Origin of the sequence: Roseburia yibonii (genome assembly GCF_014297335.1) — a bacterium.
GTDB lineage: Bacteria > Bacillota > Clostridia > Lachnospirales > Lachnospiraceae > Roseburia_D > Roseburia_D yibonii.
In genome coordinates this window covers 1-230,686 of the sequence record NZ_JACOQH010000004.1, presented here as the reverse complement: position 1 = coordinate 230,686, position 230,686 = coordinate 1, and the positions used below count along the sequence as shown (strand labels likewise).

Annotated in this window: 225 protein-coding genes, 4 pseudogenes and 1 other annotated feature (1 of these 230 cut by a window edge); of the genes and pseudogenes, 211 read left to right on the top strand and 18 right to left on the bottom strand. The window is 46.1% G+C overall.

All coding sequences use genetic code 11. The annotated features are described in order from the left end of the window. The 16 genes from H8Z76_RS07765 to H8Z76_RS07690 form a co-directional block, all read left to right on the top strand. Window positions 1-126, top strand: the 3' portion of a protein-coding gene (locus tag H8Z76_RS07765) for a transketolase family protein (protein ID WP_186982147.1). The gene continues 816 nt to the left of window position 1, outside the view; 126 of the gene's 942 nt are visible here — the last part of the coding sequence; the start codon falls outside the window, past its left edge; its stop codon occupies window positions 124-126. A gap of 18 nt (window positions 127-144) precedes the next feature. After that, window positions 145-1,737, top strand: coding sequence for a xylulokinase (locus H8Z76_RS07760; RefSeq protein WP_330595019.1), 1,593 nt, complete (start codon window positions 145-147; stop codon window positions 1,735-1,737). Window positions 1,738-1,759: 22 nt separating this feature from the next. Beyond that, entirely contained in the window at window positions 1,760-2,455 is a 696-nt protein-coding gene (locus H8Z76_RS07755; protein ID WP_186982146.1) for an L-ribulose-5-phosphate 4-epimerase, read from the top strand. Further along, window positions 2,433-2,855, top strand: a complete 423-nt coding sequence (locus tag H8Z76_RS07750; protein WP_186982145.1) for an aldose epimerase family protein — start codon at window positions 2,433-2,435, stop codon at window positions 2,853-2,855. Before H8Z76_RS07755 ends, H8Z76_RS07750 begins: the two co-directional genes overlap by 23 nt. A gap of 117 nt (window positions 2,856-2,972) precedes the next feature. Next, window positions 2,973-3,524: a DUF3877 family protein gene (locus H8Z76_RS07745; protein WP_022515901.1), complete on the top strand. Its 552-nt coding sequence runs from the start codon at window positions 2,973-2,975 to the stop codon at window positions 3,522-3,524. Between the two features lie 29 nt (window positions 3,525-3,553). Further along, entirely contained in the window at window positions 3,554-4,018 is a 465-nt protein-coding gene (locus H8Z76_RS07740; protein WP_022515902.1) for an NUDIX hydrolase, read from the top strand. A 42-nt stretch (window positions 4,019-4,060) separates the two neighbouring features. Then, the gene (locus tag H8Z76_RS07735; RefSeq protein WP_186982144.1) at window positions 4,061-5,089 is read left to right on the top strand and encodes an aldo/keto reductase; all 1,029 of its coding nucleotides are present in this window, start codon (window positions 4,061-4,063) and stop codon (window positions 5,087-5,089) included. Between the two features lie 312 nt (window positions 5,090-5,401). Continuing rightward, window positions 5,402-5,866 (top strand): acyl-CoA thioesterase, encoded by a 465-nt coding sequence (locus tag H8Z76_RS07730; RefSeq protein ID WP_186982143.1) that lies wholly within the window; start codon window positions 5,402-5,404, stop codon window positions 5,864-5,866. 1 nt (window position 5,867) lies between these two features. Beyond that, a complete protein-coding gene (gene polA / locus H8Z76_RS07725; RefSeq protein WP_186982142.1) occupies window positions 5,868-8,525 on the top strand; it encodes a DNA polymerase I in 2,658 nt (885 codons plus the stop codon). Further along, window positions 8,526-9,134: a dephospho-CoA kinase gene (coaE, locus tag H8Z76_RS07720; RefSeq protein WP_022515907.1), complete on the top strand. Its 609-nt coding sequence runs from the start codon at window positions 8,526-8,528 to the stop codon at window positions 9,132-9,134. Continuing rightward, window positions 9,131-11,326: a pilus assembly protein PilM gene (gene pilM, locus H8Z76_RS07715; protein ID WP_022515908.1), complete on the top strand. Its 2,196-nt coding sequence runs from the start codon at window positions 9,131-9,133 to the stop codon at window positions 11,324-11,326. Before coaE ends, pilM begins: the two co-directional genes overlap by 4 nt. 1 nt (window position 11,327) lies before the next feature. Beyond that, window positions 11,328-12,125 carry an MBL fold metallo-hydrolase gene (locus tag H8Z76_RS07710; protein WP_022515909.1) on the top strand — a complete coding sequence of 266 codons (798 nt, stop codon included), beginning with the start codon at window positions 11,328-11,330 and terminating at the stop codon, window positions 12,123-12,125. 47 nt (window positions 12,126-12,172) lie between these two features. Continuing rightward, window positions 12,173-12,457 (top strand): ACT domain-containing protein, encoded by a 285-nt coding sequence (locus H8Z76_RS07705; RefSeq protein ID WP_022515910.1) that lies wholly within the window; start codon window positions 12,173-12,175, stop codon window positions 12,455-12,457. Window positions 12,458-12,475: 18 nt separating this feature from the next. After that, window positions 12,476-13,840, top strand: coding sequence for a PFL family protein (locus H8Z76_RS07700; RefSeq protein WP_147619432.1), 1,365 nt, complete (start codon window positions 12,476-12,478; stop codon window positions 13,838-13,840). Window positions 13,841-13,926: 86 nt separating this feature from the next. Then, window positions 13,927-15,129: a glycosyltransferase family protein gene (locus H8Z76_RS13875; RefSeq protein ID WP_186982141.1), complete on the top strand. Its 1,203-nt coding sequence runs from the start codon at window positions 13,927-13,929 to the stop codon at window positions 15,127-15,129. A gap of 63 nt (window positions 15,130-15,192) precedes the next feature. Continuing rightward, a complete protein-coding gene (locus tag H8Z76_RS07690; protein WP_186982139.1) occupies window positions 15,193-15,972 on the top strand; it encodes a YdcF family protein in 780 nt (259 codons plus the stop codon). 95 nt (window positions 15,973-16,067) lie between these two features. Here H8Z76_RS07690 and pckA read toward each other — a convergent pair whose 3' ends face one another. Next, a complete protein-coding gene (gene pckA / locus H8Z76_RS07685; protein WP_022515916.1) occupies window positions 16,068-17,672 on the bottom strand; it encodes a phosphoenolpyruvate carboxykinase (ATP) in 1,605 nt (534 codons plus the stop codon). A 279-nt stretch (window positions 17,673-17,951) separates the two neighbouring features. On the opposite strand from pckA, the gene H8Z76_RS07680 reads away from it, so the two are divergent. The 9 genes from H8Z76_RS07680 to H8Z76_RS07640 are packed head-to-tail and all read left to right on the top strand — an operon-like array spanning window position 17,952 to window position 26,784. Beyond that, complete coding sequence (locus tag H8Z76_RS07680; protein WP_147619437.1) at window positions 17,952-18,716, top strand: nucleotide-binding protein; 765 nt, start codon at window positions 17,952-17,954, stop codon at window positions 18,714-18,716. Beyond that, entirely contained in the window at window positions 18,713-19,975 is a 1,263-nt protein-coding gene (locus tag H8Z76_RS07675) for a nitrogenase component 1 (RefSeq protein ID WP_186982137.1), read from the top strand. The genes H8Z76_RS07680 and H8Z76_RS07675 overlap by 4 nt, the downstream gene beginning before the upstream one ends. Further along, a complete protein-coding gene (locus tag H8Z76_RS07670; RefSeq protein WP_186982135.1) occupies window positions 19,972-21,123 on the top strand; it encodes a nitrogenase component 1 in 1,152 nt (383 codons plus the stop codon). Before H8Z76_RS07675 ends, H8Z76_RS07670 begins: the two co-directional genes overlap by 4 nt. Before the next feature lie 48 nt (window positions 21,124-21,171). Further along, window positions 21,172-22,350, top strand: a complete 1,179-nt coding sequence (locus H8Z76_RS07665) for an ABC transporter substrate-binding protein (RefSeq protein WP_243240475.1) — start codon at window positions 21,172-21,174, stop codon at window positions 22,348-22,350. Window positions 22,351-22,362: 12 nt separating this feature from the next. Beyond that, window positions 22,363-23,385 (top strand): FecCD family ABC transporter permease, encoded by a 1,023-nt coding sequence (locus tag H8Z76_RS07660; protein ID WP_186982133.1) that lies wholly within the window; start codon window positions 22,363-22,365, stop codon window positions 23,383-23,385. Beyond that, complete coding sequence (locus H8Z76_RS07655; protein ID WP_186982131.1) at window positions 23,382-24,167, top strand: ABC transporter ATP-binding protein; 786 nt, start codon at window positions 23,382-23,384, stop codon at window positions 24,165-24,167. Before H8Z76_RS07660 ends, H8Z76_RS07655 begins: the two co-directional genes overlap by 4 nt. 32 nt (window positions 24,168-24,199) lie before the next feature. Next, the gene (locus tag H8Z76_RS07650) at window positions 24,200-24,889 is read left to right on the top strand and encodes a GTP-binding protein (RefSeq protein WP_186982130.1); all 690 of its coding nucleotides are present in this window, start codon (window positions 24,200-24,202) and stop codon (window positions 24,887-24,889) included. Beyond that, window positions 24,849-25,904 (top strand): ATP-binding cassette domain-containing protein, encoded by a 1,056-nt coding sequence (locus tag H8Z76_RS07645; RefSeq protein WP_186982127.1) that lies wholly within the window; start codon window positions 24,849-24,851, stop codon window positions 25,902-25,904. The genes H8Z76_RS07650 and H8Z76_RS07645 overlap by 41 nt, the downstream gene beginning before the upstream one ends. Beyond that, window positions 25,864-26,784: an ABC transporter substrate-binding protein gene (locus H8Z76_RS07640; RefSeq protein ID WP_186982125.1), complete on the top strand. Its 921-nt coding sequence runs from the start codon at window positions 25,864-25,866 to the stop codon at window positions 26,782-26,784. The genes H8Z76_RS07645 and H8Z76_RS07640 overlap by 41 nt, the downstream gene beginning before the upstream one ends. On the opposite strand, the gene H8Z76_RS07635 is transcribed toward H8Z76_RS07640, so the two are convergent. Then, a complete protein-coding gene (locus tag H8Z76_RS07635) occupies window positions 26,759-27,034 on the bottom strand; it encodes a membrane protein (protein ID WP_022515927.1) in 276 nt (91 codons plus the stop codon). The genes H8Z76_RS07640 and H8Z76_RS07635 overlap by 26 nt on opposite strands. Continuing rightward, complete coding sequence (locus H8Z76_RS07630; RefSeq protein ID WP_186982123.1) at window positions 27,031-27,462, bottom strand: MarR family winged helix-turn-helix transcriptional regulator; 432 nt, start codon at window positions 27,460-27,462, stop codon at window positions 27,031-27,033. Before H8Z76_RS07630 ends, H8Z76_RS07635 begins: the two co-directional genes overlap by 4 nt. Window positions 27,463-27,682: 220 nt before the next feature. Between H8Z76_RS07630 and H8Z76_RS07625 the strand changes: the two genes are divergently transcribed. From H8Z76_RS07625 to H8Z76_RS07545, 18 genes are all read left to right on the top strand, one after another. Then, entirely contained in the window at window positions 27,683-28,321 is a 639-nt protein-coding gene (locus tag H8Z76_RS07625; protein ID WP_186982121.1) for a TetR/AcrR family transcriptional regulator, read from the top strand. Window positions 28,322-28,413: 92 nt separating this feature from the next. Next, window positions 28,414-29,652 carry an MFS transporter gene (locus H8Z76_RS07620; RefSeq protein WP_186982119.1) on the top strand — a complete coding sequence of 413 codons (1,239 nt, stop codon included), beginning with the start codon at window positions 28,414-28,416 and terminating at the stop codon, window positions 29,650-29,652. Then, window positions 29,649-31,892, top strand: coding sequence for an FtsX-like permease family protein (locus H8Z76_RS07615; RefSeq protein ID WP_186982117.1), 2,244 nt, complete (start codon window positions 29,649-29,651; stop codon window positions 31,890-31,892). The genes H8Z76_RS07620 and H8Z76_RS07615 overlap by 4 nt, the downstream gene beginning before the upstream one ends. Window positions 31,893-31,895: 3 nt before the next feature. Beyond that, window positions 31,896-32,648 (top strand): ABC transporter ATP-binding protein, encoded by a 753-nt coding sequence (locus tag H8Z76_RS07610; protein ID WP_186982115.1) that lies wholly within the window; start codon window positions 31,896-31,898, stop codon window positions 32,646-32,648. Window positions 32,649-32,729: 81 nt separating this feature from the next. Continuing rightward, window positions 32,730-33,323 carry a TetR/AcrR family transcriptional regulator gene (locus H8Z76_RS07605; RefSeq protein ID WP_186982113.1) on the top strand — a complete coding sequence of 198 codons (594 nt, stop codon included), beginning with the start codon at window positions 32,730-32,732 and terminating at the stop codon, window positions 33,321-33,323. Window positions 33,324-33,412: 89 nt separating this feature from the next. Further along, window positions 33,413-34,261 carry an ABC transporter ATP-binding protein gene (locus H8Z76_RS07600; protein WP_186982111.1) on the top strand — a complete coding sequence of 283 codons (849 nt, stop codon included), beginning with the start codon at window positions 33,413-33,415 and terminating at the stop codon, window positions 34,259-34,261. Window positions 34,262-34,274: 13 nt separating this feature from the next. Continuing rightward, entirely contained in the window at window positions 34,275-34,967 is a 693-nt protein-coding gene (locus H8Z76_RS07595) for a fluoroquinolone export ABC transporter permease subunit (protein WP_186982109.1), read from the top strand. A gap of 1 nt (window position 34,968) precedes the next feature. After that, complete coding sequence (locus tag H8Z76_RS07590; protein ID WP_186982107.1) at window positions 34,969-35,733, top strand: ABC transporter permease; 765 nt, start codon at window positions 34,969-34,971, stop codon at window positions 35,731-35,733. Between the two features lies 1 nt (window position 35,734). Further along, window positions 35,735-36,820, top strand: coding sequence for an acyltransferase family protein (locus H8Z76_RS07585; RefSeq protein WP_186982105.1), 1,086 nt, complete (start codon window positions 35,735-35,737; stop codon window positions 36,818-36,820). A gap of 651 nt (window positions 36,821-37,471) precedes the next feature. Next, window positions 37,472-39,229: a DUF2075 domain-containing protein gene (locus H8Z76_RS07580; protein WP_186982104.1), complete on the top strand. Its 1,758-nt coding sequence runs from the start codon at window positions 37,472-37,474 to the stop codon at window positions 39,227-39,229. A gap of 5 nt (window positions 39,230-39,234) precedes the next feature. After that, complete coding sequence (locus tag H8Z76_RS07575; RefSeq protein WP_186982103.1) at window positions 39,235-39,567, top strand: nucleotide pyrophosphohydrolase; 333 nt, start codon at window positions 39,235-39,237, stop codon at window positions 39,565-39,567. A 24-nt stretch (window positions 39,568-39,591) separates the two neighbouring features. Next, window positions 39,592-40,707: an HNH endonuclease domain-containing protein gene (locus H8Z76_RS07570; RefSeq protein WP_186982102.1), complete on the top strand. Its 1,116-nt coding sequence runs from the start codon at window positions 39,592-39,594 to the stop codon at window positions 40,705-40,707. Then, window positions 40,704-41,021 (top strand): nucleoside triphosphate pyrophosphohydrolase, encoded by a 318-nt coding sequence (locus H8Z76_RS07565; protein ID WP_186982100.1) that lies wholly within the window; start codon window positions 40,704-40,706, stop codon window positions 41,019-41,021. Before H8Z76_RS07570 ends, H8Z76_RS07565 begins: the two co-directional genes overlap by 4 nt. A gap of 99 nt (window positions 41,022-41,120) precedes the next feature. Further along, window positions 41,121-41,345, top strand: coding sequence for a hypothetical protein (locus H8Z76_RS07560; protein WP_186982099.1), 225 nt, complete (start codon window positions 41,121-41,123; stop codon window positions 41,343-41,345). A gap of 8 nt (window positions 41,346-41,353) precedes the next feature. Continuing rightward, the gene (locus H8Z76_RS07555) at window positions 41,354-41,548 is read left to right on the top strand and encodes a hypothetical protein (protein ID WP_186982097.1); all 195 of its coding nucleotides are present in this window, start codon (window positions 41,354-41,356) and stop codon (window positions 41,546-41,548) included. Between the two features lie 28 nt (window positions 41,549-41,576). Beyond that, window positions 41,577-41,879: a pyridoxamine 5'-phosphate oxidase family protein gene (locus tag H8Z76_RS13615; protein WP_243240474.1), complete on the top strand. Its 303-nt coding sequence runs from the start codon at window positions 41,577-41,579 to the stop codon at window positions 41,877-41,879. A gap of 3 nt (window positions 41,880-41,882) precedes the next feature. Next, window positions 41,883-42,080 carry a hypothetical protein gene (locus H8Z76_RS13610; protein ID WP_243240471.1) on the top strand — a complete coding sequence of 66 codons (198 nt, stop codon included), beginning with the start codon at window positions 41,883-41,885 and terminating at the stop codon, window positions 42,078-42,080. A gap of 685 nt (window positions 42,081-42,765) precedes the next feature. Continuing rightward, window positions 42,766-45,525 carry a TrlF family AAA-like ATPase gene (locus tag H8Z76_RS07545; protein ID WP_186982095.1) on the top strand — a complete coding sequence of 920 codons (2,760 nt, stop codon included), beginning with the start codon at window positions 42,766-42,768 and terminating at the stop codon, window positions 45,523-45,525. Window positions 45,526-45,724: 199 nt separating this feature from the next. Here H8Z76_RS07545 and H8Z76_RS13965 read toward each other — a convergent pair. Continuing rightward, a pseudogene (locus H8Z76_RS13965) lies at window positions 45,725-46,157 on the bottom strand (transposase); the annotation flags it as partial. A gap of 214 nt (window positions 46,158-46,371) precedes the next feature. Between H8Z76_RS13965 and H8Z76_RS07540 the strand changes: the two are divergent. From H8Z76_RS07540 to H8Z76_RS07530, 3 genes and pseudogenes are all read left to right on the top strand, one after another. After that, window positions 46,372-47,358 carry a hypothetical protein gene (locus H8Z76_RS07540; protein ID WP_186982093.1) on the top strand — a complete coding sequence of 329 codons (987 nt, stop codon included), beginning with the start codon at window positions 46,372-46,374 and terminating at the stop codon, window positions 47,356-47,358. A gap of 178 nt (window positions 47,359-47,536) precedes the next feature. Further along, window positions 47,537-48,181: pseudogene (locus H8Z76_RS07535) on the top strand (transposase); the annotation flags it as partial. Window positions 48,182-48,244: 63 nt separating this feature from the next. Then, window positions 48,245-48,589: a hypothetical protein gene (locus tag H8Z76_RS07530; protein WP_243240470.1), complete on the top strand. Its 345-nt coding sequence runs from the start codon at window positions 48,245-48,247 to the stop codon at window positions 48,587-48,589. Window positions 48,590-48,679: 90 nt separating this feature from the next. Here the strand turns inward: H8Z76_RS07530 and H8Z76_RS07525 are convergent, their stop codons facing one another. Beyond that, window positions 48,680-49,543, bottom strand: a complete 864-nt coding sequence (locus tag H8Z76_RS07525; protein ID WP_186982091.1) for an AraC family transcriptional regulator — start codon at window positions 49,541-49,543, stop codon at window positions 48,680-48,682. 199 nt (window positions 49,544-49,742) lie between these two features. Between H8Z76_RS07525 and H8Z76_RS07520 the strand changes: the two genes are divergently transcribed. The 15 genes from H8Z76_RS07520 (at window position 49,743) to H8Z76_RS07450 (ending at window position 64,582) form a co-directional block, all read left to right on the top strand. Next, complete coding sequence (locus H8Z76_RS07520; RefSeq protein ID WP_186982089.1) at window positions 49,743-52,781, top strand: glycoside hydrolase family 2 TIM barrel-domain containing protein; 3,039 nt, start codon at window positions 49,743-49,745, stop codon at window positions 52,779-52,781. A gap of 167 nt (window positions 52,782-52,948) precedes the next feature. Then, window positions 52,949-54,346, top strand: coding sequence for an MFS transporter (locus H8Z76_RS07515; protein WP_186982088.1), 1,398 nt, complete (start codon window positions 52,949-52,951; stop codon window positions 54,344-54,346). 351 nt (window positions 54,347-54,697) lie between these two features. After that, window positions 54,698-55,498 (top strand): helix-turn-helix transcriptional regulator, encoded by an 801-nt coding sequence (locus H8Z76_RS07510; RefSeq protein ID WP_186982087.1) that lies wholly within the window; start codon window positions 54,698-54,700, stop codon window positions 55,496-55,498. A gap of 161 nt (window positions 55,499-55,659) precedes the next feature. After that, window positions 55,660-56,481: an HAD-IIA family hydrolase gene (locus tag H8Z76_RS07505; RefSeq protein WP_186982085.1), complete on the top strand. Its 822-nt coding sequence runs from the start codon at window positions 55,660-55,662 to the stop codon at window positions 56,479-56,481. Window positions 56,482-56,535: 54 nt separating this feature from the next. Continuing rightward, window positions 56,536-56,823, top strand: a complete 288-nt coding sequence (locus tag H8Z76_RS07500) for a type II toxin-antitoxin system RelB/DinJ family antitoxin (protein WP_330595012.1) — start codon at window positions 56,536-56,538, stop codon at window positions 56,821-56,823. Window positions 56,824-57,101: 278 nt separating this feature from the next. Then, on the top strand, window positions 57,102-57,293 hold the full coding sequence (locus tag H8Z76_RS07495; RefSeq protein ID WP_015520126.1) for a hypothetical protein: 192 nt from the start codon (window positions 57,102-57,104) through the stop codon (window positions 57,291-57,293). 186 nt (window positions 57,294-57,479) lie between these two features. Then, window positions 57,480-57,629, top strand: a complete 150-nt coding sequence (locus H8Z76_RS14000) for a hypothetical protein (protein ID WP_408639489.1) — start codon at window positions 57,480-57,482, stop codon at window positions 57,627-57,629. A 117-nt stretch (window positions 57,630-57,746) separates the two neighbouring features. Beyond that, on the top strand, window positions 57,747-58,775 hold the full coding sequence (locus H8Z76_RS07485) for a glycoside hydrolase family 172 protein (protein ID WP_226947204.1): 1,029 nt from the start codon (window positions 57,747-57,749) through the stop codon (window positions 58,773-58,775). Window positions 58,776-58,881: 106 nt separating this feature from the next. Then, complete coding sequence (locus tag H8Z76_RS07480; protein WP_186982083.1) at window positions 58,882-59,799, top strand: serine hydrolase domain-containing protein; 918 nt, start codon at window positions 58,882-58,884, stop codon at window positions 59,797-59,799. A 408-nt stretch (window positions 59,800-60,207) separates the two neighbouring features. After that, window positions 60,208-61,158, top strand: a complete 951-nt coding sequence (locus H8Z76_RS07475) for a winged helix DNA-binding protein (RefSeq protein WP_186982082.1) — start codon at window positions 60,208-60,210, stop codon at window positions 61,156-61,158. After that, window positions 61,155-61,820 carry a metallophosphoesterase gene (locus H8Z76_RS07470; protein WP_186982081.1) on the top strand — a complete coding sequence of 222 codons (666 nt, stop codon included), beginning with the start codon at window positions 61,155-61,157 and terminating at the stop codon, window positions 61,818-61,820. Before H8Z76_RS07475 ends, H8Z76_RS07470 begins: the two co-directional genes overlap by 4 nt. Window positions 61,821-61,890: 70 nt before the next feature. Beyond that, window positions 61,891-62,772 carry a TOTE conflict system archaeo-eukaryotic primase domain-containing protein gene (locus tag H8Z76_RS07465; protein WP_186982080.1) on the top strand — a complete coding sequence of 294 codons (882 nt, stop codon included), beginning with the start codon at window positions 61,891-61,893 and terminating at the stop codon, window positions 62,770-62,772. 10 nt (window positions 62,773-62,782) lie between these two features. Beyond that, window positions 62,783-63,163, top strand: coding sequence for a tyrosine-type recombinase/integrase (locus H8Z76_RS07460; RefSeq protein WP_330595010.1), 381 nt, complete (start codon window positions 62,783-62,785; stop codon window positions 63,161-63,163). Between the two features lie 412 nt (window positions 63,164-63,575). Beyond that, on the top strand, window positions 63,576-63,953 hold the full coding sequence (locus H8Z76_RS07455) for a TnpV protein (protein ID WP_186982079.1): 378 nt from the start codon (window positions 63,576-63,578) through the stop codon (window positions 63,951-63,953). Between the two features lie 47 nt (window positions 63,954-64,000). Beyond that, entirely contained in the window at window positions 64,001-64,582 is a 582-nt protein-coding gene (locus tag H8Z76_RS07450; RefSeq protein ID WP_186982078.1) for a CPBP family intramembrane glutamic endopeptidase, read from the top strand. Here the strand turns inward: H8Z76_RS07450 and H8Z76_RS07445 are convergent, their stop codons facing one another. Next, window positions 64,583-65,521 carry a helix-turn-helix domain-containing protein gene (locus tag H8Z76_RS07445; protein ID WP_186982077.1) on the bottom strand — a complete coding sequence of 313 codons (939 nt, stop codon included), beginning with the start codon at window positions 65,519-65,521 and terminating at the stop codon, window positions 64,583-64,585. 209 nt (window positions 65,522-65,730) lie between these two features. Here H8Z76_RS07445 and H8Z76_RS07440 point away from each other — a divergent pair, with 209 nt between their 5' ends. The 6 genes and pseudogenes from H8Z76_RS07440 to H8Z76_RS07420 all read left to right on the top strand — a co-directional run bounded on the left by H8Z76_RS07440 (window position 65,731) and on the right by H8Z76_RS07420 (window position 69,686). After that, complete coding sequence (locus H8Z76_RS07440) at window positions 65,731-66,471, top strand: TraX family protein (protein WP_186982076.1); 741 nt, start codon at window positions 65,731-65,733, stop codon at window positions 66,469-66,471. 58 nt (window positions 66,472-66,529) lie between these two features. Next, complete coding sequence (locus tag H8Z76_RS07435; protein ID WP_186982075.1) at window positions 66,530-67,564, top strand: alcohol dehydrogenase; 1,035 nt, start codon at window positions 66,530-66,532, stop codon at window positions 67,562-67,564. Beyond that, a pseudogene (locus H8Z76_RS13960) lies at window positions 67,558-67,706 on the top strand (TrmH family RNA methyltransferase); the annotation flags it as partial. The gene H8Z76_RS07435 and the pseudogene H8Z76_RS13960, both read left to right, overlap by 7 nt. A gap of 5 nt (window positions 67,707-67,711) precedes the next feature. Continuing rightward, on the top strand, window positions 67,712-67,957 hold the full coding sequence (locus tag H8Z76_RS07430) for a hypothetical protein (RefSeq protein WP_186982074.1): 246 nt from the start codon (window positions 67,712-67,714) through the stop codon (window positions 67,955-67,957). A gap of 359 nt (window positions 67,958-68,316) precedes the next feature. Continuing rightward, on the top strand, window positions 68,317-68,694 hold the full coding sequence (locus tag H8Z76_RS07425; RefSeq protein WP_005927690.1) for a TnpV protein: 378 nt from the start codon (window positions 68,317-68,319) through the stop codon (window positions 68,692-68,694). A 29-nt stretch (window positions 68,695-68,723) separates the two neighbouring features. After that, window positions 68,724-69,686, top strand: coding sequence for a DUF3658 domain-containing protein (locus H8Z76_RS07420; RefSeq protein WP_005927687.1), 963 nt, complete (start codon window positions 68,724-68,726; stop codon window positions 69,684-69,686). 61 nt (window positions 69,687-69,747) lie between these two features. Here H8Z76_RS07420 and H8Z76_RS07415 read toward each other — a convergent pair whose 3' ends face one another. Further along, on the bottom strand, window positions 69,748-70,554 hold the full coding sequence (locus tag H8Z76_RS07415; protein ID WP_005924756.1) for a helix-turn-helix domain-containing protein: 807 nt from the start codon (window positions 70,552-70,554) through the stop codon (window positions 69,748-69,750). A gap of 483 nt (window positions 70,555-71,037) precedes the next feature. Here H8Z76_RS07415 and H8Z76_RS07410 point away from each other — a divergent pair, with 483 nt between their 5' ends. The 12 genes from H8Z76_RS07410 to H8Z76_RS07355 all read left to right on the top strand — a co-directional run bounded on the left by H8Z76_RS07410 (window position 71,038) and on the right by H8Z76_RS07355 (window position 81,462). Continuing rightward, window positions 71,038-71,226, top strand: a complete 189-nt coding sequence (locus H8Z76_RS07410) for a hypothetical protein (protein ID WP_005927683.1) — start codon at window positions 71,038-71,040, stop codon at window positions 71,224-71,226. After that, on the top strand, window positions 71,223-71,564 hold the full coding sequence (locus H8Z76_RS07405) for a DeoR family transcriptional regulator (RefSeq protein ID WP_005927681.1): 342 nt from the start codon (window positions 71,223-71,225) through the stop codon (window positions 71,562-71,564). Before H8Z76_RS07410 ends, H8Z76_RS07405 begins: the two co-directional genes overlap by 4 nt. Further along, on the top strand, window positions 71,557-71,853 hold the full coding sequence (locus tag H8Z76_RS07400; protein ID WP_186982073.1) for a DUF3847 domain-containing protein: 297 nt from the start codon (window positions 71,557-71,559) through the stop codon (window positions 71,851-71,853). The genes H8Z76_RS07405 and H8Z76_RS07400 overlap by 8 nt, the downstream gene beginning before the upstream one ends. Before the next feature lie 306 nt (window positions 71,854-72,159). Beyond that, window positions 72,160-73,170, top strand: a complete 1,011-nt coding sequence (locus tag H8Z76_RS07395) for a C45 family autoproteolytic acyltransferase/hydolase (RefSeq protein WP_186982072.1) — start codon at window positions 72,160-72,162, stop codon at window positions 73,168-73,170. 157 nt (window positions 73,171-73,327) lie between these two features. Then, window positions 73,328-74,908: a MobQ family relaxase gene (mobQ, locus tag H8Z76_RS07390; protein WP_186982071.1), complete on the top strand. Its 1,581-nt coding sequence runs from the start codon at window positions 73,328-73,330 to the stop codon at window positions 74,906-74,908. Between the two features lie 63 nt (window positions 74,909-74,971). Next, window positions 74,972-75,616 (top strand): CHC2 zinc finger domain-containing protein, encoded by a 645-nt coding sequence (locus tag H8Z76_RS07385; RefSeq protein WP_098924862.1) that lies wholly within the window; start codon window positions 74,972-74,974, stop codon window positions 75,614-75,616. Beyond that, complete coding sequence (locus H8Z76_RS07380; protein WP_186982181.1) at window positions 75,585-76,922, top strand: virulence-associated E family protein; 1,338 nt, start codon at window positions 75,585-75,587, stop codon at window positions 76,920-76,922. The genes H8Z76_RS07385 and H8Z76_RS07380 overlap by 32 nt, the downstream gene beginning before the upstream one ends. A gap of 241 nt (window positions 76,923-77,163) precedes the next feature. Next, window positions 77,164-77,397 carry an excisionase gene (locus H8Z76_RS07375; protein ID WP_016218019.1) on the top strand — a complete coding sequence of 78 codons (234 nt, stop codon included), beginning with the start codon at window positions 77,164-77,166 and terminating at the stop codon, window positions 77,395-77,397. 110 nt (window positions 77,398-77,507) lie between these two features. After that, complete coding sequence (locus H8Z76_RS07370) at window positions 77,508-78,707, top strand: site-specific integrase (RefSeq protein ID WP_186982070.1); 1,200 nt, start codon at window positions 77,508-77,510, stop codon at window positions 78,705-78,707. 185 nt (window positions 78,708-78,892) lie between these two features. Continuing rightward, the gene (locus tag H8Z76_RS07365) at window positions 78,893-79,408 is read left to right on the top strand and encodes a low molecular weight protein-tyrosine-phosphatase (RefSeq protein ID WP_186982069.1); all 516 of its coding nucleotides are present in this window, start codon (window positions 78,893-78,895) and stop codon (window positions 79,406-79,408) included. Window positions 79,409-79,539: 131 nt separating this feature from the next. Continuing rightward, entirely contained in the window at window positions 79,540-80,253 is a 714-nt protein-coding gene (locus tag H8Z76_RS07360; protein WP_186982068.1) for an IMP cyclohydrolase, read from the top strand. 30 nt (window positions 80,254-80,283) lie between these two features. Then, window positions 80,284-81,462, top strand: a complete 1,179-nt coding sequence (locus H8Z76_RS07355; RefSeq protein ID WP_186982067.1) for a phosphoribosylaminoimidazolecarboxamide formyltransferase — start codon at window positions 80,284-80,286, stop codon at window positions 81,460-81,462. 138 nt (window positions 81,463-81,600) lie between these two features. On the opposite strand, the gene H8Z76_RS07350 is transcribed toward H8Z76_RS07355, so the two are convergent. After that, the gene (locus tag H8Z76_RS07350; RefSeq protein WP_186982066.1) at window positions 81,601-82,395 is read right to left on the bottom strand and encodes a histidinol-phosphatase; all 795 of its coding nucleotides are present in this window, start codon (window positions 82,393-82,395) and stop codon (window positions 81,601-81,603) included. A gap of 82 nt (window positions 82,396-82,477) precedes the next feature. Next, window positions 82,478-83,719, bottom strand: a complete 1,242-nt coding sequence (locus H8Z76_RS07345) for a nucleotidyltransferase (protein WP_186982065.1) — start codon at window positions 83,717-83,719, stop codon at window positions 82,478-82,480. 199 nt (window positions 83,720-83,918) lie between these two features. Here H8Z76_RS07345 and H8Z76_RS07340 point away from each other — a divergent pair, with 199 nt between their 5' ends. From H8Z76_RS07340 to H8Z76_RS07095, 50 genes are all read left to right on the top strand, one after another. Beyond that, entirely contained in the window at window positions 83,919-85,112 is a 1,194-nt protein-coding gene (locus H8Z76_RS07340; RefSeq protein WP_147618536.1) for an acetate/propionate family kinase, read from the top strand. A gap of 63 nt (window positions 85,113-85,175) precedes the next feature. Then, window positions 85,176-85,700, top strand: a complete 525-nt coding sequence (locus tag H8Z76_RS07335) for a YceD family protein (RefSeq protein WP_022515000.1) — start codon at window positions 85,176-85,178, stop codon at window positions 85,698-85,700. 4 nt (window positions 85,701-85,704) lie between these two features. After that, a complete protein-coding gene (gene rpmF / locus H8Z76_RS07330) occupies window positions 85,705-85,884 on the top strand; it encodes a 50S ribosomal protein L32 (protein WP_147618537.1) in 180 nt (59 codons plus the stop codon). A gap of 76 nt (window positions 85,885-85,960) precedes the next feature. Beyond that, a complete protein-coding gene (locus tag H8Z76_RS07325) occupies window positions 85,961-86,608 on the top strand; it encodes a YesL family protein (RefSeq protein WP_022515001.1) in 648 nt (215 codons plus the stop codon). Window positions 86,609-86,690: 82 nt separating this feature from the next. Beyond that, window positions 86,691-87,716 (top strand): phosphate acyltransferase PlsX, encoded by a 1,026-nt coding sequence (gene plsX / locus H8Z76_RS07320; RefSeq protein WP_147618539.1) that lies wholly within the window; start codon window positions 86,691-86,693, stop codon window positions 87,714-87,716. 14 nt (window positions 87,717-87,730) lie between these two features. After that, window positions 87,731-87,964 (top strand): acyl carrier protein, encoded by a 234-nt coding sequence (gene acpP / locus H8Z76_RS07315; protein ID WP_022515003.1) that lies wholly within the window; start codon window positions 87,731-87,733, stop codon window positions 87,962-87,964. Between the two features lie 111 nt (window positions 87,965-88,075). Further along, window positions 88,076-88,756 carry a ribonuclease III gene (rnc, locus tag H8Z76_RS07310; RefSeq protein WP_022515004.1) on the top strand — a complete coding sequence of 227 codons (681 nt, stop codon included), beginning with the start codon at window positions 88,076-88,078 and terminating at the stop codon, window positions 88,754-88,756. A gap of 22 nt (window positions 88,757-88,778) precedes the next feature. Next, on the top strand, window positions 88,779-92,339 hold the full coding sequence (smc, locus tag H8Z76_RS07305) for a chromosome segregation protein SMC (RefSeq protein ID WP_186982064.1): 3,561 nt from the start codon (window positions 88,779-88,781) through the stop codon (window positions 92,337-92,339). Window positions 92,340-92,362: 23 nt separating this feature from the next. Next, window positions 92,363-93,325 (top strand): signal recognition particle-docking protein FtsY, encoded by a 963-nt coding sequence (ftsY, locus tag H8Z76_RS07300; protein ID WP_147618541.1) that lies wholly within the window; start codon window positions 92,363-92,365, stop codon window positions 93,323-93,325. A gap of 1 nt (window position 93,326) precedes the next feature. Then, a complete protein-coding gene (gene ilvA / locus H8Z76_RS07295; protein ID WP_147618636.1) occupies window positions 93,327-94,538 on the top strand; it encodes a threonine ammonia-lyase in 1,212 nt (403 codons plus the stop codon). A gap of 33 nt (window positions 94,539-94,571) precedes the next feature. Then, window positions 94,572-95,120: a hypothetical protein gene (locus H8Z76_RS07290; protein WP_186982063.1), complete on the top strand. Its 549-nt coding sequence runs from the start codon at window positions 94,572-94,574 to the stop codon at window positions 95,118-95,120. A 102-nt stretch (window positions 95,121-95,222) separates the two neighbouring features. After that, on the top strand, window positions 95,223-95,567 hold the full coding sequence (gene ylxM, locus H8Z76_RS07285) for a YlxM family DNA-binding protein (protein ID WP_022514302.1): 345 nt from the start codon (window positions 95,223-95,225) through the stop codon (window positions 95,565-95,567). A 1-nt stretch (window position 95,568) separates the two neighbouring features. Beyond that, complete coding sequence (ffh, locus tag H8Z76_RS07280) at window positions 95,569-96,933, top strand: signal recognition particle protein (RefSeq protein ID WP_022514303.1); 1,365 nt, start codon at window positions 95,569-95,571, stop codon at window positions 96,931-96,933. Window positions 96,934-96,999: 66 nt separating this feature from the next. Then, window positions 97,000-97,242, top strand: a complete 243-nt coding sequence (gene rpsP, locus H8Z76_RS07275) for a 30S ribosomal protein S16 (protein WP_022514304.1) — start codon at window positions 97,000-97,002, stop codon at window positions 97,240-97,242. A gap of 27 nt (window positions 97,243-97,269) precedes the next feature. Beyond that, complete coding sequence (locus H8Z76_RS07270) at window positions 97,270-97,500, top strand: KH domain-containing protein (protein ID WP_022514305.1); 231 nt, start codon at window positions 97,270-97,272, stop codon at window positions 97,498-97,500. An 89-nt stretch (window positions 97,501-97,589) separates the two neighbouring features. Beyond that, the gene (gene rimM, locus H8Z76_RS07265) at window positions 97,590-98,111 is read left to right on the top strand and encodes a ribosome maturation factor RimM (RefSeq protein ID WP_186982062.1); all 522 of its coding nucleotides are present in this window, start codon (window positions 97,590-97,592) and stop codon (window positions 98,109-98,111) included. A gap of 11 nt (window positions 98,112-98,122) precedes the next feature. After that, window positions 98,123-98,836 carry a tRNA (guanosine(37)-N1)-methyltransferase TrmD gene (gene trmD, locus H8Z76_RS07260; RefSeq protein ID WP_186982061.1) on the top strand — a complete coding sequence of 238 codons (714 nt, stop codon included), beginning with the start codon at window positions 98,123-98,125 and terminating at the stop codon, window positions 98,834-98,836. Further along, on the top strand, window positions 98,833-99,528 hold the full coding sequence (locus tag H8Z76_RS07255) for a 4'-phosphopantetheinyl transferase family protein (protein WP_186982060.1): 696 nt from the start codon (window positions 98,833-98,835) through the stop codon (window positions 99,526-99,528). The genes trmD and H8Z76_RS07255 overlap by 4 nt, the downstream gene beginning before the upstream one ends. Before the next feature lie 94 nt (window positions 99,529-99,622). Then, window positions 99,623-99,976 (top strand): 50S ribosomal protein L19, encoded by a 354-nt coding sequence (gene rplS / locus H8Z76_RS07250; RefSeq protein ID WP_022514309.1) that lies wholly within the window; start codon window positions 99,623-99,625, stop codon window positions 99,974-99,976. 67 nt (window positions 99,977-100,043) lie between these two features. After that, complete coding sequence (gene lepB, locus H8Z76_RS07245; protein WP_022514310.1) at window positions 100,044-100,631, top strand: signal peptidase I; 588 nt, start codon at window positions 100,044-100,046, stop codon at window positions 100,629-100,631. A gap of 16 nt (window positions 100,632-100,647) precedes the next feature. After that, complete coding sequence (ylqF, locus tag H8Z76_RS07240) at window positions 100,648-101,514, top strand: ribosome biogenesis GTPase YlqF (protein ID WP_186982059.1); 867 nt, start codon at window positions 100,648-100,650, stop codon at window positions 101,512-101,514. A gap of 18 nt (window positions 101,515-101,532) precedes the next feature. Continuing rightward, window positions 101,533-102,291 carry a ribonuclease HII gene (locus H8Z76_RS07235; protein ID WP_022514312.1) on the top strand — a complete coding sequence of 253 codons (759 nt, stop codon included), beginning with the start codon at window positions 101,533-101,535 and terminating at the stop codon, window positions 102,289-102,291. A gap of 12 nt (window positions 102,292-102,303) precedes the next feature. Beyond that, complete coding sequence (fliK, locus tag H8Z76_RS07230) at window positions 102,304-104,097, top strand: flagellar hook-length control protein FliK (protein WP_186982058.1); 1,794 nt, start codon at window positions 102,304-102,306, stop codon at window positions 104,095-104,097. 3 nt (window positions 104,098-104,100) lie between these two features. Beyond that, window positions 104,101-104,394, top strand: coding sequence for an EscU/YscU/HrcU family type III secretion system export apparatus switch protein (locus H8Z76_RS07225; protein WP_022514586.1), 294 nt, complete (start codon window positions 104,101-104,103; stop codon window positions 104,392-104,394). A 1-nt stretch (window position 104,395) separates the two neighbouring features. Continuing rightward, window positions 104,396-104,752 (top strand): YraN family protein, encoded by a 357-nt coding sequence (locus H8Z76_RS07220; protein WP_186982057.1) that lies wholly within the window; start codon window positions 104,396-104,398, stop codon window positions 104,750-104,752. Between the two features lie 19 nt (window positions 104,753-104,771). Further along, complete coding sequence (gene pgeF / locus H8Z76_RS07215; RefSeq protein WP_186982056.1) at window positions 104,772-105,632, top strand: peptidoglycan editing factor PgeF; 861 nt, start codon at window positions 104,772-104,774, stop codon at window positions 105,630-105,632. 153 nt (window positions 105,633-105,785) lie between these two features. Further along, complete coding sequence (locus tag H8Z76_RS07210) at window positions 105,786-106,160, top strand: GntR family transcriptional regulator (protein ID WP_022514583.1); 375 nt, start codon at window positions 105,786-105,788, stop codon at window positions 106,158-106,160. Beyond that, window positions 106,157-107,056, top strand: a complete 900-nt coding sequence (locus tag H8Z76_RS07205; protein ID WP_147618551.1) for an ABC transporter ATP-binding protein — start codon at window positions 106,157-106,159, stop codon at window positions 107,054-107,056. The genes H8Z76_RS07210 and H8Z76_RS07205 overlap by 4 nt, the downstream gene beginning before the upstream one ends. After that, a complete protein-coding gene (locus H8Z76_RS07200) occupies window positions 107,031-108,974 on the top strand; it encodes an ABC transporter permease (RefSeq protein WP_147618552.1) in 1,944 nt (647 codons plus the stop codon). The genes H8Z76_RS07205 and H8Z76_RS07200 overlap by 26 nt, the downstream gene beginning before the upstream one ends. Window positions 108,975-109,177: 203 nt before the next feature. Next, window positions 109,178-110,503, top strand: a complete 1,326-nt coding sequence (gene der / locus H8Z76_RS07195; RefSeq protein ID WP_147618553.1) for a ribosome biogenesis GTPase Der — start codon at window positions 109,178-109,180, stop codon at window positions 110,501-110,503. Window position 110,504: 1 nt separating this feature from the next. Then, window positions 110,505-111,155, top strand: coding sequence for a glycerol-3-phosphate 1-O-acyltransferase PlsY (gene plsY / locus H8Z76_RS07190; RefSeq protein ID WP_186982054.1), 651 nt, complete (start codon window positions 110,505-110,507; stop codon window positions 111,153-111,155). 10 nt (window positions 111,156-111,165) lie between these two features. Further along, complete coding sequence (locus tag H8Z76_RS07185) at window positions 111,166-112,176, top strand: NAD(P)H-dependent glycerol-3-phosphate dehydrogenase (protein ID WP_022514578.1); 1,011 nt, start codon at window positions 111,166-111,168, stop codon at window positions 112,174-112,176. Window positions 112,177-112,184: 8 nt separating this feature from the next. Then, window positions 112,185-112,628, top strand: coding sequence for a dUTP diphosphatase (locus H8Z76_RS07180; RefSeq protein ID WP_022514577.1), 444 nt, complete (start codon window positions 112,185-112,187; stop codon window positions 112,626-112,628). Window positions 112,629-112,847: 219 nt separating this feature from the next. Continuing rightward, window positions 112,848-113,960 (top strand): ABC transporter ATP-binding protein, encoded by a 1,113-nt coding sequence (locus H8Z76_RS07175; protein WP_147618554.1) that lies wholly within the window; start codon window positions 112,848-112,850, stop codon window positions 113,958-113,960. A gap of 99 nt (window positions 113,961-114,059) precedes the next feature. Beyond that, entirely contained in the window at window positions 114,060-115,145 is a 1,086-nt protein-coding gene (locus H8Z76_RS07170; protein ID WP_186982053.1) for a PucR family transcriptional regulator, read from the top strand. 38 nt (window positions 115,146-115,183) lie between these two features. Then, a complete protein-coding gene (locus H8Z76_RS07165; protein WP_022516256.1) occupies window positions 115,184-117,106 on the top strand; it encodes a DNA gyrase/topoisomerase IV subunit B in 1,923 nt (640 codons plus the stop codon). A gap of 27 nt (window positions 117,107-117,133) precedes the next feature. Beyond that, window positions 117,134-119,374 carry a DNA gyrase/topoisomerase IV subunit A gene (locus H8Z76_RS07160; RefSeq protein WP_186982052.1) on the top strand — a complete coding sequence of 747 codons (2,241 nt, stop codon included), beginning with the start codon at window positions 117,134-117,136 and terminating at the stop codon, window positions 119,372-119,374. Further along, a complete protein-coding gene (locus H8Z76_RS07155) occupies window positions 119,371-120,024 on the top strand; it encodes an HAD hydrolase-like protein (protein ID WP_147618556.1) in 654 nt (217 codons plus the stop codon). The genes H8Z76_RS07160 and H8Z76_RS07155 overlap by 4 nt, the downstream gene beginning before the upstream one ends. Beyond that, window positions 120,005-120,784 carry a CPBP family intramembrane glutamic endopeptidase gene (locus H8Z76_RS07150; RefSeq protein ID WP_186982051.1) on the top strand — a complete coding sequence of 260 codons (780 nt, stop codon included), beginning with the start codon at window positions 120,005-120,007 and terminating at the stop codon, window positions 120,782-120,784. The genes H8Z76_RS07155 and H8Z76_RS07150 overlap by 20 nt, the downstream gene beginning before the upstream one ends. A gap of 260 nt (window positions 120,785-121,044) precedes the next feature. Then, entirely contained in the window at window positions 121,045-125,598 is a 4,554-nt protein-coding gene (gene gltB, locus H8Z76_RS07145) for a glutamate synthase large subunit (protein WP_147618558.1), read from the top strand. A 15-nt stretch (window positions 125,599-125,613) separates the two neighbouring features. Beyond that, a complete protein-coding gene (locus H8Z76_RS07140; RefSeq protein WP_147618559.1) occupies window positions 125,614-127,107 on the top strand; it encodes a glutamate synthase subunit beta in 1,494 nt (497 codons plus the stop codon). Between the two features lie 132 nt (window positions 127,108-127,239). Continuing rightward, entirely contained in the window at window positions 127,240-128,028 is a 789-nt protein-coding gene (locus H8Z76_RS07135; RefSeq protein ID WP_186982050.1) for a Cof-type HAD-IIB family hydrolase, read from the top strand. Window positions 128,029-128,243: 215 nt separating this feature from the next. After that, entirely contained in the window at window positions 128,244-128,528 is a 285-nt protein-coding gene (gene groES, locus H8Z76_RS07130) for a co-chaperone GroES (RefSeq protein WP_022514551.1), read from the top strand. 47 nt (window positions 128,529-128,575) lie between these two features. Then, entirely contained in the window at window positions 128,576-130,201 is a 1,626-nt protein-coding gene (groL, locus tag H8Z76_RS07125) for a chaperonin GroEL (RefSeq protein ID WP_186982049.1), read from the top strand. Between the two features lie 123 nt (window positions 130,202-130,324). After that, window positions 130,325-131,257 (top strand): alcohol dehydrogenase catalytic domain-containing protein, encoded by a 933-nt coding sequence (locus H8Z76_RS07120; protein ID WP_186982048.1) that lies wholly within the window; start codon window positions 130,325-130,327, stop codon window positions 131,255-131,257. A gap of 82 nt (window positions 131,258-131,339) precedes the next feature. Then, window positions 131,340-132,548, top strand: a complete 1,209-nt coding sequence (locus H8Z76_RS07115) for a BMP family lipoprotein (protein ID WP_022514554.1) — start codon at window positions 131,340-131,342, stop codon at window positions 132,546-132,548. Between the two features lie 57 nt (window positions 132,549-132,605). After that, window positions 132,606-134,141: an ABC transporter ATP-binding protein gene (locus H8Z76_RS07110; RefSeq protein WP_022514555.1), complete on the top strand. Its 1,536-nt coding sequence runs from the start codon at window positions 132,606-132,608 to the stop codon at window positions 134,139-134,141. Beyond that, entirely contained in the window at window positions 134,134-135,276 is a 1,143-nt protein-coding gene (locus tag H8Z76_RS07105) for an ABC transporter permease (RefSeq protein ID WP_147618565.1), read from the top strand. Before H8Z76_RS07110 ends, H8Z76_RS07105 begins: the two co-directional genes overlap by 8 nt. Next, on the top strand, window positions 135,277-136,236 hold the full coding sequence (locus H8Z76_RS07100; protein WP_186982047.1) for an ABC transporter permease: 960 nt from the start codon (window positions 135,277-135,279) through the stop codon (window positions 136,234-136,236). A 90-nt stretch (window positions 136,237-136,326) separates the two neighbouring features. Beyond that, complete coding sequence (locus H8Z76_RS07095; protein WP_022514558.1) at window positions 136,327-137,193, top strand: DegV family protein; 867 nt, start codon at window positions 136,327-136,329, stop codon at window positions 137,191-137,193. A gap of 77 nt (window positions 137,194-137,270) precedes the next feature. Here the strand turns inward: H8Z76_RS07095 and H8Z76_RS07090 are convergent, their stop codons facing one another. Further along, entirely contained in the window at window positions 137,271-137,921 is a 651-nt protein-coding gene (locus H8Z76_RS07090; protein ID WP_147618566.1) for a trimeric intracellular cation channel family protein, read from the bottom strand. Between the two features lie 131 nt (window positions 137,922-138,052). Between H8Z76_RS07090 and H8Z76_RS07085 the strand changes: the two genes are divergently transcribed. From H8Z76_RS07085 to H8Z76_RS07065, 5 genes are all read left to right on the top strand, one after another. After that, entirely contained in the window at window positions 138,053-138,973 is a 921-nt protein-coding gene (locus H8Z76_RS07085) for a LysR family transcriptional regulator (protein ID WP_147618567.1), read from the top strand. Window positions 138,974-139,099: 126 nt separating this feature from the next. Beyond that, on the top strand, window positions 139,100-140,374 hold the full coding sequence (locus H8Z76_RS07080; protein ID WP_186982046.1) for an adenylosuccinate synthase: 1,275 nt from the start codon (window positions 139,100-139,102) through the stop codon (window positions 140,372-140,374). A 217-nt stretch (window positions 140,375-140,591) separates the two neighbouring features. After that, window positions 140,592-141,566, top strand: a complete 975-nt coding sequence (locus H8Z76_RS07075; protein WP_186982045.1) for an ABC transporter ATP-binding protein — start codon at window positions 140,592-140,594, stop codon at window positions 141,564-141,566. Further along, window positions 141,566-143,695 (top strand): Gldg family protein, encoded by a 2,130-nt coding sequence (locus H8Z76_RS07070; RefSeq protein WP_186982044.1) that lies wholly within the window; start codon window positions 141,566-141,568, stop codon window positions 143,693-143,695. Before H8Z76_RS07075 ends, H8Z76_RS07070 begins: the two co-directional genes overlap by 1 nt. Next, complete coding sequence (locus H8Z76_RS07065) at window positions 143,696-144,286, top strand: DUF4340 domain-containing protein (RefSeq protein ID WP_022514564.1); 591 nt, start codon at window positions 143,696-143,698, stop codon at window positions 144,284-144,286. It abuts the gene before it with no gap. A gap of 57 nt (window positions 144,287-144,343) precedes the next feature. Here H8Z76_RS07065 and H8Z76_RS07060 read toward each other — a convergent pair whose 3' ends face one another. Next, window positions 144,344-144,589, bottom strand: a complete 246-nt coding sequence (locus H8Z76_RS07060) for a hypothetical protein (RefSeq protein WP_022514565.1) — start codon at window positions 144,587-144,589, stop codon at window positions 144,344-144,346. Window positions 144,590-144,772: 183 nt separating this feature from the next. Between H8Z76_RS07060 and H8Z76_RS07055 the strand changes: the two genes are divergently transcribed. From H8Z76_RS07055 to thrS, 4 genes are all read left to right on the top strand, one after another. Then, on the top strand, window positions 144,773-145,030 hold the full coding sequence (locus H8Z76_RS07055) for an HPr family phosphocarrier protein (protein ID WP_147618570.1): 258 nt from the start codon (window positions 144,773-144,775) through the stop codon (window positions 145,028-145,030). A gap of 238 nt (window positions 145,031-145,268) precedes the next feature. Then, on the top strand, window positions 145,269-145,775 hold the full coding sequence (locus H8Z76_RS07050) for an SEC-C metal-binding domain-containing protein (protein ID WP_022514567.1): 507 nt from the start codon (window positions 145,269-145,271) through the stop codon (window positions 145,773-145,775). A 439-nt stretch (window positions 145,776-146,214) separates the two neighbouring features. Beyond that, a complete protein-coding gene (locus H8Z76_RS07045) occupies window positions 146,215-146,472 on the top strand; it encodes a hypothetical protein (protein WP_022514568.1) in 258 nt (85 codons plus the stop codon). A 50-nt stretch (window positions 146,473-146,522) separates the two neighbouring features. Then, window positions 146,523-148,484, top strand: a complete 1,962-nt coding sequence (gene thrS / locus H8Z76_RS07040; RefSeq protein ID WP_022514569.1) for a threonine--tRNA ligase — start codon at window positions 146,523-146,525, stop codon at window positions 148,482-148,484. 108 nt (window positions 148,485-148,592) lie between these two features. Here thrS and H8Z76_RS07035 read toward each other — a convergent pair whose 3' ends face one another. Beyond that, window positions 148,593-151,073, bottom strand: coding sequence for a methyl-accepting chemotaxis protein (locus H8Z76_RS07035; protein WP_022514570.1), 2,481 nt, complete (start codon window positions 151,071-151,073; stop codon window positions 148,593-148,595). 338 nt (window positions 151,074-151,411) lie between these two features. On the opposite strand from H8Z76_RS07035, the gene H8Z76_RS07030 reads away from it, so the two are divergent. From H8Z76_RS07030 to H8Z76_RS06955, 16 genes are all read left to right on the top strand, one after another. Continuing rightward, on the top strand, window positions 151,412-151,732 hold the full coding sequence (locus H8Z76_RS07030; RefSeq protein ID WP_147618573.1) for a DUF1540 domain-containing protein: 321 nt from the start codon (window positions 151,412-151,414) through the stop codon (window positions 151,730-151,732). 146 nt (window positions 151,733-151,878) lie between these two features. After that, window positions 151,879-152,469: a zinc dependent phospholipase C family protein gene (locus H8Z76_RS07025; RefSeq protein ID WP_022514572.1), complete on the top strand. Its 591-nt coding sequence runs from the start codon at window positions 151,879-151,881 to the stop codon at window positions 152,467-152,469. Window positions 152,470-152,494: 25 nt separating this feature from the next. Continuing rightward, window positions 152,495-152,665 (top strand): Spo0E family sporulation regulatory protein-aspartic acid phosphatase, encoded by a 171-nt coding sequence (locus H8Z76_RS07020; protein WP_147618574.1) that lies wholly within the window; start codon window positions 152,495-152,497, stop codon window positions 152,663-152,665. A gap of 210 nt (window positions 152,666-152,875) precedes the next feature. Then, the gene (gene mraZ, locus H8Z76_RS07015) at window positions 152,876-153,307 is read left to right on the top strand and encodes a division/cell wall cluster transcriptional repressor MraZ (protein ID WP_022514574.1); all 432 of its coding nucleotides are present in this window, start codon (window positions 152,876-152,878) and stop codon (window positions 153,305-153,307) included. Between the two features lie 19 nt (window positions 153,308-153,326). After that, on the top strand, window positions 153,327-154,277 hold the full coding sequence (gene rsmH / locus H8Z76_RS07010) for a 16S rRNA (cytosine(1402)-N(4))-methyltransferase RsmH (RefSeq protein ID WP_186982043.1): 951 nt from the start codon (window positions 153,327-153,329) through the stop codon (window positions 154,275-154,277). A gap of 24 nt (window positions 154,278-154,301) precedes the next feature. Beyond that, on the top strand, window positions 154,302-154,817 hold the full coding sequence (locus H8Z76_RS07005) for a hypothetical protein (protein ID WP_243240468.1): 516 nt from the start codon (window positions 154,302-154,304) through the stop codon (window positions 154,815-154,817). 73 nt (window positions 154,818-154,890) lie between these two features. Next, on the top strand, window positions 154,891-156,909 hold the full coding sequence (locus H8Z76_RS07000; RefSeq protein WP_147618637.1) for a peptidoglycan D,D-transpeptidase FtsI family protein: 2,019 nt from the start codon (window positions 154,891-154,893) through the stop codon (window positions 156,907-156,909). Between the two features lie 106 nt (window positions 156,910-157,015). Further along, window positions 157,016-158,719 carry a peptidoglycan D,D-transpeptidase FtsI family protein gene (locus H8Z76_RS06995; protein ID WP_186982042.1) on the top strand — a complete coding sequence of 568 codons (1,704 nt, stop codon included), beginning with the start codon at window positions 157,016-157,018 and terminating at the stop codon, window positions 158,717-158,719. Between the two features lie 70 nt (window positions 158,720-158,789). Then, window positions 158,790-159,743 (top strand): phospho-N-acetylmuramoyl-pentapeptide-transferase, encoded by a 954-nt coding sequence (gene mraY, locus H8Z76_RS06990; protein WP_147618577.1) that lies wholly within the window; start codon window positions 158,790-158,792, stop codon window positions 159,741-159,743. Between the two features lie 25 nt (window positions 159,744-159,768). Beyond that, complete coding sequence (gene murD, locus H8Z76_RS06985) at window positions 159,769-161,130, top strand: UDP-N-acetylmuramoyl-L-alanine--D-glutamate ligase (protein ID WP_186982041.1); 1,362 nt, start codon at window positions 159,769-159,771, stop codon at window positions 161,128-161,130. A 4-nt stretch (window positions 161,131-161,134) separates the two neighbouring features. Beyond that, window positions 161,135-162,247, top strand: coding sequence for an FtsW/RodA/SpoVE family cell cycle protein (locus tag H8Z76_RS06980; protein WP_022515683.1), 1,113 nt, complete (start codon window positions 161,135-161,137; stop codon window positions 162,245-162,247). Between the two features lie 4 nt (window positions 162,248-162,251). Next, window positions 162,252-163,001 carry a cell division protein FtsQ/DivIB gene (locus H8Z76_RS06975; protein ID WP_147618579.1) on the top strand — a complete coding sequence of 250 codons (750 nt, stop codon included), beginning with the start codon at window positions 162,252-162,254 and terminating at the stop codon, window positions 162,999-163,001. Window positions 163,002-163,124: 123 nt separating this feature from the next. Further along, window positions 163,125-164,327: a cell division protein FtsZ gene (ftsZ, locus tag H8Z76_RS06970; protein WP_022515681.1), complete on the top strand. Its 1,203-nt coding sequence runs from the start codon at window positions 163,125-163,127 to the stop codon at window positions 164,325-164,327. Between the two features lie 189 nt (window positions 164,328-164,516). Further along, window positions 164,517-165,302: a sigma-E processing peptidase SpoIIGA gene (locus H8Z76_RS06965; protein ID WP_022515680.1), complete on the top strand. Its 786-nt coding sequence runs from the start codon at window positions 164,517-164,519 to the stop codon at window positions 165,300-165,302. 12 nt (window positions 165,303-165,314) lie between these two features. Further along, window positions 165,315-166,052, top strand: coding sequence for an RNA polymerase sporulation sigma factor SigE (gene sigE, locus H8Z76_RS06960; RefSeq protein WP_022515679.1), 738 nt, complete (start codon window positions 165,315-165,317; stop codon window positions 166,050-166,052). A 78-nt stretch (window positions 166,053-166,130) separates the two neighbouring features. Then, a complete protein-coding gene (locus H8Z76_RS06955; RefSeq protein ID WP_022515678.1) occupies window positions 166,131-167,738 on the top strand; it encodes an MBL fold metallo-hydrolase RNA specificity domain-containing protein in 1,608 nt (535 codons plus the stop codon). On the opposite strand, the gene sigG is transcribed toward H8Z76_RS06955, so the two are convergent. Further along, the gene (gene sigG, locus H8Z76_RS06950; RefSeq protein WP_022515677.1) at window positions 167,707-168,510 is read right to left on the bottom strand and encodes an RNA polymerase sporulation sigma factor SigG; all 804 of its coding nucleotides are present in this window, start codon (window positions 168,508-168,510) and stop codon (window positions 167,707-167,709) included. The genes H8Z76_RS06955 and sigG overlap by 32 nt on opposite strands. Window positions 168,511-168,677: 167 nt before the next feature. Between sigG and H8Z76_RS06945 the strand changes: the two genes are divergently transcribed. From H8Z76_RS06945 to trpD, 23 genes are all read left to right on the top strand, one after another. Further along, window positions 168,678-169,073, top strand: coding sequence for a hypothetical protein (locus tag H8Z76_RS06945; protein ID WP_022515676.1), 396 nt, complete (start codon window positions 168,678-168,680; stop codon window positions 169,071-169,073). Between the two features lie 94 nt (window positions 169,074-169,167). Further along, window positions 169,168-170,001, top strand: coding sequence for a diaminopimelate epimerase (gene dapF / locus H8Z76_RS06940; protein WP_147618583.1), 834 nt, complete (start codon window positions 169,168-169,170; stop codon window positions 169,999-170,001). Window positions 170,002-170,080: 79 nt separating this feature from the next. Continuing rightward, a complete protein-coding gene (argS, locus tag H8Z76_RS06935; protein ID WP_022515675.1) occupies window positions 170,081-171,847 on the top strand; it encodes an arginine--tRNA ligase in 1,767 nt (588 codons plus the stop codon). Window positions 171,848-171,963: 116 nt separating this feature from the next. Beyond that, window positions 171,964-173,169 (top strand): [FeFe] hydrogenase H-cluster maturation GTPase HydF, encoded by a 1,206-nt coding sequence (hydF, locus tag H8Z76_RS06930; protein ID WP_147618585.1) that lies wholly within the window; start codon window positions 171,964-171,966, stop codon window positions 173,167-173,169. A 3-nt stretch (window positions 173,170-173,172) separates the two neighbouring features. After that, window positions 173,173-173,424 (top strand): TM1266 family iron-only hydrogenase system putative regulator, encoded by a 252-nt coding sequence (locus H8Z76_RS06925; protein ID WP_022514854.1) that lies wholly within the window; start codon window positions 173,173-173,175, stop codon window positions 173,422-173,424. Window positions 173,425-173,438: 14 nt separating this feature from the next. Beyond that, the gene (gene hydE, locus H8Z76_RS06920; RefSeq protein WP_186982040.1) at window positions 173,439-174,497 is read left to right on the top strand and encodes a [FeFe] hydrogenase H-cluster radical SAM maturase HydE; all 1,059 of its coding nucleotides are present in this window, start codon (window positions 173,439-173,441) and stop codon (window positions 174,495-174,497) included. 162 nt (window positions 174,498-174,659) lie between these two features. Beyond that, entirely contained in the window at window positions 174,660-175,841 is a 1,182-nt protein-coding gene (locus tag H8Z76_RS06915; protein WP_186982039.1) for a CobW family GTP-binding protein, read from the top strand. A 4-nt stretch (window positions 175,842-175,845) separates the two neighbouring features. Next, on the top strand, window positions 175,846-176,817 hold the full coding sequence (locus H8Z76_RS06910) for a TIGR03943 family putative permease subunit (RefSeq protein WP_147618588.1): 972 nt from the start codon (window positions 175,846-175,848) through the stop codon (window positions 176,815-176,817). Between the two features lie 74 nt (window positions 176,818-176,891). Further along, window positions 176,892-177,132 (top strand) — a binding site (T-box leader). Between the two features lie 100 nt (window positions 177,133-177,232). Further along, window positions 177,233-178,333 (top strand): ABC transporter substrate-binding protein, encoded by a 1,101-nt coding sequence (locus tag H8Z76_RS06905; RefSeq protein WP_186982038.1) that lies wholly within the window; start codon window positions 177,233-177,235, stop codon window positions 178,331-178,333. A 34-nt stretch (window positions 178,334-178,367) separates the two neighbouring features. Continuing rightward, the gene (locus H8Z76_RS06900) at window positions 178,368-179,324 is read left to right on the top strand and encodes an ABC transporter permease (RefSeq protein WP_186982037.1); all 957 of its coding nucleotides are present in this window, start codon (window positions 178,368-178,370) and stop codon (window positions 179,322-179,324) included. After that, window positions 179,290-180,093 carry an ABC transporter ATP-binding protein gene (locus H8Z76_RS06895; protein WP_186982036.1) on the top strand — a complete coding sequence of 268 codons (804 nt, stop codon included), beginning with the start codon at window positions 179,290-179,292 and terminating at the stop codon, window positions 180,091-180,093. The genes H8Z76_RS06900 and H8Z76_RS06895 overlap by 35 nt, the downstream gene beginning before the upstream one ends. A gap of 269 nt (window positions 180,094-180,362) precedes the next feature. Further along, entirely contained in the window at window positions 180,363-180,935 is a 573-nt protein-coding gene (locus H8Z76_RS06890) for a TetR/AcrR family transcriptional regulator (RefSeq protein ID WP_022514860.1), read from the top strand. A gap of 37 nt (window positions 180,936-180,972) precedes the next feature. Next, window positions 180,973-182,439, top strand: coding sequence for a DUF6937 domain-containing protein (locus tag H8Z76_RS06885; RefSeq protein WP_186982035.1), 1,467 nt, complete (start codon window positions 180,973-180,975; stop codon window positions 182,437-182,439). 19 nt (window positions 182,440-182,458) lie between these two features. Continuing rightward, window positions 182,459-183,865 (top strand): glycoside-pentoside-hexuronide (GPH):cation symporter, encoded by a 1,407-nt coding sequence (locus tag H8Z76_RS06880; RefSeq protein WP_022516566.1) that lies wholly within the window; start codon window positions 182,459-182,461, stop codon window positions 183,863-183,865. A gap of 1 nt (window position 183,866) precedes the next feature. Then, window positions 183,867-186,221 carry an alpha-galactosidase gene (locus H8Z76_RS06875; RefSeq protein WP_186982034.1) on the top strand — a complete coding sequence of 785 codons (2,355 nt, stop codon included), beginning with the start codon at window positions 183,867-183,869 and terminating at the stop codon, window positions 186,219-186,221. Then, on the top strand, window positions 186,202-187,137 hold the full coding sequence (locus H8Z76_RS06870; RefSeq protein WP_022516564.1) for a hypothetical protein: 936 nt from the start codon (window positions 186,202-186,204) through the stop codon (window positions 187,135-187,137). Before H8Z76_RS06875 ends, H8Z76_RS06870 begins: the two co-directional genes overlap by 20 nt. Before the next feature lie 439 nt (window positions 187,138-187,576). Then, the gene (trpE, locus tag H8Z76_RS06865) at window positions 187,577-188,986 is read left to right on the top strand and encodes an anthranilate synthase component I (protein ID WP_022516563.1); all 1,410 of its coding nucleotides are present in this window, start codon (window positions 187,577-187,579) and stop codon (window positions 188,984-188,986) included. After that, entirely contained in the window at window positions 188,983-189,552 is a 570-nt protein-coding gene (locus H8Z76_RS06860; RefSeq protein ID WP_022516562.1) for an anthranilate synthase component II, read from the top strand. Before trpE ends, H8Z76_RS06860 begins: the two co-directional genes overlap by 4 nt. A 17-nt stretch (window positions 189,553-189,569) precedes the next feature. Further along, window positions 189,570-190,343 (top strand): indole-3-glycerol phosphate synthase TrpC, encoded by a 774-nt coding sequence (gene trpC, locus H8Z76_RS06855; RefSeq protein ID WP_186982033.1) that lies wholly within the window; start codon window positions 189,570-189,572, stop codon window positions 190,341-190,343. Between the two features lie 2 nt (window positions 190,344-190,345). Continuing rightward, entirely contained in the window at window positions 190,346-191,002 is a 657-nt protein-coding gene (locus tag H8Z76_RS06850) for a phosphoribosylanthranilate isomerase (protein ID WP_186982032.1), read from the top strand. Beyond that, the gene (trpB, locus tag H8Z76_RS06845) at window positions 190,995-192,182 is read left to right on the top strand and encodes a tryptophan synthase subunit beta (protein ID WP_186982031.1); all 1,188 of its coding nucleotides are present in this window, start codon (window positions 190,995-190,997) and stop codon (window positions 192,180-192,182) included. Before H8Z76_RS06850 ends, trpB begins: the two co-directional genes overlap by 8 nt. A 9-nt stretch (window positions 192,183-192,191) precedes the next feature. Continuing rightward, window positions 192,192-192,986: a tryptophan synthase subunit alpha gene (trpA, locus tag H8Z76_RS06840; protein ID WP_022516558.1), complete on the top strand. Its 795-nt coding sequence runs from the start codon at window positions 192,192-192,194 to the stop codon at window positions 192,984-192,986. 58 nt (window positions 192,987-193,044) lie between these two features. After that, window positions 193,045-194,058: an anthranilate phosphoribosyltransferase gene (gene trpD / locus H8Z76_RS06835; RefSeq protein ID WP_022516557.1), complete on the top strand. Its 1,014-nt coding sequence runs from the start codon at window positions 193,045-193,047 to the stop codon at window positions 194,056-194,058. Between the two features lie 8 nt (window positions 194,059-194,066). Here trpD and H8Z76_RS06830 read toward each other — a convergent pair whose 3' ends face one another. Beyond that, complete coding sequence (locus tag H8Z76_RS06830; RefSeq protein ID WP_186982030.1) at window positions 194,067-195,353, bottom strand: chloride channel protein; 1,287 nt, start codon at window positions 195,351-195,353, stop codon at window positions 194,067-194,069. A gap of 169 nt (window positions 195,354-195,522) precedes the next feature. Here H8Z76_RS06830 and H8Z76_RS06825 point away from each other — a divergent pair, with 169 nt between their 5' ends. The 34 genes from H8Z76_RS06825 to xerD all read left to right on the top strand — a co-directional run bounded on the left by H8Z76_RS06825 (window position 195,523) and on the right by xerD (window position 228,491). Next, window positions 195,523-196,773 carry a class II aldolase/adducin family protein gene (locus H8Z76_RS06825; RefSeq protein WP_186982029.1) on the top strand — a complete coding sequence of 417 codons (1,251 nt, stop codon included), beginning with the start codon at window positions 195,523-195,525 and terminating at the stop codon, window positions 196,771-196,773. A gap of 239 nt (window positions 196,774-197,012) precedes the next feature. Continuing rightward, window positions 197,013-198,458: an ABC transporter substrate-binding protein gene (locus tag H8Z76_RS06820; protein ID WP_022516554.1), complete on the top strand. Its 1,446-nt coding sequence runs from the start codon at window positions 197,013-197,015 to the stop codon at window positions 198,456-198,458. A gap of 77 nt (window positions 198,459-198,535) precedes the next feature. Then, entirely contained in the window at window positions 198,536-199,378 is an 843-nt protein-coding gene (locus tag H8Z76_RS06815) for a carbohydrate ABC transporter permease (RefSeq protein ID WP_186982028.1), read from the top strand. Further along, on the top strand, window positions 199,378-200,217 hold the full coding sequence (locus H8Z76_RS06810; protein WP_022516552.1) for a carbohydrate ABC transporter permease: 840 nt from the start codon (window positions 199,378-199,380) through the stop codon (window positions 200,215-200,217). The genes H8Z76_RS06815 and H8Z76_RS06810 overlap by 1 nt, the downstream gene beginning before the upstream one ends. 34 nt (window positions 200,218-200,251) lie before the next feature. Beyond that, the gene (locus H8Z76_RS06805; RefSeq protein ID WP_022516551.1) at window positions 200,252-201,256 is read left to right on the top strand and encodes a LacI family DNA-binding transcriptional regulator; all 1,005 of its coding nucleotides are present in this window, start codon (window positions 200,252-200,254) and stop codon (window positions 201,254-201,256) included. 44 nt (window positions 201,257-201,300) lie between these two features. Next, window positions 201,301-202,782, top strand: a complete 1,482-nt coding sequence (gene malQ, locus H8Z76_RS06800) for a 4-alpha-glucanotransferase (protein WP_147618603.1) — start codon at window positions 201,301-201,303, stop codon at window positions 202,780-202,782. A gap of 59 nt (window positions 202,783-202,841) precedes the next feature. Continuing rightward, window positions 202,842-204,329 carry a stage IV sporulation protein A gene (spoIVA, locus tag H8Z76_RS06795; protein ID WP_022516549.1) on the top strand — a complete coding sequence of 496 codons (1,488 nt, stop codon included), beginning with the start codon at window positions 202,842-202,844 and terminating at the stop codon, window positions 204,327-204,329. A 67-nt stretch (window positions 204,330-204,396) separates the two neighbouring features. After that, a complete protein-coding gene (locus H8Z76_RS06790; RefSeq protein ID WP_186982027.1) occupies window positions 204,397-205,797 on the top strand; it encodes a GDSL-type esterase/lipase family protein in 1,401 nt (466 codons plus the stop codon). Between the two features lie 123 nt (window positions 205,798-205,920). Continuing rightward, on the top strand, window positions 205,921-206,172 hold the full coding sequence (locus H8Z76_RS06785; protein ID WP_186982026.1) for a hypothetical protein: 252 nt from the start codon (window positions 205,921-205,923) through the stop codon (window positions 206,170-206,172). Between the two features lie 275 nt (window positions 206,173-206,447). Then, window positions 206,448-207,077, top strand: a complete 630-nt coding sequence (locus H8Z76_RS06780) for a hypothetical protein (RefSeq protein WP_186982025.1) — start codon at window positions 206,448-206,450, stop codon at window positions 207,075-207,077. A gap of 68 nt (window positions 207,078-207,145) precedes the next feature. Further along, window positions 207,146-207,988, top strand: a complete 843-nt coding sequence (locus H8Z76_RS06775) for a purine-nucleoside phosphorylase (RefSeq protein ID WP_022516111.1) — start codon at window positions 207,146-207,148, stop codon at window positions 207,986-207,988. Window positions 207,989-208,048: 60 nt separating this feature from the next. Further along, window positions 208,049-209,347: an amidohydrolase gene (locus H8Z76_RS06770; RefSeq protein ID WP_186982024.1), complete on the top strand. Its 1,299-nt coding sequence runs from the start codon at window positions 208,049-208,051 to the stop codon at window positions 209,345-209,347. A 7-nt stretch (window positions 209,348-209,354) separates the two neighbouring features. After that, window positions 209,355-210,107 carry an MBL fold metallo-hydrolase gene (locus H8Z76_RS06765; RefSeq protein WP_022516110.1) on the top strand — a complete coding sequence of 251 codons (753 nt, stop codon included), beginning with the start codon at window positions 209,355-209,357 and terminating at the stop codon, window positions 210,105-210,107. Between the two features lie 88 nt (window positions 210,108-210,195). Then, window positions 210,196-210,339, top strand: a complete 144-nt coding sequence (locus tag H8Z76_RS06760; protein ID WP_147618608.1) for a vanadium nitrogenase — start codon at window positions 210,196-210,198, stop codon at window positions 210,337-210,339. A 57-nt stretch (window positions 210,340-210,396) separates the two neighbouring features. Continuing rightward, complete coding sequence (gene alaS, locus H8Z76_RS06755; RefSeq protein WP_207723112.1) at window positions 210,397-213,021, top strand: alanine--tRNA ligase; 2,625 nt, start codon at window positions 210,397-210,399, stop codon at window positions 213,019-213,021. Window positions 213,022-213,163: 142 nt separating this feature from the next. Continuing rightward, the gene (gene rpsU, locus H8Z76_RS06750) at window positions 213,164-213,340 is read left to right on the top strand and encodes a 30S ribosomal protein S21 (protein WP_004054229.1); all 177 of its coding nucleotides are present in this window, start codon (window positions 213,164-213,166) and stop codon (window positions 213,338-213,340) included. A 77-nt stretch (window positions 213,341-213,417) separates the two neighbouring features. Continuing rightward, entirely contained in the window at window positions 213,418-214,116 is a 699-nt protein-coding gene (locus H8Z76_RS06745) for a 5'-methylthioadenosine/adenosylhomocysteine nucleosidase (protein WP_022516107.1), read from the top strand. Window positions 214,117-214,226: 110 nt separating this feature from the next. Then, the gene (spoIIIAA, locus tag H8Z76_RS06740; RefSeq protein ID WP_186982022.1) at window positions 214,227-215,165 is read left to right on the top strand and encodes a stage III sporulation protein AA; all 939 of its coding nucleotides are present in this window, start codon (window positions 214,227-214,229) and stop codon (window positions 215,163-215,165) included. Beyond that, window positions 215,159-215,677: a stage III sporulation protein AB gene (locus H8Z76_RS06735; protein ID WP_186982021.1), complete on the top strand. Its 519-nt coding sequence runs from the start codon at window positions 215,159-215,161 to the stop codon at window positions 215,675-215,677. Before spoIIIAA ends, H8Z76_RS06735 begins: the two co-directional genes overlap by 7 nt. Before the next feature lie 38 nt (window positions 215,678-215,715). Continuing rightward, the gene (spoIIIAC, locus tag H8Z76_RS06730) at window positions 215,716-215,910 is read left to right on the top strand and encodes a stage III sporulation protein AC (RefSeq protein ID WP_022516104.1); all 195 of its coding nucleotides are present in this window, start codon (window positions 215,716-215,718) and stop codon (window positions 215,908-215,910) included. 8 nt (window positions 215,911-215,918) lie between these two features. Further along, window positions 215,919-216,302: a SpoIIIAC/SpoIIIAD family protein gene (locus H8Z76_RS06725; protein WP_022516103.1), complete on the top strand. Its 384-nt coding sequence runs from the start codon at window positions 215,919-215,921 to the stop codon at window positions 216,300-216,302. Then, the gene (locus H8Z76_RS06720) at window positions 216,299-217,477 is read left to right on the top strand and encodes a stage III sporulation protein AE (protein WP_186982020.1); all 1,179 of its coding nucleotides are present in this window, start codon (window positions 216,299-216,301) and stop codon (window positions 217,475-217,477) included. The genes H8Z76_RS06725 and H8Z76_RS06720 overlap by 4 nt, the downstream gene beginning before the upstream one ends. Before the next feature lie 9 nt (window positions 217,478-217,486). Beyond that, window positions 217,487-217,987: a stage III sporulation protein AF gene (locus H8Z76_RS06715; protein ID WP_186982019.1), complete on the top strand. Its 501-nt coding sequence runs from the start codon at window positions 217,487-217,489 to the stop codon at window positions 217,985-217,987. Window positions 217,988-217,998: 11 nt separating this feature from the next. Then, window positions 217,999-218,595, top strand: coding sequence for a stage III sporulation protein AG (locus tag H8Z76_RS06710; protein WP_022515028.1), 597 nt, complete (start codon window positions 217,999-218,001; stop codon window positions 218,593-218,595). Beyond that, on the top strand, window positions 218,592-219,401 hold the full coding sequence (locus tag H8Z76_RS06705; RefSeq protein WP_022515029.1) for a SpoIIIAH-like family protein: 810 nt from the start codon (window positions 218,592-218,594) through the stop codon (window positions 219,399-219,401). Before H8Z76_RS06710 ends, H8Z76_RS06705 begins: the two co-directional genes overlap by 4 nt. A gap of 67 nt (window positions 219,402-219,468) precedes the next feature. Beyond that, a complete protein-coding gene (locus tag H8Z76_RS06700; protein WP_022515030.1) occupies window positions 219,469-220,641 on the top strand; it encodes a phosphopentomutase in 1,173 nt (390 codons plus the stop codon). Window positions 220,642-220,679: 38 nt separating this feature from the next. Continuing rightward, window positions 220,680-222,272, top strand: a complete 1,593-nt coding sequence (locus H8Z76_RS06695; protein ID WP_147618615.1) for a peptide chain release factor 3 — start codon at window positions 220,680-220,682, stop codon at window positions 222,270-222,272. A gap of 21 nt (window positions 222,273-222,293) precedes the next feature. After that, complete coding sequence (gene trxA, locus H8Z76_RS06690; RefSeq protein WP_022515032.1) at window positions 222,294-222,605, top strand: thioredoxin; 312 nt, start codon at window positions 222,294-222,296, stop codon at window positions 222,603-222,605. A 198-nt stretch (window positions 222,606-222,803) separates the two neighbouring features. After that, window positions 222,804-223,889, top strand: a complete 1,086-nt coding sequence (gene recA / locus H8Z76_RS06685; protein ID WP_147618616.1) for a recombinase RecA — start codon at window positions 222,804-222,806, stop codon at window positions 223,887-223,889. Between the two features lie 3 nt (window positions 223,890-223,892). Continuing rightward, window positions 223,893-224,504: a regulatory protein RecX gene (locus tag H8Z76_RS06680; protein ID WP_186982018.1), complete on the top strand. Its 612-nt coding sequence runs from the start codon at window positions 223,893-223,895 to the stop codon at window positions 224,502-224,504. Between the two features lie 98 nt (window positions 224,505-224,602). After that, a complete protein-coding gene (gene rny / locus H8Z76_RS06675) occupies window positions 224,603-226,150 on the top strand; it encodes a ribonuclease Y (protein WP_022515034.1) in 1,548 nt (515 codons plus the stop codon). A gap of 77 nt (window positions 226,151-226,227) precedes the next feature. Further along, the gene (locus tag H8Z76_RS06670; protein ID WP_022515035.1) at window positions 226,228-226,785 is read left to right on the top strand and encodes an NUDIX domain-containing protein; all 558 of its coding nucleotides are present in this window, start codon (window positions 226,228-226,230) and stop codon (window positions 226,783-226,785) included. A 58-nt stretch (window positions 226,786-226,843) separates the two neighbouring features. Further along, window positions 226,844-227,416 carry a stage II sporulation protein M gene (locus H8Z76_RS06665; protein ID WP_022515036.1) on the top strand — a complete coding sequence of 191 codons (573 nt, stop codon included), beginning with the start codon at window positions 226,844-226,846 and terminating at the stop codon, window positions 227,414-227,416. Window positions 227,417-227,606: 190 nt separating this feature from the next. Further along, complete coding sequence (xerD, locus tag H8Z76_RS06660; RefSeq protein WP_186982017.1) at window positions 227,607-228,491, top strand: site-specific tyrosine recombinase XerD; 885 nt, start codon at window positions 227,607-227,609, stop codon at window positions 228,489-228,491. Between the two features lie 238 nt (window positions 228,492-228,729). Here xerD and H8Z76_RS06655 read toward each other — a convergent pair whose 3' ends face one another. The 4 genes and pseudogenes from H8Z76_RS06655 to H8Z76_RS13480 form a co-directional block, all read right to left on the bottom strand. Then, on the bottom strand, window positions 228,730-229,644 hold the full coding sequence (locus H8Z76_RS06655; protein ID WP_186982016.1) for an IS3 family transposase: 915 nt from the start codon (window positions 229,642-229,644) through the stop codon (window positions 228,730-228,732). After that, window positions 229,641-229,925, bottom strand: coding sequence for a transposase (locus tag H8Z76_RS06650; protein WP_004842221.1), 285 nt, complete (start codon window positions 229,923-229,925; stop codon window positions 229,641-229,643). Before H8Z76_RS06650 ends, H8Z76_RS06655 begins: the two co-directional genes overlap by 4 nt. 161 nt (window positions 229,926-230,086) lie before the next feature. Next, window positions 230,087-230,515: pseudogene (locus H8Z76_RS13955) on the bottom strand (transposase); the annotation flags it as partial. Next, window positions 230,440-230,686 (bottom strand): hypothetical protein (locus H8Z76_RS13480; protein WP_207723110.1); only part of this gene is annotated, 247 nt, incomplete at its 5' end. The pseudogene H8Z76_RS13955 and the gene H8Z76_RS13480, both read right to left, overlap by 76 nt.

The window sequence follows — 230,686 nt, the reverse complement described above, 5'->3', positions numbered from 1 at the left end:
ACGAAGCTTTTACGCATCGGTGTAGAGGACGTGTTCGGAGAATCCGGACCGGCAAAAGAACTGGTTGCGAAATACGGACTGGACGGAAACGGAGTTTATGAGAAGGTAAAAAAATTCGTAAAATAAATGCGGAGGGAAATGACTATGGGAGCAAAAGAAGATATTTTAGCGGGAAAGACTGCGCTTGGTATCGAGTTTGGTTCAACCAGGATCAAGGCGATCCTGATCGGAAAAGACAATACGCCGATCGCGTCCGGAAGCCATGAATGGGAGAACCAGCTGGTCGATCACATCTGGACCTACAGTTTGGATGCGATCTGGGAAGGACTGAGAGACTGCTATCAGAAAATGGCGGCGGACGTGAAAGAAAAATACGGCGTGGTATTAAAAAGCGTCGGCGCGATCGGGTTCAGCGCGATGATGCATGGCTATATGGCATTTGACGCGGCGGGAGAGCTGCTCGTGCCATTCCGCACCTGGCGGAACACGATCACGGAGGAAGCGGCAGAAAAGCTGACAGAGGCATTTTCCTATAACATACCGCAGCGCTGGAGCATTGCGCACCTGTATCAGGCGATCTTAAACAAAGAAGAGCATGTAAAAGATGTGGCATTTTTTACCACGCTTGCAGGCTACATCCACTGGAAACTTACCGGGCGAAAAGTTTTGGGAGTCGGCGAGGCATCCGGTATGTTCCCGATCGATATCCATACCAGAAAGTTTGATGCCGGCATGATCGAAAAATTCGACGAGATGACGGCGCCGTATGGTTATTCCTGGAAGCTTGAGGAAATACTGCCGGAGGTGCTTGTGGCAGGAGAAGAAGCCGGAACCCTTACAGATGAGGGCGCAAAGCTTTTGGATGTGAGCGGAAACCTGGAAGCCGGGATCCCGGTCTGCCCGCCGGAGGGAGATGCCGGAACGGGAATGGTCGCGACAAACAGCATAGCGAAGCGCACCGGAAATGTATCCGCGGGTACTTCGGTGTTCGCGATGATCGTACTGGAAGAAGAATTAAAGAACGTGCATCCGGAGATCGACCTTGTGACAACACCGACCGGAAATCTGGTCGCGATGGTTCACTGCAACAACTGTACGTCCGATCTGAATGCCTGGGTAAACCTGTTCCGGGAATTCGCGGAGAGCTTCGGCATGGAAGTGGATATGACAAAGTTATTCTATGTGCTTTACAATAAGGCACTTGAGGGAGACGCGGACTGCGGCGGACTCATGGCATACAATTATTTTTCCGGAGAGCCGGTGACCGGCTTCGAGGAAGGAAGACCACTTTTCGCGCGCACGCCGGACGCAAAGTTCAATCTGGCAAACTTCATGCGTGTCCATCTGTTTACGTCTCTTGGCGTGTTAAAGACAGGACTTGACATTCTTTTAAAAGAAGAAAATGTGAAGGTGGATAAGATCCTGGGGCACGGCGGACTCTTTAAAACAAAAGGCGTCGGACAGAGCATCCTTGCGGCTGCCATGGATACGCCGGTCACAGTGATGGAGACTGCGGGAGAGGGCGGTGCCTGGGGAATTGCGGTGCTCGCTTCCTATATGAAAAACAAGGCAGAGGGCGAGACACTGGACGCATACCTCGACAACAGGGTATTTGCCGGACAGCAGGGTGAGACACTTGCCCCGAAAGCGGACGACGTAGCAGGATTTGACGCGTTTATGGAGCGTTACGGCAAAGGACTTGCCATGGAGCGCGCAGCAGTGGATTCCATGCGGTAGGCAAAAAGAGAGGTAGATCATTATGTTAGAACAGTTAAAAAAAGAAGTATACGAAGCAAATATGGAACTGCCGAGACGCGGACTTATCACCTATACCTGGGGGAATGTCAGCGGGATCGACAGAGAGAGCGGATATTTTGTCATAAAGCCGAGCGGCGTGGACTATGATAAGCTCACACCGGAGGATATGGTCGTCATGGATCTGGACGGAAACAAAATCGAGGGGAACTACAGACCATCCTCCGATACACCGACACATCTCGAACTGTACAAAAAATATCCGGAGATCGGCGGTGTAGTCCATACACATTCTCCGGAAGCCACTGCGTGGGCGCAGGCGGGGCGGAGCATCCCGCTCTACGGCACCACACACGCGGATTATTTCTTTGGCGAGATTCCGTGTGCCAGAAGCCTGACGCCGGAGGAGATTGAGGAGGCCTATGAGAAAAACACCGGTCTTGTGATCATTGAGACTTTTGAGGAGCGCAAAGCAAACCCGACGTATACACCGGGTGTTCTCTGCAAAAACCATGGCCCGTTCACCTGGGGAAAAGATGCGGCGGAAGCGGTGCATAATGCGGTGGTCTTAGAGGAAGTGGCAAAGATGGCGACCCGTACGGAACTGATAAACCCGAAGGTACAGCCGGCACCGGACTGCATCCGTGACAAGCATTTCTACCGGAAGCACGGCGCGAATGCGTATTACGGACAGAATTGACGGAGAGGATGGCGCGTTCCGGGATGTGATCTTAGGCTATGACGATCCAGCAGAATATGAGCGGCAGACCTGTTATTTCGGGGCGGTGATCGGACGCGATATCAGAGCGGATTTTATCCAGTTAGCCTATGTGGGCGGTTATGACCACAACTATGTGCTGGATACCAGACACGGCGTGATGGATTTTTCTACGGACTGCATGGGCATGCAGTTTTACTCCGGCAATTTTGTGGAGCGGCACGCGGGAAAAGAAGGCGTGTTTTATGATTTCCGGCATGGCTTCTGCCTGGAACCACAGTATTATCCGAATGCAGTCAACGAGGAACGGTTTGCCTCCCCGCTCCTGCATCCGGGAGAGACTTATCAGGCGCATATAAAAATAAAATTTTATCAGAAATAGAGAAATTCCCGGCAGTCATTTACAGGATGGCGTGCCGGGAAATTTTTTTGCTTGACAGGAGCGGAAGAATAGTCTACTTATTATAATAATGAAACAAAACGATGAGGAGTAGAATTTATGGTAACATTTGACAGACTGCAACAAAATATCATGGATGTGATCGCGGAAGAGCAGATCAAACTGGGCTACCGGAGCGAGGTCATTCATTTATATTATCCGCTCAAATCCTTAAACCGCCTGCTTGCCGTGGACTGCGGGATCGCGGCGATGCACCAGGTGCTGGATAACTTAAAAAAAGCGGTGCGGGACAAATGGGGCGAACTGGAAGTTTCCAATGAGGGAGAGCGTTTCTGTCTTACATTTGCGCCGCAGTGCGCGGAATATGTGCATGCGCATATGGCTGAAAATGAATTTCTGACCCGGTTTATCGCCGCAATCTCAAGACATGACTGCGCAATCGAGGATATCAGGAACGTCTTTTTGGATTTTTCCGAAGAGGTTACCTTGGAAAAGATCAAGGGGCAGGACTTTGATTATCTGATCTATTTTACGGACGGAAAACCGAATGACTACCGGTACTGCATTACATTTGAAGGCTGTCATGTGATCTATCACAGATTCACCAGAGAAGATTTTGGTGATCTTTATCTTGAATTTGCTGCAAAATAGACAGACTGGATCGACGAGGGGGAACGGCTATGAAGCTTACAACACTTTGCTACATTGAAAAAGACGACAAATACCTGATGTTACATCGGGTAAAAAAGGAAAATGATTTGAACCATGACAAATGGGTGGGAGTAGGAGGCAAATTTGAGCCGGACGAGACGCCGGAGGAATGTATGCTGCGCGAGGTGCGGGAGGAGACCGGACTTACGCTGACGAAGTATCAGTTCCGGGCGATCCTTACCTTTCTCTCGGATGAGTGGGAGACCGAGTATATCCATCTGTATACGGCAAGTGAATTTACCGGAACACTTTTAGAATGTGATGAGGGAAATCTCGAATGGATCCCAAAGAGCGAGATCGATAAGCTGAAACTCTGGGAGGGGGACAAGATCTTTTTTAAGCTGCTGCGCGAGACAGAGGATTTCTTTTCCCTGAAACTGCGCTATGAGGGAGAAAAGCTGGTGGAGACAAAGCTGACACAGTATCCGGAGTAAAATGATACAATCACAATATAATATGGAAAGGAACGAAAGAATATGGAACAGGTAACACTTGGAAGTACCGGGATCACGGTAAACAAGAACGGATTCGGCGCACTGCCGATCCAGCGTATCACGGATGAGGATGCCGTACATCTTGTGCGGAAAGCGTATGACGCAGGGATCACTTTTTTCGATACGGCACGCTTTTACACGGACAGCGAGGAGAAACTCGGCATCGCGTTAGAGGGTATCCGGGATAAGGTCTTTGTGGCGACCAAGACCGCCGCATCCAATGCAAAGGAATTTTTTGAACAGTTGGAGACTTCCCTGCACAATCTGCGGACAGATTATGTGGACATTTATCAGTTCCACAATCCGGCAGTCTGTCCGAAGCCTGGGGATGGAAGCGGGCTTTACGAGGCAATGCTTGAAGCGAAAGAAAAAGGAATGATCCGCCATATCGGGATCACGAATCACAGACTTGCGGTGGCGGATGAGGCGATCGAATCCGGTCTTTATGAGACTTTGCAGTTCCCGTTCTGCTATCTCGCGAGCGATCAGGATATTGCGCTGGTGGAAAAATGTAAAGAAAAAAATATGGGATTCATTGCCATGAAAGCGCTTTCCGGCGGTCTTATCACAAATTCGAGGGCAGCCTACGCGTTTGAGGCACAGTACGACAACGTGCTTCCGATCTGGGGTGTACAGCGCGAAAAAGAGCTGGATGAGTTTATTTCCTACATTGAGCATCCGCCGGTTATGACCGATGAGATAAAGGCGCTGATCGAAGCGGACCGGAGGGAACTGAGCGGAGAATTCTGCCGTGGCTGCGGATACTGTATGCCGTGTCCGGCAGGGATCGAGATCAATAACTGCGCGCGCATGTCACTGCTTTTGCGCCGCTCTCCGTCAGAACTACAGCTCACAAAAGAAGTGCAGGAGAAGATGAAAAAGATCGAGAACTGCCTGCACTGCGGACACTGCAAGAGCAAATGCCCTTACGGTCTGGACACGCCTGCACTGCTCGAGAAAAATTACGAGGATTATAAGCGGGTGCTTGCCGGAGAAGTGAGTGTGAAATAGGTTTACATAACACCAGTACCACATATAGGACACGTTCTTTTTTATACTTAGGTTATCAAAGAAAGCAAAACGGATAACAAAGAGGTAAAAAGGAGCGTGTTTTTTATGAAAGGATATTTTACAGCAGAAGGTTACATGGGACTGGTTGAGGACAGATACATCCTGTTCGCGGATGAAGCGGATTATCTGGATTACTGTGGGGAATGCTAAGAAAACATTGAATTTCCGTCCAATCTGTGACATAATGTCTATATTGGGTATTTTATATGCCCATGCAGAAAAATCAGAAAATACAAATGGAAGGTGAGACAGTTGAAAGATACAAGAGTAGAAGTATACACAACACCGGCCAATTTAAAAATTAAGCCGTATGAACATCATGTCAAATATTATGAGACAGACCAGATGGGGATCGTACATCATTCCAATTACATCCGCTGGATGGAAGAGGCCAGGATGGATCTGATGGAGCAGATGGGATACAGCTATAAAACTATGGAGGATGCCGAGATCATAAGCCCGGTCATCTCAGTTGCCTGCGAATATAAGAGCATGGTGCATTTCAGTGATACCGTCCGGATCGAGACCAAGATATCCTATTATAATGGGATCAAGCTGGCATTCACATACCGTATGACAGATAAAGAGACAGGAGAGCTTCGTTCGCTCGCAAAGAGTGAGCACTGCTTTTTAAATAACAGTGGGAAACCGATTTCCTTAAAACGTGCGTATCCGGAGATTGATACGAAATTTTTCCAGCTGGTAGACGAGGAGTAACATGAGCAAAAAATTAGTATTGATCGACGGACACAGTATTTTGAACCGGGCATTTTACGGGATACCGGATCTTACCAATGCGGAGGGACTGCACACGAATGCAGTCTATGGATTTTTAAATATTTTATTTAAGATCTTAGACGAGGAAAAGCCGGATTATCTGACGGTGGCATTTGATGTGCATGCTCCGACGTTCCGCCACAAAATGTATGACGCCTATAAGGGAACCAGAAAGCCGATGGCTGAGGAACTCCGCCAGCAGGTTCCGCTCATGAAGGAAATGTTACAGGCAATGGGCGTGCGGATCATCGAAAAAGAAGGCTATGAGGCGGATGATATCATCGGAACGATCGCGAAACGGAGCGAAAAGGAAGGACTTGTGGTTTCCGTGGTTTCCGGGGACCGCGATCTTTTGCAGCTTGCGACAGATCACATCAAGATCCGTATCCCAAAGACGAAACGCACCGGAACCGAGATCGAGGACTACAATGCGGCGGATGTCAAGGAGCGTTACCAGGTCACACCGGTTCAGTTCATCGATGTCAAGGCACTGATGGGGGATACGGCGGACAATATTCCGGGTGTCCCGGGCATTGGAGAGAAGACGGCGACCAATCTGATCGTAGCTTATGGAAGCATCGAGGAAGCCTACGCGCATGTGGATGAGATAAAACCAAACCGCGCGAAGGAAAATTTAAAAGAACATTACGATATGGCGCAGATGAGCAAAACGCTTGCGACGATCGAGATCAACGCGGATATCGATTACGATCTGAAAGAGGCGGAGCTTGGAGATCTGTTTACCGAGGAGGCATATCTGCTCTGCAAGCGTCTGGAATTTAAGAATCTGCTCGCGAAGTTTGATGTGTCGGCACTGCAGAATGAGACCGAACAATATTTCCGAAAGATCACAGAACTTTCCGATGCCGAGACGTTTTTTTCGGAAGCGACAAAAGAAAAGGAGCTTGGCTTTTTCCTGGTGGAGGAGAAGGACAGGCTGCTTGGCGTATCTGTTTCTTTTGGAGAGAAAAATACCGTATTTCTGACGGCAGAGGGCTTCCTGACAGAGGACTATCTGCTTTCCAAATTAAAAGGACTGCTGGATGCCGGTGCATGCGGGATCACATTTTCCTTAAAGCCGCAGTTGCACATGCTGCCGGTCAGAGAAGAAAAAACGAGTGAGGAACGCGCAAAAGCGTTTTTTGATACCGAGATCGCGGCGTATCTCCTAAATCCGTTAAAGAATAAATATTCTTATGAGGATCTTGCCAAAGATTATCTCGGAATGATGATCCCGTCGCGCACAGACCTTCTTGGAAAGCTTTCTCTTTCGGATGCGGCGGAGACACAGCCGGAGGCGTTTTTAAAATATGTCTGCTTTGTAAGCTATGTGGCATATGCGGCAAAAGCAGTCTTAGAGCGTGAACTTGCGGAAACAGGGATGAAGGATCTGTTTACCGGAATCGAGATGCCGTTATTATTTACTCTTTTGGATATGGAAAAAGAAGGCATCCGCGCGGACAAGGCTGCATTACAGGAATACGGAGAAAAGCTTTCCGTGCGTATCGCGGAGCTGGAAAAGAGCATCTATGCGGGAGCGGGTGAGGAGTTTAACATCAACTCGCCGAAACAGCTTGGCGTCATCTTGTTTGAAAAGCTGCAGATGCCTTACGCGAAAAAAACAAAGACCGGATATTCCACGGCGGCGGATGTGCTTGACAAGCTTGCGCCGGAGTATCCGTTGGTTGCGGATATTTTAGAGTACCGGCAGCTTGCAAAATTAAAATCCACTTATGCGGACGGGCTTGCCGATTACATTACAGAGGATGGCAGGATCCATTCAACGTTCAACCAGACTGTGACGGCTACCGGAAGGATCAGCAGCACAGAACCGAATCTGCAGAATATTCCGATCCGTATGGAACTCGGACGTCTGATCCGGAAGGTATTTCTGCCGAAGGACGGATATGTGTTTGTGGATGCGGATTATTCCCAGATCGAACTGCGCGTGCTGGCGCATATGTCCGGGGATGAAATGCTGATCGAGGCATACCGGGAAGCGCAGGATATCCACCGGATGACGGCATCGCAGGTATTTCATGTGCCGTTTGACGAGGTGACGGATCTGCAGCGCCGGAACGCGAAAGCGGTCAATTTCGGGATTGTGTACGGGATCAGTTCGTTTGGCTTAAGCCAGGATCTCAGCATCACAAGAAAAGAAGCGGCAGCGTATATTGAGCGGTACTTTGAGACTTATCCGGGGATCAAGACGTTTCTGGACGGTCTGGTCGCGGGAGCGAAAAAGGACGGCTATGTGAGCTCCATGTTTGGAAGAAGACGTCCGGTGCCGGAGCTTGCTTCCAGCAATTTCATGCAACGCTCCTTCGGGGAACGTGTCGCGATGAATGCGCCGATCCAGGGAACTGCGGCGGATATCATAAAGATTGCGATGAACCGGGTGCATGACAGATTGTTAAAGGAGGGCTTAAAGTCCAGACTTCTGCTTCAGGTACACGATGAACTTCTGGTGGAGACCGCGCAGGCAGAAGAGGAAGCAGTCAAAAAGATCCTGGAAGAGGAAATGCATCAGGCGGCGCAGCTGAAAGTGGCGCTGGAGATCGACATGCATACAGGAAGAAACTGGTACGAGGCGAAATAGATGAGATTTGTTGGAATTACCGGAGGCGTTGGAGCCGGAAAAACAGAGATTTTAAATTTTCTTGCAAAGCAGGATGGGATAGAGGTCATGCTTGCGGATGAGATCGCGCATGAGCTGATGGAACCGGATGGAGCATGTTATGAGAAGCTGACAGAGCTTTTTGCCGGGGATGGCGTATTTGCGGACGATGGAAGTATAAAAAGAGACCGCATGGCGGAAGTGATCTTTTCGGATGCCGCAAAGCGGGAAGCGTTAAACGCGATCGTACATCCGGCGGTTAAGGAGTATGTGACAGAGCGTGCCAAAAAAGAGAGGGAGCGCGGAGTGCTTCGGATACTGGTACTTGAGGCGGCGCTTCTGATCGAGGAAGGGTATGACTGCATCTGTGATGAACTGTGGTATATTTATACGACCGAAGAAAACAGAAGAAAGCGGCTCATGGAGAGCAGGGGATATTCGAAAGAAAAAGTAGCGCAGATCTTTCAGAGTCAGTTAAGTGAGGAGACATACCGGAAATACTGCGCGACAGTAATAGATAATAACGGAGCAAAAGAGGATGCCATAAGGCAGGTTGCCGGATTGCTGAAAAGAAAGGAGTATCAGATATGATAACGCCGGACGAACTGGTATTTGGCCTGGATATCGGAACACGAAATGTCGTTGGTTCCGTAGGATATAAAGAGGATAAAGTATTTCATGTGATCGCACACAGCGTCAAGATGCATGAGACGCGTGCCATGCTTGACGGACAGATCCATGACATCGGACGTGTGGGAAATACGATACGTTTCATAAAAGAAGATCTGGAGTCACAGCTGGGACAGCAGCTTTCCGATGTCTGCATCGCGGCTGCGGGACGTGTGTTAAAAACCGTGACGACCACGGTAGAGCACAAGTTCGCGGAGGAGACGATCGTCACCGGAGAGGACATTCATACCCTGGATCTGCTCGGAATCGAGCAGGCACAGCAGGTGCTCGCAGAGGAGAATGATACGAAGTACAAATTTTACTGTGTCGGCTACTCGGTTGTGCATTATTACCTGAATGATGAGATGTTTACGAATCTTGAGGGACATAAGGCGGATACGATCGCGGAAGATATCATTGTGACCTTCCTCCCGGAGGATGTCGTGGACGGTCTTTATTCCGCAGTGAATCTCGCGGGACTTGAAGTAGTCAATCTGACACTCGAGCCGATCGCGGCGATCAATGTCGCGATCCCGGAAAACTTTCGAATGTTGAATATCGCACTTGTGGACGTCGGAGCCGGAACATCGGATATTTCGATCACAAAGGACGGAAGCATCATCGCATACGGCATGATCCCGCATGCGGGGGATGAACTGACGGAGCTGATCGTGCAGCAGTATCTGGTAGATTTTAACACTGCCGAGGAGATGAAGCTTGCGTCAACGTTTGATGAGACGGTGGAATTTAAAGATATCATGGGGATTTCCCATATCATTCCGTCAGAAGAGATCTGGGAGCTGACTGCGCCGACGGTGGAAAAGATCACATCCGAGGTGGCGGAGAAGATCCGGGAACTGAACGGAAATAAATCCGTGAGCGCCGCGTTTGTTGTCGGCGGTGGCGGAAAGATCCACGGATTTACCGAGAGCCTGGCGGAGTATCTGGAGCTTCCGAAGGAGCGTGTGGCACTGCGTGGCGAGGAAGTCTTACAGGCGGTAAAATTTGAGCAGGAAAGCGTAAAGAAAGATCCGCTTCTGGTAACTCCGATCGGAATCTGCTTAAATTATTACGACCAGAAAAATAATTTCATTATGGTGCATTTTAACGGCGACCGGATGAAATTATACGATAACGGGCATCTGACGCTGGTGGATGCGGCGTTAAACGCGGGATTCCCGAATGAGGATCTGTTTCCGAAACGCGGGAAGGAAATCAATTTTACCTTGAACGGAAAGCCGAGACTGATCCGCGGCGAGGCGGGGGAATCGGCGGTCATCCGTTTTAACGGAAAGATCGTGAGCATCAACACACCGTTAGAGCCGAACAGTTACATATCGATCACGCCTTCCACAGCAGGAGAAGACGCGACCTGCACGATCGAGATGCTGGAAGAGTATAATAAGGATACGATCGCTTTTTATGTGAATAAAAAGCTGGTAAGCTGTCCGCGTCTGGTGGAGGTAAACGGCGAGATCCAGCTTCCGTCCTACCAGATCCAGGACGGGGATGTGATCGAGACCAGAAATTATTATACCGTAGGGCAGCTCGCGGAGTTCATGGATTTGATATTGAATAAGAATTATGATATCCTTGTGAATAACCGTGTGACGGACGAAGATGAACCAGTTTATGAGAATTTTGAGGTCGAATGGATGGTAGACGAACATCCGGTGTTTGATACGGCAGCAGAAGCATCAAAGGAAACCGGCGCGGATGCGGCGAAGACAGAAGCGGGCGTAAGTGCAGACATGGAAGCGGCAGAGCCTGGAAAAACGGTCGGCACAGATGCAGAAAAACAGGATGTACCGGAAACGGATGCGGTATCCAAAACGGATCAGGAGAAAGCGGATACTGCGGAGGCAGAAGAAGACGGTGCAGAACCGGCGGCACCTCTGTTCCCGACGGATCTTTCCGTGATCGTAAACGGAAGACCGGTGCTGCTCCAGGGAAAACCGGTGTATGTGTTTGTGGATGTGTTTGAGCACATCAAATTTGACTTAAACGCAGGCAACGGAAGACCGATCGTAACCAAGATAAATGGTGTGGACGCGCGCTTTACACAGCAGCTCCACAGCGGAGATAGAATAGAGATTTACTGGAAAGAGAATTAAAATGGATTTATGCAGTATAGCAAGCGGCAGCAGTGGAAACTGTATCTATGCGGGGACAGATGACTGTCATCTGCTCGTGGATGCCGGGATCAGCGGAAAGCGGATCGAAAACGGATTAAACAGCATCGGACTAAAGACTGCGGAAATGGACGGGATACTGATCACACATGAGCATTCCGACCACATTGCGGGGCTCGGTGTTGTCGCAAGAAAATATGGGATCCCGATGTACGGGACGAAAGAGACGATCGATGCGATCTTACATACTTCCTCCGTGGGAAAGGTGGATGAGAGTCTGTTCCATCCGATCCTGCCGGATGAGGCGTTTACGATCGGTGATATTACGGTAAAGCCGTTTTCCATTTCGCATGACGCGGCAAATCCGGTCGCCTATGTGATGGAGCATGACACAAAGAAAGTGGCGGTTGCCACGGATCTTGGAAAATATGATGATTATATTATAGACAAGTTACAGGGATTAGATGTATTATTGTTAGAAGCGAACCATGACATCCGTATGCTTCAGGCGGGAAGCTATCCCTATCCGTTAAAACGCAGGATCTTAGGAGAGCGGGGACATCTGTCCAATGAGGCGTCCGGTCAGCTCCTTGGAAAAGTACTGCATGATAAGATAAAAAAGATCATTTTGGGACACCTGAGCAAGGAAAATAACTATGCAAAGCTTGCCTATGAAACGGTGCGCCTCGAAGTGACCATGGGAGATAACCCTTACGACGGATCGGATTTTTCGATCTCTGTCGCGAAGCGGGATGAGGTTTCAGAGTTTGTAAGTGTGTAACAGCGAATCAGGCTGAGCAATAAATGGGAAAAAGAAAGGATAAAAAAATGGAAAACACAGTTGACAAGACAATTATTACCGTAGTCGGAAAGGATACCGTAGGTATCATCGCAAAGGTCTGCACCTATCTTGCGGACGCGCATATCAATGTACTTGATATTTCACAGACGATCGTGCAGGGATTTTTCAACATGATGATGATCGTTGATATGGGCGGAGCAGACAAGGCATTCGGAGAATGTGCGACAGATCTGGAAAAATTAGGCGAGCAGATCGGCGTCAGCATTAAATGTCAGAAAGAAGAAATTTTTGAGCAGATGCACAGAATCTAACAGGAACGAGGAGAGAGCATGATAAACATTTGGGAAGTCAAAGAAACAAACAACATGGTGGAACAGGAGAATCTCGATGTCCGCACCATTACGATCGGAATCAGCCTGTTAGACTGTATTGATTCTGATTTACAGAAGTTAAATGATAATATCTACAACAAGATCACGACAGTGGCGAAGGATCTTGCGGCTGTGGGAGAAAAGATCGAGCGGGAATTCGGAATTCCGATCGTAAACAAACGTATCTCGGTTACTCCGATCGCACTGGTCGGCGGCGCGGCATGTAAAAAGCCGGAGGATTTCGCAACGATCGCGGATACGATGGATCGCGCGGCAAAGGCAGTCGGTGTCAATCTGATCGGCGGCTATTCCGCACTGGTGTCCAAGGGAATGACAAAGGCAGATGAAATGCTGATCCGTTCCATTCCGATGGCACTCTGCCGCACCGAGCGCGTGTGCAGTTCGGTAAACCTTGCGTCTACCAAGACCGGTATCAACATGGATGCGGTAAAACTGATGGGAGAGATCTTACTCGAAGTTGCGGAACAGTCCAAAGACCGTGATTCCGTAGACTGCATGAAACTCGTGGTATTCTGTAACGCCCCGGACGATAATCCGTTCATGGCGGGAGCGTTCCACGGTGTGACCGAGGCAGATGCGATCATCAATGTCGGTGTCAGTGGACCGGGTGTTGTAAAGACTGCGCTTGAAAAAGTACGTGGCGAGAACTTCGAGGTACTTTGTGAGACGATCAAAAAGACCGCGTTCAAGGTTACCCGTGTTGGCCAGGCGGTAGCGCAGGAAGCTTCCAAACTTTTAAATATTCCATTTGGTATCGTAGACCTTTCTCTTGCACCGACTCCGGCAGTGGGAGACAGTGTGGCGGATATTTTATGTGAGATCGGACTTGAATATGCGGGTGCGCCGGGAACTACGGCGGCACTGGCGCTCTTAAACGACCAGGTGAAAAAGGGCGGTGTTATGGCATCTTCCTATGTCGGCGGCTTGAGCGGCGCGTTCATTCCGGTCAGCGAGGATCAGGGAATGATCGATGCGGTACAGGCAAATGCCATCACGCTGGAAAAATTAGAGGCAATGACCTGCGTATGCTCCGTTGGACTGGATATGATCGCGATCCCGGGCAATACCAAGGCAACCACGATCTCTGGTATCATTGCGGATGAGATGGCGCTTGGTATGGTAAACCAGAAGACCACAGCGGCACGTCTGATCCCGGTTATCGGAAAAGATGTTGGAGATACGGTAGAATTTGGCGGACTGTTCGGATATGCGCCGATCATGCCGGTCAACAAATATTCCTGTGATGCGTTTATCAACCGTGGCGGAAGAATCCCGGCACCGATTCACAGCTTTAAGAACTAGAAAAAAATGCAGGATACCTTTTCCGCAGGCAGGAACGCGGGAGAGGTATCTTTTTTATACCGATTTATGAGGAAGGGAACGAAAAAGTGGCAGAGATTCATAAGATCATTCTTTTTCGCGGGGCGATCGAAACTTTGAGTTATTTTTCCAGACAGCTTGAAGTACATTTTAAAGAAAAGGGCTGTGCGGTGTTCTGGGTGGACATGTCGAACGCGAAGGAGAGCGCAAAAAAACTGGCAAAGTTCTGCAAGCCGAAAGGAACCGCAATGATCACGTTTAATTTTATCGGTCTTGGTGGCGAGGAAGCGTTTGTGTGGGAAAAAGGGGAGACGATCTGGGAAGCAATGCAGGTAAAGTGCTTAAATCTTCTGGTCGATCACCCGCTTTACTATCACAAATATCTGGAAAAAAAACATCCGGGCATGACCGTATTCTGTCTGGATCGCCAGCATGTGGCGTTTATAAGGGAGTTTTATCCGTGGAATGAGGTGCATTTTCTGCCAACGGCGGGAAATCTGCTACTCCGGGATCCGGGGGAAGCTGCTTCTAAGGAAAGCCTGATCCCATACCTGGAACGGAAGTATGATGTCATATTTATCGGGAATTATGCGCCGCTTCCGGATCTTGCAAAGCATTTTCCGATGCAGTCGAAAGAGTATATCGATTACTATTACCGGATCATTGACGATATGATCGCGCACACGGATCTGTCACTGCACGAGGCACTGATCAAAAATCTGCGCGAGGAGATCGGGGAGCTTTCCACGGAGGACTTAAAGACCGGAATGGTATCCATGGTATTTCTGGATCTCTATGTGCGGACCTATTTCCGGGCAAAAGCGGTCTGTGCGCTGGCAGAAGCCGGGATCAATGTGCATCTGTTTGGCAAGGACTGGGATAAACTGATCTGCGCGAAGCGGGAAAACCTGATCTGGTGCGGCGGACAGGTGGATTCTGCGGAGTGTGTGCGCGCGGTGCAAAACGGCAGGATCTGCTTAAATGTCATGCCGTGGTTTAAGGACGGGGTGCATGACCGCATCTTTACCGCCATGTTGAATGGCAGTGTGGCGCTTACGGATGACAGCATCTATCTGCGTGAACTGTTTTCGGATGGAAAAGAGCTGCGCTTCTTTGCGTTAAAGCAGATCGAACGTCTGCCGGAGATTGTAAAGGAACTGCTGGATGATCCGGAAACGGCAGAGCGTATCGCGGCAGAGGGCTATGAGGCGGCATGGAAGGCACATACCTGGGAGAAGCGGGCAGAAGTGCTGGACGCGTATCTGAGGTAAAAAACAGCGGTCTCAGGCCGCGGGAACTGTTACAGGAAAAGAGATCGGAAGCGGAGGAGAGAAATGCGACGGACGGTTTTTATGTGTATCGAACTTATATTTTTTTGTTGGTTCTTTTTGCCGCTTTTGCTGAAAGGAATCTTAAATGTCGGAAATTTCGCGGGGATGTGCCTGTCGGCACTGGCGTTTTTTTATACCGGCAAGCAGAAGTATGTGTCAGGCCTGTTATCCATGCTTCGGGAAAACAGGGGATTTTGCATTGCCGAGTGGGTGGTGCGGATCGCTGCTGTGGCAGTATGTCTGCTTCTTGCCGTTTCCGCAGTGCGCATTGCGGCGGCAGGATACAAAAAAGCGCCGGATCCGGCGACACCGGTCATCGTGCTTGGATGTAAAGTGAAGGGGACACGTCCGAGCAGGATCTTACAGGAGCGGCTGGATGCGGCAGATGCCTATCTTTCCACACACCCGGAAGCGTCCTGCGTGCTTTCCGGCGGACAGGGAGCGGACGAGGAGATCTCTGAGGCTTCCTGCATGTACGCGTATCTAAGAGAGAAAGGGATCGAAGAGAACCGTCTGATCCTGGAGGACCGGTCAGTCTCGACGGCGGAAAATATGGCGTTTTCCAGACAGATTTTTGAAGCGCGCGGGATGGGAGAGAAAGCGGTCATTATCACCAGCGAATTTCACGAGTACCGCGCGCGGATGCTGGCAGAAGCGTGTGGATTTACGACTTACGCCTATGGTGCATCCACAGATCTTTTGTATTTCCCAACGTATTTTTTGCGGGAAGTGCTCGGGGTGTCCTATTATACGGTGCAGGATGTCGTGACATCGGGAAAGTAACAGCGGGAAACTGGCAGGAAGAAAAGGGCAGAAAGAAAAAAACGGATGTGAAAAATTTCACATCCGTTTTTTGATGATCGTTTATCCGAACAGATTTATTTCTGAGGACCAGCTGCAACAAGAGCTTTTCCTGCGTCATTTCCTTCGTATTTTGCAAAGTTCTTGATGAATCTGTCTGCAAGATCAAGTGCTTTCTTCTCCCACTCGGAAGCATCAGCATAAGTATCACGCGGGTCAAGAATACCAGCGTCTACACCAGGAAGTTCTGTCGGAACTTCGAAGTTGAAGTATGGGATGGTCTTGGTCGGAGCATTTAAGATCGCACCGCTTAAGATCGCATCGATGATACCACGGGTATCTTTGATGGAGATACGTTTTCCGGTTCCGTTCCATCCGGTGTTTACAAGGTAAGCCTTAGCGCCGCTCTTTTCCATCTTCTTAACAAGCTCTTCTGCGTATTTGGTCGGATGCAGTTCCAGGAATGCCTGGCCGAAGCAAGCAGAGAAAGTAGGAGTCGGCTCTGTGATTCCACGCTCGGTACCTGCAAGTTTTGCGGTGAAACCGGACAGGAAGTAGTACTGTGTCTGTTCCGGAGTTAAGATAGATACCGGAGGAAGTACGCCGAATGCATCTGCGGATAAGAAGATTACGTTCTTAGCTGCCGGTGCGGAAGAGATCGGGCGAACAATCTTTTCGATATGGTTGATCGGATAAGATACACGGGTGTTTTCGGTTACGCTCTTATCTGCGAAATCGATCTTTCCGTCTGCGTCGAGTGTTACGTTCTCAAGAAGAGCGTTACGTTTGATCGCATTGTAGATATCCGGTTCAGAATCCTTGTCCAGGTTGATAACCTTTGCGTAGCATCCACCTTCGAAGTTGAATACACCGTTGTCATCCCAGCCGTGCTCGTCATCACCGATCAGAAGACGCTTCGGGTCTGTGGAAAGAGTAGTCTTACCGGTACCGGAAAGACCAAAGAAGATAGCGGTATTTTCACCGTTCATATCAGTGTTTGCGGAGCAGTGCATGGAAGCGATGCCCTTAAGCGGCAGATAGTAGTTCATCATGGAGAACATACCTTTTTTCATTTCTCCGCCGTACCATGTATTGATGATAACCTGTTCACGGCTTGTGATGTTGAATACAACAGCGGTTTCAGAATTTAAGCCTAATTCTTTGTAGTTTTCAACTTTTGCCTTGGAAGCGTTGTAAACAACGAAATCCGGCTCGAAGTTCTCAAGTTCTTCTGCAGTCGGTTTGATGAACATGTTGGTAACAAAGTGTGCCTGCCATGCAACTTCAACGATAAAACGGATAGCCATGCGGGTATCTTTGTTTGCGCCGCAGAATGCGTCTACAACGAAAAGTCTCTTATTAGAAAGCTCTTTTAAAGCGATGTCCTTTACTGCTTTCCATGCTTCCGGAGTAGCTTTATGGTTATCATTCTTATATTCATCAGAAGTCCACCATACGGTATCTCTGGAATTGTCATCTTCTACGATGAATTTGTCTTTCGGGGAACGACCGGTGTAGATACCTGTCATAACGTTGACAGCACCAAGTTCGCTGACCTGTCCTTTTTCAAAACCTTCCAGATCCGCTTTGGTCTCTTCTTCAAATAACATTTCGTAAGAAGGGTTGTACACAATTTCGGTGGTTCCGGAAATGCCATACTTGCTTAAATCAATTTTTGCCATCTTAATTTAACCTCTTTTCTTAAAAATTAGTAAATAAGTAATACCTTAAACTGCCCTTATCATAATTATTATACATTATTGGGTTATAAAATCAACAAAAAATCGAGGGCATTTTTTCATTTATCTGAAATCAGATATTTTCCCGGAAGTAAATGAGATTTTTTATCGCGGAAACAGATTGACAGAGAGTGTCTTTATCACTAGAATATGCAAAGTAAGGCTAAACTAACCAAAAATAATACAAACTAACCAGAAGCAACAAAAAAGAGGAAGAGAAGCATGAGAAAAATTGCAATTTACGGAAAGGGCGGAATCGGAAAGTCGACAACGACCTCCAATGTGGCGGCGGCGTTTTCGGATCTGGGATACCGGGTATTACAGATCGGCTGCGACCCAAAGGCGGATTCCACCAAAAACCTGACAGCAGGAAAACGGATCACATCGGTTTTGGATGCGATCAAGGAAAAAGGCGATGACCTTGCAGTGGATGATGTGCTTTACCGCGGCTATGGAAATGTATGGTGCGTGGAAGCGGGAGGCCCGACACCGGGAATCGGATGTGCGGGAAGAGGGATCATCACGGCATTTGAAAAATTAGAGGAGCTTGAGGCTTATGATGTCTGTAAGCCGGACATCATTTTATATGATGTGCTTGGTGACGTGGTTTGTGGCGGTTTCGCCATGCCGATCCGCGGCGGTTACGCGAAGGATGTCGTCATCGTGACATCGGGAGAAATGATGTCCTTATATGCGGCTTCCAACATTGCGAGCGCAGTAAAGAACTTCGGAAAAAGAGGTTATGCGCATTATGCGGGAGTGATCTTAAATTCCAGAAATGTTCCGGATGAGGAAAATACGGTAAGAAAAGCGTTAAAAGAGATCGGCGGAGACATTATCTACACGCTGCCGAGGGACAGTGCGGTCCAGGAAGCGGAAAACCAGGGAAAAACAGTGGTGGAAGCGCTGCCGGAATCACACATGGCGGAGTGCTACCGGAATCTGGCAAAACAGATCTTAGAAGTGACGACGGAGGACGAGGAATGATGAATGGCTGCGACTGTTACGGAGAAAAAACACTTCATTATGTATCTGCCGCGCACGGCGGATGGGGGATCGTGCGGATCGCCGCACAGGTTCCGGAGAGCCATCAGTTATTTGTATGCCCGTTTGCCTGCGGGCGCCATGGAGCGCTCGGCGGTGAGATGAACGGGATCAAAGACCGGATCTCCTATCTCTTTATCACGGAAGCGGATATTGTTTCCGGTGAATTTGAAGAGCTGATCGTAGATGGAGTAAACGAGCTGTTTGAGGCGCTGGAAAAGCAGCCGAAAGTGCTGTTTGTTTTTACGGCGTGTCTGGATGACCTGCTTGGAACAGATCATGAACCGATCTTAAAGCGGCTTGGGGAACTCTATCCGGATACCCATTTCAGACATTGTACGATGAATCCGATTTCGCTGGATACGACGCTGCCGCCGGGAATCACGGTGCAGATCAATATGTACAGTCTCTTGGAGCTGGCGCCGGAGCGAAAAAAGCAGGTAAATCTGCTCGGATGCAATGTCCCGCAGAAAGAGACGGATGATATCCGCACGGTACTGCAGCAGGCGGGCTATGAACTTGGCGTTCTTTCCGCGTGCCGGGACTATGCGGAATTTGAAGAAATGGCAAAGGCGGAGTTGAACCTTGTGATCTCGCCGGTCGTACTTGCGGCGGCAAAGAAAATGGAAAAGAAGTTAGGAATTCCATGGCTGAGACATCTGAGAAGCTATCGGCTGGACGAGATCGATGAGATGTATGCCGAACTTTCGAAACAGCTGAATACCGATCTTACGGAAGCGGCGGCAGAGTTTCGCAAAAAAGCAGAGGAAAAGATAACAGAAACGCTTGCTGTGATCGGCGATTATCCGGTTGCCGTGGATTATCAGGCGGTATTAAGACCTTTTAATCTGGCGCTCGCCCTGACGGAATACGGATTTAAAGTCGGTCTGGTCGCAAGCAATGGGATCCCGGCTTTTGAAAAGGAAAGTGCAAAAAAACTAAAAGAGATGGTGCCGGATGTTGTGTTTACAGATCCGATGCATCCGCAGTCGGTGCAGTATCCGCATGAAGGCGAAGAATATCTTTGCATCGGTTTTGACTGCGGATATATCACAAAATCCAAAAAACTGGTCGAACTGGTTGAGGATGAGGGACTGTTTGGTTATTCCGGTGTCATGGAACTGATGAACCGGATGCAGGATGCGTTCCTGACCAAAGCGGATGTAAATAAAATGATCGAGGGGGCGGGACTGATAATATGAGCAGACTATGTATTGATTTACCACCTTTTGCACCGGACTATTCCGGCGCCGCATCTGCATTTTTTGATCTGGGCGGCATTATCGTGATGCATGACGCGTCCGGCTGTACCGGAAATTATACCGGTTATGACGAGCCGAGATGGATCGGTTCCAAGTCGGCGGTGTTCTGTTCCGGACTGCGCAGGATCGATGCGGTTATGGGAAATGACGAGGCGTACATCAAAAGAACGGTGGATGCCGCAAATATCTTAAATCCGAAGGTGATCGCCTATCTGGGAAGCCCGGTGCCGATGGTGATCGGTATCGACCTGGAGGGGATGGCGTATGAGACGGAGAATATGACAGGGGTTCCGAGCTTCGGGATCAGCACCACCGGAGAAAAATATTATGACAAAGGCGCGTCCGATGTTTTTGTAAAGCTGATCAAACGGTTTGCAAAAAAGCCGGTGAAAAAAGAGGACGGCGCGAAAAAAAGCGTGAACCTGCTTGGCATGATCCCGTTGGATGTCGGAAATACAGGAAACTGTAACCGCATCCTTACATTTGTAAGGGAAAACGGTTTTGAGATCACGGCAGACTTTGCAATGGGACTGTCGGTGGAACAGATTGAGAAATGCCCGTTGGCAGATCTTAATATTGTGGTATCGCGCTGCGGGCTTGAGGCTGCCAGATATCTGAAACGCAAGTATCAGATTCCTTATATCTGCGGGGTTCCGCTCGGAGATGGCGAAAATCTCTTAAAGAAGATAAGAGGAGAGCAGGAGGAAAAAGAACAGAAAAACTCCTGTTCGCGCAGGATACTGATCATCCATGAACAGATCATGGCAAATTCTCTCAGGGAAAAATTAGAAGAGAACGGATGCACCAATGTGACAGTCGCGTCTTTCTTCGGACTGGAAAAAGAACTGCAAAGAGCCGGGGATCTGCACTTAAAAGATGAAGCGATGACAAGAAAGATATTAAATAAGGAAGATTATGATGTCATTGTGGCGGATCCGGAGGTTAAAAAGCTGTTTCGGGAGAGACATCCTGTGTTTTTTGCATTGCCGCATGCGGCGGTGTCAAGCAAAGTCCACTGGAATGCATACCGGGAATATCTGGGAGATGACATGGAAGATTTTATAAAAGAGATAGCTTCTGTCTCATAATGAGGCAGTGCAAATAAAAAAGAGAGGAAGAAAAAAATGAGGAAAAGAATGAAAAAGTTAATCGCGATGCTCAGCGCGTCTGCAATGCTCGTCGCAAGTTTTGCGGGCTGCGGACAGACAGCAGCGGAGAGTGACACAAAGGAAGCATCTACACAGGCGGAGATCCAGACAGAGGAAGCGTCTACCATGCAGACAGCAGCCAATGACACGGATGGGGACACCAGAGTGATCGTGGATGATACCGGAGCAGAGGTAACACTGCCAAAGGAGATCCACCGGGTCGTTATTTCATCCATCCTGCCACTGCCATCTGTTTACTGCCTGTTTAAAGGATCCGCAGATGACGTGATCGGAATCCATCCGAGCTCCATGGCAGCAGCGGAAAACTCTTATCTGATCAACGTTTTCCCGGAACTTGAAAATGCGGATACCAGCTTCGTAGAAAACGGAGAAGTAAATATCGAGCGTCTGCTTGAGATGAAGCCGGATGTTGTATTCTATGCGGCAGCAAATACCGAAGAGCGTGAAATGTATGACAACGCCGGAATCCCGGCAGTTGGATTTTCTACCAGCAACGCAGGATATGACTGCGTGGAGACCTATGCGGACTGGATCGCCCTGCTCGGCCAGATCTACGGGGAAGAAGAAAAATCCAATGAGATCATCGAGTACGGCAGACAGGTAGCATCCGAAATCTCAGCAGTGACAACGGAGATTCCGGATGAGGACAAGCCGAAGGTGTTAGTTTTATTTAACTACAGTGATGGTGTGATCAAGACATCCGGCTCCGGATTCTTCGGACAGTACTGGATCGAAACAGCCGGCGGTATCAACGTGGCACAGGATCTGCAGGGAACACCGGAGATCAACATGGAACAGATTTATGAGTGGGATCCGGATATCATCCTGCTTACCAACTTTACTCCATATCAGCCGGATGACCTTTACAACAACACGATCGCACAGGATGACTGGAGCAATGTAACTGCAGTAAAGAACAAACAGGTATACAAATTCCCGCTTGGAATGTACCGCTGGTTCCCGCCTGCATCTGACACTCCGCTGGTATTAAAATGGCTGGCAAAGACCATTCAGCCGGAAGCATTTGCAGACATTGACATGGATCAGGAGATCAAAGATTACTATCAGAAATATTACAATGTAGAACTGACCGATGAAGATGTAGATACGATCTATCATCCGGCAAGCGCAGCAGCCGGACAGTAAGGAAGTTTATTTATGCAAAAAAAAGGAAAAAAGACAGCAGAAAACACAATTTTTTATATCATCCTTGGAATTTTGCCGTTTCTTGCGGCGCTGATCTGTCTGGGCATCGGCAGATATTCGATGTCGGTGTCAGAGACAGTGACAACGCTGTTTTCCAGATTTACAAATGCAAAAGTGGATAATACGGCATATACGGTCATCTTTAACGTCAGACTGCCGAGAATTATCCTTGCTGCAGTAGTTGGCGCAGGACTTTCCTGCGCCGGTGCAGCATTTCAGGGACTTTTTTCAAACCCGCTTGCAACGCCGGATACACTTGGAGTAGCGAGTGGAGCATCCTTTGGAGCGGTACTTGCCATGCTGATCGGCGGAAATATGATCGGCATACAGGGAATGGCACTGATCTTCGGTCTGATCTCCTGCCTGATCACATTTCTGATCGGGCGCAGCAGCAGACGTGGCAGCATTGTCATGATCGTGCTTGCCGGTCTTGTGGTGTCCTCGGTGTTTGAAGCACTGGTATCACTGATGAAATATGTGGCAGATCCGCAGGATGAACTGCCGGTCATCACTTACTGGCTGATGGGAAGCATGTCGAGGGCAAACTACAAAAATCTGGTGATGGGTATTCCGTTTATCGTGATCGGGATCATCATCATCTTTGCGCTGCGCTGGAGACTTAATATCTTATCGTTCAATGAAGATGAGGCGAGATCTCTTGGCGTGAATGTAAAGATCCTGCGGGTCGCATTTATCCTCGCGTCATCCATGATCACCGCGTCCTGTGTGTCCATGTGTGGACAGGTAGGCTGGGTAGGACTTTTAGTGCCGCATATTTCAAGAATGATGCGCGGAAACAATAACTGCAAGGTGATCCCGGTCAGCATCAGCCTGGGCGCATTCTTTATGATTGTCATGGATACCTTTGCAAGGAGCGCAACCGCATCGGAGATCCCGATCTCTATTTTAACGGCGATCATCGGAGCACCGGTGTTTATCGTTCTGCTGAAAAAGACAGGAGGATCCTGGGCATGAGATTTGAAGTGAGAAATGGCAGTTTTGGCTATAAGAACAGAAAGATATTAAACGATATCAGTTTTTCCATTGAGGACGGTGAGATCCTTTCCGTACTTGGCTCTAACGGTGTGGGAAAGACAACGCTTTTAAAGTGCATGATGGGGCTGCTCCACTGGGAAAAGGGCGGCACCTATATCGATGATGTGGAACTTTCACAGATCAAACAGAAAGAAGTATGGCAGAAGATCGCCTATGTGCCGCAGGCAAAAGGCTCCACCTTCGGATTTTCGGTACTGGACATGGTCATGTTTGGAAGAAGCGCGCATCTTGGCACTTTTTCACAGCCGACCAAAGAGGACCGTGAGATCGCGGAGCAGGCTCTGGAGGATCTTGGAATCACTTATTTAAAAGATAAGATCTGTTCCGAAATGAGTGGTGGAGAACTGCAGATGGTTCTGATCGCGCGGGCGCTGACGATCCATCCGAATATGTTGGTTTTGGATGAGCCGGAATCCAACCTGGATTTTAAGAATCAGCTCATTATCTTGGAGACCATTGAAAAACTGGCGAGGGAAAAGAATATCTCGGCGATCGTAAACACACATTATCCGGATCATGCGTTAAAGATCTCAAACAAGGCGCTGATCCTAAACCGCGATGGCACGAATTTTTATGGAAATGCGGCAGAGGTCATTAACGAGCCGAACATGGAAAAATCGTTTTCCGTGCGTGTCCATATTGATAATTTTACGCTGGATGAACGTGAATACAACTGTGTGGTTCCGTTGAATCTGCTTTAAATTAGAAAAAGGAAAAGAAGAAAGGGAAGACCATGAGGGTAGTAACGTTTGCAGGCGCACATGCATGCGGAAAGACAGCCGTGATCATGAAGGCAGTGCAGAATCTAAAAGAGCAGGGCATCCATGCTGCGGTCATGAAGTTGGACTGTATTTCAAGTGAAGATGATAAGATCTATGAAAGGGCAGGCATTCCGACGGTTAAATATTTGTCCGGGAATACCTGCCCGGATCATTTTTTTGTGCAGTCCATCGAACAGGCCTATGCGTGGGCCAGAGAGCGCGGTGCGGATATGTTAGTTACGGAGAGCGCAGGGCTCTGTGGCAGATGCTCGCCGCATATCCGGGATATTCCGGCGGTCTGCGTGATCGACTGTCTGTCCGGAATCTCCGCACCGTTTAAGATCGGGCCGATGCTCTGGTACGCGGATTATGTCGTGATCACAAAGGGAGATCTGGTTTCCCCGACAGAGCGGGAGATCTTTCTTTACAATGTCAAAAAGGCAAACCGGAAAGCGCGTGTCTTTTTTGTAAATGGCTTAAACGGACAGGGAATTTATAAACTCGATCAGATTTTGCAGACAACCGGAGAAATACAGGCAATCACCGACAAGTATTTAAGATTTACCATGCCGGCTGCCGTCTGCACATACTGTGCGGGTCAGACAAAAGTAGGAGGAAATGATGCAGTCACCAGAATCAAAGCAGGAATGCTGGAAGAATGAGCTTGAAAATCTTCCGGCAGAACAGATCTGTACCAGATATACCGAAGTTTTGGAATTATTCAAACAGTTTGAAATTCCGGTCATTTATCCGGATGTGACGGTGAAAGAACTGATTGCGGCATTTCCGAATCATGTGTTCCGGGATCGCGGCACGACAAGGCAGGAACTCTATGAAAAAGTAAAAACCTGTATGGCAGACACCGGAGATACAAAGGACGAGACACCGGAAAAAATCGAGACGATCACCATTGTCGGCGGTCATGACAAAAACGGACAGGCGGAACAAAAAGAGGTCTGTCTTCACCGGGGTGAGGTCGTCTGTGTGGTCGGAAAGACCGGATCCGGAAAAACCCGATTTCTGGAGGATATTGAATATATTGCCGATGGGGATACCGTCACAGGGCGCAGGATCTGGATGAATGGCAGACCGGTCGGAGAAAAGCAGCGCGAGGCCTGGGAAAATCATTTCTGCGCGTATCTCTCCCAGACGATGAATTATGTGATGGAGCTGACCTGCGCGGAATTTCTGCAGATCCATATTTCCTGCCATACGCCGGAAAAAGAGAAAGAACGCGTGGAAGCACAGATCGACCGGATCCTCGCATGCGCGAATTCCATTGCGGGGGAACCGTTTACCAGAGAATCCTATATCACGCAGTTGAGCGGTGGACAGTCGAGAGCGCTGATGATCGCGGACATAGCCTATATATCCGACGCGCCGGTCGTTCTGATCGATGAACCGGAGAATGCCGGGATCGACTGCGAGGAAGTGATCCGTCTTCTGGCGGGAAAGGAAAAGATCGTGCTTATTTCCACACACGATCCGCTGATCGCGCTTTCCTGTGAAAAGAGGATCGTGATCCGCAACGGTGGGATCGCAAAGCTGCAGCAGCGCAGCGCGTGCGAGAAAGAATGGAAAGTGTATCTGGAAGAAGTAAACCAGAAAATGAAGATGATTCGGGGGAAAATACGGAATGGGGAAAATATTATGGAACAGCCACAGGGCATCCTATGATCTGTGGGCGGATCTGCCCAGTCCGATCAAGACGACATTTCGCAACAGCTGTTACGAACAGATCAAAAAACTGTATCAGCAGACTGGCTATAAATATCAGGCGTATATCCCGGCGGAACCGGCGGGCGGAGCAGACGCGGAGGATATGATCATGAACATGCCGCTGCAAAAGATCCCGGGCGCATATCTTGCGATGGGATTTGGAGAGTGCGCGCACCGGAAATTCAAAGACCGCCTGCTGGTGCCGGAGGCATACTGCCACAGGGAGAATTACGCGTATTTTCCAGAAGTGATGGTCATAGATAAAAAGCGGCTTGGAAAACGAAAGCTGCCGGAGACCTACGAGGCGCTCACCGATGTTTCTTATCGTGGGGAGATCTGCCTGATCGGACAGATGGATGATATGGATCCGCTGATCCCGGTATATCTGTACCGGAAATTTGGGGAGAAAGCCGTGCGGGCATTTGTAGAAAATATAAATTGCTGTGCTGCGCCGATCGAGACGATCCGGCATATCGGAAAAGCGGGAAATACCTATGGCTCTGTTTTTGTGATGCCGTATTTGTTTGCGCAGATCTGTCTGGAAAATCCATACGCCAGGGTACAGATCCCCGCAGATGGCGCAGCGGCGGAAAACTTTATTTTGTTTTGTACAAAAGAAGCTTACCGGCAGGGCTGCACCAAAAACATATTAAACCAGGCACCCGTGCGCAGAGTTTTTGAAGAAAAGTATTTTCCGCTCTGTGATTCCCCGATGTTAAAGATCGATGCGGCGTGCAAAGACCGGGTGATTTGTGAGGAACTCGCAAGGGTTCGCACTATCATAAGGGATACCAGAAAACGGCAGGAACGTTTTAGCAAAGACGCAGCAGACTCTTGATCTGGAACGCACCGCGCAGGATCACAAACTGGAGCGCTACGAGCACGATGTGGAACAGGATCGTCGCTTTTCCCATTTCAAGTCCGGTGATACAGGTGATCGTGTAGGGGATCGAGCTGACCGGTGATACACCGAGGTTTGATTTTACCGACATGGATATGCCGAGTGTCATGATGAACAGGCCGATCAGATAGACGACCAGCCGGATCTTTATATTGTCATTTTTTTCTGTAACTTCTGTGTGGTTCAAAATAAATCTTCCTTTTTTAAATTACGGTATACAAGATCCAACATATGAAAAAAAGCTTCGCGGTCTTTGTCAGAAAAGCCGGAGAGAGCCATTTTATCGATCTTTTGGAACGTCTGTTCCACATGTAAAAGACGGGATCTGCCAAGTGGTGTCATGGAGACATAAAGAGAGCGGCGGTTGCCGTCTTTCATTTCGCGGTGGATCAGACCGCGGTCTTCCATGCGCCGTAAGATTCCGGTCACGGAGGCGGAATCCAGATCACATCCGTGCGCGATCGCCTTTTGTTCGCATGGCTCATGTTCCGCAAGAAATTCCAGGATTTTCGGTTCCCCGGGTTTCAGATCGGTTTCGTTTTTTAAATCCTGTACGATCATTTTCTGACAGCTCAAATGGCAGGCGCGCAGCCTGTAATGTAAAGAATCTTTCATAAAAGTACCGTTTGTGCCCTTTCTTTTAATTGCTTGCCTGCAAACAATTAGTATACAAACTATTTGCGGACAAATGATAATATGGCAGAAAACAGAAAAATGTCAAGAATAAAAGAAAAAATCAGTTTGACTTTTATCCGGGAACATGTTATATTACTTACCGACAAGCTGTCGGTTACAAAATCCGGTTTTGAACCGGGATAAAAGAAATGGTGAAAACATGCGGGTAGTAAAGGAAGCAGAAGAAAGAAAAAACGAGATCTTAGACGTGGCAGAGCGCCTTTTTGGAGAAAAAGGATTTGACAATACCAGTACGAACGATATCTTAGAAGAGATTGGGATCGCGCGCGGGACGCTGTATTATCATTTTAAGTCCAAAGAGGACATTTTGGATGCAATGATCGAACGGATGACCGAGCAGCTGCTTGCAAAGGCAACGGCGATCGCGGCAAAAAGCGAGATACCGATCTTACAGCGGATCACGCTTACGATCCTGGCGCTTAATGTGAACAACGAGGCGGGCCGGGAAGTCATGAAGCAGGTACATCGTCCGCAGAATGCCCTGATGCATCAGAAGCTGCAGGAAAAACTGCTAAGCGGGGTAAATCCCATAATGACCGGGCTTTTACTGGAAGGAATCGAGCAGGGGCTCTGTCATACGGATCATCCGGCGGAGGCAATCGAGATGGTCATGCTGTATTCCAACACCGCATTTGATGACCTCATGGAATACAGTGAGGCGGAAAGAGCAGAAAAGATCGATGCATTTATTTACAATACGGAGCGGCTGTTCGGTATGGAATGCGGCAGTATGCGGGATGTGATCCTGCCGGTCTTTGAAAAGAACGGATCATTATAATTTATGTAAGAGACAGGAACAGACATGGTTCCTTTCTTTTTTAAAACATTACCGACAGACTGACGGTCGAGAAAACAAGGAGGAGATGTAGAATGCAACATCAGAATAGTAATTTTAAAAAATTTTTGCTGCTGTGGTCGGGAGAGCTGGTCTCCGCAGTCGGCGGCGGGCTTACGAGCTTTGGACTGGGAGTCTATGTGTTCACACAGACAAACAGTGCCGCGAGCACAGCGCTTGTCACACTGTTAGCATTTCTGCCGACGTTATTGCTGAGCGTTCTGGCGGGCGTGCTTGCGGACCGGTATGACAGAAGAGTGCTTATGATGATCGGGGATGGCTGCTCGGCGATCGGCGTCCTTTACATACTGATTTGTATGCTGCGGGGAGGAGCGGCGCTCTATCAGATCTGTATCGGTGTGGTGATAAGTTCAGTCTTTTCCTCCTTGCTTGAGCCGTCCTACCGCGCAACCGTGACGGATCTTCTGACAAAGGAAGAATATTCCAGGGCAAGCGGGGTGATCAGCATCACGGGAAGCGCCAGATATCTGATCTCGCCGGTTCTTGCGGGGGCACTGCTCGCAGTCAGTGACATCAAGCTCCTGTTGGTGATCGACATCAGTACGTTCTTCCTCACAGTGACTTCAACGGCGGTCGTAAAAAGGGCGATCCATGAGTCGAAAAAAGAGAGCAGAGAATCGTTTGGGGAGAGTTTAAAAATCGGATTTCGCGCGATCACAGACAGAAAAGGCGTATTGATGCTGATTTTAGTATCCTCGGTGATCACCTGCTTTATGGGAGCTTTGCAGATCCTTGCGGAGCCGATGATCCTTGATTTTGCGGGAAGTGCCACGCTCGGAGCGGCAGAGACGCTCTGTGCCTCGGGAATGCTGGTATCCGGTGTGTTTCTCGGCGCGTGCGGGATCCGGAAAAATTATGTGAAGGTGCTTGTGACTGCCCTTATATTTGCAGGAATTGGCATGATCGGTTTTGGATTAAAGGAAAATGTGATCGTCATCTGCGTGTTCGGATTCCTCTTCTTTGCGGCGCTGCCGTTCGCAAACAACTGTCTGGATTATCTGGTTCGCACCAATATCCCGGATGAATTGCAGGGACGTGCCTGGGGCGTGATCGGATTTTTGTCGCAGATCGGTTATGTCGTGGCATATGGGATTTCCGGGATCGCTGCGGACGGGATCGCAAAGAAGATGGCGGTCGGCGTGGGAAGAGGCGCGGCAGTCGTGGTGATGGCGGCGGGGGTACTTCTTGTCGTGACGGCAGGATGCCTGTATCCGATCAGGAGTATCCGTGACCTGGAAAGGAGGAGCGCATGAGAAAAAGACTGATCTTAAACGATATCAGAAAAAACAGACTGTTTACCGCAGCAACGGTGGCATTTATGACGGTCTCCGCCATGCTGTTTGCTCTGACGGTGCTTTTATCCGTCTCCCTGCTGTCCTCGATCCAGACGCTGATGGAGCAGGCAGAGACACCGGATTTTTTACAGATGCATGCGGGAACTGTAAAGGAAGAAGAAATAAGTGCGTTCGCAGAGGCACACCCGGAGGTGGAAGACTGGCAGGTCATGCCTTTTTTAAATCTGGAAAACAGTAAGATCAGTCTGGGAGAGCATTCGCTGGCGGACAGTACACAGGATAATGGACTGTCCGTGCAGGGGCAGAGCTTTGACTATCTGGTCGATCTTACCAATGAACTTCCCAAAGTTTGGCCGGGTGAGGTCTTTGTCCCGATCTGTTACCGGGCACAGTATGAACTTGCGCCGGGCGATGTCATGCAGATCGGAAACCGGAAATTTACGATCGCCGGGTTTATCCGCGATTCCCAGATGAATTCCATGATGGCATCTTCCAAGCGCTTCCTGGTAAATGAAGCAGATTATGAAAGTATGCAAAAAGAGGGAACGGAGGAATATCTGATCGAATTCAGGCTGCATGAGGGAACGGATACCGGGGTGTTTGAAAATGCCTATAAGGAGGCAGGGCTTCCGGATAACGGACCCGCAGTCACAAAGCCGTTGATCCGCATGATGAACGCGTTGTCCGACGGGATGATGATCTTTGTCATTTTGTTGGTCAGTGTGGTGGCAGTCATTATATCCGTGATCTGCATCCGTTTTCTGCTGCTGACCCGAATGGAAAAGGAACGAAAGGAAATGGGAATGCTCCGGGCGATCGGCATGGCAAAGGGTCAGATCCGTGGACTCTGGTTTGCAAAGTATGTGGCGTTTTCCGTGGCGGGAGCATTGATTGGTCTTCTTCTGACCGGTCTGGCACAAAAGCCGCTGACCGCGCAGATGCAGGAATTGTATGGCGGCGTGGCGATCGGTGGTTGGACCATATTCGGAGCGGTACTCGCGGTGCTGCTGGCAGAGGGGATCCTGCTTCTTGCGGTACGGCGTATTTTAAAAAGAAAGGAACAACTGCCGGTGCTTTCCTGTCTGTATGATGTGCTGGAGCAAAAAAAGGGCAGGGAATACCGAAGTTATTTTCTGATCGCTGCGGTGGCGGCGGCATGCGCGTTTTTGATGCTGGTGCCGGCAAATCTGCATCACACGTTGGATTCGCCAGAGTTTGTGACTTATATGGGGATCGGAGATGCCGGACTCCGTATGGATATCCGGCAGACGGACGATATCGCGGGAGTGACAGCGCGGACGGCAGAGCAGCTTGCGGGAGATGCGGATGTAGAAAAGTATGTGGTGTTAAAAACGAGGTCGTATTCCATGGGTCTGCCGGATGGCAGTACGTCAGCACTTACGGTGGAAGAGGGCAATCACAATATATTTCCGGTCCGTAATGAAAAAGGAGAGGCACCGAAAGGAAAGGGACAGATCGCATTGTCTGCGCTGAATGCAAAAGAAACCGGTCTTACAGTCGGAGATTCTTTATTGCTCAATACGGAAAAAGGGGCAGAGAGATACACGGTGTGCGGGATCTATTCGGATATCACGAACGGAGGAAAAACAGCGAAGGCCTGCCGGATCGCGGATGAGAAAGCACCGGTTATGTGGAGCGTTTTTTATGTTTCCTTAAAGGATCATGTCTCAGAAAAAACATGGATAAACAAATATCAGCAGCCGGAGATCAAGGTAACAGACATTGCGGATTATGTGAAAGGAACATACGGGCAGACGCTAAAGGAGATCCGGCTGGCAGCGGTTGTGGCGACCGGCATATCGGCGGGGATCCTGTTTGTGGTGACAGCCCTGTTTCTGCGGCTGACCATAGAAAAGAACCGTTATGCCATTTCCTTAAAAAAAGCCATTGGATTTTGCAGCAGGGATATAAAAAGAAGTTACCGGATCCGTGGATTTCTGCCTGCATTCTTCGGGATCGTGACGGGGATCCTTTTCGGAAACACCTGCGGGGAAAAGCTGTGCGGAAGCATTTTAACTTCGTTTGGTGCAGAAGGATTTTCCTTTGTCACGGACTGGCGGATGGTGTGCTTTTTAATCCCTGTGACATTGTCGTTTGCGGCAGTGGCAGCAGTGGAAGCGGGAATATGGGAAATAAAGAATATCAGAGCATTTGAGTGCTGTATCGGAAAGGAGTAAGACATGAAAAAACTGCTTGAAGTAAAGAATTTATGCAAAGATGGGATCTTACACCGGGTTTCCTTTGCCGTGGAAGCCGGGGAGATGGTGGCGGTCATGGGGCCGTCCGGCTCCGGAAAGTCCACACTTTTATACAATATCGCGGGACTCGATCAGCCGACGGCGGGAGAGGTATGGCTGGACGGAACAGAGATCGCGGGTCTCCCAGAGGATGAAAAGGCGGCACTTCGGCTGCACCGGATGGGATTTGTGTTCCAGCAGATGAACATGCTTTCCAATCTGAACCTGATCGATAACATTTTACTGCCGGCGGTGCAGGCACAAAAAGGGAAAAGAAACAAAACCAGATCAAAGGATACGCTCATCCGGGACGTAAAAAACTGGATGAAAAAACTTTCCATCGAAGAACTGGCAGAGCGGGACATCGCGCAGGTGTCCGGCGGACAGCTGCAGCGCGCATGTATTTGCCGTAGTATGATAAACGCGCCAAAGATCCTGTTTGCGGATGAGCCGACCGGGGCACTTAACATGAGCGCGGCGGGAGAAGTCATGGATGAATTTGAGAGATTAAACAGTGCCGGGACAACGATCCTTATGGTGACACATGACAGCAGAGTGGCGGCAAGATGCGGGAGGATCCTGTATCTTTTAGATGGAAAGATCCGCGGGGAGTTAGAGCTTTCGGATCAAAAAAAGCAGACTGACATGGAACGGATGAAATGCGTCGAAGCATGGCTTGGGAAGATGGGCTGGTGAGAAGAAAAGGATTGACAGAGTGGATGTCCTGATTTATAATGACTAAAAATAATGGATTAGTCAAAAAAAGGAACAAATGGTATGCCAAAGTGTTATACAAACCAGGAAAAAGATGAGATTAAAAGACGGCTGATGGAAGAAGCCGGATATTGTATGGCGCAGTATGGGATCAAAAAAACGACCGTGGATGAGCTGGTAAAGCGGGTTGGGATTCCCAAAGGGACGTTTTATCTTTTTTATGAATCCAAGGAGCGCCTGCTGTGGGAAGTGATCCTTGTGGCGCATGAACAGATGGAGCGGGAAATGGCAGAGAAGGTGGCAGCGGTCGATCTCACAGGGGATACGCTCGATGCGCTCACAGATCTTTTCCTTGGATTTTATCAGATGGCGGAAGAGATGCCCGTCTTACAGATCTTAAATTCAGAGGAAATGAATCTTCTGACGAAAAAGATTCCGGCGGAGGAGATCGCGGCGCACCAAAAGGAAGATACCGTGGAAATAAGCCGGCTGTTTGCGCAGATCCCATTGTGTGAGGGTGTGGATATCGGCGCGGTAACGGCGGCATTTCATGCAATATATTTCGCAACGCTGGAGCGGGATAAAATAGCCCCGGAGGATTATGAGAAAGGGCTGCGCCTGCTGATTGGCGGCGTACTGATGCAGATATTAGCGTAAGAAACATAATTACAGTCAGATCTGGCTGTAATTATATTTTACCATTATTTTGACTAAAACACTAAAAACAGTCAGAAAGGAAGAGGATGATGATTCAGGTAGAACATTTGACCGTGGGATATGAGAGAGGAAAAAACATCATTACCGATATGAGTTTTTCTGTGAAAAAGGGTGAGATATTCGGTTTTCTCGGGTCGTCGGGAGCGGGGAAGAGTACATTGCAGAAAGTGCTGACCGGAATGCTGACCGGTTATGAGGGGAGCGCATCTGTTGCGGGTGTGGAGTGCCGGTGTTTTGACCGGGACTTTTATGAAAAGATCGGGGTTGATTTTGAATATTCAACGATGTACGAAAAACTGACGGCACGGGAAAATTTAAAGTTCTTTGGTTCTCTGTATAAAAACGGAACACGCGACATTGAAAAACTGCTTGACGCGGTAGGGCTGCTTGCGGACGCAGATAAACGTCTGGAGTCTTACTCAAAGGGCATGCGGTCAAGAGTGAATTTCATAAAGGCGATCCTGCATGACCCGGAAATCCTGTATCTGGATGAACCGACCAGCGGGCTGGATCCGGCAAACAGCAAAAAAATGAAAGAGCTGATCAAAGGGGAACAGAAACGTGGAAAAACGATCCTTTTAACCACACACAATATGCAGGATGCGACAGAGCTTTGTGACCGCGTCGCGTTTATTGTGAATGGAAAAATATGTGCGCTCGACAGTCCGCATCATCTGATCATGGAAAAAGGGGCGAAGAAGGTGACCTATACCTGGGAAGAACATGGGGAACAGACGGCGGAATGCAGGCTGGAAGAGATCGGAAACGAGCAAAAGCTGCTGGAACTGATCCGGGCAGGCAGACTGCGTTCCATCCACAGCAGTGAACCTACATTAAATGATATATTTGTAGAACTTACCGGAGAAAGTCTGGGATAAAGGAGAAAAGAGGATGAGCAGAGTTTTGGGAATTATAAAAAATGATATGTATTTTCAGAGAAGGACGGGAATCTATCTGCTGTATCTGATGCTTACGATCCTGTATCTGGCAGTTTTGCATGCGGTCCCGGCGGACTTAAAAAAAGTAGTGGCAGAACTTTTGATCTTTACCGATCCGGCGGCAATGGGACTGTATTTTATGGGGGCGATCCTTTTGCTGGAGAGAAGTCAGCATCTGGAGCGCGCAATTTTTGTTTCTCCGGTCAGAATCCGGGAATATGTGGCGGGAAAGGCAGTTTCCCTTGGCGTCATTGCAACAGTGGCAGCCCTGATCCTGCAGCTTTCGGTGGATCGAAGCGGGCTGACGGTCGGGTATTTTTGCGGAGTTGTTTTTTCGGAAATGATCTTCTCATTTTTCGGGCTGATTGTCGCGACAAAGATCCGGGATCTGAATCAGTTTGTGCTTGCCACAGTCCCGATAGAACTGGCAGGTTTTGTGCCGGTGATCTTTTCCATCTCAGGGATTAGACAAAGCGTATTGGCTTATTATCCTACGGTGATCTGTTTTCATCTGATCGGTGGAGAAAAAATAAACGGAGTCCAGTGGCTGGAAGTGGCCGCACTCACATTGTTACTTGCGGTGGCAGCGGAAAACAGTGTCAGAAAACTGTGGTATGGATGCAGCGGGAAAAAGGGAGAAAGATAAGATGGAAATTTACTGGAAAAGTTTTAAACAGATGTTTGATGTCTTAAAAAAAGATAAGATGCTGCTTGCGGCTTGCATTGCACCGGTTCTTGCGGGAGTTTTGTTCCGTTTTGGCGTGCCGCGCCTGGAGCAGGCGTTGTGTGCAGGGCTTCATCGGAGCGTGTGTATTTCCCCATATTATGCGCTCATTGATATTGCTTATGTTATGATCGCACCGATCCTGCTGTGTTTTTCTGCCGTCATGCTTCTCTTGGATGAACGGGATGAAAAGATCGTGAATGCCTTTTTGGTAACGCCTTTGATGAAAAGGGGCTATCTGATCTCAAGAATGGGATTCCCGGCGGCTGCGGCGTTTGTGTGTACGCTTGTGTTGCTTCCGCTGTTTCGCCTGACTTCCATTTCACTGCAAATGACAGGAGTGCTCGCATTTGCGGGAACCCTGCAGGGCATATGGATCGCGGCTCTGATCTTAAAATTTTCAAAAAACCGCCTGGAAGGGATGGCAGTCTGTAAAATAGCGACACTGACCATTTTGGGGGCGGCGATCCCGTTCGTGATCCGGGGCAGAGAAAAATACTTTTTTGCCTGGCTGCCGTCATTCTGGATGGGAAATGGAATGCTGTCTGGCAGTGAAAAAGAGGTGGTCGTTTCGATCAATGTTTTCCTTGTGTGGATTTTTGTGGTATCCTATACAAAGGATGTGGACGGAATCTCTTTGTTTGGAGATAGCTTACCTATAGGAAAAAGAAGGGGAGAAGAAAGATAAGATGCGACAAAGAAGGCATGACATTGACAATTTAAGGACGTTTTGCATTTTGCTTCTGGTTCCTTATCATGCGGCAATGGCATTTAACTGCTGGGGAGAGGCAAATTATGTATGGTTTGGCGAGAGCAGGACCTTGAGTGCTTTCGTCACCTTTGTTTCACCCTGGTATATGGCGGCATTGTTTCTGGCGGCAGGTTTAAGCGCACGGTTTTCCCTGCAAAAACGTGGAATGACGGGCTATGTGAAAGAGCGGATAAAAAAGCTTTTGATCCCGTTGGCAGCAGGATTATTTACCGTTGTCGCGGCACTTACCTATTATGCGGACCGCTGGCATAACGGATACGCCGGAAATTTCTTCTCCCACTACCGGATCTTTGTTACGAAGATCACGGATCTGACCGGATATGACGGAGGATTTACACCGGGGCATCTGTGGTTTTTACTGTATCTGTTCCTCATCAGCATGCTGGCGCTTGGGATATCAAAATTGCAGGAAAAGTTTTTAAAACAGGTACATTGGAATACGCCGTCCGTGTGGAAAGTCTGGCTGCTCGGTCTGCTCCCGGTCAATGGAAAGCCGGTGCTTGATATAGGCGGAAAGAGTATCGGTGCGTATCTGGCGTTTTTTCTTATCGGGTACTATGTATTTTACCGGGAAGATGTCACAGCAGTTTTGCAAAAATATTTCCCGCTTCATTTGGTGATCTTTCTGATCGCAGATCTTTTCAATGTCTATCTGTTCTGTTATTGCAAAGATCTGCATGCGGCCATGAATACGGTGTGCATGTTTGTGGCGCAGTGGTTTGGAATTCTTACTGCGGTTGGATTCTTTTCAAAATTTTTGGATTTTTCAAATGAACGGACAGCATTTCTTTGCAAAAATTCGTTCGCTTTTTATATCTTGCATTTTGTATTTCTTGTGGCGGCACAGTTTTGTTTCAGCAGATATACGAGCAGTACGGTACTTCTTTTTCTGGTGCCATGTGTGGTGGCGTATCTGATTACGTTTTTGTGCTGCGTGCTGTTTTCACGGATGAAAAAGTGGGTGTCCGGCGGAGCAGGTAAAAGAGATGGCGTGAAAAAGTGAAAATAGAAGATGGTGGGAATGTGCCTGAAAACAGGATGTATGAGGAAATAAGGATCAGATGTGGAAACGTCTGGTTCTTATTTTTTTGGAAAATATGAGGCGGGAGTGGGACTTCTCTGGGGTAAAAAATAGAGTGGGTGGTTGTCGAAAATTGACGGAAAGATGGCGTTGTGGGGGAAAGAAGGGGGGATTATAATTAGATTAGGAACTTAAAATGGAAGTAGCATTGCTGATACTTTGTATCTTGGAATAGCGTAAAAATGCTGCAAGATACCGTGAAATAGATCAATTGATTTCAATAAAGTAATTGAGAATTATGCATCGTAAAAGTGTGATTAATTGAGAAAACAGCTATGAAACTGTATGAGAAGTCTATCAATTTTTGTCAGAAAAATTGTAGTAAAAATATTGTCTAGATGAAGATGAAATCAACTGTCCATTGACGAGTTGTTCTATTTTGCATATACTAAATTTAGCAGAACCCAACACGCCTCTCAACGATGCAGATTATGTTGGGCTTTTTGCTATGAGGAAAAAAGTGTATATGAGGACATAAGAGATATATGGGGTCTATATGAAAACGGATTGCTGTATGTTCGACAGAAAATCATTATATTATATTTTGTGGAATGAACCAAGAAAGGCAAAAACATGAAGAAAAATGTTGCAAAGCCAATAGTCAGAAAAATTAAAGATAACGAGATAGCATTGGAGCAGTTTGAACAATCGTTGTGGATAGAATCTGAGAAGACAAAGGATATCATTATGAATTTTCCAACGGTTTATATTCATAATTGGCCTGAAACAGATAAATATGAGGTATATGTGGGCGAGTCAAATAATATTTTTAATCGAACCAGAGAGCATTATCATAATCGCATAAAAGATGAAAAATGGCAACATAAGTTGATTGGAAAAGATGCAACTCTGTATATTATTGGGCATGAGCATTTTAATAAATCATTAACTTTGGATATTGAAAATAGATTAATGCATTATCTGATGAGTGTAGATAAAGTTAAACAGGTACATAATGCCAGAGAAAATCCGCAGAATCATTATTATCCATCGGATGAGTTTGAGCTTATATTCAGAAGGATCTGGCGGGAACTTCATAATTCAAATGAAGAACTATTTCCGAATGAAAGTGTGATCAAAGATTCCGCTATTTATAAGGCATCTCCGTTACATAAATTAACAGATGGTCAAAAATATGTAAAGGAGAAGATATTAGAACGAATTGACATTGCCTTGCAACAGGATGAAAAACAAATAATTTTTATAGATGGGGAAGCTGGAACAGGGAAAACGGTTTTGAACAGCAGTATATTTTATGAACTCTATTGTAAGGAAGAGAAGCGGGGAAATTCTGATTTTAGGTGTAGCATGGTCGTTAATCACAATGAGCAGATAAAGGTATATTCAGATATAGCCAAGAAACTTGGCATTACGGAAAAATATGGAGAAGTTATAAGTAAAGCGTCTCACTTTTTAAATAGACATCCAGAAGACGATTCCGTAGATGTTGTATTTATTGATGAAGCACATCTTCTATTTACACAAGGAAACCAAGGGTATCAAGGGGAGAATCAGTTGGATGATATTGTTAAGAAGGCAAAAGTAGTGGTAATTGTATTTGACGAAAATCAAGTGTTGAGAATGGATCAATATTGGGAAAGTCAGATGATCGATAAATATCGTAATAAGGCGATTGAACAGGAAAATCATTTTACATTAACTGAACAGTTGCGTATGAAAGCCGATAAGGACACTTTGGATTGGATTGATTCATTTACTAAGAGCCAAATTATTAATAAAATTCCACATAATAGTTATGAAATAAAAATATTTGATTCGCCAGTTTCTTTGGAAATGGAAATACGGAAAAAAGCTAGTAAAGAGGAAACCAGATTGTCACGGCTGATTGCAAATTATGATTGGGATTATAAAGAAAACAGTAGACCTCAAAATAGATTGCAAAAGTATTGGGAAGTATTAGTGAAAAGAGATAACTGGCATAAGCCGTGGAATTATGAATTAAAAAAGGAATTAGATACAAAGCAAAAAAGAAAAATGAAAGAACAATCTTGGGCGGAGCAGGAACATACAATTGGAGAAGTTGGATCGACTTTTACGATTCAGGGTTTTGATTTGAATTATGCGGGAGTAATATTGGGGGAATCGGTTAAATATCGTAATGGAAAAATAATTTATGATCCAAATGAGACCAGTAATTCAAAGGTGACAATGAGAAAAACATTAAGTGATGGATCAAAGAAAAACTTTGCAGAAGAATTATTGAAGCATGAAGTACGTGTGCTGATGACTCGCGGAGTCAATGGTTTGTACATATATGCATGCGATGATCAATTAAGAGAAGCATTGAAGAAAGCAGAATTACAAGGGTGATTAAAATGACAGAAGAAACGATCAGGCAGATATTAAAATTCAGAGATGACAGGGACTGGAAACAGTTTCATAATCCAAAGGATCTGGCAATATCCATTTCTCTTGAGGCGGCTGAACTTCTTGAAGTGTTTCAGTGGAGTGGGATAGATGTTTCCGATGAAGGAAAAAAGGATAAGATTAAAGAAGAACTTGCGGATGTTGTGAATTATTGCGTGCTTATGGCAGATGCCTGCGGATTGGATCTGGATGAAATCGTTCGAGAGAAAATCAAAGTGAACAACGAGAAGTATCCGGTAGAAAAAGCAAAAGGGAAAAGTGATAAATACGATAAGCTGTAAAATATTTTGAAAGGTGGCAGTGATATGCAGTTACCATATTCCGAGGAACTGAATATTGAATATCTGGGACGGCTATTTGACAATACCAGCGAGTGCTATAAGTTTTTCTGGTTTAAGGCGATCGTTGCAAAAGTGACAGAAGGAAAACGGGAATTAACTTACGAAGAACTTGTGGACGAAATGATTGCCGATGCATGGTATATGGTAACTGAATATCATCTGAATCTGGGACCGAAAGATACATTGGAATGCCTGGTGGATTTGATTAAAAAGAAGAATGCAGGGCTAAAATCATGTGAGAAAAAATCTGTAATTATTGATTTCCTTCGGACAACAGATGATAAAGAAATTTTGAGTAAAAAGCGAACGTTAACCTACAATGTGCCGTATCGTCTACAAGCTCCATTCATGTCCAAGCTTAAGGGAAAAGCGTGGAATGTTGGGGAAAATGAGCTGATAGCAAAAATCAATCGGGAGAATCGTCTGATATATTATTTTACTGCTTTGAATGGATTGTCTACTAAGATTATTGTTCAGGAAGATTGGGCGAGATACATTATAAAAAATCAGGAAATTATTCGGGGATGGTTGGAATACAATATGATTTTATATATTCAAAAACGTAATCCAAGTGTTCCGGGAATAGCAGACAAGCTGCGTCCGCCACAGGAGCGTAAGCTGGAAAAGGTAAAGAGGTATTGGAAACTTATTTTGCCTTTAGAACCAGTGCGTGAAATATATGGAGATCAGATATTGACGGACACAGATATTTCTATAGATCATTTTGTACCATGGTCGTATGTGGCACATGACGAAATGTGGAATCTGAATCCTACGACAAAGAGCATAAACAGTTCTAAAAGTAATAATTTGCCGGATTGGGATACATATTTTGAAAAACTTGTGCGGCAGGAATTTCAATCTTATCAGTTGATTTGGAAATATGATATAGTTCATAAAGAATTTGAAAAATGCGCAAAAGAACATATCAACAATGAAGATATTCGCTATCGCATTTATAGAAGAGGGCTTGTATTTCCGGAATTTTCAGGAGAATTGAAGTCAATTATTTTGCCAATATATCAATCTGCCAAGAATTGTGGATTTGGCAGCTGGCAGTATCAGAGGGGAGAGTTATGAAAATATATAATAAATTGGTTAGAGACAAGATCCCAGAAATAATCGAAATGGATGGGAAAAAATGTGTCACACATATCCTTACGAATGAAGAATACATAGCAGCACTTGAGATGAAGCTGAATGAAGAAGTGGCAGAGTATCAGGAAGATAAAAATCTGGAAGAAATGGCGGACGTCCTTGAAGTGCTTCAGGCAATTTGTGTGGCAAGGGGATATTCACTTGAGGAACTAGAAAGGCTGAGAGCAAAGAAAGCTGATGAGCGCGGAAAATTTGCAGACAGGATTTTTTTGGAATATGTGGAAGATGGAAAATAGAGTAAGAGAAGGTGTTTGTATTCTGAAAAAACAGGCTGATATGAAGCAATTCAAGATTATGTATAAATCTTATGAGAAGTCACAAAGGAGAATGAAACGATGGAAATTAAAAGCATATTGATAAAAGATACAACAAAAGAGGAAAGAATCCGCATTGTACAGGAAGGACTGAGCCAGTGCGGAGGGGTATGTGATTTTTGTAATGGCTGTGATAATCTGGGCGGTGGTTCGGTAGATGCAATTTATGAGCCATATATTAATGGTGAAAAGGAACTGCGGGAAATCAATGAAGCGTACAGAAGTAACTCCGGTCTGGTAAAGTAGGTGAAGATATGAGACCGCCAGAGATAGACGCTTCTACAGAAGCGGAAAGAAGACAGTATATAAAGGATACGTTTCCGTGTATTGCTGACTGTGATATGTGTGGTCTTTGCACTGTTTTTAAGGGCAAAGATCCGGAACTCGCATATGCAGATTATATCAGTGGAAAACGAAGTTATTTGGATGTGTCCGGAGATTACAGATAAAGAAGATAGAGTTGGGAGATGGATTAACATGACGCATGAACAATTTAAAGAAGCGGCGGATTATTGGAATAAAAAGGAACGGACAGAAATGCCGCAAGAAGCGTTAAAGCAGGCGGTTGAAGCCTATGTGAGTGCCAATAATACCTGCGCACTTGCAACAGGAACCGGTGATTATGTTCGTTGTACGCCAATCGAATACAGTTTTCATGATGAAAAATTCTGGATGTTTTCAGAGGGCGGAGAAAAATTTATTGGTTTGGAGAAGAATGCGAATGTATGTCTTGCAGTATATGACAAGTACGATGGCTTTGGAAATCTAAAGAGCGTTTAGGTCATGGGAAAAGCCGAAATGATTGAGCCGTTTTCTGATACTTATAATGCTCATGCATCCTATAAAAAGATTCCATTGACCGTGCTGCAAAAACTGGATACGCCTATGAATCTTATCTGTGTGACGCCAATCAAGATCGAGGCATTGTTTTCGAATTTCAAAAAAGATGGGTATAGCAGTAGACAGACGTTGATTTGTTAAAAATATGATTTTGGTAATAGAAAATGAGATAAGGTAATGTGGAAAATTTATATTTCTTATTGGTGAGTAGGCAGCTTATGATAGCTGTCTATTTTAATTGTAATTCGGCAATAGAGTATATTTGATGTCAGTAATAAGTCCTTATAGTGCATGAACAAATCACGGACTAGGTCGGGGGATTGAGAAAATATAGGTAGGAGGCGGAGAATCAAATGAAGCGTGGATTGTATAGAAGAGAGTGGAAAACCGTCGAAAATTGTCGGAAAGATGGTGTTGTGGGGGAAGAGATTGGGATTTATAATTAGTTTAGATGAGGTGTTAAGTCAATAGATGTAGAAAAGATAATGATTGTATCGAATTCAAATTAGTAATATCACAGATGAAGTAGTACAGAAATGTATAAAAGAATCAAGAAAAGAAGATTCGAGGAATACCGCTTTATGGTGGATTAGTAAAAGGGCTTGTGATATCGTTCTTGAAATGTAGCAGTGACATATGTTCTTGGGCGAACTAAAATTAAACTACCACCTGAAATGGTGATTGCTAGCTTAAGTGAATCAGCTATATAATGACGGGTTTATGGGATCAGAAAATATAAATTTTCTAACTTGATTTGTTGAGAGGCTAGAATGAGTACCATAATAAAAAAATATATTTTGTATTAATTTACTAAGGAGGGAAAGTAATGTTTGAAAAGGGTTCAGAGTGGCGTAGATGGGATTTACACGTTCATACGCCAAATACCAAAAAGAACGATAACTACAAAGGGGATACGGTAGAGGAAAAGTGGAAAAATTTTTATTCTGCAATAGAAACATACATTAATTCCACAGATGAGAGAAAAAAAGTTTCTGCTATTGGAATTACGGACTATTTGGCAATTGATAATTATAACAAAGTTGTTTCAGACGGAATTTTAGTAAAGGATGAATTGGCAATTTTCCCCAATGTTGAAATGCGAATAACTCCTATGGGGAAAAAATCGCCTGTAAATATTCATTTTATTTTTAATCCAGATTTCGTAGACAAATTAGAGAATAGATTTTTTGGGCGATTAGAATTTGAATATGGACGAAAATATCATGCGACTAAGTCTGATTTGATTGAATTGGGAAAAAGTATGGGAATAGAGGATAATGAAGAAGCATATAAAAAAGGTATTGAACAGTTTGTTCCTTCTTATACAGCAATTAGTAATTTGTTTAAAGATGATGTTGAATTAAGAGAAAATACATTAATAGGAGTTGCAAATGGTTCCAGTGATGGTGCTTCTGGAATTAATAAAGGTGAGGGGGGAGATCAGCTGAGTCTAACACGTTTTGCGGTTTATAAAATGTGTGATTTCATTTTTTCTTCTTCTGATAATGATATTAATTATTTTCTTGGCAAAGGAGTTGATAGCGAAGAGGAAGTTAAGGCTAAGTGTGGTTCATTAAAACCTTGTTTTCATGGTTCCGATGCGCATTGCATTGAAAGACTTTTTGAACCTGATAATAGCAGATATTGTTGGATAAAATCAGACACTACATTTAATGGATTAAAGCAAGTAATATATGAACCTGAGGCTAGAGTTCGAATTGGAGAACTAAAACCAGAGGAAAAGGCAGATTATTATGTTATTGACAAGGTGGTAATTAATGAAGATGGTTTTTCGGATGAGCCAATAGAATTTAACGATAAATTGACTTGTATCATAGGGGGAAAATCTACTGGAAAATCATTATTATTACAGAATATTGCACGTGCAATCGATAATCGGCAAGTTGAGGAGAAGATAAATATTTCAAGGGTACCGTCTCGTGAATTAAATAATGTTTCTGTGTTTTGGAAAGATGGAGATATAAATAATAATGGGAATTTTGATGAAACGCATAAGATAGTATATATTCCACAAACATATTTAAATAGGCTTACTGACGAAGGAGAAAAAACTTCTGAAATAGATAGAATTATTCAAGATATTGTATTGTTAGATCCTAGAGCGAAAAATGCCTTTGAAAAAATGGAGAATGACGTAAAGATGTATAAACCATCTTTGGATAAGAAAATATATGACATGCTTCAGGCATATTCAGAGATGACTTCCATAATTCAGGAAAGAAATGAAATTGGAACAGAGTCTGGTATAAGAAAAGAGATTGAAAAGTTAAAAATGCAAAAGGAAATAATATCAAAGGAAACCTCAATATCAGAAGAGGAACTTAAAAAGTTTGATGAAGCTATTAAGAAAATTTCAGTTCTAGAATCTGTGATAAGGAATGCAATAGAAGAAATTGGATTAGTAAAGGATATGTCTTTACCCGTTGAAAAAACAAATATCCTAGGAAAATTTTCAGAGGATACATTTAAGATAATATTAGATTTTCAGGAAGAAATATTGGAGCAGGCTGGGAATAAATGGAATGTAAAGAAAGATGAAATTGTTTCTAAATTGCTTTTTACAAAAGTAGATGCAGAAGGTAAAAGGGAAGAGGCTTTAAAAGTAAAGAGTGAGCTAGAACAGAAAGTGATTGAGAATGAGGCGTTAACAAAATTATCAGAACAAATCAAAAATGAGGAATCAAAATTAGAGGTTGTGTTAAATGCAACTCAAAAATGCAATGCAAAGAAGAAAGAATATGAAGAAAAGCTGGATGAGGTTTCAAATGCAATAAATGCCTACAAAGAAATACATAACAATTATGCTAACGTAGTAAATGAAAATGCAGAAACTAATTCTGACGGATTAGATTTTTCTGTTGGAATCCAATTTAAAAATGATGCATTTTGTTCTTTTATTAAGGAGAGCATTAACAATAATTCTTTAAAGAGAATTGGAATTGCATTCGACGATAAATTTAGAGGAGAAATTTTCACAAAAGAATTGTTGAGAGACATTATTGACAAGTTGGTAAAAGAAGAGCTAAAGCTTTTAAAAAATAAAACCATAGAAAGTGTATTGCGTGATATACTAAGTGATTGGTATTTGGTTTCATATAATGTAAAGCTTGAAAATGATAGTATAAATCAGATGTCTCCAGGTAAAAAAGCGCTTGTCCTTTTAAAATTATTAATTAGCATGGCAGATAGCAAATGTCCAATATTGATTGATCAACCGGAAGATGATTTGGATAATAGATCCATTTTCGATGAATTGATACCTTTTATACGTAAGAAAAAGGTTGAACGTCAAATAATTGTTGTTACTCATAATGCAAATGTGGTTTTAGGTGGAGATGCAGAAGAAATTATTGTCGCAAATCAGGATGGAAATAATTCGCCTAATTATAAGTTTAAATTTGAATATAGATCTGGTTCAATAGAGAATTCAACTATTGTTTATGAAAACGATGGAACAATTCGAAAAGGCGTTTTGAATGAAAAAGGCATTCAGCAACATATATGTGATATTCTAGAAGGCGGAGAGCGAGCATTTGATTTGCGTAAACATAAATACAGCATATAAGTAGGTAGATATGTATGAAAGAAGTTCGGGAGGTACAGGTTGAAAACTGAAAAGGCTAACTATTAAAAGTCAAGTCTGAAACTGAAATATTTTGAATGAATTGCAGAAATGCATTTCAGATATATTTGAACCTTGAAAATTGCATGACAAATAGAGTGTCATTAGAGGCACTCTATTAGGAGATGTTGATAAAAAAGGATTAAGCAGCCTTGTTGTATGTCAGTCCCGATTTTTCCATCGCATAAATGGTTCTTACAAGTTTCTTTGTGGCATGAGATTAAGTAACATTATAATGCTTACTTTCAGATCGCTTCTTGGCAAGATATGCTCCAAAGGATTTATCCCAAATACAGGCATATTTAGTCGTATTGTAAAGGGCGTATCGAAGATAGCGAGAACCACGTTTTCCCATATGGGAATAACAGTTATCTAATTGCCCTGATTAGTAAGTAGATGGAGACATTCCAGCGTTGTCGGTTGAGTCGAAACGGATTGAAGTCACCGATTTCAGCAATAATCATGGCACCCATGTTGTAACTGATTCCTGAAATCGTTAGAATCGGAGAATTGATCTCATCTATAATGGATTTGATTTCGGCTTCAATTTCGTCAATCTCAGAAGTTGGTTCCTGAAATTTATCAAAGCGATAACGAGTTAATGACTTTAGCGCCTCATTTTGATAGGATGTGTTTGAGTAGGACTTTATAGAGTAGTATCAGTAATGGCAGAGGACGTAAGTTCAACGCCTTAATATTTCAACAAAAATGAATAACAAACTATCTGCAAAAGCCATTTTGGAATAAATATTATACAGTGCATTCTTGATACGAGGAGAGGAATATATAATGAAAAAGGTACAAGATAAAGGAAAAATAGTGAAAACTAATACAGGGAAGTCAATAGATATTTTGAAAAATACATTAGGTTATAACGAAATCCGAACTTATTTTATATCTTTTTATTCGAAAAAAAATAAGAAAAGAAAACCGAGTAATGTTAGTGAAAAATTGGCAATAGTTATTTCAACACTGACAATTTTATATTGGGGGCTTAAAACGGTATATTTTTCATATTTAGCGGGTGGCGCATGTTATTATAATGTCAGTTGGAATGATATTTATGTTAATCAAAATTTTACCTGCCAATTCGTTCTATATTTGACGAGTATTTTAATAATAGGATTTTTTACTATATTATTTATGAATATATGGGTTTCAGATTCATTTATATTTTTGAAAGTTATCAAAAGTGTTTTTTTATGGCTAATCGAAGGTGGAGTGATTTTGTTGATAGCTATTGTTAAGGTATATGCTTTTGATGTTAATAAAATAATAAATGAAATGTGTGAATATAAAAAAATAGAATGGATTAATATAGTTATTGTGCTGTTTTTTACGGTAGTTGGATTGAATTATTTTGGAATAGTAGCGTTGGGCGCAAACAAGAGAGAGGAAAGAAAAAATAGAAAAAATATTAAGAAGAAAAGTTGTTGTAAAAATAAGGGGAAAAGCAAAGACAAACTATGGTTAGTGGTTATTATATATGTTATTTTCATTGGAATAGTATGGTTCTATGGGTGGGTAAAAGAAGTTACACAAACGAATTATAAAATTATAAAATATGGTATTTCTCAAAACGGATATACAAATGATAAGTACGTTATTGAGACCGATGAAGAATATCCAGAATATGTCGTAATCATGGAAAATCAAGACTATTATATATGTGAGAGAGTAAAAAAGGATTTAGTGATTGATACGAGTTCACAGATTTTGATAGAAAAAAATAATGTTGAAGTAAAGAAAGTCACAAAGCATTATAATAAACAGTAAGGAAGAGAAAATGATTAATTAGCAACATGCGGGTATTCTTTGTGCATGGCGAAATGATAATGTACTTTTTATATTAGAAATGTAAATCTGCAAATTTTGTGGATTGACACTTGAGTATCTCATGGGGCATTCAGATATAAGCATTATAATGAACGTGTACACATATAGCAGATGTTTAATACAATTTAATTATGAACAGCAACAGTATATGTATGATAACAGAGTTCATTCTGTGGAGCACCGCATTGTAAGTATTTCACAGCCATGGCTCCGGCCGATCGTCAGAGGCAAGGTCAAAGCACCGGTTGAATTTGGTGCAAAATTTGATCTCAGTCTTGACAGCGAAGGTTATGGGCGTATCGAAAAAATATCTTTCGAGGCATACAACGAGAGCACCTGCCTGATTGAAGCAATAGAACGATTCAGAGAGCGTACCGGTTATTATCCGGAACGAGTTCTGGCAGATCAGATATACCGGACCAGGGAAAACAGGAGCTATTGCAAGGAACATGGAATCCGGTTATCAGGTCCAAAGCTTGGCAGACCAAGCGCTACAGCAAAAGTTGATAAAAAACAGGAGTATCAGGATAATACCGATAGAATCGAAGTGGAGCGCACCTTCAGCCTGAGCAAACGCTGTTATGGTATGAGCTGCATTACCACAAAACTGGAAGGAACGCAGTTGACTTCTATCGCATTATCTGTATTCGTGACGAATCTGTTCAGGATTCAGAGGCGAATACTTTACGCTCTTTTGCGTCTGTTCCGCTTCTGGCATGACTGGAACAGATGTAAGAGCTGGAAGTTGCAGATATCTGCTTAATCAGCAGACACTATTTATTTGTCAGAATATCAGCTTAGACAATGAGTTTCACATAAAAAAGTTTTGGAACTTTCCTATGAAGATGTGAAATCTTCCACAAACGGATTGATTGTCATTACACCGGATTTTGATAATTTTACTGCAAAGCTCATCGCAGCAGATAAATATTCAAAATATATGACAGAAATACCAATTTTGGAGGGAGTTACAAACAGGGAATATTATGGAAGATCAGCAACGTCTATTGAAAACAAATGCAAGATAGAGTATGGAACAGAGCAAGGATTAGCGGCACTGATTTATGGAGAAAAGGGGTTAAGTTCGTTGCCAATACAGGATATTACAGGGGAGTATATAGATACCGATAATGAGTACATGTATTACTATTCGGTTGAATTCATAAAATAGCACTAATAAAAAGAAGAGGATGTCACGTAATCTGCTTTGATTCGGTGGCATCCTTTTTTGGCATTTGGTTTTTTACGGGCATTATAGATTTCATAACTTATTTCTTATTTTTCTGTATTCTCTTGGCGAATATCCTTTCAGCTTGTGAAAAAGCCGGCTGAAATAAAGCTGGTTATCATATCCGACAATCTTAGAAATCTCATTGATGGAATAAATTGTTGTTTCAAGTAACATCTGAGCATTGTTGATACGGATTCCCACAATGAATTGCATTGGTGTAGAACCGGTATATTTTTTGAAATTTCGGATAAACCAGCTGACACTCATGCCTCGTGAGGCAGCATAATCATCAATATTGATATTTTGATTGTAGTTTTCACTGAAAAAGGTAACAGCATTATCCATCTCATGATCAAGATATTCATTTTTTAATATGTGCTCTCTTGTCAGTTCCCGGTGGAAACTGATCAGAAGATGACGTAGCAAAAGGACAAGCATTTCCTCATAATTGTCTTGACAGCGTTGGAGCTCGATAATGATACGTTTGAAAATTTGTTCATATTCATTAGATGTACCCACTTGAAAGACACGTTCTTTATCCGGAAACCCATATTGACGTAAGATATTTTTTACATTGCTTCCTGTGAAGTGAATCCAGTATACTTCTGTCTTATCTTCTCCGTAATATTCATATTTTTGGAGTTCTTTCGGTCTGTACAGTACAATGTTGCCGGCTGGAACAATCGTTTCATTATTTACATTATCAAAATGAAAATGCCCACAACCAGCAGTGATATATATAATCTGATAATCCAGACGACCCCTTGGACGGTAGGTCGGAAGTTTGGGATGTCTGGAAAGACGGTAAGTACCACAGCTACCGACAATCAGCGGACGACTTTTGTCTTTGAAATCCATATGTGAGTGGTTCAAATAACCGGTGTTCAAATACATAGGACAGCACCTCTTTTCGTACTTTTTATCATTGTATCATTTAGTGCATATTTTGTCTAATCCAATTCATAGACATATTTTGCGAATTAGGATAAGCTATATATAGCATAACTAAGGAACGTAAACAAAAAGTAAAGTATAAGGTTTGCTTTAGGAAAACAAAGAACAAAAAAGTATATGTATTGGAGGAGAGCTATTTATGATCGTACCACGTTATTATGAAAATCTAAGCGTACTGCACGAAAACACAATGCCAGCCAGAGCCTATTATATTCCGGCATCCAGAAGAATGGATAACTTGGTGGAACACAGAGAAGAGTCAGATCGTATGCAGTTATTGAATGGAACTTGGAAATTCCAGTATTTTAACAGCATCTATGACATTATGGATTCTTTCTTTGAGAAGAATTATGATACAGAAAATTTTGATGAGATTCAGGTTCCAAGTGTATGGCAGATGGCTGGATATGATACACACCAGTATACAAACATCCGGTATCCATTTCCGTTTGATCCACCATATGTGCCACAGGACATTCCGTGTGGAGCCTATGTACATACTTTTGAGTACAGTAGAGATGAGAAAGCGCCAAAATCTTTTTTGAACTTTGAAGGAGTAGACAGTTGCTTTTACGTATGGATCAATGGCTCTTACATAGGATACAGCCAGGTTTCGCATATGACCAGTGAGTTTGATGTTACCGATGTACTTCAGGATGGAACGAATACGGTGGCAGTGTTGGTAATGAAGTGGTGTGATGGTTCCTATTTGGAAGATCAGGACAAATTCCGTATGAGTGGTATTTTCCGGGATGTGTACATTTTGAAACGCCCAAAACAGGCAATCAGTGATTATCATATTAAAACAAGAATTGAGGATATGCTTGCGAAAGTAGAAATTGAAATGAAATTCTACTCTCCGTTAAATGTAAAAATTTCGATTGAAGATAGAAACGGAGCAGTTGTAGCACTAGGAAGTATTGCTGAAGAAGGAACAGCTGTATTAGAAATCGCAAGTCCGGAACTCTGGAATACAGAAAATCCATATCTATATAAACTGATTCTTGAAACAGAGAATGAAGTAATTGTAGATCACATTGCATTAAGAAAGATAGAGATTAAAGACCAGGTTATTTATTTAAATGGACAGAAGATTAAATTCCGTGGTGTCAATCGACATGATTCTGATCCGGTTACTGGATTTACAATCAATCCGGAACAGATTACAACCGATCTTACGTTAATGAAGCAGCATAATTTTAATGCGATCCGTTCCAGCCACTATCCGAACGCACCATTTTTCTATGAAATGTGTGACAAGTATGGATTCATGGTAATAGATGAAGCAGATATTGAAGCGCATGGTCCATTTATGATCTACAGAAAAGAAGACACTGATTACAATCGGTTCAAACGATGGAATGAGAAGATTGCAGATGATCCGGTATGGGAAGAGGCAATCGTTGATCGCGTAAAACTCATGGTGGAACGTGACAAAAACCGTTTCTGTATTGTTATGTGGTCAATGGGAAATGAGAGTGCTTATGGCTGCAACTTTGAAAAAGCACTGGAATGGACAAAGAATTTTGATCCAGACCGTATCACACAATATGAGAGTGCAAGATACCGTAATTATGATGAAACATATGATTACAGCAATCTGGATGTGTACAGCCGGATGTACCCAGCGCTTTCCGAAATTCAGGAATATCTGGATAAAGATGGAAGCAAACCCTTCCTTTTGGTAGAGTACTGTCACAGCATGGGAAACGGACCTGGAGATTTTGAAGATTACTTCCAGATGATTCAGGATAATGATAAAATGTGCGGCGGCTTTGTCTGGGAATGGTGTGACCATGCGATTGCTCATGGAACTGCTGAGAATGGAAAGACTATATATGCTTATGGGGGCGACCATGGCGAAGAAATTCATGATGGCAACTTCTGTATGGATGGATTAGTATATCCGGACAGAACGGTACATACAGGACTTTTGGAATACAAGAATGTTTATCGCCCGGCAAGAGTTATTTCCTATAACAAAGAAAGCGGAGAACTGGTGCTTCATAACTACATGGATTTTGATGACTTGAAAGATTATGTGAAGATTAGTTATGAACTGACACAGGATGGTCTTGTGATCAGCAAAGGCATACTTCCGGAGCTTTCTGTGGCACCACACGGGGAAGGAAAAACAAACCTGAAGATCAATGTTCCAGAGAATGGGAAATGTTATTTAAAACTTATTTACCATCTGAAAAAAGAATTGCCACTGTTGGATGAAGACCATATTCTTGGATTTGATGAAATTGAGGTAAGTAAAGAGGATACAAAATGTAAACTTGCAGAGAAATGGATACCAGAAACAGTAGTGGACTCTGAATTACAGGTAAATGAAAATGATACACAGATTCATATCAAGGGGCGTGAATTTGCTTATACCATAGACAAACGTACTGCACTCTTTACAGAGATGAAATTCGCAGGGCGGGAATACTTGAACCATCCGATGGAATTAAATATTTGGAGAGCTCCAACAGATAACGATATGTACATCAAGTCTGAATGGAAGAAAGCCCACTATGATAAGGCTTACACAAGAGCCTATACGACAGAGGCTGTGCAGGGAAAACATGGTGTGAAGATTACAAGCCATGCTTCCGTTGTGGCAGAGACAGTACAGAAGATTCTTGATGTGACGATTACATGGAAAATAGAAGCTGCTGGAAAGATTGATGCAGATATTGCAGTAACAAAAGACGATGAATTCCCGGATCTTCCGAGATTTGGTGTGAGGATGTTCCTGGATAAAAAACTTTCAGCTGTAAGATACTTTGGAATGGGACCACAGGAAAGTTATTGTGATAAACATCAGGCTGCGAGCCACGGTTTGTACCGGGCAGATGTAGGGGATTTACATGAGGACTATATCCGTCCACAGGAAAATGGAAGCCATTATGATTGTGAATATGTAGAGCTTAACAACAGTCGATATGGAATTGTGGCATCCGCAGAAAAGGCATTTTCATTCAATGCTTCTTATTATACACAGGAAGAACTTGAGAAGAAAACGCATAATTATGAATTAATAGAATCAGATAGTGTAGTATTCTGTGTTGACTACGCATTAAATGGCATTGGTTCTAATAGTTGTGGTCCGGTTGTATTGGAGCAGTACCGATTTGATGATGTATTATTCCGGTTTCAGTTTACACTGATACCGTATGTAAAGGGATAATAAAGTTTCATGTGACCCGTAAACAAGGAAAGAGAGTCTGATTGTAATGTAAAGCCCGGATATACAGAGCAATCAGACAAAATCAGAGAAAAAAACAGAATTAGATATCATACGGTTAGCCATATTGAGATTCTAAGTGCGATGAAGATGAGGAGCAAAGAAATTCGATGGAAGAAAAAAAGTATTTGAAATGGTATAACAAAATTGGATACGGATCAGGTGATATTGCAGGTAATGTAGTCTATGCGTTCCTGACATCTTTTATGATGGTCTATCTGACGGACTCGGTAGGACTTGCTGCAGGTGTCGTGGGTACCCTGATTGCCGTATCAAAACTATTTGATGGTTTTACGGATATATTTTTTGGATCAATGATTGACAAAACACACAGTAAAATGGGAAAAGCGAAACCCTGGATGCTATACGGATATATTGGTTGTGCCATTACGCTGGTCGGCTGCTTTGCAGTACCGGTGAGTTTGGGAACAACGGCTAAATATGCATGGTTCTTTATTTCTTATACACTGTTAAATGGTGTGTTTTATACAGCAAACAATATTGCTTATTCAGCACTTACGTCACTGATTACAAAGAACAGCAAAGAGCGTGTACAGATGGGATCTTACCGTTTTATTTTTGCATTTTCAACAAGTCTTCTGATTCAGGCGATTACAGTTGGATTTGTAGATAAATGTGGTGGAGATGCTGCGGCATGGAGAACGGTTGCTATTATCTATGCAATCATTGGTCTGGTCGTAAATACGATTTCAGCACTTTCTGTTAAGGAACTTCCGGAGGAAGAACTTAATGAAGGAGAAGTAAAGAATGATAATGAAAAGTATGGAATGGTACAGGCATTCAAGCTTCTTGTCAAAAACAAATATTACATGATGATTTGTGGAACATATATTTTACAGCAGTTATATGGTGCCATGATTGGAGCTGGCATTTATTACATGACATGGGTACTGAAAAATAAGAATTTGTTTGGACAATTTGCATGGGCAGTAAATATTCCACTGATCATTGCCCTGATTTTTACACCGACATTAGTTGGTAAGTGGAAAGGCATGTATAAACTGAACTTAAGAGGTTATGTCTTAGCAGTCATCGGTAGAGCACTTGTTGTTGTTGCCGGATATATGGGTAGTGTTCCGCTGATGATGGCGTTTACAGCTCTTGCAGCCTTAGGTCAGGGACCATGGCAGGGAGATATGAATGCTGTTATTGCATCCTGCTCTGAATACACTTATCTTACACAGGGAAAGAGAATTGATGGAACGATGTACTCTTGTACTTCTCTTGGTGTAAAAATCGGTGGAGGTATTGGAACCGCTGTTGTTGGATGGATGCTTGAGCTCAGTGGATATGTCGGAACAAATGCAACTCAGCCACAGTCTGCACTTGATATGATGCAGTTCATGTATCTTTGGCTTCCGTTAATCTTTGATGTATTGATTATGTTTGCACTTTCAAGAATGAATGTTGAAGATGCAAATAAAAAACTGAAAGCAGAAAAAGGAATTGCTGCAGATGAAGTAACAGATGCATCAGACATAAATTAGAATTGACAAGAGAAAGCGTTGTCTGATCGTTGTTCGATGAGACAGTGCTTTTTTCTATAATATAAAGTGATAGAACTGTATTTTGAAAATAAAAAGGACCACTTCATTTTTGTGAAATGGCCTTAAGAAAATGTTCAGTTTTCACAAAATAGTCCTTTTAGTATTTATACATGGTAAGGATGCTCAAAATATTCAGTGTAGAATACTAAAAGGTCATTCAGATATTTTTTTAGGTTGCTCATTTGCAATTCCTCCTTTCCTTATTTACAAGTTGATTATAAGATAGGTGTAAAAGGATTGCTTGCCAAATCGAAAGAAGATATAGACAAATGTTGCAAAGAGGAGTATTTCATGCAGTTAAAATATGTTGACACAAAAGAGGAGATCATAGCAATAAATAGGAAGTCAAAACATATTGAACCACATCTTCATAATGCATTGGAGATTGTTTGTGTAACAAGTGGAGCATTAGAACTTGGTGTCGGACAGGAACTATATCATATGGATAAAGGAGATATAGGCTTTGTATTTCCAGATGTTATTCATCACTATCAGGTACTGACACCCGGTGTAAATAAAGCGACTTATCTGATTGCATCGCCATTTACGATTGCCAAATTTGCAGATATCATGCAATCCAGGGCTCCTGAATACCCGATCATCAAAGCGGAAAAGGTTGAACTGGAGGTATATAGGGTTATAAATGCGATTTTAGAGACAGAACAGTCGGATATTATTGTTGCACAGGCATATCTTCAAATTGTGTTGGCACGCTGCATAGGAAAATTAAATTTGGTAGAAAAGAGTAATGTGGGGAGCAACGATCTTATTTACCAGACAGTTTCCTATATATCAGCAAATTTTAAGAAGAAATTTTCGCTGGAAGAGATGGCAAAAGATCTGGGGGTGAGCAAATATGTTTTATCTAGACTCTTTTCCAAAACATTCCATAGAAACTTTAATCAATATCTTAACGATGCAAGGCTGAACTATGCATGCCAGCGTTTGGAAAATACGAGTGATTCTATTACAAGCATTTGTCTGGATAGTGGATTTGAAAGTCAGAGAACATTTAACCGAGTATTTAAAGAAAGATATAAAATATCACCGAGTGATTATCGGAGTACTTGTGTGAAAGAGATGTTGTCATAAAAGGTTCTGTTGATAGAAATATTTACTTCGATTTCACAGTACTATGTATTTGATTTTATGTGTGGATGATATAATATGAAAATATTTGTAGAAAATAGCGCTTTATTTTATTATGAAAAGAGCAAGGTGTATTCTAAAGAAACAAGAAAGGCAGGGCGCATATGAACATGAGAAAATCCATAATCGATTTTAATGAAAAAAAAGGATTCATCTGTGATATGGATGGTGTGATTTATCATGGCAATCAGATATTGCCAGGTGTTCCAGAATTCATCCAGTGGTTGCATGATGAAAAGAAAGAATATTTATTTTTGACAAATAATAGTGGATATACACCACGGGAATTAAATCAGAAACTGGCAAGGATGGGACTTGATGTGCCAGAAGAACATTTTTATACCAGCGCATTGGCAACAGCCGCTTTTTTAAAGGAACAGGCGGCAGGCTGTTCAGCATTTGTGATAGGAGAAGCCGGTCTCTTAAATGCACTTTATGACGTTGGCATTACAATGAATGATGTAAATCCGGATTATGTTGTTGTGGGAGAGGGACGTTCCTATTCATTGGATACTTTAACGAAAGCAACGAATTTAGTTCTGAAGGGAGCTAAGCTGATTGGAGCAAACTCGGATGTTTCCGGACCGATCGAGAACGGAATCGCTCCTGCCTGTCGTGCATTGATTGCACCCATTGAAATGGCAACAGGTACACAGGCATATTTCTGTGGGAAACCGAATCCACTGATGATGAGAACAGGATTGAATATGCTTGGATGTCATTCAGCAGAAGCTGTAATGGTTGGGGATCGTATGGATACAGATGTGATTTCAGGAATGGAAAGTGGTATGTCTACTGTATTGGTTCTCTCTGGATGTTCAACGAAGGATACACTCAAAACTTATGCTTATCTTCCGACAATGGTATTGAATGGAGTGGGAGATATCGCCAGTATGGCAAAAGCAAAAGAGGAATACTATATGTGATGATTATCTCATGAATTGTATCTAAAAGGCACTGTTTTATTAAGCGCTTACAATGTGTTTACTCGAGTTGAGCCTGAACTTAAAGAACAGGCTGAAAGTGTATTAGATCAGTTAGGAATTCCAATGTCAAATGCAGTAGGAATGTTTCTACGGCAGATTGTTTTGCAAAAGGGAATTCCATTTGAAACGAAATTACCAAGAACGGCACCGTTGACCTATGGTTCTCTTACGAAAGAACAATTTGATAAAGAAATTGAAAAAGGTATGTCTGATGTAAAAGCTGGCAGAGTTTACTCAGCAGATGCCATTGAAGCTGAAATGAAAAGAGATTTTGGCATATGATTTTTTATGTGGCATATTCCGCTGAAGCAAGACAGGATTTGAGGGACATTTATGAATATATTGCGTATGAATTGTTGGTACCTGAAACAGCTGCCGGACAATGGTTGCATTGTTCGGAACGATAGGAAATAGCAATACAAGTTGTAGGCAGGTGGCTACCCAGGAGCAGATGGACCGATTTTGAAAAACTCTGTATCAATTTTCTTTACAGATAAACTTTGTTCATAGATTTATGGTATAATCAGTTTAAGCGCTTGAATAAAGGAGATGGTTATACCATGAATCTGTTTTGCGAAGAGGTCCATAAACTGGAGGCGGAATTTAAACAATGCCGGAAGCTGCTGAACGCTATCGGGGATGAGAACCGCCAGCACCTTATATGCGTCATGATGAATATGCCGATTGATGGCGGCCTTGTATTGGAGATTGTCGAGCAGACGCATCATCCGGGCTGCCATTCCTTGATATGAAAAAGATTACAAGGGAGTCACTTAAGAAAGCCGAAAAACCTTCAATACGGTGACAGAACACAAAACCACGGGCAATACAAAAACCCATATACAAAGATTTGAACTAATCAGGCCAGGACAGTTTTATTTTGATGCCTGCTACAACCCGTCCAAGACCGCATTCCTGAAAAATGCTGAGAAGAAGGGCTGCAAAATCCTGAATGGTCTTGGTATGTCCAGCTCCAGAGGACTGCTCAGATCGAATTATGGACCGGACAGAAGGCTCCACTGGATGTGATGCGAAAAGAATTAAAGGAGATTATCCGGGAAGAAAATGAGAAGGCGCAGACGGAATGATCCTGTAATTCCGTCACTTCATGGGAGATAAATGTTATAGTGAATTTATAGTGAATAGAGAAACCGTAGTAAACAATAATTTCAGATGATCCAGGTTTGATCAGAGAGGAGAAGAATATGAACAACTATTGTATGATCCAGAACTCCAAAACGTTTGCATTTTCCGCAGAGAATCCAACCGGTGTACGCGCAGGTGGTTCCCAGGGCGGTGACTGCACCAAGCTTCGTCCGACCGTGACGATTCCTGCAGGGGAAACTGTAACTCTGGTAGATGCTGCAGGACCGGGTGTGATCCAGCATATGTGGTTTACCGGATATGTCGGGCACCATTTTATCATCCGTATGTATTGGGATGATCAGGAATATCCGTCTGTGGAAGCTCCGCTCTCTGCATTCTTCGGATGTGCCTATGATGAAAATTTCGTGGACCGGGATGGCAAATATCCGGTGTTGAATTCTGCCATGATGCTGGTAGCTCCTGGTCGCGGCTATAACAGCTATTTTGAGATGCCGTTCCATAAGAGAGCTCGGATCACGATGGAAAACCGTGGTGACAAGGATGAAAATCTCTATTATATTATCACCGGAGCTTATCAGGAGATTCCGGCGGAGGCTGGTTATTTCCATGCCACCTATCGCCAAGAGCACCCGGTTCAGAAGGGTCGTACCTACACAATCGTTGACGGAATCGAAGGCAGGGGACAATTTGTTGGTGTGACTCTGGCAACTGGTATGAATGGCAACAATACCTGTTGGGTAGAAGGCGAAGCCCGCATGTATCTGGACGATGATCCGTATCCGTCTATCCACTATACCGGAACTGAAGACTACTTCGGCGGTTCCTATGGATTTGGAAATGACATCATCATCAAGAGCTATCAGACCTTCAGCGGTTTATATACCGGCATGTATGCAATCTATGGAGACAACCGGGAATTCTATAACGGACAGCAGAGATTCCTGCTGTATCATTTCCATATTGCAGACCCGATCCGTTTTGAGAATAAGTTTCGTATGACACTCGACAACATGGGCTGGACCGGACCGCGTTACGATGATTACACAAGTGTTGCTTATTGGTATCAGACCCTGCCGTCCGCACCGCTGATGCCACTGCCGACAGATGCAGAGATGTGTATGAGATAATAGAACCAGATTGGAGATGTCAGATAGATTGGTTTTAACCTTGCGACACGTCGCATCGGTTATATCGGACTGACATCAGAGATTTGCCGGAAAGGATAGAGGTATTATGTTACTGGAAGAGAAGTTTTTGGAATTTCATCGTTATGCCAGCAGCCACAATCTGCCGCTGGAAGCTATCAGTGTCGGAGATGAGAACAAGGTACTCTGTGAGATGCACTACGCAGCAAATGCACCGAGAAATATTTATTCACATACCAAGAGTTTTACGGTAACAGCAGTTGGACTCGCAATGGAAGAGGGAAAGCTAAGCCTGGAAGATCATGTGGCGGAAGTGTTTAAAGATAAACTTCCTTCAAATCCGGATCCAAATCTGGAGAAGATTCAGTTGAAACATCTGCTCTGCATGTCCAGTGGCTTTGGTAAGGCACTTCTGATGAATGCGGACAGACGTCCGGGCGTCGGCGCACCGGATTATGAGAAATATATGATGGCACAGCCGGTTCCTGTGGAGCCAGGCAGTGCATTCTGCTATTCCTCTGCCGACAGTATTCTGGCTGCTCATATGGTAGAACGGGCCGTTGGCAAGCGGATGGGAGAGTATCTGTATGAGAAGGTATTCCAGCCCCTTGATATGGGATGGCCGCTCTGGGAGCATGATCCACAGGGACATCCGAATGGCGGCGGAGGTATGTATCTGACTTGTACCGAGATGATGAAACTGGGACAGCTCTATCTGGCTGAGGGTAACTGGAAGGGCGAGCAGATTGTCAGCAGGGACTGGGTGCAGGAGGTGTCCACCCCGAAATTTACCTTCGAGCCATCTGCAGATTTCTGGCATGTAGGATATGGCTATCAGTTCTGGATCAGTCCATATCCAGGATCCTATCGTGCTGATGGCGCATTCGGACAGATTACAACGATTCTCCCAGAGAAGGGATTGGTTGTTTCCATCCAATGTCCGGAGCGAGGTAATTTCGATCAGGTGAAACGTGCGCTGCATGAACATTTTCTGATGGAATTGTAAGAATAGACTTGCAACAATATGCTATAATTTGCCCAGAAACCGTACTTTTGGCTGAAAAGGCTTAAAATCAAGGCTTTTAGGGAATGTAGATGGGATTTATACCCCCATTGTACTCCTATTTTGTAAAACAGTAGGATCATCAACCGGACTTCCCTCGATAAAAAGAATATAATTTGTGGCGAAAGAAGTTCCTTCGGGGACTTCTTTTCACTTACATAAAAATGTCGGTTTGAATGTCGGTTAAGTGTCGGTTTGTTTATGATATTTGACTGCAATACATATTATGTGGTTGTACTTTTAATAATAATCGTATACCTTACCTAAATATGTATAGAAACCAGGTCGATTATAAAGAAATAACATAAAATATGTTATTATGAATGAAATTATGTTACAAGGAGATGTCATATGCAAAAGCAATTAGAGCAGTATTTCGGCTGCAAAATAAAAATAGCAGAATATAAGAATAAATTACAATTGCCGATTTTTATGACTATGCGTGACATTATGATGGTTGAAATATATGGTGTTAACTTTGCAATAATTGATGTAGTGAAGGAAATGGAACTAAGTGTTGCTGCAATGAAAAAGCAGAAAGCAAAGTATGAGGAAGCATTGCAGTGTCCTGCAGCATATGAAGTAGCGTTAAACAGCGTTTCCATGAGAAATGCGCTGGTGAAAAGCGGAGTTCCGTTTGTGGATTTGCCGGGAAATGTATTTTTGCCATTTATGGGAATTGTATTGCAGGATGTGTATCTCAAGCAGCTTGTCAAGGCAGATAAGATGATGCCTGCAACACGGATGGTGTTCCTTGAATTGTTATATATGGAAGACGAGGAATCTGTGCTAAAAAGTGAGGTTGCGAACAAGCTGAATCTTACCAAAACGTCCATTACAAGAGCAACAGCCCAATTAGAGGGAATGGGACTTATCCGCCAGATGAAATCCGGAACAGAGATTGCTATTAAGAGAAATTACACACGCAAAGAGTATTATGAAAATGCAAAAGCATATTTGATTAATCCGGTCCAGAAAGAGATTACAATTATGCGATGTGAAGCAACCTTTGAATCATTTAGCGCAGGAGAAACCGCTCTTAGTCAGGAGCCAGAATTGAATCCGCCTAGAATTGAGGAACGGGCAATCTACAAGGGCGAGGAAGTTGTTGACCAGTTGGAAATTGTGGATGCCAGATCTGAAGACTCGGACGACTGCTTGAAGGTACAATTATGGAAATACAATCCTTCTTATTTTGCAAGAGAAGGATGTGTTGATCCTGTTTCGCTTGCATGTACATTCAAAGGTAACGAAGACGAAAGAATAGAAATGAGTGTTGAGAAACTGCTGGAGGAATTATGAAAGTACTTGTAATACCGGATATTCATCTAAAACCGTGGATATTTGACAGGGCAGAGAAAATCATAAAAGACGGTAAGGCGGATCGGGCTGTATGCCTTATGGATATTCCGGATGACTGGAATATGGAGTTTCAGATAGAACGAAATAAAGAAACATTTGACTGGGCAATCGCATATGCCATGGACTATCCGGATACTCTCTGGTGCTATGGCAATCATGATGTCAGCTACCCGTGGGGAAGGCTTGAGACCGGATATTCTCCTTATGCCGAGAGGACGGTCATATCAAAGCTCGAAGAACTTGAGAATAGCCTTAAGAGTCCGGCACAGATCAACATAATCCATCGGATTGACAATGTGCTTTTCTCACATGGAGGGCTTACAGCTGATTTCCTGAAATGGCTAAACGCGGATCTGTTGTTTGCTGATATAGATGATGTTATTGCAGCGGTGAACGATGCTTCCAATGATTATCTCTGGAATGATAAATCACCGTTATGGCTCAGACCACAGTATGAGACCAGAGAGATATTCAGAGCAGATACCTACAAACAGGTGGTAGGCATACTCCGGTGGAGAAGATATTTGAAAAAGACGGCATCATATCCGCAGATGTGTTCTCTACCTATAGAGACGGAAGACAGATTGGAGAGTCGGCGATGATTGTTATTGATTCGGAAACCGGGAAATATGAGAAGACAGAGGTTATGGGGAAACAGGGAGTGTGATGAGGATGAAGGAACCTACACAGCAATATTCAGATTTAATTAATTCATTACAATCCAGGATACAGGCATTGGAGGATGAAAACCGACTTTTGAAAGAGCGTTTGAATGAAGCCGGTGTTTCGTATGCGGATATTGTGTCTGGCGACGCTGAAGGAGTTGTGGAATTGTATGACCTGGATCAGGGTGCTCGTATAAAGAAATTTGATGTTACGGATAAGATTGCAAGTGATTTCTTTATGATGTTCTGCCGCGGAAGGAAGGATTTGTATGATCTTCGCTATACGAATCTAAAAACGGGGAAGAACGGGTATTATACGCAGTGCTTTAACCGCTGGGATCGTGTCTGCCATATACAGAAAAAGGATGGAGTTCGTTGTAAGGATTGCGAATTAAGGGCGTATAAGCCGGTCACCTTGCCTTTGATAAAGGCGCATATGAATGGGGCAGATCCAAATGGCAATGATGTCGTGGCGATATATCCGATGCTTGAAAACAATCTTTGCCAGCTGCTTGTATTTGACTTTGATAATCATGCAAAGGGTGCAGAACAGGAAGATTATGCGAATATTGATGATAGGTGGAAAGAAGAAATAAATGCTTTGCGGCGCATTTGTAAGAATCTGGATGTGGACGCTGTGGTGGAACGATCAAGGTCGGGACGCGGTGCGCATCTTTGGATATTCTTCAAGGAAATGATTCCTGCCAGATTGGCGAGAAAATTTGGTTTTGCGTTGCTAGAGAAAGGAGCTGAATCCGTCAATCTTAAGTCCTTCAAATACTATGATCGCATGATACCGACGCAGGATGCGCTTCCTGAGGGCGGACTTGGAAATGTCATTGCACTTCCTTTACAAGGAATGGCTCTGAAGTCCGGAAAGTGGAACTAGAATCATTCCTATGACTGAGGAAGTGTATGAATGTTTTAAGCGTATTGTTGAAAATCGTAAAAAGCCCAAGAAAGAACCTGTGATTGATGAATATAAGGGATTTTTGTTCTTGGATAAGAAAGATATGCCGGAAGTTGCCTTACATTGGGAAAAACATTTTGAGTGGGCATTGGCAAAACATAATCGAATCTATAAGGAACAATTACCAAAGATCACACCTCATGTTTGCAGACATACCTATTGCAGCAACATGGCAAAAAGCGGAATGAATCCCAAGACACTTCAATATTTAATGGGGTATTCTGATATAGGAGTTACATTGAATACATATACGCATCTGGGAGCAGAGGATGCCAAGGAAGAACTTGGCAAATATGCTAAAATGGCTTAAAATTTTAAAATAATGATACAACTAAAAGAAAACCTAAGTGGAAAAAGTCTTTAGTAAAATGAGAAAATCGAGCTGTTTTACTAAGATTTTTACTAAATTTGGATGACAAAATATACGAATTTATGCCACGATATGCGACGAAAACAAAGAAAATACTCTATCACAGAAAATCGTATAAAGTGGCGTGAAATCAAGGAAAATCAGCATTTCCAAGGAGTTTTTAAGGCATGATTAAAATATTATTCATCTGCCACGGCAGGATTTACCGGGCATGATGAAAAGTCTCAAATCGTCTCATAAGTCCCGTTTTTAAGCGTTTTTTGTGCTTCAATCTCAAATTTACCAAAGATTTACCAATATTTCTGGAGAGCCAGACTTGCAAAAAAATGAGCCAGAATGAGGAGATTAAAACATGAGCGAATTGAAACCAAGAATAACGGAAAACGGAATTGATTATATCCTTGTTGGAGATTACTACATCCCAGACCTGAAACTGCCGGAAGAACATCGCCCCATTGGAAAGTATGGACGGCTACACCGGGAATATTTAAGGGAAATCCATCCAGCCCGATTGAACACATTGACCTTGACTGGGGAGTTATGGACATATCTTTCTGACCTGAACGAACAGGCACAGGAACGGTTAGACACCATCATGGAGCAGATGAAAATTGCCGAGGGCGTAACCGAGGAATTAAAGTGTACCCGTCAAATGGAATGGGTGCGGCGGTGCAATAATATCCACAATCGGGCAGAAGAAATTGTTTTGCAAGAGATAATTTATTCATAATAGTATGGTGTCAGGATTATGACAAATCAGAGGTTAAAAGGTGCATTATGTTAAAAAGCATAGGGTTATATTTTAGAAAAATAGATTTTCTGAATTTTGCAGTTGGAGCTATAATGCCAATCATTGTATTGTTTATAGTTTATTCATCAGTCAAATCAAATATAATTCTTCAAGACACTGATTTTTTATCACTGTTGATGAATCATAAAGGGAAATTCATATTTTACTTTTTCGTGTCCTTTATTGAAGAAGTTATTTTTAGAGGAATTATTTTTGGGCTGTTGCTGCAAAAATGTAAAAATAAGTATTTGAGTTGCGTAATAGCTGCACTTATTTTTACACTACCACATATTTTTAATACCGATAATATTTCTGTTCTGGTAATGTTTATTTTTCCTTTTCTATATGGAATATTTGCCAATGAAATGTTTTACACTACAAAGAGTATTTGGATGCCTACAGGATTTCATTGGTTATGGAATTATACAATAACAAGTTTGTTTCTTGTTACAGGAACACAAAGTTTCATATATGTACATATCATAGCAGCAATGATTATAATGATACCGTTGTTTTACATTGTTATTGGGAAAACACGCCTCAAAAAGACATCCCCTCAAAAACTTTGATTACCCCCCAAATTGGAAGGAAAGATAATATACATAATCATTTTCCACACCAACGATTCCTTTTTCCATTTCCGTGATAGGAATCCCTGACAGCCCGTCTTTTCCATAGATTAGAGCCATTAATCCCTGTTCAGAGTCTGAAAGGATAGCAGTCTTGCCTTCTATTGTCGAAGCTGAATGAATCTGAATCGGAATCTCCCCTTTTATCTGGCTTGCACTTCTGACATAATATTCTCTGTTTTCTATATTTTCTAAAATAGGAAAATCCGTAGAATATTTTGCATAATCATCTGCTACAATTAATTTTACCTTAAAAGATTCAAAATCCGGCACAACAGCAATGACACCTCTGGAAGGGGAATCGATTCCGTCATAGTCCAAATCAGCCACTTTACTTTTACTGATCAGTGTCCCAGACTGATATTCAGATACATAAATGGTGAGTGTTTTAAATTCATCTTTTGTAAAATAATGAAAAAGATATGCGCCGTCTGTTCCGGATAATAATTCTGCTGTTTTCATCTCAGTACTTGTCTGATCAACTGCGGTAATATAATTTTTTGGATGTATCAGTTTGTGAAAGAATAAAGTGCCAAGGATCGCAGAGACAATTACTGCAAAAACAGTTACTACAGCAAGAATTGTTTTTAAATTTTTTTGTTTCTTTTTACTCTCTTTTGTAATCTGAATAAGATTGCTGTCTGATTTTTCAATTACATTTTCAGTACCGATATCTTCACCTGCAAGAAATTCATTAATGCTGATTCTAAGTATGCTGCACAATTCCATATAAATTGACACGTCCGGCAGGCATATGCCTCGTTCCCATTTAGAAACCGATTTGTCACTCATATTCAGTTTTTCTGCCAATTGCTTCTGCGTCAGTCCAAGAGCTTTTCTTTTTTCTGCAATATATTTTCCGATTTTGATTAAATCCATATAATTCACTTCCTTCTGTTTAATCTAAGCATAATATAAATTATAAGAAATGAACACCCCTTATGAGTAGAATGCGTTGAGTATTTGAGTTCTGGCTGAATTAGTGATAGATTAGGACGCAAGAGTTGATTGACGTTGGATAATGCTCCATAATATAATGAAAAGAATAAAAGGCAGATATCTATGCCTGGATAGATGGAGAAAAACCTATGGAGAAAAAAAGAGGAATTGATTCGTTTACACTACATATTCTGGCAATGCTGTTTATGTTATGTGATCATTTGTGGGCGACACTATTTCCAGCACAGGAATGGATGACATGCGTAGGAAGACTTGCTTTTCCGATTTTCGCATTTATGATCGCAGAAGGATGCTATTATACTTCGAATGTGAAAAAATACATGCTGCGTCTTTTTCTATTTGCCATAATTTCAGAAATACCATTTAACCTGATTATGGGAAGTTCTGTATTTTACCCGTTTCATCAAAATGTACTATGGACCTTTTTATTAGGGGTGTTATCGATACAGATCATTGAAAAGGCAAAGAAGAAACAAAAGAAATGGATATCGTTTTTTGTGGTTTGCCTCGTGCTTTTGATGGATTTTCTGCTTGGAACCATAACCATGGTAGATTACAATGCTGCAGGAATACTGACGGTATTACTTTTTTATTTTTTTCGCAAGAAAACCTGGATTTCTTTTGCGGCACAGCTTGTCGGACTGTATTATTTGAATGTAGTTATGCTGGGGAATCTGTATTATCCGGTAACGATTCTGGGACATCATTTTGAGATTGCACAGCAGAGCTTTGCACTGTTGGCACTGATTCCAATCTGGTTATATCATGGAGAGCAGGGGTACCATAACAAGTGGTTCAAGTATTTCTGTTATGCGTTTTATCCGGTGCACCTTCTTATCTTGTTTGTTATTTGGCAATGGCGTATTTGATAATAGATCAGCAGCGGAAATTCTGGATAAATTATTATAGAAAGTGATGGGGGAAAGAATGCAGACTTATACTTATGTTTCAAAAGGAAAATTTGAATTAATGGAAAAGCCAAAGCCTGTGCTGATGCATGAAAGAGATGCCATTGTAAAGGTGACACTTGCCAGCATTTGTTCCAGTGACCTGCACATTAAGCATGGAAGCGTTCCACGGGCAGTGACGGGGATTACAGTCGGTCATGAGATGGTTGGAATTGTGGAAGAAGTCGGAACTGCTGTGAAGAATGTGAAACCAGGAGATCGGGTGACGGTAAATGTAGAAACTTTTTGTGGAGAATGTTTTTTCTGCAAGAAAGGTTATGTGAATAACTGTACCGATGAAAATGGCGGCTGGGCTCTTGGATGCCGTATCGATGGCGGTCAGGCAGAATATGTCCGTGTACCATTTGCAGATCAGGGGCTGAATAAGATTCCGGATAAAGTTACGGACAGACAGGCGTTATTTGTAGGAGATGTACTTGCCACCGGTTACTGGGCAGCACGTATTTCCGAGATCACTGAGGATGACACGGTGCTGATCATTGGAGCCGGTCCTACAGGTATCTGTACCTTACTGTCTGTTATGCTGAAAAATCCGAAGCGAATCATCATGTGTGAAAAAGACGAAAAGCGTATGCACTTTATCAGGGAACATTATCCGGAAGTTCTTACAGTTTCGCCGGAAGAATGTTTTGATTTTGTTCAGGCAAACACTGAGCATGGTGGAGCGGATGTTGTTCTTGAAGTTGCAGGAGCAGAATCTACTTTCCGTCTTGCATGGGAATGCGCAAGGCCAAATGCAATCGTGACGGTGGTGGCACTTTACGATAAAGCCCAGACGTTACCTCTGCCGGATATGTATGGAAAGAATCTGACTTTTAAAACAGGAGGAGTAGACGGTTGTGATTGTGAAGAAACGCTGAGACTGATCGCGGAAGGTAAGATCAACACGGAACCACTGATCACACACACCTACCCACTTAGCAGAATCGAAGAAGCCTATGAACTTTTTGAAAATAAGAGGAACGGCGTGATCAAGGTAGCGGTAGAATGTTAAATATAATAGAAATAAAAGATTTCCAGGCATCGGAGTTAGAGGTTTTCGCAAGGCTCACAGAAGACAGCTTTTGAATAAAAATCACCCGGAGAAAGGAATTTTTATAGCGGAAAGTCCCAAGGTGATCGGGAGGGCGTTAGATAAATCATGAAAATAGCGCAGCAACTATCTGGGTGCGGTAGAATAGTGTTCGAAAATGGGTTAGTAGAAAAACTTTTAGAAGAAAATTTCATTAAAAGATGTGCTGATACTTTTGCGGATGAACGAGGTCTTGTAATTCCGTTGGAAGATAGTGATTTAATAAAGGCATTAGAGGATTATCCTAATATGGGAGTTGATGCAATAGAAAATATTCTTGCAAGCAAATATGAACAAATTGTTTTTGAAAAATAATCCTTAGTAGTAAGAATTTACCTGTTACTACTAATTTTACTACTAACAGGTAGTAACAACATGCCTAATTCTGCTCTGGTTTGCCACAATCTGTAATTTCAGAGCATATCACAATAATCCCGGAAACCCTTGCAAAACAGGGCATTCCGGGGCAAAACAAGGAGAAATAAAATAATGATAAAAATACTATTCATCTGCCACGGCAGGATTTCCCGGGCATGATGAAAAGTCTCATATCGTCTCATAAGTCCCGTTTTTAAGCGTTTTTTGTGCTTCAATCTCAAATTTACCAAAGATTTACCAATATTTCTGGAGAGCCAGACTTGCAAAAAAATGAGCCAGAATGAGGAGATTAAAACATGAGCGAATTGAAACCAAGAATAACGGAAAACGGAATTGATTATATCCTTGTTGGAGATTATTACATCCCGGACTTGAAACTGCCGGAGGAACACCGCCCTATCGGAAAGTACGGACGGATGCACCGGGAATATTTAAGGGAAGTCCACCCAGCCAGATTGAATACATTGATACTGACCGGGGAATTGTGGACATATCTTGCAGACCTGAACGAACAGGCACAGGAACGGTTAGACACCATCATGGAGCAGATGAAAACTGCCGAGGGCGTAACCGAGGAATTGAAGCGTACCCACCAAATGGAATGGGTGCAGCGTTGCAATAACATTCATAACCGGGCAGAAGAAATTGTTTTGCATGAGATGATTTATTCATAACGGGAGCAATTAAATCGGAGGTATATAAGATGATTGAAATTGTATTTGGTGAAAGTGCCTGTGGAAGTTTGAAAATTGCCCAAACTTACGGCAAGGGAAAGTATAGAGGAAGTGCTGTTTCAATATTTATGAGGCATGAAGACGGGAGTGTTCCATCTTCAGATGAAATGAAAAAAGCACAGCTTCAAGCACAGGAACAAGAACGCATTGCTTGGGAGAATGCTATTCCATTGGGAGGCAAGAGCTGTGATGTTTATTGTTTTGATATGGCTCTTAGTGTGGGAGATATTTCTGATAATGGAATTGGCGAACAGCGGAAAAATGTTTTCAAGAAAATGCTGTCTGTCTGCTTTGTAGAGGATTTAGATTATCAGGTTGAAGAAAAAATACAGAAAATTAAAACTACATTGACCTCAGTGATTGAACGATATGTAGCTGGGGAAGAAATTCGCATTTGGTATAGCTATAATCCAGATGAGCTTTGTGGTATGTATTGGCTTATGAAACAACTTCAACCCTTAAACTGCCAGACAACAATTTATTTGGTTAAGTTACCTACATGGGAATATGGAAAAGAAAATACTATGACATCCAAAATAGCATGGGGCGAGGTCTCTCCTGGCGAATGGGGAAACTATATAACTCTACAAGAGAAAGCTAATCCTGTATTTCTTTCAGCTTGTGCTATGAAATGGAATCAACTTCAAAATGAAAATGCACCTTTGCGTGCAATGTTAAATGGTAAATTGCAAAGCGTTTCAGAAGATATATATGATAGTTTCATTCTTCGTGAAATTGCGGAACAGCCAGAGCAATTCAAAATGGCTATTGTCATAGGTAATGTTTTAGGAAAATATCAACTTGGAATTAGTGATGTATGGATTTCCAATCGCATTGATAAAATGCTTGAAGATGGTGTGTTGGAAATTATACAGGACGCACCAAAGGGAGAAACAAATTATCGCCGAATATTAAGAAAACGAATGAAGTAATAACCACAGCACAAACCGCTGCTACATGGAATCCAACAAACCATGCAACAGCGGTTTTCCTTTACCGTTTTTTCCTCTGGTTGATAGGCGTTCCCGTTTTCTTTGATTTTTGGAGAATCCGAATAAGCCAGCGAAATTCTTCATCTGACAGATTTTTATAGTTGATACCGAGCTGCTTGCAGTAAAGCACTGCCAGTTTTTCCAAACGGCTGCCCTTGAAATTTTCGACCGCTTCCAGATTTTCTTTCAGTTCATTGGCAACAGTGGTCTGGGGCGCACTCTCACTATCCTTTTTATGGGTTTCCCGAATATCCCGGATAATCAGGTTTAGGTCATCCAGAACCATGTGGCTGAAATATTCATCATCACTGATATGGGCGGCTTGCAGCACTTTCAAATGTGGGTCATCTTCGCCAGGGCGATACCGTTCTATGATTTCATGTCGGACAGTATCGACAAGGGTGTTGAGGTTTTGAATCTGCATGGTGGCAATCCCATCCACATAAATCTCAATGTCCGCAAGAAACTTGATAAAGTCCTTATGGGTGGCAAGTTCGCAGAGCAGACGGTTGTTGATCCGACCGCTTTTCAGAAGTGCAACCATTTCATCGTTCAAATGCAGCTCCGTCAGTGGCGTGTTGATCTGCTCCCTGTTCTCTGTCCGGCACAGCAGATAATCGACGGAAACCCCATAGAAGTCTGCCAGCGTGATAAGGTTGCCATGATTGATTTCCTTAAAATCTTCTTTTTCATAACTGCCAAGGGCTGATTTAGAAATACCCGTTAGTTTTGATAGTTCTTCCAGATTTAAGCCTTTGTCCTTGCGGAGTTCCCAAAGGCGTTCCTGTATGCTTGTTGCTCCTTTCATGGGCACACGCTCCTTTCCAACGGTTTCATTGCTGCCGCTTATCTGGATTATATCACACTTTCCGTAATCGTGGAAATTTCTGATTTTTACCCTTAATTCCTACTTTGTGGACATACGGCACAGGGCACAAAAATGTTCTATGATACAGGTAGTTCATCGATGGATTATTCCAATCGAATGACCAGCCTGTGTGGGATATGCTTCCCCGGCGATGTAGCGCCATGAATTTTGGCAGGGATATGGAGGAACCCTGACCAAAACGAGCGTACCAAAGGGAGCGATACGCCGCTGTGAGATTCAGGGGAGGAACGACACCGGGGAGAACTGGCGGACTGACACCGAAATGATACCGAAACACAACAATCTGATAGGGGGACAGTCTACCCTATCGCTGATACTTCGGGAGATTTTAAGCGGCTCTATGGCTGTAATTTTACCGAAAATCGCCCCGAAACCATACACTAAAACGGGAGGAAGCGCAATATGCCGAGAATGAGCAAAAAGAGGAAGTATGAGCTTTCCTTTTACCTCAATGACCGGGGGCGTGTCACTTACAACGAATTATGCCGGAAATGCCAGCATGGGTGCAAGCAGAGCTTCCGGGCGGTTGTGATTGACTGCCCCTGTTATTTATCCAAACGAGCAAAGAAAAAGGAGGAACACACAGAATGAATTTTGAATTTATGACGATAGACACACCATTGCCGCCCTGTATGCCTTTTCCCAGAGCGTTGACAGGATTTCCAGTCAGCAGCACCGCAAAGGTCATGTACTGCCGGATGCTGGACGCTATGCTCTCCAAAGGGCAGGAGGACGAGAACGGAATCCTCTTTGTCTGCTTCCCTGTCACAGCCATTGCCGCAGTCCTGTCCCGCAGCTCCATGACGGTCAAGCGTTCTCTGAATGAACTGGAAACTGCCGGACTTATCATGCGGGTGCGTCAGGGCATTGGAGAACCAAACCGGATTTATGTGCTGATACCGGGAAAGGAGGACGCTGCCCTTGCCTGATACCTCAAAGCTGGAAAAACTCAATCGGGAGCTGGAAAAAAGCGAAAAGAAACTGCGGAAAGCCATCAATGATGAAAAGGCATTGCAGCACCAGTTGAAACAGCTTACCCGAAAGGAACGGACGCACCGGCTCTGTACCCGTGGCGGTATGCTGGAAAGTTTTCTGCAAGAGCCGGAACGCCTGACAGATGATGATGTCATGCTGTTGTTGAAACTCATTTTTCACAGACAGGACACGCAGGAACTATTGAAAAAACTGCTGGAACGGGAGATGACGGAACCCCCTTAGTTTACTAAGGGCGCAATTATACACCACCCAAAGGTTGGTGCATTGCGTTCTCCGAAGGCTCCTCGCCGGAGGGCTGTGATTTTCCGCAGTCATGGTCTGCTCCAAATCATACAGGGGACGCTACGCTTCCCCTGCGCTGGCTGTCGCCAGCTACCCTTTTGTGGACTTGCCATCTGGGGACACCTTGCGCTGCAAGCTGTTCCCAGCCGACAAGTAAAATATGGCTTGACTTAAAATTTTTATTCAGTTACCCTTAGATAAGAGTTACCGGTAGCTCTTTACCTAATCAATAAGGAGCGTGTAAAAATGTATCATGCACATTTTAGGGGAACACACTACGAAGCTGGTTTTCGGTGGGGTTCCTTACTGTTAAAACACAAAAATATAATTTTGGAGAACATACCATTTGAAATCACACGGGAGCGGATTGACTATGCTTTGTCCTGCCTTCCGATTTATGAAAAGTATTACCATGAGATTATGGAAGAAATTCAAGGTCTGGCAGATGGACAACAATGTGATGTCAGTATTCTGCAAGCTGTATTATTTAGTATGTACTCTATGCCGCCATCTTGTAATTGCTCTTGTTTTGCTTTTACAACGGAGCATGAAATTCTTCTGGGACGAAACAGTGATTTTCTGACAGAAATCGAAAGACTAAATCAGAATGTAGTTTATAAATTAACAGATGGAGTTTATTCTTTCACAGGAAATACAACTGCTTTTGTTGAGATTGAAGATGGCGTTAATGAACATGGTTTAGCGGTTGGTCTAACATCCGTCTATCCTAACCAATGCAAACCGGGATTTAACGCAGGTATGATTGTCAGATACCTGCTGGAGAAATGTAAAAATGTATCGGAAGCTGTCTCCTGTTTATATCAACTACCGATTGCTTCAGCGCAAACTTTAACCTTAGCTGATGCAATGGGGACGATAACAGTTATAGAATGTAATGCGGAACAGATAAAAGTAGAAAAGACATTGAATAACAATCTTTCTTTTGTCTGCGCAACAAACACTTTCCATTTTCCAGAAATGATAGGCTATAACAACGATAAAATTGATAATTGGTTTGCAGAAGAACGGTATCAAACATTGTATTCAGCTTTTAACAGAAAAAATGGAGGTTTCAATCTTCCATTTGCAGAAAAATTGTTGTCTGGGGATTATGGTTTTCTCTGCCAGTATGACAGAAGTACTGGTAAAGATACTGTCTGGTCAGTCATCTATGATATGAAACGACACAAAATTTATCGAAGCGAAGGGAATCCCGGACGACACAAATTCAAAGAAGATACTCGTTTTCAGTTTTGATTTTTCAAGCTGATATATTACTACAACTAAATACTCGCCGCCCACACAGCGGCACATTAAGCAGGAAATCTGAAAAAGATCTCCTGCTTTTTTTCTGCCCAAAATGAGGTGGTAAAACGCTACACCATCCACCAATTACCGAAAGGAGGGACACGAAATGCCTTGTCCACACAATGAAATCACGATTGTTCAGCGCAGCCAGCGGCAGTCTGCGGTTGCCGCCGCTGCTTACCAAAGCGGCGAAAAGCTGTTCTGTGAATACGACCAGCAAGTGAAGCACTACCCGGAAAAGCGTGGCATCGTCCACAATGAAATCCTGCTCCCGGCAAATGCCCCACGGTCGTATGCAGACCGCAATACTTTATGGAACGCCGCCGAAGCGGTGGAGAAGCAATGGAATTCCCAGATTGCAAGGCGGTGGGTGCTTACCATCCCCAGAGAGATACCGCCCGACCAGTACACTGTCCTTGTCCGGGAGTTTTGCCAGCAACAGTTTGTTTCCAAAGGCATGATTGTTGACTTTGCCATCCATGACCCCCACCCGCCGGGACACAATCCCCACGCCCATGTCCTGCTGACTATGAGAGCAATGGACGAACATGGAAAATGGCTTCCCAAGAGTCGCAAGGTTTATGACCTTGATGAAAGCGGAGAACGGATAAAACTTCCGTCCGGCAGGTGGAAAAGCCACAAGGAGGATACGGTTGACTGGAACGACCAGAAGTATTGTGAAATCTGGCGGCATGAATGGGAGGTCATCCAGAACCGCTATCTGGAAGCCAATGACCGCCCGGAGCGTGTGGACTTGCGTTCCTATGCCAGACAGGGGCTTGATATTATCCCTACTGTCCATGAGGGGGCTGCTGTCCGGCAGATGGAAAAGCGTGGTATCCAGACGAATATCGGAAATCTGAACCGGGAAATCAGAGCCGCCAACAGTCTGATGAAGTCCATCCGGCAGCTTATCCAAAACCTCAAAGGCTGGATTACCGAGCTGGGAGAAAAACGGAAAGAGCTGCTTGCACAAAAAGCGGCGGAGGAAGCGACACTTCTTCCCAATCTGCTGATGAAGTACATGGAGATACGAAAGGAAGAACGGAAGGACTGGACGAGGGCTGGACAGAACCGGGGGACTTCACAGGACTTAAAGGCAGTCAGCGAAGCCCTGTCCTATCTCCGGCAAAAGGGGCTTTCCACTGTGGAGGACTTAGAAGCGTTTCTGGAATCTTCCGGGAAATCAGCCGCAGATTACCGCAATCAGATGAAGCCAAAGGAAGCCCGCAGCAAAGTGATTGACGGGATTCTTGCCAGCCGGACAGACTGCAAGGAATGTAAGCCTGTCTATGAGAAGTACCAGAAGATATTTTTTAAGAAAACAAAGGAGAAATTCAAACAGGAACACCCGGAGGTTGCCCGGTATGCGAAAGCCGCCGCCTACCTTGCCAAGCACCCGGACGATAAGGACAGTACCCAAAAGGAGCTGCAAGAGGAGCAGGAAACGCTTCTGGAAGAAATTGCAGCCCTGAAAGTACCGCTGACAGAGGTGCAGGAGGATTTGAAGAAGCTGCGGGACATCCGCTACTGGGTACGGAAAGCCACACCCGGCACAGAGGAAAGCAAAGAGCCGCCCAAGAAGCAGCCCATCAAGGAAGTCTTGCAGGATAAGGCAGACGAGAAAAAAGCACAAAGAACCGCTCCGGCACAGGCGAAACACAGACAACAGGATATGGAACTTTAACAGACACTTGCCATTTTCAATCAGAGAATGTCAGGTGCTTTTTCTTTTTAAGGAGGGATAGATTTGAATGTATTTGAAGCTGTGAAGCAGTCCGTCACAACAAGACAGGCTGCGGAGCATTATGGAATCCATGCAGGGCGGAACGGGATGGCTTGCTGCCCGTTCCATCACGATAAAACCCCAAGCATGAAGCTGGATCGGCGTTACCACTGCTTCGGCTGCGGTGCGGATGGGGATGTGATTGATTTTGCCGCCGCCCTGTATGGGCTGGGAAAGAAAGAAGCCGCCGTACAGCTGGCACAGGACTTCGGGCTTTCCTATGAGGACTGGAAACCGCCGGGAAAAGCAAAAAAGCCCAAGCCCCGGCAGAAATCCCCGGAGGAACAGTTTCAGGAAGCAAAAAACCGCTGCTTCCGTATTCTTGCCGATTATCTCCACCTACTCCGAGTGTGGAGAAAGGAATATGCCCCGCACTCCCCGGAGGAAGTCTTTCATCCCCGGTTTGTGGAAGCCTTACAGAAGCAAGACCATGTGGAATATCTGCTGGATGTGCTGCTGTTCGGGGAAACAGAGGAAAAAGCGGCTTTGATTACGGAATACGGAAAGGATGTGATACAGCTTGAACAGCGAATGGCAGAGCTTGCAGCCGCAGACGCAGCAAGAACTAAAAAACACCATGAACGCCATGCAGCCACCCCAGAACATTGAGGAAATCAAGGCGGGGCTGGAAACTACCGAGAAAGGCGGTGTCCGTCAGAGCATACGGAACTGTCTGACCGTATTCCAGCGTGACCCGCTGCTTTCCGGGGCTATCGCATACAACATCCTGACCGACCGCAAGGACATCATAAAGCCCATCGGCTTCCACAGGGAAAGCACCGCCCTGAACGATACGGACATGAAGTATCTGCTTCTCTATCTGGAAGAAACCTACGGGCTTACCAATGAGAAGAAGATTGATAACGCCATCGGGATTGTGGCGAATGAAAACAAGTACCATCCCATCCGGGACTATCTCAATACCCTTGTGTGGGACGGGACAGAGCGAATCCGTTTCTGCCTGCGGCACTTTCTGGGGGCTGACGCAGACGATTACACCTATGAAGCGTTGAAGCTGTTCCTGCTGGGTGCAATCTCACGAGCCTTTCAGCCGGGATGCAAATTTGAAATCATGCTCTGTCTGGTCGGCGGTCAGGGGGCTGGCAAGTCCACCTTCTTCCGTCTGCTGGCAGTCCGGGACGAGTGGTTCTCCGATGATTTGCGGAAGCTGGATGATGACAATGTGTACCGCAAGCTGCAAGGTCACTGGATTATTGAAATGTCGGAAATGATGGCAACCGCAAACGCCAAGAGCATTGAGGAAATCAAGTCATTTTTAAGCCGGCAGAAAGAGGTCTACAAGATACCCTATGAAACCCACCCGGCAGACCGCCCCCGTCAGTGCGTGTTTGGCGGCACTTCCAATGCCCTTGACTTCCTGCCCCTTGACCGTTCCGGCAACCGCCGATTTATCCCCGTCATGGTGTACCAGGAGCAAGCCGAGGTTCACATTTTGGAGGATGAAGCTGCTTCCAGAGCCTATATCGAGCAGATGTGGGCAGAAGCGATGGAGATTTACCGAAGTGGCAGGTTCAAGCTGGCTTTCAGCCCCGCCATGCAGCGGTATCTCAAAGAACACCAGCGGGATTTTATGCCGGAGGACACCAAAGCCGGGATGATACAGGCGTATCTTGATAGGTACACCGGGAGCATGGTCTGCTCCAAGCAGCTCTACAAGGAAGCTTTGAACCATGCTTTTGACGAGCCGAAGCAATGGGAAATCCGGGAAATCAACGAGATTATGAACCAGTGCATTGACCGCTGGCGGTACTTCCCGAACCCAAGAATGTTTTCAGAATATGGCAGACAAAAGGGCTGGGAGCGTGAAAACCCGGCAACGGACTCCGGCAACCCGTCTGAAAAAACGATGGATGGTTTTGTGGAGGTCACAGAACAGATGGAGCTTCCATTCTGAAAATGACCGCCCGTTGCACCCCCTGTTGCTATCCCGTTGCCGAGCCGGTTGCTGGGGAAAACCCCTTATTTCCGGGCTTTTCTCCCTTATAACAACCAAAACAACAGAAAAATAAAAGAAAAGTATAAATAGTAACCATCGCCAGATTGAGATTGTTTGCAAGGTCTTTTGAAGCCCGTTGCCGGACTTCGTTGCCGACACCCTCTGTCTGGCTATTTTCATGCATGGAGGATAACTGCCTATGGCGAATAATAAGATGAATATTGAAGGAAAAAATTACTCGGATATTCCGGTGTGGCGTAGATATACGCTTACCATTGAGGAAGCAGCCAGATATTATCATATCGGCGAAGGAAAATTGAGAACGCTTATTGACACACATCCCAATGAGGATTTTTATGTGATGAACGGCAATCGTGCCCTCATTAAGCGTGAGAAATTTGAGAGGTATCTGGATCAGGCTACTGCTGTGTAAACAGAGCTGACAGATTTACCGATTTCACATGATATAACTATGCGGAGAGCTGGATTTGTGCTATGATAAGAGCGCAAGTCTGGCTCTCTTTTTTGAAAGGAGAGTTCACGATGAGTGAGAAAAGACGAGATAACCGTAATCGGATTTTGCGAGAGGGCGAGTACCAGCGTAAAGATGGGAGGTATCGGTTCCGCTATATTGATGAGGACGGAAAAGAGAAAAATGTATACAGTTGGCGTTTGGACAAGAATGAGCCAATGCCAAAAGGGAAGAAGCGGGAGCCTTCCCTGCGTGAGAAAGAAAAACAGATTGAAGCGGATTTGTTTGACCGTATCGTAACCAACGGTGGCAACTATACTGTTTTGGAACTGGTAGAAAAATATGTTTCATTGAAAACAGGAGTTCGTCACAATACGGTTGCCGGATATAAAACGGTCATCAATATGCTGAAAAAAGAGAGTTTTGGGAATCTGCGAATTGATAAGGTGCGTTTGTCAGATGCAAAGGCATGGTTGATTAAGCTCCAGCAGATTGATGGACGGGGATACAGTTCCATTCATTCTATCCGGGGAGTTCTAAGACCGGCATTTCAGATGGCAGTCGATGATGACCTGCTTCGTAAAAATCCATTTGAATTTGAGCTTGCATCCGTCATTGTCAATGATTCTGTTACCAGAGAAGCGATTACCCGAAAGCAGCAGAGAGATTTGCTGAAGTTTATTCAGGAAGATAAGCATTTCAGCAGATACTATGATGCAATCTATATTCTTTTTCACACAGGGCTTCGTATCTCAGAGTTCTGTGGGCTGACAGTTTCAGAAATTGAGTATGGAGAAATGCGTATCAAGGTAGACCATCAGCTACAGCGTACTGCACAGATGCAGTACGTGATCGAAGAACCGAAAACAGACAAAGGTATTCGATATGTACCGATGACAGAAGCTGTTGCAGCGTGTTTTCGCAGAATCATTGCCAACCGAAAGACGCCAAAGGTTGAGCCGGTGGTGGAAGGATATGCCGGATTTTTGTTTCTGGATAAAAACGATATGCCGATGGTTGCCCTTCATTGGGAGAAGTATCTGGAGCATATCATTCAGAAATACAATAAAATTTACCGTATCCAGATGCCGAAAGTTACCCCTCATGTATGCAGGCACACCTTTTGCTCTAATATGGCAAAATCCGGGATGAATCCAAAAACCTTGCAGTATATCATGGGTCACGCAGACATCAGTGTAACCTTGAACACTTACACCCATGTAAATTTTGATGATGCAAAGGAAGAAGTATATCGGATAGCGAATAGTTAAAAAAGCCCGTTGGTAAGGACGCTTGCTTTACCAACGGATTTACCAAGATTGCAGGGAAAAACATAAGAAAATACGAGAAGATTTGAGAAGATACCTTAAAAAGAAAGGAAAATTCAAAAGTCGGAAAACCCTGAAATATCAAGTGTTTGAGAAGAAATACAAGACTTAAATGGAGATATAAAAAGATGATAAAAGTACTTTTCATCTGCCACGGCAACATCTGCCGCTCCCCCATGTCCGAGTTCATCCTAAAAGACATGGTAGAAAAGCGCGGCATCCAAGATCAGTTCGAGATCGCCTCCGCAGCGACCAGCACGGAAGAGATCTGGAACGGAAGGGGCAACCCGATCTATCCGCCGGCGCAGGCAGAACTAAGAAAACATAAGATTGGAAACACGGCGTATACCAATTTCTCCGGGAAGCGCGCCCGCCAGGTCACGCGGGAGGATTACGGGTACTACGACTATATTTTGTGCGCGGAGACCACGAACATCCGAAATACCGTGCGGATCACGGGTGAGGACACGGAGCACAAGATAAAGCGTCTGCTGGATTACTCCAAGGATCCGAGGAACATCGCGGATCCTTGGTACACCGGAGATTTCGGTGTGACATATACGGACATCTGCGAGGGCTGTGAGAGTTTTCTCTCGTGGCTGGAGCAGGAAGGACATATAAGCATTACTAATAAAATTAAGTAAATAATTTCATGTCACTAATAACCGGAAAGCGTTGTAAAATCCGATTTGCAATGTTAGAATAAAAAAGCGGGCGATAAAAAGCCCGGCAGAGTTAGAAAACAAACAGGCAAACAGGATAAGGAGGTTCTGACATGGAAAAAATGTCATTGGAAAAAGAGTTGAGTGGTAATTCTTACCCGGGTAGAGGAATCGTGATTGGAAAATCAGCAGATGGAAAATATGCGGTGACGGCATATTTTATCATGGGAAGAAGCGAGAACAGCCGCAACCGTGTTTTTGTGGAGGACGGACAGGGAATCCGTACTCAGGCATTTGATCCGTCAAAACTGACCGATCCGAGTCTTATCATATATGCGCCGGTGCGTGTGCTTGGCAACAAGACGATTGTGACAAACGGCGACCAGACCGATACGATCTATGAACTGATGGACAAGCAGCAGACCTTTGAGCAGGCGCTGCGCACAAGAGAGTTTGAGCCGGATGCTCCGAACTATACACCGCGTATTTCCGGTATCATGCATGTGGAAGATGGAAATTACAACTACGCAATGTCCATCTTAAAGAGCAACAACGGCAATCCGGATGCATGTAACCGTTACACATTCGCTTATGAGAATCCGGTTGCGGGCGAAGGACATTTCATCCATACCTACATGGGTGACGGCAATCCGCTTCCGAGTTTTGAGGGAGAACCGACCCTGGTTGGTATTTCCGGAGACATCGATGCGTTTACAGATCTCGTATGGGAGAACCTGAATGCGGACAATAAAGTATCCCTGTTTGTCCGTTATATCGATATCGCAACAGGAAACTATGTGACACGCATTATAAATAAGAACAAATAAACGAGGATCAAGAGAGAAGCGAGGATAATCATGAAAGAATTAGAATTAAAATATGGCTGTAACCCGAATCAGAAACCGTCTAAAATCTACATGGAAGAGGGAGAACTCCCGATCAAAGTTTTGAGCGGAAGACCGGGCTACATCAATTTCCTGGATGCATTCAACGGCTGGCAGCTGGTAAGTGAATTAAAGAAAGCAACCGGACTTCCGGCGGCGACTTCTTTCAAACATGTTTCTCCGGCGGGAGCAGCAGTCGGCATGCCGCTTTCCGATGTGGAACGCAAGATCTACTGGGTGGATGATATGGATATCGAGTTTACTCCGCTTGCAAATGCTTACGCAAGAGCGAGAGGCGCAGACCGTATGTCTTCTTTCGGTGACTTTATTGCGCTTTCCGATGTCTGCGATGTCGCAACTGCCAAGATCATCAAGCGTGAGGTTTCCGATGGTGTGATCGCACCGGGATTTGAGCCGGAAGCACTGGCAATCTTAAAAGAAAAGAAAAAGGGAAACTACAACGTTATCGAGATCGATCCGAACTATGTTCCGAATCCGATCGAGAGAAAACAGGTCTTTGGTATTACTTTTGAACAGGGAAGAAATGAGTTACATATTGATGAGCATTTCTTTGACAATATCGTGACTGACAATAAGGAGATCCCGGAGTCCGCAAAGCGCGATCTTGCAATTTCCATGATCACTTTAAAATATACACAGTCCAATTCTGTATGCTACGTCAAAGACGGACAGGCAATCGGTATCGGTGCGGGACAGCAGTCCAGAATCCACTGTACCCGTCTTGCCGGTCAGAAGGCAGACAACTGGTGGCTGCGTCAGTGCCCGAAGGTCTTAAATCTTCCGTTCTTAGACAAGATCAAACGTGCGGACAGAGATAATGCGATCGATTTATACATCGGTGAGGATTATATGGATGTATTGGCGGACGGCGCCTGGGAAAATATCTTTAAGACAAAACCGGAAGTGTTTACCGCAGAAGAGAAGCGCGCATGGCTGGATAAAAATACCAACGTTGCGCTTGGTTCCGATGCGTTCTTCCCGTTTGGTGACAACATCGAGCGTGCGCACAGAAGCGGTGTGACTTATGTGGCAGAGCCAGGCGGATCGATCCGTGATGACAATGTAATCGCTACCTGCAACAAATACGGCATGGCAATGGCATTCACCGGAATCCGTCTGTTCCATCACTAAGAGGAAACGATACGGTTACTCGTGTGACCGGTTATAAATTAAAAGAAAAAAGGCTGGCAGAGATCAGACCGGGGATTTCCCCGAAACAGATCCTGTCAGTCTTTTTTTGATGCCACGCTGTGATGGAACCAGAGAGATTCAGTGGTCATTCAAAAACGGTTTCCGCAGAGTGACTTCCGGCAGCAGTGAGATGCCGCACTCTTCTGCAAGTGCAGAGCAGCCGTTATAAGTCGCCTCATCCCAAAAAGCGTCCGGTGTGTGCGCGTCCCTGCCGAATACAAAATCATTTCCGAGAGAGGCTGCAAGCGAAAAGAAACGTTTGGACGGGTAATGTCTCTGGTTTAAGTATCCACAGAAATTGATCTCAAGCGGAATGGAGAGCCGTTTGGCTTCCAGACACAGGTGGGTCATATGTTTATTGTAGATCTCATCGGAACCGGTAAAGTTGATAAGATCCGGGTGCGCGAGATAGGTGAAATTTCCGGTATTTAAGGCTTCGATCACGAGATCAACGTATTCTTTTAATTTCGCCTCGTCTGCACCCGGCGCGCCGCTGTAGCTGCCATCCAGCTCGCTGTGCAGAAAGTGCTGGCCGAGGATCAGGTAGTCGATATCATAAGGAAGGAGAAGATCACGCAGATCTGCCCAGTGATCCCTTAAATATTCCGCCTCAAAACCGACAAAGATCTGAATATCGTCTTTGTATTCCGCAGCGAGTGCGCGGATCGCGGTGACATAGTCAGAAGTATCATCCATATCCATGCGGACCGTGGACGGATAGCCGTGCAGATACGGGTATGGCACATGATCGGAAAAGCCGAGTGTTTTGATGCCGGCTTTAATCGCGCATTCTACATATTCCCGGTCGGTTCCCGTTGCATGATGACAGCGGAACGTGTGTGTGTGAAAATTATAATGCATGCTGTTGTTCATAAAAAACTCCAATCCTTCAGGTGACGTGATTTTTTGATCTATTTTTTACAACAGAAAATATTGTAGCACAGTCCGGCGAAAATTAAAATACGATCGGACTGTGGGAAAATTCATTCGGCAGACGTTTCCCGGTCTTGGCAGTCAGCGCGAGCCGATAGACATCCGCGGCAAAAATGTCTTTGGAAAGAAGCGCACAGGCATCGTCTGAGAGATAGCTCTTTGCATCCGCAAGCTTGGCGATGAGCGGGATGTCCGCGTTTTTCTTGATCGCCGAGAGAAGCGGTGCGGCACTTTTTCGAAAGCCGAGCAGCCGCAGGTAAGGCGCGAAGGAAAATACCCCTGCAAGTGCAAAATCTTCCTCTGTCAGGTTTAAAAGAATGTGGAGCAGTGCGCGGCTGATGCGTGTGTGGGTCAGTTCCTTTGATTTTAACTGCAGCACAAAATCGGACCAGCAGGTGAAATCAGAAAGGTTCTTTCGGATCTTGTTGGAGAGATCCGGCGTGACATCCAGATAGGAGGTAAAGCCGGACGCGCACTCACAGAGCAGTTTATAGTGCAGCATGGCGGAAAGATCATCGGAAAACAGAAAATCCCCGTCTTTTTGTGCTGCTTCTAAAATAGAAAACACAGCGGGCGGAACCTGATCCTGTATACCGGAGAGCGCGTCACTATCTGGTTTACATAAAAAATCGCGGATCGCGGTTGCGGAGGCAAGAGGGCCGGAAAGTGCGGTGTCGTGGTAACCGCTTCCCCGGCGCTTTAGCGGGCGTGGCGTTATGCCTGAGCCAAGCGAGAGCAGGCGCTGGACATAAGAAAGTCCTAAAATATTATTGGGGGAAGAAAGGAGCGCGTCGTCTGCCGGATTTTCTCCACAGCACAGGGAGAGGGCGGCATTTCGGGCAGCCGGAAAACTTTTCCCGAGCCGGAGCTGTGCGCGCAGCGCGTCCTGATACGCGGCGGGTTCCCGGTTTAAAAAATCCGCAAGCTTATAAAAAGCCGGAAGATCATCACTTTCCGCGCCAAAGCAGAGATCGGTGACGACACCGGTCTTTTCGAGGAGCGTGACCCCGCCGGCGGCAAAAGGCTCGGCACTTGCGCATGCGGATAATACCGGGAGCTCTAAGACGAGGTCGGCACCACAGCCAAGCGCCATTTTTGTGCGTTCCCATTTGTCTAAGATGCCGGGGATGCCGCGCTGCATAAAATCGCCGCTTAAAACGACGATGATAAAGTCGGTGTCCCACGTTTCTTTCGCGGTTTTTAACTGATAGAGATGACCGTTGTGAAACGGATTGTATTCTGCGATGATTCCGGTTACTTTCATATTGTGTGCAGGTTCCTTTCGTTCGGATAAAGTTGATATGTACCATATTCTGATTTTTATCCTACCATAAAAAGATTTTGGGTTCAAATTTCCAATTTAGCCTTGTATACAAATTTAGATTGTTTTATAATGTAAAATACATACAGTCCCATGAAAAATGGGATTATAGTACGTTAAAATGAAAAAGGAGATATGATATATGAACGTTTTAGTAATCAACTGCGGAAGTTCTTCTTTAAAATATCAGGTGATCAATTCTGATACAGAAGCAGTACTTGCAAAAGGCCTTTGCGAGAGAATCGGGATCGATGGCAGACTGACCTACAAACCGGCAGGCGGAGCCAAGGAAGAAAGAGAAGTGGATATGCCGACCCATAAACAGGCGATCCAGCTTGTTCTGGACGCGCTGGTAAATCCGAAGACAGGTGCGTTAAAGAGCCTTTCCGAGATCGGTGCAGTCGGACACAGAGTCGTACACGGCGGAGAGAAATTCGCTTCCTCCACGATCTTAAATGAAGAAGTCTTAAAAGTCGTAGAAGAGTGTAATGATCTTGCACCGCTTCACAACCCGGCAAACCTGATCGGTATCCGCGCGTGCCAGGAACTGATGCCGAACACACCGATGGTTGGCGTATTCGATACCGCTTTCCATCAGACCATGCCGGAGAAGGCTTATATGTACGGTATCCCGTATGAATACTATGACAAATACAAAGTTCGTAAATACGGCTTCCACGGAACCAGCCACAGCTTCGTTTCCCAGAAAGTAGCAGAACTCCTCGGAAAACCGTATGATTCCTTAAAGACGATCGTATGCCACCTCGGAAACGGTGCGAGCGTGTGCGCGGTAGATAAAGGAAAATCTGTGGATACTTCCATGGGACTTACCCCACTCGAAGGTCTGATCATGGGAACCAGAAGTGGTGACGTGGATCCGTCCGTATTAGAGTTCATCGCAAAGAAAGACAATATCGATATCACAGGTGTGTTAAACATCTTAAATAAGAAGTCCGGTCTTCTCGGAATGTCTGATGGACTCGGCAGTGATTTCCGTGATATCAGAGAAGCGGCAGGAAACGGAAATGAAAAGGCAAAGGTTGCCATGGACGCGTTCGCTTACCGTGTTGCAAAATATGTAGGCGCTTACGCAGCTGCCATGAACGGTGTGGATGTTATCGCGTTTACCGCAGGAATCGGTGAGCATGCTTCCGCGCTCCGTACCCAGATCTGCGAATACTTCGGATATCTCGGTGTTACGATCGACGAGACCGAGAACTGGAAAGAAGAGGACTACATGACCATTTCTACTCCGGATTCCAAGGTAAAAGTCATGGTGATCGCGACAAACGAAGAGCTTGCGATCTGCCGCGAGACCGTTGCGCTGGTAAAATAAAAATTTTGTTGACAAACCTTGGTCAAGTATGTATAATTGTTTGAGTGTGATTAGGAGAGTATCATGAAAGTAGATATAACAGACATTGTTTCGAATGAAAACAAAAGTGTTACAAAAGAAGTGGAAATCGATCTTACCTCTTTTGATTCAAAATTAGGTAATTTCCCGATCATCAAGAAAACGCCATTCACGTTACAGCTTACGAATGAGGAAAATAAGCATCTGCTTATCGAGACTGAGTTGGATGTGACGCTTGAAATACCATGTGACCGTTGCCTGACACCGGTGGATACGGATTTTCACATTTCAGTATCCAGAAAGCTTCCGATCGGCGGCGAGCCTGTTTCGGAGGAGGACGGCGAGGAAGACGATTATGTGGATGGATTTGATCTGGATGTAGATAGACTTATCTATGGTGAGATTATGGTTAACTGGCCGACGAAGGTTCTGTGCAAAGAAGATTGCAAAGGAATTTGTAGGAAATGCGGTGTGAATTTGAATCTGCAGACCTGTGATTGCCAGAAAACAGAGCTGGATCCAAGAATGGCCGCTATCCAGGATATCTTTAACAAATTTAAGGAGGTGTAACCAGATGTCAATTTGTCCAAAGAACAAATCTTCCAAAGGAAGAAGAGATAAAAGAAGAGCAAACTGGAAGATGACTGCTCCAAATTTAGTAAAATGCAGCAAATGCGGCGCTTTAATGATGCCTCATAGAGTTTGCAAGAACTGTGGTTCTTATAACAAGAAAGAAATTATCCCTCAGGACTAATCAGTGGGGAGATCAGGAGTGTTTGAAAAAACACTCCTTTTTTACTTTCGGAATATAATGGAAAAGGTGATTTTATATGAGTGATATTTTTAATTATGACAACAAACTGATGCAGGGACTGGATAAGTTTTTCAATGTATGTTACCTGAGCATCGTCTGGCTGCTTGCCTGCATTCCGATCATTACGATCGGCGCGGCAAATACGGCGCTGTATTACACGGCAAACAAGGTCTTAAAACATAACCGCGGTTATGTCTGGAAAGATTTCTGGGGGGCGTTCCGCGCCAATTTCAAACAGTCTACGATCGTCTGGCTGGTGACACTCGGACTGACATTGTTAATGTGCTTTGATACCTATGTAATGTGGAAATTTGCGGCTGCGGGATATGGCATTGGCAAGATCTATATCTTTTTTACGATCGTACTCGCGTTCGTGATCATGTGGGCGGTATATGTTTTCCCATATATCGGACGTTTCGCGAATACGACAAAGGCGATCATGAAAAATGCGCTGCTGTTGGCGTTTGCACATCTGCCTAAGACACTTCTGGTATTTGCAATGTTTGTAGGATGCGCGGTTTTGCTCTATTTATTCGGATTTCTGATCGTTCTGCTTCCGGGACTTTACATGTGGATCAAGAGTTATATCATGGAAGGCATTTTCAGAAAGTACATGTCCGAGGAAGACCGTGAGTCTGAGGATGAACGCAACCGTGAATACTAGATTTATTTTTGGTTGATTTATAGAATAAGATATAGTATATTTTGATATAGATATGTGACAGCAGTCCGTAAGGAGGGAGAACATGCAGGAGATCACGACAGTAGTATTAGACGCGATGGGCGGAGATCATGCGCCAGGCGAGATGGTGAAAGGTGCGATCGACGCAGTCAATATGCGGGACGACATAAAAGTGATCCTGGTAGGACAGGAAGATGTCATTAAGGAAGAGATAGGAAAGTATCAGTATCCGGAAGACAAGATCGGAATCGTACATGCGGAAGAGGTTATCGAAACTGCCGAGCCTCCGGTCAATGCGATCCGTAAAAAGAAAAATTCCTCGATCGTAGTGGGAATGAATATGGTAAAAAACAAAGAGGCAGACGCGTTTGTCTCAGCAGGAAGTTCCGGAGCAATCTTAGTCGGCGGACAGGTTATTGTCGGAAGGATCCGTGGGATCGAGCGGCCGCCGCTTGCGCCGATCATCCCGACCGAGAGCGGCGTTTCACTCCTCATCGACTGCGGAGCCAATGTGGATGCGCGTCCTTCCCATCTGGTGCAGTTCGCGAAGATGGGTTCGATCTACATGGAACATGTAGTTGGGATCAAGAATCCGAGAGTGGCGATCGTAAATATCGGGGCAGAGGAAGATAAGGGAAATGCGTTAGTCAAAGAAACATTTCCGTTACTCAAGGCGTGTACCGATATCAATTTCGTTGGCTCGATCGAAGCCAGAGAGATCCCGCATGGCGGAGCGGATGTAATTGTCTGTGAAGCGTTTGTGGGAAATGTCATCTTAAAGCTGTATGAGGGGCTCAGCTCTACACTGATCAGCCTCGTAAAGCAGGGCATGATGAGCAGTGTGACAAGCAAGATCGGAGCGGCAATGGCACTTCCGGCATTGAAAAAGACGTTAAAAGAGTTTGACGCTTCCAAATACGGCGGAGCACCACTGCTTGGTCTGAACGGACTGGTCGTAAAGACACACGGCAGTGCAAAGGCAATGGAGGTAACCAACTCCATCATTCAGTGTGTCACATTTAAGAATGAAGATATCAATGGAAAGATCAAAAAAAATATTATAGTTTCTGAGGAAAAGACAGAAGCATAGAAAGGAAATGACGTATGGAATTCGAAAAGTTAAAAAAAATTATTGCGGAAGTATTAAATGTGGATGAAGATGAGATCACAATGGACACAACATTTGTGGATGATCTGGGAGCAGACTCCCTGGATGTGTTCCAGATCATTATGGGAATAGAGGAAGAATTCGATATCGAGATCGAAAATGAAGAAGCAGAAAAGATCGTTACCGTTTCAGATGCGGTAGAGCAGATCAAAAATGCGTTAAACAACTAATCGCGCTGGATTCTTTTGGCGGATCAGAGAGACGAAAGATAAAGCCCTTTTAGAAGGGCTTTATCTTTCGTTTCATAATAGAAGAGAAATTACTGCGGTGAGGAGAAGAAGATGAGAAAACAATTAGAGTTTCAAGAGGTGATCGGATATCAGTTTCAAACACCGGGACTGCTTTCACAGGCATTGACACACAGTTCCTATGCCAATGAAAAACATATGAAAAAGGGATCGGACAATGAACGTCTCGAATTTCTGGGAGATGCGGTGCTTGAGATCGTGTCAAGTGAGTTTTTATACTTAAATTACCCGAAACTGCCGGAAGGCGATCTGACGAAGATGCGCGCGAGCCTGGTCTGTGAGCCGACACTGGCGTTTTGTACCAGACAGCTGAATCTTGGCGATTATCTCCTGCTTGGCAAGGGAGAAGATATGACCGGCGGAAGAAAACGCAAGTCCATTCTTTCGGATGCGCTTGAAGCGGTTATCGGTGCCATTTATTTAGACGGTGGTTTTGCTAGTGCAAAAGAGTTTATTTTAAAATTTATTCTGACGGATATTGAACATAAGCAGCTCTTTTATGATAGCAAGACTATCCTTCAGGAGGTAGTGCAGGCATCCTACAAGGAGGAACTGTGTTACCGCCTTGTCGGGGAAGAAGGACCGGATCATGACAAACACTTTATGGTCGAGGCCTGGATCGGAGAAATGCTAATCGGAAAGGGCGAGGGACACACAAAGAAAGCGGCGGAACAGGAAGCGGCTTATCAGGCATTGCTGAAACTGAAAAAGTAACAGACAGGAAACGGGAGAGAATATGTATTTAAAGAGTATTGAGGTACACGGCTTTAAATCCTTTGCCAATAAGATCGTTTTTGATTTTCATAACGGAATTACCGGCATTGTGGGGCCAAACGGCAGTGGAAAGAGTAATGTCGCGGATGCCGTGCGCTGGGTGCTCGGTGAGCAGAGCGCAAAACAGCTTCGTGGTGCCAGCATGCAGGATATCATATTTGCGGGAACCGAGAACAGGAAACCGTTAAGCTATGCGTATGTCGCGATCACACTGGACAATTCGGATCACAAGCTGGCAGTGGATTTCGCGGAGGTCACGGTAGCACGTCGCGTGTACCGCTCCGGCGAGAGCGAGTATCTTTTGAATGGAAATCCGTGCCGTCTTAAGGATGTCAACGAACTGTTTTATGACACCGGTATCGGTAAAGAGGGATATTCCATCATCGGACAGGGTCAGATCGAAAAGATCCTAAATGGTAAGCCGGAGGAACGGAGAGAACTTTTTGACGAAGCGGCAGGAATCGTAAAATTTAAGCGCAGAAAGGCTGCGGCGCAGAAAAAGCTGGCGGACGAGCGGGAGAACCTTGTCCGTGTCAATGACATTTTGTCGGAACTTGAGCGCCAGGTTATTCCGCTGGAAAAACAGGCGAAAACCGCGAAGATCTATCTTCAGAAAAAAGAAGAACTGAAAACTTACGATGTCAATATGTTTCTTCTGGAAACAAAGAGGATCGAGGAACAGCAAAAAGAAGTGGCCGGTAAGTACCGGATCGCGGATGACGAGTTAAAAGAGGCGAATGAATCCTACGAGGGCATTAAATCCGAGTATGAGAAGCTGGAACGCGAGATGGAAGCGCTTGATGAAAAGATCGACCAGACCAAGGATCAGCTGAGTAACACCAGCGTTATGAAAGGAAAGCTGGAAGGGCAGATCAATGTCCTGCGTGAACAGATCCACACGGCGGAACTTACCGATGAGCATTTAAAGAGCCGTCTGGACGCGATCGAGCGGGAGAAGGAAGCAAAGCAGGCGGAGCGCGCAACTTACGAGGAGCGGAAAAAAGAACTGGCTGCGGGGCTTGAAGAGACCGGCGCGAAGCGGCGGCAGGCGGAAGAGGATTTAAAAAAGATCCGGGATGAGATCGCGCAGTGCAGCGCACGCATGGAAGCGGGCAAGAGCGAGATCATTGCCCTTTTAAATAACAAGGCATCGATCAAAGCGGGACAACAGCGTTACGATACGATGTTAGAGCAGATTAACATCCGCAAGGCGGAACTCACCAAGCGGCTTTTGGAGCGGAAGAGCGAGGAAAATGATTTAAAGAATGTCCTCGGGCAGTATGAGGAAGAATATAAAAAGACCTGTGAGGTGATCTCGGGCTTAAATACTTCCATGCAGGAGATGGAGCAGAAAGCTGCGGAATGGAAGAAAAAACAGCGGGAAGTAAACGAGACGCTGGATACGGCGAGACTTTCCTACCACAAGGAGCAGTCGAAGCTGGAATCGTTAAAGAACATCGCGGAGCGTTACGAGGGATACGGAAACAGTATCCGCAAAGTGATGGAACAAAAAGAGAACGAAGCCGGACTTCTTGGCGTTGTGGCGGATCTCATTAAAGTGGATAAAAAGTATGAGACCGCGATCGAGACAGCGCTTGGCGGAAATATCCAGAATATCGTGACGGAGGATGAGACGACCGCGAAGCGGATGATCGGTTATTTAAAGAAAAACCGTCTGGGACGCGCAACATTTCTGCCGCTGACCAGTGTCCGCGGAAAAGATAATTCCAAAAACGAGAAGTATCTGGCGGAGGAAGGAATCCTCGGATTCGCGAATACGCTGGTGCAGACGCAGGAAAAATACGCGGGTGTGCTTTCCTATCTGCTTGGCAGGGTGCTTGTGGCAGACACGATCGACCATGCACTGGCACTGGCGAAAAAAAGCCAGTATTCGTTACATATCGTCACGCTGGAAGGGGAATATCTAAGCCCGGGCGGTTCGCTGGCAGGTGGAGCGTTTAAAAATAACAGCAATCTGCTTGGAAGAAAGCGGGAGATCGACACGCTTGAACAGAGCATGAAAGAGCTGGTGGCACAGATCAAAAGTTGCAGGGCAAGGTCGGAAGAGATAAAGACCGCGCAGGCGCTTCTTGCTGAGGATATCGAGTCCGCGAAAGTAAAACTGCAGGAGCAGTATCTTGCACAGAACACCGCGGAAATGAATTTAAAACGCGCAAAGGACAGACAGGAAGAGAGCGAAAATGTCTATGCAGGTCTGAGACGCGAGAGCAAAGAGATCGAGGCGCAGATCGCGGAGATTGCGGAAAACAAGGAAAAGATCACAGACGAGATCGAAGTCATGGCAAAACGCGAAAAGGAGATCGGAGAGGAAAACAACCGGCTCCAGAGCGTGTTAGAGGAACAGACCAAAGCGGAAGATGCCGCGAAGGAAAAAGCGGCGAAGATCCAGATGGAAGAGGCAGGATTTTTACAGAAGGAAGAATTTATCCTGGAAAATACCGGACGTATCGACCGGGAGATCGCGCATCTGAAAGAAGAAGCGGATTCCCTGAAAAATCAGGCAAAAGAGGCAAAAGGTGATGTCCAGAAGAAAAAACACGACATCGAGGAGATCGAAAAGACGATCCTTGCCTCGGATGGCAGCCATGCGGATCTGGAGAAGCAGTTAAAAGAAGATCAGGCAAAAAAAGAAGAGATGTCTGCGGAATATAAGGGATTCTTTCAGAAACGCGAGGATATCACCAAACGCGTCGGAGAACTTGACAAGGAGATCTTCCGTTTGAATGCCCAGAGGGAAAAACTCGAGGAAGCACAGGAATACCAGAACAATTATATGTGGGAAGAATACGAACTGACACTTCATGCGGCAGAAGAACTGCGCAGGGAGGAGTATGGGGATCTTCCGCAGTTAAAAAAGATGATCGCGTCGTTAAAAGAGGAGATCCGCAAACTCGGGGATGTCAATGTCAATGCGATCGAGGATTACAAGGAACTCTCCGAGCGTTACGAGTTTTTGAAAAACCAGCATGATGACCTGATCGAAGCCGAGAAGACGTTGATCGGCGTGATCGAGGATCTGGACAGCGGAATGCGTAAGCAGTTCACAGAAAAATTCGCAGAGATCCAGCATGAATTTGACAAGGCGTTTAAGGACCTTTTCGGTGGCGGAAAGGGAACCCTGGAACTGGTGGAGGATGAGGACATCCTGGAATGCGGCATCCGTATCATCGCGCAGCCGCCGGGAAAGAAGCTCCAGAACATGATGCAGCTTTCCGGTGGCGAGAAGTCGCTGACGGCGATCGCGCTTTTGTTTGCGATCCAGAATCTGAAACCGTCTCCGTTCTGTCTCTTGGACGAGATCGAGGCGGCGCTCGACGATTCAAACGTAGACCGTTTTGCGCAGTATCTGCATAAATTGACGAAAAATACACAGTTTATCGTGATCACGCACCGAAGAGGAACCATGAATGCGGCAGATCGTCTGTATGGTATCACCATGCAGGAAAAGGGCGTTTCCACGCTGGTATCGGTAAATCTGATTGAAAATGATCTGGAACAGTAGCAAAAAAGAAAGAAGGGCAGAAGATGGGAGAGAAAAAAGGTTTTTTCAGTCGTCTCGTATCGGGACTGACCAAGACAAGAGATAATATCGTATCCGGGATAGACGCGGTGTTTGGCGGCTTTTCTCAGATCGATGAGGATTTTTACGAAGAGATCGAGGAAATCCTCATCATGGGAGATATCGGAGTCTCCGCGACAGAAAATATTTTGGAATCCTTAAAGCAGAAGGTGAAGGAAAACCACATCAAGAAGCCGGATGAGTGCAAGGAACTTCTGATCGAAAGCATCAAAGAACAGATGCAGGTGGGAGAGACCGCGTACCGGTTTGAGGAAGAAAAGTCGGTGGTACTGATCGTTGGTGTCAACGGTGTGGGAAAAACAACATCTGTAGGAAAGCTTGCGGGAAAATTAAAGGCGCAGGGAAAGAAAGTGGTACTTGCGGCGGCGGATACATTCCGCGCGGCGGCAGGAGAACAGTTAAAAGAATGGGCGAACCGTGCCGGCGTGGACATGATCGGCGGCCAGGAGGGAAGCGACCCGGCGGCAGTCATTTATGACGCGGTTGCGGCGGCAAAAGCAAGAAACGCGGATGTCCTTCTCTGCGATACGGCAGGAAGACTGCACAACAAGAAGAACCTGATGGAAGAACTGCGAAAGATCAACCGGATCCTGGAAAAAGAATATCCGGACGCATACCGTGAGACACTGGTAGTGTTGGATGCCACAACCGGACAGAACGCGCTCGCACAGGCAAAACAGTTCGCGGAAGTGACGGATCTGACCGGAATCATCCTGACCAAAATGGACGGAACGGCAAAGGGCGGAATCGCAGTGGCGATCCAGTCCGAATTACAGATCCCGGTGAAATACATCGGTGTCGGTGAAACGATCGATGATCTGCAGAAGTTTGACCCGGAAGAATTTGTGAACGCGCTGTTCGACCGTGGTGAGGGAGCACAGGAACACGAGGAAGGAGAAAATGATTAAGATGTTGACATTGGATAAGTTTGAGGAAGCAAGTGAGAAAGTAAAAGAAGTAACGTTGGAGACAAAGCTTGTATACAGCGAGTATCTGAGCGGACAGAGTGGAAACAAGGTTTATTTAAAACCGGAAAATCTGCAGTATACCGGCGCGTACAAAGTGCGCGGCGCTTATTATAAGATCAGCACACTTTCCGATGAGGAAAGAAAGAAGGGGCTGATCACGGCATCTGCCGGAAACCATGCGCAGGGCGTTGCCTACGCGGCAAAATGTTATGGTGTCAAGGCAGTGATCGTTATGCCGACGACGACACCGCTTATCAAGGTAAACCGCACCAAAGGATATGGCGCAGAGGTGATCCTTCACGGGGATGTTTATGATGAAGCCTGTGAGTATGCGTTAAAGCTTGCCGAGGAAAAGGGCTATACGTTCGTGCATCCGTTCGATGATCCGGCGGTTGCGACCGGACAGGGAACAATCGCGATGGAGATCTTTAAAGAACTTCCGCTTGTGGAATATATCCTCGTTCCGATCGGCGGCGGCGGACTTGCGACCGGTGTGTCCACACTTGCCAAGCTCTTAAATCCGAAGGTAAAAGTCATCGGCGTGGAGCCGGCGGGCGCTGCATGTATGAAGGCGTCCCTGGCTTCCGGAAAAGTGACGACGCTTCCGAACGTCAACACGATCGCGGACGGAACCGCGGTAAAGACACCGGGATCAAAGATCTTCCCGTATCTTCAGAAAAATCTGGATGATATCATTACCGTAGAAGATCATGAGTTAGTCGTTTCTTTCCTTGATATGGTGGAAAATCATAAGATGATCGTGGAAAATTCCGGTCTTCTTACGGTTGCCGCGTTAAAGCATCTGAATGTGAAGGACAAACGTGTGGTTTCCATCTTAAGCGGCGGAAACATGGATGTGATCACGATGTCATCGGTCGTACAGCAGGGACTTATTTTCCGTGACCGTATCTTTACCGTATCGGTACTGCTTCCGGATAAGCCGGGTGAACTCTGCAAGGTGGCGGATACGATCGCCAAAGAGCAGGGTAACGTAGTAAAACTGGAGCACAATCAGTTCGTTACAACAAACCGTACCGCGCAGGTAGAACTCCGTATCACGATGGAATCGTTTGGAACCGATCACAAGAACAAGATTATAAGTGCACTGGAGAGAAACGGTTACAAACCGAAAGTAGTTCAGGCAAATCTGTAAGTTTTTTGGAAAGAAAATGGCGGAGGGCAGCGAATGTTTGGAAGAAGCGAAGACATTTTTGAGGAAGAACGGCCGAAAGAAGAAAAGGTAACAAGACAGGAACGCAGGGAAGAAAAGCTCCGGGAAAAAGAGCGGAAAAAACAGGAAAAAGAAGATTTAAAACAGCAGAGAGCCGCGTTTGAGGAAGAGATGAAAGGGCGCGAGCTGGAAGAAAAAAGAAGAAAACAGCTGGAAAAAGAGGACGCGCGCAACGCAAAACTGGCGAAAAAAGCGGAAAAGAAGATTGCCAAAGTCGAGATGCGGAGTGAAAAGAAACCGTCTTTTAAAAACCGGATCTTTTTCGTGATCCTTCTCCTTCTTTGTTTTGCGGCGGGCTTTGGAGCGGCGGTTTTCGTCGCGTGGATCGGTCATGTGCCTTTCGCGCCTGTGAAATTCCTGCCGTTCGCCCTGCTTGCCTTTGTATTTACCTTTTCCACCGCGAATTTCTTTCTGCATGAAGGAAAGATCGAGGTGGCGGCAGGGGCGTTCTCGCTGCTTTCGCTGGCAGGCGGAATCGTGGAACTGGCTTATTTATTCCATTAAATGCAGCTTTTTCAAAAAAGAAGCAGGGTGTAAAGAAAAAACACTTGACACCCTGCTTCTTTTATTGTATGATACACTAGGTTCGTAGATAAGGAGTCGGATATGGAAGAAAAGCTGGAACAGGCTTATCTGTATGATTTTTACGGAGAGCTTTTGAACGAACATCAGCGCAGGATATATGAAGATTTTGTATTTAATGATCTCTCCCTTGGCGAGATCGCGAAGGACGAGGGGATCAGCAGACAGGGCGTGCATGATATGGTGAGACGCTGTAACCGGACGCTCGAAGGCTACGAGGAGAAGTTACATCTGGTAGCGAAGTTCCTTTCCGCGAAGCAGAAAGTATCAAAGATCCATATTCTGGCAAAGCAGTTTCATGAAAAGCCGGAAGATCAGATTTTAAACGAGATAGAGAATTTATCCAATGAGATATTAGAGGAGCTGTAATATGGCATTTGACAGTTTATCAGAAAAACTGCAGAACGTATTCCGCAATCTGCGGAGCAAGGGACGCCTGACCGAGGATGATGTCAAAGCAGCGTTAAAGGAAGTCAAGCTGGCGCTTCTTGAGGCGGATGTAAACTTCAAGGTGGTAAAACAGTTTACAAAGTCGGTACAGGAACGCGCGATCGGATCGGATGTTATGAACGGTCTGAATCCGGGACAGATGGTCATTAAGATCGTAAATGAGGAAATGGTAAAACTCATGGGATCTGAGACGACAGAGCTTTTGTTAAAGCCGTCGAACGAGATCACCGTGCTCATGATGGCAGGTCTTCAGGGTGCAGGTAAGACGACCACGACAGCGAAGATCGCCGGAAAGTTAAAGCAAAAAGGCAGAAAACCGCTTTTGGTTGCCTGTGATGTCTACCGTCCGGCTGCGATCGATCAGTTAAAGATCAATGGCGAGAAGCAGGGCGTGGAAGTATTTGCCATGGGAGATAAGAACCGTCCTGTGGATATCGCGAAAGCCGCGATGGAACATGCCGCAAAAGGCGGATTTAATGTAGTGATCATCGATACTGCCGGACGGCTTCATGTAGATGAAGAGATGATGGCGGAACTCGTTGAGATAAAAGAAAATATCGAGGTGACAGAGACGATCCTTGTCGTTGATGCGATGACCGGTCAGGACGCCGTGAATGTCGCAGGCACTTTCGATGAAAAGATCGGGATCGATGGCGTGATCCTGACCAAACTGGACGGTGATACCAGAGGCGGAGCGGCATTGTCGATCCGTGCGGTAACCGGAAAGCCGATCCTTTATGTCGGTATGGGTGAGAAACTTTCCGATCTCGAGCAGTTTTATCCGGATCGTATGGCATCCCGTATCCTTGGAATGGGTGATGTCTTAACGCTCATTGAAAAGGCGCAGGAAGACCTCGATGAGGAAAAAGCCAAAAAGATGGAGCAGAAGCTCAAAAAGGCTGAGTTTGGATTTGATGATTATCTCGAATCCATGAACCAGATGAAAAAAATGGGCGGTATCTCCAAGGTGCTCGGCATGATGCCGGGGATCGGCGGCGCGCAGCTCTCACAGATCGAGAGCGCGATCGATGAAAAACAGATGGCGCGTGTGGAAGGAATCATCTACTCCATGACACCGAAGGAACGCAGCAATCCATCCATTTTAAATCCGAGCAGAAAACGCCGGATCGCGCAGGGCGCGGGTGTGGATATCGCGGAGGTCAATCGCCTGGTCAAGCAGTTTGAACAGACCAAAAAGATGATGAAACAGATGCCGGGCATGTTCGGCGGAAAAGGCGGCAGAGGAAAACTCGGCGGCTTCGGGAAAATGAAATTCCCGTTTTAAGATTTGCAGAATCCAACAGATAACTGTTGATTTTGATAGAAATACCCTGCAAGGAGGTGAAAGAAAGTGGTAAAGATCAGATTAAGAAGATTAGGACAGAAAAAAGCTCCTTTTTATAGAATCGTTGTAGCAGATGCGAATTCTCCAAGAGATGGCAGATTCATCGAGGAAATCGGAACTTATGATCCAACAAAAGATCCTAGTGAATATCATGTAAATGAAGAACTGGCAAAGAAATGGTTAGCAAACGGCGCACAGCCGACCGCTACTGTAAACAGAATTTTCAAAGCTACCGGTATCGTAAAATAATCATTTGGGATTTGTGAGGTGAATGTAATGAAAGAATTAGTGGAAGTAATTGCAAAATCACTGGTAGATCATCCGGATGAAGTAGTTGTTACTGAAAGCGAAAATGACAAAGCCCTTGTAGTGGAGCTGCGTGTCGCGCAGACCGACATGGGTAAAGTAATTGGCAAACAGGGACGTATCGCGAAAGCGATCCGTTCTGTAGTGAAAGCAGCAGCCTCAAAAGAAAACAAAAAAGTTATTGTAGAAATTGTACAGTAATGAAAATGAGGGCACTGTAAAATAGCCGCATGGACAGGATATTTTACAGTGCCCTCATTGGATATCGGGAAAAGCAGGAGGAAGATGGGTTGGAAGATTTATTGCAGGTAGGTGTGATCACCACAACACATGGCGTGCGCGGTGAAGTCAAGGTATTTCCGACAACGGATGACGCAAACCGCTTTAAAAAATTAAAAGAAGTAATCTTGGATACCGGAAAAGAACAGTTGCCTTTGGAGATCGCGCAGGTGAAGTTTTTTAAAAACCTGGTTATTTTGAAGTTCAAGGGAATCGATAATATAAATGATATTGAAAAATATAAAGGCAAAAGCCTTTATGTGACAAGAGAACATGCAGTCAAGTTAAAAAAAGATGAATACTTTATTGCCGATCTGATCGGGATGCGCGCAGTGACCGAAGAGGGCGAGGAGCTCGGCACGATCAAAGATGTGCTGCAGACCGGCGCGAATGACGTTTACATCATTAAGAAAGACGGGGAGGACGAGCTTCTGGTCCCGGCCATCAAGGACTGCGTAAAGAACGTGGATATCGAAGGCGGAGTGATGACACTTCATCTGTTGGAGGGACTGCGGGATATCAATAAGAAATAAAAGAGGTTATTATGAGATTTCATATACTGACCCTGTTTCCGGACATGGTGGAGCAGGGACTGAACACAAGCATCATCGGACGCGCGGTGGAAAAGGGTATTTTATCCATCGAAGCGGTCAATATCAGAGATTATACGCTTGACCGCCACAAGAAAGTGGACGATTATCCATATGGCGGCGGAGCGGGTATGGTCATGCAGGCGCAGCCGATCTATGACGCGTGGCAGGCGATCGTTACGAAGATCGGCTATCGTCCGCGGACGGTTTATCTGACCCCGCAGGGACCGACGTTCCATCAGGGAATGGCAAAGGAATACGCAAAAGAGGAAGATCTGATCCTGCTCTGCGGACATTACGAGGGCATTGATGAGCGTGTGCTTGAGGAGATCGTGACGGATTATGTCTCGATCGGAGATTATGTGCTGACCGGCGGCGAGCTTCCGGCGATGGTCATGGTGGACGCGATCTCCCGCATGGTGCCGGGCGTGCTGAGCAATCAGGAATCCGGCAGTACGGAATCCTTTGAGGGCAGTCTGCTCGAGTATCCGCAGTATTCCAGACCGGAGGAGTGGCACGGGAAAAAAGTCCCGCCGATCCTTTTATCCGGCGATCACGCGAAAGTGGATGCGTGGCGCAGGGAACAGTCGATTTTACGCACCAAGGAGCGCAGACCGGATCTGCTAAAGTGGGCGGAGCTTTCCGAGAAAGAGCGAAAGAATTTATGATCGAAGTCTATGGGCTTGACGGGAACGCGCAGGATTCCCCGGCATGGGAGATGCTCTTTCAGGAGCAGAATTATGTGGGACTGTTTTCGGATTACCGGCTGGAAAAGATCCGCAGGTGCAAAAAAGAAGATGCAAGGCGGCAGAGCATAGCCGCAGGCTGGCTGCTCGATCAGGTGCTGCGAAAACATGGCATGACAGAGCGCACTGCGCGTTTTCAGACGGGAGCGCACGGGAAGCGCCTGCTTTATCTTTCCGATGGGACAAGGGTGGATGTGAACCTTTCCCATTCCGGCGGCTATGTGGTGTGCGCATACAGCACAGGAGGCGCGGTCGGGATCGACGTAGAGTGCGTGCGTGAGGATGTGAAGGCGTTACAGCTCGCGAAACGCTTCTTTGCGCCGGAAGAATCTGCATGGCTGGAGGCACAGCCAAAGAAAGCGGAAGCCTTTTGCAGGCTCTGGACGAGAAAGGAAAGCTTTGCGAAAAGGAACGGCGATGGCCTGACCATGCGTCTCGATCAGTTTCTGGTGCTTGAACCGGAGGATCTGCCGGCGCATAAGCGGGACACAGAGGTCTTTTTTAAAGAGTATGAGAGGGCAGACTGCAGGATCACGGTCTGCGCGGGGGAAGCGGATTTCCCGGAACAGATCGCATGGCAAAAAATTAGTGAGAAAAGTCTTGCCAAGCTGTAAATAGTATGGTAAGATTGGATAGTTGTGAAATAAACGCGATGGTCCTCTGTTACAAATTGTATTAAGAACATCAAAAGAATCAGGAGGTCACAAAATGAACGCAAGTGAAATTATTAAGAGCATTGAAGCAGAACAGTTAAAAGCTGAAGTACCGGAATTCCGTGTTGGTGATACTGTTAAGGTATTCGCTAAGATCAAAGAAGGAAACCGTGAAAGAATTCAGGTTTTTGAAGGAACTGTATTAAAGAGACAGGGCGGAAGCAACCGCGAGACTTTTACTGTAAGAAAGTTTTCAAACGGTGTCGGCGTAGAAAAGACCTGGCCGTTACATTCTCCGCATGTTGAGAAAGTCGAAGTTGTAAGACATGGTAAAGTAAGACGTGCGAAACTGAATTACTTACGCGGACGTATCGGTAAGAAAGCGAAAGTAAAAGAATTAGTAAAATAAGAAATGCGAGAGAGGGACAATTTCAAAGTGTGAATTGTTCCTCTTATTGTTTTATGAGGAAAGCGGCATGAGAAGATACAGAAGGACAGGACTGGATTTTAACCGCAGGAAGAAAGATGTGAATTTCCCGCTGTTAAAAGAGATTTTTTCCTGGATCATTGAGATTGCCATTGTGCTTATGATGGCGTTTGTGCTGGTGTATTTTATCGGAATGCGTACCAGCGTGGTGGGGCAGTCTATGTCGGAGACGCTCGAAAACGGGGATCAGATCCTGGTCAACCGTTTTATGTATAAGGTGATCGGGCCAAAGGCAAATGATGTCATCGTATTTCTCCCAAACGGAAATGAAAAATCACATTATTATGTGAAGCGTGTGATCGGCGTTCCGGGAGATACCGTACAGATTAAGAATGGAAGGATCTATGTAAACGGAACAGAGTTTACGGAAAAGGTCGATGTCGCATCGATCGAAGACGCGGGGCTTGCGGCGGATGCAGTTACGCTGGGCGATGATGAATATTTTGTGCTCGGGGATAACCGCAATAACAGTGAGGACAGCCGGTATGCGAATATCGGAAATATCAAACGGGAATATATTATCGGAAAAGCGTGGTTTGTGATATCCACGGGAGACCGGTTTGGATTTATAAAGTAAAACAGGAGGATGAAGTATGCAGTTTCAGTGGTATCCGGGTCATATGACCAAGGCAAAGCGGATGATGCAGGAGGATATGAAGCTGGTCGATCTGGTCATTGAGCTGGTCGATGCCAGAATACCGATGAGCAGCCGCAATCCGGACATTGATGAGCTAGGAAAGAACAAGGCGCGTCTGATCCTGATGAATAAGGCGGATCTTGCGGATGATAAGAAGACCGAGCAGTGGATGGATTATTTTAAAGGCAGAGGCTTTTATGCGGTAAAACTGGATTCCAGAAAAAAGAACGGGATGAAATCGGTTCAGAACGTGATCGCGGAGGCATGTAGGGAAAAGACGGAGAGAGACCGCAAGCGCGGGATCTTGAACCGTCCGGTGCGTGCGATGGTCGTTGGGATCCCGAATGTCGGAAAATCGACTTTTATCAATACCTTTGCGGGAAAAGCGTGTACCAAGACCGGAAACAAACCGGGTGTTACGAGAGGAAAACAGTGGATCCGGCTCAATAAAAACGTGGAGCTTCTTGACACGCCGGGTATTCTCTGGCCGAAATTTGAGGATCAGAAGGTCGGAATGCGGCTGGCGTGGATCGGCTCGATCAAGGATGAGATCCTAAACATTGATGAGCTGGCAATGCTGTTTATTGAGTATATGTTAGAGGAGTATCCGGGCGTTTTGCATGCCCGCTACGGAGTGGCGGAAGAAGCCGCAGAGGGCGAAAACGCGGCAGCGAAGGTGTTAGAGGAGATCGCGGTCAACCGCAAATGCATAAAAAAGGGCAATGAGTATGACTACAGCAAGGCGGCGGCACTCGTGATCGATGAATTCAGAAGCGGACAGCTGGGCGCATTGACGTTAGAGAGCCCGGAGCAGGATGCATAAAGACAAAAGAGGAACAGCATGGAAAAGAAAATCGGAGAGATCAGGGAAGAATTAAAGGCAGCAGAGGATAATCTGTTGCCTGATTTTATAGAAAAGTACAGTCTGGATGAAAGAAGCGGCGTGCAGACGCTGATCGCGCAGGCAAAAAAGCGTATCGAAAAGCTGGAACAGGAAAAAGCAAGGATCGAAGCGCTGAAAAAATATGAGAAAGAATATGCCGGTTACGGATATATCTGCGGGATCGATGAAGTCGGCAGAGGCCCGCTTGCGGGACCGGTCGTGGCGGGAGCGGTGATCCTGCCGGAAGACTGCGATATTTTGTATATCAACGATTCCAAAAAACTGAGCGCAAAAAAGCGTGAAATGCTCTATGATGAGATCATGGAAAAAGCGGTCGCGGTCGGAATCGGTATGGTAGGCCCTGCCAGGATCGATGAGATCAATATTCTGCAGGCGACTTACGAAGCAATGCGGGAAGCTATAAGGAATCTTGCGGTAAAACCCGATATATTATTAAACGATGCGGTTACGATCCCACAGGTTGACATAAAACAGGTGCCAATCATTAAGGGAGATGCGAAGAGCATTTCGATCGGGGCGGCAAGTATTGTGGCAAAAGTGACCAGGGATCGCCTGATGGTGGAGTATGACAGGATCATGCCGGAGTATGATTTTGCTTCGAATAAGGGTTATGGTTCGGCGGAGCACATTGCGGCACTTAAAAAATACGGGCCGACACCGATTCACCGCGCGTCTTTTATCAAAAATTTTGTTTAAGGATGGATGTTTATGCAGATATCGGATCTTTTTGGACAATATGATCGAAATACAGCGGTAAATTCACAGGGAACCGGAAATGCGACCGGCGTATCAGGCACGAATCCGACACTGGCACAGGCAATGCGCATGCTGCCGGCAGGGAGCGTTTTTGAGGCGACCGTCAATGAGATGGAAAACGGAGAAGTGTTGCTCGGGTTAAGCGACGGGCGAAACGTGTCAGCGCGGCTTTCCGCCGGTGTTTCATTAAACGTCGGGGAATCCATGTTCTTTCAGGTGAAATCCAACAACGGCATGCAGATTGAGATCCGTCCGTTCCAGACCGGACCGGAGGGAAATCCTACCTTATTAAAGGCACTCGATGCTGCGGGGCTCAATGTGAATGATAAAAACCTGACGTTGGTCAATACGATGATGCAGGAGCAGATGCCGATCGACAAGAGCAGCCTGATGGCAATGGTGCGCCTGTCGGGAAGCCACCCGAATGTTGCGCCGGCAACGCTGGTTGAGATGACCAAACTCGGGCTTCCGGTCACAGAGGAAAACGCGGCTGCATTTGAAAATTATAAGACAGACCAGAATGCGATGATGAAGGAGCTGAACACACTGTTCGAGACACTGCCGGAGATGGCGGGGAACGAAACAATGTCGGTTTCCGATGCGATCGCGTTTCATAAAGAGATCACGGCAATGCTCGCGGATACAGAGACCGCGGGCAGTGTGACGGTAAAGGGACAGGAAGCGTCACAGACGCCGCAGGTGGAACTGGTGGCAGGAGAGGCGAAGACCGGAACAGCGCAGACTACGGAAGCAGGTGCAGAGAATGGAGCGTCACAGACTGCAAAAGCGGCGGAGACGGTAACAGAAAGCGGAGCAGCTCAGACCACGGAAGCAGCAGCAGAGAATGGAACAGCGCAGACCGCACAGGCAGCAGAAACGATTGCAGAGACCGGGACGGCCGCACAGACGTCACAGCCTGGTGGCGCGGAAGCTGGCATGCCGGCAAGACTGGCGGCGGTCTTGGATCCGGCGCAGTTAGAGGACTTAAAGTCGGTATACGCAGAACTTTCGGGCAAAGATACAGACATTTCCAAACTTACGCCAAAGCAGTTTTTGGCAGAATTGAGCGGGCTGCTTGCGGATGGCGGAGACGGCAGGGAACATGTGGTGCGAAAACTGTTTGCTGGAAAGTCTTACCAGCAGGTGCTCCGCAGTGCCCTCGAGGAAGAGTGGCTCTTAAAGCCGCAGGATATCAGAGATTCCGGGAAAATGAACGAATTTTACGCGCGGGTGGATCGGCAGATGGGACAGCTTTCGCAGATCCTTGCGGAAGCGGGCGGAAACACACAGACCGCGCAGGCGGCATCGGATCTTTCAAATAACATCAATTTCATGAATGTCTTAAACCAGACCTATACTTATATGCAGATCCCGCTTAAGATGGCGCATCAGAATGCAAAGGGAGATCTGTATGTATACACCAATAAAAGGAAGCTTGCGGAAAAGGACGGAGAGCTCAGCGCATTTTTGCATCTTGATATGGAACATCTCGGTTCCACCGATGTCTCGGTAAAGATGCATGGAAAAAATGTGGGAACCAGATTTTATCTGTCGGATGAGGCATCCTATCAGGTGGTGGAGGCGCATGTGCCGCTCTTGCAGCAGCAGCTGGAAAAACTGGGATATCAGTGCAGGATCGATGTGGAAAATGAAGAAAAGAAAGTGGATCTTGTGGATGATTTCCTAAAGCGGGACAAGCCGGCGGGCGGAATGGTACACCGGTATTCTTTTGATATGAGGGCATAAGATATGTTGGATAGAAAAAAGAAAGAAAAAACAGCGGTAGCGGTTGCGTATACGCCGGGAGAGCGCGCACCTAAGATACTTGCGACCGGAAAAGGCGAGGTCGCGGAGCGGATCATTGAAACCGCGAAAGAGAATGAAGTCCCGCTTTACGAGGATGACAAACTGGCATCCACCTTATCAAGGCTGGATATCGGAGATATGATCCCGCCGGAGCTTTATGATGTGGTGGCGCAGATCCTGGTATTTGTGGATGACATGGATCGTCTGCGCGGAAAAGTGGAGGCAATCAAAAAATAGCATGAATACGAGAAAAACCGGCGCGGAATACGAAGAACAGGCGGCGCAGTATTTAAGGAAAGAAGGATATCAGATCCTTGAACAGAATTATAAAAGCCGTTTCGGGGAGATCGACATTCTGGCGGACAAAGAGGGAGAACTCATTGTTGTCGAGGTGAAATACCGCAGCACGAACGGCTACGGAGATCCACTGGAGGCGGTAGACAAAAGAAAACAGAAACGGATCTGTCAGACCGCAGCTTATTACTGTATGACGCATGGGATCACGGAGGATATTTCGTGCCGTTTTGATGTGATCGCGATCTACGGAGACGGTACGGTGCGGCATGAAAAAAACGCGTTCGAATATCAGAGATGATTCAGATCAGGAGTTTATTATGGAATTAAAACGAAAAAATGATACAGACAGTTTATATCTGGAAAAATGCCATGCCGCGGACGGCTCTGAGGTTCCGCTGCTTAAATATCCGCTGCTTGAAAAGACCGGAATGGTAGAGCACTGCTTTTCCACCCGGATGGGCGGTGTGAGCGAGGGCATCTTTTCAAGCATGAACCTAAGCTTTACAAGAGGAGACGACAGAGAGGCAGTAGAAACGAATTTCCACCGGATCGCGGAGGCAATGGGCGTCCCTTTTGAAAAAATGGTGTTTACGGATCAGACCCATACGACCTGTGTGCGGAAAGTGACCGGCGCGGATGCGGGAAAGGGGTTACTGCGCGAACGCGATTACCGGGATGTGGACGGAATCATTACGGACGAAGCGGGACTTGTGCTCTGTGCTTTTTTTGCGGACTGTGTGCCTTTATATTTCGTAGATCCCGTTCATCGCGCAATCGGGCTTTCACACTCCGGATGGAGGGGAACCGTAAAACGCATGGGAGAAAAAACAGTACAGGCGTTAAAAGACGCGTATGGAACAAGACCGGAGGATCTGATCTGCGCGATCGGACCATCAATCTGTGTGGACTGCTATGAAGTGAGCGCGGATGTTGCGGACGCGTTTTGCGCTGCGTTTCCGGGCAGAGAAAAAGAAATCTTAAGAGATAAAGGAAACGGCAAATATCAGTTGGATCTCTGGCGGGCAAATGAACTTATCCTGTCAGATGCCGGTGTCAGACCGGAACATATCGCAACGACAAATCTGTGTACCTGCTGCAATGACAGGTATCTTTTCTCACACCGTGCAAGCCACGGAAAGCGCGGCAATCTCGGCGCGTTCTTGATGCTGCGTCCATAACAGGGCGCGGCATATTCATAAATTCTTAAAGAAATCCTCTGTTTATCTTTATTGTATCGAAAGCCCCGTCATGCTATATTAAGCGTATCGATACAGATAGTACAGTCAGAGCAAAAAGGGGCTGTATAATAAATAACAGGAGGAGAGACGGATTTGATTCAGTTAAATTATCGTGATGCAAAACCGATTTATGAACAGATCAAAGATGGACTGAAGCATCTGCTGGTTTCAAAAGCGATCGAGACCGGGGAGAAACTTCCCTCTGTCCGGGAGCTTGCGGCAAGTCTGGCGATCAACCCGAATACGATACAGCGTGCGTATAAGGAGCTGGAAAGTGAGGGGTATATCTATACCGTTTCCGGAAAAGGCACATTTGCGGCGGGACAGGATGATGTGGTTGAGATCCGCAAGGAAGAACTGTTTTTGCAGTTTGACAGTGTGACATCAGAGCTGCTCTATTTATCTGTAAAACCGGAAGCGCTGACAGAGCGGATTACGGATCTTGGAGAAGGGGGAAAGAGAGAATGATAGAAGTTTCAAATGTGGTCAAGGAGTTTGACGGATTCCGGGCGCTTGACGGTACAACACTCCACGTTGGAAAGGGAGATATCTACGGGTTAGTCGGCCCGAACGGCGCGGGAAAATCAACGATCATCCGCCATATCACAGGCGTATACAAGCAGGATGCGGGAACGGTTCTGATCGATGGAATGCCGGTTTTTGAAAATCCTGCGGTAAAAGAAAAATTTGCGTACATACCGGATGAACTGTTTTATTTCATGCAGGCGGACACCATGGAGATGAAGCGGTTTTATCAGGGAATTTATCCGAAATTTGACGAAAAACTGTTTGAGAAGATGCGGAAATTCTTCCCGAACATCGATACCAAGCGGAGCATCCGAAGACTCTCCAAAGGTATGCAAAAGCAGGTGGCGTTCTGGCTTGCGATCTGCTGCAGACCGGAGATCCTGATCCTGGATGAGCCGGTAGACGGACTCGATCCGGTCATGCGCAGACAGATCTGGAGTATCATCATGGCGGATGTTTCCGAGCATGAGACAACGGTGTTTGTTTCCTCTCACAATCTGCGTGAGCTGGAAGATGTCTGCGACCACGTTGGGATCATGCATCAGGGAAAGGTGATCTTAGAGCGGTCCTTAAGTGAACTGCAGGGAAGCGTCTGCAAGATACAGACCGCGTTCCAGGCGGAGATGCCAAAGCTTCCGGATGGCTTTGAAGTGCTTCATATGTCAAATACCGGAAGAGTGTATACGCTGATCGTCAAGGGAAACCCGGCAGAAGCGAAAAAGCAGATCGAGCGTTTAAATCCGATGCTGGTGGACGTTCTTCCGCTTACACTGGAAGAAATCTTTATTTACGAATTGGGAGGGGTGGATTATGCAGTCAAAGATATCCTTTTTTAATAAAACGATTTTCAAGAAGAATTTTACACATTACTGGCCGGTCTGGTTTGGATATCTTGTGATCTGCCTGTTTGAGATACCGTTTGGTATCTATATCTGCAGCAGAAATGTGGCATATTATACGATAGAAGCAGAGCGGGCGGTAGAACGGACAAATAGTTATGTAAACCTGATGAGGGCGGTCATGTCACCGATCCTGCCGTTTTTAGTCGCTGCGGTTGTTGCGATGGCTCTTTTTTCCTATTTATATAATGCCAAAAGTGCGAACATGATCCATTCACTGCCGGTGCGCAGGGAGGAACTCTTTGTTACAAATTACCTTTCCGGTCTGCTTTTTATGGCGGTACCGCAGGTGATCGCAACGCTTCTCGGCGTGTTCGTATGTGCGGCAGTCGGTATTACGGAATTGCAGTATCTGATGCTCTCTTTGGTGTATGCGCTTGGAAACATGTTCTTTTTCTATTCCATGGCGGTTTGTGTGGGAATGCTGACCGGGCAGCTTCTGGCGCTTCCGGTCTGCTATGTGGCGCTTAATTTCGTTGAGATCATGTTAGAGGGGATCGGATCTGTGATCGTGTCATTCCTGTGCTTTGGAATGTCCAATTCGGATTTCTCACTCTCGAAATTTTCCGTGCTTTCACCGGTGTATTATCTTTCGAAGAAACTTGGGATCGGGACGGAATATTTAAATACCGGCGGGTATGCGTATCATGTGCATGGTGGAAAGACCTTACTGGTTTATGTGCTTGTTTCCTTTGTGCTGATCGCGCTTGCGCTTTTTGCGTATCGTAAGCGGAGAATCGAGTCCGCAGGCGATCTGATCTCCATCGGATGGGTCAAACCGGTATTCCGCTGGTGTGTGACGATTTGCAGCGCGCTGCTTGGCGGAATGGTATTTGGATCCATCTTCCAGGGCACGGTTTCCGGAACCAAAGAATTTGTGATCACGTTATGCGCGATACTGGCCGTTGGAGTTGTAAGCTTTTTCATTGCGCAGATGTTTCTGGAAAAGAAATTTAAGGTATTTTCGAAAAAACGTTTTGCGGAACTTGGAATCGGTTCTGCCTGCATGGTGGTGCTGTTATGCATGCTGGAATTTGATGTGTTCGGCATTGAATCATGGACACCGGATGTCTCAGAAGTGAAAATGGCAAGTCTTGAGTACAATTCACTGGCTCTGACAGACGAAAAAGAGATTGAGGAACTGATCGATCTCCATAAGGATATCATCGGAAAGAAGAGTGAACTGGAAGCCTATGCGGCGGAAGGAAATGCGACCTATGGTATCGCGATCAGCTATAAATTAAAGGACGGCTCAAAAGTCAAACGCTATTATGCAGTGCCGGCAACCCAGAAAGAGATCGAAGATAAAAATTCTGTGATCGGCCAGGCGGTTACGATCCTCGAACGACCGGAAAATGTGATGAAAGCACAGTTTGGCGTGTACTATGAGGATAATGTGCCGCAGAGCGGTTATTTGGAGCGGTACAATCAGGATGTTGACCAGTACGATAACGAAAATGATCTGAGCTTCAACGCACAGAACGCGAAGATCGTCTATGAAGCGCTGATAAAAGACATCAGCGAGGGAAATTATGAAGATGCGATCCGTTTTCAAATGAGTACGGACAACTCCGGATATATGAGCGATCAGATCTATATCAATGCAATCGGACTTCAATTCTATAACAAGAACGGCTCTTATTTCCCGGACGATCAGATCAGGGAGGAATATTATAGCGATTCTTATAATGAAAGGTATTCTTCGCAGAGCTGCAGTGCTTATCTGACGATCGGAAAGAAGTGTAAGCACACGATCGCCGCGTTAAAAGAGATCGGGGCGATCACGGATGAGAGCGATCTGATCACCTATCAGGATTACAATATGCGTTATCAGGATGTAGATTATATCGAATAGAAAACGAGGAGAAAAGCTGCCGGATCGGGCGGCTTTTTTCTGTCCTTTTATGACACATAGAGAGCCCGGATGGGAAAAAGGCTTTACAACAGGGAAGAGATATTGTAAAATCAAGCGGTCGGGTATTACCCGATTTATTTTGATGAAAAGAAACTGAAAGTGGCATTTTTATGCCGTGCATAGAAATAAGGAGTAGGAAATATATGAGTAAACCAGTAGTAGCGATTGTAGGACGCCCGAACGTTGGAAAGTCTACGCTTTTTAACGTGCTGGCGGGAGAACGCATTTCAATCGTCAAAGATACGCCGGGTGTGACAAGAGACCGCATTTACGCGGATGTTTCCTGGTTAGATAAAGCATTTACCCTGATCGATACCGGAGGAATCGAGCCGGACAGTGATGATATCATTCTTTCCCAGATGCGGGAGCAGGCGCAGATCGCAATCGACACAGCGGATGTGATCATGTTTATAACGGATGTCAGACAGGGGCTTGTGGATGCGGATGAAAAGGTGGCAAACATGCTGCGCCGTTCCAAAAAGCCGGTCGTGCTTGTGGTCAATAAAGTCGATGATTTCAAAAAGTATATGCCGGATGTCTATGAGTTTTATAATCTGGGAATCGGGGAACCGATCCCGGTTTCTGCGGCTTCCATGCTGGGGATCGGAGATATGCTTGACGAAGTGATTGCGCATTTCCCGGAGAGGAATGCAGAGGAGGAGGAAGATGACCGCCCGAAGATCGCGGTGATCGGAAAGCCGAATGTAGGAAAATCCTCCCTGATCAATAAGCTGACCGGAGAGAAGCGCGTGATCGTATCGGATATCGCGGGAACGACCAGGGACGCGATCGATACGGCTGTGAAATACTGCGGCAGGGAGTATGTCTTTATTGATACTGCCGGACTTCGCAGAAAGAGCAAGATCAAGGAAGAACTGGAGCGTTACAGTATCATCCGTGCTGTTACGGCGGTAGAGCGCGCGGACGTTGTCGTGATCGTGATCGACGCGACCGAGGGCGTTACGGAGCAGGACGCAAAGATCGCGGGAATCGCGCATGACCGTGGAAAAGGAATCATCATTGCGGTCAATAAGTGGGACGCGATCGAAAAAAATGACAAATCGGTCAAGGAACACTCGGACCGTATCCGTCAGGTGTTGAGCTTTATGCCATATGCGGAGATCCTTTTTATCTCAGCACAGACCGGACAGCGTTTAAATAAACTCTATGAAATGATCGATGTGGTCATGGCGAACAATTCCATGCGTCTGGCAACGGGTGTCTTAAATGAGATCGTAGCGGAAGCCGTTGCAATGCAGCAGCCGCCATCCGACAAGGGAAAACGTTTAAAGATCTTTTACATCACACAGGTATCGGTCAAACCGCCTACCTTTGTTGTATTCGTAAATGACAAGAAACTGATGCATTTTTCCTATACCCGATATATAGAGAACCGGATTCGTGACGCGTTTGGCTTCCGTGGAACCGCGCTTCGCTTCATTATCCGGGAGAGAAAAGGAGAGTCCTAAGATGGAGATATTACAGCGTGTACTTGCTCTGGTCATCGGCTATTTCTGCGGCTGTTTCGTGACCGGTTACTTTTACGGAAAATTACAGAAAGTGGATATCCGCACGATGGGAAGCGGAAACGCGGGAACGACGAATACTTTAAGAAATCTCGGATGGAAGGCAGGCGCGGTCACATTTTTGGGAGACTGCTTTAAATGTGTGCTCGCGATCTGTCTGGTGCGCGTTTTGTTCCGGAAAGACGGAGCCGATATGTTAAAGCTTTTGGAGCTTTACGCAGGTTTTGGCGCGATCCTCGGACACAATTTCCCGTTTTACTTAAAGTTTAAAGGCGGAAAGGGAATTGCCTGCACAGCTGGACTTCTGGTCGCGTTCTGTCCGTTTGAGATCCCGGTCTGTCTGGCACTTTTTGTACTTGCGGTGGCAATTACGCGCTATGTGTCGGTGGGATCGATCCTAGTCGTGCTCAGTTTCTTACTGCAGACGGTCATTTTCGGGCAGATGGGCTGGTTTCATGTGTCGGAAGGGTATCTGCCGGAGTTATATATTCTGAGCGCGGTGATCACCGGGATGGCGATCTGGCGTCATAAGAGCAACATCGGACGCCTGATGCACGGAACGGAAAACAAATTTTCCATGAAGCATAAAAGCTAAGGAGGGTGTAATGGCAAAGATCAGTGTATTAGGAGCAGGAAGCTGGGGAACAGCGCTTGCGGTTGTTTTACATAAAAACGGACATGAGGTAACGATTTGGTCGATCGCGCAGGACGAGATCGATATGTTAAAAAAAGAGCGTGAACACAAGGATAAACTTCCGGGTGTGAAGATCGCGGAGGAGATCGGGCTTACCACAGACCTGAAAGAAGCGATAAGCGGAAGGGATATGCTGGTGGTCGCGGTACCTTCCCCTTATATCCGCAGTACGGCAAAATCAATGGCGCCGTATGTGGAGGATGGGCAGCTGCTTGTGAGCGTGGCAAAAGGGATCGAGGAAGGAACGCTTATGACGCTTTCCGCGATCTTAGAGCAGGAGATCCCGCAGGCAGAGGTCGCGGTACTCTGCGGACCGAGCCATGCGGAAGAAGTCGGGATCGGACTGCCGACGACACTGGTTGCCGGCGCAAAGCGAAAAGAGACGGCAGAGCTGGTACAGTCTACCTTTATGAATGAAGTGCTGCGTGTCTACACCAGCCCGGATGTGCTTGGCATGGAGCTTGGGGCATCCTTAAAAAACGTGATCGCGCTGGCGGCCGGAATGGCGGACGGACTCGGATACGGCGATAACACGAAGGCGGCATTGATCACACGCGGGATCTCGGAGATCGGGCGTCTCGCACTTAAAATGGGCGCAAAATATGAGACACTGAGCGGTCTTACAGGAATCGGGGATCTGATCGTGACCTGCGCGAGCAAGCACAGCAGAAACCGCAAGGCGGGTATGCTGATCGGCGAGGGCTACACAATGGAAGAAGCGATGAAGGAAGTAAAAATGGTCGTAGAAGGCGTTTACTCGGCGAAGGCGGCAATGGAACTTTCCGCGAAATATGATGTGTCTATGCCGATCATTGAGCAGGTCAACGAAGTGCTCTTTGATGGAAAATCAGCGAAAGAGGCAGTGATGGATCTGATGCTCCGCGATAAAAAGCCGGAACACGATGACCTGGAATGGAATTAGGAGAGACAATGGAACAAAAAGAGACGATAAAGATCAAATATCTGAATGACAAAATAGAAAAGTTATGTTATATCGACGGCAAAAGCGACTGGATCGATCTGCGTGCCGCAGAGGATGTGACCTTAAAAAAAGGCGAGTTCGCAATGATCCACTTAGGCATTGCTATGCAGCTGCCGGCAGGCTATGAGGCGTGTGTGATCCCGAGAAGCAGTACCTACAAGAATTTCGGCATTATTCAATCCAACCATATGGGACTGATCGATGAGACTTACTGCGGACCGAATGACTGGTGGCGCATGCCGGTCATCGCCATGCGGGATACTGAGATCCATGTCAATGACCGCATCTGCCAGTTCCGCATCCAGAAGCATCAGCCGAAGATCGTGTTTGATGAGGTGGAGGAACTGACCGGGGAAGACCGTGGCGGTTTTGGAAGCACAGGAAGAAAGTGATTCGTCAAATTGTACATGAAAAAGTCCAGTTTTCGTCACTCTGACGAAAACTGGAAATCTCGGAAGAGCACATGGGCAGAACACACAACAAAAGAACGGAATCTTTATGGAATCCACATATAGCTAAAAAATACGGAATAAGGTATAGTAGTCTTAGTTGAAAGAGAACAAAAAACAATGTTCAAAACACGATGTACATATTTTAGGAGGTAATTAAAAATGGCTAGTTTATCATTAAAGAACGTATGCAAAAAATATCCGAACGGCTTTGAAGCTGTTAAGGATTTCAACCTTGAAGTAGAAGATAAAGAATTCATCATCTTTGTTGGACCGTCTGGATGTGGTAAATCTACTACACTTCGTATGATCGCAGGTCTGGAAGAAATTTCATCCGGTGAATTATCCATCGACGGAAGAGTCGTAAACGATGTAGAGCCGAAGGACAGAGATATCGCAATGGTATTCCAGAACTACGCTCTGTATCCGCATATGACCGTATTCGACAATATGGCATTCGGTCTGAAATTAAGAAAAGTTCCGAAGGATGAAATCAAAAAGAAAGTCGAAGAAGCAGCTAAGATCCTTGATCTTGAGAAACTGCTTGACCGTAAACCGAAGGCTTTATCCGGTGGACAGAGACAGCGTGTTGCCATGGGTCGTGCAATCGTTCGTAATCCTAAGGTATTCCTTATGGATGAGCCGTTATCCAACCTGGATGCAAAATTAAGAGTACAGATGCGTTCTGAGATTTCTGCATTACATCACAGACTCGGCGCTACCATCATCTATGTAACACATGATCAGACCGAAGCTATGACACTCGGAACCAGAATCGTTGTATTAAAAGATGGTGTCATCCAGCAGGTAGATTCCCCGATCAAGTTATACAATGAGCCGGATAACCTGTTCGTTGCAGGATTCATCGGATCTCCGCAGATGAACTTCGTAGACGCTCAGTGCGTAGTAGAAGGCGACAAAGTTACACTGAAATTCGACAAATTCAGCGCTGTATTACCGCCTGCAAAGGCTAAGAAGCTGATCGACGGAGGTTATGCAGGAAAGACTGTTATCCTTGGTATCAGACCGGAAGATATCAGTGATTCCCAGATCGAAGTTGAAACATTCAAGAGCAGCCTGATCGAAGCTGATGTAACCGGATACGAATTACTTGGTGCAGAAGTATTACTGTACTTCCAGATCGGTGGAGCAAACTTCACTGCAAAGGTTGATTCCAGAACACCTGCACGCATGGGCGATCATGTAAGATTTGCATTTGATCCGAGCAAGATCCATGTATTTGACAAAGAGACAGAATTGACAATTACCAACTAATTCGGTAAGATAACAATTAAATATAATGCTTAGAACCGGGTGTTATGTTACATCCGGTTCTTTTAATGCCAGAAGCAGACGGAAAGGAGTGGGAAACCAATGTTGTCAAATCATAAGATCCAGGTGGCGTTAGAAGAGATCAAGGAGATCTCCAGAACCGACCTGGCACTTTACGACGATAAGGGAAAACAGATCGCGGCAACCTTTGAGCCGGAACCGGAGATTTGTATGGCAATCGGAAATTTTATGGATTCCATGGCAGAGAGCCAGATGTTTTCGGGATGTCACTTTTTTAAGGTGGTCGTTGAAAATGAGGTGGAGTATGTGCTGATCGCACAGTCGGCGTCCGAGGAAGCCTATATGATCGGAAGGCTTGCGGTCTGCCAGATCCGCAATATCGTACTGTCCTACCGGGAACAGTTTGACCGGAATAATTTCATGCAGAACATCCTGCTTGGAAACATGCTCGTGGTGGACATGTACAACAAAGCGCAGAAGCTGCATATCGAGCAGGCGCGCCGGATGGTCTATGTGATCGAGGTCGAGGGAAAAAATGATTCGGTGATCATGGAAACGGTGAAAGGGCTGTTTTCCGATAAAAATAAAGATTTTGTCACGGAGGTGGACGAACAGAATATTATTCTGGTCAAAGACGCGACAGAGCTCGGATCCGAAGAAGAGGCGGAAAATATTGCGCGTATGATCGTTGACACCTTACACGCCGAGGCGATGGTGCGTGTGCGTGTGGGATACGGCACTGCGGTGGATAAGCTGCAGGATATTCCGAAATCCTATCAGGAAGCCAAGATGGCGCTGGAAGTCGGAAATATCTTTTATGTGGAGTCAGAGACGATCTCCTACGCGAGACTCGGAATCGGCAGACTGATCTATCAGCTTCCGATGAGTTTGTGCGAGATGTTCATCGCGGAGATCTTCGGGGAACGCAAGCTGGATCTCGATGACGAGACCCTTGTGACGATCCAGAAGTTTTTTGAGAATAATCTTAATATCTCGGAGACGGCAAGACAGCTTTATGTTCACCGCAATACGTTGGTGTACCGTCTCGAACGTTTACAGAAGATGATCGGGCTTGACATCCGTAAATTTGAGGATGCCATGACGTTTAAGATCGCGATGATGGTTATTGCGCATATGACATACCAGACAGGTGGGCTGGAAGAATAGGCGCGTGTTAGAAAAGAAAGATAGGGAGTTAGAATAGAATGGCAAAGAATACAGCATATGATGCGAACAGCATTTCCGTACTGGAAGGACTTGAGGCGGTACGGAAAAGACCTGGTATGTATATCGGAAGCGTATCGAGAAAGGGATTGAATCACCTGATCTATGAGATCGTGGACAACTCGGTGGATGAACATCTTGCGGGCGTCTGTGATACGATCTGGGTGACGCTCGAGGCAGACGGTTCCTGCACGGTGGAAGATAACGGGCGTGGAATACCGGTTGGAATGCATAAAAAAGGGGTTTCGGCGGCGCGTATCGTATTTACGACACTTCATGCAGGAGGAAAATTTGACAATGCCGCTTATAAGACCAGCGGTGGTCTGCATGGGGTAGGTTCGTCTGTGGTCAATGCGCTTTCCACATATATGGATGTGGAGATCAGCAGGGACGGTGCCATTCATCATGACCGTTATGAGCGCGGAGTGCCGGTGCTCGCGCTTGAGAACGGACTGCTTCCGGTGATCGGAAAAACAAAAAAGACCGGAACAAAGATCAATTTCCTGCCGGATCCGGAAATCTTTGAGAAGACCCGTTTTAAAGAGGATGAGGTAAAAAGCCGTCTGCATGAGACCGCGTATCTGAACCCGAAGCTTACGATCATCTATGAGGATAAGCGTGGCGAGGAGACAGAACACATCGTATTCCATGAGGAAGACGGTATTGTGGGCTTTGTAAAGGATTTAAACAAGAATTTAGAAACGATCCATGATGTGGTCTACTTCAGCGGTGAGAGCGAAGGCATTGGCGTGGAGGTCGCGTTCCAGTATACGAATGAGTTCCATGAAAATATTCTGGGCTTCTGTAACAATATCTACAACGCGGAGGGCGGAACACATATTACCGGTTTTAAGACAACATTTACGACAGTCATTAACTCCTATGCGAGGGAGCTTGGCATTTTAAAGGAAAAGGACGCCAACTTTACCGGAACGGATGTGCGAAACGGAATGACGGCGGTCATTTCGATCAAGCATCCGGATCCGCGCTTTGAGGGGCAGACCAAGACGAAGCTCGACAACCAGGATGCGGCGCGTATTACCGGAAAGATCACGAGTGATGAGATCCAGCTTTATTTCGATAAAAACTTAGACACGTTAAAAGCGGTCATTTCCTGTGCGGAAAAGGCGGCAAAGATCCGTAAGACGGAGGAGAAGGCAAAGACCAATCTTTTGACCAAACAGAAGTTTTCGTTTGACTCCAATGGAAAGCTTGCCAACTGTGAGTCCAGAGATGCCGCAAAATGCGAAATTTTTATCGTTGAGGGAGATTCTGCCGGTGGCTCTGCAAAAATGGCAAGAAACCGTATGTTTCAGGCAATCATGCCGATCCGTGGTAAGATCCTTAATGTAGAGAAGGCGAGTATCGACAAGGTGCTTGCGAATGCGGAGATCAAAACGATGATCAACGCGTTCGGCTGTGGATTTTCCGAGGGATACGGCAATGACTTTGACATCACAAAGCTGCGCTATGACAAGATCATCATCATGGCGGATGCCGATGTGGACGGCGCGCATATCTCAACGTTGCTTCTGACCCTGTTTTACCGCTTTATGCCGGAACTGATCTTTGAGGGACATGTCTATATCGCTATGCCGCCACTCTATAAGGCAATTCCGAGCAGAGGGGAAGAAGAGTATCTTTATGATGATGACGCGCTGGCAAAATATCGCAAAACGCATAAGGGATCTTTTACCTTACAGCGTTACAAAGGACTTGGGGAGATGGATGCGGAACAGCTCTGGGAGACGACGCTGAATCCGGAAACCAGACTGTTAAAGAAGGTGGAGATCGAGGATGCCATCACAGCGTCGGATGTGACTGCGATGCTGATGGGAACCGATGTGCCGCCGCGCAAGGCATTTATTTACAAGTACGCAAAGGATGCGGAAATTGATGCGTAAAAGATTTTAGGATAGAAGGTAGGAAATATGCTGACAGAAGATCGACTGATTCACACGGAATATTCCGAGGTAATGCAAAAATCATATATCGACTATGCGATGAGTGTAATCATTTCAAGAGCGCTGCCGGATGTGCGTGACGGTTTAAAACCGGTACAGCGCCGGACGCTTTATGATATGTATGAGCTGGGTATCCGCTACGACAAGCCGTACCGTAAGTGCGCGCGTATTGTCGGAGATACCATGGGTAAATACCATCCGCATGGAGACAGCTCCATTTATGAAGCGCTGGTCGTTATGGCACAGGATTTTAAAAAAGGGATGGCGCTTGTTGACGGGCATGGAAACTTTGGCTCGATTGAGGGAGACGGAGCCGCAGCCATGCGTTATACGGAAGCGCGCTTGAAGAAACTGACCCAGGATGTCTATCTGTCCGATCTTGACAAGGATGTGGTCGATTTTGTACCAAACTTTGATGAGACGGAGAAAGAGCCGGAAGTGCTCCCGGTCAAAGTCCCGAACATTTTGATCAACGGCGCGGAAGGGATCGCGGTCGGTATGGCAACGAACATCCCGCCACATAACTTTGGCGAAGTGATCGACGGTGTGATCGCGTACATGAAAAATCCGGATATCAATACGGAACAGATGATGGAATACATCAAAGGGCCGGATTTCCCGACCGGCGGTATCGTCACAAACAAAGACGAACTGCTTTCCATCTATTCTACCGGTATGGGAAAGATCAAGATCCGCGGAAAAGTGGAAGTGGAAAAAGGAAAAGGCGGCAGGGAGCATCTGGTGATTACGGAGATCCCGTATACGATGATCGGCCTCAATATCGGAAAATTCTTAAATGATGTCTATGGTCTTGTAGAGTCCAAAAAGACGACCGATATCGTGGATATTTCCAACCAGTCTTCCAAGGAAGGCATCCGTATCGTCATTGAGGTGAAAAAGGGCACGGACATTGAGAATTTAAAGAACATGCTCTACAAAAAGACAAAATTGGAGGATACTTTCGGTGTCAATATGCTCGCAGTCGCGGACGGAAGACCGGAGACACTCGGCATTGTGCCGCTGATCCGGCACCATGTGAATTTCCAGTATGAGCTTGCAACCAGAAAATATAAGACCCTGCTTGCAAAGGAACTCGATAAAAAGGAGATTCAGGAAGGATTGATCAAGGCATGCGATGTCATCGACCTGATCATTGAGATCCTGCGCGGCAGTAAAAATGTGAAAGACGCGAAGGCGTGCCTGATGACGGGAGATATCACAAATATCCGCTTAAAATCAAAGAAATCGGAAGAAAAAGCCATGCAGCTGCGCTTTACCGAGCGGCAGGCGTCCGCGATCCTTGAGATGCGTCTCTATAAGTTGATCGGTCTTGAGATCGAAGCACTGATGAAAGATCATGATGAGACGTTAAAGCATATCGCGGAATACGAGGATATTTTGAGTAACCGCGCAACGATGGCAAAAGTGATTATAAAAGAGCTGGAACGTTATAAGAAAGAATACGCGATGCCAAGGAGAACCGCGATCGAGAACGCGGCGGAAGCGGTCTTTGAGGAAAAGAAGATCGAAGAAATGGATGTTGTGTTCCTGATGGATCGTTTCGGATATGCAAAGACCATTGACGTGGGAGCGTATGAACGGAACAAAGAGGCGGCGGATACGGAGAACCGCTATATCCTGCGCTGTAAAAATACCGACAAGATCTGTATTTTTACGGACAGGGGACAGATGCATCTGTTAAAAGTCTTAGATCTTCCGTACGGAAAATTCCGTGACAAGGGAACGCCGATCGATAATCTGAGCAATTACAACAGCAGTGAGGAAAATCTGGTCTATATTGCGCCGATGGCGGATATCCGGCAGAAGAAACTCCTGTTTGGAACAAAAACGGCAATGTTAAAACTGGTGAGCGGAGCAGAGTTTGATGTGGCAAAGCGCACGACAGCGGCTACAAAGTTAAACGAGGGGGACATGGTTCTCTTTGTGCATCCGGTGGCGGAAAGCGACCATATTGTGATGCAGTCCGCAAAGGATATGTTCCTGCGCATAGAGGCAGGAACGATCCCGGAAAAGAAAAAGGGCGCGGTAGGTGTCCGCGGGATGCGTCTGGCATCCGGCGATCAGCTTGAGGCGATTTATCTTTTAAGAGAGGAAGATGAGCCGGTCAGCGTTAGGATAAAAGACAAAGAAGTGGTGTTAAACCGTCTGCATGTGGCGAACCGGGACACCAAAGGAGTAAAGCGATGAAAAAGACGATCCTGTTTGATCTTGACGGAACACTGGTAGATTCAGGTCCCGGAATCACAAAATGCGCACAGTACGCGTTGGATCATTTTGGGATCCATGAGCCGGAGACGGAAAAACTGGCATTCTTTGTCGGACCGCCGCTTATGAACACTTTTATGGAACATTATGGATTTTCGGAGGAGCAGGCGAAGCAGGCAGTTGCAAAATACCGGGAACGCTACCACAAGACCGGAATCTTCGAGTGTGAGCTTTATCCGGACGTCGAAGAGGTGCTTGTCACGTTCAAAGAAAAAGGGTATCGGACAGCGCTTGCGTCCTCCAAGCCGGAGAGCTCCTGCAAAAAGATTCTGGAGCATTTTTCAATCCTTTCGTATTTTGATGAAGTGACCGGGGCTGAGATGAACGGCCCGCGCAACGAAAAGGTGGATGTGCTGATCGAGGCACTGCGCCGTATGGAGAAAAAACCGGAGGAGTGCGTGCTGATCGGGGATACGAGGTTTGACGCGATCGGTGCCGCCAAACTCCACATGGAGTGCATCGGCGTGTCCTACGGCTATGGAACAGCGGAAGAACTGCTTGCGGAGGGCGCAAAAGTGGTACTGCCTTCCATGAAAGAGGTGGAACGTTATCTTGTGGAGCACGAAAATTAGAAACATATGGGACGCGCTGTATCCGGTCGCGTTGTATGTCGTGGTATCTGACTGTGTTTATATGCTGCTTACACTTGCAATCGGGGAAAATACCATAAGTCCGATGGCGCTTCAGATTTTGACGGCACTTTTGTCCTCGCCGTCGATCGTCTATCCCTACTTCAGTGACAGGAGAGGGCAGCCACAGGAAATGAGGGAAAAAAAGCTGTTCCGGCTGCTGCTCGTCTGCGCGGCGGCGGTATGCCTGTCGGTTTCGTTAAATAACCTGATCCTGATGACCGACTTGAAAGAGCAGTCAGAGACTTATCAGAAAGTAAACGCGTCGTTTTTCAGCAGTACCGTGTGGGTGGAGCTTTTCGGAACTTCTGTTGTGACACCGATACTTGAAGAAATGCTGTACCGGGGGATTGTTTATAACCGATTAAAGCGCAGTGGCAGGATGGGAATGGCGATCGTTATATCCGGGCTCGTCTTCGGGCTTATCCACTTTAATCTTGTCCAGTTTCTGTATGCGGGACTGATCGGGATCTTTCTTGCGGTGGTCTATGAGACCGAAGGAACACTGCTTGTGCCGGTGCTTGCGCATGCGGCGGCAAATGCGGTAGCGGTAGCGCGGGTAGAAACCGGATTTTTGCAGGGATTTACAGAAGAAAATCAATTTTTTGTTCCAATATCCTTGTGTTTGCTCGCAATATCCATTATAATAACAGCGTACCTCACAAAGGGCAGGCTATTTGAGAAACAACTTAAATACAATTAAAGAAAAAATAAGCAAAGGGGCTTATCGTACAGAAAAAATTATTTTCGCAGACGGCGGAAATAAGAAAAAGATGTGCGTATAAGCCTCTTTTTTATATAAAATATCTCAAATAGTCAGAAAATAATTACAAAACTGCTTTGCAGTCATATTATCAGACAATATAACGAAAATAATTATTTACAAATGAAAAAAAAAGTTGTATAGTATGTTTTAACAAGCGGAAAACGGGATTTTTCGTAGTACAGAGAAAGGAAGATAAGATGGAAGCACAGGTAAATGAAAGCAACAGAACCGCGCAGGGTATGTATGATCCTCGGTTCGAGCATGACAACTGCGGTATCGGTGCTGTCGTAAATATCAAAGGCGTTAAGAGCCATGCGACAGTGGAAAACGCACTGAAGATCGTAGAGAACTTGAAGCACAGAGCAGGAAAGGACGCAGAAGGAAAGACCGGTGACGGTGTTGGTATTCTGTTACAGATTTCACATAAGTTCTTTACCAAGGCAGTAAAGCCGCTTGGTATCGAGCTGGGCGGAGAGAGAGACTACGGTATCGGTATGTTTTTCTTCCCGCAGGACGAGCTTGCACGCAATCAGGCAAAGAAGATGTTTGAAGTCATCATCGACAAAGAAGGCATGGAATTCCTCGGATGGAGAGAAGTGCCGACCGACCCGACCAAACTTGGTAAAAAAGCGGTTGACTGTATGCCATGTATCATGCAGGCATTTGTAAGACGTCCGAAGGATGTTGCGAAGGGACTGGACTTCGACCGCAAGCTTTATGTTGCGCGCCGTGTATTTGAACAGAGTAATGATAATACCTATGTGGTTTCCTTATCCAGCCGTACGATCGTATACAAGGGTATGTTCTTAGTGGATCAGCTGCGTATGTTTTTCGCGGATCTGCAGGACAAGGATTATGAATCCGCGATCGCCATGGTACACTCCCGTTTTTCAACGAACACAAATCCGAGCTGGGAGAGAGCGCATCCGAACCGTTTTATCGTACATAACGGTGAGATCAATACGATCCGTGGTAATGCCGATAAGATGTTGGCAAGAGAAGAGACCATGGAGTCCGATCACTTAAAGGGTGAGCTGCAGAAAGTCCTTCCGGTAGTAAATACCGAAGGTTCTGACTCGGCAATGTTGGATAACACACTGGAATTCCTGGTAATGAGCGGTATGGATCTTCCACTTGCGGTTATGATAATGATCCCGGAACCGTGGTCGAACAACGCGCTGATGGCACAGAAAAAGAAAGATTTCTATCAGTATTACGCGACCATGATGGAGCCGTGGGACGGACCTGCTTCCATTCTTTTCTGCGATGGCGATAAGATGGGTGCGGTACTTGACCGTAACGGCCTTCGTCCTTCCCGTTATTACATTACGGATGACGATCAGCTGATCCTTTCTTCCGAGGTCGGCGTACTGGATATCGATCCGACCAAGATCGTGGCGAAGGAGAGATTGAGACCGGGCAAGATGTTACTGGTAGATACGGTCGAAGGACGCGTGATCGATGATGAGGAATTAAAAGATTATTACGCAAGCCGTCAGCCGTATGGTGAGTGGCTTGACCGCAATCTGATCCAGTTAAAGGATTTAAAGATCCCGAATGAGCGTGTGCCGGAATACAAAAAAGAAGACCGCCAGAAAATGCAGAAGGCGTTCGGTTATACGTATGAATCCCTGCGTGATGTCATCCTTCCGATGGCAAAAAATGGTGGAGAGGGTACAGCAGCGATGGGTATCGATACTTCCCTCGCGGTACTTTCCAATGACCGTCAGCCGCTGTTTAACTATTTCAAACAGCTGTTCGCTCAGGTAACCAATCCGCCGATCGATTCCATCCGTGAGAAGATCGTAACTTCCACAACCGTTTACATCGGTGAGGACGGAAACCTTCTCGAGGAAAAACCGATCAACTGTCAGGTGTTAAAGGTCAACAACCCGATCCTTACCAATACCGACCTGATGAAGATCAAATCGATGAAAGTGGAAGGCTTTAAAGTTGTAGTTCTTCCTATTATATATTACAAGAATACGAGTCTGGAAAAAGCGATCGACCATCTCTTTGTAGAGGCGGATCGTGCATACCGTGACGGAGCAAACATTCTGATCCTCTCCGACAGAGGCGTGGATGAAAACCATGTGCCGATCCCGTCCTTGCTTGCCGTATCCGCGTTACAGCAGCATCTGGTAAGCACCAAGAAGAGAACAGCGGTTGCGATGATCTTGGAGTCCGGGGAACCGAGAGAAGTTCATCATTTTGCGACACTTTTGGGTTATGGTGCCTGTGCGATCAACCCGTACCTGGCACAGGATACGGTAAAGCAGTTGGTAGACGAGCATATGCTTGACAAAGATTATTACGCTGCGATCGATGATTACAACAACGCGATCATGACCGGTATCGTAAAGATCGCGTCCAAGATGGGTATTTCCACGATCCAGTCTTATCAGGGATCCAAAATCTTTGAAGCGATCGGTATCGACAAGGATGTGATTGACAAATATTTCACAAATACGGTGAGCCGTATCGGAGGAATCACACTGGAAGATATCCAGAACAATGTAAACGCACTGCATTCCGAAGCATACGATCCGCTCGGATTGGAGACAGACCTCACATTAGACAGTGTGGGACGTCATAAGATGAGAAGCGGAAGCGCACAGCACATTTACAATCCGCAGACCATCCATCTGCTGCAGCAGTCAACCAAACGCGGTGATTATCAGATGTTCAAGCAGTATACGGATCTTGTGGACAGCGAAGAGCGGCACATGAACATCCGTGGACTGATGGATTTCAATTATCCGAAAAAAGGTGTTCCGCTTGAAGAGGTTGAGAGCGTGGATTCCATTGTGACCAGATTTAAGACGGGCGCAATGTCCTACGGTTCTATTTCCAAAGAAGCGCATGAGACACTGGCGATCGCGATGAACCGTCTCCACGGTAAGTCAAATACCGGTGAAGGTGGTGAGGATCCGGATCGTATCGCAAGCAAGCACAGCAAGTTGGACCGCTGCTCTGCGATCAAACAGGTAGCATCCGGACGTTTCGGTGTTACCAGCCGTTACCTCGTAAGTGCGGAAGAGATCCAGATCAAGATGGCACAGGGCGCAAAGCCTGGTGAAGGCGGACATCTTCCGGGCAAAAAGGTATATCCGTGGATCGCAAAGACCAGACTTTCCACGCCGGGCGTGGCACTGATCTCCCCGCCGCCACATCATGATATCTACTCGATCGAAGATCTGGAGCAGCTGATCTACGATCTGAAGAATTCAAACCGTGACGCGAGAATTTCGGTAAAACTGGTATCTGAGGCAGGCGTTGGTACAGTAGCAGCCGGTGTTGCAAAGGCAGGAGCGCAGGTTGTACTGATCTCCGGTTATGACGGTGGTACCGGTGCGGCTCCGCAGAGTTCCATCCACAATGCGGGACTTCCGTGGGAGCTCGGGCTTTCAGAGACACATCAGACACTGATCATGAACGGACTGCGTAACAAGGTTCGTATCGAGACCGACGGTAAGCTGATGAGCGGACGTGATGTTGCGATCGCGGCACTGCTCGGTGCAGAGGAATTCGGTTTCGCGACTGCACCGCTTGTAACAATGGGCTGTGTCATGATGCGTGTCTGCAACCTGGATACCTGTCCGGCAGGTATTGCGACACAGAATCCGGAACTGCGCAAACGTTTTGCGGGAAAACCGGAATATGTAGAAAACTTCATGCGCTTTATCGCGGAAGAACTGCGTGAATATATGGCAAAATTAGGTTTCCGTACCGTGGATGAGATGGTCGGAAGAAGTGATCTGTTAAAGGTTCGTGAGGATCTGGCAGGACATGAAAAAGAGATCGATCTGTCCAAGATCTTAAATAACCCGTTTGCGGACGCAAAGCAGAAGGTTACCTTTGATCCGAAACAGGTATACGATTTTGAACTTGAAAAGACCAAGGATGAAAAAGTCCTCTTAAAACAGCTCGCGGGAGCGCTCGAAAAGGGCGAGAAGCGCAGCATTGACGTGGAAGTGACCAACACCGACCGTTCCTTTGGTACGATCTTTGGTTCCGAGATCACAAAACGTTATGATGACAAGCTGGATGAGGATACCTTCATTATCAAATGTAACGGCGCTGGCGGACAGAGCTTTGGTGCGTTCATTCCGAAAGGACTGACCCTGGAACTCGTCGGCGACAGCAACGATTACTTCGGAAAAGGTTTATCCGGCGGAAAACTTGTGGTATATCCTCCGGCAGGTGTCAAGTTCAAAAAAGATAAAAATATCGTAATCGGTAACGTGGCATTGTACGGTGCGACCAGTGGGAAGGCATTTATCAACGGTGTTGCCGGTGAGCGGTTCTGCGTGCGTAACTCAGGCGCTACCGCAGTCGTAGAAGGTGTCGGCGATCACGGATGTGAATACATGACCGGCGGACGTGTGGTAGTCCTTGGAAAGACCGGAAAGAACTTTGCGGCAGGTATGAGCGGCGGTATCGCGTATGTACTCGATGAAGATAACGATCTTTACACCCGCATGAACAAGGAGATGGTATTCTCCGAGGAAGTGACATCCAAGTATGATGTTATGGAATTAAAAGACATGATCAAAGAGCATGTCGCACTGACAAATTCGGAAAAAGGAAAAGCAATCTTAGACAATTTCAGCGAGTATTTGCCGAAATTTAAAAAGATCATTCCGTATGATTACAACCGTATGATGATGGCGATCGTCCAGATGGAGGAAAAAGGTCTTTCTTCCGAACAGGCACAGATCGAAGCATTCTACGCAAATATGAAGAATTAGGGAGGGGACGCAAAGATGGGAAAACCAACAGGATTTATGGATTATGAGAGAGAAACAGCAAAGGCGGTTTCACCAAAAGAGCGTATTAAGAACTTTAACGAGTTCCATACACCTCTCTCGAAAGAAGAACAGCAAAAACAGGGCGCGCGCTGCATGAACTGCGGCGTTCCGTTCTGCCAGTCCGGCGAGATGATTTCGGGTATGGCTTCCGGCTGCCCGCTTCATAACCTCGTTCCGGAGTGGAATGATTTGGTATACAGCGGAAACTGGGAACAGGCTTATAACCGTTTAAAGAAGACCAATAACTTCCCTGAATTTACATCAAGAGTATGCCCGGCACTCTGTGAGGCGGCTTGTACCTGCGGCCACTGGGGCGATTCCGTTTCCGTAAAGGAAAATGAGCACGGGATCATTGAAAATGCCTATGAGCAGGGCTACGCGGCAGCAAAACCGCCAAAGGTACGCACCGGAAAGAGAGTCGCAGTCGTAGGCTCAGGTCCGGCAGGACTTGCGGCAGCAGACCAGTTAAACAAACGTGGACATCAGGTTACTGTATTTGAGCGTGATGACCGTGTGGGCGGACTGTTAATGTACGGTATCCCGAACATGAAGCTGCAGAAAGAAGTCATCGACCGCAAGATCAATGTCATGAAAGAAGAGGGCATTGAATTTGTGACCGGCGCAAATGTCGGAAAAGAAGTAAAGCCTGCAAAACTTTTAAAAGAATATGACCGCGTGATCTTAGCCTGCGGTGCGAAAAATCCGAGAGATATCAATGCACCGGGCAGAGACGCAAAGGGAATCTATTTTGCAGTGGATTTCTTATCCGCAACGACAAAGAGCCTTCTCGACTCTGGTTTAAAGGACAACAAATATATTTCCGCGAAGGGTAAAAAAGTCGTGATCATCGGTGGCGGTGACACCGGAAATGACTGTGTCGGAACCTGTATCCGTCATGGTGCCGCTTCCGTGACACAGCTTGAGATGATGCCGAAGGCACCGGATACCCGTGCAGAGGACAATCCGTGGCCGGAGTGGCCGAAGGTCTGCAAGACAGATTACGGTCAGGAAGAAGCGATCGCGGTATTCGGACAGGATCCGCGTATCTACACTACGACAGTCAAAGAATTCTTAAAGGATAAGAACGGAAATCTCTGCGGCCTTAAAGTCGTAAAGCTTGAGGGCAAAAAGGATGAGAAGACCGGCAGAATGCAGATGGTGGAAGTACCTGGTTCCGAGAGCAAGATGGACGCAGACCTGGTACTCATCGCGGCAGGATTCCTCGGTACACAGAAATATGTGGCAGATGCTTTTGGTGTAGAGTTAAATCAGCGCACCAATGTGGCAACCGAAGCAGGAAAATACGCGACCAGCGTACCGAATGTATACACAGCGGGTGACATGCACAGAGGACAGTCCTTAGTTGTATGGGCAATCCGTGAGGGCAGAGAGGTAGCAAGAGAAGTAGATGAAAGTCTGATGGGTTACTCCTATCTGTCGGTACAGTAAAATCAAAACAGAATGAGAAAAAGGATCGTTATCACAGAGCCTGTGATGCGGTCCTTTTTCATTGACAGGAGGGGAAATATCTGTAAAATAAAAAGAAGTGCAAAATAAATAAGAAAGTATAGAGAGAATAAGATGAAAGCAGTATTTTTTGATATTGACGGAACGATCTGGGATGCGCATATGTGGATCCCGGAGAGTACAAAACGGGCGATCCGGGCATTGCGTGAAAACGGGCATCTGACCTTTATCTGTAGTGGAAGGACACGCGCGTTCATTCAGGCGGAGGAACTTCTTGACCTGGGATTTGATGGTATTATCGCGGGATGCGGGACATATATTGAAGAGCACGGAAAAGAACTCTTTTATAAGAAGATCGAAGAACAGGAAGCAGAGCGTGTGCTTGCGATCTTCCGTTCCTGTCATATGCCGGTAGTCATGGAAGGAAAGAAGGATCTGTATCTGGATGCGGCAGAATTTGTGGGGGATGATTATCCGGACCGCATGCGAAAAGAGATCGGGGAACACCTGCTTCCAATCACCGGAAATGAGGGAAAGTGGGAGATCTCCAAGTTTTCCTGCGCGCTGCCGGATCCGGCGTATCAAAAGGCAGTTGAAGCATTGAAGGAGGACTATGAGATCCTGATCCATGATGCCCCGGTTGCGGAATTTGTGCCAAAGGGATTCAGCAAAGCCTCCGGGATACAGAAAGCCTGCGAGCTCTTCTCAATCGCGCGGGAAGATACTTATGCGTTCGGAGACAGCGTGAACGACCTGGATATGTTGCGGTATGTCGCACATGGTGTGGCAATGGGAAATGGAACGAAAGAGGCAAAAGAGGCGGCGGACTATGTGACAACGGAATTAAAAGACGATGGGATCTATCAGGGTCTGCTGCATTATGGTCTGATCCGCGAAATATAAAATAATCATAAAAATGAGAAAAGTAAGAAAAAGAGAGTAAAACATAAGAAAAAACGAGAATACGAGAGAAAAACACAAAAAAATAAAAAGAAATTCTGGTTGCACATTGAAAAGGAAAATCATAATATATGAATTATCAGTTAGCACTCAAACGAAATGAGTGCTAATAACACAAAAATCGATAAAAAGCAGACTTGAATTAAGGAGGAATAAAAATGAAATTAGTACCATTAGGAGACAGAGTTGTATTAAAACAGCTTGAGGCAGAGGAAAAAACAAAATCAGGAATTATTCTTACCAGTGCAGCACAGGAAAAGCCGCAGGAAGCGGAAGTTGTTGCAGTAGGTCCTGGCGGAGTGGTAGACGGAAAAGAAGTTACCATGCAGGTCAAAGAAGGACAGAAAGTCATTTATTCTAAATATGCGGGAACAGAAGTAAAACTCGACGGAAATGAGTATATCATCGTAAGACAGAGCGATATTCTCGCAGTAGTGGAATAAGTTTAAAAAGTAAAAAATCAAGATAAAAATAATTGGAGGCAGATATCATGGCAAAAGAGATTAAATATGGCACAGAAGCAAGAGCAGCTTTGGGTGCAGGTGTAGATAAACTGGCAAATACCGTAAGAGTAACATTAGGACCGAAGGGAAGAAACGTAGTTTTAGATAAATCCTATGGCGCTCCGCTCATCACAAACGATGGTGTTACGATCGCAAAAGAAGTGGAACTGGAAGATGCGTTTGAAAACATGGGCGCACAGCTCGTAAAAGAAGTTGCGACAAAGACCAATGATGTAGCAGGTGATGGTACCACAACCGCAACAGTTCTGACACAGGCAATGGTTCAGGAAGGAATGAAGAACCTGGAAGCCGGCGCAAATCCGATCGTTTTAAGACGTGGTATGAAGAAAGCTACCGATGAGGCAGTAAAAGCGATCAAGGCAATGTCCGCAAAAGTAAACGGCAAAGATCAGATCGCAAAGGTTGCTTCTATCTCTGCCGGCGATGAGACCGTAGGAAACATGGTTGCTGACGCAATGGAAAAAGTATCCAACGACGGTGTTATCACGATCGAGGAAAGCAAGACCATGCAGACAGAACTTGACCTCGTAGAAGGTATGCAGTTCGACCGTGGATATATCTCCGCATATATGTGCACCGATATGGATAAGATGGAAGCGGTTTTAGATGATCCGTACATCCTGATCACTGACAAGAAGATCTCCAATATCCAGGAAATCCTTCCATTGTTAGAGCAGGTCGTACAGTCCGGTGCAAAACTTCTTATCATCGCAGAAGATGTAGAAGGCGAAGCACTTACAACACTGATCGTAAACAAACTGCGTGGAACATTCAACGTAGTTGCTGTAAAGGCTCCGGGATATGGCGACAGAAGAAAAGCAATGCTTGAGGATATCGCGATCCTTACCGGCGGTCAGGTAATCTCCGATGAACTTGGTCTTGACCTGAAAGAGACTACAATGGATCAGCTCGGACGTGCAAAATCTGTAAAGGTTCAGAAAGAAAACACCGTTATCGTTGACGGCGAAGGCGACAAAGATGCCATCAAAGGAAGAATCGGTCAGATCCGCGCACAGATCGAAGAGACCACATCTGAATTTGACAAAGAAAAATTACAGGAAAGACTTGCAAAACTTGCAGGCGGCGTAGCAGTCATCCGTGTCGGCGCAGCAACCGAGACAGAGATGAAAGAAGCAAAACTCCGTATGGAAGATGCTTTGAACGCAACAAGAGCAGCAGTGGAAGAAGGAATCATCGCAGGCGGCGGTTCTGCATACATCCATGCGACCAAAGCGGTTTCCGCACTTGCTGATACCCTGGAAGGTGACGAGAAGACCGGTGCGAAGGTAATCTTAAAAGCACTCGAAGCTCCGCTTTACTACATTGCGGCAAACGCTGGTCTGGAAGGCGCAGTCATCATCAATAAAGTAAAAGAATCCAAAGAAGGATTCGGATTTAACGCAGCGACAGAGGAATATGTAGATATGGTAGAAGCTGGTATTCTTGATCCGGTTAAGGTTACAAGAAGCGCATTACAGAACGCAACTTCCGTAGCATCTACACTTCTTACAACAGAATCCGCAGTTGCGAATATCAAAGAAGATGCTCCGGCAATGCCGGCAGGCGGAAACCCGGGAATGGGTATGATGTAATCTGAAATTCATGGAATTACAGAAAGTTGAGATACAAAGGGGTATCTGCACGATGCAGATGCCTCTTTCTTTTGTTGGCGCCGTGTGCTAGAATGAATGGATGAAAAAGGAGGCGGACAAAAGATGAAAGCGCTTGTATACAATGGAAAAACAGCGGAGTACCGGACGGACTATCCAAAGCCTGTGCCAAAAGAAAGAGAAAGCCTGGTTAAGATCCTGCTTGCGGCGGTATGCAACACGGATAAAGAGGTGCTTGCCGGATATAAACCGGATTTTACCGGGGTTATGGGACATGAATTTGTCGGCATCGTGGAGGCGTCAGACCGCCCGGAACTGATCGGAAAACGGGTGGTCGGTGAATTGAATCAGGCGTGTGGCCACTGTATTTACTGTAAAACGGGAAGACCGACACACTGCTCCACCAGAAAGGTCATAGGGCTGAATGAGAAGGACGGCTGTTTCGCGGAATATATGACGATCGCCACGGAGCTGCTGCATCCGGTTCCGGATGAACTTGAGACGGAGCGTGCGATCTTTACGGAGCCGCTGGCGGCGGCAGTAGAGCTGACCACGCAGGTTCATTTTGATGTGAAAAAGAACTGTGCCGTGATCGGTGACGGAAGGCTCGCGCTTATGATCACGGAGGTGCTTTCGCTTTACGGCATGGATCTTACGGTGATCGGCCATCATATGGAAAAACTGGAACGTTTTGCGCCTTATGCGAACGTGACGACCGAAGGAGAGCCGGAGGGCTACGAATATGTGGTGGATGCGACCGGAAGAGCGGAAGGATTAAAGAGCGCCATGCGCTATGTGAGAAAAAAGGGAATGATCGTCTTAAAAAGTACCTATGCGGGGGACGCAAAGATCAATATGAGTGAGGTCGTTGTGAACGAGCTTACGATCGTCGGAAGCCGGTGCGGCCCGTTTGAGCCGGCGTTAAAACTTTTAAAACGCAGACTGATCGATCTGCCGGAGATCGAACTGCATGAACTTGCCGATTATGAAAACGCCTTTTCGTCACGCGCGTTTAAGGCGGGATTCCGGTTTGATTAGCCCAAAATAAGAAATGGACAAAACAGCAAATGCATGATAAAATGGCTGTTGTTGTTAAAAATATTTTTCAGGAGGAAATATTATGAAGAAGAAAGTAGTATCATTGATGCTTGTTGCAGCGATGGCATGCTCTATGGCAGCATGTGGATCATCCAATGCAGATGCGGGAAAAACAGATTCCGCAGCAGAGAGCACAACCGGTTCAGATTCCGCAGCTTCTACGGAAGCAGCGTCCACAGGAGAGACAGCAAATAACGCGTTAAAGATCGCGATCGTGAGCAGCCCGTCCGGTGTGGATGACGGTTCCTTTAACGAAGATAACTACAATGGTATCCAGAATTTCATCAAGGAGAATCCGGACAGCACCGTAACTCCGATCCAGGAGACAACCGGTGATACCGATGCGGCAGTTCAGGCAGTAGCTGATATCGTAGCAGATTACGATGTTATCGTATGTTGTGGATTCCAGTTCGCAGGAATCGGAACGATCGCGCAGGACAATCCGGATGTAAAATTCATCCTGGTAGATTCTTTCCCGACAGATGCAGACGGAAATACCATTGAAGCAGATAATATCTATGCAATGTGCTATGCGGAGCAGGAAAGCGCCTTCTGTGCTGGTATGGCAGCAGCACTTGAGACACAGACCAACAAAGTTGCAGTTGTAAACGGAATCGCATATCCGTCCAACGTAGATTACCAGTATGGTTTTGAATGTGGTGTCAAATATGTCAATGAGACAGAAGGCAAGGATGTAGAATGTGTAGAACTTCCTTCCTATGCCGGAACAGATGTCATGGGCAATGATGTAGGCGGAAACTATGTAGGTACTTTCGCAGACGAAGCAACCGGTAAAGTAGTAGGACAGGCACTGATCGATGAAGGTGTCGATGTGATCTTAGTTGCGGCAGGCGGATCCGGAAACGGTGTGTTCACTGCAGCAAAAGAAGCAACAGATGTCAAAGTGATCGGCTGTGACGTTGACCAGTATGATGACGGAGCAAACGGAGATTCCAACATCATCCTGACTTCCGCGATCAAGAACATGCATCTTACGGTATACAACGCACTGTGCGATATCGCAGCAGGAAGCTTTAAGGGCGGAAACGTAACTCTGCACGCAGATACCGATGCAACCGGATATGTCAGCGAAGAAGGCAGATGCCAGCTCTCCGCAGAAACGATCGACAAGATCAATGCAGCATTTGATAAAGTAAAAGACGGAACCATCGTTCCGGCAGCAGATGCTACAGTAAATGATATTACTCCGGAAGATTTTGAAGTAAAATAAAGAAAAAAGTAAGAGTACGGGGAGCCGGAAGGCTCCCTGTCTTTTAGGAGGATTTACATGTCTGATTACATTGTGGAAATGAAACACATTACGAAACGGTTTCCCGGAATTGTCGCGAATGATGATGTGACGCTCCAGATCAAAAAAGGGGAGATCTTTGCGCTGCTCGGGGAAAACGGTGCGGGAAAATCTACACTGATGAGCATGCTGTTTGGAATGTATGAGCCGGATGACGGAGAAATTTTCATCCGCGGAAAAAAAGAAAAGATCGATTCCCCAAACTATGCCACAAAATTAAACATTGGAATGGTGCATCAGCATTTCAAACTGGTGCAGAACTATACCGTGGCAGAAAACATTATCATGGGCATGGAGCCAACGAAAAAAGTGCTCGGACTGTTTCGTACGGTAGATATGAAAAAGGCGAATGCGGATATCGAGGCACTTTCCAGAAAATATGGCCTGGAAGTAAAGCCTACCGATGTGATTGAAGATGTAAATGTTTCGATTCAGCAGCGTGTAGAGATCTTAAAGATGCTTTACCGCGAAGCGGAGATTTTGATCTTTGACGAACCGACTGCGGTGCTGACGCCGCAGGAAATAGAGTTCCTGTTAAAGATCATCAAGGGACTGCGTGACGGCGGAAAAACGATCATACTGATCACGCACAAACTGGAAGAGATCAAAAAAGTAGCGGACCGCTGCGCGATCCTCTGCCGCGGCAGACTGATCGATGTGCTGGATGTCGCAAAGACGGATACCAAAACCATGGCGAATCTTATGGTCGGACGTGAGGTCAGCTTCACAACGGAGAAAAAGCCGGCGTCTTTCGGAAAAGAGATCTTAAAAGTAGAACATCTTACGGTAAAGAACCGGGATCATTTTGAGGTGGTAAAGGACGTATCCTTTACGATCCACGGCGGCGAGATCTTTGCGGTTGCCGGTGTCTCCGGAAACGGTCAGATCGAGCTTGCGGACGCGATCGCCGGACTGATGCATGTCTACAGCGGAAAAATTTATCTAAACGGTAAGGAGATCACGGCGGAACCGATCCGGAAACGCGCGGAAGCCGGTATTGCCTATATCCCGGAAGACCGGCAGAATTTCGGACTGGTGATGGATTTTTCCCTTGCGGACAATCTGGGGCTGCGCGGCTATTACAGAGAGCCGTATGCAAAAAAAGGCGTGTTAAACCAGAAAGTATTTGCGGATAACAGTAAGAAATTGATCGAAAAATATGATATCCGGAGCGGACAGGGCGCGACAACGATCACGCGCTCGATGAGCGGCGGAAATCAGCAGAAGGCGATCATTGCAAGAGAGATCGAGACAGAAGCAGATCTTATGATCTTCGTACAGCCGACCAGAGGACTGGATATCGGTGCGATTGAGAACATCCACAAGCAGATCATCGGAGAGCGGGATAAAGGAAAAGCGATCCTTTTAATTTCACTGGAACTGGATGAGGTTATGAACCTTGCGGATACGATCGGTGTTATTTACAACGGAAGTATCAATAAAATTGCGGATGCAAAATCCCTGACAGCCAACGAGGTTGGAGAATTTATGATGGGGGTAGGACACAATGAATAAGAATGCTAATATCGTAGAAAAAATGGTGCTTGCCACGATCGGTCATGAAAAAAGACAGAAGATCGCGATCCCGGTCTTTTCGATCCTGGTGGCGCTTATCGCGGGTGGTATCGTGATCGCGCTTCTTGGACATAATCCGTTCTATGCGTTTTATAATCTGCTGCAGGGCTGCGGCATTGCGCCGAAAGCTTCCTACGCAGGAAAAAAGGGCATGATCACGGATTTTATGGACTTCATGGATAACCTCACGCCGATGATCTTCGCGGCACTTGCTGTGGCAGTGGCGCTCCGTTCCGGTCTCTTTAATATCGGGGTTTCCGGACAGATGCTTGCGGCAGGTTTTCTTGCAACGGTTACAGTGGGTTACACCAGCCTTGCGGCACCGATCGCGAAACCGCTTGTCGTGATCATCGGAATCCTTGCGGGTGCATGTGTCGGCGGACTGATCGGCTTCCTCAAATACCGTTTTAATATCAATGAGGTCGTTTCTTCGATCATGATCAACTATATTTTAGAATATGTGATCAGTTTCTTTATCAATATGTATTTTGTCGATCCTGTATCAAGACAGTCCAAAAACGTTTCCACGGCGGCAAGACTGACGTTTACCGATGTGGAAGTCGGGGGTTACAAGATGGATATCCCGCTCGGCATCATTTTAGCGATCCTCACGGTATTTCTGGTTCGCTTTATCATGAACCGTACAGTGCTCGGATTTGAGATGAAAGCGGTCGGCTGTTCCCGCACGGCGGCAAAGTACGCCGGGATCAAAGTCGGAAAAAATATCGTGATCACCATGGTGATCTCCGGTGCGCTCTCGGGACTTGCGGGAGTGACCTATTACCTTGGATATTTTGCATCCATTCAGCCAAAGGTACTGACATCGACAGGATTTGATGCGATCGCGGTATCATTGCTTGGAAATAATAATCCGGTCGGAATCATCTTCTCCTCATTTTTGATCACAGTGATCAGCAAGGGAAGCACATACATGAGTTCCGCTTCCGGGGTACAGCAGGAGATCGCGTCGGTCATTACGGGAATCATCCTTTTGTTCTCCGCGTGTGGCGCGTTCGTGCGCTATAAGACCGGCAGACTGCGTGATACGGTAAAAGAGAGAAAGGGGGAAAAATAAATGAATACGATTATTATTGACGGACTTGCGTTTTCCCTCCCGCTTTTTATCATGGCAGTCGGAGGTATTTACAGCGAAAAGAGTGGTGTGACCAACCTGGCGCTCGAAGGACTTCAGGGCTTCGGTGCGTTTGTCGGCGCACTGGTTGCGGTTCTCGCGGCGGAAAAAATGTCGGGAAGCTCCGCACTTCCGTTTTATCTTGCCATGATCTTTGCCATGGTGGGCGGACTTTTATTCTCCCTGATCCATGCGTTACTCTGTATCCGGTTTAAGGCAGATATGGTCATCAGCGGTGTCGTAGTCAATACACTTGCGATGGCATTGACGGAGTTTTTGACCAAACAGATCAACGCAAGCCATTTTAACGCACCATCCGATAAATTCGTACTCGGCGTGTGCAATAAGATAACGATCCCCGGCATTTCCAAAATACCGGTACTTGGAGCGGTATTTACCAATATGTATCCGTTCGAGTTCGTGATCGTTGTGATCGCGTTTATCGCATGGTTTGTGATGTATAAGACAAGATTCGGTTTACATCTGCGTGCGTGCGGTGAGAATCCGCATGCCGTGGATGCGGCAGGGATGCAGGTCGGACACATCCGGCTGATCGCAGTCATGGTATCCGGCGCGCTGTCCGGTCTTGGCGGTATCTGCTTCGCGTATTCGATCTCCGCGAATTTTTCACCGAGCATCTATGTCGGATACGGTTATCTCGCGATCGCGGCATATATCTTCGGAAACTGGAAGATCCTGCCGACGCTTGGCGCGTGTCTGCTTTTCGGACTGGCGCGTTCCGGCGGCTACAAGTTAGTCCAGGTACTCGGAATGCCGAGCAGCTATCAGGATCTTGTCATGATCCTGCCGTATGCGCTCACACTGTTTTTGCTTATTTTCTTCAGCAAGAAGAACCGCGCTCCGCGCGCGCTTGGAGAGATTTACGACAAGGGTGCCCGCTAGGAGAAAAAACGGTTTTCGAAAAAAGATTGTATCAGGGTGGGAAGTATGGTACAATTTTAGAGTTAAAAAATACTTCAGGAGGGTATCACAGTGAGTAAAGTAGCAGTTCTTACCGACAGTAACAGCGGTATTACACAGGTAGATGCAAAAGAGTTGGGCGTATATGTAATACCAATGCCATTCTTTATAAATAACGAAACATACTATGAGGATATCGATCTGACGCAGGAGCAGTTTTATGAAAAACTGGTGGATGGCGTAGATATTTCCACTTCCATGCCGATGGTGGGAAGTGTGACAGATACATGGGACAAGTTATTGCAGGAGTACGATGAGATCGTATATGTTCCGATGTCAAGCGGGCTCAGCAGTTCCTGTGAGACTGCATACATGCTTTCCCAGGACTATGACGGAAAGGTTCAGGTCGTAAACAATCAGCGTATTTCCGTGACACAGCGTCAGTCCGTCATGGATGCGAAAGAGCTTGCCGAAAACGGAAAGAGCGCCGCAGAGATCAAGGAGATCTTGGAGCAGCACAAGATGGAATCCAGTATCTATATTATGGTGGATACCTTAAGCTATCTGAAAAAAGGCGGAAGGATCACTCCTGCAGCAGCAGCGCTTGGAACTCTGCTTCGTTTAAAACCGGTTCTTCAGATCCAGGGAGAGCGTCTGGACGCTTTTGCCAAGGCGAGAACAGTGAAACAGGCAAAGAGCATTATGATCGAAGCCATGAAAAAGGATTTCAAAGAGCGTTTTGAGAGCGAAGACGGATCCAAGATGCATCTTGAGATGGCTTACACGCATGATCTTGCGCAGGCAGAACAGTTTAAAAAGGAAGTGCAGGAAGCATTTCCGAACAATGAGATCATCATGCAGCCGCTGTCACTCAGCGTTTCCTGCCATATCGGACCGGGAGCGATCGCGATCGCATGCTCAAAGAAGATTGAATATTAAAATGAAATGAGATCATAAAAAGGGACAGGCACACAGTTTCGTGTGACCTGTCCTTTCTGATAACAGCAGAAAAATAATTACTTTTGCCGTATGCGCGGGAGATTCCAGCGGAAATGCGCGGCGAGCAGGCGGATGATGAGGACTACGGCAGCGCCGAGAAACAGAGATATGGTATCCCGGATGTAAAGGCGCAGGATGATGTAGCAGACGGCACCGAGGATCGATGCGATCGCATAGACATGTTTGACAAAGACGAACGGGGTCATGCCTGCCATAACGTCCCTTAACATACCGCCTCCGATACCGGTGACTGCACCGACAAAGATCAGAAGAAAAATATTATTTTCAAAAGATGCCTCGATCGCGGTGCGGATCCCCATCACAGTGAAAACGCCAAGACCGATCGCGTCAAGCGATATCATGACGCGCTCATAGGTCTCAAGAAAGCGGCTTGAGAGCAGTTCCTGATTCAGATAAAAGATAGTGAACAGGATGCATGAGATCAGGATGGAAGCACCGACATAGCTGAAATTCTGAAACATTTTCGGTGGTGTGATGCCGAGGATGATATCGCGGATGCATCCGCCGCCCACGGCAGTCGTGATGCCGAGCACATTTACGCCAAAGATATCCATATTTTTACGGATACCGACCAACGCCCCGGAGGAGGCGAAGGCAACGGTTCCGATCATTTCAAAGATATAAATGATAAGGTTACTGTGATTCATAATTCCTCCACAAGAAAAAGTTTACTCCTAGTATAGGAGAAAATGCCCCGAAAAACAAGAGGGAAACATTGCATTTCTAAGGAAGATAACATAGAATAAAAGGCAGGAAAAAGATAAGGGACAGGCAAACTATGAATGTAAATCTGGAATACTATAAGATTTTTTATTATGTGGGAAAATACGAGAGCATCACACAGGCTGCCGAGGCGCTTGCGATCTCCCAGCCTGCGGTCAGCCAGGCGGTAAAAAATCTGGAAAAGAATCTGGGCAGTGCACTGTTTGTGCGGACCTCCAAGGGCGTCCGGCTGACGGTGGAGGGAAAGCTGCTTTATTCCTATGTTCAGCGTGGATACGAATATATTCTGTTGGGAGAGCGGAAGTTTCAGGAGATGCAGGATCTGACCAAGGGAGAGATCCGGATCGGAGCCAGCGATATGACCCTGCAGTTTTACCTGCTTTCTTATCTGGAACGGTTTCATGAGACGTATCCGGGAATCCGTGTGACAGTTACCAATGCGCCGACGCCGGAGACACTCGGATATCTGCAGGCCGGAAAGATTGATTTCGGGATCGTAAGCACGCCGTTTCAGGCGGGAAAACACATCAGGGTGCGCCCGGTAAAGGAGATCGAGGATATTTTTGTGGCGGGGAAAAATTTTGAATCGCTAAAGGGAAAAGAACTGGATTACCGGATACTGGAAGAACTGCCGATCATGTGTCTGGAGGGAAATACTTCGACCAGAGGCTATGTGGAGCAGTATTTAAAAGATCAGGATGTGGTGCTGCATCCGGAGTTTGAACTTGCGACCAGTGATATGCTGATCCAGTTCGCGCAAAAAAGCCTCGGCGTCGCAAGTGTGGTAAAGGATTTCGCAGAGCCGAAGATCAGAGAGGGAACGCTCTTTCAGTTAAAGTTTAAAGAGAAGATCCCGAAAAGACAATTCTGTCTGGTGACGGATCAGAGAGTGCCGCTGTCGGCAGCCGCCGGTCAGATGCTTGGGATGCTGGAAAACGAAATAAGCGGTAGTTATGACGAATATAATAAACATTGATTTTACTTATAGACACTTTTCGTGTATAATCAATAAGTAAAAACAGGGAATAAAAAGCAGGTTTTTACGCCTGCTTTTTCTATGCCCGTAAATCAGATGATGTAACAAATCAGGAGGATAAAAAGAATGGTTAAAGCAGTTGTTGGTGCAAACTGGGGAGACGAGGGAAAAGGCAAGATTACCGATATGCTGGCAAAGGAAGCCGATATCATTATCCGCTTCCAGGGTGGAGCGAACGCAGGTCATACGATCGTAAATAATTATGGTAAATTTGCGTTACATACCTTACCGTCCGGTGTTTTCTACAATCATACAACAAGCATTATCGGAAACGGAGTCGCACTTGATGTGCCGAAATTAATGAATGAGATCAAATCTCTCACAGACCGTAATGTTCCGGCACCGAAGATCTTAATCTCCGACCGTGCGCAGATCGTAATGTCTTACCACATTCTTTTTGACCAGTATGAAGAAGAACGTCTGGCAGGAAAATCATTTGGTTCCACCAAATCCGGTATCGCGCCGTTTTATTCTGACAAATACGCGAAGGTTGGTTTCCAGGTCAGCGAGATCTTTGATGATGATGTGATCCGCGAAAAGGCAGAGCGTATCTGTGCGCAGAAAAATGTCCTGTTGGAGCACCTCTATCATAAACCGCTGTTAGTTCCGGAAGACATCGTAAAAGAACTGCAGGGCTACCGTGATATGATCGCTCCTTATGTATGTGATGTTTCCGCATATCTCTGGAATGCGATCAAAGAGGGAAAGAACATTCTCTTAGAGGGACAGCTTGGAACCTTAAAAGATCCGGATCATGGTATTTATCCGATGGTAACATCTTCTTCCACACTGGCAGCGTATGGTGCGATCGGTGCAGGAATTCCTCCTTATGAAATAAAACAGGTAGTTACCGTATGCAAGGCATATTCAAGCGCAGTAGGCGCAGGCGAATTTGTCAGCGAGATCTTCGGCGATGAGGCAGATGAGCTCAGAAAACGCGGCGGAGACGGCGGCGAATTCGGCGCGACCACAGGCCGTCCGAGACGTATGGGCTGGTTTGACTGTGTTGCCTCCAAATATGGATGCAGACTGCAGGGAACAACAGATGTGGCGTTTACCGTACTTGACGTACTTGGCTATCTCGATGAGATCCCGGTATGTGTTGGATACGACATTGACGGAAAGGTTACGACTGATTTCCCGACGACTACGATGTTAAAGAAAGCAAAACCGGTTTACGAAAAACTTCCGGGCTGGAAATGCGATATCCGTGGAATCAGGAAATATGAAGATCTCCCGGAGAATTGCCGCAAATACATTGAGTTTGTGGAAGAACACATTGGCTTCCCGATCACAATGGTATCAAACGGACCGGGCAGAGACGATATCATTTACCGTTAAGTAAATAAGAAAAGCTGGCGGGAGCCCCTGTACATTTTGTGCAGGGGCTTTTTGACGTTAAGCGGGATGTGGAACGCATCCCGTCTCTGTGTAAGTTGACGAGGAAACGGAGCATGCTGTTTCACAGAAAAAACACAGATTTGACTTCTTTTTAACACATTTTACTAATAACCTTGATATTGGAAAATTTTTGTATGGAAGATAAGGAGGAGTAACAGTGATTGAGATCAATCATTTAGTGAAAAAATATGGTGATCATATCGCGGTAAATGATCTGAGCCTGAATATCGAATCGGGCAAGATCTACGGTTTCCTCGGGCCGAACGGAGCCGGAAAATCAACGACAATGAATATCATCACCGGCTATCTCGGAGCGACCAGCGGCGAAGTAAAGATCAATGGTTTTGATGTACTTGCCCAGCCGGAAGAGGCAAAAAAATGTGTTGGATATCTGCCGGAACTGCCACCGCTCTACATGGATATGACGGTTCTCGAATATATGAATTTCGTGGCGGAATTAAAGCAGATCCCTAAAGACAAACGAAAGTCCTCGGTCAAAGAGGTCATGGAGCTTACCAAGATCATGGACATGAAGGACCGGCTGATCCGAAACCTCTCCAAAGGTTACCGGCAGAGAGTCGGATTTGCGCAGGCAGTCATTGGCTATCCCGAAGTCATTATATTGGATGAGCCTACGGTCGGACTCGATCCGAAGCAGATCATTGAGATCCGGGAACTGATCAAAAAGCTGGGAGAAAAACATACCGTTATTTTGAGTTCCCACATCCTTTCCGAGATCAGCGCGGTCTGCGACCACATTTTCATCATCTCAAAAGGAAAACTGGTGGCGAGTGATTCCACGGAAAATCTGACGCTTATGATGTCAGGAGTGCAGGAGATCGAACTGTTGGTAAAAGCGGAAGAAGAAGCCGCCAAAGAAGCGTTAAGAACCATCTCACAGGTGCAGAAGTACCATATGACCAAAGGAAACGAGGAGGGTACTGTAAAGATCCTTCTTTCGGCAGAGAAAGGCGTGGATATCCGCGAAGCAGTGTTCTTTGCGTTTGCGGATGCCAAATTGCCGATCCTTGAGATGAAGGCAGAAGGAAAGTCCTTAGAGGAGATCTTCCTGGAACTGACTTCACAAAAAGCAGGTGCGGCACAAAGAAAAGAGCAGGAGGTGGTTGCGTAATGGCTGCAATTTTTAAACGGGAATTCAAATCTTATTTTCAGTCCGTGATCGGCTGGCTGTTCATTGCGGTTACGCTTTGTCTTTACGGGCTGTACTTCGTGGTATATAACCTTTCCTATGGATATGCGTATATTTCTTACAGCCTGTCAGCGATCACATTTATTTTCCTGATCACGGTTCCGGTGCTGACGATGCGTGTATTTGCGGAAGAACGGAACAAAAAGACCGATCAGCTGATCTTGACCTCACCGGTGTCACTTGGAAAGATCGTTTTCGCGAAATTCCTTGCGATGGTTGCGGTATTTTCCATTGCGATCGCGGTGATCGCGTTGAGTCCGCTGCTCTTAAAAGCGCTTGGAAGCGCACCGCTCAAAGAGTCCTACGTCGCGATCCTGGGATTCTGGCTGTACGGGGTTACCTGTATCGCGATCGGAACCTTTGTGTCATCACTGACCGAAAGCCAGGTGATCTCTGCGGTGATCACGTTCGGACTCCTGTTTTTGGGCTATATGATGGGCGGGATCACAAATCTGATCTCCACGAGCGGAAATATACTCACAAAGATCCTCGGATGCTATGATCTGACCGCGCATCTGGACAAATTCTGCAGTGGGGTGCTTGATCTGACCGGCGTTGTGTACTATGTTTCCGTTACGATCCTGTTCCTGTTTTTAACCGCGCAGTCCATCCAGAAGAGACGCTGGAGCATGAGCAGAAAAAAGATCGGACTTGGCGTGTTCAGTACCGGTATGGTGGTTTTCGGCATTGCGGTAGCAGTTGTATTAAACCTTGCGGTAGGAACGCTTCCATCCACACTTACACAGGTCGATGTCACCAATGAGAAACTTTATACGATCACGAAAGATACCAAAGATTATCTGGCGGACTTGAAAGAGGATGTCACCATTTATGTGTTAAGCGCGAAGAGTTCACTGGAATCCCAGGATACAACGTTATCCGCGATGCTTGAAAAGTATAAGGACGCGTCCTCACATATTTCAGTCGTTTACAAGGATCCGAAGGTATATCCGCAGTTTTATACCAATTATACAGACACGGCACCGTCTGCAAACAGTCTGATCGTGGAAGGCGCGAATCGCTCCAAAGTAGTTGATTACAGCGATCTGTATGAGACTTCGGTGGATTACTCCACTTATTCCCAGCAGACGACCGGCTATGACGGTGAGGGACAGCTCACAAGCGCGATCGCCTATGTCGAAAATGAAAACATGCCGGTCGTTTATGAGATCACCGGACATGGTGAGACAGAACTTTCGGGCAGCTTTTCCGAGGCGCTTGAGAAAGCAAACATTGATGTGAGCCAGCTTACACTGTTAAAAGAGGACAGCATCCCGGATGATGCCGAGGCGGTCATCATCAACGGACCTACTTCTGATTTCTCAGCGGATGATGCAAAGAAAGTATCCGATTATCTGGCTGCAGGAGGAAAAGCGTTCATCACAGCCACCTATACGGACAAGGAACTTCCGAATTTTGAATCGATTTTGGCGGAGTATCAGATCCAGTTGGAAAAGGGTATGGTGGTAGAGCAGGATAAAAACAGCTATTATCAGAATCCGTTCTATCTGCTTCCGGCGATCGCGTCTTCGGAGTGGACATCTTCGGTATCCGGCAGTTATATTTTTGCTCCGTATTGCCGTGGCATCGTGCATCCGGCGACGGAGGAGGATGCGGATATCAGCTATACCGATCTGCTTACTTCTTCCGCGACTTCCTTCGCAAAGACGGACGTGGCGAATATGGCATCTTATGACAAAGAGGATGGCGATGTGGACGGACCGTTTGTGATCGGTCTTGAGGCAGAGAAAAAAGTAGACGACGACAATACAACGAAACTGTTTGTATTTGCGAGCACGACGATGTTTAGCGATGATGCGGATCAGATGGTATCGGGCAGCAACGCGAAACTGTTTTCATCCTGCGTGAGCAGCTTTGCTGGGGATGAGGACGGATCCTCCATTGTGATCCCGGTCAAAGAGTATGATACCGCAAAAGTTACCGTATCCAGCATGACGGTCATTCTGGCAGCAGTGGGATTTGTTGTGGTACTGCCGCTCGTGCTTCTTGGAACTGGAATCGGAATCTGGGCAGTAAGGAGAAAGAAATAAATGCAGAATCAGAAAAAACAGTTTATCATACTTGTGATCCTGCTTGTAGTATGCGTGGGTGCCTGGCTTGGCATCCGTGCATACAATGACAGGGCACAGGAAAAAGAAGAAAAAGAAACGGAAGCCAAAAAGATCACGGTAGCGGAAATAAACGCCGATGATATCACGGCATTTTCCTATGAGAGTGATGGAGCAGAGCTGTCCTTTACCAATACGGACGGAACCTGGACGTATGATGGAGATCCTTCCATTCCTCTGGATCAGGACGCAGTTGCTTCCCTGTTGTCGAATGTGGAAAAAGTCACAGCGGAAGATAAGATCGAAGATTATGACGACATCTCCGATTATGGATTTGACGCGCCGACGCAGACAATCCATGTGACGACGAACGAGAAAGAATATGTATTTACGTTTGGTATGAACAACAGCCTTCTGGGGCAGGATTACCTGATGTCAGAGGGGGATGATACGGTTTATCTCGTATCTACCACCATGAAAAACACGTTTTCGAAGACCGTTTCCGATCTGACGAAAGAGGAAGACACCGAGACTGAGACGGAAGCGGTGCCGGAAGAGACAACAGAACAGTAACGGCAGTGACCGGATCACCGAATCAAAAAAGCGTAAAAAGAAAGACCACAGCTCCCCCTACGGAGTCATGGTCTTTTCTTCATCGGTATCCTTTTTGCTGCCGTCGGAATGATTTTTTAATAACCGGTAAATAAGAGAGTAGGCCCAGATCAGAACCGGAACCACAACTGTGGCATAGACAGAAGCGCGGAACAGGTTCATCGTATCCTCACTTCCGATCAGTGCGAATATAAGTGTGGAAACATAGAGGCCAACGAGAAGGATGCATCCTAAAATAGCAAGGATCTGCTTTATTTTTTTCATAAAAAGTACCTCGTGTTCATATATTGACTACTGTTTCTATCATAGTAAAAATTCATCATTTCGTCAAATAAAAAGACTTTATGAAAAATTGACGAAAAAAAGATGGAAAATTTGAAAAAAGACAGAAAAAGTGCTATATTAAAACTAGCACAGGACATTGCAAATGTGGAAGGGGGAATTTACATGGCAACGTTTCGGATTTTAATTGATTCCGTAGATAAGGCACTTGATTTTAATAAGATCGTAGATCAGTGTGAATTTAATGTGGATCTGGTAAATGGAAGAACCTATGTAGACGCGAAATCACTGGTGGGGATTTTCAGTCTTCCGCTGTACCGGCCGCTTGAGGTCATTGCCTATGCGGACCAGGCTTCGACGCAGGCACTGGAAGAAAGGCTTGCGGAATATGTCATAGAGCCGGTTGGCGCAAACGGAATATAAAAAATAACAAGCGGCAGCATAAATATGCTGCCGCCGGGAGGATAAGTATTGGTGTCTTTGGTAGAACCGGCAAAAAGAACGGATGGGGGTATGCGTTGCTTTTTACCGGTCATTTATAGTATGGACGAAACTTTGGAAAGTATACAAAAAAGTTTGAAAAAATCTGTGAGTTGCGGTATACTATTAGCAGTGTGCAAACGCAAAAAAATTATGTTGGAAACAAAGGAAGGATTATAAAATGGCTTTATTAGAAGAATGGCAGAAAGTTGCCTATAATCAGCATACGGATAAAAGAGAACTTCAGAAATTCTGGCAGAGATATTTTCTCCTGGAAAAAGGTGTATATGAAAAGCTCCTTACCAACCCGGACGAAAAAGTAGAGGGAACGGTAAAGGAACTTGCTGAGAAATATGATCTGAGCATTATGGACATGACCGGCTTTTTGGACGGAATCAATGACAGCCTTATTGAGCCGAATCCGATCGATACGATGGAAGAGGATACGCATGTAAGCCTTGCGTTCGACAAGGAAAAGCTTTATAAGAACATGGTGGATGCCAAGGCAGACTGGTTATATGAACTCCCGATGTGGAAGGAGATCTTTGACGATCTGACCAGAAAGAAACTGTTCTTAGAGCAGAAGAAGTCCGGTACTGTTATCGTTGGAAAGAAAGTCGGACGTAATGATCCGTGCCCATGCGGCTCCGGCAAGAAATACAAATACTGCTGTGGAAAAAATGCATAAAAAGGCTTTACATTTGAAGAGAATCGTACTAGAATAGCAGTGAAATAAGAAAAAGCGTTGAAGAGACGAGTAGATTGCCAGACGGCAGCAGAGAGAGATGCAAATGCTGCGAGCATCTTTGCCGGAAGCAGTTGAAGACCAGCTCCGAGCGACCCCAATCCGGTCCGGTGATTCCGTTACCATCGAATGAGAGATCTGAGGATCCTGTTTTGGCTGTCCGGGTGGCGGGCAAGTGACAGGATGACGGATAACCAGGGTGGAACCGCGTAGAACATACGTCCCTTGTATTATGTAATGTAATACAGGGGACTTTTTTATTTGACTGAAATTTTTCCCGATTTCCAGTCAGATAAATACTCCGTTCGGGCGCGCAGGTGTGTGGCAAACGCACATGTTGTTCTAAAAAAATCATAATGGTAGAAAAGGAGAGAAAAGACATATGAAGATTTTAAAACAGATTTTTTCCAATCTGGATGAAGAAAAAGTGGTGAGCAAGCGGGAAATGCTTCTGACCGTGACCACCTGCACACTGGCGGGAATTCTGCTTGGAATACTGGTATCACCGAAAAAGCGGATGATGATCGGAAGCCACAATGGCTGTTATAATGGCAATTACCCGGTAGACGATATGGAAGATGGCGCATATACGGATGATTTCTGGGATGAGGACGACGAGGATTGTCTGAGCTTCCGTTAGGGATCATACCTGATATATAATGAAAAGAATTACAAAAAGGAGACTTATCTATGAAGATCACATTAAAAGATGGTTCAAGCAAAGAGTACAGCGAAGCAAAGAGCGTTTATGATATCGCGAAGGATATCAGCGAAGGCCTTGCGCGTGTGGCATGCGCGGGAGAGGTAGACGGAGAAGTGGTGGATCTGCGTACCGTGATCGACCATGACTGTGCTTTAAATATACTGACACCGAATGACAAAGAAGGACTGCGCGTGATCCGTCATACCGCGTCCCATGTACTGGCGGAAGCAGTAAAGAGACTGTTCCCGGAAGCAAAAGTGACGATCGGACCGGCGATCGATGACGGCTTTTATTATGATTTCGATGCACAGCCGTTTTCCAGAGATGACCTCGATAAACTGGAAGCAGAGATGAAAAAGATCATCAAGGAAGGACATGAGCTGAAACGCTTTACACTGCCGCGTCAGGAAGCGATCCAGCTTATGAAAGAGAAAAACGAACCGTATAAGGTAGAGCTGATCGAAGATCTGCCGGAAGACGCAGAGATCTCCTTCTATGACCAGGGTGGATTTGTGGATCTGTGCGCAGGACCGCATCTGATGAGCACAAAGGGAATCAAGGCGTTCAAACTTACTTCTTCCTCCATGGCATACTGGAGAGGGGATTCTGAGAAAGCACGTCTGCAGAGAATTTATGGTACTGTATTCAACAAGAAAGAGGAACTGAATGAGTATCTTGAAAAATTAGAGGACGCAAAGCGTCGTGACCACAACAAACTCGGCCGTGAGATGGGACTGTTTACCACCGTTGATGTGATCGGACAGGGACTTCCGCTCTTTACACCGAAGGGAACCAAGATGATCATGAAACTGCAGAGATGGATCGAAGATCTCGAGGATAATGACTGGGGTTATGTGCGTACCCGTACACCGCTCATGGCAAAATCGGATCTCTACAAGATCTCCGGACACTGGGATCATTATAAGGACGGCATGTTCGTACTGGGTGATGAGGAACACGATAAAGAAGTATTTGCGCTGCGCCCGATGACCTGCCCGTTCCAGTATTATGTATACAAGAATGAACAGCATTCCTATCGTGATCTTCCATATCGTATGAGTGAGACCTCTACACTGTTCCGTTGTGAAGATTCCGGTGAAATGCACGGACTTACCCGTGTACGTCAGTTTACGATCTCTGAGGCGCATCTGGTTATCCGTCCGGATCAGGCAGAAGAAGAGCTGAAACGCTGCTTTGACCTGTCTTACTATGTACTGAGTGTTCTCGGACTGGAAGGGGATGTTACTTACCGTCTTTCCAAATGGGATCCGGCAAATAAGAAGAAATACCTTGGAGACGACGAGTACTGGAACCGTACACAGGAAGCGCTGCGTGAGGTTTTAAGAGAAAAAGGCGTTGACTTCGTGGAAGCGGACGGTGAGGCTGCATTCTACGGACCGAAGATCGATATTCAGGCAAAGAATGTATATGGAAAAGAAGATACCATGATCACGATCCAGCTTGACTGTGCGATCGCGGAAAACTTTGATATGTACTATGTAGATCAGGATGGAGAAAAGAAACGTCCGTATATCATCCATCGTACTTCCCTGGGCTGCTATGAAAGAACACTGGCATGGCTGATTGAAAAGTACGCAGGAAAATTCCCGACCTGGCTGTGTGCAGAACAGGTGCGTGTACTTCCGATTTCAGATAAATACGAAGAATACGCAAATAAGGTATGCGCAGAATTAAAAAAGAACGGCGTGGATGCAACCGTAGATAACCGTTCCGAAAAGATCGGTTACAAGATCCGTGAGGCAAGAATGGACAGACTGCCGTATATGTTAGTAGTCGGACAGCAGGAAGAAGCGGACGGTACGGTTTCCGTCAGAAGCAGATTCGCCGGAGACGAGGGTGTAAAACCGCTTGCTGAGTTCATCAACGCGATCTGTGAAGAGATCCGTACCAAACAGATCCGTGAGGAAGTTCCACAGGAAGAAAAATAAAGAAGCAGAAACAAAGTGAAGTAAGAAAGAAAAAAGCAAAAAAGGAACAGCCCGGAAAACCTGAAATGGTTTTCCGGGCTGTTTGCTTTTGCTTTCCCGCAACAGCTTTTAGAGAATGAAGCTCTGCATATCTTTTTCAAGATCTGAAGAAGCAGCAAGCAGTTTCTGGGACTCGGTCAGCAGGTTGTTGATCGTGTGATTTAATACCTGCATGGAATCCGCAGTTTCGGTTGTAGAAGCAGCGTTCTCCTCGGAAATAGCGGAAAGGTTGATCATAAGCTGATTTACATTGATGATGACCTTGTTGCATTCCTCGATGGAAGATTTGATGACCGAAGTCTTGTCTCTGGACTGGTCGATACCGCCTCGTACAATGTCGAACTGTGTCTGTGTTTCGTTTAATTTTTCGTTCTGTTCTAAGGTTGCCTGAACAACTTCATCCATAACGGACATCGTGTTCTGGAAATTGTCTGTCAGGTTTGTGATAACCTGGTAAATGGTGTCTGCTGATTTATCAGACTGATCTGCAAGCTGCTGGATCTCGGAAGCAACAACTGCGAAGCCTTTTCCTGCATCGCCGGCTCTTGCAGCCTCAATGCTGGCATTTAAGGAGAGGAGATTGGTCTGACTTGCAATAGATGAAATCAGGGAAACTGCCTCTTTGATCTCCTGTACAGAATTGTTGGTGGTATGGATCAGATCGGAGATCTTGTTGATGCCATCTGTGGTCTTCTGGTTGGAAACGCTGAGTCCGTTCAAAATCTGTAATGCTTCGTCGCTTGCTTCTTTCATGTGAGCGGATGTGCTGTCAAGTTCGCCTACGTTGGAAACCATGTCGTCCATAAAGTTTCCAAGATCGGTGATCTGGTGTGTGGACTGTTCTACATCTTCCGCTTGATTGTTTGCACCATCAGCAATTCCGGTGATCGCAAGATCGATCTGGGAAGAGGTCTCATTGGTAGACTGTGCCATCTGCTCAAGGCTGGAACCGCTGACCTTTAAGTCACCCGCAATCTTAACAACGGATTTTAAGGTAGCAGTCAGTTTGTCCGCCATCTGGTTGAGTGAGTGTCCGAACAGGTCGAATTCGTCACCTTTTCCGGTAGCGGCACGCACGGTCATGTTACCGTTTGAAATATCTGAAAGGGTATGGCGGAAACTGCCGACACTCTTCTGGATACTCGAAATGACATACAGTAAGATCGCAACGATCAGGGCTGCACCGATTACGAAAACGATCGCGATCAAAGCGGTCATCGTGGTACGGGAAGTCTTGGTCTGTTTCTCAATCAAAGAACGTACGTCAGAGGTAACACTGGTCAGATTGTTGTTGATTTCATTATTTTCGGATTTCAGCGAAATGATGTTCTTGTCATAGTCCTGCATGGAAGCGAAGGCATCTTCTTTCTGGGAAAGAGCAGAAGTACCGGCGGACACAATGTCAGGATCTACTGCATATACGCTGATGTTGTTTTTGATCTCCGCAAGTTTGGACTCAATAGCAGAAGCGGCATCTGTAGAGTCGTTTCCTTCAGCAACGGATTTGCTGTAGGAAGCAAAATCCTGATTTAAGCTGTCAAGGTTGGATCCGAAATCGTATTTTCCGTTTAATGCGATAGCAGCTCTTACGGTCGGAAGCTGTGTCTCCTCAAAGTAGAGGTCAACGGTTGCTTTCTGACATACGTTAAAAGAACTGTCCGCGATCGGAATTTCGATGGAAGCTTCCTGCCAGTCCGGATTGGTGCTGGTAAAAGTACCCTGGAAGCTGATACTCGGAACATTGTTAAACGTGGTCACATCAAGATCGGAATATCCTTCACCGTAAGATTTTGAAAGATCTGCTGCGGTCAGGGAAGAAAGATCAAGTGTCTCTGAGTCGTTGACAACAATATTGTTGATGAATACCCTGCCGGTATATTCAATACCGTTTCCACCGGCACGAACGATCAGATAATCACGTTTTCCATTGCCTTCATAGGTATTGGTGTAGGTGATATGACGATAATTTACACCGTCTACCGTCACTGTCTCAGCGGAAGCGAGCGGGAAATCCACCCAGGTACCGTCGATCCATTCACTCTCACCTGACATATCGGAAAAGCAGCTTTCAAGTGCTTCGTCCGGGGCAATGAAGTCTGCGTACATACCGCTGTCTTTGGAAAAACCGCGTTCAGAGATCGAAGAAAATAAATCAGAGCTGTTGCTTATTGTGGTATCAATATCGTCTGAAATTTCCTTTAAATCGGAACGGAAACCGGATTTTGTATATTTCAGGGCATTTTCGGCAGCAGAACTCATCTGCTTTAGGTTGTCCATTTTGGTGTCGTTATAAGAAGTGTCGAGGTCATATAAAAAGGACACGTCGAGCGTTTGGTTCTCATTTTGTAGTAAATTGATCTGATTGATATCAGCGAGTACCTGGTTGTTTGAGTTACTGCTGTTGATCAGATAAATTCCCGTAAAACCGAGAATAACAGTGGTTGCAATGGATACGCACCCGAGAACCAGTAGTTTGCCGCGGATACTGGAAAATATGGATGCTTTTGCAATCGGTGCTTTTGTAGCGGAATCTTTTTTCTTAGAATGCATATGCATATCCCCCTTCATTAAAAAAATGGTTAAAAAAGTTAAAAAATAAAATAACAATCTTAGCATAGTTATCTTAACATAATTTGAGATAAAAGGAAGAATATTTTGGAAAAAAGGAAAAGATTGTAAAAATGGCACAATTAGAAAAAACTAACAAAGCAAAAAAAGAACTAAAAATGGCTAAAATAAGCAAAAAAACAAGTTAAAAAACGAATGCAGGCGAAAATATATGGAAAACATATACACGCATAAGAACAAAAAAAGAGCAGATACTTTTGTTACAGCAAAAAAAGCTGTGAGACGTCAGTAAAAAAATATATAAAAATAAGGAGAAGATCATGACAAAATTAAACTGTTCAGTAATAAACTGTGTGTACAATGCGGACCGGTACTGCGGCAAAGGTGATATTTTAGTAGACGGACAGGCGGCAATGAGTTCCGATGAGACCTGCTGCAGCAGCTTTAAGGAGCGAAAGGACGGAGCGACTAACAGCTGTTCCTGCAGCCCGAAGGAGGAGATTAAGGTCGGATGCAGAGCCAAGCACTGTAAATTCAATGATGTGGACAGCTGCATGTGTACGGCAGAGCATATCGGCATCGCCGGTGGGAAAGCCTGTCAGTGTACGGATACGGAATGTGCAAGCTTTTGCTGCGAATAAAGTCAGAAAAAGTCAAAAAACGTAAGAAAATGGCAGAAAAAACTCCATGAAAAAGTCGTAAAAAGCTTGAAAAAAGAAATTCTTAGAAGTACAATACCTATGTAAGCTTCTACGGATGTTTTTCACAGGTCATGGAGGGATTTTGAATGAGAAAGAAATCGCACATTTCATTGGCACGCTATTTGGTGAGAAATCTGGACGACGGAGATTTAAGGAAGCACAAGTTATCTTTCTATATAGGAAGCATACTTCCGGACTGTAAGCCTTCTTTCTTATATAAGAAGCATGAGATAACCGGAACTTTTCCGCAGGTAAAGAGAGAAATAGAGCGGCTTTCCTCGGACTATCAGAAAAAGTACAAAAGACAAAAATCAAAATATTATAGAAATCTGGGACAGGTAACACATTATCTGGCAGATTATTTTACGTTTCCGCATAATAAGATCTATCCGGGAAATCTGAAAGATCACTGCGCGTATGAGGAAAAATTAAAAATAAGTCTGCGGGAATACCTGAAGACACCGGAAGTGCTGGAACATGCAAAAAAGACGATCGAATTTCAGACGCCTGAGGCTCTGATCGCGTTTATCCAGAAAAGTCATGATGAGTATCTGGAAAGGAAAAAGGGCGTGGAAGAAGATATAAAAAGCATCGTGGTGATGAATGAGCAGGCGGTGCACAGTATTACGGAGTTCTTCCGGCAGGCAAAACAAAAGCGGCATGTGCAGCAATTCTGATAAAAAGAAATTTTTGGAGAACGAGATGGTGAAACAAAGAAAAGAAATACTGCAGACAGAGATTGAGGACGCAAGACAGAGACTGGATCATTCCCTGGAAACCTTAAATGATTACGATGTGAGCTATCTGCTCAGTGTAAAGCTTGACAAGCTGATCGCGGAATATGTGGAACTCTGCGAAGCGGAGGGCGCTTAAACAAAGAAAAGATATGTTTCAGACAAAATACGCAAAAACCTTTTTGGTTTTTGCGTATTTTTTATTGCTTTTTTTACCGGAAAGGGGTATTATTATTCAATAAGTGGAGGAAAGTGGTAGATGATGGTGCTGAGTGGTGGATGATGTGGCAAAAAGTGGTTCACATTCCAAAACTCACAGGATACCTGTTTACTGGCCGAGGTGTGTTCTATGTTCATGGGAGAATACAATCACACAGTTGACACAAAAGGCAGACTGATCGTTCCGTCCAAATTCAGAGAACAGCTTGGGGATGAATTTGTAGTGACAAAGGGACTGGATGGCTGTTTATTCGTGTATTCGAAAAGTGAATGGGAAAACATCGAAGAAAAATTCCGCAATGTACCACTTACTACAAAAGATGCAAGAAAGTTTGCGCGGTTCTTTTTCGCGGGCGCGGCAAGCTGTGAGGTAGACAAGCAGGGAAGAATCCTGCTTCCGGTCGTTCTGCGTGAATATGCCGGGATCGAAAAGGATGTTGTTTCGGTTGGTGTCTTTAACCGGGTGGAGATCTGGGACAAGGATAAATGGCAGGAATCCAATTCGTATGACGATATGGATGAGATCGCGGAGCACATGGCAGATCTGGGACTTGGTATTTAATTGAAGGTTGGAGGAGACAATGGAATTTAACCACAAATCGGTATTACTTCAGGAGACAATAGAAAATTTAAATATTAAGCCGGATGGGATCTATGTGGACGGAACACTTGGCGGAGCCGGACATTCCTATGAGATCGCGAAGCGTCTTTCCGGTAAGGGAAGGCTGATCGGGATCGATCAGGACGCGGACGCGATCGCGGCAGCGACAGAGCGCCTTGCAGAGTATAAGGATCGTGTAACTATTATAAGAAGCAACTATGCGGCAATGAAATCCGAACTGCAAAAGATCGGGATCACACAGGTGGACGGGATCCTTCTGGATCTCGGAGTGTCATCGTTTCAGCTGGATACGCCGGAACGCGGGTTTACTTACCGGGAAGAAGACGCACCGCTTGATATGCGGATGGATCAAAGACAGAGCAAGACCGCAAGGGATATCGTAAACGGATATTCCGAGCAGGAGCTTTACCGGATCATCCGTGATTTCGGGGAAGATCGTTTCGCGAAGAACATTGCAAAGCATATTGTAAAAGAACGACAGAAAAAAGAGATCGAGACAACCGGGGAACTGACAGAGATCATCAGGGCATCCATACCGATGAAGGTACAGGCGACGGGCGGACACCCGGCAAAGCGTACGTTTCAGGCGATCCGGATAGAGTTAAACCGTGAGCTTGAAGTTTTACAGGACAACCTGGATGAGATGATCGATCTTCTGGCAGATGACGGAAGATTTTGCATTATCACATTCCATTCCCTGGAGGATCGGATCGTTAAGACAAGTTTTCGAAAAAATGAAAACCCATGTACCTGCCCGAAAGAATTTCCAGTGTGCGTGTGCGGAAATGTTTCAAAGGGCAAAGTGATCACAAGAAAACCGATTTTGCCGTCAGAGGAAGAACTCGAAGAGAACAAGCGCGCAAAGAGTGCAAAACTCAGAGTGTTTGAACGACATAAGACAGTGAAGTAAGACAGAAAAGAGGGAGAGATGAAAATGAAAACAAGACGGCGGATGGATCGTTATGAGAGAGTTTATACAACAGACACTTATGTAGACGGAAATACCGTGCGCAGAGTGGAAACGGTTCCGAATGTTCCGGAACGGCGGAGAGAACATATTGACAGAGAGCAGGAAGCGAGAAGACGGCATAACAAACGTGTGGCGAGAAGAAATCAGGAAAAAGCATTGCGCATGAACCGCGGTTATGTTATGTTTTTGTCAATGGCAGTATTACTGACGTGTCTGTCCTGTGTGGCATATATCAAGCTGCAGTCAGATCTTACCGAGCGCATGAGCCGGATCTCCAGACTGGAGAGCCAGGTGACGGATATTACAACAGACAATGCGGCTACGAGAAAGCGGATCGAGACATCCGTGGACTTAAACCATGTGAAGGATGTTGCGGTAAATCAGCTTGGCATGGTCTATGCGTCTTCCGATCAGATCATGTATTATGAGATCGCGAACGATGACTATATGAACCAGTACAGTGACATTCCGTCAAAATAGAGAGACGTAACAGGGTGATGGAGTGACAGAAAAAAGAAGAAAGAAAAAAATCCCAACCAGATTTTCAAGAAAGATGCAAAAGAAGCTGCTGATCGTGTTTTCACTGATATCAGTGGCTTTGATTGGGTTGATCGGAAGGTTGATGTATATTGAATACACGAGTGGCGCGAAGTATGAAAAGATCGTGCTGTCCCAGCAGGAGTACGACAGCTCGACCATACCGTACCGCCGCGGGGACATCGTGGATACGAAAGGAACGATACTTGCGACCAGTACCGATGTCTATAATGTGATTTTGGACTGTAAGGTATTAAACAACGATGAGAAGAAGATCGAGCCTACGATCACAGCGTTAGTGCAGTGTTTCCCGGATCTGAACGCGGATGAACTTAGACAGCTGATCCAGAATGAGCCGAATAAGCAGTACAATGTGCTGGAAAAGCGTCTTCCGTATGACCAGATCCAGGGCTTTGTGACCTTACAGGAGGACAAGAAAAACAATCCGGATATTGACGGCGTATGGTTTGAAAAAGAATACATCCGCAAATATCCTTACGGATCGATCGGCAGTTCGGTGATCGGCTTTACCACATCCGGAAATGTCGGAATGGCGGGGATCGAAAATTCCTACAACAGTACGCTAAACGGGATAAACGGCAGAGAGTACGGCTATCTGAATTCGGACAACAATTTTGAAAAGACGATCAAGGCGGCGGAAGACGGAAATGTCGTAGTCTCCACGATCGATCTGAACATCCAGTCTATCGTAGAAGAAAAAGTCGCGCAGTTCCAGATCGACAATGCAAACGTTGCCAGAGAGGGCGCGGGAAGCAAGCATACGGCGGTCGTTGTCATGAATCCGCAGAACGGGGAAGTGCTCGCGATGGCACAGTACCCGAACTATGATTCCAGCAATCCAAGAGACCTGAGCGCGTATTATACACAGGAACAGATCGATGCGATGAGCGATGATGAAAAACTCGACGCGTTAAACGGACTGTGGCAGAATTACTGTCTCACGGAAACGTATGAGCCGGGATCTACGGCAAAACCGTTTACCGTGGCGGCGGGACTTGAAACCGGTACGTTAAGCGGAGATGAGACGTATCTCTGCGATGGGTCGGAATTGGTATCCGGTTCTACCATCCACTGTGTAAACCGGAATGGACATGGACTCGAAGGGATCCGCGAAGCACTGATGAATTCCTGCAATGACGCTCTGATGCAGATGTCCTATGCGATCGGCGTGGACAACTTTGTGGAGTATCAGAAGATATTTGGCTTCGGTCAAAAGACCAATATTGATCTTCCGGGCGAGGCGAGAACCGATTCTTTGATCTATACCAGGGATTCCATGACGGCAGTGGATCTTGCGACCAACTCATTCGGTCAGAACTTTAACACGACGATGATCCAGATGAGCGGAGCGTTCTGCTCGCTGATCAACGGGGGCTATTATTATCAGCCACATGTAGTAAAAAAGATCACGGATGAAGACGGAAATACGATCCAGACCATGGACAACACGCTGATCAAACAGACCGTTTCGGAAGCAACTTCTGAAAAGATCAAGGGATATCTGTATTCTACGGTATCCGAGGGAGGAACCGGAAAATACGCCAAGGTAAACGGATATTCCATGGGTGGAAAGACCGGAACCGCGCAGAAGATCCCGCGTGGACAGGGAAATTATCTTGTATCCTTTATCGGATATGCGCCGCAGGAAAAACCGCAGCTCATGGTTTATGTCATTGTAGATGAGCCGAACGCGGAAGATGAGGCACACAGCAGCTACGCGCAGGGAATTGCGCAGGAAATATTTGCGGAAACGCTTCCGTATCTGAATATTTATCCGGATGAGCCGATGGCGGCTGAGATGCCGGTCAATCCGACTCTGCCGGAAGCAAAACAGCAGGCGATCGAGGCGGCGAATGCGGCAGCGAGCGGACAGCAGGCAGACGCAGCGGTACCGGATCAGACACAGGCGGAAGAAGGAACCACCGATACACCTTCGAGTGATATCGCGGAACAGGGCGCGGCAACCACCGGTCCGGCAGTCACAAATGATGTGGATGTCGTGACATCGGAATGACGCAAGAATAAAAGCATAACCTCACAAAAACCGTAATAGGATAGAAACAACGGTTTTTGTGAGGCTTTTTTTGTATCGGAATAAAACGGCTTATCGGAAAAAAATAATGGTGGTATTTGCGCTGATCTTTCTTATGACCGGAGTTCTGATCGGCAGACTGGTGTATCTTATGGTGTTCCGGTCGGAATATTATGTGGAGCAGGCGAAAGATCTGCATGAAAGAGAACGTGACATCAAGGCGGCGCGCGGTCAGATCTTGGACCGCAACGGAGTTGTGCTTGCGGCAAACCGTACAGTGTGTACGATATCCGTGATCCACAGCCAAGTGACGGATCCGGAAACGGTGATCCGGGTGCTTGCGAAAGAACTCGGGATGGACGAGGAAACCGTGCGGAAGCGCGTGGAGAAAGTAAGCTCGATCGAGCGTGTCAGGACAAACGTGGATAAGTCGGTCGGAGACGCGATCCGGGCGTACGGGCTTGCCGGAGTAAAGGTGGATGAGGATTACAAACGGTATTATCCCTATGACACACTCGCGTCCAAAGTGCTTGGCTTTACCGGCGGGGACAATCAGGGGATCATCGGGCTTGAGGTAAAGTATGATGATTATTTGCAGGGAACCAACGGAAAGATATTGACACTTACGGATGCGCGCGGCGTGGAAATTGAAAATGCGGGGGAGAGCCGTCTGGATCCGGTGGATGGAAATAATCTGGTCATCAGCATAGATTATAATATCCAGATGTACGCCGAGCAGGTTGCGACAAAAGTTATGGAGCAAAAGCAGGCGGATCATGTGAGCATCCTTATCATGAATCCGCAAAACGGCGAGATCTACGCGATGGCGAATGTCCCGGAATTCAATCTGAATGAGCCGTTTGTATTAAATTATGATGCGGGAACGGACATGGATGCAGCAAAAAAACAGGAACTGTTAAATCAGATGTGGCGGAATCCATGCATCAATGACACATATGAGCCGGGATCGACGTTCAAGATCATCACGGCGTCCGCCGCGTTAGAGCAGGGAGTGGTGACATTAAACGATAATTTTTTCTGTCCGGGCTATAAGATCGTGGAAGACCGCCGTATCCGCTGCCATAAAGCAGGCGGGCATGGGGCGGAAAACTTTGAACAGGGACTTATGAATTCCTGTAACCCGGTCTTTATGGAACTGGGAATGCGTCTCGGCGCGGATAATTTTTACCATTATTTCAGACAGTTTGGGCTGCTTTCCAAAACCAATATCGATCTGCCGGGAGAAGCGGCAACGATCATGCATTCCCTGGATAATATCGGGCAGGTCGAGCTTGCTACCATGTCGTTTGGACAGTCATTTCAGATCACACCGGTGGAACTTGCGACAACAGTTTCTTCTATTATAAATGGGGGGCGCAGAGTGACGCCGCATTTCGGTGTGAAAGTGCAGACACCGGATGGGGAGAATGTTGAAATCCTGCAGTATGACCAGGTGGATGGCATCGTGAGTGAGGAGACATCAAAGACGATGCGGACGCTGCTTGAAAAAGTAGTTTCGGAAGGCAGTGGAAAAAATGCGAAGATCGAGGGCTACGCGATCGGCGGAAAGACAGCCACATCGCAGACCCTGCCAAGAAGCGCGCACAAATACATTTCGTCGTTTCTGGGATTTGCGCCGGCGGAGGAGCCGACGGTGTTATGTCTGGTCATTATCAATGATCCGCAGGGCGTTTATTATGGGGGTACGATCGCAGCTCCGGTGTGCAAAGAAGTCTTTGAAAATATTCTGCCCTATCTGGAAATTGAAAAAACAGAATCACTTGCACAATAACATAAAATAACGTATACTGAGGAAGCATGGACAAAAGGCAAAAAGAGTACAATAAAGAGGTGTGAGTTTTATGTCGTATCAAGTAGTAATACCGGTTATCATAGCATTTGTGATCAGTGCCGCCTTAGCACCGGTCGTGATACCGTTTCTCAGAAAATTAAAGGTTGGTCAGACCGAGCGAAAGGAACTGGAATCGCATCAGAAGAAGATGGGAACGCCGACGATGGGCGGGATCATCATTCTTGCAGCGGTCGTAGTTACCAGTCTTATCTATATTAAGGATTATCCGAAGATCGTTCCGATCCTGTTCCTCACGGTCGGATTTGGGATCATCGGATTTTTAGATGATTACTTAAAAGTTGTTCTGCGTCGCTCCGACGGACTGCTCGCGTGGCAGAAAATGATCCTGCAGATCGTTGTGACCGCGGTGTTTGCAGTGTACATGATCAAAGTGTCCGGCGTGTCACTTGAGATGCTGATCCCGTTTAGCGGTGGCAAATATCTGGATCTTGGCTGGGTGGCGGTACCGCTTTTGTTTTTTGCGGTGATCGGAACCGTAAATGGCGTGAATTTCACAGATGGATTAGATGGTCTGGCATCGAGCGTAACGGTCATGGTTGCGACGTTCTTCAGCGTTGTGGCGGTTGGAACCCAAAGCGGGATCGAGCCGATCACCTGCGCGGTTGTCGGCGCACTGCTTGGCTTTTTACTGTTTAATGTTTATCCGGCAAGCATTTTTATGGGAGATACCGGATCTCTGGCGCTCGGCGGATTTGTTGCGGGAACTGCGTATATGCTGCAGATGCCGCTGTTTATCCTGATCGTCGGATTTATCTATCTGATCGAGGTATTATCAGTGATCATTCAGGTCACTTATTTTAAAAAGACCGGCGGAAAACGTATTTTCCGTATGGCACCGATCCATCATCACTTTGAGCTTGGTGGCTGGTCGGAAACAAAGGTCGTAGCGGTATTTTCCATTACGACCGCTATCTTATGCATGATCGCATTGCTTGCGCTTTGATATAGGGAAGCAGAAAGGAAGAAACATGGAATTTACAGGAAAGAAAGTCCTGATCGTAGGAACAGGAAAAAGTGGCGTGGCCGCAGCAGAATTATTACAGAAAAAACAGGCGGATTTAATCATCTTTGATGGAAATAAAGAGTTAAAAGAGGAGCAGGTAAAGGAAAAGTCCGGGGCATTTTCGGATGCGGAGATCGTGCTCGGAGAACTGCCGGAAAGCGTGATGGAGAAGCTTGATCTTGTAGTGTTAAGCCCTGGCGTACCGACGGATCTTCCGATGGTGAATGCGATACGCGACAAAAAGATCCCAATCATCGGTGAGATCGAACTGGCTTATCAGTGCGCGAAGGGAAAGATCCTCGCGATCACGGGAACGAACGGAAAGACCACTACGACAGCGCTGCTTGGCGAGATCATGAAAAATTATTTTTCCGATGTCAAAGTAGTCGGAAATATCGGGATTCCGTATACAAGCGTTGCGGCGGATACGACAGAGGAGACCGTGACGGTTGCGGAGATCAGCAGCTTTCAGTTAGAGACCGCAGTCGAATTCAGACCGGAAGTATCTGCGATCTTAAATATTACGCCGGATCATCTGAACCGTCATCATACGATGGAAAACTATATCGCGGCGAAAGAGAGCATTACAAAAAATCAGACTGCGGATGATATCTGTGTGCTCAACTATGAAGATGAAGTGCTTCGTGAGTTTGGAGCCGGTCTACAGACAAAAGTTATCTACTTCAGCAGTGCCAGAAAGCTGGAAAACGGTTATTATCTGGATGGAACCGATATCTGCCGGGCAGTGGACGGAAAAGCAGAACACATCTGCAATGTGGAGGAACTGAATCTCCTCGGGAAACATAATTATGAAAATGTCATGGCGGCAACGGCGATGGCGGCAGGCTTTGGTGTTCCGCTTGAAAAGATAAAGGAAGTTTTGGTCAGATTTCAGGCGGTGGAGCATAGAATTGAATATGTGACAGAAAAACGCGGCGTGAAATTTTATAACGATTCCAAGGGAACCAATCCGGATGCGGCGATCCAGGGGATCCGCGCGATGAACCGCCCGACCCTTCTGATCGGCGGCGGCTATGATAAGCAGTCTGAGTATGACGAGTGGATCCAGGCGTTTGATGGAAAAGTAAAGAAACTTGTCCTTATTGGTGCCACAAAAGAAAAGATCGCCGCTGCTGCGAAAAAGTGCGGATTTTTTGATATTGTGTTTACGGACTCTCTGGAAGAAGCAATACAGATCTGCTATGACAACGCGAAGGATGGAGATGCCGTTTTACTGTCACCTGCCTGCGCAAGCTGGGATATGTTCAAAAGCTATGAGCAGCGTGGTGATATCTTCAAAGAGATCGTAAGAAACTTAAAGGAGTGAGCAGATGAGTAAAAGGCAGGGGGCAAAGCGGGAAAAGCCAATTAAATATTTTGATTACAGCCTTTTATTTATTATCATATTTCTGGTGTGTTTCGGACTTGTTATGCTTTACAGTACCAGTTCCTACAATGGAGAGGTGAAGTTCGGAGACGCGGCTTTTTATCTGAAAAAACAGCTGTTTGCAACGGTGCTCGGTCTGATCGCGATGGGAATGATCGCAAACATCGATTACCACGTCTGGATGCGTTTCGGAAAAGCAGCCTATCTGCTTGCGCTTGCTCTTTGTGTTTCCGTTATCTTTATCGGAACCACCGTAAACGGTTCCAAACGATGGCTGCGTTTAGGACCATTGTCCTTTCAGCCGTCGGATTTTGCAAAACTCTGTGTCATCATTTTCCTGGCGACCATGATCAGCCGTATGCCAAAGCAGATGGGAAAATTCAGTACCGTAATACGCGTGGTAGTGATGGTGCTTCCGCTCGTCGCAGTGGTCGCGATCAACAACTTAAGTACCGCGATCATTATTCTCGGGATCGCGGTAGCGCTGGTATTTGTCGCAAGTCCGAAATACCTGCAGTTCTTTTTGATGGGAGGACTGGGTGTCGGATTCGGCGCGGCTTTCATCATGTTTGAGAGCTACCGTGCCGAGCGTTTGAAGATCTGGCTGCATCCGGAGGATTATGACAAGGGATATCAGACCCTTCAGGGTTTGTACGCGATCGGTTCCGGCGGCCTTTTTGGAAAAGGACTCGGAGAGAGTATGCAGAAACTCGGGTTTGTTCCGGAGGCCCAGAACGATATGATCTTTTCAATCATCTGTGAGGAACTGGGGCTTTTTGGCGCGATCTGCGTGATCTTACTGTTCCTTCTTATGATCTGGCGTTTTATGGTCATCGCGAACAATGCGCCGGATCTTTACGGGGCGCTGATCGTGGTCGGGGTCATGGCGCATGTGGCGATCCAGGTGATCTTAAACATTGCCGTAGTAACCAATACGATCCCGAATACCGGTATTACATTGCCGTTTATCAGTTATGGAGGAACTTCCATTCTGTTTCTGTTATCGGAGATGGGGTTAGCGCTCAGTGTGTCAAGGGGAATAAAATTAGAGGCGTGAAAGCATGATTCGTGATGAGAGAAAAAAGAAAAAACGAAAGAAAATAAAGACGATCGTCCTGTTAAGTTTCCTTTTGATCCTGGTGATCGCCGGTTTTGTGGTGACAGAGCTTTTTACGGTAAAACAGGTGGAAGTAAAAGGAAATGAACTCTATCCGGATGAGCAGATTGAGGCAAGTATCTTAAATGACGCGTATTCCTGGAATTCACTGTATGTTTACTTAAAATACAAGTTCGGCAGAGCGGATGAGGTCCCGTTTGTAGACACTATGGAAGTATCGTTAAAAAATCCGCACAGCGTACAGATCCATGTGTACGAAAAAGGACTGCTCGGTTATCTCTACATAGATTCCATCGGAAAAAACGCTTATTTTGATAAAGACGGTTTTGTGGAAGAGACCTCGTCGCGGGTGATCGAGGGTGTTCCGAAGATCACGGGATTGTCCAGCAGCGACGTGGTATTGTATGAAAAACTGTCGTTTGACGATAAAAAGGCGTTAAAGACGCTGCTTACGGTGACGCAGACGTTAAAAAAATACGAGATGATACCGGATACCATCAATTACGATGCGCAAAAGCAGATCACGCTCTATTACGGCAACGTGGCGGTCATGCTCGGCAATTCCGATAACATGACGGAAAAGATCAGCCGGATGTCCTACATTTATCCGAGTATTGCCGGAATGAACGGCGTTTTACATATGGAAAGCTGGACAGAGGAGACCAGTGATATTACATTTGTAAAAAATGAATAAAATAATTCTGATTTTTCGAAAAATAAGGTTGATTATTTTTTATAAAAATTATATTATAGAATATATGATTAGATTTAAGGGTTATTTGACAGAAGTTTATAAGGGAGAGAAGGAGGAACTACCTTGCTTGAAATAAAAACTACAGAAACAGATTCCAATGCCAAAATTATTGTGATAGGCGTTGGCGGAGCAGGAAACAATGCGGTCAATCGGATGATTGATGAAAATATCGGTGGCGTGGAGTTCATTGGTATTAATACGGATAAACAGGCGTTGAATCTCTGCAAGGCACCTACTCTGCTTCAGATTGGTGAAAAACTGACCAAGGGGCTTGGCGCGGGTGCGCAGCCGGAGATTGGTGAGAAGGCAGCGGAAGAGAATGCGGAAGATCTGGAGAACGCGGTTAAGGGTGCGGATATGGTCTTTGTTACCTGTGGTATGGGTGGCGGTACCGGTACTGGAGCAGCTCCGGTGGTAGCCAAGATTGCCAAGGAGCAGGGTATCCTGACCGTTGGTGTTGTGACCAAACCGTTTAAATTCGAAGCAAAAACGCGTATGGTCAATGCGCTTTCCGGAATTGAACGTTTAAAAGAGAGCGTAGATACACTGATCGTGATCCCGAATGATAAATTGCTTGAGATCGTAGACCGCAGAACAACCATGCCGGATGCGTTAAAGAAAGCAGACGAGGTATTACAGCAGGCAGTGCAGGGAATTACCGACCTGATCAATCTGCCGGCACTGATCAATCTGGATTTCGCGGATGTACAGACCGTTATGAAGGATAAGGGACTTGCACATATCGGTATCGGTATGGCGAAGGGTGATGACAAGGCGATTGAGGCAGTAAAACTTGCAGTTGCGAGTCCGTTGCTTGAGACAACGATCACCGGAGCATCTCATGTTATCATCAATATTTCGGGTGATATTTCTCTTATGGATGCAAATGACGCTGCAAGCTATGTTCAGGATCTTGCGGGTGATGACGCGAATATCATTTTCGGTGCGAAGTATGACGAGACCAAGACAGATGAAGCGACCATTACGGTTATTGCGACCGGACTTGAAGCAGCAGCACCGGCGCCTAAGATGATGACCGGAATGTCCGGTATGGGACTCAAATATGCGTCCAGCAAGCCATCCGCCAGACCGGTGACAGGCGGACTTGGAACCAGACCGGTAAGCGGCGCGACAGCAGCAGGTGGAACGACAACCGCTCCTGCAGGTGGATTTATGAGTGGAATCCAGAAGCCGAAACGTCCGGAGAGTACGGTTCAGGAAAAGGATATCAAGATCCCGGAATTTTTAAAGAATACAAGAAAATAAGCAGTACGAAATGTACGGACAGGATATAAGAACCTTCAGATTGATTCTGAAGGCTCTTTTTTTACTTCATGCGAAAAAATGTCCGTTTTTGCAGATAAGATACCAAAAGACAGGTAGGGCTTTTGACAAAATAAACAGGCTGTTTTTTCTATAATAAAGGAGCAAAAAAGAAAGGGCAGGAGGGGAAACGTGCAATATGAGTTCTACATAGATGCGTTTGTGGTGACGAATGGTCTGATGGATTTTCTGGTACTGATGTTCACAGATGAGATCCTGCATCGGAAAGCGCGGCTTGGCGTTTTGTTTCTTGCGAGTGTGCTTGGCGCGGTGGTCAGCGCGGTACTTTTTCTGTGGATGTCCGATTATCTGCTATATCAGATGGTCATCCATTTTATACTGAATCCGCTGATGCTTGTTTTTGCGTTTGGGGAAAAGAAGGGGAAGCGCCTGCTGGAAGACTGGATCATCTCTTATCTGGCAATGATCCTGCTCGGAGGGGCGATGCAGTGGCTGTATTATGGAATTGGCAGGGGACGGCATTTTGTGCTCTGTCTTCTGGGTGTGCTGACAATCGGCGTATTCGGGCTGTGTGTCGTGGAACGTTACCGCAGGATAGAAGGGAAGGTATACGAAGTAAAGATCTGTCAGGATGACCGGGAGTTAGAAGTGGCGGCGTATTATGATTCTGGAAATTTACTGACAGATCCCTATGTAAAAGAACCGGTTCAGATCATTGATGAGGAAATGATCCGGCCGCTCATGGAAGAAAAACAGATGCGTAAGAGGCTGATCCCGTTTCATTCACTGGGAAAAGAAAACGGATGGATCACTGTGATTACCGCAGAAAAAATGATAATCCGCAAAAGAAAGGAGCAGATCGAGGTGTGCCCGGTGGTCCTGGGACTGGGAAGAAAGGAACTTTTTTCGGGCACCGGATATCATATGCTCTTAAATGAAAAAAATTTAAGAGGTTAAGGAGAGAGGGATATGTATATTAAAGTGAGCATACCGGAGCATTTCCAGTTAAAGATCATGCCGTCGTTGTACAGTCTGATGTTTCGGCGGGAAAATGATGTTCATTATATCGGAGGCGCGGAGGTGCTGCCGGCACCGTTGGATGCGAAAAGAGAAGCGGAGTGTATCGAAAATCTAGGGGAAGAGGACGGAGAGGCGCGGAAATGCCTGATCGAACACAATCTGCGTCTGGTTGTTTACATAGCGAAAAAATTTGATAATACGGGAATCGGCGTGGAGGATCTGATCTCCATCGGGACGATCGGCCTGATCAAGGCGATCAATACATTTAATCCCGGCAAAAACATCAAGCTTGCGACCTATGCGTCCCGCTGTATCGAAAATGAGATCCTGATGTACCTGCGGCGCAGCAGCAAGACAAAACTGGAGGTTTCAATAGATGAGCCGCTCAACGTGGACTGGGATGGAAACGAGCTTTTGCTTTCCGATATCCTTGGAACAGATGAGGATCTTATTTCGAAGGATATTGAAAATGAGGTGGAGCGGAAACTGCTCGGAAAAGCGATCGAAAAACTTTCGGGGAGAGAGCGCATGATCATCGAAATGCGTTTTGGGTTAAATACCGCGGGAGGAGAGGAGATGACGCAGAAAGAAGTAGCCGACCGCATGGGGATCTCCCAGTCTTATATCTCGAGACTGGAGAAAAAGATCATGAAACGTCTCAAAAAAGAAATTGTGCGATTTGAATAAAAAAACGGGAAAAACTATATATAAACTGGATAAAATGTGGTAAAATAACAGTATCAAAACTGGTAGGAGATGGTGGCTATGTTAATAGAATTTTTAGGCGCGGCACATGAAGTAACGGGAAGCTGTCATTTTGTTTCGTTTGGAAATACACATTTTCTGGTAGACTGTGGAATGGAGCAGGGACCGGATCTGTATGTGAATCAGGAGATACCGGTCAATGCGGCAGAGATCGATTATGTGTTTGTGACGCATGCGCATATCGATCATTCGGGACTTCTGCCACTTTTATACAGCCATGGATTCCGTGGAAAGATATTTGCAACGCAGGCAACCTGTGAACTTTGTAATATCATGTTAAAGGACAGTGCGCATATCCAGATGTTTGAAGCGGAATGGCGCAACCGGAAAGCAAAAAGAGCAGGAAAACCGGAGGTTGTACCGTTATACAATATGGATGACGCACAGGGGGTGCTCGAACATTTTGTTCCGTGTGCTTATGAGACGCCGGTGCAGGTCACGGATGATCTGAAGATCCGTTTTGTAGATGCCGGTCATCTGCTCGGCTCATCCAGTATCGAGATCTGGATCCGGGAGGATGGAGAGGAAAAGAAACTTGTTTTTTCCGGGGATATCGGAAACGGAAATCATCCGCTCATCAAAGAACCGGTTTGCTTAAAAGATGCGGATTATGTTGTGATGGAATCAACCTATGGCGATAAAAACCATACCATTCCGCCGGATTACGCATCCGCGCTTGCGGGCGTGATCAAGGACACATTTATCCGGGGAGGAAATCTTGTGATCCCGGCGTTTTCCGTTGGACGTACCCAGGAGATGTTATATTTCCTGCGGCGCATCAAAACAGAGCATCTGCTCCCGGAATTTGAAAACTTTGAAGTATATATTGACAGCCCGCTTGCGGTAGAGGCAACCAATATTTTCCATAAGAGTGTTGCGGAGTGTTTTGATGAGGAAGCATTAGAACTCGTCAGACAGGGCATTAACCCGATCGGATTTCCGGGGCTTAAGACCGCAGTCACGAGTGAAGAGTCAAAGATGATCAATTTTATCCAGAAGCCGGTTGTTATCATATCGGCGTCCGGTATGTGTGAGGCGGGTCGTATCCGCCATCATCTGAAACACAATCTCTGGAGAAAAGAATCCACGATCCTGTTCGTGGGTTATCAGGTACCCGGAACACTTGGCTTTCATCTTTTAAACGGCGCGAAAGAAGTAAAGCTGTTCGGTGAGTCGATCGAGGTACACGCAAAGATTGAAAATCTGCCGGGCATCAGCGGGCATGCGGATAAGGATCATCTGACAAAGTGGGCGGCATCCTTTGCGGAACATCCGCCGAAAAAGGTGTTTATCGTGCATGGAGACGATGCAGTGTGCGATTCCTTTGCGGCGCACCTGCGGGAAGAACTGGGGTATGACGCGACAGCACCGTACAGCGGAGATATCTATGATCTGGCGACCGGCGCCTGCATCAAAGAGGGAAGCAGAGATCAGATTAAGAAAAAGGAAAAAGCAACCAACCATGCTTCCTCCAATGTATTCGCGCGACTGCTTGCAGCCGGACAGAGACTGCTTACGGTTATTAACAAAAACGAGGGACTGGCGAACAAAGATCTCGCAAAATTCGCGGATCAGATCACGGCACTTTGCGACAAATGGGATCGGTAGCCAGGTAGGTCTTCATGCTTTTTAAGGCGGATTTTTCAAGGCGGCTGACCTGAGCCTGTGAGATGTGGATCTCTTCCGCAACTTCCATCTGGGTTTTCCCTTCAAAAAAGCGAAGCTTTATAATGTGATGTTCGCGCGTGTTTAAACGTTTCATGGCATCGTTCAGTGACAGACTTTCCACCCAGCGGTCTTCGCGGTTATGTTTGTCACTGATCTGATCCATGACATAGAGGGCATCGCCGCCGTCGGTGTAGACGGGATCGTAGAGGCTGACCGGGCTTTGGATCGCGTCTAACGCAAAGAGGATATCGTCTTTGTCGATGCCGGTTTCCTTTGCAATATCCTCAAGCGTAGGTTCCTGCATGGAAGTGCGGGTGAGCAGTTCCTTGGCGTGGATGGCTTTGTAGGCGATGTCGCGCAGCGAGCGGCTGACGCGGATGCTGTTGTTATCCCGCAGATAGCGGCGGATCTCGCCGATGATCATGGGGACGGCATAGGTACTGAATTTGACACCGATGGAGTCGTCAAAGTTGTCAATGGATTTCATAAGACCGATGCAGCCGATCTGGAAGAGGTCGTCCACATTTTCGTTACTGTTTGCAAAGCGTTTGATCACGCTCAAAACGAGGCGGAGATTTCCCTTGATGTATTGTTCCCTGGCAAAACGGTCGCCCTGTTTGATGCGGGAAAACAGTTCTGTTTTTTCATCTTCTGACAGAATGGGAAGCTTTGCGGTATTGACACCACAGATTTCTACTTTATAAACAGCCATGAAAAATACCTCCGAATCGATTGCTGATATATAAAGGGTGTGCGAAGAAGATATTTTTTATGCAAAATAGAACTTCTTTTTTTGGAAAAAATATGCTAAGATGGGAAAAGTGTAAGGAAAGCCCAAAAGAACGCAACTTGAGAGAAAAAGAAAAGCAGGGATAAAAGATGAAAGATTTAATTGATGAGAGAAATAAAAGAGAAAAGATGCAAAACAGCATTATTAAATGGTGGAATGTAAATATGGTTCCGGTAGAAGAAAAAAAGGACGCGTTTGCGGGGCTCTCAAGTGAGGAAAAAGAGGCGGCAAAACAGATCATTGCGCGGCTGGATGCTGAGGCGGCAGAGGATGAAGCCATAAAGGCGAAAGAAGTCGAAGCGGAATTGAAAAAGCAGGAAGAGAAAGAAGCGACCTTTAACGCGTCAACGGGTTCTTATTCCGGGGAATACGGAACGAAGCCGGTGGATGATGAGGCGGCAAAGGAGCAGATCGAGAAGATCTTAAAAGAAAAAGAGGAAGCACTGCATAAGAGCATAGAGATCACCCAGTCCGGAATGGGCTGAGCACAATACAGTAAGTGGCAGGAACCGCGTTTGCGGTTCCTGTTTTTTTATTCCGGCATATGATATAAAAAGGGGTCGATGCGGGGAAAACAGTATGCTTACAATGCAAAAATACGAAGGAGTCGGAAACGACTACCTGATTCTGGATCCAAACAGAAATGAACTGAAGCTGGAAGAAAATCAGATCAAAATGCTCTGCCGCAGAAATTTTGGCGTGGGGGCGGATGGAATTTTGTACGGCCCGCTTTATGCCAATCAGAAGATCTTTTTCCGTATTTTTAATCCGGATGGCAGTGAGGCGGAACGCAGTGGGATCGGAGCCTGTATTTTTGCGGCATATCTGCGGGATGCGGGCTGCATCCATGGAAAGAAGGTGCGCCTCTACAGTAAAGCAGGGGAGAATGAGGTCGTATATCTGGAAGATGGTAGGATGCGTGTGAAAATGGGAAAGCCGGTGTTTGCCTGCGAAAAGATCCCGGTCACTGGTGTGGAGGATGAGATCGTAAACCTGCCGCTTCTATTTCACGGAGAACTTTATAATGCAACCTGTGTATCGGTGGGAAACCCGAACTGCGTCATTATGATGGAGGATGTCTCCGGGGGACGGGCAAGAGAACTGGGACCCTATGTAGAGCACGCGGCGCGTTTCCCAAACCGTATGAATTTGCAGCTGTGCCGTGTCGTTGACCGCGCGCATATCAAAATCGAGATCTATGAGCGGGGAACCGGTTACATCCTCGCGTCCGGGACCGGAGCCTGTGCGGCAGCGGCAGCATCTTACCGTATGGGGCTTACCGACCGCACGGTTTTCGTGGAGATGCCGGGGGGAACCCTGCTTGTGGAGACAAAGGAGGACCTTACGATGTATCTGACCGGAAGCGCGCGGGCAGTCGGCACGTTTTTTGTGGCGGAGCACTTTTTTGCCTGAAATTCAAGTTGCAACCGTTTTTGTTTCGTATTATAATAAGCGTTAAATGACATCGTTTCAGTACGGAGAGGAAAAGAATATGAAAAAAATCTTGGATAGGATCACAGACGAAGTAAAAACAGCTTTTATCGCCTGTGGATATGATGAAAAATATGCAAAGGTCACGCTGTCGAACCGGCCGGATCTCTGTGAGTATCAGTGTAACGGGGCAATGGCAGCGGTCAGGGAATATAAAAAGGCACCGCTTATCATTGCGGAAGAAGTTGCGGCAAAATTAAAGGAGAATCCGGTGTTTTCCATGGCGGAAGCGGTAAAACCGGGATTTTTGAACTTAAAACTCTGCGACGCGTTTGTCGCAGAGTTCATGAATGACATGGATGCAGATGCGCGTCTCGGCTGTGAAGAGGCAAAGGAGCCGAAAACAATCATCATTGATTACGGCGGACCAAACGTTGCGAAGCCGCTTCATGTCGGACACCTGCGTTCCGCGGTGATCGGAGAGAGCATCAAACGTATCGGAAAATTTATGGGACATCATATCATCGGGGATGTGCATCTCGGTGACTGGGGACTGCAGATGGGACTCATTATCACGGAGTTAAAACTGCGCAGACCGGAGCTTGTATATTTTGATGAAAACTACAGCGGAGAATATCCGGCAGAGCCACCGTTTACGATCTCAGAACTGGAAGAGATCTATCCGACGGCAAGCAAAAAGTCCAAAGAGGATGCTTCTTATAAGGAAGCTGCCATGCAGGCAACGTATGAATTGCAGCATGGAAGAAAGGGATATCAGGCACTGCTTTCCCATATTTTAAACGTGTCAGTCACAGACTTAAAGCGCAATTATGAGAACTTAAATGTGTCTTTTGAGCTCTGGAAAGGGGAATCCGACGCACAGCCGTATATCCCGGATATGGTAAAGAAAATGAAAGAGGACGGCTTTGCCTATATCAGTGACGGCGCGCTGGTCGTGGATGTCAAAGAGGAAAGTGATACCAAGGAAGTTCCGCCGTGCATGATCTTAAAATCAGACGGTGCGTCACTCTACAATACGACCGACCTTGCAACGATCGTATGGCGTATGAAAGACTATGATCCGGACATGCTCATCTATGTGGTTGACAAGCGTCAGGAACTGTATTTTACCCAGGTATTCCGCTGTGCGAGAAAGACAGGACTCGTCAAACCGGAAACAGAGTTAAAATTCCTCGGATTTGGTACCATGAACGGAAAAGACGGAAAGCCTTTCAAGACCAGAGAGGGCGGCGTAATGCGCCTGGAAGTACTGCTTTCCGAGATCAATGAGGAAATGTATAATAAGATCCGTGACAATCAGAATATGACCGATGAGGAAGCAAGAAAGACAGCGAAGATCGTTGCGCTCTCAGCGGTCAAATACGGAGATCTTTCCAATCAGGCTTCCAAGGATTATATTTTTGATATCGAACGGTTTACTTCTTTTGAAGGAAATACGGGACCCTATATCCTTTATACGATCGTCCGTATCAAGTCCATTTTAAACAAATACAAAGATGCCGGAAAGAGCGCGGACGGAGCGAAGATCCTGCCGCCGCATTCTGAAGATGAAAAAGCGCTGATGCTTGAGATCAGCAGATTCAATGCGATGATGGAAAATGCGTTTGAGGAGACAGCACCGCATAAAGTGTGTGCCTATATCTATGATGTGGCAAATGCGTTCAATCATTTTTACCACAATACCAAAATCATGGCAGAAGAAGATGTGACACTTCAGGCTTCCTATATCAGACTTTTAGAGCTGACAAAGCGTGTGCTTGAAACCTGTATCGATGTACTCGGCTTCAGCGCACCGGATAAAATGTAAAAAAATCTGACCCTAAGATGCGTCTGCGGGAAAGGTATTTGATACCTGTGCCCTTTTTGGACACAGGTATTTTCTATATATACTAAGTGGGATAGAAGACTTAGGAGGAAAAAGATATGCAGGCAACGTTAAATCAGACACCAACAGCAAACCGGACACACATCGGCTTCTTTGGAAAAATGAACAGTGGAAAGTCATCGCTTATCAATGCCCTGGCAAATCAGGAAATTTCCATTGTTTCCGAAGTGAGTGGAACAACGACGGATCCGGTAAAAAAATCCATGGAGATCCATGGGATCGGACCGTGTGTGCTCGTCGATACCGCAGGTTTTGATGATATCGGAGAGCTTGGAGAAAAGCGTGTGGAGCTGACCAAAAAGGCGGCGGAAAAGACAGATATCGCGGTTATCCTGTTTCAGGATGATGACATGGAAAAAGAGATCGGCTGGTATGAATTTTTCAAAAAAATGCAGACACCGGTCGTTGCGGTCATCAATAAGACAGATATTTTGGAGAATGTTCCAAAGTTAAAACAGCGGGTGGAGGAGCAGCTTCACGCGCCGGTGCTCTGCCTTAGTGCCCGAAAGCGTGAAGGCATTGAAGAATTAAAAAACCGTCTGGTCGAAGTATCGCCGTCGGCGGCGGAAAAACGGTTCATCACGGGTGGTCTGGTTTCCGAGGGCGATACGGTTTTGCTCGTCATGCCACAGGATATCCAGGCACCGGAGGGCAGGCTGATCCTGCCGCAGGTACAGACGATCCGGGAACTTTTAGATAAAAAATGTCTGGTCATGAGCGCAACGACCGATAAGATGGAACAGGCACTGGAGGCTATGGCAAAACCGCCGAAGCTCATCATCACGGATTCCCAGGTTTACAAAACGGTTTATGAAAAGAAGCCGGAGGAGAGCAGCCTTACCTCGTTTTCCACGCTGTTCGCCGCATATAAAGGAGACATTCATTATTATGTGGAAAGCGCAAAGAAGATCGAAGCGCTGACCGAAGATTCAAAAGTGCTGATCGCCGAGTGCTGTACGCATGCGCCGCTCAAAGAAGATATCGGAAGAGAGAAGCTGCCGCGTTTCTTAAGAAAGAGAGTGGGCAGCGGACTTGGGATCGACATTGTGAGCGGTTCGGATTTCCCGGAAGATCTTTCGTCTTATGATCTTGTGATCCAGTGCGGAGCCTGTATGTTTAATCGCAAATATGTGATGTCACGGATCCTGCAGGCAAAGGAACAGAAAGTACCGATGTCAAATTACGGGATCGTGATCGCCTATCTGAACGGCATACTGGACAAAATAACAATACCGGAGGAATGAGTGATGGATACAAGGATCGCGATCATTGCTATCGTCGTGGAAAATCCGGAGCATGTGGAGGAACTGAACCGGATCTTACATAAGTACAGCGAATATATCATCGGGCGGATGGGAATCCCGTATCAGAAACGGAACATATCCCTGATCAGCGTAGCGATCGACGCGCCGGCAGATGTGATCAGTTCCCTGTCGGGAAAGATCGGAATGTTAAAAGGAATCAACGCAAAGACAGTATATTCCAAGCTGTCGGAGTAGGAAAAGGAAGAAAAATGCAGACAGTACATGAGTTGATCGATAAATTGAATAAGGAACATGCGCTAAAGAAAGAGGAATGGGTATTTCTGCTCGGACACCGGACGGAAGAGGACGCCGAATATCTGTTTTCCTGCGCGAGAAAGCAGCAGCAGAAATATTTCGGGAACTGTGTATACACGAGAGGGCTGATTGAGTTTACAAACATCTGCCGGAACGACTGCTATTACTGCGGGATACGAAAGAGCAATCCGAATGCGGAGCGTTACCGCCTTACGACCGAACAGATCTTATCCTGCGCAAAGAGCGGGTATGAGCTGGGATTTCGTACCTTTGTGCTGCAGGGCGGTGAGGATCTGGCATATAAGGATGAAGATATCGTCTGTCTTGTGCGCACCATAAAAGAGGCGTATCCGGACTGCGCGGTTACCTTGTCGATCGGGGAAAAAAGTTACGAGAGCTATCAGAAATATTTTGACGCGGGGGCAGACCGTTATCTGCTGCGCCATGAGACCGCGGACGAGGTCCATTACCGGAAACTGCATCCGGCGGAACTTTCCTTAGAACACAGAAAACAGTGTCTTTATGATCTGAAAGAGATTGGGTATCAGGTGGGCTGCGGATTTATGGTGGGTTCACCTGGACAGACTTATGAGACACTTGCGGAGGATATGCTGTTTATTACAAAAGTGCAGCCGCAGATGGTAGGCATCGGTCCGTTCATCCCGCATCATGATACGCCGTTTCGGGAAGAACAGGCGGGAACGTTGGAGCTTACGCTGTTTCTGCTTGGGCTGCTTCGGCTTTTGATCCCGAATCTGCTGCTTCCGGCGACAACAGCGCTTGGTACCATAGCGCCGACCGGCAGGGAACAAGGGATCCTCGCCGGGGCAAATGTGGTCATGCCGAACCTTTCTCCGGTCGGTGTACGAAAAAAATATGAGCTTTACGACAATAAGATCTGCACCGGAGATGAGGCGGCTGAGTGCCGGGGCTGCTTAAACCGCCGCATGGAGAGCATCGGGTATGAGCTCGTGGTAGACCGCGGCGATTTTGTGCCGGTAAGCGGTTTATAAAAATTTCATGAAGTTGAGAAGTTTTTTACTTTTCGGAAACTTGACAGAAATGACAGTTGGGCTTATGATTTCATGTGATGAATAAAAAGGGCGGGGAAAGTGTACCCTTTCGTTAATGGATTGAAGCGGCGGAGAACCGTAAAAAAAGGAGATTGATATATTATGACAAAGATTGACATTATTTCCGGGTTCCTTGGAGCAGGAAAGACCACATTTATTAAGAAGATGATCGACGAAGTCTTTCACGGACAGAAGATCGTCTTAATCGAGAACGAGTTCGGTGAAGTTGGTATCGATGGCGGATTCTTAAAGGATTCCGGTATCCAGATCAGCGAAATGAATTCCGGCTGCATCTGCTGTTCCCTGGTAGGAGATTTCGGTAAAAACCTGAATGAGGTGATCACAAAATATCATCCGGACCGTATCCTGATCGAGCCGTCCGGCGTTGGAAAACTTTCAGATGTTATGAAATCCGTGATCGACATTGAGAAAGAGCAGGATGTAAAACTGAATGCGCTTGTAACCGTAGTCAATTCCTTAAAGGCATCCAAGCAGATGAAAGCGTTTGGTGAGTTCTTCAATAACCAGATCGAGTTTGCGACCACTGTTATTTTGAGCAGAACACAGAACGCAACACCGGAACAGCTTGAATTCTGCGTAAAGCAGATCCAGAATCTGAATCCGAAAGCGGCTGTGATCACAACAGACTGGGATAAGATCTCCGGCGAGCAGATCTTAAAGGCAATGGAAGGACAGGATACCCTTGAGATGGAACTCCTTGCAGAGGAGCGTCATGCAAAAGAGGCAGAAGAACATGAGCATGAACATCACCATCATGATCATGACCACGAAGAACATGAGCACCATCACGATCATGACCATGAGGAGCATGAGCATCATCATGACCATGACCACGAGGAACATGACCATCATGATCACGACCATGAAGAGCACGATCATCACGATCATGACCACGAAGAGCATGACCATCATCACGAGCATGGCGAGAACTGCACCTGCGGCTGCCATGACCATGATCACGAACATCATCACCATCATCATGCGGATGATGTATTTACAAGCTGGGGCAAGGAAACTCCGCATAAATACGAGAAGTCTGTCATTGAAAATGCGCTGAAGAAATTTGTGGATACCGAAGAGTACGGCGTTATCTTGCGTGCGAAGGGTATGGTAGAATCCACAGACGGTTCATGGATCTACTTTGACATGGTTTCCGGCGAGTACGAACTGCGTGAGGGTGAACCGGATTACACCGGACGTCTGTGCGTGATCGGAACTGACTTAAAAGAGGACAAATTAGAAGAACTGTTTGAATTAGTATAAGGAAATGAAAAGAAGGGAGGCGCCTGCCTTGGAAGAAATACCAGTATATTTATTTACCGGATTTATGGACAGCGGAAAGACAACGCTGGTAAATGAAACACTGTATGATCAGGACTTTGGCAACGGGGCAAAGACGCTTATCATTGCCTGCGAAGATGGAGATGTGGAGTATGATGAGGCAAAGTTAAAGACCATCAACGCGAAGCTTCTTATGATCGAGAAAGAGGAAGATTTCACGGAAGAACTGCTTCATAATGTAAATCTTCAGTATCTGCCGGAACAGGTGTTTATTGAATACAACGGAACCTGGGAAATGGCAAAGATCCTGGAGACCAAGTTGCCGGATGGCTGGATGATCGTTCAGTCACTCGCTACCGTGGATGCAACGACCTATGAGATGTATCTTGCGAATATGCGTTCCATGATCATGGAGCAGCTGTTTAAAGCGGATGTCGTGATCTTTAACCGCTGTGATGATAATACACCAAAGGGCAAGTTCCGGCGTTCCGTAAAAGCGTTGAACCGGAAAGCGCAGATCGTATATGAACGTGCGGACGGCACGATCGATGAGGGCGATAATGAGGAACTTCCATACGACATCACACAGGATTTTATCGATCTGAGTGATGCGGATTATGGTCTGTGGTATCTGGACGCGATGGACAATCCAAAGCGTTACGATGGCAAGACTGTGAAATTCCTTGCGCTTGTATACAATCCGGACAAGATGCGCAAAAAAGGCATGTTCGTACCGGGACGTTTCGCGATGACCTGTTGCGCGGCAGATATCCAGTTTGTAGGGTTTAAATGCAAATATCCGAAGGCGGATGAGATCGCGCATAAATCCTGGATCACGATCACTGCAAAGGTGAAAGTGGAGTTCGCAAAAGAATACCGGGGAAAAGGGCCGGTGTTATATCCGGTATCCATTGAACCTGCGGAGAAACCGGAAGACGAACTGGTTTATTTCTCATAAGAGAAGCAGATTTTAAAAATCTCGAAAGAAACTTCTTGACAGGAACACTGGAAAGTAGTAAAGTATGATTCATAGAAAAACCGTTGAAAAAGAGTAGTAGGTTAGCGAAATGCATTCAGAGAGCCTCCGGTGGTGGGATGGAGACAGCAGGCAGTTAATTGAATGGACTTTTGAGGGCGGCTTCGAAGTTTAACGTAGAGGCCGACGGGGATCCGAACCCGTTACCAGTTCGGCGTGTATGCCAGTACATGAGTGAGTGGACGTTCGTCAATTTGAGTGGTACCGCGATAATAAGATTTTATTACCGTCTCAAGCATTAGCTTGAGGCGGTTTTTTCATGGAAAAGGCATGGGAACCTGAAAAACAGCAGTAGCAGAGGAGTCCGGAGAAATCCGGCAGAAAGAGAGGAATTATTATGAAAAAGAAAGTTTTGACAGCAGTTCTTGCAGCAGCAATGGTAATGTCTATGGCAGGATGTGGAAGCACCAAGGATACCACTTCCACAGCAGGGAACACCGTATCAACCGATGCACAGACAGAGAGTGCAGCAGAAACGACAGATGGCACGGAGGCAGCCTCCGGAGCAACCTATAAGGTCGGTATCGTTCAGTATGTGGATGACGCGTCCTTAAATCAGATCGAAGCAGCGATCGAAGCAGAGCTTGATAAAAAAGGCGAGGAGCTTGGAGTAACGTTTGATTACGGCGATTACACCTTCAATGGTCAGGCAGATTCCACGACATTAAATCAGATCGCAACAGAACTCGTTGCAGATAATGTGGATGTGATCATTCCGATCGCGACTCCGGCAGCTATGATCATGCAGAACGCGACAGAAGATAATCAGATCCCGGTTGTATTTTCCGCAGTATCCGATCCGGAAAGCGCCGGACTTGTGGCAGGTAACGACGCACCGGGCGCAAATATCACAGGAACCTCAGACGCATTGGACACAGATGCGGTATTTGATCTGATGTTTGCGGCAGATCCGGATATCAAATCCGTAGGTCTTTTATATGATAAGAGCCAGGATTCCGCAAAGAAACCGATCGAGGAAGCCAAAGCTTACCTGGAAGGAAAAGGCGTAGAGGTAGTAGAAAAGACAGGAACGACCAATGATGAGATCAGCAATGCGGCAGACGCGCTGGCAGCAGCAGGTGTGGATGCGGTATTTACTCCGACCGATAACACGGTAATGACAGCAGAGCTTGCGATCTATGAAAAATTTATTGATGCGGGGATCCCGCATTACACCGGTGCAGATTCCTTCGCATTAAACGGAGCGTTCTTAGGATATGGCGTAAATTATGAAGATCTTGGAACTGCGACAGCAGATATGGTAGTAGACATTCTGGTAAATGGAAAGAATCCGGCGGAGACACCGGTACAGACACTTAGCAATGGTATCGCGACCGTAAATACCGAGACAGCAGAAGCTCTTGGAATTGACTACAGTGTATTCTCCGATATGTGTGAGGGCGTAGTAGAAACACAGACAGCGGAGGAATTTGAATAAAACGATAGAAAAGTATGACCGGAGGTAGGTTTTTATGTCTTCAATATTCACGTTATCCATTGTACAGAGTGCTCTGGAACTGGGATTTATCTATTCGCTGGTGGCGCTGGCGTTATTTATCTCTTTTACGATTTTAAATATAGCAGATCTTTCCACGGACGGATGTTTTACGCTTGGCTGTGCGGTGGGCGCCATGGTGACGCTCGCCGGGCATCCGGTGCTTGCGCTGTTCGCGGCAATGGGTGCGGGGGTATGCTCCGGTTTTATTACCGCGTTTTTGCAGACGAGAATGGGGATCGAATCCATTCTTGCTGGAATCATCGTAAATACCGGACTTTACACGATCAACATCGCAGTGATGGGATTTGCGTCCAATGTGAATCTGTTTGGCTGTGATACGATATTCAGTCTTGCAAAAGAGACGATCGGCGGCAGCTTTTACAAGATCATTGTGGTAGCCATTGTAGTTGCGGCTGTCGCGCTCATCCTCTCATGGTTCCTTGGCACCAGACTCGGACTTTCCATCCGGGCGACCGGAGATAATCCGGATATGGTGAAGGCATCCAGTATCAATCCGGGATTTATGATCACCGTAGGGCTTTGTGTGGCGAATTCTCTGACCGGACTGTCCGGCGCACTGCTCGCGCAGTATCAGAAATCCTGCGACATCAATCTTGGTACCGGAATGGTTACGATCGCGCTTGCCAGCCTGATCATCGGAGAATCCATTATCGGGAAAGGCTCGATATTAAAACGCGTCTGCGGAGTGGTACTCGGAAGCTGTCTGTATCGCTTTTTGGTTGCGGTAGCGCTTCGCTTAAATGTTCCGGCGGAATGCTTAAAGCTGGTTTCCGCGATCATCGTTGCGGTAGCGATCGCGTTCCCGTATTTAAAAAAGCGCGTGGCGTTTTCCAGACAGAAATCGATCGCGATCCGAAAGAGAAAGGAGGATTCGTATGCTGCAGCTGAAACACATAGAAAAGACATTTAATCCGGGAACGGTCAATGAAAAAAGGGCGCTTACGGATCTGAACCTCGATTTGAAGGACGGAGATTTTGCAACGATCGTCGGAAGTAACGGCGCGGGAAAATCTACCATGTTCAATGCGATCACAGGAGCGTTTTATGTCGATGAAGGGCAGATTATTCTGGATGGGGAGGATATCACCTATAAGAAAGAATATCTGCGCAGTCATGAGATCGGACATCTGTTCCAGGATCCGCTTCGTGGAACCGCACCGGGCATGACGATCGAGGAAAATATGGCACTTGCCTATCTGCGTGCAAAGACGATGCGCAATCAGTATTTCAGCCGCATTAACAAAGCGGATAAAGAGAAGTTCCGTGAACAGCTCGCACAGCTTGATATGGGACTGGAAGACCGGATGAAACAGCCGGTCGGTCTTTTGTCCGGCGGGCAGCGTCAGGCGCTGACACTTCTTATGGCAACGATGGTGACACCGAAGATCCTTTTGCTCGATGAACATACGGCGGCACTGGATCCGGCGACCGCAGCGAAAGTGCTTGCGCTTACCAGACAGATCATTGCGGAGCGGAAGATCACGGCACTCATGGTCACACACAATATGCACCAGGCGTTGGAACTTGGAAACCGCACGCTCATGATGGATGCGGGAAGCATCATCTTTGATGTGTCTGGGGCAGAGCGGGAAAAGCTTACGGTGGATGATCTTTTGGAAAAATTCAAAGAAAATGCCGGCAGACAGTTAGACAATGACCGGATTTTAACTTCAAAATAATAAAAATGCGACAGCAGCTGTTCCAGTCAGGGACAGCTGCTTTTTTTGTAATGACGACCGTTGATCAGTGCGGGATGCGGAACGCATCCCGTCTTTTTGTCCTGCGCCGGAAATGACGGAACAATATGACTAAAAAGGAACGGCAAAATTTGTCTATTTCTGTGAATGGAATCGGAAATTGGATCGTGATACAATATAGGAAACCAGAAAACCAAAACTGGTTTTCTGGTTTTCTATCGACAGAGAGAAGAAGGCAAAGGAGAGCGGTTATGGATATACAGGCAGCAAAGGAAACCATTTTGGAAGCCACATTAAAGATGTTTTACGAAAAGGGTCTGAAATTTACAATGAGTGATATCGCGGTTTGCGCAGGAATGAGTAAACGGACGATTTATATGGTGTTTGCGGATAAGGAGAGCCTTTTTTACGCAATGGTAGATTACTGTTTTGACAAGATAAAGGACAGTGAGAAAAAGGTGTTGGAGGATGCTTCTCTGGATACCGTAGGCAAGATCCGCGCGATCCTCTCCGTGCTTCCCGAAGGATATCGTGAGATCGATTTTCAGAAGCTCTTTATTTTAAAAGAAAAATATCCGAAGATCTACCGGCGTGTGGAGGAGCGGTTGGAGAGTGGATGGGAGAACACGATCGCACTGATCGAACAGGGGATTGCAGAGGGTGTTGTGCGCCCGGTCAATATCGCGATCTATAAAGTGATGTTGGAAGCAACGATCGAACAGTTTTTCCAGCGGGATGTTCTGGTCAGCAATCAGATCTCCTATGCGGATGCGTTAGATGAAGTGGTCGGGATCCTGGTGGATGGAATTACCGTAAAATGCTAAAAAACGAACCATAGACTGGCAGAAAAGAGGAAAAGATATGAAAGACAGATCAAAAGTGATTTTTGGAAATGAGATGAGCAGCCGTGTGTATCGCAAGGCGGAAAAATCCAAAAAGAAATACAGCAAGAAATTTGGGGATGATGCGGCGGTCAATTATCCGCTCTCCATAGAAAAGAATCCGTATATCGGAGACGCGCTTGGCGTGCAGAATATCTTAATCAACGGAAAGGACAATGCCACAGAAGCGTTTGATCGCGAAAAAGGCATTATCGTCGGAAATATCCGTATGGGGTTTGGACATTACAGGATCTCCATGGCGATGGCATCTGCGGCAAAGCATCTGGGCTATACACCGTACTGGCTGGATCTGAATTCCTTCCCGGAGACGACCTGCACCAAGGTGATCAGCGCACAGAATGATCTCTACTCGCTGGGATCAAGACTTTCCGCGAAGAGCAGACTGTTTAACCGGTTTGTGTGGGAGCCGATGAATTACGAAGGGTTCCGGGCGCTGTCCTATAATGCTGCGGATCAGAAAAACGCGGAGCTGATGGCGCCGGTCTACCGCAACATTCCAAAAGATATCCCGGTGATCGGGACTCATGTGTGGTCGGCGCAGGCGGCAGTGCATGCCGGCATGCACTATGTAGTCAACGCGATCCCGGATAACTGGCCGATGGCACTGCATCTTTCCGAAGGAAGTGTCCACACCGTTCAGTGTCACAATGCGTACATGGGCTACCGCATTTTAAACGGAATGCAAAAGGACGAGGTCTTAAAACCAATGCCGGAGGAAAGCCTTGTATACACCGGTCACTATATCGACCATGAGCTGGTATCCAATATCGAGTCGGACTGTGCGGCGAGGATCCGGCGCAAAAAGGATAAAAAGCCGATGCGGTTTTTACTCACGATCGGAGGGGCAGGCGCACAAAAAGAGATTTTTGCGGCGATCATCCATTATCTGATTCCGGCGATCCGCGAAAAGAAGGCGGCGCTTTATGTGAATGTGGGCGATTACCGGAATGTCTGGGAGGAACTGGTAAAAGAAATCCCGGAGATGAAGAGCCTCTCAACCGAGCATTTCAATCAGTGGGAAGAGACGGAGCATTTTGCAAAAGAGGCACTGACCGGAGAAGTGGAAGGCATTCACGGTTTCTGGCATGAAAACATTTTTGAGGCGGTCTACTGCACGAATCTGCTGATGCGAAGTGTGGATGTGCTGGTCACAAAACCGAGTGAACTCGCGTTTTATCCGGTGCCGAAATTATTTATCAAGCGCGTCGGAAAGCATGAGATGTGGGGCGCGATCCATTCGGCGGAGATCGGGGATGGAACCTTAGAGTGCCGTGATATACCACATACCTTACAGATGATCGATCTGTTCTTAAAAGAGGACGGGCTGCTTTTCGACATGTGCGATAACATTGTGAAAAATAAGTCGATCGGTATCTATGACGGGGCATACAAAGTCGTGGAACTGGCGATGGGCTTAAAGAAGTAAAAACGGAGGAGAAATTACTATGAAACTGACAGGAAAAGAAAAAATTTCATATGGACTGGGGGCAGTCGGAAAGGATATGGTCTATATGCTTTCCGCAAGTTACATTTTGTATTATTATCAGGATATCCTTGGCGTGAGCGCGATCGCAATGGGATTTATCCTGCTTGGCGCGCGGATCTTTGACGCGTTCAATGACCCGGTCATGGGGATCATTGTGGCAAAGACACGTACCAGATGGGGTAAATTCCGTCCGTGGCTTTTGATCGGAACGCTCTTAAATGCAGTAGTGCTCTATCTGATGTTCGCGGCACCGCCCACACTGGACGGAAGCGGCATGGTCGCGTATGCGGCGGTCACTTATATCGTGTGGGGTGTGACCTATACGATGATGGATATCCCGTACTGGTCGATGATCCCGGCGTTTACCGAGGGCGGTAAAGAGCGTGAGGGACTTTCCGCAATGGCGCGTTCCTGCGCGGGTGTCGGCTCGGCGATCGTGACGATCATTACAATGAAATGCGTCTACATGTTAGGACAGGGAGATGAGCGCACCGGCTTTCGGTGGTTTGCGTTGATCATTGCGGTGATCTTTGTATTATGTACCCTGACGACCTGCATCAATATTAAGGAAAAATCAACGGTTCAGGTCGATGCGCCGTCCATAAAGCAGATGCTTCAGGCGCTGATCCAGAACGATCAGGCAATGGCAACGGTTATTACGATCGTTTTGATCAACATGTCGATGTATATTACATCAAATCTGGTAATTTACTTTTTTAAATATGATTTTGGCGGTGAGGGATGGTATAATAGTTATACATTATTCAGCACCTTTGGCGGAGCGATGCAGATCGCGGCGATGGTATTTTTCTTTTCACTGCTTCGCAGATTTTTCAGCACGATCCAGGTATTTTATGTGAGCTTTGCCATGGCAGTGATCGGCTATGTATCACTTTTGATCCTTGCGTTTACCAATATGTCAAATGTGGTGCTGTTATTTATACCGGGCTTTTTCATTTTCGCGGCAAACGGCATGCTCGCTATTCTTACGACGGTATTCCTTGCAAATACCGTGGATTACGGGGAATTGAAAAACAACCGCAGGGATGAGAGTGTGATCTTTTCCATGCAGACCTTTGTCGTAAAACTGGCATCCGGCGTAGCGGCACTTGTGGCATCCATCTGCCTTAGTGTGTTCCATCTGAACTCAGATACCGAAAATACCGCAGAGGTGGCAAAAGCGGCGGTAAGCTCCGTAGTCGGACTGCGTATGACGATGACACTGATCCCAATCGCGGGACTTGTCATTGCGGGGATCTTTTTCCACAAAAAATATAAGCTGACCGAAGAAAAAGTAGAAGAGATCGCAGAACAGGTTAAGATCAGACGGGAAGCCGGGCAAAATCAGCTGACGGGAGGAAAATAGAATGATCACAGAAAATGAGGGATTTTACTGGCTGACAACCGAACATACCGCGTATGGATTCCAGGTGCTTGAAACGGGACATCTGGAACATCTGTATTACGGCCCGAAGATCCGGGTAAAAGATCCATCGGCACTTTCGGAAAAGTGTGCGTTTGGGCTCGGAAATACGATCGCCTATGATGCGGCACATGAAAATCTGTCACTGGAAAATATGAGACTTGAGATGTCGTCCTACGGGAAAGGGGATATTCGTGAACCGTTTGTAGAGATCACTTATGCGGATGGAAGCTTTTCCAGTGATTTTAAATTTGATCATGCAGATATCATGGAAGAAAAAGAAGCGTATGAGACGCTGCCTGGTTCCTATGCCACAGAAGAGGAGGGCGTAGAACAGCTCACCGTTGTTTTGAAGGAGCAGGCATCCCCGGTGTATCTCGAACTTCACTATTATGTATATGAGAAATCCGATGTCATCACACGAAGCGCGAAGCTCTGTAACGAAGGAGATACGCCGATCCGTCTGCGCCGGCTGCTCAGCACACAGCTGGATTTTTCGGATCATGACTATGTGGTATCAGACTTTCACGGCGGCTGGGCGCGGGAGATGGAACGTACGGATACCAGAATCACGGCGGGAAAATTCGTAAACGCGTCCTATACCGGCGGTTCCTCGAGCCGCGCAAATCCGTTTCTCATGTTAAGCCGTGAAAATACGACGGAAGAAACAGGACTCTGCTACGGCATGAATCTGATTTACAGTGGAAACCATTACACGGCAGTCGAGGTCGGAAGCTTTGGCAAGACCCGCGTGGTCATGGGGATCAATCCGCAGTCTTTCTGTTTTCATTTAGAGCCGAAAAAAACGTTTGAGGCGCCGGAGGCGGTGATGACGGTATCTGCGGACGGCTTTGGCGGTATGAGCAGAAATATGCAGTATTTTGTACAGGAGCATATCATAAGGGGCGAATGGAAGAAAAAAGAGCGTCCGGTGCTTCTAAACAGTTGGGAAGCGGCATACTTTGATATCAATGAGAAGAAGCTTCTAAAACTTGCGAAGGCTGGAAAAGAGGCAGGGATAGAGCTGTTTGTGATGGATGACGGCTGGTTCGGGGAGCGTAAGGATGATAAGCGTTCGCTGGGTGACTGGGAAGCGGATAAAAAGAAGCTGCCGGACGGTGTCCGGGGACTGGCGGACAAGATCAACGCGCTCGGACTTTCCTTTGGTATCTGGGTGGAGCCTGAGATGGTAAATGTGGACAGTGACTGTTACCGGGCGCATCCGGACTGGGCGATGGATATTCCGGGAAGAGAACACTCTGAGGGAAGAAATCAGAGAGTCCTTGATCTGGCAAATCCGGAGGTGGTCGATTATATCATTGAAAAAATGACCGCACTTTTTTCCGGCGCGAATATTTCCTATGTCAAATGGGACATGAACCGGATCTTTTCCGACTGCTATTCCAAATATCTGGGACATGAGCGGCAGGGCGAGACCGCACACCGGTATATGACCGGTCTGTATCACGTGATGAAGACCCTGACGGAGCGTTTCCCGCATATCCTGTTTGAGGGCTGCGCGGCGGGCGGCAACCGGTTTGATCTTGGAATATTAAGTTACTTCCCACAGATCTGGGCGAGTGACAACACCGACGCAGTCTGCCGTCTGGCGATCCAGACCGGATACAGCTATGGCTATCCGCTTTCCGCGGTCTCAGCGCATGTGTCCGCATGTCCGAACCACCAGACACTGCGTGTGACGCCGCTGCCTACAAGGTATCATGTGGCGGCGTTTGGCGTGCTTGGCTATGAATGCAATTTCTGCGAACTGAACAAAGAGGAATTTCTTGAGATCAAAAGACAGATCGCCGAATATAAGAAGTGGCGGCAGGTGCTGCAGTTTGGACGGATGTACCGTGGCAGACAGGATAACCTGTACGAGTGGACAGCGGTGAGCGAGGATCAAAAGGCAGCGGTCGGTATGCTTGCACAGAAACTTACGGCTGCCAACGCGCCGTATGCGCGCTACCATGCGGCAGGGCTTGCGCCGGAGAAATGCTATCATTTCTATAATCAGCCGATGAAACATGACATCCGTGAATTCGGGGATCTGATCAACACGGCAGCGCCGATCCATATCCGTAAGGATTCATTTATTCACCATGCAGTGGCGAAATTCGTAAAAATGGATGGCGAGACGGAAGACTATCTGGTATACGGTGATGGTCTGATGCAGGCGGGTGTGAACTTAAAACAGGCATTCAGCGCGACCGGATATAACAGCGAGGTCCGTTATTTCCCGGATTTCGCGTCACGAATGTATTTTATGGAGGAACAGGATGAGTCAGGTGTCCTTTGACGATACCATGGAAAAACTTGCGGAGCTTGAGCAGTTTGCGGAAAACTATGCAGGAAATACACAAGGGGCAGATGCGAAAGCACTTGCCTCCTGTTATCTGTTTTCGGACCGTTACAGCGGCGGACTCTGGGAAAAAGTCGGGATCCGGAAAGACGCGGATTTTGAGCGCTATGTAAAAGAGCAGGACGCAGGTCTCTCGTCCTTAAAAGAAGTGGAAACGCTTTCGGTGCCGGCGGGCTATGAGGTGGACTTTTTGCATATGGCGGCATCCCTCTATGTGGGGGATGATGCCGGCGGATGGATCGGAGATCTGACGGAGTTTGCCTGGGAATTAAAAAATAACGGGATCACGGAAAAGGAAAACGCGGCAGCGCGGTTTCTGTCTGCGGACAGTTACTGGAATGAGGCGGATTTCTATGCGGACATCGATGCGGCAAATATGCGAAAAACATATCAGAGGAACACGCTCTCGGAAACGCTTCTCACATATTATGGAAAAGATACCGATTCGGCAGAGGAACATCTGGGGCAGTTCGTTTCGGACCGTTTTTTCGCGGACAGCAAAGAAGAGCTGGAGCAGGCGGTTTTTAGCGGTTACCGGACACACTGGCTTACGCAGGAACTGCTCACAGCATTTGAACTGGATGCGTCGGAAGATCAAAGTTCACTGAAACTGGCTTCGGATACGATGGCGGATTATCTTTATGCGCACGCGAAGCTGCCGGAGACCGGACAGATAGAGACAAAAAAAGAAGAACTGTTTGAGGATACAGAGTTTCCTTACTGGTCAGAGGATACGGCAGGAATGGTGGTCACGGATGAAACGGGTCAGGTTTCCGGTGCGGGACTGGCGGGGATCGCGGTCTTACTTCTGGTCGCAGTCTTTCTTTTTATCGCATGGAACCGAAAAAAATAAAAAAATGAAAAAATGGATTGACAGACATTCTTCTTTGTGGTAGCCTGTTAATAGTTTAAAGAGATAAAGTCAAAGAGCAAAAGTAGTACCGTGTACGATTCTTTCAGAGAGCTGCCGGATGGTGCGAGGCAGTAAGATAGTTCATTGCAGGTTTTATGCTTAACGGGAATGGATTTGTGAGATGCGAAGTGAAACAAAAGTAGCGGATGCCGTTTCCCCACGTTACAGGGGTAAGATATAGAGTGATTCTGTATCAATGAGATGAAAAGCAGATAGGTGGCGCGTATTTTCCGATTCGGAGATATGCGTTTTTTATTTTTCATAACATGGAAAGATATCTGCGTATCTTGAATGAGGGTGGCACCACGGAACAATTCGTCCCTGACTTGGAGTAAAGAGCTTCAGGTCAGGGATTTTCTTGTTTAAAGGAGGATAAAGTATGAAAAGAAGGTTAAGGGCTTACCGAAAGACAGTCAGCATTGTAAATGAAACGGCGACCGGGATGTATGAAAATCTGGTTGGAAAGAAAAAAGGATTCCTGTTGGAAAGTTATGATAAAAACTATGACCGCTATACATTTTTTGGAGCGGATCCAAAAGAGATCATTTCCTCAAAGGGAAACGCACTCGTGATCGAGCGGGCAGACGGCACGAAGGAAGTACGTGAAGGAAATCCGTTAGAACGGTTAAAAGAGTATTACGATGAGTTCGATATCGTAAAAGAGAACAGAGATTCCGCATTTTCCGGCGGATTAGTTGGAAATCTCGGTTATGATTTTGTACGGTACAGTGAGAAGCTGCCGGACGACAATCCGGATGAGATCGGCATTGAGACGATCCAGATGATGCTGATGACAGAGTTTGTGATGGTCGATCATGTTGCGGAGACGTTGACCGGTATCGTCCTTGCGGAAGACAGTGAGAAAGGAAAAAAGCAGGCACTGGAAAAAGCCGATGAAATGATAAAAAAGGCGCGCGAAAAACGTGTGGAAGAAAAAGAGGATTACAGACGCGACGGCGTGATCGTAAAGCAGTCCGATACCCTGGAGGAATACAGCGCAAAGGTCAATAAGATCAAGGAATACATAAAAGAAGGCCATATTTTCCAGACGGTGCTTTCCCAGCGCTGGACAGTGGAGACAAAGCAGGACGGATTCGCGCTCTACAAAGAACTCCGCGTGTTAAATCCTTCTCCGTATCTTTACTATTTTAATTTCGGGGAATTTGAAGTGATCGGAAGTTCACCGGAAATGTTAGTCAAACAGAAGGAGAACCACATTTATACCTGTCCGATCGCGGGAACGAGAAAGCGTGGAAAAGACAAAGCTGAGGATGAACGCTTAAAGGAAGAACTTTTAGCGGATGAAAAGGAAAAGGCAGAGCATGTAATGCTGGTAGACCTGGCGCGAAACGACATGGGCCGTATCTCCCAGTTTGGAACGGTAAAAGTGACACAGTTCATGCAGGTGCAGAATTATTCACATGTCATGCACATTGTTTCCCAGGTGGAGGGACAGAAAAAAGGCGAATATCATCCGCTTGATCTGGTGGTATCTTTCCTTCCGGCGGGAACCTTAAGCGGGGCGCCGAAGATCCGCGCGATGGAGATCATCGATGAGCTCGAAAGCATCAGACGCGGACTGTACGGAGGAGCGACCGGATACATCGACTTTTCCGGGGACATGGATTTTTGTATTACGATCCGTACCATGATAAAGAAACAGGATAAGGTGTATCTGCAGGCGGGAGCCGGGATCGTAGCGGACTCGGTACCGGAGAGCGAATACAATGAATGCTGCAACAAGGTCATGGCACTGGCAAAGACACTGATCGAGGAGGAGAACTTATGATACTGCTGATTGATAATTACGATTCGTTTACCTATAACCTGTATCAGTATATGGGAATCTTTAATGATGATATCAAAGTTGTGCGCAATGACAAGATCACGATAGAAGAGATCAAAGCCCTTGCGCCGGAGCGCATCGTGCTTTCTCCGGGACCGAAAAGCCCGAAAGAAGCCGGTATCTGTATCGATGCAGTCAGAGAATTTTATGATAAAATACCGATCCTTGGCATCTGTCTCGGACACCAGAGCATCGGGGAAGCATTTGGAGCGACCGTAAGCTATGCCAAAAAGATCTTTCACGGCAAGCAGTCCGAGATCACCCATACTGGTGACAGCGTGTTTACCGGGATCGACAGCCCGATCAAGGTTGCGCGGTATCATTCGCTGGCGGTGAAAAAAGAAGGACTTCCGGACTGCCTACGGATCCTGGCAGAGACAGATGACGGAGAGATCATGGCAATGCGTCACAAAGAGTATCCGGTGGTCGGCTTACAATTTCATCCGGAATCCATTTATACCGAACATGGAAAGCGGATGCTTGAGAACTTTATCAATGGCGTGGTATAGAAAAAAGGAGCTTTTTTATGATATTAGATGATATTGTAGCAGACAAAAAGATACGGCTTGCGGAACAGAAAGCAAAGACCGGGGAAGATGAGATGAAGCGGCTCGCGGCGGCTTACCGGGGAAATGGGCATTCATTTTATGAAGCGTTAAAAAAGCCGGGGCTTTCCATTATCGGAGAATTTAAAAAAGCGTCGCCAAGTCTTGGAGACATTCCGCAGAAGATGGATCTCATGGAGCGGATCAAAGAGTACAACGCATCGGTGGACGCGATTTCCTGCCTGACCGAGGAAGACCATTTCCATGGAAATGTCGGGTACTTAAAGGAGATCCGCGGGAAATCCGAGCTGCCGATCCTGCGGAAGGATTTTATGATCGATGAGTATCAGTTCTATGAGGCGAAAACGATCGGTGCGGATGCGGTGCTCCTTATCGCGGCGATCTTAGATGACGCGCAGATGAAAGGCTTTTATAAGCTGGCGCGTTCCCTTGGCCTTGACGCGCTGGTTGAGGTGCATGACGAGGAGGAGATGGAGCGGGCATTAAAACTGGATGCGCGCATCATCGGGGTCAATAACCGAAACCTCAGGGATTTTACGATTTCTCTGGATAACACAAAGAGGCTGCGCGGTATGGCAGGAGCGGATAAAGTCTTTGTGGCGGAGAGCGGTATCGTAACCGATGATGATGTCCTCACCTTAAAAGAATATCAGGTGGATGCGTTTCTGATCGGGCGGGCATTTATGGAAGCGGATAACCCGAAGGAACTGGCAAAGCACTGGAAGGCGTTATAGAAATGGAACAAAAAAGAGCAGCAAAAGAAAAGCCAGGGATCAAGATCTGCGGGATCACGACTCCGGAAGAAGCAGTGTACTTAAATGAAGCAGGCGTTTCGTATGCGGGATTTGTATTTTTCCCAAAGAGCAAGCGGAACGTGACTTATGAACAGGCGGAAAAAATATTTTCCGGTCTGGATCCCTCTATCAAAAAGGTCACTGTTTTCGTCAGCCCGACACTTGCGGAAATACAAAGCGCAGAGGAGATCGGCGCGGATATCCTGCAGATCCATGGAACACTTGCGCAGGAGATCATAAAAAAAAGCAGGCATCCGATCTGGCGGGCAGTCAATATCAAATCCGGAACAGAATTTTTGGAAAAGGAAGAACTGTTTTACGATAATATCACGGGGATCGTGGTGGACGGTGCACAGTACGGAGGCGGAAAAACCTTTGACTGGAGTGCAAACGGGGCACGGCTGTCAGTAAGAGAACAGTTTGCGGACAAAGCATTTATTCTGGCGGGTGGCTTAAACAGTGAGAATGTACAAACGGGGATTTCGATCTTTGCACCGGATATCGTGGATGTAAGTTCCGGCGTGGAAAATGATAACGGGATCGGGAAGAACCGGGATAAAATAATGGAATTTGTAAGAAAGGTGAAAGAACATGAATAAGAAAGCGTATTATGGAGAATTTGGCGGACAGTTTGTTTCCGAATCTTTGATGAACACATTAAAGGAACTGGATGACGCGTTTGAAAAAGCAATCCGGGATGAGAGCTTTATGAAGGAGTATCATTATTACTTAGAGCAGTATGTCGGACGTGAGACACCGCTTTACTTTGCGGAGCGTCTGAGCGAAAAATACGGCACCAGGATCTATTTAAAGAGAGAGGACTTAAACCACACCGGAGCACACAAGATCAACAACGTGATCGGTCAGATCCTGCTTGCAAAGCGAATGGGCAAAAAGAAAGTGATCGCAGAGACCGGAGCCGGTCAGCATGGTGTCGCAACCGCGACCGGAGCAGCGCTGTTCGATATGGAGTGTACCGTCTATATGGGTGAGGAGGATATCAAGCGTCAGGCGCTTAACGTGATGCGTATGGAGATGCTCGGCGCGAAGGTTGTCAGCGTACAGTCCGGAAGCAACACGTTAAAGGATGCGACAAACGAGGCGATCCGTACCTGGGCAAAGACAGCGGAAGATACCTTCTATGTCATCGGTTCCGCGGTTGGACCTTATCCGTATCCGAAGATGGTAAAGGAATTCCAGAGTGTGATCAGCCGTGAAGCGAAAAAGCAGATCTTAGAGACAGAGGGAAGACTTCCGGATGTGGTCATGGCATGTGTGGGCGGTGGCTCAAACTCGATCGGAATGTTTGCGGACTTCATCGATGAGAAGGATGTAAAATTGGTCGGCGTGGAGTCAGCCGGACTTGGAATCGAGACCGGAAAACACGCGAGTGCCATGGCACTTGGAAAACCGGGTGTTTTACACGGCATGAAGTCTTATCTCTTACAGGATGACAACGGAAATGTCGAGCTGGCACATTCGATCTCTGCCGGACTGGATTATCCGGGTGTTGGACCGGAGCACGCGTATCTGCGGGACAGCGGCCGTGCGGAATATGTTTCCATCACGGATGTGGAGGCAATGGACGCCCTCATGGAACTGTGCAGATTGGAAGGCATCATTCCGGCGATCGAGAGTGCGCATGCGGTTGCCTATGCGAAGAAAATGGCAAAGACCATGAAAAAAGATGACATCATGATCGTGTGCCTGTCCGGCCGTGGTGACAAAGATGTAAACACGATCTCGGATTATCTGGCAGGAAAAGGATATTTGAATTAGGAGGCTATTATGAATCGAATTGAAGATACATTAAATCAGTTAAAAGAAAAAAAGGAAAAAGCGTTTATTACTTATGTGACAGCCGGTTATCCGGATCTTGCGAAGACAAAGGAAATCTTAAAGGCACAGGAAGCGGCGGGCACAGACATCGTGGAGCTTGGAGTACCGTTTTCCGATCCGGTGGCGGACGGACCGGTCATCCAGGATGCGTCCTATCGTTCCATCTGCGGCGGAACAACGTTAAAGAAAGTATTCCGTACCGTGGAGGAGGCAAGAAACGACGGATTAAAACTTCCGATCGTTTTCATGCTTTACTACAATACGATCGTATTTTACGGTGTGGAAGCATTTGTCAAAGAGTGTGAGCGTGTCGGCGTGGACGGACTTATCATTCCGGATCTTCCGATGGAGGAACAGGAAGAGATCAAGGCCGCGCTTGACGGTCAGGATACCACATTACTGCTGCAACTGGTATCTCCGGTGTCCGGAGACCGCATCCCGCAGATCCTGGACGGTGCGCGAGGATTTGTTTACTGCGTATCGTCGATGGGTGTGACCGGTCAGGAAGCGCAGTTCCACAAAGAGGTCAAAAACTATCTGAAATCTGTAAAAGAACAGTCCAAGATCCCGGTTATGATGGGATTTGGCATCCGCACCGCAAAAGATGTGGAGCCGATGAAGGAATACATCGATGGAGCGATCGTCGGATCACATTTTATCAGACTTTTGGAGGAAAGCAATTTTGATCCGGATGCGGTAAAGACTTACTGCAATACCTTTAAGAAAGAGTTAAACGAATTATAAGCCGGAAATTATAATTGGATGCAAGATAAAAGGAAAAAATCGTAAGGAGGAAACGAACATGGATATGAAAGAACTGATCGCAAAAGTGGTAGATGGAAAAGATCTGACCGAGGAGGAAGCAAGAAGAGGAATGGAGATTTTGCTTGGAGGAGAGGCAACACAGGCGCAGATCGGCGCGTTTTTGACCGCGCTTCGCATGAAAGGTGAGACCCTGGAGGAACTGGTCGGATTTGCATCGGTACTGCGTGATAAAGCCGAGACGATCAAACCGGCGGCGGACAATTATGTGGATCTGGTCGGAACCGGCGGAGACTGCACCTATACCTTTAATATTTCCACAACATCCGCGTTTGTAGTTGCGGCGGCGGGACTTCCGGTCGCAAAACACGGAAACCGTTCGATCTCATCAAAGTCCGGTGCGGGCGATGTGTTAGAAGAACTCGGAGTCAATATCATGGCAGAACCGGCGGTCGTAGAGCGCTGTGTCAATGAAACAGGCATCGGCTTCATGTTTGCGCAGCTCTTTAATAAATCCATGAAATATGTCGGACAGGCGAGAAAAGAGATGGGGATCCGCACCGTGTTCAATATCTTAGGACCTCTTGCAAATCCATCTCGCGCAAAAAACATGGTCGTAGGTGTTTACAGTCCGGCACTTACCGAAGCGGTTGCAAAAGCAATGGCGAGACTCGGCGTGGAGCGCGCGTTTGTTGTGAGCGGATGCGATAATATGGATGAGATCACACTGAGTGGAAAAACAACCGTTTCCGAGATCAAAAACGGTGCGGTGGAAACTTTCCAGATCCAACCGGAAGATTTTGGCTTCCAAAGTGTTTCCCTTGCGGAATTAAAAGGCGGTGACGGAAAAGAGAACGCAAAGATCACAAGAGCGATCCTTGGTGGGGAGAAAGGTCCGAAGCGCGATATCGTACTGCTGAACGCCGGGGCGACACTTTATGTCGGCGGCGTGGCAGCAGATATCAAAGAGGGGATCCGTCTTGCCGAGCAGGCGATCGATTCCGGCGCGGCATTAAAGACACTTGAAAAGCTGATCGAGGAATCAAACCGTTAATCAAACCATCAGTGTGTTTTCCGGTTGATGTAGGATGTCTTAAACTTGGAATAGACGATCTTCTGACTGCGGTAGAGTCCGTAGTAGCCGGAGAGCATGTAGCTTAACGCAATCGCGAGCAGGTAGTATGGCATGCCGTCATAGCCAAACAGCTCAAAACTGATGAGCAGGGAGGAGATCGGTGCGTTGGTGACACCGCAGAAGACAGCACTCATGCCGACTGCCGCGCAGAGCGATGGCGCAAAACCGGTCAGATTTCCGAACAGGCATCCGAACGTCGCGCCGACAAAGAAACTTGGCACGATCTCGCCGCCTTTAAAGCCGGCACCGAGCGTGAATGCGGTGAGAACCATTTTAAAGAAGAATGCCCAGGTATCCGTGGAACCGTGTATGGACGAGGCGATAATGTCCATGCCGGTTCCATTGTAGTTATAATTGCCGATGCATGCGGTGACAAGCAGCACAAAACAGCCTCCGGCGAACGCACGCAGGTAGGGATTTTTAAATACATAGCGGTAAAGCCGCTCAAAGTTGTGTAACATCATGCAGAATACGACACTGATGAATGCGCAGAGCATTGCAAGCAGTGAGATGATGACTGCGTGAGGAACATTGAAAGCCGGAATCCGGTCAAAGAAAAAAGTATGGGCGGTGGCACCGAAATACTCCGCAATGCCGTGTGCGATGAAAGAGGAGATCACGCACGGAACCAGGGCTGCATAGTGCATGATACCGACACTGACGATCTCCATCGGAAAGATCGCGGCAGCCATCGGTGTGCCAAAGAGTGCGGAAAAGGCGGCACTCATGCCGCACATGATCATGATATGCTGATCTTTTTCATCAAAGCGGAACAGTCGTCCGAGCGAGTTCCCGATACTGCCGCCGAGCTGCAAAGCTGCGCCTTCGCGTCCGGCAGAACCGCCGCCAATGTGTGTGATCAGTGTGGAAAGAAAAATAAGCGGTGCCATCCGAAGCGGGATCTCTTCGCCCGAATGGATCGCGGATAAGACAAGGTTGGTGCCCGAATCTTTTTCATCGTGCAGCAGATGATACATGCCTACAATGCAAAGACCGCCAAACGGCAGTGTCAGCATGACCGCAGGGTGCGCGATGCGCAGATCCGTCACGAATTTCATGCAGTAAAAAAAGAGCGTTCCGACAAGACCGACCACGATCCCGGAAACGACAGAAAACAGAAGCCATTTCAAAAAAGTCCCGATGTGGGAGCCTCCTGCCTTACATTCCTCGCGGAGCCACTTCGTAAACTCTGGCAGCAATTCTTTTAAGATCATAATAATATCCCTCTCTAAATCAGATTTCTTTTGTAACATTTTCATTTCATTACCCTAAAAAAATAGTAACATTTCAGACGGCTTTTGACAATAAGACAATAATAGTCTTTGAAAGAGCAAAAAGGTCTGTTAAAATAAAAGCGGCAAGAAAGAAAAAGGAGGCAGTTTTATGTTTCAGATACCAGATCCCAAAGAACAGCTCGTTGCCATTATGAAGCGGATCTACGCGCAGGGAATGACAACGACTTCGGGTGGAAATTTATCTATAAAAGATGAAAATGGAAACGTATATATCACGCCGGGCGGAACCGACAAGGGCAGTATGACCGCAGAGGATATTGTCTGTATCCGTGCGGATGGAACCATGGAGGGAAAACACAAACCGTCCAGTGAATATCCATTTCATATGAAGATCTACGAGACGAGAGGTGATATCCGGGCGATCCTGCATGCGCATCCGCCGGCGATGGTTGCGTACAGCATCGTCAGAAAAATACCGGATATCTCGGCGTTTCCGGAATTAAAAGCGTGTATCGGCAGTGTCGGAATGGCGGAGTACGGGCTGACCGGAAGCGAAGAACTCGGAGAAAAGATCGCGAAAGTGTTTGCGGAGGGGTGCAATGTCGCGGAACTGGAAAATCACGGCCTGGTCGTCGGGAGCACAGATATCGAGAGTGCGTATCAGATGTTTGAGGCGATGGATTTTTCCGCACGTATCGGGATCGGGGCATCCAGACTTGGCGGTGCGAAAAACGAAAACCCGTCGGGGAAAGGGCTCACCGATGAAAACATGGAAAAGCCGAAGGATCCTTCGACAGAAATACCGCAGGAAGACCGGGCGGTCTGTGAAAAATTGTGTGAGATGGTGAGGCGCGCCTGGCATCAGAAGTTATTGTACGCCGGACTTGGTGTATTTTCGGCGCGCGCGGAGAGCGGAACGATTTATTACATACCGCAGGGAACAGACCAGAGTGCAGCTGGTATTTTGGATATCCGCAAGCTGGAGCAGACGGGGGATAGTCTTCACGCCAAGATCTACCGCACGCATCCGGGGATCGGTTCGGTCGTCACGGCATTTCCGCCGGAACTTATGGCGTTTGCGGTGACCGGCACGAAATTCAGCTCCCGTATCATACCGGAGATCTACATGGTCATGCAGGATGTCGTTTCCCTGCCGCAGGCGCAGTATGCAGGAAAGCCGGATGAGATCGCGGCGGTATTTGACGGGCGGACATCGGTAGCGGTATTGGAGGGCGGCGGCGTGATCGTGACAGCGCCTTCACTTTTAAAAGCATATGACAGACTTGAAGTGGCGGAGTACAGTGCCCGCGCGATCTTAGAGTCCTCCCAGCTTGGAAATATCGTGGAGATCACGGAAAAGCAGGTGGACGAGATCAGGGTGCAGTGCCACCTGAATTAAGGAAAACAGAGAGAACCCGAGTGGCTGTTTCCCCAAATAGATGAAAAATTGCACAAAAAACCACAATGAAAATACAGCATTTTAACAAAAATGTGAAAAACTATTGCATTCCTGTGAAAATGCTGTATACTTTAATTATCAACTGAAAACGTTACCGGAATCATTGCCGAAAACAGTACCGGAAAGGGTACCGGACGTTTTGGGGGTTAGCAACTACATTATTTAGGAGGATGAATTATATGAAAAGAAAAACAGTATCACTCATGTTAGTAATGTCTATGATGGCAGCTATGGCAGCAGGATGCGGAAGCTCTTCTGACAGTACAGCAAGCAGCAGTACTTCAGGAAACAGCACAGCTTCTACAGAAACCGGAAGCACAGACAAAAAAGAAGCATCCGGCGATGGTCAGGTTTATTATCTGAACTTCAAACCGGAGCAGGATGAGCAGTGGCAGGATCTTGCAAAAGCTTACACCGATGAAACCGGTGTTCCGGTAACAGTCATTACAGCAGCAGACGGTACCTATGAGCAGACCTTAAAATCTGAAATGGCTAAGTCAGAAGCACCTACCTTATTCCAGGTAAACGGACCGGTAGGACTTGCAAACTGGAAAGATTACTGCTACGACTTATCCGGAAGTGAATTATACAAAGATGTAAAGAGCGATGACTTCGTATTAAAAGACGGAGACGCAGTACAGGGTATCGCGTATGTTATTGAAACATACGGTCTCATTTACAACAAAGCGATCTTAAATGATTACTGCACCATGGACAACGCAGTAATTTCTTCCCCGGATGAGATCAACAACTTCGCAACCTTAAAGGCAGTTGCGGACGACATCCAGGCAAGAAAAGATGAGATTAATGATAAATTTGGTTATGACCTGCTTGGTGCATTTACTTCCGCAGGTATGGATTCTTCCTCTGACTGGAGATTCAAGACACATCTTGCAAACCTTCCGATCTACTATGAATACAAAGCTAAAGGAATCAACGAGACAGACGCGATCGAAGGAACTTACCTTGACAATTACAGACAGATCTGGGATTTATATCTGACCGATTCTACCTGTGAACCGGGACTGTTATCCAGCAAGACCGGTGATGAAGCATCTTCCGAATTTGCAATGGGCGAAGCAGTATTCTATCAGAATGGTACCTGGGCATATGGTGATATCACCGGAAATGAAGTTGCAGATGAAGATCTTGGCATGATGCCGATCTACATTGGCGTGGACGGAGAAGAAAATCAGGGACTCTGCACCGGATCTGAAAACTACTGGTGTGTAAACAATAAAGCTTCCGAAGAAGATATCCAGGCAACACTTGATTTCCTTGCATGGTGTGTAGAAAGCGACACCGGACGTGACGCGATCGCAAACGAAATGGGATTCGTTACACCGTTTACCACATTTGATGATGACGCTTATCAGACAAACAACCCATTGATCAAAGCAGCAAACGAGTCTATTGAAGCTGGCAAGACTCCGGTATCATGGAACTTCTCATCTATCCCGTCTGAGACATGGAAAGATGGCGTTGGATCCGCATTACTGCAGTACGCGCAGGGCTCTCAGAGTGATGAAGAGTGGAATGCAGTTAAGACGGCATTCGTTGACGGATGGGCTTCCGAATACGCAGCATCACACGGTGATTCAGCAGCAGAAGAAGCAACAGAATAAAAGACGGGAAGTCTTTGGATAAGAGCGGGGCGGGTGTCTCCATCCGCCTCCGCTTTTTTAGAAAGGATGATATTGTTATGGAGAAATCAATAAAAAAATATTTTCCTATATTTGCATTACCGACGTTAGTGGCATTTACAATCGGCTTTATAATTCCTTTTGTTATGGGCATCTATTTATCATTTTGTGAATTCACAACAGTAACTGATGCAAAATTTGTAGGTCTTAAAAATTACGCAAGAATTTTTACGGATAATACGTTTGGGCATGCTCTTTGGTATACGGTGCTGTTTACGATAGTTTCGGTCCTTGCCATCAATATTCTGGCATTTGTGGTCGCGATGCTTTTAACAAAGGGAATTAAAGGAACCAACGCTTTCCGTACCGTATTTTTCATGCCGAACCTGATCGGTGGTATCGTACTTGGTTACATCTGGCAGATCATTTTAAACGGTGTTTTGGCACACTGGGGAAGAACGCTTACCTATTCTTCCAAGTATGGTTTCTGGGGACTGGTTATTTTGATGTGCTGGCAGCAGATCGGTTATATGATGATCATCTATGTGGCAGGAATCCAGAATATCCCGGGCGACCTCATCGAGGCGGCAAAGATCGACGGCGCGACACCGTCACAGATCTTAAAAAATGTAACGATCCCGATGGTTATGCCGTCGATTACGATCTGTTCTTTCCTGACACTGACGAACTCCTTTAAGCTCTTCGATCAGAACCTGGCACTGACCGCAGGAGAACCTGCAAACAGTTCCGAACTTCTTGCACTGAATATCTTTAACACATTCTATGGAAGAAATGGCTGGGAAGGCGTAGGACAGGCGAAAGCAGTTGTATTCTTTGTAATTGTGGCAGTTATCGCGATCACACAGAATAAGATCACAAGAAGCAGGGAGGTGCAGCAGTAATGGGCGTAAGAAAAGCAAAACATGGTGGAGTCCTTACCGTAATTTTCACGATTCTTTCGGTCATCTGGGTTTGCCCGATCTTGATCGTAATCATGAACTCCTTTAAGAAAAAGGCGTATATCAACCGAAAACCGTTTGCGTTTCCGGCAGGAAAGTCCTTTGTTGGAATTGAAAACTATTTAAATGGTATTAAAAAGATCAACTTTTTCCAGGCATTCGGTTATTCCCTGTTTATTACCTTATTCTCGGTAGTAGTGATCATCGTGTGTACTTCCATGTGCGCATGGTACATCACCAGAGTTACCAACCGTATGACAAAAGGCATCTATTATCTGTGCCTGTTTGCAATGATCGTTCCGTTCCAGATGGTAATGTTTACGTTATCCAAATTTGCGAATATGTTACATCTTGGAAATCCGGTCGGTATCATCTTGATCTATCTCGGATTCGGAGCAGGGCAGGCGGTATTTATGTTCTGCGGTTTCGCAAAGGGAATTCCGCTTGAGATCGAGGAAGCTGCCATGATCGACGGATGCAATCCGATCCAGATCTTCTTTAAGATTGTATTCCCGATCCTCAAACCGACCTGCATCACCGTTGCGATCCTTGAGGCAATGTGGATCTGGAACGATTACCTGCTGCCATACCTGGTACTTGATATCAAGAAATACAAAACGATCCCGATCGTTATCCAGTATCTGAAAGGTGGATACGGATCTGTTGACTGGGGCAGCATGATGGCAATGTTAGTTTTGGCAATTATTCCAATTATAGTTTTTTATATGGCTTGCCAGAAGTATATAATAGAGGGAGTTGTGGCAGGAGCCGTAAAGGGTTGATGCGCGGCAAATACCAGTAAAGGAATGAAAAAACGTGACAATTAAAGACATTGCAAAAGAGTCCGGGTATTCTGTGAGCACTGTATCACGGGTGCTGAATAACCGCAGGGATGTAAGCCCGGAAGCAAAAAAAAGGATTGACGAGATTGTGGCAGCCCACAATTTTGTACCAAATAATAACGCGAAGCATTTAAAACAGATGATCACAAAGACGATCCTCGTGCTGGTAAAGGGTAATTCGAATATGCTCTTTGCCAGTATCGTGGAGGAGATCCAAAAGACGGTGGAAAAGACAAAATATGCCGTAAGTATCTATTATCTGGATGAGGATGCAAACGAAGTGGAACAGGCGATTACGCTGATGCGGGAGAGAAAACCTCTGGGGATGTTGTTCCTCGGAGGTAACCCGCAGTTCTTTCAAAAAGAGTTCGATCAGATCCGGATCCCGTGTGTACTGGTGACAAACCAGGGGGAAAAGATGGGATTTGGCAATCTTTCCAGTGTGGCGACGGATGACGTGGAAGCATCCATGTGCGCGGTGGATTTTCTGATCGGGCGCGGACACAGACGTATCGGTATCCTGGGTGGTGACACTACTTTGTCGCATACCAGTAAACAGCGTCTGGAAGGATGCAGAAAGAGTTTTGAAAAAAACGGACTTGCCGAAGAACCGGAAGCGTTTTATGAGAAAGCGCGTTTCTCCTATGAGAGTTCCTATCAGGCAATGAACCGCCTGTTGGACCGGAATTTAAATATCACAGCCGTGTTTGCAATGAGTGATGTGATGGCGGTCGGCGCGGTTCGGGCGATCCGTGACCGCGGACTTCAGGTTCCGGAAGACATTTCGATCATCGGATTTGATGGAATACCACTGGCAAATTATTACAATCCGAAGCTTGCCACAGTCAAACAGCAGTATCAGATTCTGGCGGTGCGCAGCGTGGAGATTTTACTTGGGGCGATTGATTTAAAAAAGCCGGCAGTTTATGAGATCATACCATTTGAGCTTGTGGCTGGTGAAAGTGTAAAACAGATATAATGTAAGGGAAAACAGAAAAAGAAATAGATTCAGGAGGAAAATTTATGAGAAGCAGCGGAGTATTAATGCATATATCTTCATTGCCATCTCCATATGGCATTGGAACCATGGGCAAAGCAGCGGTTCAGTTTGTAGATTTTTTAGAGGAGGCAGGACAGACTTACTGGCAGATTTTGCCGGTATGCCCGACCAGTTATGGAGATTCTCCGTATCAGTCTTTTTCCAGCTTTGCAGGAAACCCTTATTTTATAGATTTGGACTATCTGTGTCTTGACGGACTGTTAAAGAAAGAAGAGTGTGAAGCTTATAACTGGGGCGATGATGAGACACAGGTGGATTACGGTATTTTGTATGAAAACCGCTATGATCTGTTAAAAAAAGCATTTGCCCGTTTTAAGGCTGATGAACCGGAAGATTTTAAAACATTCTGTGAAGAGGAAGCGGAGTGGCTCGACAATTACACACTTTTTATGGCACTGAAAGATGCGAATCACGGAGCAGCGTGGTTTACCTGGGACAGGGATCTGAAATTCCGTAAGGCGGAAGCACTTGAGAAAGTAAAAGAAGACAAAAAAGAGGATATTGCGTTCTGGAAAATGCTGCAGTATCTGTTCTATAAACAGTGGCGTGAGTTAAAAGATTACGCAAATGTAAGAGGGATCAAGATCATCGGTGACGTGCCGATCTATGTTGCTGGCGACAGCGCGGATGTCTGGGCAAATCCGGAGCAGTTTTATCTGAATGAAGATCTTGAGATGATCGATGTCGCCGGATGCCCGCCGGATGCGTTTTCCGAGGACGGACAGCTTTGGGGAAATCCGCTGTTCCGCTGGGACGCAATGAAAAAAGATGGCTATACCTGGTGGACAAAGCGTATCAAAGCGATGTCAGAGTTATATGATATTGTCCGTATCGATCATTTCCGTGGATTTGATTCCTATTATGCGATTCCGGGAAAAGATAAGACGGCAAGAAACGGTGAGTGGAGAAAAGGACCTGGCATGGATCTTTTCCGCACACTGGAAGAAAAACTCGGCAAACTGAACATCATCGTGGAAGATCTCGGTTATCTGACTCCGTCTGTGATCCAGATGGTAAAGGATTCCGGATTCCCGGGCATGAAACTGATCCAGTTTGCGTTTGATACCAGAGAAGACGGTGATTATCTGCCGCACAATTATCCGGTACACAGCGTGGTTTATACTGGTACGCATGATAACGATACGATCCTTGGATGGTTTGCAACCGCTCCGAAGGAGAGTGTGAAATTCGCAAAAGAATATCTGCGTCTGACCAAGACCGAGGGATATAACTGGGGCATGATGAAAGGCGCATGGGCAAGTGTCAGCGAACTGGCGATCGTGACCATGCAGGATCTTTTGGATCTTGGCAGCGAGGCGAGAATGAATATTCCGTCCACGCTCGGAACAAACTGGAAGTGGCGTATGAAAGACGGGCAGCTTACCGACCAGCTTGCAAGAAAGGTATGCGGCTGCATGAAGACTTACGGACGTATCCGCAAATAATGAGCATAGCAAAAGTCCTTCTGCATATATTTTAACAGTATATGCAGGAGGATTTTTTTATGGACAATTCAAATACGGGAACTTTTGATATCTATAAGGACATCAGCGCGAGGACAAACGGTGAGATCTACATAGGTGTTGTCGGCGGAGTGCGGAGCGGGAAGTCAACGTTTATCAAACGCTTTATGGAGCTTATGGTGCTGCCGTTCATGGAAGATGAGAACGAAAAAAAGCGGGCAGTCGATGAGATGCCGCAGTCGGCCCAGGGAACCACGATCATGACCACGGAGCCGAAATTTATTCCAAAAGAGGCGGCAACGATCAGCCTTTCAGAAGATACCGAAGTGAAAGTGCGCATGATCGACTGCGTCGGCTATATGGTGGACGGAGCGAACGGACATATGGAAAACGGTGTGGAGCGGATGGTAAAAACGCCCTGGTTCGATACGGAGATCCCGTTCACGCAGGCGGCAGAGATCGGCACACAGAAGGTGATAAGAGATCATGCGACGATCGGGATCGTGGTGACGGCGGACGGCTCTTTTTCTGACATTCCGCGTGAAAGCTATGTGGCGGCGGAGGAGCAGACCATACGTGAATTGAAAAAGGCGGGGAAACCGTTTGTCATGCTCTTAAATTCCGAGCGCCCGTTCCGTGATGAAACGGTAAAACTGGCAGAGGAACTGAGGGAAAAGCATCAGGTAAGCGTGTATCCGGTCAACTGCAGCCAGTTGCATAAGGAAGATGTAAACCGCATCCTTACAGGTATTCTGTATGAATTTCCGGTGGTAAAGATGAATTTTTACATGCCGAAGTGGATCGAGATGCTGGACGCGGGAAACCGTATCCGGGAAAATGTGATCGCGAACGCGAGAAAAGTCTTAAATAATATTACCTATATGAAGGATGTGGTGGCATATGGGTTTGAACCGGATGGGGACTATCTGACAAAATTGAAGGCAGAGCAGCTGGAGCTTTCGGATGGCAGTGTGAATATCGCAATGGATGTCGGGGAGCAGTATTATTACGAAAATATGAGTGAGATGACCGGGATCGAAGTAAAGGGCGAGTATCAGCTGATCGCCATGGTAAAAGAGCTGGCGCAGATGAGGCGTGAGTACGAGAAAGTGGCAGATGCCATGCAGGCAGTCAAAATGCGGGGGTATGGCGTGGTGAACCCGGGACTCGCCGATATCCATATGGAAGAACCGGTGATTATCCATCATGGAAATAAGTTTGGCGTAAAGATCAAGGCGACTTCACCGTCGATCCATATGATCCGGGCGAACATTGAGACGGAGATTGCACCGATCGTCGGGAGCGAAGATCAGGCAAATGATCTGATCAACTATATCAAGGAGGGGGAGAAGGCGGAAGAAGGTGTGTGGCAGACCAATGTGTTTGGAAAAACACTGGGCGAACTGATCGAGGACGGCATCAAGAGCAAGATCTCCATGATGGATGATGAAAGCCAGATGAAACTGCAGGACACCATGCAAAAGATCGTAAATGACAGCAACGGCGGACTGGTGTGTATTATTATTTAAAAAAGGTTGACGTGGAAAGTCTGGTAAGGTAAGGTTAGTTGTGGGAAAAAAGTGAGGGATAAAAAACATGAAGAAACAAAAGAACTTAAAACAGCACATCGGACTGCTTCTTGCGGCAGGACTTCTTTTTGCAGGTACGACTGTATCTGCGGCAGAAAATGAACCGGAGCAGCCGAAGTGTATGACAACGGAACAGGTAGAGGAACTGAACCTTTGCAATACACTGGATGAGCAGGAACCGCTTACCGTAGAGGAGGCGACAAGGACCTATCAGGCGGGAAATACAGTGGTATCTTTTCTGGGGGACAGCATCACGACCTATCAGGATTACACGGATTACAGCGAAGCCGGAAATTATTATAAGGATTCGATCATGTCAGTGGATGATACCTGGTGGATGCAGGTCTTAAAGGCGAATGACTGGACACTCGGAGTTAATGAATCACTGGGAGGTTCCCGTGTCACCTGGGACGGAGTGACCGAGGATAATCTGCATCATATCGGAAAAAATTATTATATGGCGTCAGATACCAGAATCGATAAGCTGGGAAAAAACGGAGTACCGGATAAAATATTTGTCTTTGGCGGAATGAACGACATTCTTTCCCAGGGGGCGGCAAATGTCGGGAATGTGCAGGAAACATACACTTACGGAAAGACAGATGATTTCGGAGATGCCTATTATACGATGATCACAAAAATTGAGAAGAAATATCCGGATGCGCAGATCATCTGTCTGATCCCATACCATACGATCTATTCGCTGAATTATCAGATCATTGCGCAGGATACAGAAAAAGTGGCTGCGATCATTAAAGATATCTGTGAGAAAAAAGATCTGGTGGCGCTTGATCTAAGAGAGCTGAATCTGGAAGGCCAGAATGACATGGAAACAGCGGATTATGTGCATCCGAATGAAAGAGGCATGAAAAAGATCGCTGATTTTACATTAGAGGGGATCAAGCCGCATTATGGTCTGGTGGAAAAGGACGGAAATTACTATTATTACGATGAAAACGGCAAAATGGTCCGGGATAAACTGATCGACTATGATGGAAATACCTGGTATTTCCAGAAGGACGGAACAGCGGCGGTATCAAAGCGCGTGGATGATTCGAGCGGAGAATATAAGTTATATTTCGATGAAAACGGACATATAGTAAAGGATGCCATGCAAAAAGATCCGAATTCGGATCATGTCTGGTATTTTGATGGTGACGGGCATCAGGTTTTCGACCAGTATGTGAAGAAGGATAATGTTATCCGGTATTTTGACAAGGATGGCAATCAGTTTACCGGCGAGTGCTATACAGACAAAGATGGAAATCCGCACTACTTTAAGGAAGATGGAACCATGATTTACAATGACTGGTATTTTGATGGTGACTGGACCTACTATATGCAGGCGGATGGCACACCGATGAAAGACCGTCTGACCTATCATCCCGACGGAGAGCATATCATCTAACTGGACAAAAAAGGCCATGAGGTATTTAATAATTTTCAGTACTGTCCGAGCGTCGGATACACCTGCTATTTTGATTCTCAGGGATATCTGTATAAGGATCAGATCACATTTGTCGGAAACCGCGTGTATTACCTGAATGCAAACGGAAAGATGGAAGATTCCGGCTGGTTCCAGTTTGCAAATGGCAGGGATTACGGTTATGCGAACAGTAACGGAACACTGGTCACGACCGGATTTTCCTATGATCCGTACGGCAGGGTTGTGTTCTATCACTGGAACGGAATGGTGGCGAGAGGACTGATCTCTGACGGAGTTTATTACTATAATATGGATGCGGATGACGGACATTACCTCGGGCAGTTTCCGGTGCGGTAAAAAATAGTTTGTAAGCGAAGCAGGTATTACGAATTCGTAGTGTCTGCTTTTTTTGCAGCAATCAATAGTTTATAATAATTTAATTTGTTCCCGGAATCAGCGTGTGCTAAGATAAATATATAAAAGCATATTTTCTATCCGGACAACAGTCCGTCTGTCCGCCATCCGGCGGTTCTAAACATTCTTGTTATTTCAGAAAATTCATGCTTTTTCCACAATCAAAAAGCAGGGGTTTTCAAAGAACTGCTCCTGCGGCAACAGGAGGAAAATAAAATATGGACAAAACAAAAGAAACAGGAAATCAGGTATACCGCAGTTACAAAGACCGGTTGTTCCGCATGGTGTTCCGGGAGAAAAAGGAGCTGCGCAGCTGGAGCGGTGGGCGGACGATCTATGGGAGACAGCTCGTAAAGATACCGACCCCGCGCTTTTTCGTGTTCTATAACGGAAGGGATATGCAGCCGGAACGGCAGGTGTTAAAGTTGTCCGACGCGTTCATGAACCTGGAGGAAGATCCGGCACTGGAATTAAAGGTCGTGATGTTAAACATCAACCTTGGCAGGAATAAAGAACTGATGGAACAGTGCCATACGCTGCTTGAGTACGCGCAGTTCGTTGACCGGCTCAGAACGTGTGAGAAGAGCATGGGACGGGAAGAAGCGGTGAAGCATACGGTGGATACCTGCATCGGAGAAGGGAAGCTTGTCGGGGAAGAACAGCGGCTCTTCCGGCAGGTTTGTACAAAGCTGAAAAAAGGAAAAACGCAGGAGGTGATCGCGGAGGAACTGGAAGAAAATCTTTCAACAATACGATCCATCTGCGAGGCGGCAGAAGAATTTGCGCCGGAGTATGACTGGAAAAAGGTCATGAAGAAAACAGGTGCATATGTAGAGAAAAAATGTTAAAATTAGAGATAGACGAATGCGCAGCCGGATGGCTGTGGAGCAAATAAAATGGCAGGAGAAAACAAAAAATGAATGAAGTATACGAAAAATTATTAAAATGTTATGAAAGTTATAAGGCAAAGATTGATTTTACACCGAAAGTGGCACTGATCCTTGGCTCTGGACTTGGAGATTATGCGGATGATCACATCAAAGTGGAGGCAACCCTGGATTATCATGATATCGAAGGATTTCCGGTGTCAACCGTTCCGGGACATAAAGGCAGATTTATTTTCGGATATGTGGATGATGTGCCGGTTGTCTGTATGCAGGGCAGAGTACATTATTATGAAGGTTACGATATGTCAGATGTCGTGCTGCCAACAAGACTGATGAAACTCATGGGGGCAGAAGTACTGTTTTTGACCAATGCGGCAGGCGGGATCCGTCAGGGATTTCAGGCGGGAGATTTCATGCTGATTGAAGATCAGATCTCCTGTTTTGTGCCGTCACCGCTTCGCGGGGCCAATATTGAGGAGCTTGGCGTGCGCTTCCCGGACATGTCCCATATTTATGATGAAGATCTGCAGACGATCGTCCGGAAAACGGCACTGAACAATGATATCCCGTTAAAGGATGGTGTGTATTTACAGCTTTCCGGACCGCAGTATGAGTCACCGGCAGAGATCACGATGGCGCGTACACTTGGCGCGGATGCGGTTGGAATGAGCACAGCATGTGAGGCGGTTGCGGCAAATCATATGGGAATGAAGATCGTTGGAATTTCCTGTATTTCCAATCTTGCCAGTGGAATTTCACCGACACCGCTCACACATGGAGAGATTCAGGAAACGGCGGATCGTGTGGCACCGATGTTTAAAAAGCTGGTGACAGAGTCAATCAAAAATATTAACAGGGAGGTTCTTTCCTGATCGAATACTGCCGGAAAATAGCGGCGGCAATCGTGGAAAAACAGACAAGGGGGAATTTACATGAATATCCGTTTTTATAATGCAAAGATCGTGCAGCAGAAAGAGGATCATACCTTTGCGCTCACCGAGGGGGAACTGTGGGTAAAAGGGGATACGATCTGCTATATCGGCGATGGTACGGATGTGTCCGGTGTGTGCAGTGAAAACGAGCCGATCATCTGGAACCGCGAGATTGATGTGGCAGGGAATGTGCTGATGCCGGGATTTAAGGATGCGCATACGCATACCGCGATGACGTTTTTGCGTTCCTATGCGGATGATCTGCCATTGCAGGAGTGGTTAAATGAACAGGTATTCCCGAAGGAGGCACAGCTTACGGCGGAAGACGTGTATGATCTGTCTGTGCTTGGAATCATGGAGTATCTGACCAGCGGCATCACGAGCAATTTTGATATGTACAATTTTCCACGCAGCGTTGCAAAAGCGTCTGCGGACTGTGGATTCCGTACGGTATTCACCAGTGGACTCAATGATTTTGTGAGCAGTGTGGAAGAGATGGAGGAAGATTATCATGTGATCAATGAGCTTAGTCCACTTACCAGTTTTGTTCCGGGCATCCACGCGGAGTACACGACTTCGAAAGAGCGCATGGAGGGTGTGGCGAAGCTTGCTTCCCGCCTGAAAGCACCGGTATGGCTGCATAATTCGGAGACGAAACGGGAAGTTTTAGAGTGCAAAGAGCGTTATGGCATGACACCGACCCAGATCACAGAGAGTCTTGGTATGTATGCGTATGGTGGCGGCGGGTACCACTGCGTATGGTTTGAAGATGCAGATTATGAGATCTTTCGGAAACATCATATGACAGCGGTTACCAATCCTGCGTCAAACTTAAAGCTGGCAAGCGGTATCTGTCCGGTGAAGCGCTTCCTGGAAGAAGGGATCAATCTTGCCATCGGTACAGACGGACCGGCAAGCAATAACTGTCTGGACATGTTCCGGGAAATGTTTCTTACGACAGCACTTGCAAAAGTGAGGGAACACGATGCATCCTGCATCAGCGCGGACGAAGTGCTTTATATGGCAACGGCCGGCGGTGCCAGAGCGATGCAGCTTTCATCCTGTGACAGACTTGCGGTTGGCAAAAAGGCAGATCTTATTATGATCGATTTAAAGCAGCCCAATATGCAGCCGGAAAATAATTTTATAAAAAATATCGTGTATTCCGGCAGTAAGCAGAATGTGAAACTTACCATGGTAGCCGGAAAAATTCTTTACGAAGATGGAAAATTTGAGATCGGCTTTGATCCGGAAGAAATTTATGAAAAAGCAAATCGGATCATCCGTCGTATGAAATGAGGCTGATATGAAAATACTATTTATACAGCACAGCTGTTTTGTTGTGGAAATAGAAAACAAAGTGCTGATCTTTGACTGGTTTGACAAAGCACGGATTACCGGGTATGCGTTTCAGGGAATTTTACCGGAATTTTCAAAAGAGAAGGAAATCTATCTGTTCGCAAGCCACAAGCATCAGGATCATTTTGATCTAAATGCATTGAAATGGGTGGAAAAATATCCGAAGATACAGTATATTCTTTCAAAGGATATCCGGCTGGGAGACAATTATCTGGCACGCAATGGAATTCCCAAAGAGGTCAAAGACCGCGTGACTTTTGTGCGCCCGCAGACGAAGTATGAGGTCGGGGGCATGGAGATCAAGACATTGCGCTCTACTGACGCCGGGGTTGCGTTTCTGGTGAAAACAGATGGAGTGACCCTGTATCATGCCGGAGATTTGAATGACTGGAGCATGGAGGGCGCAGGTGATCTGATCAATGGAAAAATGAAACGTGATTACAGGCGTGCCATCGCGGAACTGGATGGAATTCATATTGACGCGGCGTTTGTTGTGCTGGATCCGCGGCTTGAAACGCACAGCATGGACGGGTTTGATTACTTTATGCAGCATGTGGACGCGGATCTGGTATTTCCGATGCACATGTGGCGGGATTATTCCCTGATCGGAGCCTATAAGAAAAAGTCAAAGAATCTGCGTTTCACGGAGCGTATCGTGGACATCACAGGTGAGAACCAGGAATTTGATTGCATTTGTTGAAAAATTTCTGAAATTGGAATATAATAGGTAGCAAAAGTCCGCACCGCGGATTTTTCTATGGGCGAGAAGGAAAACAGGAGGTATTGAGGTGACGTTTTTCGGGTATTTTTTACAATACGTTATCATCATGATCATACTTGCGGCAGTGGGAATTGCCGGAGTTTTTGCCGGAAAGAATCTGCGGGGATACAGGAATGCAAAGCAGATGCCTGACGGACAGGATGAGAAATAGATTTTTTGGAGGAAAGTTGTTGTGAAACAGAAATATGGAGTAAACGAACTGCGCCGGATGTATCTGGAATTTTTTGAAAGCAAAGGACATCTGGCAATGAAGAGCTTTTCACTGGTACCGCACAATGATAACAGCTTATTGCTGATCAATGCGGGTATGGCACCGTTAAAGCCTTATTTTACCGGACAGGAGATCCCGCCGCGCAAAAGAGTGACCACCTGTCAGAAGTGTGTCCGTACCGGAGATATTGAAAATGTAGGTAAGACAGCAAGACATCTTACATTCTTTGAAATGCTTGGAAACTTCTCTTTTGGAGATTACTTTAAACATGAAGCGATCGCCTGGTCATGGGAGTTCTTAACCAAGGTACTTGGTCTTGAGGAGGACAGGCTTTATCCGTCTATTTACGGAGAAGATGATGAGGCATTTGATATCTGGACAAAAGAGATCGGTGTTCCGGCAGACCGCATCACACGTTTTTACCGTGATCCGGAAACCGGAGAGTGTGACAACTTCTGGGAGCATGGCGCAGGCCCGTGTGGTCCCTGCTCTGAGATCTACTATGACCGTGGAGAAAAATACGGCTGTGGAAGCCCGGATTGTAAGGTAGGCTGTGACTGTGACCGTTTCATGGAGATCTGGAACAATGTATTTACCCAGTTTGAAGGCGATGGCAAGGGCGGTTACGAAGAACTTTCCCAGAAAAATATCGATACCGGAATGGGACTGGAGCGTCTTGCGGTCGTTATGCAGGATGTGGACTGTGTCTTCGATATTGATACGATGAAAGCGATCCGCGACAAGGTCTGTGAACTTTCCGGCAAGAAATACCAGGTAGACGCTCTGGATGATGTGTCTATCCGTCTGATCACAGATCATATCCGTTCAGCTACCTTTATGGTATCGGATGGAATCATGCCGTCAAATGAAGGCAGAGGATATGTTTTAAGAAGACTGATCCGCCGTGCGGCCCGTCACGGAAAGATGCTCGGTATCAAGGGGGCGTTCCTGGCAGATTTGTGCGCAACGGTCATCCACGAAAGCAAGGACGGATATCCGGAACTGGAAGAAAAGAAAGATTTTATCTTCAAGGTTCTGACACAGGAAGAAGAAAAATTCGCAAAGACCATCGATCAGGGACTTGCGATCCTTTCCGATATGCAAAAAGAAATGGAAACAAAAGGTGAGAAGGTACTCTCCGGTGAGGATGCGTTCAAACTTTATGATACATACGGTTTCCCGGTTGATCTGACAGAAGAGATTCTGGAAGAAAAAGGATTTTCCGTAGATGAAGACGGATTTAAAAAGGCAATGGAAGTTCAGCGTGACAAGGCGAGAAAAGCCCGCAAGGTCACAAACTACATGGGAACAGACGCTACAGTCTATGAATCCATCGATACTTCCATTACCACAGAATTTGTCGGCTATGACAGGTTAAACTGCAGATCGAAGATCATCGTAATGACAACGGAGACGGATATCACGGAGGCATTGAGTGACGGAGATGTCGGAACGATCATCGTAGAGCAGACCCCGTTTTATGCGACCATGGGTGGTCAGCAGGGAGATAAGGGTATCATCCGTACCGAGAGCGGTGAGTTCAAGGTAGAAGATACCATCAAATTACTTGGTGGCAAAGTCGGACATGTCGGAAAACTGATCCGCGGAATGATGAAGACCGGTGATGAGGCAGAGCTTGCGGTGGATGAAGCACTCCGCACAGCTACCTGCAAGAACCATTCCGCAACACATCTGCTTCAGAAAGCACTGCGTGAGGTGCTTGGAACACATGTAGAACAGGCGGGTTCCTATCAGGATGGAGAGCGTACCCGTTTCGACTTTACGCATTTTCAGGCAATGACCGAAGATGAACTTGCAAGAGTTGAGAAGATCGTAAATGAAAAGATCGCGGAGAAATTACCGGTGCGCACCGATATCATGACAGTAGATGAGGCGAAAAAGACCGGTGCTATGGCTCTGTTCGGTGAAAAATACGGAGAGACTGTGCGTGTCGTATCGATGGGCGAATTTTCCAAAGAGTTCTGCGGTGGTACCCATGTGGCAAATACCGGAGATATCGTAGCATTTAAGATCATTTCCGAGAGCGGTGTTTCAGCAGGTACACGCCGTATTGAGGCGCTGACCGGCGACAACGTATTCGCTTATTATAAAGCAATGGAAGAAGAGTTAAACAAAGCTTCCCAGATTGTGAAATCAACTCCGGCAAATCTGCTTGAGCGTCTGGAACATCTGATGGCAGAAGTGAAAGAATTGCAGAGTGAAAACGAATCCTTAAAGAGCAAGGCGGCAAGAGAGGCACTTGGCGATGTCATGGATCAGGTCGTTGAAGTAAAAGGTGTCAAACTGCTTGCGGCAGAGGCAGACGGCGTAGACATGAACGGACTGCGTGATCTCGGAGATCAGCTGAAAGAAAAGATTGGTGAAGGTGTGATCGTACTTGCCTCCGCAAAAGATGGCAAGGTAAATCTCGTCGCAATGGCAACAGACACCGTGATGAAACAGGGCGCACATGCCGGAAATCTGATCAAGGGCATTGCGGCACTTGTCGGCGGTGGCGGCGGCGGACGTCCGAACATGGCACAGGCAGGTGGAAAGGATCCGGCCGGTATCAAAGATGCGCTTGCAGAAGCAAGAAAGGTACTGGAACAGCAGATAAAATAAATTTGCGTGTTTTGTATATTTTTTCAGAAAAATAGTTGACGAATGGGATTTTTCTGTTATAATATCTAATAGTGCAATTAAATATTACCCAAACAGTTGAATATGCACAATACGCAACTGGAGGGAGGTTAGGTGTGAGACTATGTCAAATGTTATCGTAAAAGAGAACGAGACGTTAGATAGCGCTTTACGCAGATTCAAAAGAAACTGCGCTAAGGCTGGTATCCAGCAGGAAATCCGTAAGAGAGAACATTACGAGAAACCAAGCGTTCGTCGTAAGAAAAAATCGGAAGCTGCAAGAAAGCGTAAATATAACTAATTGTGTGAAAGAAGCTGTCACTTATGTGGCAGCTTTCTTTGGGTCACAGATAAGGAAGAAGAGAGGACAACAATCGTATGAAAAAAATCGGAATTATCGGGGCAATGGAACTTGAAGTGGAGACTTTAAAGGCAAAGATGGAAGTAAAACAGACCACAAAAAAAGCCGGCATGGAATTTTTTGAGGGAACATTAAATGGTGTGGACGCGGTGATCGTGCGAAGCGGAATCGGAAAGGTAAATGCTGGTATCTGTACACAGATCCTCGTCGATCTGTTTGCGGTCACACATATTATCAACACCGGCGTGGCAGGTTCCCTGGATGCGAAGATTGATATCGGAGATATTGTGGTATCGACAGATGTGTGCCAGCATGACATGGATGTAACCGTTATGGGCTATCAGCTTGGAGAGGTGCCGCAGCTTGGAACTTTAAGTTTCCCGGCAGATGAGAAGATGGCTGCGCTTGCAAAGAGCGTGTGCGAAAAGGTAAATACGGAGATCAAAGTATTTTCCGGCAGAATCGTAAGCGGCGATCAGTTTATCTGCGACAAGGCGGTAAAAGATAAGATCGTGTCCAATTTCCACGCAAGCTGTACCGAGATGGAAGGCGCGGCGATCGGACAGGCGGCGTATCTGAACCAGGTTCCGTTTGTGATCCTGCGTGCGATTTCCGACAAGGCAGATAACTCTGCCGAGATGGATTACCCGGCATTTGAGCGGGAAGCTGCAAAGCACTGCGCAAAGCTCGTGGAAGAATTTATCGTGGAGCTGTAAAAGTAAAAACCAAAGTCATATATTGGAAATGGAAACATATATATAAGTCATGGGACGGTTTGTCCCATGGCTTTTTTTCATAGAATAGCGGAAGAATGGGGGCAGAGCGCATGCTTGAGATGATACAGAAAATATTTCCGGAACCGGTGCGCCGGATATTTCCGGCGTTAGAGCAGATGGGAACGCTGGAAGAAATACGCGTCAGAGCAGGACAGCCGTTTTTATTTCAGGCAGGAGAGACGGAATACTTTTTGGATGAGAAACATGGAAAGCTGACCAGAGAACACGGTCTGGCGTGTGTCGCAAAAAAAGAGGATCTGGCGCAGATGATGGTGCTGTTAAGCCGCTATTCCCTCTATGCATTTGAGGAAGAGATACGGAGGGGATATATTACGCTGGAAGGAGGGCATCGTGTCGGGCTGGCAGGGCAGACCGTGCTTGAAGATGGAAAAGTACGGACGCTTCGTTACATAAATTTCATGAATATCCGTATTGCGCGTGAGCGGAAAGGATGCGCAGCGGGGCTGGTTCCGTATCTGTATCATGGGGATCAGATTTACAATACCCTGATCTTTTCGCCGCCCGGAATGGGAAAGACCACCTATCTCAGGGATGCGGTACGTCTTTTGTCCGACGGGTGCGCCGGGAAAAAGGGACTGAGGGTCTGTGTACTGGATGAACGCTCGGAGATCGCGGCATGTCATCTTGGAATACCGCAGAACGATGTCGGGATGCGTACCGATGTCATGGATAGCTGTACCAAGGCAGAAGGCATGCAGATGGTACTCCGTTCGATGGCACCCCAGGTGATCGCGGTGGATGAGCTTGGGTGTGAGGAAGATTTTGAGGCGGTGGAAAAGGTACTCTACAGTGGAAGCTGTATTCTAGGAACCGTGCATGCGGAAAATATGGACGAACTGGAGAAAAAAAGTGTCCTGAGGCGGTGGAAAAAGGATATGGTATTTGAACGTCTGGTACGGCTTGGAAAAAAAGAGGACAGGGAGCGGTATTTTGAGATCTTTGATGGAAGCGGGAACCGCCTATGTTAAAGGTGATCGGATGCACGCTCATTCTTGCCGGAATGACCGGATATGGCGTGAGCAGTGTGTGCTACATGAAACGACATCTGGAAGAGCTGGTGGAGTACAAAGAGATATTGTATGCGCTGCTTGGGGAGATACAGCATTACAGAAAGCCGCTGGCGGAAGCGTTTGATACCATTGCAAAAAAGCGTTCGGAAGGATACCGGCAGGTATTGGAGATGATCGCCACACGGATGAAGAAGTTCGAGGAGGCAAAGGGCAGTGAGATCTGGGAGGACAGCTTTTTGTCCTGCAGCAGGAAATTTTTGTTTTCCAGAGAAGAGGAAGAGATCATACAAAAAAGCGGGCATTTTTTGGATGCGCCGGATATGGAATCGCAGAAACGGGAACTGGAGCTGTATGAGGCGCAGATCGACTACAGGATCGCAGAGATACAAAAAACGATCGGCGGAAAAAGAAAAGTTTGTATGTATGGCAGCGTGCTGGGCGGGCTGTTTCTGATCATTTTGCTGATCTAGGGATATCCGGAGGATGGATTGAAACAGGGAGAGTGTATATGAGTGTAAATTTGATTTTTAAAATCGCGGCGGTCGGAATATTGGTCACTGTCCTGAGCCAGGTGTTAAAACACAGCGGGCGGGAGGAACATGCCTTTCTCATCAGTCTGGCAGGTCTTATGATCGTCTTATTCTGGATCATTCCATATATTTATGATCTTTTTGAAACCATGAAATCATTATTTGTTTTGTAGGTGGGGAAATGGATATTTTAAAGATAGGAGTACTGGGAATTGTGGGGGTATTGCTTGCGATCCCGTTAAAAGTGCAAAAGGCGGAGTACAGTCTGTTTGTCAGCATGGCAGTATGCATCTGTATTTTTGTTTACATCATATCCAAAATAGAGATCCTGTGCCAGTACGCGAAGTCACTTGAGGCGATGCTCCCGGTGGATGGGACATACCTCGCGCTGATCTTAAAGATGGTGGGGATCACCTATGTGTCGGAATTCTCCGTTCACCTGTGTAAGGATGCCGGATACGGCGCGGTTGCGGCGCAGATTGAGATGTTTGCCAAGTTGTCGATCCTGGTCATCAGTATGCCGGTGCTTATGTCATTTCTGGATGTGATTGGAGAATTTTTATGAAAAAATGGGGCATGGCGGTTCTTGTTGTTTTATTCCTTTCGGTGGCGGGAGGTAAGACATCCGTGGTCTATGGAAACAGTTTTTCTGAGACGGACGGACAGGATGTTGAGGAAGAGCAGATCACAGAGTCCATGCTTCAGAGGATCGGCGCTTCAAAAGTGCAGGATTTTTTAGATAAACAGGAGAACCTTTCCGATGTCAGTTTTTCCTCGCTGGTGATTGGAATTTTAAAGGGGGAGGAAGGAATTTCCTCGGAAAAAGTGGGCACATGGTTAAAAGAGACGCTGTTTTATGAACTGGCGGAAACGAAAGGGCTGTTTGTCCAGGTACTTGTGATCAGTATCGCGTTTGGGATTTTAAAAAATTTTACCGATGTTTTTGACAACAGCTATATTTCAGAGCTTTGTTTTGTGTTAGTGTACAGTGTACTTGCGGTTTTGCTGATGCGGTCGTTTCTTGTTATGAGCGATCTGACCAAAGAGACGATCGGTACCACGGTGGAATTTATGCGGACCCTGATCCCGGTGTATGGCATGTCAATGGTGTTTTCCAATGGTACGGCAACGGCGGCGGCTTTTTATGAGCTGACATTTATCATTCTCTATCTGGTGCAGTGGCTGCTTTTGTCTGTGCTGCTGCCACTGGTTCAGATCATGATCGTTTTTTGCTTTATGAATGAACTACTTGACGGGGAAAAGTTTGAAAAAATGACAGAACTGATCGAAGAGGGGGTGCGTGTCACCTTAAAGTTCATCATGTCGGTGGTGGTTGGGCTCAATGTGATACAGGGGCTGATCCAGCCGGCAGTGGACAAGTTTAAAAACAGCATGGTATCCAAAACAGCATCCGCGATCCCCGGCATCGGCGGTTCCGTCCGGGCGGTAAGCGAGATCATCGTCAGTGCGGGAACCCTGGTGAAAAACAGTGTCGGTGTGGCGGCAATGCTTCTTTTGTTCGGGATCTGTCTGTTCCCGCTTTTAAAAGTGGGAGTGATGGCGTTTTTTTATAAGCTGTCGGCAGCGGTTGTGGAACCGGTTGCGGATAAGCGGATCGCGGAAACCATGAACGGGGTGTGCCGGGGGAGCGTGCTGCTTGCAAAGATCCTGCTCACTTCGGTGCTGTTGTTTTTACTTACGATTGCCATGGTGACGGCATCGACAAGCTTTATATATTAGGGAGGGACTATGGGAAAACTGCTGGAGTGGATGCGGGGCATCGTATTGCTGTTTTTCTTGCTGACAGCGCTTCTTTACTTTATCCCGCGGGATGTATACAAAAAATATATCCGCTTTTTCATGGAGATGGTGCTGGTACTGGCAATCCTGCTTCCGGTCATGAAACTGTTTTACGGGGAAGACCCGTTTGGGAAAATGGTGCATTATGATGAATTCTGGCAGGAACTCTCAAACCTGAAAACAGACATGGAGCATATGGAGTATTTACAGAATGAATATTATGTAGAACAGTATGAGCAGGAGATCGGGGCAGATATCAAAAGCATGGCAGACGAGTATGGGTATGAGACGAAAGAGGTGCGGGTGAGCCTGGATGCGGATTACGCGATCGGACAGATCACACTTCGCGTAAAGCCAAAGGAAGATGCAAAAGCGCTTGCGGATTTTAAAGAGGCACTGTTTTTATTTTATCGTACCGATGAGTCCCATGTGGAGATTCTGACGCAGTAGAGGGAGATAATATGAAAAAATTCGTTGACTGGAAACATGGAGAAAATGCGGATAAAAACAAATGGCTGATCGCGGTTTTAGCGGGCGCGCTGCTTCTCGTCGTCGCACTGCCGTCCGGTGAAAAAAATGAAAAGAACAGCGGAAAGGGGGAAGAATCTGTGACGACAGCGGCAACTGACAGCGGAGGAACAAAGGCAGATTATTACCGGCGGCAGTTGGAAACAGAGCTTGCACAGATGCTGGAAGAAATGGAAGGGGTGGGAAAAGTAAAAGTCATGATCACGTTAAAAGACAGCGGGGAACGCGTGGTGGAAAAAGACCGTTCAGACAGCAGCACCGTGAGCGAAGAGACAGAGCAGGAAGCATTAAAAAGAAGAGAAACCCAGTTACAGTCGGAAGAGACGACTGTTTACGCGGACCGGGAGACCAATGAGCCGTTTGTGAGCAAGGAAAACAGACCGGCGGTAGAAGGCGTTTTGATACTTGCGGAAGGCGGAGACAGTACGGCGGTAAAACAGAATATTTCTGATGCCGTTTTGGCATTATTCCATGTGGATGCACATAAGATAAAGGTAGTTAAGATGAGTGTGCAGGAGGCAGCAGAGTGAAAAATATTTTTAAGAAAAATCAGATCATCATCACAGCACTGGCGCTTATGATCGCAGCAGCGGGATACGTCAGTTATACCAACGGAAATTTAAAAGATGACAAAGAGGTGGCGCAGACCAGCGCGGAGGTACTGGAAGAAGATTATGAGATTTCGGATGAAGATCTCGAACTGGCGGCAGGGGATATTTTTACCGATACAGAAGACGGAACAGCGGAAACCTCTGCAGATGCGGGAATGACGGAAAACAGCGGGGAGAGTACGATCGAAAATCCGGGAGAAGCGGTGCTTACAAGCTCAAATGTCAGTGCGGGAACCGTGGATTTTGCGGTGGAGATGAAGTTAAACCGTGAGCAGATGCGTGCCCAGAATAAGGAAACTTTGCTTGATGTCATCAACAATGCCAATATCACGGAGACACAAAAGCAGGCAGCAGTGGATCAGATGATCGCAATGACGGATGTGGCAGAGCGGGAAGCCGCTGCGGAGATGTTACTTGAGGCAAAGGGATTTACCGATGTGGTCGTAAGCATTACCGATGACAGCGCGGATGTGGTATTAAACATGGGAGAAGTCACCGATGCGAAACGTGCGCAGGTGGAAGATATCGTAAAGCGTAAGACGAATGTTGCGGCAGAAAAGATCATCATCACCCCGATCCAGGAAACTGCGGACGGAACCGGTAACGGAAATGTGACCGGAACGGAGACGGCGACAGAACAGGCAGGAGATCAGCAGATGACAGATACGGAGACCGGGGCAGCGGGAGGAACGGAAAGCACAGGCAGCACAGAAACCGCAGAATAAGACGTTGCATAAATGGAAAAATAAATTTATAATGAAAACAACCAGAGAAAGCAGGAGGAACAGACAGATGAAAAGAGTTTTTTTATTCGTTTTGGACAGTGTTGGAATCGGTGAAATGCCGGATGCGGCGGATTACGGAGATGAGGGAAGCAATACACTTCTTGCCGCATCGAAAAGTCCGTATTTTTCCATGCCAAATATGAGAAAACTTGGATATTTTAATATAGACGGCGTAGAGATCGGAGAAAAAGAGGCACATCCGGCGGCATCGTTTGCGCGGATGATGGAGCTTTCCAAAGGAAAAGATACAACGACCGGTCACTGGGAGATCGCGGGCATCATTTCAAAGTCGCCGATGCCAACGTATCCGGATGGATTTCCGGAGGAGATCATTGCGGAGTTTGAAAAAGAAACCGGACGGAAAGTGATCTGTAACAAACCGTATTCCGGAACAGATGTGATCCGGGATTATGGGGAAGAACATATGAAAACAGGGGCACTGATCGTATATACGTCGGCGGATTCTGTTTTTCAGGTGGCGGCGCATGAGGAAGTGGTTCCGGTGGAAACCCTGTACCATTACTGTGAGATCGCAAGAAAGATTTTACATGGAAAACACGGAGTCGGCAGAGTCATTGCGAGACCGTTTGTCGGAACACCGGGAAACTTCACAAGAACTTCAAGAAGACATGATTTTTCACTGGTTCCGCCGCAGACTACGATGCTCGATCAGTTAAAGGACGCGGGATATGATGTGCTTGCGGTCGGAAAGATCAATGATATCTTTGCGGGAAAGGGGATCACGGATTTCATCCGCACGGACGGAAACGCGGACGGCATTGAGAAGACCATAAAATGGATGGATCGTGATTTTAACGGACTTTGTTTTATCAATCTGGTGGACTATGATATGCTTTACGGACACCGGAATGATGTGGACGGCTATGCGAAAGCGCTGACTTATTTTGACGAGCAGCTGCCACGCATCTTGGAAAAAATGCAGGATGAGGATATCCTTATGATCACAGCGGATCATGGCTGTGATCCGTCTACGCCGTCCACAGACCATTCGAGAGAATATGTGCCGCTCATCCTGTACGGAAAGCAGATTAAGGCGGGAATCAATTACGGAACCAGAAAAGGATTCGGTGATATCGGGGCGACCGTGCTTTCCTATTTTGGCATTCCATCAAAGATCGAGGGAACTTCCATTCTTGACAATACGGATACGGTATTATAAACTTAAGAAGTTTATGGAAAGAATGGGAGGATAATCCTTTGGCTGATTTGAGAAAAGAAATAGAAAAAAGAAGAACTTTTGCAATTATATCACACCCGGATGCCGGTAAAACGACACTGACAGAGAAGTTTCTGCTCTACGGAGGAGCGATCAATCTTGCGGGTTCCGTAAAAGGAAAGGCAACTGCAAGACATGCGGTGTCTGACTGGATGGAGATCGAAAAGCAAAGAGGTATTTCCGTTACCTCATCGGTACTGCAGTTTAACTACGGCGGATACTGCATCAATATCCTGGATACACCGGGACATCAGGATTTCTCGGAGGACACTTATCGTACGCTGATGGCGGCGGATTCCGCAGTCATGGTCATCGATGCATCCAAAGGTGTGGAGGCGCAGACAAGAAAGCTGTTCAAAGTCTGTGTCATGCGGCATATTCCGATCTTTACGTTCATCAACAAAATGGACCGTGATGCCAACGATACGTTTGATCTTTTAGACGAGATCGAAAAGGAGCTTGGGATCGCTACATGTCCGGTGAACTGGCCGATCGGTTCCGGTAAAAATTTTAAAGGTGTATACGACCGGAATACCAAAAAGGTTATGACTTTCTCAGATACCTTAAAGGGTACCAAAGAGGGACTTGAGAAAGAGATCGCGATCGATGATCCGGCGTTAGAGGCGGAGATCGGAACCGAGTATAAAGAACAGCTTCTGGAGGAAGTGGAACTCTTGGATGGGGCTTCCGCCGAATTTGATATGGACAAGGTATCAAAGGGAGAACTTTCTCCGGTGTTTTTTGGCTCCGCACTTACAAATTTTGGTGTGGAAACTTTTTTAAAGCACTTTTTGCAGATGACGTATTCTCCACTGCCGCGTAAGGCGGATATCGGGGAGATCGATCCGTTCTCGGAGGATTTTTCGGCATTTGTATTTAAAATTCAGGCGAACATGAATAAGAATCACAGAGACAGGGTAGCCTTTATGCGTATCTGTTCCGGAAAATTTACGGCAGGCATGGAAGTAAAACATATCCAGGGTGGAAAGACGATCAAGCTTTCCCAGCCGCAGCAGCTGATGGCAGATGAGCGAAAGATCATTGAAGAGGCATATGCCGGTGATATCATTGGTGTGTTTGATCCGGGTATTTTTTCAATCGGAGATACACTGACCACCGCAAAGGAAAAATTTGCGTTTGAGGGGATTCCAACGTTTGCGCCGGAGCATTTTGCAAGGGTGCGTCTGGTAGATTCCATGAAGCGTAAGCAGTTCGTAAAAGGTGTGACCCAGATCGCGCAGGAAGGTGCAATCCAGATCTTTCAGGAATATAAGGGCGGTATGGAAGAGATCATCGTCGGCGTGGTAGGTGTACTGCAGTTTGACGTTTTGAAATTCCGTCTGGAGAGTGAGTACAATGTTGAGATCCGTCTGGAAAATCTGCCGTATGAGCATATCCGGTGGATCAAAAACAGCGATATCGATATGGATCGCCTGACCGGAACATCCGATATGAAAAAGATCATGGATATGAAAGGCAATCCGCTGTTACTGTTTGTAAACGCATGGAGTGTCGGCATGACACTGGACAGAAACGAAGGACTTGAACTGTCTGAATTCGGAACAGCGCAGTAGAAGATCAAAGGAGGAAAAAATATGGCAGTTGTAACGATCACAAACGACAATTTTGAAAAAGAAGTACTGGCGTGTGACATCCCGGTTTTGCTTGACTTCTGGGCAGAATGGTGCGGACCGTGCAAGATGATGTCACCGGTTGTGGATGAACTGGCGGACGAACTCGAAGGCAGAGTAAAAGTCGGCAAGGTAAATGTGGATGAAGAAGCGGCACTGGCATTAAAATACCAGATTATGAGCATCCCGACGTTAGTTGTAATGAAAAACGGTGTTTTTCAGAATAAAGCGATCGGTGTACAGACCAAAGAAGAGGTTCTGGAACTTTTGAAATAAGGCTTGACGAAAACAGAGCATGGAATTTATAATGAGAACAGTTGAAAATCTTCAACTGTTCTTTTTTTCTTATAGATGAATTCCCAATCCGGATAAAAACGAACATATTTTCGAAAAAAGTAGTTGACTTTTAAACGAAGACAGTATATGATAATAACAGCGTAGCGAACATAGGTTCGCGTGAGAAGGAGAATAAAAATGGCAAAGGAAGATAAATTAAAGGCATTGGATGCCGCAATTTCACAGATCGAGAAGCAGTATGGCAAGGGCTCTATCATGAAGCTTGGAGATCCGAGTACCAGTATGAATGTGGAGACTGTCCCGACCGGAGCGCTCAGTCTGGATATCGCGCTTGGTCTCGGAGGACTTCCAAAGGGAAGGATCATTGAGGTTTACGGACCGGAGTCCAGTGGTAAGACGACCGTGGCACTGCATGTAGTGGCGGAGGTACAGAAACGTGGCGGTATTGCCGGATTTATTGACGCAGAGCATGCGCTCGATCCGGTTTATGCAAGAAATATAGGCGTGGATATCGATAACCTTTACATATCACAGCCGGATAACGGTGAGCAGGCACTTGAGATCACAGAGACCATGGTGCGTTCCGGAGCGGTGGACATTGTGATCGTTGACTCTGTGGCGGCATTGGTTCCGAAGGCGGAGATTGACGGTGACATGGGAGATTCACATGTCGGACTTCAGGCACGTCTGATGTCCCAGGCACTCCGTAAGCTGACAGCAGCAATCAGCCGTTCGAACTGTATCGTTATCTTTATCAACCAGCTGCGTGAAAAAGTGGGCGTGATGTTTGGAAATCCGGAGACAACAACCGGTGGACGTGCGTTGAAATTCTACTCATCCGTGCGTCTGGATGTGCGCCGTATCGAGGCGTTGAAACAGGCGGGAGAGGTAGTCGGAAACCGGACCAGGATCAAGGTTGTAAAGAATAAGGTGGCACCGCCATTTAGGGAAGCGGAATTTGATATCATGTTCGGGCAGGGAATCTCAAGAGAGGGAGATGCGTTAGACCTTGCGTCAGACCTTGGAATTGTAAATAAGTCCGGAGCTTGGTATGCGTATAACGGTGAGAAGATCGGACAGGGACGTGAAAACGCAAAGCAGTTTTTGAAAGACAGACCGGAGGTCTTCGCGGAAATTGAGGCACAGGTGCGGGCGCATTACGGACTTGGAGCGGACGGCATGGATGACGGTACTGCTGACGCAGAGCAGCCGAAGTCTGCGGATAAGAAGGAGAAAGAAACCAAAGCAGAGAAGGAAGCATAGTGCATGCTGGTACAGGAGCTGAAAGATCTTCCGGCAAAAAAAGTACGGGTTGTGTTTGAAGATGCAGAGGATCTCGTGCTGTATCGCGGTGAGATAAGAAAATACCGGATAGAAGAGGGCGAGGATCTGCCGGAAGAAGAGTACCATGAGATCTTCTATCAGGTGATCGGAAAACGTGTGAAGAAACGCGCGATGCATCTGTTGGAAAAGATGGACCGGACAGAAAGCAATCTGAGGGAAAAACTGCGGATGAACGGATATCCACAGGAGCTTGTCGATGAAGCGGTAGACTATGTAAAACGTTATCACTACATTGACGATCGCAGGTACGCGGAGAATTATGTGCGTTTCCATCAGGGACAAAAAAGCGCGGTGCGTCTGAAAATGGATCTGATGAGAAAAGGCGTTTCCAAAGATCTGATCGAGCAGGCACTTTCGCAGGAATATCAGTCCGATGAAAGAAAAATGATTGAACAGATCTTACAGAAAAAAGGATATTTTTCCGGTGAGAAGCTGCCTGCGGAACAACGGAGAATGTATGGGTATCTGCTTCGGCGGGGATATAAGAGCAGTGACATTTTACATGTAATGAAATGCGACGACTACTTGACATAACTTGTGATTAAGTATAAAATTTATATGTTGTTATTTATGACAGATCGAAAGAAATTTTGTTATATGGACAATGAAAACTTAATAAAGGAGGTGCGCCTGTGCCACAAGTAATTATTGCTGTAATAGTCACGTTAGTTGTTGCTATTCCTATTACTTACTTTGTTGCCACTTCTTATTTCAAGAAGGCTTCCGAGGCTAAGATCGGAAACGCGGAAGACAAAGCGAGAGAAATAATAGATGAAGCAGTAAAAACCGCAGAGACGAAAAAGAGGGAATCTTTACTTGAAGTCAAGGAAGAATCAATCCGTGCGAAGAACGATCTTGATAAGGAAATCAAAGAGAGAAGATCCGAGATCCAGCGTAATGAACGCCGCGTAGAACAGAAAGAATCTAACCTGGACAGAAAGTTAGAAGCGATCGAGAAGCGCGAAGCGGGTTTTGCAGCGAAAGAAGAAGAAATTAACAGACAAAAAGCAGAAGTTGCGAAGCTCCATGAGGAGCGGGTGCGGGAACTTGAAAGAATCTCCGGTCTTACCTCCGAACAGGCAAAAGAATACCTTTTAAAAACTGTTGAAGAAGATGTGAAACTTGATACCGCGAAAATGATCAAGGAAATGGAAAGTCAGGCAAAAGAAGAGGCTGGCAAGAAAGCGAAGGAGTATGTAGTCACAGCAATTCAGAAATGTGCGGCAGATCATGTAGCTGAGACGACGATTTCGGTAGTACAGCTTCCAAATGACGAGATGAAGGGAAGAATCATTGGTAGAGAAGGACGAAATATCCGTACACTGGAGACACTTACGGGTGTGGATCTGATCATTGATGATACACCGGAAGCAGTTATCTTGTCCGGATTTGATCCAATCCGCAGAGAAGTGGCGCGTATCGCACTGGAAAAACTGATCGTAGATGGCAGAATCCATCCGGCAAGAATCGAAGAAATGGTCGAGAAGGCTCAGAAAGAAGTCGAGACTATGATTCGTGAAGAAGGTGAAGCGGCGACCCTGGAGGTTGGCGTTCACGGAATTCATCCGGAACTGGTTCGTCTGCTTGGAAGAATGAAATTCAGAACAAGTTATGGTCAGAATGCATTAAAGCATTCGATTGAAGTGGCGCAGCTTTCCGGACTGCTGGCAGCCGAGGTAGGTGTAGATGTAAGAACTGCGAAGCGTGCAGGTCTTTTACACGATATTGGTAAGTCAGTGGATCACGAAATGGAAGGCTCACATATTCAGATTGGTGTGGATTTATGTAGAAAATACAAAGAATCCCCAATTATCATCAATGCTGTAGAAGCGCATCATGGCGATGTGGAACCGGAGTCTCTGATCGCATGTCTTGTACAGGCGGCTGATACGATCAGCGCAGCCCGTCCGGGAGCAAGAAGAGAGACACTGGAAACATATTCCAACCGATTAAAACAGTTAGAAGACATTACAAATGGCTTCAAAGGGGTAGAAAAATCTTTTGCAATTCAGGCAGGTAGAGAGATTCGTGTTATGGTAGTTCCTGAGCAGATCAATGATGCCGATATGGTATTGCTGGCACGCGATATTTCAAAGCAGATCGAGGCTGAACTGGAGTATCCGGGACAGATCAAGGTCAGCGTTATCCGCGAGTCACGTGTTGTTGATTATGCAAAATAATTTTGAAACAGAAAATAAAAAACCACTATATTGTAAAATATGGTGGTTTTTTTGTAATAAGCGATAAGGAGGATAAAATGAAACATCATATCAAACGATTAAAGAGAGAACTGGTGTATCAGGGCTCAATACTGGACATTTATGCAGACTATATGCAGCTGCCGGATGGAAAAACGGCGAAGTGGGATTTTGTGTCTCACAGAAAGGGAGCGGCGGCAGTGGTAGCGGTTGCGGAGAATGGAAATCTGTTACTGGTTCGTCAGTACCGTTCAGCGCTGGATCGTGAGACGCTGGAGATCCCGGCCGGATCAAGAGATTCCGTGACAGAAGATACGATGGTCTGCGCAACACGGGAACTGGAAGAAGAAACCGGATGGAAAAGTGAACATGTCGAAAAGCTGTTACAGTTAAAAACGACCGTTGCGTTTTGCAATGAATTTATTGATGTATACCTTGCAACAGATCTGACACCGGGTGTCCAGAAGCTGGATGAGGGAGAAGAGATCGAGATCGTGTCCATGCCACTTGATGAAGCGGTACAAAAGATTTACTGCGGCGAAATACAGGATGCCAAGACGGTGGCTGGAATTTTGGCATATCAGAGCAAACTGCTTACCGGCAGGATTCATAAATAGGACAAAGAAGGCATACGTTAAAGAGAGAAAACAAAGAAAGTATGTGGCCGTTATAAAGATGACGATGGCAAGGAAGGCGGAATGTGTATATCTGATCTCGTTTCTAGCGGGTATCGTTCTTGCAAATACACTCGGCGTTGAAGAATTAAGACACTACGGGATCTTAAATGAATACTTTGTGAAACAGCTGTTGTACGCATCGATCAATTATGATGATCTGCTTTTTTATGTAGCCGAAAACCGGGGGGCTGTTTTTTTTCTGCTTTTTCTGCTCGGGATCACAAGAATCGGTATTCCAACCCATTTTGTATATCTGGCGTGGAATGGATTTTCATTCGGAGTTGCGATGGTGTCTGTGATCGTCAATTTCGGGATTCGCGGGATACCGGTGTTGTGTGCGCTGCTGTTTCCACATTACCTGTTTTACATTCCGCTTTATCTGATCCTATTCGGACTTAGCTGTTATCTTGGAAAAAGAGAGATGAAAAGACAGAGCGCGTCCGGTGGACTTCCTGAAAAAGTTTTATTTCTGGGCGGTATAGTGATGACTTTGGGACTCTTTTTTATCGGCATAATGACGGAAAGTTATGTAAATCCGCGCATCATGAAGAAACTGGTAAAAATTCTCTGAAAAAATAAAAAAAAATTTACCAGATGTGGTGCGAAAAAAATCCGGGTTTGCGATATGTAGTAGTTTTATGTAAATCAAAAAATTCTGTTTAAAATTGCTATTTGCATTTTTATACTGATATATTATAATAGGATGGTACCTCTTTTTCGGGTACATTTTTTACATTACAGGCGGAAGGGTTAAGACGTATATGACACAGGAAATTGAAAATTTTATTATGTATATGCGTGAGGAGAGACATACCTCCGAAAATACAGAACTCTCGTATGAGAGAGATTTGAAAAAACTGTGTCAGTTCCTGGCAGAGCAGGATATGGAAGATGTCGAACAGATCAGTGAGACGATGTTAAATTCTTATATTTTATATTTGGAAAAGATCGGGCGCAAGGCGTCCACGATCTCAAGAAGCATCGCATCCATGAAAGCATTCTTTCATTATCTGGCAAGAGAGGAACGAATCGAACATGATCCGTCAGAGAACTTAAAGGCGCCTAAAATAGAAAAAAAACTGCCTGAGATCCTTACGGTCGAGGAGACAGAACGCCTGTTGGAACAGCCGTCGGGAACGTCGCCCAAGGAATTGCGCGACCGCGCGATGTTAGAGCTTTTGTACGCAACCGGGATCCGGGTTTCAGAACTGATCCATTTAAAAATATCAGAGATCAATCTGAATCTTGAATTTGTAACATGCAAAGACGCGCATAAAGAGCGTGTGGTACCGTTTGGTGATAAGGCAAGGGAAGCGGTTTTGGCATATCTGGAAAATGGAAGACCGTTTCTGGTGGATGATGACGCCTGTGAGCTTTTGTTTACAAACTGCTCCGGTAAGGCGATGAGCCGTCAGGGCTTCTGGAAGCTGATCAAACATTATGGAGCAATGGCAGGAATCGAAGCGGACATTACACCGCATACGCTGCGTCATTCTTTTGCGGCGCATCTGGTTTCAAATGGAGCGGATTTACATTCGGTGCAGGAAATGCTCGGGCATTCGGATATTGCGACAACGCAGGTATACAATGCGCTCAATCAGGGCAGAGTGCGTGAGGTTTATAAAAAAGCGCATCCCAGAGGATAAAGTGATAAAGAAATAAAAAGAGAAATAATAAAAAAGAATACCGGAAAGCCGTTTGACTTTCCGGTGTTTTTTTTGAATCATAGGAAATTTCTCAAACAGTCAGAAATAGTGTATAATAGACTAGAAATAAAAAATGACATGGCAAAAGAGCGAATGGTGGATTCGCCATGACGTTGTTTATGAAGTTTGGTCCTATGTCAAGATTTAGTACAAGTTAAAATGAGAAACTTTTCCCATTTTAACCCGCCAGAAGCTCAGCCTCAGTGTGTGTTCTTTCATACAATCGTTCGAATTCATTTGGTGACATATAGTTACAATGGCTATGAATTCGTTTCGTATTGTAGAAAGCTTCCAGATATTCGAAAATCAAGCGGTATGCCTGCTTGTAATCGTGAATTTTAAAGCGGTTGAGCCATTCACGTTTGATAATCGAATGGAAGGATTCAATGCAGGCATTATCCCACGGAAATGCTTTCTTTGAGTAACTACGCTGCATATTTTCTGTTACTTTTTTATATTCCGTCGCAACGTACTGACTGCCACGATCAGAGTGAATGATCAATGGCTGGTCGATATTTCGGCGAGCTTTGGCTTTGTTTATCGTATCAATCACGCAGGATACTTCCAGTGTTTTTGAAAGTGTCCATGCTATGATTTTTCTGGAAAATAAATCCATAATACTGGTCAGATAGACAAATCCGTCTATTGTCCAGATGTAGGTGATATCCGAACACCAGACAGCATTCGGGCGGTCAGGATTAAACTGTTCATCAAGGATATTTTGTAATTCTGTGCTGAAATCAGAATCTTTTGTGGTGATGGTCCATGGTTTGCTCCACTGAGCACGGATTCCCATTTGGCGCATATATGTACCAACGGTTCTTTCCGAAATGACTTCACCGGTTTTTCGCAGTTCTACAGTGATTTTCGGAGCGCCGTAGTTCTGCTTGGAATCATCATAAATATCCTGTATTTTTGCTTTTACAGCTTCACGACGTTTTTCTGTATCAGAAGGTACGCGGTGGAGCCATGCACGATATCCTGAACGTGAGACACCTAAAAATTTCAACATTCCGGAGACGGAAAACCGGCGTCCAGCCTTTCGGGCAGCTTCCGTCTTCTCAGACACTTCGAGATAAATGGCTTCCGTCATTTTCCCAGAATGTTGATTGCTTTTTTTAATACATCAAGTGCATCTTGGGCATCACGTAATTCACGTCTGAGACGGGCGATTTCCTTCTGTTCATCGGATGCGTAATTACCAGAACCCCGAACAGGAATATCACCGGATTCACGGAAGTCTTTCAGCCACTTTGTTAGTGTGCTGTATCCGATGCCAAGATTTTCTGCACATCCACGTACACCGAGATCTTTATGATCTTGATAATACCGGATTGCATCAAGTTTAAATTGTTTGTCATGTTGCATTGCCATATGAGATCCTCCTTCAGCATGTCTCTATTGTACCATGTTAATATGTATTTGGAATTTCTCATTTTGGCTTGTACTATTTATATTCTAGCATCAGTTTTTTGTTTTGGTTTAGGACAGCTGCACTATCTGACTATGGAGAAAGAATGATTATGAGCATGGATTTATCCATATCCCATAACCTTTCGATATTGTTCAAATAGTGCAGTTTTTTTGTGGTAAACTTCTAAAACCAACATAGAAGTGCCACATTTGGAACAGCAGAGAGGGTCGTATCCGAAAGAGAGAAGAATGGAGTGCCGCCAGTCCTGGATAGAATGCAGGAAACGTTGTTTTTCAGCAGAAATACATTTACGGAGATTCTTTTCCTGTTTATGATGTTTTGCATATATCCCATAGTAGCGGAGCATTTTGAAATGTTTTTCGGGGATGTGTACAATCAGTTTTTGGATGAAGTTCAAAGCAGGGATGGTTTCAGTAACTGTTTTGTTGTCTTCGTGTCGGGTGTAATGAAAGGTTACATTTTCGCCGTCATAATTATCAATACGGGATGTGGCAATAACAGGTCTGCCGAGGTATCGGCTGATGTATTTAGTGTCTGCTGATCAAGCCGCAAACACTTGATTTTACTGACTTTTGCCCCACTTTCTGGTATAATGATAGCAAGGATTTTGACGAAAACAAATCGTTTTTCTTGCAGTTTTTTACAGATTTTGAGCATACGAGGGACTAAAACAATGTACAAACCGATCGACAAGCTACAG

Excerpts from the sequence above, each read along its gene's own strand:
- H8Z76_RS07760 (WP_330595019.1), top strand. The coding sequence starts at position 145 with ATGGGAGCAAAAGAAGATATTTTAGCGGGAAAGACTGCGCTTGGTATC.
- H8Z76_RS07755 (WP_186982146.1), top strand. The coding sequence starts at position 1,760 with ATGTTAGAACAGTTAAAAAAAGAAGTATACGAAGCAAATATGGAACTG.
- H8Z76_RS07750 (WP_186982145.1), top strand. The coding sequence starts at position 2,433 with ATGCGTATTACGGACAGAATTGACGGAGAGGATGGCGCGTTCCGGGAT.
- H8Z76_RS07745 (WP_022515901.1), top strand. The coding sequence starts at position 2,973 with ATGGTAACATTTGACAGACTGCAACAAAATATCATGGATGTGATCGCG.
- H8Z76_RS07740 (WP_022515902.1), top strand. The coding sequence starts at position 3,554 with ATGAAGCTTACAACACTTTGCTACATTGAAAAAGACGACAAATACCTG.
- H8Z76_RS07735 (WP_186982144.1), top strand. The coding sequence starts at position 4,061 with ATGGAACAGGTAACACTTGGAAGTACCGGGATCACGGTAAACAAGAAC.
- polA (WP_186982142.1), top strand. The coding sequence starts at position 5,868 with ATGAGCAAAAAATTAGTATTGATCGACGGACACAGTATTTTGAACCGG.
- coaE (WP_022515907.1), top strand. The coding sequence starts at position 8,526 with ATGAGATTTGTTGGAATTACCGGAGGCGTTGGAGCCGGAAAAACAGAG.
- pilM (WP_022515908.1), top strand. The coding sequence starts at position 9,131 with ATGATAACGCCGGACGAACTGGTATTTGGCCTGGATATCGGAACACGA.
- H8Z76_RS07710 (WP_022515909.1), top strand. The coding sequence starts at position 11,328 with ATGGATTTATGCAGTATAGCAAGCGGCAGCAGTGGAAACTGTATCTAT.
- H8Z76_RS07705 (WP_022515910.1), top strand. The coding sequence starts at position 12,173 with ATGGAAAACACAGTTGACAAGACAATTATTACCGTAGTCGGAAAGGAT.
- H8Z76_RS07700 (WP_147619432.1), top strand. The coding sequence starts at position 12,476 with ATGATAAACATTTGGGAAGTCAAAGAAACAAACAACATGGTGGAACAG.
- H8Z76_RS07690 (WP_186982139.1), top strand. The coding sequence starts at position 15,193 with ATGCGACGGACGGTTTTTATGTGTATCGAACTTATATTTTTTTGTTGG.
- pckA (WP_022515916.1), bottom strand. The coding sequence starts at position 17,672 with ATGGCAAAAATTGATTTAAGCAAGTATGGCATTTCCGGAACCACCGAA.
- H8Z76_RS07680 (WP_147619437.1), top strand. The coding sequence starts at position 17,952 with ATGAGAAAAATTGCAATTTACGGAAAGGGCGGAATCGGAAAGTCGACA.
- H8Z76_RS07675 (WP_186982137.1), top strand. The coding sequence starts at position 18,713 with ATGATGAATGGCTGCGACTGTTACGGAGAAAAAACACTTCATTATGTA.
- H8Z76_RS07670 (WP_186982135.1), top strand. The coding sequence starts at position 19,972 with ATGAGCAGACTATGTATTGATTTACCACCTTTTGCACCGGACTATTCC.
- H8Z76_RS07665 (WP_243240475.1), top strand. The coding sequence starts at position 21,172 with ATGAAAAAGTTAATCGCGATGCTCAGCGCGTCTGCAATGCTCGTCGCA.
- H8Z76_RS07660 (WP_186982133.1), top strand. The coding sequence starts at position 22,363 with ATGCAAAAAAAAGGAAAAAAGACAGCAGAAAACACAATTTTTTATATC.
- H8Z76_RS07655 (WP_186982131.1), top strand. The coding sequence starts at position 23,382 with ATGAGATTTGAAGTGAGAAATGGCAGTTTTGGCTATAAGAACAGAAAG.
- H8Z76_RS07650 (WP_186982130.1), top strand. The coding sequence starts at position 24,200 with ATGAGGGTAGTAACGTTTGCAGGCGCACATGCATGCGGAAAGACAGCC.
- H8Z76_RS07645 (WP_186982127.1), top strand. The coding sequence starts at position 24,849 with ATGCAGTCACCAGAATCAAAGCAGGAATGCTGGAAGAATGAGCTTGAA.
- H8Z76_RS07640 (WP_186982125.1), top strand. The coding sequence starts at position 25,864 with ATGGGGAAAATATTATGGAACAGCCACAGGGCATCCTATGATCTGTGG.
- H8Z76_RS07630 (WP_186982123.1), bottom strand. The coding sequence starts at position 27,462 with ATGAAAGATTCTTTACATTACAGGCTGCGCGCCTGCCATTTGAGCTGT.
- H8Z76_RS07625 (WP_186982121.1), top strand. The coding sequence starts at position 27,683 with ATGCGGGTAGTAAAGGAAGCAGAAGAAAGAAAAAACGAGATCTTAGAC.
- H8Z76_RS07620 (WP_186982119.1), top strand. The coding sequence starts at position 28,414 with ATGCAACATCAGAATAGTAATTTTAAAAAATTTTTGCTGCTGTGGTCG.
- H8Z76_RS07615 (WP_186982117.1), top strand. The coding sequence starts at position 29,649 with ATGAGAAAAAGACTGATCTTAAACGATATCAGAAAAAACAGACTGTTT.
- H8Z76_RS07610 (WP_186982115.1), top strand. The coding sequence starts at position 31,896 with ATGAAAAAACTGCTTGAAGTAAAGAATTTATGCAAAGATGGGATCTTA.
- H8Z76_RS07605 (WP_186982113.1), top strand. The coding sequence starts at position 32,730 with ATGCCAAAGTGTTATACAAACCAGGAAAAAGATGAGATTAAAAGACGG.
- H8Z76_RS07600 (WP_186982111.1), top strand. The coding sequence starts at position 33,413 with ATGATTCAGGTAGAACATTTGACCGTGGGATATGAGAGAGGAAAAAAC.
- H8Z76_RS07595 (WP_186982109.1), top strand. The coding sequence starts at position 34,275 with ATGAGCAGAGTTTTGGGAATTATAAAAAATGATATGTATTTTCAGAGA.
- H8Z76_RS07590 (WP_186982107.1), top strand. The coding sequence starts at position 34,969 with ATGGAAATTTACTGGAAAAGTTTTAAACAGATGTTTGATGTCTTAAAA.
- H8Z76_RS07585 (WP_186982105.1), top strand. The coding sequence starts at position 35,735 with ATGCGACAAAGAAGGCATGACATTGACAATTTAAGGACGTTTTGCATT.
- H8Z76_RS07580 (WP_186982104.1), top strand. The coding sequence starts at position 37,472 with ATGAAGAAAAATGTTGCAAAGCCAATAGTCAGAAAAATTAAAGATAAC.
- H8Z76_RS07575 (WP_186982103.1), top strand. The coding sequence starts at position 39,235 with ATGACAGAAGAAACGATCAGGCAGATATTAAAATTCAGAGATGACAGG.
- H8Z76_RS07570 (WP_186982102.1), top strand. The coding sequence starts at position 39,592 with ATGCAGTTACCATATTCCGAGGAACTGAATATTGAATATCTGGGACGG.
- H8Z76_RS07565 (WP_186982100.1), top strand. The coding sequence starts at position 40,704 with ATGAAAATATATAATAAATTGGTTAGAGACAAGATCCCAGAAATAATC.
- H8Z76_RS07560 (WP_186982099.1), top strand. The coding sequence starts at position 41,121 with ATGGAAATTAAAAGCATATTGATAAAAGATACAACAAAAGAGGAAAGA.
- H8Z76_RS07555 (WP_186982097.1), top strand. The coding sequence starts at position 41,354 with ATGAGACCGCCAGAGATAGACGCTTCTACAGAAGCGGAAAGAAGACAG.
- H8Z76_RS13615 (WP_243240474.1), top strand. The coding sequence starts at position 41,577 with ATGACGCATGAACAATTTAAAGAAGCGGCGGATTATTGGAATAAAAAG.
- H8Z76_RS13610 (WP_243240471.1), top strand. The coding sequence starts at position 41,883 with ATGGGAAAAGCCGAAATGATTGAGCCGTTTTCTGATACTTATAATGCT.
- H8Z76_RS07545 (WP_186982095.1), top strand. The coding sequence starts at position 42,766 with ATGTTTGAAAAGGGTTCAGAGTGGCGTAGATGGGATTTACACGTTCAT.
- H8Z76_RS07540 (WP_186982093.1), top strand. The coding sequence starts at position 46,372 with ATGAAAAAGGTACAAGATAAAGGAAAAATAGTGAAAACTAATACAGGG.
- H8Z76_RS07525 (WP_186982091.1), bottom strand. The coding sequence starts at position 49,543 with ATGTATTTGAACACCGGTTATTTGAACCACTCACATATGGATTTCAAA.
- H8Z76_RS07520 (WP_186982089.1), top strand. The coding sequence starts at position 49,743 with ATGATCGTACCACGTTATTATGAAAATCTAAGCGTACTGCACGAAAAC.
- H8Z76_RS07515 (WP_186982088.1), top strand. The coding sequence starts at position 52,949 with ATGGAAGAAAAAAAGTATTTGAAATGGTATAACAAAATTGGATACGGA.
- H8Z76_RS07510 (WP_186982087.1), top strand. The coding sequence starts at position 54,698 with ATGCAGTTAAAATATGTTGACACAAAAGAGGAGATCATAGCAATAAAT.
- H8Z76_RS07505 (WP_186982085.1), top strand. The coding sequence starts at position 55,660 with ATGAACATGAGAAAATCCATAATCGATTTTAATGAAAAAAAAGGATTC.
- H8Z76_RS07495 (WP_015520126.1), top strand. The coding sequence starts at position 57,102 with ATGAATCTGTTTTGCGAAGAGGTCCATAAACTGGAGGCGGAATTTAAA.
- H8Z76_RS07485 (WP_226947204.1), top strand. The coding sequence starts at position 57,747 with ATGAACAACTATTGTATGATCCAGAACTCCAAAACGTTTGCATTTTCC.
- H8Z76_RS07480 (WP_186982083.1), top strand. The coding sequence starts at position 58,882 with ATGTTACTGGAAGAGAAGTTTTTGGAATTTCATCGTTATGCCAGCAGC.
- H8Z76_RS07475 (WP_186982082.1), top strand. The coding sequence starts at position 60,208 with ATGCAAAAGCAATTAGAGCAGTATTTCGGCTGCAAAATAAAAATAGCA.
- H8Z76_RS07470 (WP_186982081.1), top strand. The coding sequence starts at position 61,155 with ATGAAAGTACTTGTAATACCGGATATTCATCTAAAACCGTGGATATTT.
- H8Z76_RS07465 (WP_186982080.1), top strand. The coding sequence starts at position 61,891 with ATGAAGGAACCTACACAGCAATATTCAGATTTAATTAATTCATTACAA.
- H8Z76_RS07460 (WP_330595010.1), top strand. The coding sequence starts at position 62,783 with ATGACTGAGGAAGTGTATGAATGTTTTAAGCGTATTGTTGAAAATCGT.
- H8Z76_RS07455 (WP_186982079.1), top strand. The coding sequence starts at position 63,576 with ATGAGCGAATTGAAACCAAGAATAACGGAAAACGGAATTGATTATATC.
- H8Z76_RS07450 (WP_186982078.1), top strand. The coding sequence starts at position 64,001 with ATGTTAAAAAGCATAGGGTTATATTTTAGAAAAATAGATTTTCTGAAT.
- H8Z76_RS07445 (WP_186982077.1), bottom strand. The coding sequence starts at position 65,521 with ATGGATTTAATCAAAATCGGAAAATATATTGCAGAAAAAAGAAAAGCT.
- H8Z76_RS07440 (WP_186982076.1), top strand. The coding sequence starts at position 65,731 with ATGGAGAAAAAAAGAGGAATTGATTCGTTTACACTACATATTCTGGCA.
- H8Z76_RS07435 (WP_186982075.1), top strand. The coding sequence starts at position 66,530 with ATGCAGACTTATACTTATGTTTCAAAAGGAAAATTTGAATTAATGGAA.
- H8Z76_RS07430 (WP_186982074.1), top strand. The coding sequence starts at position 67,712 with ATGAAAATAGCGCAGCAACTATCTGGGTGCGGTAGAATAGTGTTCGAA.
- H8Z76_RS07425 (WP_005927690.1), top strand. The coding sequence starts at position 68,317 with ATGAGCGAATTGAAACCAAGAATAACGGAAAACGGAATTGATTATATC.
- H8Z76_RS07420 (WP_005927687.1), top strand. The coding sequence starts at position 68,724 with ATGATTGAAATTGTATTTGGTGAAAGTGCCTGTGGAAGTTTGAAAATT.
- H8Z76_RS07415 (WP_005924756.1), bottom strand. The coding sequence starts at position 70,554 with ATGAAAGGAGCAACAAGCATACAGGAACGCCTTTGGGAACTCCGCAAG.
- H8Z76_RS07410 (WP_005927683.1), top strand. The coding sequence starts at position 71,038 with ATGCCGAGAATGAGCAAAAAGAGGAAGTATGAGCTTTCCTTTTACCTC.
- H8Z76_RS07405 (WP_005927681.1), top strand. The coding sequence starts at position 71,223 with ATGAATTTTGAATTTATGACGATAGACACACCATTGCCGCCCTGTATG.
- H8Z76_RS07395 (WP_186982072.1), top strand. The coding sequence starts at position 72,160 with ATGTATCATGCACATTTTAGGGGAACACACTACGAAGCTGGTTTTCGG.
- mobQ (WP_186982071.1), top strand. The coding sequence starts at position 73,328 with ATGCCTTGTCCACACAATGAAATCACGATTGTTCAGCGCAGCCAGCGG.
- H8Z76_RS07380 (WP_186982181.1), top strand. The coding sequence starts at position 75,585 with ATGAACGCCATGCAGCCACCCCAGAACATTGAGGAAATCAAGGCGGGG.
- H8Z76_RS07375 (WP_016218019.1), top strand. The coding sequence starts at position 77,164 with ATGGCGAATAATAAGATGAATATTGAAGGAAAAAATTACTCGGATATT.
- H8Z76_RS07370 (WP_186982070.1), top strand. The coding sequence starts at position 77,508 with ATGAGTGAGAAAAGACGAGATAACCGTAATCGGATTTTGCGAGAGGGC.
- H8Z76_RS07365 (WP_186982069.1), top strand. The coding sequence starts at position 78,893 with ATGATAAAAGTACTTTTCATCTGCCACGGCAACATCTGCCGCTCCCCC.
- H8Z76_RS07360 (WP_186982068.1), top strand. The coding sequence starts at position 79,540 with ATGGAAAAAATGTCATTGGAAAAAGAGTTGAGTGGTAATTCTTACCCG.
- H8Z76_RS07355 (WP_186982067.1), top strand. The coding sequence starts at position 80,284 with ATGAAAGAATTAGAATTAAAATATGGCTGTAACCCGAATCAGAAACCG.
- H8Z76_RS07350 (WP_186982066.1), bottom strand. The coding sequence starts at position 82,395 with ATGAACAACAGCATGCATTATAATTTTCACACACACACGTTCCGCTGT.
- H8Z76_RS07345 (WP_186982065.1), bottom strand. The coding sequence starts at position 83,719 with ATGAAAGTAACCGGAATCATCGCAGAATACAATCCGTTTCACAACGGT.
- H8Z76_RS07340 (WP_147618536.1), top strand. The coding sequence starts at position 83,919 with ATGAACGTTTTAGTAATCAACTGCGGAAGTTCTTCTTTAAAATATCAG.
- H8Z76_RS07335 (WP_022515000.1), top strand. The coding sequence starts at position 85,176 with ATGAAAGTAGATATAACAGACATTGTTTCGAATGAAAACAAAAGTGTT.
- rpmF (WP_147618537.1), top strand. The coding sequence starts at position 85,705 with ATGTCAATTTGTCCAAAGAACAAATCTTCCAAAGGAAGAAGAGATAAA.
- H8Z76_RS07325 (WP_022515001.1), top strand. The coding sequence starts at position 85,961 with ATGAGTGATATTTTTAATTATGACAACAAACTGATGCAGGGACTGGAT.
- plsX (WP_147618539.1), top strand. The coding sequence starts at position 86,691 with ATGCAGGAGATCACGACAGTAGTATTAGACGCGATGGGCGGAGATCAT.
- acpP (WP_022515003.1), top strand. The coding sequence starts at position 87,731 with ATGGAATTCGAAAAGTTAAAAAAAATTATTGCGGAAGTATTAAATGTG.
- rnc (WP_022515004.1), top strand. The coding sequence starts at position 88,076 with ATGAGAAAACAATTAGAGTTTCAAGAGGTGATCGGATATCAGTTTCAA.
- smc (WP_186982064.1), top strand. The coding sequence starts at position 88,779 with ATGTATTTAAAGAGTATTGAGGTACACGGCTTTAAATCCTTTGCCAAT.
- ftsY (WP_147618541.1), top strand. The coding sequence starts at position 92,363 with ATGGGAGAGAAAAAAGGTTTTTTCAGTCGTCTCGTATCGGGACTGACC.
- ilvA (WP_147618636.1), top strand. The coding sequence starts at position 93,327 with ATGTTGACATTGGATAAGTTTGAGGAAGCAAGTGAGAAAGTAAAAGAA.
- H8Z76_RS07290 (WP_186982063.1), top strand. The coding sequence starts at position 94,572 with ATGTTTGGAAGAAGCGAAGACATTTTTGAGGAAGAACGGCCGAAAGAA.
- ylxM (WP_022514302.1), top strand. The coding sequence starts at position 95,223 with ATGGAAGAAAAGCTGGAACAGGCTTATCTGTATGATTTTTACGGAGAG.
- ffh (WP_022514303.1), top strand. The coding sequence starts at position 95,569 with ATGGCATTTGACAGTTTATCAGAAAAACTGCAGAACGTATTCCGCAAT.
- H8Z76_RS07270 (WP_022514305.1), top strand. The coding sequence starts at position 97,270 with ATGAAAGAATTAGTGGAAGTAATTGCAAAATCACTGGTAGATCATCCG.
- trmD (WP_186982061.1), top strand. The coding sequence starts at position 98,123 with ATGAGATTTCATATACTGACCCTGTTTCCGGACATGGTGGAGCAGGGA.
- H8Z76_RS07255 (WP_186982060.1), top strand. The coding sequence starts at position 98,833 with ATGATCGAAGTCTATGGGCTTGACGGGAACGCGCAGGATTCCCCGGCA.
- rplS (WP_022514309.1), top strand. The coding sequence starts at position 99,623 with ATGAACGCAAGTGAAATTATTAAGAGCATTGAAGCAGAACAGTTAAAA.
- lepB (WP_022514310.1), top strand. The coding sequence starts at position 100,044 with ATGAGAAGATACAGAAGGACAGGACTGGATTTTAACCGCAGGAAGAAA.
- ylqF (WP_186982059.1), top strand. The coding sequence starts at position 100,648 with ATGCAGTTTCAGTGGTATCCGGGTCATATGACCAAGGCAAAGCGGATG.
- H8Z76_RS07235 (WP_022514312.1), top strand. The coding sequence starts at position 101,533 with ATGGAAAAGAAAATCGGAGAGATCAGGGAAGAATTAAAGGCAGCAGAG.
- fliK (WP_186982058.1), top strand. The coding sequence starts at position 102,304 with ATGCAGATATCGGATCTTTTTGGACAATATGATCGAAATACAGCGGTA.
- H8Z76_RS07225 (WP_022514586.1), top strand. The coding sequence starts at position 104,101 with ATGTTGGATAGAAAAAAGAAAGAAAAAACAGCGGTAGCGGTTGCGTAT.
- H8Z76_RS07220 (WP_186982057.1), top strand. The coding sequence starts at position 104,396 with ATGAATACGAGAAAAACCGGCGCGGAATACGAAGAACAGGCGGCGCAG.
- pgeF (WP_186982056.1), top strand. The coding sequence starts at position 104,772 with ATGGAATTAAAACGAAAAAATGATACAGACAGTTTATATCTGGAAAAA.
- H8Z76_RS07205 (WP_147618551.1), top strand. The coding sequence starts at position 106,157 with ATGATAGAAGTTTCAAATGTGGTCAAGGAGTTTGACGGATTCCGGGCG.
- H8Z76_RS07200 (WP_147618552.1), top strand. The coding sequence starts at position 107,031 with ATGCAGTCAAAGATATCCTTTTTTAATAAAACGATTTTCAAGAAGAAT.
- der (WP_147618553.1), top strand. The coding sequence starts at position 109,178 with ATGAGTAAACCAGTAGTAGCGATTGTAGGACGCCCGAACGTTGGAAAG.
- plsY (WP_186982054.1), top strand. The coding sequence starts at position 110,505 with ATGGAGATATTACAGCGTGTACTTGCTCTGGTCATCGGCTATTTCTGC.
- H8Z76_RS07185 (WP_022514578.1), top strand. The coding sequence starts at position 111,166 with ATGGCAAAGATCAGTGTATTAGGAGCAGGAAGCTGGGGAACAGCGCTT.
- H8Z76_RS07180 (WP_022514577.1), top strand. The coding sequence starts at position 112,185 with ATGGAACAAAAAGAGACGATAAAGATCAAATATCTGAATGACAAAATA.
- H8Z76_RS07175 (WP_147618554.1), top strand. The coding sequence starts at position 112,848 with ATGGCTAGTTTATCATTAAAGAACGTATGCAAAAAATATCCGAACGGC.
- H8Z76_RS07170 (WP_186982053.1), top strand. The coding sequence starts at position 114,060 with ATGTTGTCAAATCATAAGATCCAGGTGGCGTTAGAAGAGATCAAGGAG.
- H8Z76_RS07165 (WP_022516256.1), top strand. The coding sequence starts at position 115,184 with ATGGCAAAGAATACAGCATATGATGCGAACAGCATTTCCGTACTGGAA.
- H8Z76_RS07160 (WP_186982052.1), top strand. The coding sequence starts at position 117,134 with ATGCTGACAGAAGATCGACTGATTCACACGGAATATTCCGAGGTAATG.
- H8Z76_RS07155 (WP_147618556.1), top strand. The coding sequence starts at position 119,371 with ATGAAAAAGACGATCCTGTTTGATCTTGACGGAACACTGGTAGATTCA.
- gltB (WP_147618558.1), top strand. The coding sequence starts at position 121,045 with ATGGAAGCACAGGTAAATGAAAGCAACAGAACCGCGCAGGGTATGTAT.
- H8Z76_RS07140 (WP_147618559.1), top strand. The coding sequence starts at position 125,614 with ATGGGAAAACCAACAGGATTTATGGATTATGAGAGAGAAACAGCAAAG.
- H8Z76_RS07135 (WP_186982050.1), top strand. The coding sequence starts at position 127,240 with ATGAAAGCAGTATTTTTTGATATTGACGGAACGATCTGGGATGCGCAT.
- groES (WP_022514551.1), top strand. The coding sequence starts at position 128,244 with ATGAAATTAGTACCATTAGGAGACAGAGTTGTATTAAAACAGCTTGAG.
- groL (WP_186982049.1), top strand. The coding sequence starts at position 128,576 with ATGGCAAAAGAGATTAAATATGGCACAGAAGCAAGAGCAGCTTTGGGT.
- H8Z76_RS07120 (WP_186982048.1), top strand. The coding sequence starts at position 130,325 with ATGAAAGCGCTTGTATACAATGGAAAAACAGCGGAGTACCGGACGGAC.
- H8Z76_RS07115 (WP_022514554.1), top strand. The coding sequence starts at position 131,340 with ATGAAGAAGAAAGTAGTATCATTGATGCTTGTTGCAGCGATGGCATGC.
- H8Z76_RS07110 (WP_022514555.1), top strand. The coding sequence starts at position 132,606 with ATGTCTGATTACATTGTGGAAATGAAACACATTACGAAACGGTTTCCC.
- H8Z76_RS07105 (WP_147618565.1), top strand. The coding sequence starts at position 134,134 with ATGAATAAGAATGCTAATATCGTAGAAAAAATGGTGCTTGCCACGATC.
- H8Z76_RS07100 (WP_186982047.1), top strand. The coding sequence starts at position 135,277 with ATGAATACGATTATTATTGACGGACTTGCGTTTTCCCTCCCGCTTTTT.
- H8Z76_RS07090 (WP_147618566.1), bottom strand. The coding sequence starts at position 137,921 with ATGAATCACAGTAACCTTATCATTTATATCTTTGAAATGATCGGAACC.
- H8Z76_RS07085 (WP_147618567.1), top strand. The coding sequence starts at position 138,053 with ATGAATGTAAATCTGGAATACTATAAGATTTTTTATTATGTGGGAAAA.
- H8Z76_RS07080 (WP_186982046.1), top strand. The coding sequence starts at position 139,100 with ATGGTTAAAGCAGTTGTTGGTGCAAACTGGGGAGACGAGGGAAAAGGC.
- H8Z76_RS07070 (WP_186982044.1), top strand. The coding sequence starts at position 141,566 with ATGGCTGCAATTTTTAAACGGGAATTCAAATCTTATTTTCAGTCCGTG.
- H8Z76_RS07065 (WP_022514564.1), top strand. The coding sequence starts at position 143,696 with ATGCAGAATCAGAAAAAACAGTTTATCATACTTGTGATCCTGCTTGTA.
- H8Z76_RS07060 (WP_022514565.1), bottom strand. The coding sequence starts at position 144,589 with ATGAAAAAAATAAAGCAGATCCTTGCTATTTTAGGATGCATCCTTCTC.
- H8Z76_RS07055 (WP_147618570.1), top strand. The coding sequence starts at position 144,773 with ATGGCAACGTTTCGGATTTTAATTGATTCCGTAGATAAGGCACTTGAT.
- H8Z76_RS07050 (WP_022514567.1), top strand. The coding sequence starts at position 145,269 with ATGGCTTTATTAGAAGAATGGCAGAAAGTTGCCTATAATCAGCATACG.
- H8Z76_RS07045 (WP_022514568.1), top strand. The coding sequence starts at position 146,215 with ATGAAGATTTTAAAACAGATTTTTTCCAATCTGGATGAAGAAAAAGTG.
- thrS (WP_022514569.1), top strand. The coding sequence starts at position 146,523 with ATGAAGATCACATTAAAAGATGGTTCAAGCAAAGAGTACAGCGAAGCA.
- H8Z76_RS07035 (WP_022514570.1), bottom strand. The coding sequence starts at position 151,073 with ATGCATTCTAAGAAAAAAGATTCCGCTACAAAAGCACCGATTGCAAAA.
- H8Z76_RS07030 (WP_147618573.1), top strand. The coding sequence starts at position 151,412 with ATGACAAAATTAAACTGTTCAGTAATAAACTGTGTGTACAATGCGGAC.
- H8Z76_RS07025 (WP_022514572.1), top strand. The coding sequence starts at position 151,879 with ATGAGAAAGAAATCGCACATTTCATTGGCACGCTATTTGGTGAGAAAT.
- H8Z76_RS07020 (WP_147618574.1), top strand. The coding sequence starts at position 152,495 with ATGGTGAAACAAAGAAAAGAAATACTGCAGACAGAGATTGAGGACGCA.
- mraZ (WP_022514574.1), top strand. The coding sequence starts at position 152,876 with ATGTTCATGGGAGAATACAATCACACAGTTGACACAAAAGGCAGACTG.
- rsmH (WP_186982043.1), top strand. The coding sequence starts at position 153,327 with ATGGAATTTAACCACAAATCGGTATTACTTCAGGAGACAATAGAAAAT.
- H8Z76_RS07005 (WP_243240468.1), top strand. The coding sequence starts at position 154,302 with ATGAAAACAAGACGGCGGATGGATCGTTATGAGAGAGTTTATACAACA.
- H8Z76_RS07000 (WP_147618637.1), top strand. The coding sequence starts at position 154,891 with ATGCAAAAGAAGCTGCTGATCGTGTTTTCACTGATATCAGTGGCTTTG.
- H8Z76_RS06995 (WP_186982042.1), top strand. The coding sequence starts at position 157,016 with ATGGTGGTATTTGCGCTGATCTTTCTTATGACCGGAGTTCTGATCGGC.
- mraY (WP_147618577.1), top strand. The coding sequence starts at position 158,790 with ATGTCGTATCAAGTAGTAATACCGGTTATCATAGCATTTGTGATCAGT.
- murD (WP_186982041.1), top strand. The coding sequence starts at position 159,769 with ATGGAATTTACAGGAAAGAAAGTCCTGATCGTAGGAACAGGAAAAAGT.
- H8Z76_RS06980 (WP_022515683.1), top strand. The coding sequence starts at position 161,135 with ATGAGTAAAAGGCAGGGGGCAAAGCGGGAAAAGCCAATTAAATATTTT.
- H8Z76_RS06975 (WP_147618579.1), top strand. The coding sequence starts at position 162,252 with ATGATTCGTGATGAGAGAAAAAAGAAAAAACGAAAGAAAATAAAGACG.
- sigE (WP_022515679.1), top strand. The coding sequence starts at position 165,315 with ATGTATATTAAAGTGAGCATACCGGAGCATTTCCAGTTAAAGATCATG.
- H8Z76_RS06955 (WP_022515678.1), top strand. The coding sequence starts at position 166,131 with ATGTTAATAGAATTTTTAGGCGCGGCACATGAAGTAACGGGAAGCTGT.
- sigG (WP_022515677.1), bottom strand. The coding sequence starts at position 168,510 with ATGGCTGTTTATAAAGTAGAAATCTGTGGTGTCAATACCGCAAAGCTT.
- H8Z76_RS06945 (WP_022515676.1), top strand. The coding sequence starts at position 168,678 with ATGAAAGATTTAATTGATGAGAGAAATAAAAGAGAAAAGATGCAAAAC.
- dapF (WP_147618583.1), top strand. The coding sequence starts at position 169,168 with ATGCTTACAATGCAAAAATACGAAGGAGTCGGAAACGACTACCTGATT.
- argS (WP_022515675.1), top strand. The coding sequence starts at position 170,081 with ATGAAAAAAATCTTGGATAGGATCACAGACGAAGTAAAAACAGCTTTT.
- hydF (WP_147618585.1), top strand. The coding sequence starts at position 171,964 with ATGCAGGCAACGTTAAATCAGACACCAACAGCAAACCGGACACACATC.
- H8Z76_RS06925 (WP_022514854.1), top strand. The coding sequence starts at position 173,173 with ATGGATACAAGGATCGCGATCATTGCTATCGTCGTGGAAAATCCGGAG.
- hydE (WP_186982040.1), top strand. The coding sequence starts at position 173,439 with ATGCAGACAGTACATGAGTTGATCGATAAATTGAATAAGGAACATGCG.
- H8Z76_RS06915 (WP_186982039.1), top strand. The coding sequence starts at position 174,660 with ATGACAAAGATTGACATTATTTCCGGGTTCCTTGGAGCAGGAAAGACC.
- H8Z76_RS06910 (WP_147618588.1), top strand. The coding sequence starts at position 175,846 with ATGAAAAGAAGGGAGGCGCCTGCCTTGGAAGAAATACCAGTATATTTA.
- H8Z76_RS06905 (WP_186982038.1), top strand. The coding sequence starts at position 177,233 with ATGAAAAAGAAAGTTTTGACAGCAGTTCTTGCAGCAGCAATGGTAATG.
- H8Z76_RS06900 (WP_186982037.1), top strand. The coding sequence starts at position 178,368 with ATGTCTTCAATATTCACGTTATCCATTGTACAGAGTGCTCTGGAACTG.
- H8Z76_RS06895 (WP_186982036.1), top strand. The coding sequence starts at position 179,290 with ATGCTGCAGCTGAAACACATAGAAAAGACATTTAATCCGGGAACGGTC.
- H8Z76_RS06890 (WP_022514860.1), top strand. The coding sequence starts at position 180,363 with ATGGATATACAGGCAGCAAAGGAAACCATTTTGGAAGCCACATTAAAG.
- H8Z76_RS06885 (WP_186982035.1), top strand. The coding sequence starts at position 180,973 with ATGAAAGACAGATCAAAAGTGATTTTTGGAAATGAGATGAGCAGCCGT.
- H8Z76_RS06880 (WP_022516566.1), top strand. The coding sequence starts at position 182,459 with ATGAAACTGACAGGAAAAGAAAAAATTTCATATGGACTGGGGGCAGTC.
- H8Z76_RS06875 (WP_186982034.1), top strand. The coding sequence starts at position 183,867 with ATGATCACAGAAAATGAGGGATTTTACTGGCTGACAACCGAACATACC.
- H8Z76_RS06870 (WP_022516564.1), top strand. The coding sequence starts at position 186,202 with ATGAGTCAGGTGTCCTTTGACGATACCATGGAAAAACTTGCGGAGCTT.
- trpE (WP_022516563.1), top strand. The coding sequence starts at position 187,577 with ATGAAAAGAAGGTTAAGGGCTTACCGAAAGACAGTCAGCATTGTAAAT.
- H8Z76_RS06860 (WP_022516562.1), top strand. The coding sequence starts at position 188,983 with ATGATACTGCTGATTGATAATTACGATTCGTTTACCTATAACCTGTAT.
- trpC (WP_186982033.1), top strand. The coding sequence starts at position 189,570 with ATGATATTAGATGATATTGTAGCAGACAAAAAGATACGGCTTGCGGAA.
- H8Z76_RS06850 (WP_186982032.1), top strand. The coding sequence starts at position 190,346 with ATGGAACAAAAAAGAGCAGCAAAAGAAAAGCCAGGGATCAAGATCTGC.
- trpB (WP_186982031.1), top strand. The coding sequence starts at position 190,995 with ATGAATAAGAAAGCGTATTATGGAGAATTTGGCGGACAGTTTGTTTCC.
- trpA (WP_022516558.1), top strand. The coding sequence starts at position 192,192 with ATGAATCGAATTGAAGATACATTAAATCAGTTAAAAGAAAAAAAGGAA.
- trpD (WP_022516557.1), top strand. The coding sequence starts at position 193,045 with ATGGATATGAAAGAACTGATCGCAAAAGTGGTAGATGGAAAAGATCTG.
- H8Z76_RS06830 (WP_186982030.1), bottom strand. The coding sequence starts at position 195,353 with ATGATCTTAAAAGAATTGCTGCCAGAGTTTACGAAGTGGCTCCGCGAG.
- H8Z76_RS06825 (WP_186982029.1), top strand. The coding sequence starts at position 195,523 with ATGTTTCAGATACCAGATCCCAAAGAACAGCTCGTTGCCATTATGAAG.
- H8Z76_RS06820 (WP_022516554.1), top strand. The coding sequence starts at position 197,013 with ATGAAAAGAAAAACAGTATCACTCATGTTAGTAATGTCTATGATGGCA.
- H8Z76_RS06815 (WP_186982028.1), top strand. The coding sequence starts at position 198,536 with ATGGAGAAATCAATAAAAAAATATTTTCCTATATTTGCATTACCGACG.
- H8Z76_RS06810 (WP_022516552.1), top strand. The coding sequence starts at position 199,378 with ATGGGCGTAAGAAAAGCAAAACATGGTGGAGTCCTTACCGTAATTTTC.
- malQ (WP_147618603.1), top strand. The coding sequence starts at position 201,301 with ATGAGAAGCAGCGGAGTATTAATGCATATATCTTCATTGCCATCTCCA.
- spoIVA (WP_022516549.1), top strand. The coding sequence starts at position 202,842 with ATGGACAATTCAAATACGGGAACTTTTGATATCTATAAGGACATCAGC.
- H8Z76_RS06790 (WP_186982027.1), top strand. The coding sequence starts at position 204,397 with ATGAAGAAACAAAAGAACTTAAAACAGCACATCGGACTGCTTCTTGCG.
- H8Z76_RS06780 (WP_186982025.1), top strand. The coding sequence starts at position 206,448 with ATGGACAAAACAAAAGAAACAGGAAATCAGGTATACCGCAGTTACAAA.
- H8Z76_RS06775 (WP_022516111.1), top strand. The coding sequence starts at position 207,146 with ATGAATGAAGTATACGAAAAATTATTAAAATGTTATGAAAGTTATAAG.
- H8Z76_RS06770 (WP_186982024.1), top strand. The coding sequence starts at position 208,049 with ATGAATATCCGTTTTTATAATGCAAAGATCGTGCAGCAGAAAGAGGAT.
- H8Z76_RS06765 (WP_022516110.1), top strand. The coding sequence starts at position 209,355 with ATGAAAATACTATTTATACAGCACAGCTGTTTTGTTGTGGAAATAGAA.
- alaS (WP_207723112.1), top strand. The coding sequence starts at position 210,397 with ATGTATCTGGAATTTTTTGAAAGCAAAGGACATCTGGCAATGAAGAGC.
- rpsU (WP_004054229.1), top strand. The coding sequence starts at position 213,164 with ATGTCAAATGTTATCGTAAAAGAGAACGAGACGTTAGATAGCGCTTTA.
- H8Z76_RS06745 (WP_022516107.1), top strand. The coding sequence starts at position 213,418 with ATGAAAAAAATCGGAATTATCGGGGCAATGGAACTTGAAGTGGAGACT.
- spoIIIAA (WP_186982022.1), top strand. The coding sequence starts at position 214,227 with ATGCTTGAGATGATACAGAAAATATTTCCGGAACCGGTGCGCCGGATA.
- H8Z76_RS06735 (WP_186982021.1), top strand. The coding sequence starts at position 215,159 with ATGTTAAAGGTGATCGGATGCACGCTCATTCTTGCCGGAATGACCGGA.
- spoIIIAC (WP_022516104.1), top strand. The coding sequence starts at position 215,716 with ATGAGTGTAAATTTGATTTTTAAAATCGCGGCGGTCGGAATATTGGTC.
- H8Z76_RS06725 (WP_022516103.1), top strand. The coding sequence starts at position 215,919 with ATGGATATTTTAAAGATAGGAGTACTGGGAATTGTGGGGGTATTGCTT.
- H8Z76_RS06720 (WP_186982020.1), top strand. The coding sequence starts at position 216,299 with ATGAAAAAATGGGGCATGGCGGTTCTTGTTGTTTTATTCCTTTCGGTG.
- H8Z76_RS06715 (WP_186982019.1), top strand. The coding sequence starts at position 217,487 with ATGGGAAAACTGCTGGAGTGGATGCGGGGCATCGTATTGCTGTTTTTC.
- H8Z76_RS06710 (WP_022515028.1), top strand. The coding sequence starts at position 217,999 with ATGAAAAAATTCGTTGACTGGAAACATGGAGAAAATGCGGATAAAAAC.
- H8Z76_RS06700 (WP_022515030.1), top strand. The coding sequence starts at position 219,469 with ATGAAAAGAGTTTTTTTATTCGTTTTGGACAGTGTTGGAATCGGTGAA.
- trxA (WP_022515032.1), top strand. The coding sequence starts at position 222,294 with ATGGCAGTTGTAACGATCACAAACGACAATTTTGAAAAAGAAGTACTG.
- recA (WP_147618616.1), top strand. The coding sequence starts at position 222,804 with ATGGCAAAGGAAGATAAATTAAAGGCATTGGATGCCGCAATTTCACAG.
- H8Z76_RS06680 (WP_186982018.1), top strand. The coding sequence starts at position 223,893 with ATGCTGGTACAGGAGCTGAAAGATCTTCCGGCAAAAAAAGTACGGGTT.
- H8Z76_RS06670 (WP_022515035.1), top strand. The coding sequence starts at position 226,228 with ATGAAACATCATATCAAACGATTAAAGAGAGAACTGGTGTATCAGGGC.
- H8Z76_RS06665 (WP_022515036.1), top strand. The coding sequence starts at position 226,844 with ATGACGATGGCAAGGAAGGCGGAATGTGTATATCTGATCTCGTTTCTA.
- xerD (WP_186982017.1), top strand. The coding sequence starts at position 227,607 with ATGACACAGGAAATTGAAAATTTTATTATGTATATGCGTGAGGAGAGA.
- H8Z76_RS06655 (WP_186982016.1), bottom strand. The coding sequence starts at position 229,644 with ATGACGGAAGCCATTTATCTCGAAGTGTCTGAGAAGACGGAAGCTGCC.
- H8Z76_RS06650 (WP_004842221.1), bottom strand. The coding sequence starts at position 229,925 with ATGGCAATGCAACATGACAAACAATTTAAACTTGATGCAATCCGGTAT.